Raw genomic sequence first — 230,686 nt, 5'->3', positions numbered from 1 at the left:
CGTCGATTGACAGTGGTTTGGCGTGGCTCGCGAAACAACAAGCCGATGACGGTCGATTTCCGAGTGACGAAATCGGGCAACCGGCGGTCACGTCAATGGCGATCATGGCGTTTCTGTCGCGCGGTCACGTCCCCGATCAAGGGCCGTACGGTGCGACAATTTCCAAAGCCATCGACTTTGTGCTTTCGACGCAACGTCGGCGTGGATACTTTTCGCTACTGCCGGTCACGCCGCCTTCGAATCACCTCACGCCATCGCAAACGGTCACGTACAATCACGCGATTGCAGGGATGATGCTCGGCGAGGTCTACGGAATGACGTCCGCCGAACGCTCCCAGCAGATTGAAGATGCTTTGGCTCGGGCCTTGGTCTATCACCGCGAAGTTCAAACCCGTCAAAAGAAATATGAGTCGGACAAAGGCGGTTGGCGGTACGGTTTTCCGGAAAGTCCGAATGCAAATTCTGATTTGTCGGTGACGGGGTGGGCGTTGATGTTCCTTCGGTCGGCACGCAACGCGGAATTCAACGTTCCCAAACAGTATTTCGATGAAGGACTCGATTACGTCGAGCGGTGTTACGTCGAAGATCCCAAGGATCACAAGAAGGGAGTTTTTCGATATCGACCGTTGGCATCCGCGCCGGGAGAGAATCCGCAGATCACGCATGCCAACACGGCGTCGGCGATGCTCACGCTCATTCTTGGTGGGCGGTTGGATCATGAAGGACTCGCGGTGGGTGTGAACTGGTTCCGGCAGCGAGATTATCCCCGTCCTTGGCAAACCGGCTACTTCTACTTGGCCACGTACTACAGCAGCCAGGCAATGGCCCAAGTCGGCGGGGACACGTGGAATGAGATCTTCCCACAAATCGCCCGGAACCTCATCGAAGAACAAGAAGACGACGGCAGTTGGCCGCCAGGAACCGGCACGGAGAAAAACTTCGGTTCCGCCTATTCCACCTCCCTCGCCGTTCTCGCGTTGACTCCCGCGTATCAATTGTTGCCGATCTACCAACGTTGATATTCCTCGGCTGCCCTCGATTTTTCCTGCGGTGTGGTCCTAGAATCAAATAGGAACTGCAATGCGTGAAGAAAATCGAGATGTGATATGCCGGAGATTTCGACCGAACACCCACCACCCAGAGCACCGATTATTCGACGAACCGGTCTCTACGGTGCCGCTCTCGGGGTGATTGTGGGGCTCATCGATCGCACGATCCGCGGGGCAAGCGTGGAGGAAGTCGCCGCGATTGTTCGATGGCGAAACTTCATTCTCGTCGGCACCGTAATCGGAATTCTCGCGGGCATACTGCTGGCGTGGGCGGTGCGGGCGTATTGGCGGAAAGTGGTCCGGGAAGCGAACGCCGCCGAACAATCGGGAGATTCTCAAATCGAAGATTCTGCCGTCGATTCCCCATCTTCGGACTCGTCCCCGACGAAAAACGCGCTATCCTGAGAAAGAGGTCCGCCTGACATTGTGTGTCACAGGGCCGTGGCACCCGAATTTTTGAGGAATCGGTCGACTATGCCGCTTTTCGAATATTCCCAGTTCGACGAATCCGAGCAATTCCAGCCGCAATCGGCTGATAAGCTGTTCGATCAGATCAGTGAATACATGCTGCAATATGGCGAGGAGATTCTCGACCAACTTCCGGAGTTGGAAGACGAACACCCGGAATTGCTGGAAATGCTCATCAAACGCGGGTTTGTCGAGAAGGACAAGGACGGCCAATACTCGATTACGCCGCAAGGAATTCGTCGGGTCGAGAACAAAGCGTTGGAAGACTTGTTCACAATCGCCCGCAAGGACAAGCTCGGCAAACACGACACCGAGTTTCGCGGTGCCGGCCAAACGGTTCATGATGAATCGAAGCCGTACGAGTTTGGCGATCCGGTTTCGAATTTGAACATGCACGAATCCCTGAAGAATGCCCTGCACCGTCAGGGTGGCGGTTCACCGATTCGCCTGCAGGAAGACGATCTCGTCGTGCACGACACGGAGTACCAAACGTCCTGCGCGACCGTGGTTCTGCTGGATATGTCTGGGAGTATGGCGCGTTACGGCAAATTCGCGGGAGCCAAGAAAGTTGCGATGGCGTTACAGGCACTTGTCCGGGGGCGTTATCAGGGTGATTTTCTGCAGGTCGTCGGTTTTTACACCTATGCCACTCCGCTGTCCGAACGACAGTTATTGCAATGTGCCCCCAAGCCGGTGAGCATTTACGATCCACGTGTGCGGATGCGAATTCCCATCGACAACCCACCCGGATTCGTGCCCGAGCACTTCACGAATATCCAAGCGGGACTGCAATTCGCCCGGCGAGTTCTCAAGCGGCAACCGGCTCAGAATAAGCAGATTATCACAATTACCGATGGCGAACCGACGGCTCACATCGAAGGACGGGAAGTCGTGCTGATCTATCCGCCCGCAGAGAAAACTCGACAGATCACGCTCACCGAGGTCAAACGCTGTGCGAACGAAGGCATTCAGATGTCGAGTTTTGCACTGATCGAAGACTACTTCTACCTTGGCCTCGTCAATTTCGTCGAGCAAATGGGGCAAGTCTCCGGCGGCGTTGCGGCGTACTGTAACGCCAACGATCTGGGCAATATGGTCGTGGATAGTTTTGTCGGTGGCCGTCGCAAACGAAAAACAGTCTAGGACCACACGACTCAGCATTCAAAACCGCAGCCCCGCAGTCGAAGTTCCACAAGTCGTTGACGGCAAGCAATCACGCGGCTCTCGTCATTGGCTCGACGGAAAAGCACTTCGAGTTGTTCCAGACAACCCGAGCAAGATAATGTGACAATCTTGGACGCGGGCAACTCTTGCACTAGTTCGTAGGCATCGTCGAAGCGATCTTGCTTGAACAACGAACTCGCCAACCCAATGCGGTAGCGAAGATTGCCAGGATCACGGCGAATGGCTTTGCGAACCATTCGTTCGGTGGTCGTCTTCGGGTAGCCGCACCGCTCACTGTAGTAGGCGAGATCGTAATAGATTTGGGCGTGTTCCGGGCTCTGCTTGGCGGCGTTTCGACAGGCGGTCATCGAAAGATCGGGACGGTCAACCAAATCGAGCGAAATGGCCACATCCAGCAACAAGGGCGCGGAAAGTTCTTGGTTCTCCGCCAACTTGGAAAGCATGTCCGTAGCGAGTTCGAACTGCCCTGACCTAGCATATGCACTCGCCAAACTCACTTGGCTTTCGTCGCTGAGCGTAACCGCAAGTGACGCCCGCTCGAACGCAGAGATTGCCAGCGGATAATTGGCACTTAGGTAGTGAACACGACCAAAGAGTTCCCACGCTCGGCCATCTTCCCGATTCTGCATCACGCAAGCTTTCAGGAGGGCTTTGGCCGCCCGAAAATTCCGGGCGTTGACCGCGTGTCGTGCCGCGGCGAGCTGCTTGTATCGTGACAATTTCGGAACGGAATTCGTTCGCTGTGTTGCTAATTTCACCATCATCTGAGTCACAATCCGAAGACGCCGATTATGTCGTGGTTTCTTTCTGCCTATCTCAACCGATCTCGAAAGGAATTCGAGCCATCGTGATGGGGCAAGATCAATTCATTCCCTCACAGGCAACATCACTGGATATGAAGGCGACACCCCGCCGCCGACACCCCTGTGATATTGAGACTCATTCTCAGTAAAGGGCCGGGCTTTGTCAATCCCTTCCGAGTCGCCGGACGGATATTTTCGGATTGCTCGGTGGTTTCATGTCGGAATTCATTGTTGCAGAACAAGATACGATTTCATGTGGTAAAGTCATTGTCTTCGGATCGTAGTAAGTCCGATCGTGTGAAGATTGGGAATCCAGCGTTTTTTCGCGCCTACTGTGGATGTCGCAGACCAGATTACGGCGGGATCTTCCCCGCTGACGCTGCGATCCATTCAACGGCGCGTGTTTATTTGGGCTTTGGAGACAACCGTGTCCGCAGCGTTTTGGGGTCGATGCCCAAGACACGGGCCGCTGCGGAGTAATTGTTGCGGCAGTGCTTGAGGGTTCGGCGGAACAGGATTGGCTCAATCTCCCCGAGCAACTTTTCGTGCAGACGATCACGATCGACGAGTGGATCGATTGATGCAATTTGCTGATCGAGCCAACCGTGGACCGACTTCGACCAACTCGCCTCCACATCGTCGGAATTTGTTGGCGAAGCCGGTTGGGGAAGATGCTCGACGGCAATCGCCGCGCCGCGAGAGGCAATGGCGGCGTGTTCGACTGCGTTTCGCAATTCGCGAATGTTGCCGTACCAGCGACGAGAGACCATCTCCTCGATCGTGGATTTCAGAAACCCGGAATTTCGACTTCCGTTCGCGGATTGCTGAAGGAAATGGTCGGCAAGAACCGGAATGTCTTCGGTTCGTTCGCGAAGCGGTGGTAACTCGATGTGATAAACGCTAAGACGATAGTAAAGGTCTTCGCGGAACAGGCCCGCTGCGATCAAATTCGGCAGGTGTTTGTTGGTCGCGGCGAGAAACCGCGCACGCATGGGGCGCGGATGGTTCTCGCCAACCCGAGTGACTTCTTTCTCTTCGATCGCCCGTAGCAATTTCACCTGTAATGGCAGCGGAACGTCCCCCAATTCATCCAGGAGAACAGTCCCCTCGCCCGCTTGCTCCAGAAGGCCGGGGCGTTCCACGTCTGCGCCGGTGTACGCACCACGCGCGTGCCCGAACAGTTCGCTTTCGATCAACGTCGGACTCAGTGCCGCGAGAAACACCGGCACAAACGGTTGGTCACGACGCGAGCTGTAGCGATGGATGGCGCGGGCGAAGACTTCTTTGCCTGTGCCACTTTCGCCGGTCAACAGAACTGGCACATCGCTGGCTGCAACGAGCGCGACACGATTGAAGATCCGCTGCATCGGCGGCGACTGCCCAATCACTACATCAGACGCGGATTGGTCAGCGGACGCCTGCGTCGGTTTCATGTTTGCCTGCAACGCGTTGGTTGCGCGATGGAGAACGCCTTTCAACTCCTCAAGCGAGAACGGTTTGACGAGGTAGTCGAAAACACCCGCCTGAACCGCGGCAGCGGCCGTGTCGAGGGTGCCATAAGCCGTCATCATAATGACCGGCGCATCGGGCGATAACTTGCGGAGTTCGGTGATCGCCGTCAATCCGTCCATTCGTGGCAAGCGGATGTCGAGAAACACGATATCCGGCGTCGTTTCAGCCGCAAGTTCCATCCCGCGTTCCGCCGAACCGGCCACATTGACCTCATGCCCCGCGTTCGCCAGAAACTCCTTCAGAGTATCGCAGTGTCGTGTTTCATCATCGATGACCAGAATCATCACCATAAGATTTCGGCTCTGTCCAAAAGTTTCTACAGAGATGCAACCGCGACTTCAGTTGGTTTCGGAATGGAGAGAGTTGGAAAGGAAAGAACGAAGTTGGTCCAACTTCCGTTTCGCGTCCAAGTGATGGTTCCGTCTTCGGTTTCTGCGGCTTGCCGAACTTGAGCCAATCCCAACCCGATTCCGTCTGGCTTGCTGGTTACGAATGGCTCAAAGAGTTGATCGGAGAGGGCAGCATCCGGTCCGGGACCGTTGTCGCTCACACAGATCTCAATTTGGCCATCACGATATTGTGTATCGACACGAAGTTCCCCATGCCGACCGATGGCTTCCACACCGTTCAAGCACAAATTGACAATCGCCGCCTGTAACATTTCCGAGTCTTGCACGGTATGCACCAGACGATGGTCGTGCGTCAACGCGAAATCAATTTCCAGGTGACGGCAAATCGGTTCGACCATGGTAGCGACATCTTGCAGAACTTCCGCCAATGGGCGTTGAAGCCGTTCCCGCTCCTGCGTCTTGCCGATCGACAATAGTCGTCGCACGAGCGTTTCGGTGACGAGCAACTGTTCTTTGGCGGTGTCGAGCATGTTTTCCGAGGGCAACGTAAACGATCGACAAGCTTCCTGGAAGACCTCCAAAGACAACCGAGCCGAGTGGATGCCGTTTCGCAATTCATGGGCCACGCCGCCGGCGAGTTGCCCCTGCAATCGGGTCCGTTCCGAAACACGAATGGCATCGTGCAACTGCTGAAGTTGGGTCGCCATCGAGTTCACAGAGCGAGCAAGATCGTCAACTTCGTCGTGTCCGTGAACTTCGACGACTTGTCCAAAATCGCCTTTGGCAATCCGTGTTACTTGTTGTTTGATTCGACAGATTCGACGACTTAACTGGCCGGTGTACCACGTCACTGCGATGATCAGGACAAAAGCGACCACAGACGCCACCACAAAATTCCGGGTTGCTGCCTGCCGGTTCAGCATCAATGCATGTTCGTAAGAATAGAACGTGACAAGCCGGGTATCGGATGGCCACGCGGGAACCGAAGTCACGGTCAAACAGTACCACACTGGTTTGCCATTACCTGCCCGCATGGTCCATCCCCTGCCCCTTTCGTCAGCGGTAATCGGGGGAATGTGGCGGACGACTTCCAATTCTTTCTCGGATAGTGACACCGTCGAGGCGAGCAATTCCTCACCACGAAACGCCGCGAACTGCCAGCCTGGATTCTCTTTCTCCAACTGTCGGAAGGTCGGGAGCAACTTCGGCTCAACAAGTGAGTCCATTTGTTCCGCGAAAAGCCGCGGTTGAGCATCCTCCACGTGATTCAGTTCTTCCACATAGTGATCACTTCGGAGTGACGCGGAATAGTAGACAAACGTAATGACGATTGCTGCCAATGGAACGAACAATTGGTTTCTCAATGACCACGACACCGCATCGACCTTTGGATTATTTCACAAACTGTTGGGGAAATTTTCCCGACCTCATATCTACCGCACAGAGGACCAAGTTGGGATCATTCGTTACAAGTTGTTTTTTGGCATACGCTTAAGTCCCGAAGTGATCCGGAAAATCGGCAGGCAGTCACCTTGGTACGACACTTGCATGACCGGCGTCTCGTATGATATTGAGACTCATTCTCTGTAATGCTGCAGGGAAGAACTCCCGCCGACATCACCCGCCAGCGATTAGCCACCCCTTGGGCCAGCCAAAGCCAGCCATCTGAATTGGCTGTACGTGTGGGATCTTCATTAACACCTTTTCCAAGAGGAGGCAACAGTGTCCAACGCCCAACGGTCCGCGAGAAGTCGTGGCTTTACGCTCATTGAGTTGCTCGTGGTAATTGCGATCATCGCGATTTTGATTGCATTGCTATTGCCGGCTGTTCAACAGGCGAGAGAAGCCGCCCGTCGCACCGAGTGCAAGAACAACCTGAAACAAATTGGGTTGGCGATGCACACTTATCACGACACCAACAAGAGCTTAGCGCCGGGTTGGGTCGACTGGAACGGGAACTGGTCTGATCCCCTTCATACCGCTCATGTGAACGTGGCCATCCTTCCGTTTCTGGAAGCGGGGAATACAGCAAATCTCTACAACTACAACGTGAGTTGGGATCATACGGACAATGCCGACATGGCTCTTCTCATGCCGAAGGCCTACCAATGTCCGTCGACTCCCGGAGCCGGAGATCCCGAACCCAATAGCGGCTTTCAGACGTCTGACTACACCTACATTCGAAGCGACTCGGGATGGATTACCGACGCTACGGCCGGAAAGTCGATGTTCGATCAGAACCAATTCCGGAAGTTTCGGGATGTCGTCGATGGGCTGACGAACACGATTATGACTTACGAGTCTGCAGGGCGTGCTTCGCTATACATCGCCGGGGGAAAAACAACGACCGCTCCATCGGGTTGGACCGGCGAGTATCGAAGTTGGACCGCGGGCTTCAGCTCCGGCTGGCTTTACAACTTCCAGGTGACTCCCGATTCCTCCGGCGGAGAGCCAACGGTCAACTACTATGTTGGCAATGAAGTGATCAATGTCAGCAATCTGTATGGAGCGGCGTACTCGTTCCATCCAGGTGGGGTCCAAGTCTGCTTGGCAGACGGATCGGCTCGGTTCATCAGTGAAACGATCGACTTGAACACGCTCAGTGCTTTGACGTCCATCGACGGTGGCGAAGTGGTCGGGGAGTACTAGGCATGAGTTGGTGGCAAGACTCTCCAAGATCGAGCGGCGTGCGTTTATCTTCTGTCCGCGTTTTCGCATTGGCACTGACCACAAGCGTGATGTGTGCCGGATGCGGTGAAGACTGGCAGGCCGACACGTATCCCGCAGAAGGAACAATCACAATCAATGGTGAACCGCCGGTCGGTGCCTTGGTGCAACTTCACCCAACTGGTGAAGCAACCGACAAACGCGAATCACTGCCTTGGGGACTCGTTCAAGACGATGGAACTTATACGCTTTCGACGTATGAAATGGGCGATGGTGCCCCGATCGGCGAGTACGCCATTACGATCCGATGGTCTCCGAATGTGAATACGCCGTCTTTAGTGGATCGATTGAACAATGCCTATAACAACCCGGAACAATCCGAATGGAAAGTGACGATCGACGCGGATGAGAACGAGCTTCCCCCCATCGAGATTACCGGAGCCAAAGTTATGAGTGCCGACCAAGTGGTTGGGCGAAGGCGACCACCTGGTCCGGGAATGGGAAATTAAAACGTCATGACCGATGTACCGACAACCCCCGCGAAACGCGACAGCGATAAAAAGACACGGTTCCGCAAACTTTGGTTGGTGGCTCACCGTTGGATCGGTCTTACGGTTGGCCTCCTGTTTGTCCTGATCGGACTAACGGGCAGCATTCTCGTGTTCGACCACGCGATTGATGAATGGTTGAATCCCAACCTACTTCTGACGGCACAGACCGGCGACCAAGCTCCGATTGCGGAAATCATCAATGCGGCTGAGACATCCTATGATGGCAAAGCAATGTCGGTCACAAAACCGCGAGTGGAAAACGGGGTTTGGACCGTTTGGTTCTCGAAGAAAACCAAGGATGGCCGAAAGTTTGTCGCAGTCTATGTTGATCCGACGAACTCAAAGGTGACCGGCCAACGAACTTGGGGAGAGGATCTATTGGGTTGGATTTACCGACTCCATTACCAACTCGTAGCCGGTCAAACCGGTGTGGTTATTGTCGGTGTCGCCGGACTTCTTGTGATGGTCTCTCTAATCTCTGGAGTCTATTTGTGGTGGCCGTTATGGAAACATAGTTGGCGGGCGGCTTTCATGATTCGAGGCGGATCGAGATTCAACTATGATCTTCACAAGACACTAGGGATTGGAAGTTTTGTATTTTTATTCGCCCTTGTTTTCACGGGTGTGTATATGGAGTTTCCTTTCCTCGTCAAGCCAATCGTGACGATGTTTTCTGAGGAAACCCAGGAACCAAGAAGACTCAAATCGAAGGAGTCGGAATCGAAGCAAGCCATCTCGGCTGATGACGCTTTGAGAATCGCACGACAGCATTTTCCAAATGCCGCTTTCGACCACCTTCACCCACCACGAGGAGCGGACGGAACTTATGAAGTTGCCTTCCGTCAACCGCACGAAGTCCAACAGACTTTCGGTCGAAGCCAAGTCTTCTTAGATCAGTACAGTGGTGAAGTCCTCGCACTCCGAAACCCGGATGACTTTACCGCAGCGGACGTTTTTCTCGCGTGGCAATTCCCATTGCATAGTGGGGAAGCCTTTGGCATGGTCGGGCGTTGGATTGTTTTTATCTCCGGTTTCACGCCAGCGATTCTCTATGTGACCGGGTTCATTCTGTGGTGGCGACGCGGACGGTCTCGAAAGAAACAGTCGCAGAAAAGCACCACTGCAACCCCACCGACTTCAATCGAAACCGAAACCGAACGAAGTCCGGTTCCAGTCAATTGATGCGTGAGAACTGGAACTGTCTTGATTGAATAACAACCATTGGGATCGGCGTTCCCGATGGTTGTGCCTCTTGCTCGTGGTAGTCACACTGATTAAAAAACTCTGGTTCCACCGCGTTGCGTCTGTGAGGAGGGCGTGACGCGGTTGTTGCCTAGCGTCGTTTCATTCAAAGTGACAAGTCTCCCATGATCGCCCATACCCGAGCCGTTTCGTTCGTGATTCCTGTGCTGTTGCTCTTGGCAACTCATGCGTCTGCACAATCCGATTACCCGCTGCGTGATGCGGTGGAATGTCATCCGCGTGGCGGTTTGCCGAACTTCTTGCAGAAGGTTGCAGCTGGCGAGACCGTGAAGGTTGCCTACTTGGGTGGGAGTATCACGGCGGCTCCAGGTTGGCGTGTTCAATCGCGGGAGTGGTTGCAGAAGACGTATCCTGAGGCGAAGTTTGAAGAAATTCATGCGGCGATCGGCGGCACGGGTTCTGATCTGGGCGTGTTCCGTCTCCAACGTGATGTTCTGCAGCACCAACCGGATTTGCTGTTCGTGGAATTCGCCGTCAACGACGGCGGTGCATCGCCGGAACGCATTCACAAGGCGATGGAAGGAATCATCCGCCAAACGTGGAAAGCCGACGCGAACACGGACATCTGTTTCGTCTACACATTGACGATTAAAATGCTGGGTGATTTGCAAGCGGGCAAAATGCCACGCGCCGCGAGTGCCATGGAAGAACTGGCTGATCACTACGGGATTCCGTCGATTCATTTCGGTGTCGAAGTTGCCAAATTGGAAGCCGCGGGCGATTTAGTCTTCCAAGCTCCCAAGCCGAAAGATGCCGCCACGAAGCCGATGGTTTTCTCCACCGATGGCGTGCATCCTCATGTGCAAACAGGGCATCGGTTGTATGTGGAAGCTATCGCTCGATCGTGGCCGAAAATCACGGCAGCGAGTGGAAAGGCCGAACCGCACGAGATCGTCGAACCATTGCGACGGGACAATTGGGAAGAGGCGAAAATGGTGTCGATCCAGCCAGAGATGCTGAGTGGAGATTGGACCAAGCTGCCGGCGGATCATCGTCTTGCGAAACGATTCCGCCGAAATATGCCGGAACTGTTTCAGGCGGTCGAACCCGATGCGACGTTGTCGTTTCAGTTTGAGGGAACTGCAGTGGCCGTGTTCGACGTTCTCGGACCAGACGGCGGCCAACTGAGTGTGCAACTGGATGATGCCAAACCCGTGATGCGAAATCGCATTGATGGCTATTGCACGTATCATCGGATGGCGAAACTTAACGTCGGCTCGGAACTGAAACCGGGAGTTCATACCGTTACGATCACACTCACGCCGAACACCCTCGACAAGCGGGCGATTCTCTTCGAACGAAACCGCGGTGATCTGGAGTCCAAACCGGAGAAGTATCAAGGTCACACTTGGTACCCGGCGGCGTTGATGTTGATCGGCGAACTGAAGTAACAACAGTTCGCCTCACCTGAGACCATATTGCGGTCTTCTGTGTCCTGGTCCCTAACGGACAGAATTCCCGACGATCAAGAGTCAACTTCTCTAGGAGTGATTGCATTGTTTATCTCGAATGCGTTCAGAAAATCCACGATTTGTTCCGCTGTCCTGATCTGGGGAATTTGCGGTTCGGGCTTCGCTGACGATCAATCCATCAAGACCATCACCAATACCGAGGGGTTGGTCGCGTTTTGGACGTTTGGTGAGGAAGCTGGTCAGCCACGGGAATCGGTTGGCACGGACGATGCGTTCCCGTTACAAGAAGTGGGCGGCCCGATTCGGCGGGTCAAAGGCGGACCGTTTTCCGGATATGCAGCGGACTTGAACGGAAAACAGTATTTCAAAATTCCCTACGCAGAAACCGGGAAGCTGAACATCTCTGGACCTGAGGCTCAAGTTTCGATGTTCGCTGTCGTGCGGATTGTGAATCTCAGGCAAAGCCGGACAATTGCGGGGATGTGGAGCGAAGGCAAAGGCAGCAACGACGACTCGGGCACACGTCAGTACGCCTTGTTGATGAACATGCCGACGTACGGCGGCCCGAATAAACTTGTGCCGCACATTTCCAGTGAAGGCGGTGTGACCCGCCGTGCCGATGGGAGTCGATTTCCATGGTGTTGCGACTATGCCGTCACCGCATCGCCAGTGCCAACTGAGGAATGGTGCACGCTCGGTTTCACGTACGATGGCGAATACATCCGCGCCTACATCAATGGGCGTCTGGACGAACTGAAACTCGACCCCAAGAAGCACCGCCGCACCGATCGGTACTTCACACAAGAAGGTCCCGACGGTGGGGACCGGGGCATGAACCCGTATTACCACGGACGGGGCATCTTCAAACTTGATCCCGTCAAACACGCGGACACGAAGATCGGCGGTTCGGATTTCACCGTGGGGGCTCGCTATGCAGTCGGGAGTTTTCTTCGTGAAGCAACCATTGGCAAGTTCGGAGGCTTAGCCGTTTTCGACCGGGCCCTGTCCGATGCCGAAATGAAGACGCTTCACGAAGCAGCTCATGTGGATGCTCTTGATTGAGACGTTACGGTTTCGGTTTGATGAAGAGAACTTCGCCGCGTTCGATCCAACCTTTTCGCAGATCGACGCGGAACCAACCGTCGCTGTTCTTGTTGTGGAATCGAACCGGCGAGCGACGGCCGAACTGCTTGAGATCGTATTGAGCCCATGTTTGGCCCATGTCGGGTGAGATGATGAACCCTGTGTGATACGGCGATGCCGGAGCGTAATGAGCCGACAAGATCACGCCGTCTTCGATGATCATGTTGGCCGATTCATACTCCGGATTGAACAGCATTGTATGTTTCGCGGGGTTCGTTAAATCATCGGGATGACAACGAAAGATGCCACGGTCGTGCGGTAGTTTGCCGTTGTTTCCATTGGCGTCCGAGGCCCAATAGAGTTGCCCATCGACGAAGTTGATGCCGCCGGATTTGTACCGCGAGTTGGAATTGACCGAAACGAGCACCTGCCAATCCCAGGTGTCTTTTTTGGCATCGTAGGTGCCTCGCAGCCAATGGCATTCGTGTCGGTCTTTGCGATCATGGTCGCCGGTGCAGGCGTAGAAGGCGTTTTCCGTGGGGTTATACATCACCGTGTGGATGTGGCGACAAATCACCGAGTTTTTAAGGTTTCCAAGTGGTTGACCGGTTTTCGCGTCCAAGTCGTGAAAGTTGGGGTTGTACCCGAACGCATAGGCAATCTTGACCGTCTGACCTTGATCGGTCGAGTAATAAATGTTGATCGGTACCGGGCCACCAAGCACGTTGCAGTAGTTGCCCCAAACGAGCATTTCGTTCCCGCCCACGTTCCAAGTGTGAACGCCATTGAGCGGATGAAAATACCACCCCGGCCGATTCGGGTTCTTGGGGGTGTGCGGCAAGTAATCCTTGCCGTCTTGATCTTTGACGATGATCGCTTTGTGAGTCTTCAGGTTGTCAGTACTGAGATAGAGTTTTGTCCGTGTGGCGAACAGAATGTTGCCGTTCTCGAAAATGCAGCTGAATGTGATGTTGTCGGCATTCGGAAACTGTGCGGTATGAGGCCACGTCTTTCCGTTGTCTTCTGACAAGAAAATCTGGCCGTCACCGAACCCGAAGGCTTTGTTGTCCCGCTGTGAGTCGATGTACGGTCCCTCGGGCGCGAGGCGATACCAGAAATGATCGGTTTCGCCTTCGGTGGGTCCGGCGGTTTCGGGAGCGGCTAACATGCCGTCGATGCCAGTCATCAAAAGACCGCTGGCGACGGCAGTGCTGAGGAAGTCGCGTCGTGTGAAGGAGAGATCAGTCTTCATCGGAATACTTTCCGGTTATCGGGTTAACATCACCCTAGTGGAGTGGTGTCCCATGAGGGTTATCGAGCGCCGACGTGTTTACGCCAAGATTCATATTTCGCGGACATCGACTGAACTCGATCCGGAAACTTCGTCGCAAGATTGGTTGTTTCGCCGATGTCATTTCCCAGATTGTAAAGTTCCCACGGTTGGTTGTCGCGAGGTCGCACGAGTTTCCAATCTCCCATCTGAATCGCTCGGCCGCGTCCGCACTTCCACGCTAACAACTCATGAGGCGTTCGCTGTTTGCCATGAAAGATCGGCACCAGACTTTTGCCTTCCATGGGTAATGGCCGCCGACCTTGGAACTCCGTGGGATACTCAATTCCAGCAACGTCGAGGCAAGTGGCCATGATGTCGATGATGTGTCCAGCTTGCCGTGTCAATTGCCCGCCTTGCTTGATGACTTCGGGCCAGCGGGCAATGAGCGGCGTGCGAATGCCGCCTTCGTATGCGGATTGTTTGTGGTCACGGAGCGGCGTGTTGCTGGTGCTTGCCCAGGCGATGCCGTAACCGGCGAAGGTGTCGTGCGGCCCCGGCATCAAATCCGGACCGCTACCTGGTTTGATAGCGACGCCGTCTTTTCTCCAACGACGATTGTTCGCACCCGGCGCGAAACCGAAACCACTCTTGGTCGGCTTGAGTCCGCCGTTCGGTGCAGCACCGTTGTCGGAGAGGAAAAGAACCAGCGTGTTCTTGTCAGCACCCGATTTGCGGAGCACTTCGAGCATCCGTCCCACCCCACGATCGACATTGGAAATCTGAGCCGCATAAACCGCCATGCGTTCGGCTTGCCAGTCTTTTCGACGATCTTTCGACCAATCCGGAATGGATCTCGACAATGGTGCTGGTGTCGCGTTCTCGGGGAGCAGCCCCATTTCCTGTTGCCGTTCGATGCGGGTGTCTCGCCAATCGGCCCAACCTTTCCTGCGGTACCGTTCGCGGTACTTGGCAATGGTTTCTTCACGGGCATGAAGTGGCCAATGCGGAGCTAGATAAGCGGCATAAAGAAAGAACGGCTTCTCACCGGCTGTCGCTTCTTCGAGGAACTCGATGGCGTAATCATTGAATGCATCGGTCATGAAAAAGCCCGTGTCCGGGAACGTCCACGGCTGATCATTCAGGTAGAAATCGTTGGCTTGGACCGCGTTCCAATAGCTGATCTTCCCTTGGCAATTCGGTCCAAAGAATCGGTCGAAGCCCCGGCGAACAGCCAGGTCGCGTCCTTGCCATTTGCCGACCATCGCGGTGTGGTATCCGGCGGCCTGCATGACTTCAGAAATGAGGACGCAGCGATTGTAGTTTTTGGGCTCGTTCCAGCGGTCGCCGCGATGGCCGGTTTGTTGGCAGTACAGCCCGGTCAGTAGCGAAGCCCGAGTGGCACCGCAGACGGCGTTATTGTAGAAGCGGGTCCACCGGAGCCCGTCCGCAGCGAGCGAATCGATGTGCGGTGTGTCGATCTCGCCACCGTAGCATCCCAGGTCCGACCAACCCATGTCGTCGACCATAATCAATACAATGTTCGGACGCTCGGCACCGTTGGCGATCGAACCAAGCATCAGCGTGACAACAAGAAATCGGAAGAATGTCATCGGGTTCTTTCACTGCGGGAACATTGCAACGACCAGTCCAGTGATATCATGGTACCGATCGAAACCAGGATTGTCGTAAGTCCCCAAAAGGATTTTCTCGCGGCCGACCATTTCGACAAAGAAGCCGACTCCACTGATGGGCGGAACCGTCGTATGAAGTGGTTCGAATTTGTTAAGATCGGATGACAGGCTTCCGTGTCGCCGATGCCGACTCGCTGGATTGGGCAAGAGTCATGACCGAATTCGATCCGTTTGGCGCAACTCGTCACTTTGGAAAAGACCTCAATGATCGAACTCCGTTTGAACCTTTCGACCCCGACGAAAACGCCCTGCCACCGTCGCGAATCGGACGTTACCCGGTCAAAGAAGTGCTGGGTCGCGGTGGGTTCGGTGTTGTTTATCTTGCGGAAGATCTTCCGTTGGATCGACTGGTGGCCATCAAAATTCCGCATTCGCGTTGGAACTTAGACTATCGGACGGCCGACCTGTATTTGGCGGAAGCTCGCACGGTCGCAAAGTTGGATCACCCGAACATTGTGCCCGTTTACGACTTCGGAAGTACCGGGCCGTTTCCGTGTTTTGTGGTATCCAAGTACATCAAGGGCAGTGATCTTTCCGAGAAGATCGGACAAGTTCCGATCGACATTCCCGAAGTCGTCGAACTGATCGCAACGCTCGCCGATGCGCTTCACCACGCCCATGAACATGGCATCGTACACCGGGATGTCAAACCGGCCAACATTCTGCTCGATCAGAACGCACGCCCTTACGTGGCTGATTTCGGTTTGGCACTCCGTGAGGAGGAACTCACATCCAACGCAAGTCACGCGGGAACACCGGCCTACATGTCGCCCGAACAGGCACGCGGCGAAGGACACCGTGTTGACCGTCGCAGTGATATCTACAGCTTGGGGGCGGTCTTTTATGAAATTCTGGCCGGACAACGCACGTTTCCCAATGAAACAGATTATGCCCTTCTGAAGTGCATCGCCGAACGAGTTCCAAGACCACTCCGAGAAATCAACAAGACCATTCCAAAAGAGTTGGAGCGAATTTGTATGCGAGCGCTCTCTTTACGGGCCTCGCAACGCTATCCCACAGGCAAGGAGTTGGCCGACGAACTACGAGAGTTCGTATCCGCCATGGCGATCAGTGCCAGACCGATGAGCGAGCCGGACTCCACGCCATCGGCTCTTCACCCGCCGACTCGCGTTGTTCCGAAGGGGCTCCGTTCTTTTGAAGAGCACGATGCCGACTTCTTTTTGGAACTACTCCCCGGCCCCCGTGACCGAGACGGTTTGCCCGAAAGTCTTCGATTCTGGAAAACGCGGATTGAAGACCCTGATGCCGATCGCACATTCTCAGTCGGTTTGATTTACGGTCCGTCTGGCTGTGGGAAATCGTCGTTGGTTCGGGCGGGGCTTTTACCTCGTTTGAAACCTGGAATCCGCTATGTTTGCGTCGATGCGACCGCCGAGGGAACGCAGTCCAAATTGTTGCTCGCGTTGCGGAAGTGTTATCCCGACATGGATTCCAGTCTCGACTTGAAAGAGACGATGGCCCTGCTACGGCGGACGCACGTGGCCCCTGAAGGCGAAAAACTCCTGATCGTCATCGATCAATTCGAGCAATGGCTTCACGGTCGAAATCCGACCTCGACGGACGAACTCGTGCAAGCGTTAAGGCAGTGCGATGGCGGGCAGTTGCAATGTCTTCTGCTTATTCGCGACGATTTTTGGCTCGCAGTCAGCCGTTTCCTCTGGGAATTGGAAGTTCGGCTTGTGGACGGGCATAACGTTGCCTTGGCTGATCTCTTTGACATCGATCACACCTGCCGAGTTTTAGCCGCGTTCGGTCGCGCGTTTCAGAAACTTCCCGAGAACGTCACCGAAATGACGCCGGCTCATCACGAGTTCATCCGGCAGGCGGCGAACACACTCGCTGAAGACGGGAAGGTGATGTGTGTGCGGCTGGCACTTTTCGCCGAGATGGTGAAACATCAGCCGTGGACCCCCGAAACCCTGCGAGATATCGGTGGTGCCGAGGGAGTCGGCGTTGCGTTTCTTGAGCAAACGCTCGGTTCGTCGCTCGCACCCCCGCAACATCGGTACCACTACAATGCAGCACGGGCGGTGTTGAAGCATCTGTTGCCGGTGGCGGGTCAGGCCATCAAGGGGCAACGAAAATCTTATCAAGAGCTTTTGGAGGTTTCCGGCTATGAAAATCGACGCGACGACTTTGACGATCTGATCCGAATTCTGGACGGTGAGCTTCGGCTGATCACACCGAGTGACGCCGAGGGAACTTCGACCGTGGTGGACGAAAACGCGGACGTTCCTCAGTCGGTCAGTTCTCGCAAAAGTGGTTCGACGGAGAACCAACAACCGGAACGATTTTATCAGCTCACCCACGATTATCTCGTGCCGGCTTTGCGGGAATGGCTAACGCGGAAACAACGAGAAACCCGCCGTGGCCGTGCGGAAATCCTTCTGGAAGAACGGGCGGCGACATGGAATCGAAAACCCGAGATGAGACAACTTCCTTCCGGTTGGGAGTATCTGCGAGTTGTCACGTTGACCTCCCGTCGTAATTGGACCGACGCGGAACGTCGGATGATGACGGTGGCGTCGAAGCGGCATCGACTCCGGGCTTTGGCGCTTTGCTCCATTGTGCTCGTCACGTTGTTCGGGACCGTGACTGTCCGTCAGCAATTCCAGGCTTCGCAGCAGCGTCTTCGAGCGAATGGATTGATTGAGCAACTGATGACGGCGGACCTTTCGGAACTTCCCGAAATTGCGACCGAAATCGAACAACAGCCACAGTTCAGTACACCGAAATTGCAATTGATTGCCGACGATCCCACGCATGTGAAGTCGGATCGGTTGCGGGCGACCTACGTTTTGGCAAATGGTCCCGGCGATCGTGCGGAGCAATTGGTCGAGCATGCCCTGCACGCGGACCTGGCGACACTTGCTCTTGTTCGAGAACGGATTGCCCCCTTCGCGGAATCGCTGACGGAGACGCTGTGGAAATCGCTGCGACTGGAAGACGCCGATCGGGCAATGCGACTGCGGGCGGCGATTCTTCTGGCGATTGCCGATCCATCTTCGTCGCAATGGCAGGCACAGTCGCCGTTGGTCGTTGACGCGTTGTTGGCCGAGAGCGTTCTGAACATCGACGAATGCGTGCAACTTCTCACGCCAGTCGCAGACGTGTTGACACCGACACTTCGCGAGCGATATCAGCAGTCGTCGATCACGTCGATTGAACATGCCAACGCCGCCCGCGCACTGGCTCGGACGGCCGACACGAAACTTCTCTGTGAACTGATCCTAATGGCGGAACCGAGTGAGTTCCCAGTGCTTTTCGCGGGTGTCTCTCGGCATTCGGAGAAGGCGGCTCGAATTTTTCAAAACGCGGTGGTCGAGGAACACGATCCGGCCACACGCTCGCGACGGCTGGAAAACGCGGCGGTTGCGTTATTGCAGTTGCAGCAAAGTCAGGACTTGAAAACTGTACTCTCAGCCCTACCCGATCCCACCGCACGTACGCATCTCATTCTTGATCTGCACGAGTTCGGTGTGCCGCCCGAAACCTTGTTCGACGTGATTGACCAAACCGACGATCCCGTCACGCGGCAAGCGTTGCTTCTTGGACTCGATCGCTATCAAGGTTGGAAGATTTCGCAGCGAAACGAGGAGCGACTCAGAGACCTTCTATCCACCGCTGTGCACAATGCCGAGAGTCCCGGGGAACGCAGCGCGGCCGAATGGTTGTTGCGGAGCCGTGGCGGTGATCTTCACCAGATTCTTGCGGACCTGTCGCAGCCGACCATGCCAAGCACCGGTCATCTCGATCGTTACGGTTGGTGGGTCAACTCGGCTGGGCATGTGATGTCCGTGATACCAGGACCAATCGAAGTCATGATTGGAGCCGAGGAATCCGAACCCAGCGAGAATGAAAAACTACGGCAGATCACGATTGATCACTCGTTTGCGGTGAGTGCTCACGAGGTGACGATTAAACAATTCCAACGTTTTCGGCCCGACGTGAAGTATGCCAGTGATGTTGCGAAAAGCCGGGATTGTCCGGCTAACAAAGTCTCTTTGATCGAGGCGATGCAGTACTGTCGATGGTTGAGCGAACAGGAAGGGCTTTTGGAAGACCAAATGTGCTACCCCCCTGTCGATGACATCGAAGTCGCCGATGTCATTCTATCTGATGAACAGCTCTCGAAGCCGGGGTACCGCCTTTTGACCGAAGAGGAGTGGGAATGCGCATGCCGGGCTGGTTCGCACGCACCCTGGTTCTTTGGGACCGACGAGCAGCATCTGCGGAAATTCGCTTGGTACGCATTTAACTCCGATGGGCAACTACGACCGGTCGGCGAACTGATGCCAAACCAATGGGGGCTGTTCGACATGGCCGGAAACATTGCCGAGTGGTGTCATTCGTGTACGCCGCATAAGGATCACGTGCTCCGGGGCGGTCATTTTAAGTACCCCGCCGCCAATCTTCGCTCCGCTCGGCGTTACACACAGTCGGTCACGGGCTACAGCTTCACGGGATTCCGGATCGCAAGAACAGTGGGACTTGAGCCGGCGAATTCGTTCGCCGATGACGGTTTCTAGTCGCTGTTTTTTGTTACGGTTCAGGTTGAACGTCCACCATCGTTGCAATTCATGGGAGTGAACGAATAATGATTTAAACCTATGTTCCTCTTTTCATATTTCCAATGGAGAGGTCTATGACAACTCTGCTGATCTTGGTGCTGATTGTTCTCATCGCTCTGCTGGGTCATGTGATTCGACTTAGTCACGACGTTCGCGCGATACGTGAGGAACTGTTACCCGACATTCGGGCGGTTCTCCTACGGACTGCATCACTGAGATCACAGTCGGTCCGTCCGATGCGCTTGAGACATGGCGACCCGTTTCCAAACCCGCACGGTTTTCTCAGCCAAGCTGTCGCCGGCTGCTTTTTGGTTTGGGAATGGCGAGAGGAAAAATGGGAACCGTGTGAGTTGCCGGGCGATATGGAACCCGGTCCACCGCCGCCCTTTCCCGGTGCGTTCCCAGGCGACGTCGCAAAGACATGGGTGGTGCCGGTTCAACAATGACACAGCTTGTTCGTCAGCCCGAACACTGCCCATTCCGTCAACGTGAACCGAGTCGTCCTGAGAGCAATTGGCAATGTCGCCGGGTTTGCGAAATCGTTGCCGGGGCGGATGTCGCTCGAACTCGTGTTGATGACGTCGTTTGTCGGTCATGTTGTTGCCATCCGCTTCCGAGCGGTCCGCGTTTGAACCCTGTTGTCGCAGCGTTGGCGTTTTCAGCCGTCGAGGAAGCCCAGCGTCAATTGGTAGCCGAAACGCCGACCCAAGCCCATCTACACCACGCCCGCCGTTTTGCCGAACGTTGGCTCAGGTCGTCTCATGAGCATCCAAACGCAGCAGTTTCATTCCCAAGTGAAGATGCGGAGACGAAACATAGGTCATCGCGGTGGCAATCTCGGCCACGTTCTCATGACCGAATTACGTCGCCGCGAATTGGTTTGATGGGTCCGGATCGTGGGTTCGGTCTGGCGCATCAGTGTCGCGACATTGCGTGTCATCTCCCCATTGACCGTTGGTTGATTCCCGGTGATCCGATGGAACGGTCCGACGGACCATGTCGGCAAGAGTGGATCGACCGCGACCTCTCCTTCTCTGAAGCGGAAGCGTGGCTTGACGGTTTGGATGTGGTGTTGTTTGTCGAACGCCCGGACTTTCCCACGGTTGTTCCGGCGGCTCGTCGGATGGGGGTGCGGGTCATCTGTGTGCCGAATTGGGAGTGGCTTTCACCGAGTGCGGCTTGGCTGGCCGATGTCGATCTGATGCTCTGCCCGACACGGCATACCGCGGGAATGCTCACCGAGTGGAAGCACTGTTACCGCTTCGAATGGGAGATCGCGTGTGTTCCCTGGCCGATCGACACTAGCCGAATTCGCTTCCGTCGCCGTCGAATCTGCCGACAGTTTGTGTACGTCCACGGATCGGGAGGGGCTCGCGGAGTTTGGTGCGGCGATCCGGAAACTTCCGTTCGCCGCAAAGGTCTGGAGATTCTACGAGCCGCCGCTGAACTTGCTCCGGAGATCCGTCTCATCATCTACGCGACTTCTCACGACGCACCGCGGTTCCCGACGAACGTGGAATTGCGACCGCCGCCGGACGACAATCAATTGCTCTACTGCGATGGCGATGTTTGCGTGCAACCAAGTCATTGGGAAGGGTTGGGGCTGCCGCTGCTCGAGTGCCAAGCGGCGGGCATGCCTCTCGTCACAACCGATGTCGCCCCGATGAACGAGCACCAACCACTGGGTACAATCCCGGCGAAGACGGAAGCCATGCAGATCGGCCAGAATTTTTGGATTCCGGCGGCCCGTATCGATCCGTCGCAACTCGCGGCGGTACTTCGTTCGTTTTCCGGTCGTCGAATCACCATGGCCAGTCGTCGAGCACGGAGGTTCGTGCAGCGTGAACACAGTTGGAAGATTCGCAAGGCTCAAATTCACCAACAGATTCGGCGAGCAATCGCAACGCCAGTCGATATCGAATAGACACCGTCATTCCCCCGACCTGGTCTCGCGAAAGTGCCGTCTTTGAGAAAGCCACCCGATGCCCCGAAAAGCCGCCCTGTTGCTCCCCACACCCGAACGGTGCCGATGGCGTTCCGTGGAAGGAGACACAACGCGATGCGGACTTCTGGGGGCGTTTCTCGGTCCTGCGGAATCATGTGTGTCCGACCAGATTTGTCGGTCATGTTGCGATTCGTTTCCGCCTTCCGAACGACAACTGAACCCCGTCGTCGCCAGTCTGCTGTACCGCAAAGCCGAGACCATCGAGACTGTCGGTGGCACGTCCGAGTGTCGTCTCGAGGTCGCGAAGCAGGTTCGGCAACATGCGGAACGCTCGCTCAATATCGTGCACCCTGCTCCGTTTCGTCTCACGCCCGCAAGGTTGCGTCAAGATTGCTGCTGGTTGGAAAAGACGCCCTCGACGAAGCCGATCTCCGAAACTTCTTCGGCGTCGGAAACTGCGGAGACAGTCTATGCGTGTACCCACCCGACTCATCACCAAGCAGACCACACACACTGTCGGATGTGTCGAGACTGGACGCGACACCCCACGGTTTCCCGATTACTGTCGATGGAAGAACTGATTCCGCCGCCTTCGGAACGATGTGGCTCCGCCGTTCGGGAATGGGGAGTGGCCGTCACAACGTCACCACGCCGCCAACCGACGCTTGAATTCACACTCGACTCACTCACGCGAGCCGGTTGGAAGGAACCGCGATTGTTTCTCGACGGGACGGTTGCCATACCGGAACGCTACGCACATCTCCCGGTCACTTGGCGGGAGGACAGTGTTGGGGCGTGGCCCTCATGGTATATGGCACTCGCCGAATTAATTTTGCACCAACCGAATGCGGATGCGTATTTACTTCTTCAGGATGATACCGTTCTGTTTGATCGGCACTCCCTTCGAGAGTATCTCGAAACGGTCCTGTGGCCGGGGAAACGACCGGGAATCGTCTCGCTGTTTTATACGGGGAATCGGACCGAGGGCGGTTGGTTCAATGCGGATGGTGCCTGGCATTTTAGTGCCCAGGCATTGGTGCTCTCTGCTGGCGTTGCACGGGCACTGCTTTGCGATCCGGATCTATCACGAACATGGTTGGCCGCGGCTGGTGGGACTCACGTTCCCGTGCCCGAGATGCTATCGGCATGGGTGCACTCGAATGCCGTTGAGATGTGGTCGATGTCGCCAAGTCTGGCGCAACACATTGGTAATACCAGTACGATTTGGATGGATGCGCCCGTTATCGCGGGACGGCGAGCCGCCTGGTTTGCCGGTGCCGTCGAGTCGGAATATGGTGAGGGCGAATCGCTGGCCGACTTCCCGGAGGATTTTTTCGCCGTCGAGAAGGCCGATCAATCGTCTTATTCGGAGCGAGTCGCCCGAGGTCGGGAGCGGATGAAACAACACTCGGTGGTCGTGTGTGGATTGTGCCGTGACGTTCGACTGTATCTCCCGCGAACGGCTGCCAGAATCGAACGATTAGGAGAGATGTTCGCCGACTACCGTGTGATGTTGTTCGAGAACGACTCAAAAGATGCCACGTTGGAATTCCTTTTCGACTGGCGATCTCGGAATGCACGGGTGGAGTTTCTCACGGCAACCGCGGGACGACCAAAGTTCCAGCGATCGCGAAGTCTCGCACGGGCTGAGTGGTTGGCTCACTGTCGGAATCAATATCGGAAGGAGATTCAACAACGTTACGCCGAGTTCGATTATGTAATCGTCGTGGATACCGATCTCGCCGGCGGATGGAGTTACGACGGTGTTGCACACACGTTCGGTGAAGACGACTGGGACTGCGTCGGTTCCTACGGTCTGGAACGCCGACTGGATCAAACGTCTGACCGGCCACCATACATTCACTTCGATACCTGGGCATTTCGTCCAACGCCCGGCACTTTTGCCAGCCAACTGACCAACCATAACGAACTTCATTTGTCCAAGGGCGGGCCGCTTTTGCCTGTTCAATCCTGTTTTGGTGGCATGGGGATTTACCGGACCGCTTGCATGTTCGCGGCGGAATACGGAGGAAGCGATTGCGAACATGTCGTCTTCCACAACCGACTTCATCAAGCCGGTTTGACTCGGCAGTTTCTCAATCCCAGCCAACTGGTTCTGTACTCGCCCATCACATGAACGGAGTGGATAACGTGGCCCAGGCAACCTCTGAGCCGTACATTTTGGCTCAAACGAATTTTGGGTTCGTGATCAAAGCGTATCAGCACGATCGTTGTAGCCAAATTATTGCTCAGTGTGGTGAATTCGAGGGGGCGGTGAGTCGGCTGATCACAAACCTGCTTAAACCGGGGAACCACTTTGTCGATGCTGGCGCGAACATCGGATACTTCACGCTCTTGGCGGCCGAATGCGTTGGACCATCGGGAACCGTGACCGCGTTCGAGCCGGCACGGTCGGTCCGGAAACTTCTACAGGAGAATGTCCAACTTCTTCCGCATCGGCAGTGCGTGAATGTGTTGCCGTATGCACTCTCGGACGGCCATGGAACCGCACGGTTCTACGAAGGTCCGCAAAACCATACTGGCATCTCGTCACTTCGTCCAATCTCTCAATCTGCGACCAATTACCCGGTCGAGTTACGACAATGGGATGAAATCCCGAGTGACCGACCGGTGCATGTGATCAAACTGGATATCGAAGGGGCCGAGGTGCAGGCTCTGCATGGGATGCGTCGGACATTGCGACGATGGCGTCCGACTATTGTTCTCGAAGTGACAGACCGATTTCTTCGCGAGATGGGCAGCAACACACAGGAACTCTTCGCACTTATGGATGAGTTGGGGTATCAGGGTTGGACGCTCAACGGCCAAGCTCTGGAGCCGATTCGAAATCCCGATGATGGTCACAAAGAACAGTACAACGCCATCTTCACACACGAGGACCGTGTTGCTTTACACCGACTTCTCAACCGCGGCTATCACATCAAGAAACGAGCTTTCGCCACGACGGTTGATTCCCGTCCGACCCCGTCGGTCTTGTTCTTTTCGATGCACGGCGATTCGTCCGTGGAGATTGCCGAGCTGTGTCGTGCTTCCGGCGTTCCTCTCGACATCGGCCCTCCAAAGAGTCGGCTCGTCAGAACAACCATGAGCGACTCGGAGCGAAACCGGCTTGGAAAACTCGGCGTTGGTTCGCCTGACGATGAAGCCATCATTCAACGTCTGCGACAAAGTGTGTATGGAGCGGTCATTGTCACTACAGATGCCCAAGTGCAGCAGTTCGAGAGACATCTGCGAGGGTACAATCCGCATGTGCCGTTAATTGTGCGGCATGGCAATAACATCTTTGAGGCGCTTAAGAAACTCAACATCAAGCACTTCATGGGTCCCAGCCGCAGAGCGTTGGAAATCATGTCGTCATGCAACACGTTTCACACTCGAAAACTTTTGGATTGGGAGAATCTACCGCCAGTTTCGCTCGACCCGAACAAGCGATCGGGATTGGCATCCTACATCCACAAATACCGGCAATCGTGGCCAGACTCCTGGGCACGGCTGGAGCGTGTCAACAAGGGACTGGCGAATCAGCGAGTCAAAGTCTTTGGCAACGGTAACCCAGATGGGCTCGTGCATGATTTGCCAACCATGGCGAAATCCAGGGCGACCGTCCACATCAAGGATAACGGGATTCGTTGTTTTTGCGTATTGCGATCCATGGCGATGGGCACACCCGTCGTTGTGGATCGGCTGACCTGCGAGCGAACATTCCTCGATGATGTTTCCGGCATCATCGTTTGCGACGATACCGACGAACTCGTTCACGAGTTGAATCGGCTCGCCACCGACAACGCTTACTGGCTTGAACGCAGCGTCGAGTCTCTCAGCGCGGCTCGTCGTCAGTTTACCGCCGATCGCCATCTTGCCAAGGGATTCCTGCGGTTCATCCACGAAGCCATCGCGCGGAACTAAACCAAAGCGTATGATGAGCGTCGCGTCCGATGACTGGGGATTCACAAAAACCCGGCCATCAGACGCTGACACCAAACTTACACTCGGCTGAAACGGCCGTTACGCAATTTCCGGGACTTCGAAGCCTTTGCGGTATTGCCGCTTGAGGAGGTTGTTGGCTTGCTCAGAATGCTCACCAACGAACTTTTCCTTTTCGGCGTCGACGGTCAGCAGCGGACTGAGTTTGATCTCCGAGCTTTCCATCTTGATGTTGTGAGAAGCCAAGTGCTTTTCAGTTTCTTCGAGCAGACTGCTCCAAACACCTTCTCCGCCATCGATTTCCTTGGCCGCCTCATGGCTGAACGTGCTGCCTGATTGGAACGCGATGTTCGCAAGGTTGCACCAACCGGTGGAGTGATGTCCCACGAGAACATCGGTGTTCAAGATTGACGAATTGCGGGATCGGACGGCATCAATGAAGTTCTGCTGATGCAGCGTGTTGCCGCCGGTGCCTTTGAAGGATTTGATTTTCTTGCCATCGCTGTCGTACGCAACCGCGCGACCTCGTTGGCCTTCGAACCGTCCACCTTCGCAGTATGCGATGTACCCGCTGCCAGGGCCGGGATGCTTCGCCGATCCGATTTCCTTGAGATTGCTCAGACCAATAACGACCGGAATGGAGCCGGTGTCGAAGTACACGAAATGAACGTTCGGCGTGTCACCAGCATCGTTCCAGGCAACACGTCCGCCGCCACCGAAGATTCGTTTCGGCAATGAGACTTGGTCCCGGAAAACATTGTTGCGAAGATCGTCGAGCACGTGGACGCCCCAGTTGCCCATTTCCCCAGACCCTGTGTTCCAATCCCAGTGCCAATCGTAGTGCAGGTTGTTGCGATAAATCGGCTCATCCTGTGCCGGCCCGAGCCACATGTTGTAGTCCACGTTGGAGTCGATCTTCAGCGGCGTCGATCGTTTACCGATCGGTCCCCGTTGTCCGTACCGATTGACGCGGGCTGACTGAATTTCGCCGAGTGCTTTTTCCTCGTGGAGAAACTTCTTAATTTCCGCCTGCATAGGGTCGGATCGTTGCTGGGTTCCGACTTGGCAGATGCGGTTGTACTTGCGAGCCGCCGCCACAACTTGCTGACCTTCCCACTGCGTATGCGAGAGCGGTTTTTCCACATAGACATCTTTGCCCGCTTCCATCGCCATGATGGCTGCCAAGCAATGCCAGTGGTTACAAGCTGCGATCACAACGGCATCGATGTCATCACTTTCGAGCAAGTCCTCGAGACTCGAGAAGATCGTCGGATTTGTGCGGGAACCGTTCTTGGCCCCGGCTGCTCGTCGTGGATCCGGATCGTAAAGCCCAGCGATTTTAACCTCGTCCAACTCCTTGAAGAGGTTGATTAACTGCCCTCCGCGACCACCGCACCCAATAAACCCGAGACGAATTTCGTTGTTCGGACTGGCGGCAAATGTCCGGCTCGATGCCACACCAAGCCATGCCCCGGCGGCGAGTCCTGTCTGAAGAAAGTGGCGGCGATTCAATGATCGATTGACGGGAGTCATTGGGAATGGTCTCCATTGGATGGTGGGGTCGTTTGGCAATCTGGCGAATTACTCATTGTAAAAAGAACGCCAGCGGTTTGGGGCTTCAAAAATTGAAATTCCCAGGAATCCTCGTTTTTGAAGCTCCGACTCTATTGCCTGTTCCAATTTTGTAATTGAATCCGACCGGTATATCAACGAAACGGTGCGTACGCCGGTTCACTATTCCGGGTCACATAAAAAATCGCCCCCGAATACCGGGAGCGATTTCGATGGTTCGCCATACAAAGCTCTTCACTCAGAGACTTCGTGTTGGTCCACCGTTAGTGATCGTGGTGATCCATAAACGTCGAATCTCCCTTAGCGTCTTTGACGATGTGGAAATGATCGACGGTTTCGCCAGTCGGAGTCTTGGCCGCATAGCTCAACGCATCGTGGTTGATATCGATCACCTGATACAGTTGCGTGTTGGCAATGTGTTTCTCGAACGGGTTTTCGCCTTTCGAGTAATCTTTGAGCGAATACATTTTAGGTCCGCTCACGGAAACGACGTAAACCGGGCCTTTGGAATCGGCGACACGTAAGCCAGTGGCGACGTTGGATTCTCCCGCATGGTCATGGTTGTGACCGTGCTCGTGATCATGATCGTGGACGGCGAGCGGAGCGGACCGACCGTAACTGTGGTCATGCCCTTGCAGGACAAGGTCAACGCCGTACTTCTCGTACAAAGGCTGCCAATACTTGCGGAGTTGAGGGTTGTCGCGTCCGCGGCTTGTCGAGTAAACGGGATGGTGATGAGTGACGATGGTCCATCGGTTGGGGTTGTTTTTCAAAACTCCCTCCAACCACTTCGCCTGGAGTTCCACTTCATTGCTACGGGAATCGAGGCCGATAATTCGAATTCCTTGAACATCAATGTAGTAGACGTTCTCGGTCATTCCTTTCGGGCCGTTTTTCGGGAATTCAAATCGTTGCGCCCAACGACGGGTCAAGTAGCGTTCACCAGGGTTCTTCTCGTAATTCGGGTGGAACGGATCACGATCGTATTCATGGTTGCCAGGGATGGCGATCTGCGGGACAGTGGCGAAAATGAAATCACCGGAGTGAAACCACTCCCCCCACTCCTGATCATTGTTACCACGATTGATGAGATCGCCGGCGTGCAACATGAAAGTCATGCGTGGAGCATCGCGGAATGACTCTCGAATCAACCGCGACCATAGACTCTTAACGTCATTCTGGGCGTCGCCCACATAGACGAAGCGAGCGGGTGAAACCTTCTTGTCGAACTTTTTCGCCGTGCGAACCTGAAACCATTCGCTCCAGGCGTAATCAACAGAGTCGGCGTGCTGAGAACCGGCGAATTCTTTCGCAAGTGGTCGCGTTCGTTTCGAGCCGACACGATAGGTATATAACGTATCCGGCTTGAGTCCATCGAACGTGGCAGCGTGCATATGAACCACGCCAAGGTTTGTCTTCAACTTGGAAGTTTCACCTTTGGCTCGTTCGACGTTCTTCAAGAATTGTGGTCCTTTGGTCGCCTCGGCGATTTCCGCAACGGCATCGGCACCAGCTTTGCTTCTCCAAGTGACGGAAAACGATGTCGCAGGGTTACGACTCCAAGAGACAAGAATCCGATCGGGGACGTCGGTAGCCACCGGTAGAGTCGGCTCGACCACCATCCCCTGATACCCCTCCTGTGGTTTTGGCTCCCGTTCTTGCGAGTAGCTTGCAGCACTGGCCATATGCAAGAAACAAAGAGCGGTAAAAATCGAACATTGTCGTTTCGACAGACAAAGCATCATTGAACCTCAAAAAAGTTTTAGCCCATGCAGCCAAGGTTCAGGGGGTGACACGCATCAAGGGTAGAAACGCATTCGCTGAACTGTGACTATGAGATCAGAGTATATCAAATTGTGAGCAGCACTGACTAGTATTGAGCAACCAACATAGAGATCGACAGCCCCTCTCGTCGGTAGATGGATCGACAGGCGAGTTTGTAAAGAACGACCTGTTGGCCGCCAACGTTCCGAAGATGAATCTCTAATCGTCTTCATCTTCCTGGACTGCCGATTGCCCTCGGCGACCCGGTCGCGCTTTTGGAAGCTCAATCGTAAAGTCATTGTCTTCACCGTCCGCGACCTCGACGACCTTGACAGGTTGAGCCATGTCGAGTGCACAGGGGCAATCAGTCGTTTCGCCGGTACGAGACACTGTGATCTCATGCGAACCAATGACGGCACCGTCCTCTGTTTCATATGTCGAGACCACAAAACGACCTTCGGTGTCGGTGACAGCGTTACCTTGTTTTCCGGAATTTGCTGAGTTTCCGGTGGCTTTGGGGCTGAACCAAACACGAACGTTCGCGACCGGTTTCCCCTCACAAAGAACTTGGCCGGTGGCTTCGGCAACAGGGAACTCGTCCGTTCCGCCGCCACAGCCTAGCCCGCACAGGGCTGTTAAGCCAACTAGGAATGAGTAATACCTTCTAGACATTGAGAATCCCATCAGGGCTAGTGGTCATAGAAAAATGCACAACGGCTGCTAGACTTATTTTGTTCGTGTGTGGCGTTCGATAGCCGGCGTTTTCCGAAGAATACACCGCATTCGACGCAACACGAAAACGAGCCTTGCTCTAGTACTCGCCGATGACGATACCATCGTTGATGCCGTTGAGCGCACACCACGATCCGTTATGAGTGTTGTCGATGTTCTCTGTAATGAACTTGACCGATCCGTCAACGAATAGGAACTGGGCACCGCCTGTATGGAAGCTAAAAGCACTGTCATCACTGACCGCGTTGTACATATTGTTCGGGTTGACTCCGGCATTAATGGGAGCGGATGTCCGTCCGTTGAATCGGTTTGACTCATCACTGCCCGTGGCGCCAATCCAAGTTGGCCAGTCCTGGCCATCGGAGACATAGGCGGATTCACCAACGAAGACTGTGTTGCTCGTTCCATCGGTCACGTCGGCAATTCGACGTCCTTGGAGAACTTCCGCTCGCTTGTGTAGCATTCCGTTGTCGCCGTTACAGCTTCCGCCCGCACCTTTGTAGTCAGTTGTGGCATAACCAACGGACAAAGCTCGCATCGACCCACTGGGACCACCAGGAATAGCCCAAGTTTCGGGAACGATTTCAGGTAGTGTTGACGAGGGGCACTTGTACGCTGGGATCACGATATCACCACCTGGAATAGTCGTGCCAGGAGTTCCGCCGTTATTGTCGTAATAGGTTCTTAAGACCCCAGCGGTGCACTGCGGATTTACTTGTTCGAACAACGCTTTCTGCTCGATGAATGGAAGGATATGAGCGAAGAAACTATATCCGTCGTCATCAAATCCTGCGCTGTCGTCAACGTCGGTTGCAATCCCCCAAGGAAAGCGTTGGAACGTATCATGGTAGTTGTGTAGCCCGAGTCCAATCTGCTTCAGGTTATTCTTGCATTGGGTTCGACGGGCAGCCTCCCGAGCCTGTTGTACAGCCGGCAAAAGTAGAGCAATGAGAATCGCAATGATTGCTATCACGACTAGTAGTTCAATGAGAGTAAAACCAAGACGACGCAGATTCATCCTTCAAATCTCCTGTTAATACGACGGTCGAACACGAACACCGACATGATGTTCAAAAAGACGTTGTTGGTTCCGTTCTTCACAAGCCTCAATACGCAAGTTGGTAAGAGGTGCCGCCATTGTGTCTCGTTATCCACAACGTTAGCAGTCAGAACTGAACTCGGGACTATCGAGTCATCAACAATTAGAAAATGGCAGGGTAGCGCTGGTGTGTTTCCGGCGATGCTATCGGCAGGCTTTGGATATACAACGTCAGATTTCGCAAGTTCATCGCATTTTCAACAAACACGTCATCCCTTAATAGTTGCTGAAATATGAGGGTTGTGAAAACATTCGATGAGTTTTGAGTTTCAAGACACTCTGGGCTTGAGAAACGACTCGAAGAATGAAAACCTAGTGCATGTGTTTGGCACATCGCTGTCATGATGACACCTTCTCCGTTGGTAATCACAACAAGGACTTTCTCATGGATCACCAAGAGCCGTTTTCTCGACGAGATTTTCTGCGTGTCAGTAGTGCTGCGATTGGATCGGCATCCGTTGTCGGGGCGTTTGATGCGTTAACAGCTCGCGCGGCCAAGAATGATGCCCGGACAATCGGCTATGGTCCGCTTCGGCCAGTCAAGGACGAGTCAACTGGATTGAAACTCATTCAGTTGCCAGAGGGTTTCCGCTATCGCACGTTTGGTTGGACTCACGATCAAATTGACGACGGCACGCGGACGCCTTCGGCTCACGACGGAATGGCTGTGATCTCGATGGATGACGAGGGCGTGGTGACGCTCTGTCGCAACCACGAACGAAGTTCGGATAATGGTGCCTTCGGGGAAGAGACGATTGTCTATGATCATCGAGCTGGTGGGGGTTGCATGAATTTGCAGTTCGATACCCGCGTCGGTGAATGGCGATCTGCTCAGCCGAGTTTGGGCGGCACGGTCCGGAACTGTGCAGGAGGGCCAACACCGTGGGGAACGTGGCTATCCTGCGAAGAAACTGTGCTTGGGCCGGGTAGTATTGATGACGGCAAGAAACTGGCTTATCAAGAAACCCATGGCTGGATATTTGAGGTTCCCGCAAGCGGAAACGCCGTGGCAGAACCGCTACACGATATGGGGCGGTTTGTGCACGAGGCGGTTGCTGTCGATCCGGATTCGGGAATTGTCTATGAAACCGAAGACCGAGGAACGGCCGGCTTCTATCGGTTCATCCCCAAGACACCGGGGAAGTTGTCGGCCGGTGGTACACTCGAAATGCTCAAAGTGCCGAAGCAGGCAGACTTGGGCGGCGGCGTGAATCGCGGAGCAACGTTCGATTGCGAATGGGTCAAAATTGATGATCCCCGACGCGCTCACACGCCAGGCACTGAGGACGCTTTAGGGGTCTTCAATCAAGGACGTCAAAAGGGGGGCACGCGGTTCGCACGACTCGAAGGCTGTTGGTATGGGAACGGCTTGATCTATTTTGTTTCGACGAGTGGCGGACGTACCGGGAGCGGTCAGATTTGGTCTTATAACCCTCAGGAAGATCAATTGGCATTGGTGTTTGAATCACCGGCAACAGAAGTGCTTGATAGTCCGGACAACATTGCAGTTAGTCCTCGTGGTGGGATGGTACTTTGCGAAGATGGTGATTTGGTTCCTCAACGCTTACATGGTCTAACTCCAGATGGGCAGTTGTTCTCATTCGCAGCCAACAATGCGGTTTTGAATGGCGAGCGAAACGGAATCAAGGGTGACTATCGCGGAAGTGAATGGGCCGGTGCCACGTTCAGCCCCGATGGAAAATGGCTCTTTGTCAACATGCAAAGTCCAGGGATTACCTTTGCGATTACAGGGCCTTGGGCGGATCGTGGACTTTGATCGGGCGATCAGTCTGTCAACAAACAGTTGCAGTGACTTCGGATTCTCATGCTTGAAGTCGATATTATGAGTGATACAGAATCCATTGCGAATGCTTCTGACCGTGATAGCTTGCGGACTCGTTTCGCGAGTTCGTTTACGGAACGGCTTTATCAACCGGTGCCGAACGATTGGTTGATTGTCTATCGCATTTCGTTTGGCGTCATTATGACGTGGTTTGCCGTCAAGTATATTGTTCTTCAGATCGTTGACTACCAATATATCTTGCCGGCATTTCACTTCACGTACTATGGGTTTGACTGGATTAAACCCTGGCCGGTCAAGATTGATTTCGATGGGTTCATCCTCCATGGAATGCATATCCATTTCTATGTGTTGGCTTTGCTGTCGATATTGATCACAATTGGGCTGCGTTATCGACTTGCAGCGTTTCTGTATGCTCTCGCATTTACCTATGTGTTCCTTATCGATAAGACTTACTATCAGAATCACTATTACCTAGTGACGATTTTAAGCCTGTTGCTTCCGCTGCTTCCGGCGAACCAGGCGTTTTCTTGCGATGCGTTATTGCATCGCGAGATTCGCTCACCGCAGACGGCCGTTTGGACGCTTTGGCTCATGCGGTTTGTGATTGCCCTGCCCTATGTCTTCGGCGGAATATCAAAACTCAACGGCGATTGGCTTCGTGGTCAGCCCATGCGTTATGCATTGGCGAACAAGGCCGATACGCCTTTTGTGGGCGGACCATGGTTCACCGAAGAATGGTTTGTGCAATGCTTCGTTTGGGGCGGACTCATCTTCGACTTGGCGATCGTCCCGGCCCTATTGTGGAAGCCGACGCGAAAAATCGCGTTCATCACAGCGATTGGATTTCATTTGACGAATGCACTGGTCTGGCCGATCGGCATCTTCCCTTGGTTGATGATGTTGGCGACGACGGTCTTCTTTGAACCGGATTGGCCACGCCGATTGTGGGCGATGTTTCGTCTCCAACGATATCGCCCGATGACTCTATTACCGACGAATGTTCCACCGCGTTGGCAACAGCGTATGCTCATTAGCTTCCTAGGGGCTTTTGTGCTGTTTCATGTGCTAATGCCATTTCGGCACTATGTGCTTCCTGGAAACCCAAGTTGGAACGAGTACGCACATCACTTTTCCTGGCATATGCTCGTCCGAGGCAAAATCTCGGCATTGCGAATCTACGTCACTGATCCTCAGACCGGAATCACTCAATGTGCGAACCCGGCACACCATGGCATGAATGGAAAGCAGTATGCAGTGGCCACACGGGATCCGCGGATGATTCATCAGATGTGTCAGCACATCCACAATGATTTGTTGGCACGTGGTTATGGTGACTTGGAAGTACGTGTGCTAGCACTAGTTTCTTTGAACGGCCGCAGACCTCAGATGATGGTTGATCCTTCGGTCAATCTTGCAGCTGAGCCTAGGACTTGGAGGTTTTCGGAATGGATCCTGCCATTAACGGAGCCATACCGGCATCGAGCTTGGGACGTGCCCGTTGATCAATGGGAACAGCATCTCACGCTAGAATTGCCGGTGCAACTTCAGATTGGTCGCCATTCGTCGACCCCACGAGCAAATCCGGTCTATTAATCGGTAGGCCACCCACGGCTTCACAACGAAAATCTAGGCAACATCCCGAACCAAACATCTGTTATTCAGTGTTCTTCGAGAGCGTTCGGACGATCTGAGTTTTATTGCCTTGCTGATCTTCGATTGCGATTTGAAGTGTGCCTGTGGGGACTGAAATCGGCTTCGAAAGCTGATACTCCCACACACCAGGAGTTTTCTCACGAAAACGATCTGCAAGATTCGTTCCCGCGGCCCTGTCGTCAATCGGGAAGTCGGCCACGACGTTCAGACTCGCGGGATCAAGACCGGAGCCGTAGTCGAATGCACCGATTAGGATCCGATCGAGAGGTTTTGATTGATCGAGCTTGGGTTCAGCGAGAGTGAGGGTGGGACGTTTGTCGTCACACATCCAGCCGAATCCGATTCGCTCGGGATTTTCTGGGTCGTAGTCCAAGTCGATCGGGCAACCCAAGTCGATCCAGCGGATCAGTGTGAGGCGATCGTCTTCGGAAAGCGGTTTGACCTTTCCCGACTTCACCGCATCGGGCGGTGGCATGATGGAACCACGATAGTCCAAGTCGCTTTTGTCACGATTGGTTTGCGTGTTCGGCACAGGTTGTCCGGCTTGCTCCAACGTATCGGGATCGCCCGGCATACGAGCTGTGGGGAGGTCGTTATTGGTCCAGCCATCTAATCGCTCGCCGAAGATTTTCCATACTAGAAGGCTTCGCCGGGATTGGAACTTACGGACGTACCGGGAAGCATTCGTTTGTCGCCAGGTGCCGTTGTGGATGACGGGCTTATGGCCGAACTTGGCTTGCTGATCCATCGCGAGCCGGTAGTAAGTGCCTGGAAATTGCCCTTTGTGCGGTATGTTAACGCGTTCCGCATCCGCAGCGAGATCAAGGTTGCCCGCCGGTGATTTGCCATCTTGGGAAGTGTGACAGGCGGCACAACTGCGTTGTAGGATCGGTTGCACATCACGGAAGTACTCCACGTTCACAACTCCCCTTGGCACATTCGCCAAACCGGTGGAATTGTCTGCATCCCATTGCCGGCCGGATTCATCGTTCTGTTGACTAGTGAGCAGCGGTGTGGACTCCGTGAGATCGAAGACTTGATAGTCTGCCTTTGCGGCTGCGGTTAGAGAGAACTCGGTCGGTTCCTGACTATGAGCATGGCAGCCACCACAATCGTGCCGAACTTCACCGGGACGAACTTGATGCCAAGTCTGAGCCATGTTGAGCACCATTCCCTGTTCGTCGAGCGTTTGAAATGTGAACGCGGTGTCGGCGGGAATCTTTGTCAGAAAACTAGTGTCGGGGTGGCCGTCGGGATCGACTGGTTGTTTGCCGTTTTCATCGAATTTGCGGACCGGAATCTCTCCTAAAATTCGTAGCCGTTCCATGGCATGGCTGCGAAACCGGCGTCCGCTATTGGGTCCACGATGACGATCGGTCGTCGGCTCCATTGCCAGAATCCGAATTGCGTGAATGTCCTCGTTATCATAAACGCCCGCATCACTGCCTTGATTAAACCAATTCAGCGAGGCTCCATTTTGGGACGTGTTAAACGGATCGAGTGCTGTGTAACCGTTGGCGTCGCGTCCGCCTGCGAACGTGGCTGTCACACTTCCTTCCGGAACGGTTCCTCCAGGATAGCTTTCGCGTTTGTAGAGACTCGAACTGCCGACCAGACCGAACGGCGTACCCTCTGGCAAGTGCGGCGAAAGCAAACCATCATTCGCTAGCGGTTCTATCGTCGCCGGTTCTTTGATTCCATAGATCCGTTGATACGGAACCACGGCCCGCGGGAATTGTTCGTTGTACCGCGGATCATTTTTGATGAGTCGCATCTCGGCAGGTTCATCAATCGGTATGCCGTCTTTGATCAGATAGATTCCCCCATCGATGGCCGGTTTCTTCAATCCATTCTGATGATTCGCCGGACCAGGCGTGTAGACCGTGAGCAGATGATTGTTCGGTGCGGCTGAGGGATGAGTGAACTTTCCGACGGCGGGAGATTTGCGATCTTCCAACTGCGAATAGTCCGCAGGACCTTCACCGTTATTGGCAAAGCGAGTGAACGATTCGATACCGAAAGGACTAAACGGCAAGCGATACAGTTTCGGTTTGGAATTGTAGAACCGACCGAACCGAAGCGGTGAGTTTCGCTCATCCCGCAAGTCGCCTGGACCGAACGCGGAGTAACCCGCCTCGACACTCGGTGGCAGTTTAACATACGCACCAAACCCACTGTTGTTCTGATTATAGTATTCCTCAGCAATGATCGAACCATCCGAAAGTTGCGTCTGGAAGTGAAACGCATTGGGAGCGCTGCCGGTATCGAACGCACTAATCACCGGAGCCCATCCTGTGCCATCGGGATTGATTGTCCACAGTCCCCACAAAAGACCGCTGCGGAGTCCCTGCGATTCCATCGAACTAAAGATGATTCGCCCATCGTTCAGCACTACCGGGTGCAACGCCATACCGACGTTCAAATGACCGATGCACTCGACGTTTTGGCCGTCTGTGTCCATCGTGAAAAGTTGCAGCGTGGGGCCATTGTGCTTGGGTGGCCGAAAACCGTCGCGGTTGCTCGTAAACACAATTCGCCCGCCCGGAAGTGGATAAGGCCCCATGTTGAATACGCCATAGTCGAAGTAGGTTTTGCCGTCTTCTTTGCTGACGAAATCGCTCGACCAATCCGCCGCCCCGGTGTTGGGCGTAAACTTTTGATGCGTCAGACGGACAATCTTTCGAGTTTTCAGATGGATCTTGTAGATGTCCGCACCGCCACGTGGGAACTTGCCCGCCCAGTTGACGGTCATGTCATGAATGTGCGAATAGAACACCCACTCCCCATCCAGAGAAACCACAGGATCGGTTACCGAGCCGTCGCCGCCTCTGACCAAGACTTCTTCCTGACCGTTCGGCATCAACAGCATCAAATCGCCACCGGCGTCTAGTTCCACCGGGTGGGCAATTTCAGGCCACTTCGAGACGACATCATCACCCTCGCGTGGCACACGGACATAGACGATTGGGTAATCGTACTGCACCGTAGGGTCCGTGGAGATGTGCGGAACATCCAAGTTAATGGGGTCAGGGTACCGTTGCTCCGCCTCGTCATCGGCCCGAACTGGGCTCACGAAGCAACTTTGCGATAGGCAACATAGACCAAAGACAAGAACACGATATGATGGAAGCATAGTGAGCACAATCCGGAAACGCAGTGAACTCGTCAGTGAAAACCCGAGACATGGGTTAGAGTCCATTGAATGCAACGACTCTTCAAAGAACTTTGATGCGTCTCAAGTATACCCAAGACAAATTGCGACATGCAAACGCCAATTCTTTGAAGCCGTCATCGTGCTTCCGCTTGACGTTCGCGAATGATGACAGCATGAGTCAAAATACTGCTGACAGTATCTTGTCGAGTCAACGTCTTGCAGTTTTGTAGTGAAAGGCATGACCATGCTGAATGTGGAAATCGATCATGAGAAACTCATCGCAGTGTTAACGCCTTCGGGGCCATTGTCCAAAGAGGATTTCGCCGCAGCCGCGAAACAGATTGACCCATTGGTTGAACAGGCGGGCCAATTGATGGGCTTGGTGATCCACACGGAAAATTTTCCTGGTTGGGATTCATTCTCCGCAATGACGAATCATTTTCGGTTTGTCCGCGATCATCATCAGGAAGTCAAACGCGTCGCCATTGTGACGAATTCCCCATTAGGAGACATTGCCGACACAATGGTAAACCACTTCGTTGCTGCAGAAATCAAACACTTCCCCTACGCTAATTTGGCGGAGGCAAAACAGTGGATCACTGAGTCATCCGAAGCCGAAGACTAGAGCAACCAAGTTTTGATCTCCGCGAGACCAGATCGAGTCGGATTGCCGGAACAGTGGCAATGGTATGTCTGCGGGAATCAACTGAGTGCGTCGGCATCGGGCTGGAGTGGCGGAAGCTCTTGAGCCACGGAGTAGTCTCGTTCGTTGACAGTCGGGTGACCAAGCGGACCGAACGTTCCGAACTCGTCACATTGATCATTGCCCGGCACAAATGTGACTTCGATCCCCTCAGCAGTTACATCGCATCGTTGAAATCCAAACCGTGTGTCCGCGTCGGGCCAACGCTCCACGAGCTGCCCAGTGTTCCCAGCCGGTTGCGTCCGATAGATACGAATGCCGTCCACGATTTGCACAGGGCGACCCGTATGCACATGCCCGCAAAACAGAATTTCGACCTTGGCCGCCTTGAGGAGTTCCCACAATCGTTGGCGGTGTGGAGGGTTGATCGAAAAATACCAATTGTCGTACTCATCACCGTTCGTCAAATCCCAATCGGGTTCGTCGAGGCTCTCCATGAACGGCCAATAGTGCATAACGGCCACATGATGCTTTGCGGGAGGTAACTCCGGGAGGCGTTCCAGAAGACTCCACAATCGCTCTTCATGCGGGAATCCCGTGCCGGCGACCGCCGCATAAAACCCGGTAAAACGCACATCCCGATGCATAAAAGTCCAATGGATCGGGCCGAAATAACTCGAAAAGAGATCGAGTCTTCGCTCGGTCATGTTCCAGTCTGGATCATTCCACTCTAAACCCTTCCAGCGGAGTTTTGTCCCGTTCACGGTCGTGTGTTTGTTGCCGACATCCATGTTGCCGGGAATTACGAAAACCGGGAACGGGAGGGTCTCCAAATCTTCAGCGGCTTGGCGATATTCAAACTCATGGGTATCGCCATCGCGAGTCAAGTCGCCACCATGTAAGAGTAAGTCCGCATTCGTTTGCGACATTTGATGTTTGATCGCTGCCCATCGTTTGTTGACAGCCGGTCGGAACCGATACGAACGTGGAGACCCCATATGACTATCATTCACATGAAGAAAACTCCAATTGCCAGAAGTCTCTTGAGGCATGGTATGTATTGACCAATCATTTAGAAAAAGTCACAAAAACTAGAGCGTCCAAAAAACGGTTTCACCAATCGCTCAATACAAACACGTTGGTGTTAGTGTCACTTGCTGTGTCTCTTTAATCGAGAAAACATCGATTAGGCTAGTTTTGTCCAATCGAGTTCCACGCCAGACTTGACAAGTTGATCTTGAAAATCCTTGAGATGCTTGTCTTGATTGCGAACCATATGGGCCGTGAGATTGTTCGCACGGCAATAGGCAACAAGTGCGCCTGCTGCTTCGCCAATCCCCCATTCTGTAGGATGCAAACGATAGGCTCCATTCGTGAAGTGTGTGGTACCGATATTCTTACAGGCCGCGATCAAGTTTCTCATTCGTTGAGGAATGAGTGTTCCCAAAGGAATTTGATACGGTAGAGAACTTGTGTGATGATAATTGTCACCACCTGTTGAGGGGTGGAGATCCATCGAATAGTGTCCGACTCCGACAGAATCCGGAAAAGACGGAGCCACCCAGTGCTCGCCGAGTTTGCGACGTTCCTCTCCTTGAATGTCGAGGTGCTGCTCAAGAACCGTGAATTCCGCCTTGATTCGACGCGACTCCCGAATATACGGATACTTGGCGAGACCGTCTTTTGTGCCCACGACGTCTGGTCGCAATCGCAGACCTTTCCAACCCGTTTGTCCATCAGGACGCGGTGCTTCGGTTTGTAGCCAATAGAGCAACGACAAACTCAACTGTCGCGCACCTTCCAGATGTTTGTTTCGTTCCTCAGGGCTCACATCAATGATGTTGCCCAACATATAGTCGTTCTGAGGCCAATTGACGACGGAGATGTCACTTGCGTAAGTGCCCTTTTCGAAGTTGTCTTCGTTAATGATGCGTCGGTAGAGCCAAAGATTCAGCCCCTGAACTTTCGGAGTCTTTCTGCCGGCCGCCCGAGGTGCAAAACCGAGGACTTTAGGTTCGTTCGTCCAAGGGTTGGAATAGTGCAATGCTAGTAGTCGACCGGGCCATGGTGGTGTGAGAGCCGGTACGTGTTTCTGCCAGAAGTCATACATCGCTGGCTTGTCGATTGTATGGTCTTCATCCGGCAGATAGTCGATTGCATAGCACCATGTGATCGACTGCATATTGTCGGGTCTCGCCTCATCACCGGCACTCGGTTCCCCGGTTTCTTTCTGTGACTCCGAACCAGTGACATACTCCGTTCCAGTCAGGGGAAGCACATCCCCTTCTTCCGAGGCATCGATAAAATAGTCGGCCTCGATGTGGATTGGCTGGGCATGGTCGCGGCTTTTGAATTGAATTGCTCGGACTTGGTCGCCATCGACATCGGCTCCGATCGGCTGCGTGTTGAGTCGAATCTTTAGTAGTCCTTGCTTCACAGCCGGTGCCAACAACTCATCCAACACGGCCAACGCAACGCGGGGTTCATGACAGAGTCGCGATACCACTCCATCGCCCGGATCAAGGTTGGGTCTCGACTTTGCAGCGGGCTTGAGCGGACGTTTCGTTCGATAGTAGTTTCGGATCCGATCACGCAACCGTCGATAACTCGCGGGGGCTCCGAACGACTCAATCCACCGGTGTTCATCGGGCGGCACTAGTTGTTGTGTCAATTGGCCGCCAATCCAATCCGTGGGTTCGGTCATGATGACTCGCAATCCCTGGCGTGTCGCGGCGAGAGCTGCCGCACAACCGCCGAGCCCACCGCCCACAATCAACACATCCGCACGTTCACTTTCGCCACCGGCGGCCCACAATCGACTTGAATTCGATGCGGAGAAAATCGAGGGGTACCAACACGCAGCCGCTGCCAATCCGGATTGCGTGAGGAACTGTCTGCGAGTCGCGGTTGATTTGTGTGGTCTATTCATTGGGGAATCGAATCTTCGTCAATGGGCGAACGATTGAGAACCGGTGGTCAATACACGAGATTTTGGACCATCAATGTCGATGGACCTTATCAAAACATATCGACCAAAGTGAATGAAAGCGATGCATACGCAGGGAGTGATCTGAACAGGTGAATGTTCCTTCACGAGTTGGACATGCTATCCGAGTCGTGTTGGTGGGAATGTTTGTTGGGTCATAGTGCGTCTGTTCGAGACTGTTACTTCACCATGAGACGGCGTTACGAGTCCGACGTGCTTGCGATTCGCTGCAAATTCATCGTACGATCAGTCAGAAAATCCATCCTGTACTCTCGGCTTCCCACTAATGACTAAAACATTTGTTTTGACTGTAATCGTCCTCGCACTGAGTTATGCGGCCCCCGTAGTGGCTCAAAGTCCGCCGTATGATGTCGTTCCCGAAGTCAAGCCGCCGTACTATCGAGTGCGGTATGAAGCATCCACGGTGGAAGGCAAGCTGGACATTGCAGTCAAGTACACCGTTTGGATTCCTGAAAACGTCAAAACGTTGCGTGGCGTGATTGTCCATCAACACGGATGCGGCGAAGGTTCCTGTAAATCTGGTCAGACTGGTGCTTACGATTTGCATTGGCAAGCGTTGGCAGCGAAACACAACTGTGCCCTGCTCTCTCCGTCCTATGAGCAGCCTCAAGATGCCGATTGTCAACGCTGGTGTGATCCACGGAAAGGCTCGGATGCGGCGTTTCAACAATCACTCGTTGATCTTGGCAAGATGAGTGGTCATCCCGAACTGAGCACCGTGCCATGGGCGTTGTGGGGACACAGTGGCGGTGCGACTTGGGCGGGAATTATGACGATCCTGCATCCCAATCGTGTGGCAGCGGCTTGGTTACGGTCCGGTGCCCCACTCGTCGAGCCGCGTCCCGATCGTCCGTCCGCCAAAATTGTCGAAATCCCTGAGGAATCTCTCGAGGTTCCCATCATGATGAATCTTGGAACCAAGGAAGGTGTGACCGTCAAAGAGGGACGGTTCACTGGGGTCTGGCCGATCGTGTTACAGTTCTTTCGCCCTTTGCGAGAGAATGGATGTTTGATTGGGATTTCAGTCGATCCGTTAACGAGTCACGAATGTGGCAACCAACGGTACTTGGCGATTCCGTGGTTCGATGAATGTTTGCAACGGCGGTTGCCCAATGCTTCCGGGGAACCACTTCGGCCGATGCCAAAACAGACGGCATGGTTGGCCGAGGTGGAACAGAACGATGCTGTTCCAATGGAGAAGTTCACGGGAGACAAACTCAAAGCTATCTGGTTGCCTAGTGAGCGAATCGCGAAGGCTTGGATGCAGTATGTCAAGAACACGCAGGTCGCCGATACCACTCCACCACCCGCACCGACGAACATCCGGGTGGAAAGTGGTGTGCTGAAATGGGATGCCAAAGCCGACCTCGAAAGTGGAATCCATCGGTTTATCATTCTGCGTCAAGGACAACAAATTGCGACACTGCCCAGCGATCCCAAAAACCGATTCGGTCGCCCACTCTTCCAAGGGCTTCAATACAGTGACACCCCACTCCAACCACTAGCGAAGATGCAATATTCTGTTGATCTTTCCAAGTCCCTCGATGCGAAAGACTATCAGGTCGTCACAGAGAACACCGCCGGATTGAAGTCCAACTAGACAAGATCCGGTCGAGTCTGTTGAACGTCAATTCTAGTGTTGACTCTTATCCTGTGGTTCGCGGGTTGTTGCGGGTTTGCACGTTCGTAAAGAAGAGTTTAGTGAATCACACTTTGCCATGAATTTGCAACACATCAGCGGTTGGCGATATCTTCTGTCGCAATGAGTTGGTAACATAGGGGCGCTTCGTAAGACGGTTTCAAGGCGATTGCGGCGTGCAGCATCGCGTGAGATTCAGAAACCGAAGTGATTGTTTGGGCATTGGACACACATCGTTGGCGATAAGGCGAATTGAATGCGTTGTTTTTCCTATGGGACCATGATGGTCTTGCTCCTTGGTTGTGGAGTTGCGGAGCTTGCAGCCGATGAAACCCAGTTGACTCGGTACGGCAACGCTGCGGATCGGGCGGCCAGTGATGCGGTCAAGGTTCGCGGAGCCACACTGCTTCATACCGACCAGATTGTGCCAAATGCCGACGCCAAGACTTCGTTCGAGCAGCAAACCAATTCCGTCCTGCAAAAGTTACGACAACTCCTTGATGCGTGTGAGCTGTCGACATCCGATTTGGTCAAATTGAATATCTACCTCAGCGACGAACAGAACCGCGAGGTGTGTAGCAAGCAACTCCTTGCTTGGTACGACGGGGACGCGCGACCGGCTGTCTCATTTGTTCAAACGCGACTCCCGAACAAGCACGATCAGATCGGGCTCGACGCGGTGATTGCGGGTGAAAGTCCAAAGAACGGGTCGACGCAGGAGACCGTTCATGTGCGAAGTTTGCGTCCCGGAGATGCGGTTTATGTTTCCGGTCAAGCCGAACCGGGGGACCTTCAGAACGCGACTCGCGCGACGTTGAAATCCTTAATCAGAACGATTGGCTATTTCAAGTTGAAGCGAGACCACGTCGTCTCGTTGAAGTGCTTTCTGAATCCAATGACCGAAGCAGCCACAGTTGAACGCGAGGTGAAACAACTATTCCAAGGCGTCGACATGCCGGTGGTCTCCTATGTTGAGTGGACAGCAAGCGGGACGCGACCGATCGAGATCGAAATGATCGCAACCGCTCCCAGCACGACAGCCGAATCCAGCGTGACGTACTTCACACCACCGGAAATGAAGGCATCGCCAGTCTACAGTCGGGTCGCCCGCATTCATGGTGACAATCGGATCTACTTGTCGGGGTTTGTCTCGCCGAACCCTGGAAGTGGCCAACAGCAAACGGAGGCGATTTTCGAGCAGATCATCAAGACCTTGAAGATGTCCGGGTCGGATCTCACTCATTTAGCGAAAGCGACGTATTACGTCTCCGACGACGAAGCCAGCCAAAAACTCAATCAACTGCGGCCTCAATACTATGACCCGAAGCGACCACCAGCTGCTTCCAAAGCTATGGTCACAGGAGTTGGGCACGCTGGGCGTCAACTTTCGATTGATCTCATCGCGGCCCCCACAACGGCACCATAACATTCACAATGAAATTGTCATTCCGTTGACGACGCTGTGACAATACCACTCGCGACCTGCACACTCCTCGCGGTCAAGTTGTCTCGTGCAAGCGTGAAAGTTGTCAAGTTTCATTGAAATGCAAACCGGGTAACGTCAACCAACGTGTGCCCATACGGATTGAATCCACCAAACCCGAAGCGAGACTTGCGACACAATAATTGTCCCGAGCCGATCGACTCTCAAAACTAGCGGCCCCTGTTGTCTTGATAGTCACTGGCCCGTGCTGACTAATCGAGTGGGAGGAATCCCATAGACACGTTTGAAGCTTCGAGAGAACTGAAACGGATCTGCAAAGCCTAGTTTCATCGCGACATCTTTAACTAACAAACCTTCGTTCATCAAAAGCCCGGCTGCGTAGTTCATCTTGCGTTGGAGCAGAAACTGATAGGCACCGCAATCGGCGAATCGGCTAAACAAGCGGGAAAGGTAGACCGACGTAATCTCACATTGGTCGGCGACATCCTGAGCGGTGTCGAGAACGAGATAGTTCTCCTCGATGTAGCGGCGGACGCGTTCGTAGGTTGTATAGGCTCTGGGCATTGAACTGCCTTTCGGAAGTCTTAGTTGCTGGATCTTCAGAAACAACAACTGAGTCAACGATTCAGAGATGGACGAAGCGATGGGACCCGTCTCACTCGCTTCCCGAATTAGCATCTCGAAGATATCCGTCAGTTCGTGCAACCCGCCAACCGCGATGGCGGAGTAACGTTTAGCGCCTGTTCGCAGCCCGGCGGATTGAAGCAGTTTGGCGGCTCGCGTTCCCACGAAATCAAGATAGTATTTCCGCATGGGATTGTCGGCTCGGTTGCGAATCGTGTGGGGAACGCGGGGCCCGTAAGCAAATAAAGAGCCCGCCGACAACGCATACTTCTCGCCGCTAATGGCAAGAACGCCCTCGCCTTCAGCGACAAGCTCAACGGCGAAATAGGGGAAATCTTTGCGGTCGATGACGTACTCGGCACGCATCCGTTCCACCCCGCCGCACACAACTTCCAGCGCGGCCTGCCGGCTCGGGTCCAGATTCAAAAAGAATCGCCGGGCTTCAGTCACCTGCCGAGAAACAAACGGCGGGAGCGATTCGGAGGGTGTATTCTGGCTCATGGGTTTCGGTTAAAAATTGACATGCAAATGATAAGTCTGGCTATTTGGTTTGTCGCTGTTCTCAGACATAATTCTCACGATACTACCAGAATAACACAACTTCGCGGTTCTCGGGTCCGATGAACTGCGTCCCTCTGCATTCTGTGATTTTGCGAGTGCGCAAGAATAGAAATCTTCCACGGGAGTCGATTGAACATGGAAAAGAGACCACTTGGAAAAACGGGATTGGAATTCACAACGCTTTCCTTCGGGGCGTCCTCGTTGGGAGCGGAGTTTCGCAATATTGATCTGAACGAAGCCTGCCAAAGCGTGCATACGGCCATTGACCGCGGGATGAATTTCATCGACACGTCACCGTTCTACGGTCGTGGGATGAGTGAAATGCTGCTGGGACGCGTGCTGCCGGAAATTCCTCGGGACAGTTACTATCTTGGAACCAAATTAGGACGTTACGCGGGACAACATTTCGACTTCAGTGCCCGACGAGTCGAAGAGAGCGTCGACATCTCGTTGGAGCGGATGAAGGTCGATCACCTGGATATTGTGTTGTGTCACGACTTGGAGTTCGTCGAGATGTCGCAGATCGTCGAAGAGACGCTTCCCGCTCTTCGAAAGCAGGTGGAGAAAGGCAAGGTGCGGTTCATTGGGGTGAGTGGCTATCCCATGAAGATGTTTAAGTACATCCTGAATAACGCCAAGATTGATGTGCTGCTGACCTACAATCACTATACGTTGCAGAACGATATGGCTTTGGAACTTGTACCGATTTGTCACGAACAGGGAGTCGGTCTGATGAATGCTGCTCCATTCTCGGCACGATTGCTAACGAACGCTCCGTTGCCGACGTGGCATAAAGCGACACCTAAAGTCCGCGAGATCGTCAAGCAAGCCGCGGATCACTGTGCAAGTCGTGATGTGGATATTGCGAAACTGGCGTTGCAATTTTCCCTAGCAAATCCTGACTTCACAACTTGCGTTACGGGGTCGGCAAACCCTAAGCGAATTTCTCAATGGGTCGATTGGACTGAAGAACCGCTCGATGAAACTTTGCTCGCGGAAGTGCTAGAGATTCTTAAACCGATCCACAACTGGTTCTATATTGAAGGTCGTCCGGAAAACAATGATGAGCCCACAGTCGATGCTTAGATCCCGTGATCGTATCTTCGTCGATCCCGTTCTCATCTGATGTTCACGTGAAGTCTTCACGTTTTGGTCACAGAGTCTCAAACCACAATTTCAATAACTGCTCAACAGTGGATAACCAATGAAAGCCATCCAGCTTCAAGAACCGAAACGCTTTGAACACATTGAAATCGCCGAACCGGGTGCTCCCGGACCGGGCCAAGCTCTAGTGCGGACCCATCGTATGGGCATCTGCGGAACGGACTACAGTGGCTATCTTGGCAAGATGCCGTTCTTCAGTTATCCAAGGATTCCCGGACACGAACTCGGCGTGGAAGTGTTAGAAGTCGGGGATGGCGTCACGGATATCAAAGTCGGAGACCGATGCAGTGTCGAACCTTACATGAATTGCGGCAAGTGTTTTGCTTGCCGGAAAGGCAACGGGAACTGCTGCGAGTCGTTGAATGTGATTGGCGTAATGGTCGATGGTGGACTTTGCGAGCAATTCTTAATTCGTGCAGACAAATTGCATCCGTCTGCAAAGATTTCGTACGAGCAACTTGCATTGGTTGAGACGTTGGCCATCGGTTGCCACGCCTGCGACCGAGGTGCCCCGCAGGAGGGTGACCATGTGCTAATCATCGGCGCGGGACCAATTGGATTAGCGACCCTGGAGTTCACCCGATTGACCGGTGCCACGATTACTGTGATGGATATGGTTGAGTCTCGTTTGGAGTTCTGCCGCGAAAACTATGGCGTGCCGCACACGATTCAGTTCAAAGGTGATGGCAGTGAAGTTGAACAGATCCAAGAAATTACCGGTGGAGATAAATACGCGGTCGTGACGGATGCAACGGGCCACAACGGGTCGATGTCGAACGCTTTGAACTATGTCGCCCATACCGGTTCGCTCGTTTACGTTGGTATTACCACGGCGGAAGTCTCCTTTCCACATCCGGCTCTTCATAAGCCGGAGATGACGATCAAAGGTTCACGAAATGCTCTTCCTCGCGACTTCGGTCGCATCATCGGTCTAATCGAAGATGGCACAATCAACACGAAACCTTGGATCACCCACCGGACGTCGTTCAGTGATGTCATTTCTGATTTTGAATCGTTCACTCGCCCCGAATCTGGCGTGATCAAAGCAGTGATCGAAGTTGTCTAACGCCGTTGAAAGTAAACGACCAAGCAGAACCATTGGATCGCGTATCAAACATATCGATGATGTTTAGCATCTATGGACAGGTATTCTCCTTCGAAAACAATTGAATCTTAGGTATAGAAAGATCAATAACAATGAGTGAACAACCGCAATGTGTGACACTAGGATTGGCTCCGAGTTTTGGATTCGGTGATCGGATCGGACTCGCAACGCCTGGTCATGTCGTGGCGATGCAACGGTCGGCGAATGGGATCGAGCCGATCTTTCCGCAGCAATCCATTCGCGAAATGACACGCACTCAACGGACACCGCAACAGGTAATGGACGATGCCCTCAACGGTGCAAAATCCGCGGGTTGGGAGGGGCGCATTGGGGCGGATGCGGATCACTTGAAGACCCCAGAGGATGTTGATGTCACCGCAGCGGTCGGATTCACCTTCTTTACGATTGACCCGTCGGACGATGTCGACCAGAAGGCCGATGACTATGATGAGGCCACACTCCGTGAGAAGTTCGAGTCTGCCCGCGAGTCGGCTCCTTGGTACGAGAGTTATTTAGGCAAGTCGATCGACCTGCCCTCCGGTTCGAAAGTGGAGTTAGACGAGCAAGCCTGCATGCGAGCGGCAGTCAAATATGGCTCTGCAATTCAGCGGGCGCTCCATTTAGGAGACCATATCAAATCGGTTCACGAAGCGAAAAATGGCGACTATGAAATCGAGCTCTCTGTCGATGAGACTGATCAGCCGACAACACTAGCCGAGCACTACATCATTGCCGATCAGTGTCTTCAAGGTGGAATGAAACTCGTTAGTTTGGCTCCACGGTTTATTGGCGAACTGGAAAAGGGTGTGGATTACAAAGGCGATGTTGCTGCCCTGGAAGCATCGTTGAACGATCATGCCGCAATTGCCGAAATGCTTGGCCCCTACAAGCTGAGTCTGCATTCGGGCTCAGACAAACTTTCGATGTATGCCGCTCTCGCACGGGCGACGAAGGGTCGGTTCCATGTGAAGACCGCCGGCACTAGTTACCTCGAAGCCCTTCGGGTTGTGGCTCGACACGATGAGGCCCTGTTCCGCCGCATCGTACAATTCGGCCGCGATCGCTACGACATCGACAAAGCGACCTATCATGTGTCCGCAACGAACGACGCCGTTCCTACTGCTGATGGCCTAGACGCCAAAAAGCTGGAACAAGTTTATCTTGAGTGCTGGGCTGATGTGCCACAAGGTGTCGGCTTCACCGAACCTGGTCGACAGATTCTCCACTGCACGTTTGGATCGACGTTGACAGACCCTGAACTGGGACCCGCCGTCCGGTCGGTCTTGGAATCGCATCCGGACACTTACACCGAAGTGCTAGCCGATCACTTTAGCCGACATCTCGAAGCGCTTGCCGCTGGGATGTAAACCTAAAATTTCGTTCCTTCGTCGGCATCGTGCCAAACAATAGCACCTCAGAACTGTGGTCTTTTATTTCCGCGATGGATACGAATACGCCTTTGGTTCCCGGTTGGCATGAGACAGACCCTGCTTTGATGTCTTGGCAAACCGGGATTCTGTATTTAACTCGCGTTTGAATAGGTTCAGAGAGTGCGAGTCTCATAGTCGGCTTGCACATTGCGGCAGTCTCACGGATGCCTTGACAAATTGGATGAGAATGTCGATATTTAGGTGAAAGATGCACGAGAAATAGATGTTTTGGTTTCCGGCATCAATCACCACCACTCTGTCCATGTCACCATGCAACTCACCACACAAACAGATTACGCCTTGCGAACACTGATGTACCTCGCGTCGCGGACGGGGCGTGCTAAAGTTGCCGACGTGGCGGAGTTGTTCGGTATCTCGACGCATCACGTCGCGAAAGTCGTCAATCAACTTTCGCGTTATGGTTACATCCGAAGTGTTCGTGGGTTGGGTGGCGGTATTGAGTTAGCGAAGCGACCGACGGAAATTCGGCTGGGTGAAGTCGTGGAGCGGTTTGAGGGAAATCTCCACTTGCTCGACTGCATCGACACTGAGAACGTCTGTGCCATTCAGTCGTTTTGCAAGCTCAAAGGTGTGCTTGCGGAAGCTGAGCGGGTGCAACTGGAATACCTCAACAACGTCATGCTAGCGGACGTCGCCCCCAAACCCCGCGAACTGAACACCGTCGATGAGTAACCTATCTGAAATTGAGGTTGCCTCGTGCTTGCGAGACTCTTAAGAGTTGTTGCAACCGTTTGCGAATCGAGTTCAAATGATTGGTAACAGTCGCATGCGAAGCTGACGCTGAATAGAGCGTGCGAACGAAGTTAAGCAATCGGTCGATCTCGACAAGACCATGCAGGCTGCTAGCATGAGTCGTTACTCGTGGAACTCGGGGTGTCTTCACCAGATTCAATGGGCCTAGAGAATTGGTGTTCAAATTCCTAGCCAGTTGGCTAAATTCTGAAAGTGCGTTGACCGGCGGGATATGATCGTCCGCGACTAGCAACTCTTTCTGTTTCCTACGTCCCTGACGAACTCAAGTGTTCGTGTCACACGAGAATTGTCGCATCGTTAAGGCGACTCCAATTCTTCTTTTCCAAGTTTATGGAGGGGCCTTCGCGGGAACTTCATCGGAAATACATCTTTGCCTTGCTTGAGGTCGACGACTTTGTTCGCAAGAATTCACGTGTGGAAGTCTTCGGCTAACTATGTATTTCGACGCGTGAGGTGAACTCCCGTGTCTGTGACAGGAAGTTTTAACAATGCTTGATCTCTCTCGATTGGCAGATGCGGTGCGTTATGAAGGTGGCGTGAGCCGCCGACTCTTTCTTGCGTACGGTGCCGCACTGTCGTCGATTCCTTACACGACGCAGTCGACACTCGCTGGCACGAAACCGAAGTTCAGCGATGATCCGTTTACTCTCGGTGTTGCTTCGGGAGATCCAGACAGCAGGGGCTTTGTCTTGTGGACGCGACTGGCTCCTAAACCACTTGAACCCTACGGCGGCATGCCTGCGACTCCGGTTGAGGTTGAATGGGTTGTTGCCGAGGACGAAACCCTGAAAACTGTGGTTGCCAAAGGGGCATCGACAGCAATGCCACAATTGGGGCATTCCGTGCATGTGGAACTAAATAACCTCAAACCGGATCGCTGGTACTGGTACCAGTTCCGTTCCGGAGACGCAGCTAGCCCGGTCGGTCGAACTCGCACCTTGCCCGGCCCGAACGTGATGCCCGCACAACTTAAGTTTGCCTTCGCATCATGTCAAAACTACGAGCAGGGTTACTTTACCGCGTACGAGCAGATGGCTAAAGACGATGTTGATCTCGTCTTCCATCTCGGTGACTATATCTACGAGTATGAATCGGGGCGAAACGGCAAAATCCGTACGCACCTTGGCAAAGAGATCGAGTCGCTAGGAGACTATCGGGTTCGTCACTGTCAATATCGGACTGATCCACTGCTGAGTCACATGCACGCGCAATGCCCATGGTTTGTCACCTGGGATGATCACGAGTTTGATAACAACTGCGCGGGTGCGATTTCCGAAGAGCTTGATGTCGATCCTGTGGAATATCTGGTTCGGCGGGCCAATGCCTACCAGGCCTATTATGAAATGATGCCGCTCCGTCGACGGTCGCTTCCACAAGGACCGGATATGAAACTGTACCGCAAAGCCTCATTCGGACGGCTGGCGGAACTAATGGTGCTAGATACTCGGCAGTATCGGAGTGATCAGCCCAACAACGATCGACATTCTCCCCTCAACGAAGCGGCTTTGGGTAAAAGCAATACGCTTCTGGGAAGCAAACAACGCGGTTGGTTGCAACGGTCGCTGATCACCTCGCGTGGTCAGTGGAACGTGCTTGCTCAGCAAGTCATGATGGGATTGGTCGGGTTCGATCGAAATGGGGTTTCGCCGGCTTACTCGATGGATCAATGGCCCGGATACGCGGCGGAGCGGCGGCAGCTATTGAAGTTCTTGGCCGACCGGAGAGTTCCGAACCCCGTCGTGTTGACCGGAGATATCCACTCGAACTGGGTCAACGAACTTCGGCTGGATGATCGGTTGGCCGATGAACCGGTCGTCGCCACCGAATTCGTGGGAACCTCGATTTCCAGCGGAGGCAATGGTCAAAACAAGCCGAAAGATCACGACCAAATGTTGGCGAACAATCCGAGCCTCAAGTTCTATAACCGAGAGCGAGGATATGTGCGGTGTACGGTGACACCGGAAAGTTGGATCAGCGACTACATGGTTGTCGATGATGTCGAAACCCAAGGCGGCGAGGTCACGAAACGAGCGTCATTTACTGTCGAAGCTGGCGATCCAACTGTAAAGCCAGGATAGTCGACATCGTACCTCGCTAGGGCTTTGATTGGGACGGCGTGTCGACTCTTCACTAGTTTTGTGTGTGGTCACGCTTTGGTGGACTGAGATACAAGCTCGATTCGATCTCGTTGATCACGCTAGTGTAATTGCTAGCGTGATCAAAGAGTCACATTATTCGGCCAGGCATGGGCTATGAGTGCGTAGGATGGTCATTCGATGTTGCACTCAATAACCAACGGCGGCGGTCTCGTCTATTTTGTTACGGTTCTGCTCATTCTTTTCGTAGTTATTCGTCTTCCAGCACTTTGGCGTCGAACTGGAAGTCATCAACCGTGATATGCCCCCACCCGCCTGTTGAGCGATCGACAACCTTGATGAACATCTTCTTGCCAACGTATGCAGTCAGATCCCAAGAGCGTTCCTGCATGACTTGATTTCGAATGCCGCGTGCGTGCAGAACTTCTTTCCCGTCAGCGGTGCAGAGAGCCACATAGACGTTTGGGCCGTCGCCTCCACCCACACGAAACGTCATCGTTCCCGCCTTAGGAACAAACATTGGCGAGACAACAACACCGGTTTGAGCATCCTTGCCTTTCTCTGCCATTGGCGAGGATTCGAGTGTTGTAAGATAGTATTTGCCTTGTTTGTTGTATTCCCCTTTGTTGTGAAAGAATTGCTCTCGGCTTCCAATGATGTGGCCGAATTGGCCTTCAACGATCTTCCAGGGTTTGAGTCGACCCGATTCGAAGTCAAACGATGTGCTTCGCTGACTTGGTGTCGCAGGTGTCTTCTTTGCGGGCTTGTTTTTGCCACGCGGAGTCGGCTTCTTGGGAGACGGGTTTGGTTTGTATCTGGCCAACAAAGAATCTAATTCCTTGATGACTTCCGGAAATTCGTCGTGGAGGTTCTTCGTCTCACTGACATCCGCGTTGAGGTCGTAGAGCTGCGCGGGCGGTGCGTCTTTCTTGATCTTTCCATCTTCAATATCACTGTTGACTGAACCGACGAAACTCGCTGCCGCGGGTCCGGCGAACGTGTGGCCCCCGGGAGTGCTTCCACCGAATCCGCCACTTCCTTTCCGCGGGATGTACATCCACCTTCCTTTGCGAACCGATAGATGCGTATTCTTATGCGGCGCTAATATTAAATGATCGCGAATCTGCTGTTCCGGGTCGGCGACGAACGCAGGAAGCATATTGACGCTATCAGTCTCTTGAACTTCGTTCAGCTTCTGTCCCGTGAGCGCTGCGAATGTTGCTAGCATGTCGACATTGCCGATCAATTGGTCCGAAGTCGTGCCCGCTTTCACCTTGCCCGGCCACCGGACGATCATAGGCACGCGGTGCCCGCCTTCCCACGCGCCGAACTTAAAACCAAGAAGGTCGCCGTTCTGACGATGTCCTGCTTTGAAGGCGGCCTGCCCACCGATATTGAACATTCCACCGTTGTCACTCGTGAAGATCACAAGCGTATTGTCAGTGAGTCCATTATCTTCGAGGCATGTAAGAATCTCACCCACAATCCAGTCGAGTTCATGGATGAAGTCGCCATATAACCCGCACTGACTAGTCCCCTGAAACCGTTTGGCTGGAGTAAAGGGATGATGAATGTTAGTCGTCGCCAAATAGAGAAAAAATGGTTTGTCTTTCCGGTCGTTAATCCATTCGACAGACTTCTTCGCGAACGTTGTTCCAACTCGATAGTCGTTGAACAATTGATGGGCTTTCTTCGCCCCACCAAATGCATTGCGAACACGGTTTGCGGCTTCTGGAGGAATGGGCGTGATCGGTGTCGCGTTCTTGGCATTTCGACCGAGATAGATTAGCGGGTCGTCAGGATCGCTACCGACGATGCGATCGTTTTCCACATAAACATAGGGAGGCGCGCTGTTCACAACCGGCATCCCAAAGTAGTAATCAAAGCCAAGATCCTGTGGTCCAGGTCGAAGCGGCTCCTGCCATGTGTTTCTTCCATTGCCGAAGCCAAGATGCCATTTCCCGATGACTGCCGTGTCGTAGCCACCACTCTTGAAGACATCCGCAATGGTCGTTTGATCGGTGTCGACGATCAGCGGCGAAGTCACTGGGGCTGGTCCCCATACGCCTCGGCCATCGTTCGCCCGCACGGGGAACTGGCCCGTGAGCAGTGCATAACGCGACGGTGTACAGACCGCCGATACCGAATGAGCATCCGTAAACCGACGCCCTTCGGCTGCAAGCCGATCGATGTTGGGCGTCTGAACTTTCGTAGCCCCATAACATCCCAAGTCGCCATAACCCAGATCGTCTGCCAGGACTAATACGACGTTCGGCGGCGGTTCCTCCGCGGCCGCTCTGGTTTTCTCCGAGCAAACTGACAGGACCAGTGTCACCATGGTTAGTACGAGTGCCGTTGTTCTATGTCGTAGTCCCGTCGCGAATTCTTTCCAGGGGCATTGTGTCCAGGATGGCATGGGCCGACCTCCGATCGAGCAGCGTTCCGAATGACGTGAGATGTGGAGAATCGAGTATCCGGTGATCGCCGTCCGAGTTCAACTTCGATCGCATGGTCGGGAGGGAAAAGGCGAATGGGACTGAAAGCGAAGAAGCGGCGATAATCTTACGGATCTGCTTGACCAACGGGCTATCAACTTAGTCTCGTGACCACGTTCGTCATTCGACGACTAGACGCAACGCTTTGGGATTCTGAGTGATGATTCTTTCGCGGCAACGACCGGAGTAAGTTCTGCCGCCTGTCAATTGGAACGGTCCGATTGCAAACCTGCAGGGCAACCATGTGAGGAATCTTCACAGATGATTTTATCATCACCTGCTTGACCGGTAGCCCCAGTATACCTACTCTCCTTATTTGCATATTATGTGTAAATGCGATTTGTATCATCTAGGATGTTTGTTGCATTAGTTCTTGGTGTGCGACATTCAGTGTCGCCAACCCCAATGGAGAGGCTGATCTCGCCGAGAAAACATCGTGGCAAGAGGACGTTAAGACAGTGACTCCATGCACGTTGCAGGCATCACGCACATGGGAGTCTGACCGCACGCCTGAGTCTATGGCGGTTTGGCGGAAGGTCCTTACGCCTCCAAACGATGTCCTGCAAACCACTGTTGACCGAATGTATGCCAAGGCCAGCCGGTGGACGGCTTGGCTGTTGTGAAGTCTTATTTTGCACTGACGAAACACAATGAGGGCCCTGAAAATGCTGAACGGTTTCCGTGAGTTCCTGCGTGACCTGCGGCGCGTTCCAACGATTCGTCGACCAAGCCGGCTGAAAGGTCGGAATCGGCGTCGCGCTCAGTATGGCTCCGCCGTCGAGGCCCTTGAGACCAAGACGCTTCTGACTTCGGCGGTGGTCCCGTTTGCCATGCCGGAGGTGGTTTCGACAGCCCCGGAAGGGCCGGTCGGTGCGGATGTCGCAGACTTCGATGCCGATGGCGATACGGACCTGCTCGTCCCATCGTTTAGCTCCGTCTCTTGGTTGCCATTGGATGGCGGAAGCTTCGGCGATGCGATTCCGGTGGCGGCGGTCGGAGCCGATGCCGCACTCGCGGGTGACTTGGACGGAGATGGAAGTCAAGATGTGATCGTGGCCGAGACCGGTGTTGGGTTGGCTTGGTATTCCAACGACGGTTCCGGCACGTTCGGTGCTCGACAGGCGATTGTCGATCTTCCAGGAGTGTCTCAAGGGACTCTCGGCGTGTCATTGGCTGACATCGACGGAGACGGTGATCTCGATGCCGTGGCCAACAATCAGGAAGTCGGCGAAATCACTTGGTACGGCAACGACGGTGATGGCAACTTCAGCACGGGTGGAACGCTTCCGTTCAACGTCCCCTACACATTTGGACTGGCGTTCGACGATCTGGATGGAGACGGTGACCTTGATGTCGCTGCGGCTAATTTCCCATTGAACCAAGTACTTTGGGCAGCCAACGATGGAAGTGGCAACTTTGGGATGCCTCAAACTGTCACCTCTGATTTGTCAGGGCCGTTTAGCGTTCTCGCTGTCGATTTGGATGGAGATGCCGACAAGGATCTTGTCTCGGCATCCTACGACAATAAGGTGGCTTGGTACGAGAACGATGGCAGTGGCAACTTCGGTTCACAGCAAGTCCTGACCAGTGCCGTGCTCACCCCCTATCGGTTGAGTGCTGAGGATTTGGACGGCAACGGCAACGTTGATTTGCTGGTTGGCAGCGGTGCCAATGGCGAAGTTGTCTGGTTGCCAGGTGATGGGGCAGGAGATTTTGACGCACCGCGGACGATCGCATCAACCGGCGGGACTGCCATCATGGCAACCCCCGTGGTCGATTTGGATGGCGACGGGGACAAAGATGTGTTGGCCGCCGCGTATGCCACAGCGGTGTTTAGAAGCGAGAACCTGACTGGCGAGTCGGCCACGGCTATTTTGAAACCGGCAGCCGGGACCTACCGGACTGGTCAGTTTGTCGATGTCGGTGTGTACTTCGGGTCTCCTGTGACCGTGACGGGGACGCCAATCATTCCGGGCACGGTGGACGGTAGCCCGGTGGAGTTCGCCTACGTCGGTGGTTCAGGAACAAACACCTTAACGTTCCGGTATGTTGTCCTGGCTGGCGCGGATGACATGGACGGAGTGGAACTCGGAGCCGCGATCAATCCGAATGGCGGTTCCCTTCTTGATGTCGTCGGTGACGAAATCACCGGAAACGGATTAGATGTCCCAGCGACGGATCTTTCAGACGTCTTGATTGACGGAATCGCCCCGCTGGTGTCGGCGATCACTCGCACCGATGACAACCCGACCGCCGAGAGGTTTGTCCAATTCCATGTTGAATTCGACCAGTCCGTCAGTGGTGTGGATGTAGCTGACTTTGAAGTCATTGCTGATGGCGTGACCGGTGCGGTCGTGACCGAAGTTCAAGGCAACGGGTCTTCGTACATGGTCACCGTGGGGACCGGAACCGGTATCGGGACGATCCGACTAGACGTGCTGGACGCAGCCACGATCACGAATGTCGGCGGAAGTTCGCTTGGGACCGGATTCATTGGCGGTGAGGTGTATACGCTGAATCGACGTCCGGTGCGGACCATCTCGAATTTCTACACCTCAGGGCATGCGGACTTGGGTGTAAACTTCGTCGATGGCAACTGGGATCTGAGTTTCCACATCGACAATCCCGCGGGCGATTTTGCACCGGACGAAGTGCTGACCGTGGGCGGGCCGAGTTCAGCCGAGACGACCCCCAGCGGCGCGGAATGGGCGTTCTTGGGTGAGACTGACGACACCGTGTACGTTCTGCCTGGATCGCCGACCCCAGACCTACCGTTCTTGGGCTTAGGAGCCGAGGAAACAACACCGGGAACATTCGCCGCCTATTTGGAAGCCGACCCGCGTGTGAACACGACCAGCCGCTGGATTCGTCTCGATTTGGCGGACGTCCGCGGTCCGGCTGGGGGCGAGTTCTCAATGTACTCGATTGGAATCGAAGGCCCACGGGTGTGGATGGCATCGTCCGATGGGATTGATATGGACGACGCGTACTGGCTGCGTGAAGGCAGCCATGATCACACCATCATGGCATTCACCGAGCCCGGTATCTACGAGGTTGACGTGGTTGCGTCGGGCTTCCTCGATGCCAACGGAAACGGCACGCTCGATCCGGGCGTCGATCCCTACAGTGAAAGTGCCGTGACGACGTTGTATTTCCAGATCAACGAATCAGGCGAACCCACTCCCGTGACGCTGCCAGCCGACCCGCTGCCTCCGGTTGCGGTTCCGTTCGCATTGCCGGAGGTCGTCATGCCTGAACCCGGGTATGCGTATAACACCATCGGTACCGACCTGAACGGTGACGGGCTGCCGGATGCTTTGGTCAATGGTTTTGCTGATGTGACCTTCCTGACCGAGGTTGTTTGGGCACCGAATTTAGGGGATGGGACGTTTGGTGAGCGGCAAACGATCTTGCCAGGGACGTCCGATTTTATTGGCAACGTTTTTTCGGTCGATGCTGACCAAGATGGTGACTTAGACGTTGTCATCGTTGGGGGCACCACCTTCCACTACCACCCCAACGACGGCAACGGGAACTTCGGAGCCCCGGTGCCAATTGCCGGTGCGGGTGGCCACCGGGACGCGGTTGGAGGCGACCTGGACGGTGACGGAGACGTCGATTTTGCCTCAGTCAGCAACGACGGAGTGGTTCGGTTGTTCCGCAATTTGAACGGAACCTATATTGCCGAGGAGATCGCGACCGGCCTGACTGGCGGAAACGCAATGATCGCCTTTGATGCGGACGTCGATGGAGATATCGACTTGGTGGTCGGCTCCAATGACGTTGAGCAAATCACGTTGTTCGTCAACGATGGTACCGGCGGGTTCAGTAGTTCGGTTCTGGCTGATAGCGATATCGATGTTCGCAACCTCTATAGCGGTGACCTCGACGGGGACGGATTGATCGACATCGTTTCGACATCGTATTTCGCGAGCGAGTTGGCGTATTACCGAAACTTAGGCAACAACACGTTTGAAAAGCGGGTGGTGGCCGTCGACGAGTCCGGCGTTTTCGGTGGTGACGTCGGCGACATCGATGGCGACGGCGATCTGGACCTGGTGGCGGCCGGTTTCGACGACACCTCGGTTTCGTGGTACGCCAATGATGGGACGGGATCGTTTGGCGACCGCCAGATCATTGCAATAGACGGTTCGCCAAAGTTTTCGATGTTTGACGCGTCACTGGCTGACTTCAACGGCGACGGACAAATGGACGTGATTGCGGGTGACGTCGATAATCCGTTCGCGATCGTGGTTCACGAGAATCAGCTCAGCTTTTTCGCCAACCAAATGATCGTCCCGGAGGACGGCATTTACCTCCAGGATGCGGCGATCGATTTGCACGTTCACTTCGGTGTTCCTGTCGACGTGACTGGCACGCCCGCGATCGAATTGCAGATTGGTGATCAGACGGTGACAGCGGAATACCTGTCAGGGACCGGCACACCCACCCTGACATTTCGTTACTCGGTCCAGGGCGACGATTCCGACCTGAATGGCATCGCACTGGCTTCCATGATGGTGTCCCTGCCAACCGGAGCAGCGATGACCGATCCGGTTGGCGATGATGTGGACCGCACTTTGCCGATGGCCGATCTGAGCGGTGTGGTGATCAACGGGTCGGCTCCGCGGGTTGCCAGCATCACGCGACTGGGTCCGGCCGCAACCGCTGCTCAGTCCGTTCGATTTGCTGTCACCTTTAACGAGCCGGTCACTGGCATAACCACAGAAACCTTCGCCGCGAACTTCGGGGGTAGCTTGACGGGGGCTGCGGTCACCGATGTCAGCGGCGATGGAACCGAGTACGTTGTAACGGTCGACACCGGCACTGGCAGCGGTGCGTTGGGTTTGACTAACGGAGTGGCGGGTATCGTTGACTTGGAAGGCAACCCGCTAGCAACACCAGTTCTTGGTGGCGAGGTTTACACGTTGCAGCGCAGACCAGCGCGTCAGATCACCGAATTCTTCACCGGTGGCCATGCTGACATCACGATGGAGTACCGTGAAAATCTCTGGACGTTCGAAGCACCGGGTTCCGATTTGGATGTCAGCGAAGTGTTGATCGTCGGTGGTCCTGACAGTATGGTTCCTGCACCAAGCAGTAACGAGTTCGCCTTCTTGGGCGCTGAGCCCGGAAGCCACATTTATTTGCTACCTCAAAGCGGCGCTCCGCCGATGGTGCCCGATCTTGGCATCTCAACAAGCACTAGCCCGCGGAATGCGTTTGCCACCTACACGAACATGGATCCTCGCGTCGATTCAGATGCGGCATGGATCGAAATGCAGTTGCTTGGAATGCGAGGTCCCGAGGGTGGCCAGTTCAGCCTGTACAACAGCAGTCTGGACGAACCAACGGTTTGGATGGCCAGCAGCGATGGAATCGACGATTCGGATAGCTTGTTCACGCCGGCGAGCAGCCATGGTCACTACAACTGGGCGTTCACGAAGCCAGGCGTTTATGAGATCGACGTCTTCGCCAGCGGATTCCTGGACGCCAACGGCAACGGCACATTCGACGAAGGCATCGACCCGTACAGCGAAAGCGGCATTACAACACTGTACTTCAGCATCGACCCACCGAATGGACCACAGCCACACACGATCGCCGCCGACGCACCGTCACCATTGATGCCGCAAATGGCGACCGTTGTTGATGAAGGTGTGGACAACGAAATGATCAACGGCAATTACCAGCACGTCGTGAGTGGCAACTTCGATGCCATGCCCACCGGTGCGGGAGCCGAAGGTGATGACTTGTTGTTCTGGGATCCCGTTAGCGGGGAACACCGCATCGTCTTTGGCGACGGCACGGTGCAAGACAATCCGTTCGCAACAACCATGATCAATGGCAGCGATTTCACACAGGTCGTCACTGGTGATTTCGATGGCGGCGGCGGAACCGACTTGCTCTTCTGGCACCCGTCCACTGGCAGCAACCGCTTGATTCATGTCAACGGCGAGACGGGAAATATCGCTGGCACAGTGGAATCGAACGTGGTGCCTGCAACATCCGTCAACGGCAATGACTTTGCTCAACTTGTGGTCGGCGACTTTGACGGTGGCGAAGTGGACGATCTCTTCTTCTGGGATCCAACCACCGGTCGAAACCGCTTTGTGCACTTGGAAGTCGTCACCCCCGGTTCTGATACCGACTTCAACAATCATCAAACTGACGTCATCCCGACAACGCTCATCAATGGCGACTATTCCACCGTGAAAGTCGGTCAATTCGCGGTTGGTGGTCTCGATGAACTGCTCTTTATTGATATGGGAAGCGGTCAAAACCGCATCGTTTCGCTGTCGACTGAGGATGCCGACACAACCACGGCGTTTGAAGATGTTGTCACAAACTACTTCCCGACAACGCTCTTCAACGGTAACGAATTCGATCGCGTCGAAGTTGCAGACCTGAATGGCGACGGACTGGATGACGTATTCGCCTGGAACAGCAACACCGGCCCCAATCGACTCGCATCCACCAGTCTCAACCTGGAAACTCCACCAGTTGCCATTGACGACGCAATTGGTTTCCAGGGAATCAACGGCGACTATGAACTCATTGCTAGACTCACCGAAGACGTATTTAGTGATCCGAATTCCGACGAGTTGTTCTTCTGGAACCCAACAACAGGCCGCAACCGAACTGGTTTCGTGCAATCCTAGAGTCAGCAAAAACTAGGATTCTGTTGACGATATCAACCAAACTAAGATTGCCGGGACGAGCGAACGCTTGTCCCGGCTTTTTGTTTCATCCACGGCTTTGGACCAAACAAAAACGAACCTCGCCCTGACAACGACGAAGTCACTGAAGTTCGGAACTTGGTTTGTGGACCGCGTTGACCATACGAACGGCACCATTGCAAAGTGTGATCTCGTCGAAACACGAACTGCTGGCGGTTAAGTTTAAACTGCGGTCGTCATGCGGCGTTTCAACACTGCCGACCGAACCTGGATTTGGAGGCAGACGCATTGGTCTCACAGAGAAATGCCACCAGCGTCCTGAGCGAAACTGATAGCCATTTCGAGTCGCACGGGTTGTCGGCTCTTGCAATCCGCTTGTCTGACACACCACTGCAAGGTGTTCGATGGATGTGAGATCGCCGGCAGACCAGTTTGCTCGCAGTGGCAAGACGCAATGATTGCTACGATAGACTTGGGTCGCCACATCAACCTGCCAGTGATAGTATCCAAACTCTGTCCGACGTGTCGTTTCGCGAGCCTGCAGAATTGCTGGTACCAACAACGCGATCAAAATCGTGATGACAGCGGTCACGGTGATCAATTCAACGAATGTAAACCCAACACGACGACTGCGAGAGGAAATGACGCTCTTCATTGATGGTGCTCACAAGTGTATAAAATGCTAACGAATTCGGCGTTCCGATTCTGTTCAAAACCAATTGACTTATGTCTGTATCGTGCAGAATCCCCAGTGAACTCTTGTCATATTTCGCACTTGAGTTACATCCGTCGGATTGCTTAATGTAAATGCACTAAAATTGCAAATGAGTCTGTTTTGCGTTAAAGTGTGGCGGTGGCACACATGTGAAGCAGACATTGCGAGCTGTTGACTTGCTCGGCTCGGTTGGCATAGCAGAGTCTTTTGAACACTGTTTTATCCAACCGACATTCCGTACTGACCGCACAACAACACGCGTCAAGGGGTACCCATCGTGAGTCGTCGTGAGTTTTACACTGCTAACAGCACATTCGGTGCGGCGACTGAAGACCTGCCTTGCAATGGAGCAAACCGGAATGCGGATGGGAGCCTTCGTCGTTCATCAGGCACCTTTGATGGAACTAATCGTTAAACCAAAGCCATACTCTTCAAATCTCATCAGGTTCTGCAATGAATAGACGATATCCCATCAAACTAGCAATCACGTTAATTCTACTGATTGGCGGAACATGCTCACATTCGGCCTTCTCTCAGATGAATCAATCAGAAGCAATGCCAAATACTCCGTTGCTCGATCGAGAACTCTTCTTCGGAAACCCACAGATTTCGAGCGGCAAATTGAGCCCCGATGGCAAGTTCATCTCTTTCATGAAGCCCTACCAAGGCATCATGAATGTGTGGGTCAAGAAGTTCGCAGAGCCTTTTGACAAGGCTCGTCCCCTAACTGACAGTAAACGGCCACTGTATGGTTATACTTGGACGGAAGACGGCAAGTACATTTTATTCGTGAAGGACTCAGATGGCGACGAAAACATCAACCTGTTCGCCGTCGACCCTAGTGCGATGCCGGAAGCCGACAAGGAAACGCCAGCCGCACGAAATCTGACGCCTTTGAAAGACGTGACTGCTCGAATCATGCACGCCAGTCAAAACAACCCAGACTTGTTGTGGGTTGGTCTCAATGACCGAGACAAGGCATGGCATGACCTCTATCGACTCGAGATTTCGACAGGCAAACTAACGCTGATATACCAAAATGAAGACCGCATCACGGGATATGAGTTCGATTGGGACGACAATCTCCGCTTGCTGAATCGAACTGATGCAGCAGGAAACACAACGCTGTTGCGAAAAGACGACGATGAGTTAGTGCCCATCTATGAAACGTCAGTGACAGAGAATGCGCGTGTCAGTGGATGGGATGCCAAGAACGAAAACATCTATCTGGTCACCAATAAAGGTGAACTCGATTTGATGACTTTGTACAAGATGAATCCTAAGTCGGAGACCTTGATGTTTCTGGAAAGCGATCCCCAGGAGCAAGTCGATTTCGGCGGGTTGCGGATGGACCGGAATACGCGGGAGATTATTGCCACGTCTTATACAGAGGATAAAACTCGCTACTATTGGCGAGACAAAACCTGGGAATCGAACTACAAGTTCTTGCAAGGGAAATTTCCAGGACGAGAAATCGCGTTTCAAAGCGCTACGAATGACTACAGCAAGTTCCTAGTTGCGGTCCATGGCGACAAGTACGCGGCCGAGGCGTGGTGTTTTGACGCACAGAAACATGAACTCATTCATCAATACACCCCCCGTCCGGAACTCAAGAATGTTGAAGACCATTTAGCGTCGATGACTTCAATTCGCTACCCCAGCAGCGATGGTCTATCGATTCCAGCTTACTTGACTGTGCCCGTCGGAATGGAAGCGAAGAATCTACCAGTTGTGGTTCTTGTTCACGGTGGCCCCAAAGGGCCTCGGGACTCATGGGGCTACAATCCGCAGGTTCAATTCCTGGCCAACAGAGGCTATGCAGTCTTGCAGCCTAACTTTCGCGCTAGCGGCGGGTACGGGAAGAAGTTCCTCAATGCTGGTGATTTGCAATGGGGCAAGCTCATGCAAGATGATATCACTTGGGGGGTGAAGTACTTGATCAAAGAAGGCATTGCCGACAAGAATCGCGTGGCCATTATGGGGGGAAGTTACGGAGGCTATGCAACACTCGCGGGCTTGGCGTTTACACCCAATCTGTACGCTTGCGGTGTTGATATTGTTGGCCCAAGCAATATCTTCACACTGCTTGATTCAATCCCACCCTATTGGGAATCAGGACGTGCGTTCTTATACGGTATGGTCGGCAACCCAATGACAGAAGCTGGGAAGCAACGCATTCGCGAGGCGAGTCCGCTTTTTAGTGCCGCGAAGATATCCAAGCCATTGCTGATCGTGCAAGGAGCTAATGATCCCAGAGTCAAGCAGGCCGAAGCCGATCAGATTGTGGTCGCGTTGCGAGATCAGGGACACAAAGTCAGCTACCTATTGGCGGATGATGAGGGGCACGGCTTTGCCAAACCAGTCAACCGTATGGCGATGTATGCCGAAATCGAAGCGTTTCTTGCTGAGCAAATTGGTGGTCGCTATCAAGAAGAAAAACCCGATGACGTTGCAAAGCGATTAGAGGAACTTCGAGTGGATGTGAGCAAGGTCACGTACGATGCTGCCAAAGATTGAACCTTGATTCACTGTGATTTCATACGATTCGAAGATTTTCGGAAGCCGCCGTTTTGTGCTGATCTCGTTGGCGTCGAAGAGGCGACTTCCATTCTTACCGGCACAGGTTCCATCAGGCGTGCAAAGTACGACGAATCGCTTGAGTACGGTAGTCATTCGTCGGAAATTCGTCGTCTCGCCGACACATGTTACAGCATTCGCAGCATAGTGGACATGGCGTTGAGTCGTTGACAGTGTTGCTCAGTAGTCGATCGCCACACACAGCCGTTTCTCACCGATCGGAACTTCTGGCGAGCGGTGAAAAGCAGTGTTCCTGTGTGTTGAGTGTTTGTGACCCTTAAGGAAAACCAGTCCATACAGCGGGGCTTCATGCACAGGGTCTTCACCCGCGTACTGGTACTGAGTGGTCGGGCCGAAGTACGTCGTGACTAGGCGAACGTTTAAATAGTCACAGTGGAACTTTGGGCAAGACTGCGACCGCGTCACTTCGATTCGTAGTTTCGCCTGCGGCAGACCAAATTGGTCAAGGAATGCGGTTGCTAGACTGACGATATCACCGGCCAATACTTGCGACCGAATCTGTAGCTCGCCGAGCCCAAATCGGACCTCGCGGGCGATGGATTCGGGGCAAACCATCGACCAGTATTCACTGACACGTGCCGTCCGGATCGCTGGAGCGATGGAGTTCAGCGATTGGCGTGGTTGAACTAAGATGTCGGAGTCTCCAGCAATGAATTCCGTGACGACACCCGCGTCCCAGGCAGTGATTGGCTTGAAAGTTTCAGGTTCCATACCTAATCCATTTCCCTTCAACGAACTTTGCCCAAGGACGTATTGGGTTCGAGTGAATATCAACAAAAATTGATTCAACATTTATCCTCATGCGATTGCTACCTGCGTCTCGCAGTGTTAGCGAGTTGCACCAGCAAGAGCGGTACGGAGGTCGACCGGCGGGAATGGGTCATTGAGGCCACCGGGAGCGTCCACGGTTGCGGCCAGTTCCGCCGACGTCATCACGCAGCTTTGCAGCCGGTTGCGGAGAGCTGCCTCATTCATACCCGTTCCGATGAAAACCAATACCTGACGGCGATCACCGAAGTAAGGGTGCCATTCCAGATTGTTGACAAGGTCTGGGTTGCGGGCATCTTCGGGCAAGGCCGCCTGCCAGATGCCGACCGGACGGTGGTTGCTGACACCACCAGCCTGCGACCATTCAAAGGCAACCGGATCCTGGCTGGCAATCCAGAAAAAGCCTTTGCTTCGCAATACGTCGGTCCAAAAGTCTTTGTCGTATAGCAAATCCCAGAACCGTTGGGGGTGGAACGGTCGCCGCTCCCGAAACACGAAGTTTGTGATTCCATATTCGTCTGTCTCTGGAACGTGCTCGTTATTGAGTTCCCGAATCCAACCTGCGGAGGAGGCGGCCTTCTCGTAATCGAAAAGGCCTGTGTTCAAGACCTCATCCAAGGGTACTTGGCTTCGCTCGGCACGGACGATCTTCGCTACAGGGTTGAGGCTCCGCAGCGCGGCCTCGACCTTACAGAGATTCTCTCGAGAGACGAGGTTGGTCTTGTTGAGCACAATCACGTCCGCGAATTCAACTTGGTCGCAAAGCAGATCGGTGACAGTTCGCGTGTCCTCGTCGCTCAACGATAGGCCGCGTTTGACTAAGGCGTCTGCTTCTGTGAAGTCGGCAAGAAAATTGGCGGCATCCACCACAGTGACCATCGTGTCCAGTCGGGAGACGTGTCCTAGGCTAGTGCCATCCTCTGCTTCGAACGTGAATGTCTGGGCAACGGGGATTGGCTCGCTAATCCCCGTGCTTTCGATCAGCAGGTAATCAAACCGGCCCTGCTTGGCCAACCGAGCCACCTCTTTGAGCAAGTCGTCACGTAGCGTGCAACAGATGCAGCCGTTGGACATTTCGACCAAGGTCTCTTCGGTACGGGACAGCCCTCCATCTCGAGCGGTGATTTCAGCATCGATGTTCACCTCGGACATATCGTTGATGATCACCGCGACCCGCTTTCCCTCTCGGTTGGCGAGAACATGGTTGAGCAGCGTCGTCTTACCAGCTCCGAGAAAACCACTTAGCACCGTCACCGGCAAACGAGACTGATTCGGTATCGACTCAAGGCTGTTCATGGGTGACTCCACCGGTTTGATCAGACACGGAAAAACAATCTTCCTGGAAATAAACTAGCGTGAACTGTCGAAACATCGAGGAGATTGGGACTCATGGTACTAGTGATCGCGCATCAATATGGACTAGGCAGTCTATCTCTGATGACAGCCTTCACTACGCAAGTCGTCGACACCTTGCCTGGCTAGATCCTGCGATACGTAAAACGCCCTTCCCTGATTGACGTGCGCTCTTTGTAGACGACCCTATAGTTGCGTTGGGTTTGGAGCATCACCGTAGACTTGCTGGGGATCGAAAACTTTTTCGTCCTCAGTAAACTCTAACTGATCGCCAATGCTGCGTTTTTCCCCAACTGGAACACGACGATAAAAGCATGAGCGATAGCCGACGTGGCAGCTGGCTCCTCCGGCGACTTCGACACGCAGCCACACACAATCTTGGTCATCGTCGATCCGCATCTCCCGAACGCTTTGAACCAATCCGCTGGTCGCTCCCTTGCGCCAGAGTTGCTTGCGGCTCCGGCTCCAGTAGACCGCCTGACCAGATTCCATCGTTTCGCGCAATGCTTCCTCGTTCATATACGCGTGCATCAATAGTTCGCCTGTGTGAAAATCGGTGGTCACACAAGGAATCAAGCCTGTCGCATCAAACTTGGGGGCTAGCTCCATTCCTTCTTCCACTTGGACCACACTCGTCCTTTGAGAGAATTTCGGTGTCTTTTCTTCTTTTGATTCCATGATCAACGCTCCGCTGAAACAAGATTTTTCTGTCGTGAATCGTGAACTAGTACCACACCGGTTAGGAATACAATGACATATGTCTTCAGCCAGGACCAAAGCCGTTGCCCCGACTGCGTGTGAGTCCCATAACTTGCGTCAGCTCACGCACCCGTGCAGTTACAACTCTAGTCTGCAAGCCAAATCTATCAACAAAGTCGTGTAATACTTCGCGTGGAGTTAATCATTGGTAGAGCCCAGCACTGGCCGGGACCAAACCAATGAGCAGCTTTATGCAAAAACGGTTCCGTAGTTACATGACACCCCTGGATCGGCGCTTCATGACTGCTGGGTGCGTATAGACCGAGGATCATACGCAGCGTCCTCGTTTTTCCCGCTCCGTTCGGTCCCAGCAGTCCATAGACCTCTCCAGCGGCTACCGAAAGTGCCCAACGGTCGACTGCGACAACATCGCCGTCGTACACCTTCGTGAGGTTGGTCAACTCAATCATGCTACTTCCTGACGTGCTGTTTCGAACCAGCCGATGATCGAGTGAAGATAGCCCTCACCATACCTCTCACGAAACTGACGTGTCCGCGGGTGAGCGGCATCTCGCAGTTCGCTCAATCGCGAATCAACAAACGTTTGCGTCAACTGGATGCCACAACGTTCGGTAATATAAGTGCGCCATTGACGGTACGACTGCGGAAATGGACTGGCATCTGTCATCGCGGCTCTTTCCTAATACAGCAACGCTTCGCTGCTGAACTGAAAACAGTACGGCTGTCTATCGATAGAACTGGTTGGCACTGGTCGCATGATTCTGTTTAAGCTCGGAACGGCAATCCAAGTTGGCTAGACGTGAATCATCGTCGATGCAGGACCGTTGGCGTGTCGGCTTCTTCGCATTCGCGGAGACGTTCGTGCGAATGTCGTCCGTCGTAACCTAGTGGCTCGATAGTATGAGTTTCCGGGATTTCACGAGATCCCGGATGTTGGTTGTCACGGTAATGTTGCCGACTTGGAATTCCTGTGCAGTCGTGACAGACCCCTCGAAGTAGGATCTCGGTGATCTGCCCAAGACTCCTATTTGCCGGCGGACTCCAATTCGTGATTCCGGTTTCTTCGAGCAATGCGACGGCCCCACAATCCACGCATACAAATCGTGATTGAGACTCATGTTCTGGCTCCGCCTCAGCAATGAATTCGAATCGCCAAACGTGATCGCCAAGTTCTAAGCGACGCACCAGATTGGCCGTCGTCATCGCATTCAGATTCCGATAGACCGTCGTTTTGACAATCTCCCGGTCTTGCAAGCAATCCGCCACCTCGGCGTGTGACAATGGAATTGGTGAGTCACGAAGCACTAGGAGAGTTGCGATTCGTGCTGGAGTTGCTCGCAGACCGGCGGCCTGAATCAATTGCCGAGCCCAATCGCAGGCAGTCGCATCTTGATTCATCGGTTTGTTCGCCTCAAGTACGGTTGCAGGATAGCCCATGAGGTGGATTCATCGGGAGCAATTGAATGCTCGCAAAAAAAATCTCGCCACGTGTTGCAAATCTACCTTTGTTGCACTTAAATTGCAAATGCACTTTTGGGGTCAATGGAGATCTTGCTGGAGCCGATCTGTCAGTCTTGGCAGTTGCCTGCTCTCGAGAACGGACCATGCTCATGGTGTTGCCTGCACATGAGAACGAAGTCGACCAATTCCGTCGAGAGAGTCCTGGATCGTTGTTACGCAACCGATTTGGGGTTTGCTCAGAGGCCACGCGTCCGGGGGATTCGGAGGATCCGTTTCCGCCCATCGAACCCGAAATCGAGGAGACCGCCGAATGAAGACTGCAATGAATCCAAATGTCTACGACGTCATTGTCGTGGGGGGTGGTGCAGCGGGAGTGGGAGTTGGAATTACGCTCATGCACGCTGGGGTTGAAAACTTCGTGGTACTTGAGCGAAATACTGTCGGAGCATCATTTGCTCGTTGGCCGGCGGAGACTCGATTCATCACGCCGTCTTTTGCGACCAATTCCATTGGTATGCTCGATTTGAACTCGATCGCCGTTGGTGTTTCACCGGCGTTTAGTTTGCAAGTGGAGCACCCAACCGGCCACGATTACGCACGACACCTGCGGGGCGTTGCCAAGTATTTCAAGCTACCGATTCGTGAGAACACAAATGTCGAACGGATTGCCAAAGTTGACCAGGAGTTCCGCGTTGACACAGCTGATGGACCGTTGCGATCCAAACATGTGATTTGGGCCGCTGGCGAATTTCAGTACCCACGTCGGAACGGTTTTGCAGGCAGCGAACTTTGCGTGCACACGGCGACAATCCCGAGCTACGAGAATCTCGACGGCGACGACTTCATCATCATTGGCGGCTACGAGAGCGGTATCGATGCCGCCTACCATTTGGCCTATTTCGACAAACGGTCTCGCCTATTTGATCGAGGCTGTCCGTGGGAAGAAAAGAGTTCGGATCCTAGCATTGCGCTTTCGACGTACTCCCTAGAACGGATGGGCGAGGAGTGGTTCGAAGACTTTGTGGAGTTACATCCAAACACACCGATCGAGACTGTTGCTCGCGAAAAGAATCATTATGTGGTCACGAGTGTGGATGGACGACGGTTTCACACGAAGGTGCCGCCGTTGTTTGCAGGTGGGTTCGAGGGCAGTCACCAACTCGTTGCGGATTTATTTGCGAAACGCGACGACGGCTTCCCACTTCTGAGCGAACACGATGAGTCAACCACGGTTTCAGGAATGTTTCTGTGCGGTCCTGCTGTTCGGCATGACAACCATGTCTTTTGTTTCATCTACAAATACCGGCAGCGTTTCGCCGTTGTCGCCAAGGCAATTGCGACGTCGCTGGGACTGCCGGCGGAAGAACTCGAAGAGTACCGCAAATGGGGGATGTATCTCGATGACCTCTCCTGCTGCGGTGAAGAATGTGCTTGTTGATCGATCGAATCACTTTCTGAGATGAAGCCTTTTGAGAGACGATGGAATGACACAAATTTCCGATCCAAAGTTGGCAGTACAAACGGTTTTGGTGGTCGGCAAGGAAAGCGTCGGTAAGTCGCAATTGGTTTCGTCTTTGACGGGACGGTCGGCCGGTGAGACAAACTTTCGCGGATCGACGGTCGTTGTCGAACGTTATCGGTCTGGCAAAACTGAGTACATTGACACACCAGGTATTCTTCGCAACTCCGACACCGAAACGACGCGATTGGCACTCGACGCGCTAACCGGGGACGACACGGTTTTGCTCGTGGTCCAGGCGACGAATCTGGATCAGGATTTGAGCGATATGTTGCCGCTTGTGGTTGGGAAACGTGGCGCGGTGGTCGTCACATACTGGGACAAGGTGCAGCCCGGCGAAGCCGCACAAGAGGCCCTCGAAAGACTGGCTGAGGACGCGGGCGTCGACTTGATCCCGATCGATGCCCGTCAAATCTCCGACCGTCATCGAGAACTCATTGCAAAAGCCTTACACGATCCTGCGACGTTTCAGAGGGTATCGTTGACAGCACGAGCGGGATGGCGGATCGAACCAAAACCGGGGTGGATGGAGCATCGCATCGTCGGCCCATTCCTCGCCGTCTTGCTTCTTGTCTTACCGGCGTTGGCCACAATCTACGGTGCGAACGCCGCGGCAGTCGTGCTGCACCCCATTGTGGCCGGTTGGCTTGAGCCAATCGTTCAGGTCGTCAATGAAACTTGGCCAAGCTGGTTGCGTGTCGTGCTCACTGCCGAGCAGCGGGAGTTCGGCTATGGTCTGTTGAACATGGGACCGTTCCTACTTGTTTGGGCCTTGCCCACGGTGTTGATGTTCGCTTTGATTCTCGGAGCGTATAAAGCCAGTGGACTGATCGAGCGAATCAATGTGGCACTCCATCCGCTTGTTCGCCCCTTCGGCCTCAGTGGTCGGGATGTGGTGCGAGTGATGATGGGATTCGGCTGCAACGTGCCGGCGGTGATTAGCACACGTTCCTGTTCGGGGTGCTCGCGTGGCCCTGCCATTTCAGCCATCGCGTTTGGCTCGGCATGCAGTTATCAACTCCCGGCGACGTTGGCGGTCTTGTCGGCGGCAGCCATCGCGACGGCCACGAACGCTGCATTGCTGACACTGTTCTTCCTCGGATATCTGCTCGTCACGACTCTGATCTACTTGCGATTCACCTCGGGATCACAGGCCCGCAGTTCGTTGAACGTCTTGATGACGCCCAGTCGACCGTTCATGCAATGGCCGACGTTCTCCAGCTTGTGGCGGGAAGCCTCCGGGACGATTCGGCAATTCCTATTGCAGGCGATGCCAATCTTTGTGGCGATTTGTATCGCTGCGTCGCTATTGGCTCATCTCGGTGTGCTCGATCTGATGTCTCGCATTCTCAGCCCGGCGGTGGCTTTGTTCGACCTGCCTACGCAAGCAGCTCTGCCTGTTGTTTTGGCGTCCGTTCGCAAGGACGGAATCTTCTTGCTCGCGGCGGATGACGGTCTCGCGTTCCCGTTGACAGCAACACAAACACTGACGGCGGTCTACCTAGCCGGCGTCCTGTTGCCATGTCTCGTCACAGCCATGACGATCGGTCGCGAGACGAGCTGGAAATCGACTCTAACACTCCTCGCACGTCAGGCAGGTTTTGCGACTCTGTTTGCCCTGATCCTAGCTTGGGGAGGCCGGTGGCTACAGTGATCCTTTGAGGCGACCTTATGCTCGAGGAAAACACTGCCGACGTCTATGGCGAACCGAACAGCGGTGCGAGGCCAATGACGATTCGGATTCCTGGTGAGAGTCCGTCGACAACGTGGGCGAGAGTTCGCGCAGCGGACTTGCTCGATCAGCAGTTCTGGTGCTGGGGGGATTGAGTACCGCCGTGAATCACTAGAGTCTTGGAAATCAAAAAGGACATGGGGATTTAGGCTGAAGAGATGGCCAGTTTGTGGCGTTTGCAGAGTGCCACACTGGCCGAATTGAACGCGTGGAACCTGGGAGGACTCTAATGTTGTTCAAACTCAATGGCGGAACCGTTTACGATCCAATGAATGGTATCAATGGGGAGGTTCGCGACCTCTGGATAGAAGATGGCTCCTTTGTCGCGGCCCCGGGCATTGGCGTTCGTCCTGATCACGAGCTGGATGTGCGAGGCTATGTGGTCATGCCCGGCGGCATTGACATGCACTCGCATATCGCAGGGCCAAAAGTGAACTCCGGTCGAAAAATGACGCCGGAGATGAAACGATCCGCTCCAGTCATCAAACGCACCGCCAACACCCGCTCGGGAACGATGGGGCCTGTGCCGAGTACATTTGCCACAGGCTACCTCTACAGTCAAATGGGGTACACAACCGCATTTGACGCCGCCATTCCCGGACTGCTTGCGAGACACGCCCATGAGGAGTTCGCCGATACCCCGCAACTCGACAAAGGCTTCTTTGTTCTCTTCGGTAACAACCACTACGTGATGGATCGAATCCGCGAGGGCGAAGCGGAACAGCTTGATGCGTATTGTAGTTGGATGCTGCAGTCTGCGAAGGGGTATACCATCAAGATTGTCAACCCAGGCGGTGTTGAGAGCTGGAAGCAGATTAGCCGAATGTCGATGCAGCAGTTGGACGAGCCGGTGCCGCATTTCGGCGTGACTCCCCGCGCCATCGTACGAGAATTGGCTGCAACCAGTGATCGCTTGAGGCTACCACATTCGGTGCATATTCACTGTAACAACCTTGGCATTCCAGGAAACTGGGAGACCACGCTGCACACCATGCAAAGCTTGGAGGGACATCGCGGGCATTTTGCTCATGTGCAGTTTCATTCTTATGCGGGTGATCCGAACGACCCGTTCAGCTTTCGTTCAGCGACCCCGCAGCTTGTCGATTACGTGCAAGCTCACCCGGAAATTACCGTTGATGTGGGGCACGTCAATCCTGGGCGAACACTGTCGATGACCGGAGACGCGCCGTTCAGTTACCATCTGCATCGCCTCACTGGCAACAAATGGTTTACCGCGGACTGCGAGCAGGAGAGCAGTTGCGGAGTGATTCCAATCGAGTACCGCCCGCAGAGAAGTTTGATTCACGCAGTTCAATGGGCAATTGCGCTAGAGTGGTATCTGCTCATGGAGAACCCGTGGCAGTGCGCGATGACCAGTGACCACCCCAATGGTGGAGCGTTTTACCGTTACCCCGAGATTATCGCCTTGCTGATGGACCGTGAACTCCGTCGCGATACGATGGCCCGCTTGCCACACGGATTAGTCGAACGCACCGTACTGAAAGACATCGATCGCGAGTACACGCTCTTCGAGATTGCCATCATCACACGGGCCGCACCGGCGAGAATCCTCGGCTTGAAACACAAGGGACACTTGGGCGTCGGGGCGGATGCGGATGTCACGATTTACGCTCCGGATTCCGACATTCGGCGGATGTTTGAACGGCCACGCTGGGTCATTAAAGGGGGCGTCATCGCGGCAGAAGACGGTGACATTCGCACCGAGGTGTTTGGTGAAACCCTGTTCGTCGAACCCGGCTACGAAGATGAGGCACTCCCCGGCATTCAAGACTGGTTCGAAGAACACTACACGATTCGCTTCCGGAATTATGGTGTCGACTCGCATGACGTCGACCGACCGTGCGTCGTCGCTTGTGATTCCCAGCCAGAAAGCGTTGACACCAGGGCGGCTTTGTCAGAAACAACGAATTCCAACAATATCGGTCTTTGAGGGCATGATGAAGAAACTTCCTGTGACTGTGCTGTCGGGTTTCCTCGGATCAGGGAAAACAACATTGCTCAATCATGTGCTCCAAAACCGTGAGGGATTGCGTGTCGCTGTGATTGTCAACGATATGAGCGAGGTGAACATCGACGCTCAGTTGGTCGCGAATGGTGAAGCTCAACTTAGCCGTGAGGAAGAGAAACTCGTTGAGATGTCCAACGGCTGTATTTGCTGCACGCTCCGAGAGGATCTGTTGCGTGAAGTTGCTGCGTTGGCCCGTGAAGGGCGGTTCGATTATCTGCTGGTCGAGTCGACGGGCATCTCCGAGCCGGCTCCCGTCGCGGACACATTCACGTTTGGAATCGGGGACGATGAATTCCTTTCCGACGTTGCCGAACTTGATACGCTTGTTACCGTCGTCGACGCCGCAAACTTTTTGACCGACCTGCGAATCGGAAAAGACTTGCAAAGCGCCGGTCAGGCAGCGACCGAGGATGATGTCCGAACCATTGCCGATCTTTTGATTGATCAAGTCGAGTGTGCCAATGTGATCCTCATCAACAAAACGGATTTGGTCTCTGCAGAAGAAATCCAAGAGTTAGAAGCCTTCATCGAGCAACTCAACCCCTATGCACTGAAGTTGAAATCAGCATTTTCGGAAATCCCGCCATCACGAATCCTGTCAACAGGTCGATTCGATTTCGAGATTTTCAAAGGCTCCAAAGGGTGGCAGGTCGCGTTGCGAGAAGAGCCCGAAAGCGAGGCGGACGAATTCGGCGTTTGCAACTTTGTTTATCGAGCCAGACGTCCGTTTCACCCACAACGATTCTACGATCGGCTCTCGCAAGAATGGACGGGTGTCTTACGCTCCAAAGGCTATTTCTGGCTTGCAACTCGATTAGACAAGGTCGGCGTTTGGTCACAGGCTGGACGAGTCGCGCGGCTGGATGTCGGCGGCTTCTGGTGGGCTGCCATTCCCCGCGAGGAATGGCCAGACAGCCCAGCGGTTCATGAGTCAATCGCCAAAGTTTGGCATCCGGAGTCTGGCGATTGTCGACAGGAACTCGTCTTCATCGGCATTCAGATGGATGAGTTGCAGCTACGCGATTCACTTGATCGCTGCTTGCTTACCGACGCCGAGATGCAACTTGGCCCCTATGCCTGGGGTTCGTTCATCGATCCGTTTCCGCGCTGGGACGTTCAGCGGGCTGATGCGCACCAATCTCAGGCAGAGAATCTTTGACCTACCCTCATCTCGATTTCCAATTTGCGATAACAACCCATGTCGCTTCCTTGGCCAATGTCCGCACTTCGACATCAAGCCAATACGCATTGAAACATTGAACGAGGTTGCGATATCGTAGAAGCACTTCGGTCAATAAGTATGATTTTAGAGATCATGCCACCACCTGTTTGAGAACCGAGATTCTTGCCATGATTTAAACGTAACGTGGCGTGACTGGCAGGAGAGGTTGATAGAAAATGACTAGGAACAAGGGAGCACGAATTCCGCTCAATATGATTGTGGGGTTTCTCGGTTCCGGGAAGACAACCGCTATCAAAAAGTTGATCGACCATCGTCCGGAGGGAGAAAAATGGTCGATTCTCATCAACGAATTTGGGATGGTTTCTATCGATCAAGCGATGGTGGATTCCCGTCGGGATGGAATCGCTGTCGAGGAATTGGGAGGCGGTTGTGCGTGCTGCACGTTAGCGTTTGTATTTGAACCGTTGCTCGCGCGGTTCATTCGTCGCACGAAGCCTACCCGTCTCATCCTGGAACCCTCGGGCTTAAGTCATCCTGCCAAAGTTGTTGACATCCTTCGCAGCCCGAAGTTTGCTGATTCGATTGAACTCCGTAATATCATTTGCCTGATTGATCCTAAAGATTTTGAAGACGTGCGGTGGCGGGACTCGGCCGTCTTTCAAGATCAAGTGCAATTGGCAGATATCGTTGTTTTGAACTGGATGGATCAACGTGATCGTGCGTTGATCGACCGCTGTCACGAATGGGTCGAGAGCTTTCGGCCACCAAAACAGTTAGTCGTAGAAACGAGCTTCGGTGTGATTGATCCCGATCTGCTGGATCGAAAGTTTAATACGATCCGTTTCCCGATGTTTGCCGACGCCCATCAGTTGCCGGAACCCATTCCAACGGAACTTCCAGTTCTACATTCAACCTCCGACGACGATCACGCGGCACATGACCATCAGGTACCGGCGCCAGGCCGCCCCCTCCGCTTTCAAAATGACGACTCTCGTTATGACGCGTGCGGATGGATCTTTCATGTCGATGACATTTTTGACCGGGATGAGCTGCTTGATCTACTGGGATATGTCCACCCGATTGTCCGTTTGAAAGGTGTCTTTCGTTGTCAGGACGACTGGTGGACAATCAATCGGGCGAAGGACTTGACCAGTTATGCACCATCGGCCTATCGACGCGACAGTCGACTCGAAATTATCCTAGACCGCAAGACCCCGGGCTGGAACGAATTTGAAGGCAAGATTCTTGAATGCTTGCAAAAATAGACGATCTGGCACATTCCTGCGGTCGTCTCGTAGCCAGCTGTTGTCGTTGCTCCACAGCGAAGATCGAATCTGGACGTCTCAGCGAAAAGGATGTGTTCCCAACTCAGACCAGAACCTTTGGCTGACAAGGCATTTGGACGTTTCGATCCGCGCAACGGTCCGAAAACTCCCCGATCAGAACTCGAATCAAGCATTCAGCAAACGCGTTACGCGCCGCGAAAATGTAGCAACGTGGAGTTGATCTGGACAATATTCCCCCAATTCTGCTGGATTACAACCGGTTCTCGAGAACCCGCGAAATCGTGATCTGATCGAGTTTGTTGACGTTTTCGGTTCGCCGCAAGCAGTTCGCTCATACTGATCGTCCGCCAGGACTAACGCAACGTTCGGCGGCGGTTCCTCCGCGGCCGCTCCGGTTTTTCCCAAGCAAACTGATAGGACCAGTGTCACAATGGTTAGTACGGGTGCCGTTATTCTATGTCGTAATGCCGTTGCGAATTCTCTCGAAGGGCGTTGTTTCCAGAATGGCGTGGGCCGACCTCCGATCGAGCAGCGTTCCGAATGACGTGAGATGTGGAGAATCGAGTATTCGGTGATCGCCGTCCGAGTTCAACTTCGATTGCCTGGTCGGGGAGGAAACGGCTGCCGCTTCCACGGGTTTGATTCGACTGGGCGATGAAGTTCGCTTTTCATCCAACGGTATCGCCGCTCAGAAAAACTCGCATAATGGAGAGGCAGACGGCTGTAGACTTCTTGGCGATGTCGTCGTGACGGAACGGCAGCGGTCTTTGGACCACGCTTGTGCCTTTTTCAGAAACTCTGTTGGAATTCGCTGTGCAGATAATTGATTTCGAGAATACCTACGCGGATCGGTTGCCCGGTTTCTTCGTTTCCGGCTCCCCAGCAGAGGCTTCCTCGCCGGTCTTGCTCCAATTCAATCGTGGTCTTGCAGACGAACTCGGGCTGAATACGACGGAACTCGATTCGGAACGATTGGCGGGTATTTTCTCAGGCAACGAACTGCCAGCCGGGACCCAGCCGTTGGCGCAGGCTTATGCGGGGCATCAGTTCGGTCACTTCGTTCCACAATTGGGGGATGGGCGAGCTTTGCTGTTGGGTGAGGTGGTTGATCGTCATGGGAAGAGACGGGACATCGCACTCAAAGGCTCTGGACCGACGGCGTTCGCTCGTGGCGGCGACGGCAATGCAGCCATAGGCCCGGTGCTCCGAGAGTATTCGATGGGGGAAGCGATGCACGCCTTGGGAGTTCCGACGACCCGCGCTCTGGCTGCGGTCGGAACTGGCGAAGTTGTCAGACGCGAACAGCCACTCCCCGGTGCGGTGCTGACACGCGTTGCGGCCAGTCACATCCGCGTGGGGACTTTTCAGTTCTTTGCCGCGCGTCGCAGGTTTGACCAAGTTCGTATGCTCGCCGATTACGTTATCGAACGTCACGATCCGCATCTTGCCGACGACAGCGAACGTTACCTGTTGTTGCTTCGATCAGTGGCCGAGCGACAGGCCACTTTGATTGCCAAGTGGATGCTTGTCGGGTTCATCCATGGTGTGATGAATACGGACAATATGGCGATCTCCGGGGAAACAATCGATTATGGGCCGTGTGCGTTCGTGGAATCGTATCGTCCGAGTGCCGTCTTTAGTTCGATTGATACCGTTGGACGGTACGCCTTAGGAAATCAACCGGCGATTGCCCGTTGGAACCTAGCTCGCTTGGCTGAAACTTTATTGCCCCTCATTGACGAGCACGATCTGGATCGAGCCGAGTCGAAAGCTATGGAGGTCATCAATGACTTTCCGTCGATCTATGAGATGCGGTGGTTATCTGGGGTTCGGGCCAAACTTGGTCTGGAAGCGATGGCGGGTAACGATGAGAAAGATCGCTCGCTCGCTCAGGATTGGCTCGAACTCCTGGAACAACATCATGTTGATTTCACGCTCGGCTGGCGGCGATTGGTTGATGTTGTTGAGGGGCGTCCCGAGTCACTGAAAGCCCTGTTCCCGTCTCCGGATGCGGTGGATTCGTGGCTTGAGCGTTGGCGGCAGCGTCTCGATCTGCAGCAATCATCGGAAATCGCAACCACCATGCGTGCGGCGAACCCAATCTATATCCCTCGCAACCATCTTGTGGAGGAAGCACTCGTGGCCGCTTCGGATCACGCCGATCTGGCTCCATTCGAACGGCTACTGGATGTCATCACGCATCCATTTGAGGAGCGAGCAGGACTTGAACGCTATGCCCAACCGGCTCCACGCGAGTTTACTGATTGCTACAAGACCTTCTGCGGCACCTAAGAGTCTGACCGTCGTGCCGTGTTAGTCACCCAGGCCTACACCTACCATGACGATTCAAGTTCAAACAGATCCCCCTGGTCTGGATCAATTCAATACGGATCCACAACACCAGTTTCGACAACGACTTGCTCCCGCTATGCAGAAGTGACACCGTTTGAATGGGTAGTGCATGCGACTGGCGAACTGTGAACAACGCCCGAATGCGTTAGCGATTGATCATTTTCTGGGCGGCTTCCGGATAGCGGTCCCCGTGGGCGGTCAATTCGGCTAACGCATCTTCAATTTCGCGGAGTTCGTCTGCGGAAAGTTCGACGTCCGCCGCCGCGATATTCTCCTGCAACCGATGCAGCTTTGTGGTTCCCGGAATTGGCACGATCCAGGGATTCTGAGCCAACAACCAAGCCAACGCCACCTGAGCGGTTGTCGCTTGTTTTCGATCTGCAATTTTCTTCAGCAACTCGACAAAGACTAAATTTGCTTTGCGATTCTCGGCGGAGAGTCGTGGGACTTTGTTTCGGAAGTCTGTGCTGTCGAAGTGAGTGGTCTCGTCCATTTTTCCGGTCAAGTACCCTTTTCCCAGTGGACTGAACGGCACGAATCCAATGCCGAGTTCCTTGAGGGTAGGCAGGATTTGTTCTTCCGGCTCACGCCACCACAGCGAATATTCACTCTGTAGGGCGGTGACCGGTTGAACCGCATGGGCTCGCCGAATGACTTCGACACCGGCTTCAGAAAGACCGAAGTAACGCACCTTTCCCGCTTCAATCAGTTCTTGGACGGCTCCTGCGACATCCTCGATCGGAACATTGGGATCGACGCGATGTTGGTACAACAGATCAATGTGGTCCGTCTGTAGTCGTCGCAGTGAGGCGTCCGTTACCTCTCGGATGTGTTGTGGCTGACTGTTGAGTCCCGACTGCGTCCCGTTCTCGTCAATCTCAAATCCGAACTTCGTGGCGATCACGACTTGATCCCGAACCGGAGCCAGGGCTTTGCCGACCAACTCTTCGTTTATGTAAGCCCCATAGACTTCGGCCGTATCGAAAAATGTGACCCCAAGATCAACAGCCGCTCGGATGAGATTAATGCCGGTTTCATCATCCACAGGTGGACCGTATCCAAAGTTCAGCCCCATACAGCCAAGCCCCAAAGCCGAAACTTCCAAACCGCTATTTCCCAGTGTTCGCGTTTTCATCGTAAGATATCCCGAGTTGGCAAACGATTGTTGTTTAAGAATGCAGGTCGTTCATAATTGCGAGGATATCATACGGTTCCCGGTGGTCCCACGGTATGAGGAACGCCAACGAACATCGAACAATCCTCCAAACAAATTCTCAACGACGATCGTGCTCAAAAACGTCTCATTGGCTCCCCACCAGAACCGGGATGTAGCTGGCATACAAATATGACGTGCCTTCTACAGATGTTACTAGGAACATCACCCCGGCGATGGCGAACGGTAACTCACGGTGCCGGTGGGATTCTCAGGCGAAAGCAAGAATTACGGCTGCTGGTTTCTAGCGGTCTTGGGGGGAGGTCATTCCAAGGATCTAAGGTCGAGTCCAATTTTTTTCAGATTTTCATTACGTTGCGGACGTACATCGGTTATCGTTGCATCCACATCGGCTTTGGGAGATGTGAAGCCTTGTTGTTGGCTTCGGATTTTGCCTTGCTATTGAGGAATTGAATTGCGGAATCCCCATGCGCGCGTTGACTGCATGCGATCGAATTTATGAATTGCTTCGACGTCACACATCTTCGCACTTCGACAGCTAACGCAGTTGACTATTGGTCGTCACGGGTTCTGCCTAATGGGGACCACCGAACACTAGCTTTTAGCGTCCATCACGGACACAGAAGACTGTAAACTGGTCTACGACCGTTGGATATCGGAATATGAGCGTTTGCCTGACAGTCACAGTGATCGAGCGTTTTCTGGCCGGTGATGTTTCGGAAGAGGAAGAGGATCGGATTGCTAGTCATCTTGCCGAGTGTGAGTCGTGTTGCCGCATGATGGATGCGGCGGCTGGCCACGAAACGCTGGAACGAGAACTTCGGAACTCCCGCGATCACAAGGCTAGCAAGACCTCAAATTCCGGCCTGCTGCCGATCTTGATAGAACAGCTGAAACAGATCGGTCCTCTCGATGAGCCTTCGCGACTGCCAATCAAGCGACATCACGAGCGTCAAAGAGAAGTCGCACCCAATTTCAGTTCGCAGATTTCCGCTCCGATTGATCTCTTATCCAAGCATGGTTTAGCAGTCCCCCGGTCTCTTCAAGAGTATACCCGAGACGCAGTGGACGCAAAGCAGAACTCAGTCAATGACCTGTCGGCGGGCCAGTTAGGACGGTTCCACTTAATTAAGCAATTGGGCACTGGTGGTTTTGGGGTAGTCTGGCTGGCGAAGGATGAGCTTCTTGATCGCGTCGTCGCGCTCAAAATTCCCCGTTTGCCATCCGTGCTTGATCCGGATCAAAAACGGAGATTCATTAGCGAATCGCGGGCAACCGCCTCTCTGCATCATCCCAATATCATTCCTGTGTTCGAAGCTGGCGAGTACGCGGGCTTTCCGTACATCGCATCCGCCTACTGTTCCGGACCAACACTCAGGGAGTGGATGGCGGAGCAGCCGAAGACCGTTGAACCAACTTTGGCAGCTAGTATTGTGCGGCGGTTGGCCGAAGCTGTGGACCACGCTCACGAATCCGGTATTCTTCATCGCGATATCAAGCCGGCCAATGTGCTACTCGACTTGTCACACGCCTCGGGCGATTTGGCTTGGACTCCCATGCTGACGGATTTCGGCCTTGCCCGTGTCGTCAATGCCGACCTCTCGCTAACCGCAAGCAGCCAGTTGGCCGGAACACCAAATTATATGGCGCCCGAGCAGGCAATCGGGGCATCGGAATCTGTTGGGCCTGCGGCGGATGTTTACTCACTCGGCGTGATTCTCTACGAACTTCTGGTCGGACGCCGACCGATTGAAGGCAACACGGTCGCGGAAATCATTTGTCGTCTCACAACAGTCACTCCCACTCCTCTCCGCCGTCTCCAACCATCGATACCACGCGACCTCGAAGCGGTTTGTTTGCATTGTCTCGAGAAATCGCCCGAGATGCGGTACCAATCGGCAAGTGAATTGGCTGATGACCTACACCGCTTTCTGGAGGACCGACCGACACAGGTTCGCCCCCTCTCGGTGACGACGAAATTCGCACGCTGGGCGCGAAGGAATCCCATTTTCGGGATCAGCTTCGCGATCGCGTTTTTGGCCCTCGTCACCATTCTTGTGGGGCTGAGTGTCCATGCGGCACAACTTTCGAAACTCAATCACCGATTAACCGAAAGCTCCAGTGCGACCGAACTCGCAAGAAAAATGGCCGTCGCGAATGGCGAACGAGCTCAGCTGTTGCTTTACGCTTCGGATATGAGACTTGCTGCACAGGCTCTCGAAGAGGAAGAACCCGGCGAAGCCCGGCGAATCTTGGAACGTCATCTGCCTCACATCAGTCTGGCTGACATCCGCGGGCCAGAATGGTTCATGCTGCATCAGAAAACCAAAATGGGTGGAGAGCTCATCGACGATGTCGGACGGGCCCTCTACCACATCGTGCTTTCGCCGGATGAATCACAGTTAGTCACAGCAGGTGAAGATGGCATCATTCGGTTCTATCAAACACTCACGAGTCGGCCCCTGTTCGAGATTGATTCACAACAGGGCGAGGTCAACGGACTCGCCTTCTTCGCCGACGGACAACGCCTAGTGTCTTCGGGCGACGACGGAACGATTCGGATTTGGGACATCCCTAGTCGAAATCTGGATCGTTTGATTCGTGCCCATGATGGCTTGGCCTTTGGAGTTGCCGTCACGCCCGATGGCCGTCTCGTTGTCTCATGCGGAACTGATGGATTTGTTCGGATATGGGATGCGGCGACCGGCATTAAACAGAAGGAATTCGGCGGCTACAAAAGAGGTGTCGAAGACCTTGCCATTTCACCAGACGGTCATTGGCTAGCCGCAGGGTGTCAAGACGGTTTCACCCGAATATACAATCTCGGCACGGGGACCGTTTGGTTTGAACATCAAGGCGAAGCGAAGATTTCATCTGTGACATTCTCACGCGATTCCCGAAACGTGGCGATCGCGTACTTGGAAGGCCCCATTGGTTTTCGAGTCTGGAACCTGTCCTCGCGACTTTGGGCGATTGAGCAAAACAGCCAATCTGGATTCTGTGAACTGGGTTTCAATCCTCAAGGAACACGAATTCTATTGTTAGATAGTTTTGGGACCGCGCGGATCCGGAAATTCATATCGACCGCGAATGAGCCGGCCCCCGATCGTGTGGAATACGTTTGGTATATTGGGAACTCAAAGGCCCGTGGAACGTTCACTGAGAACGGGCGGTACGTTTTCACCGCCAATCGTCACGGGCAGATTCATCGATGGAAGATCGACCGATTCGAACGCGAGCTTCACTATCGACCACTTCTCTCCAGCGTCTCGAATCCTGACCTCAACGACTTTGCATCCACAGCGGATGGAACGCTGGTCTTAGCCGGTTCGGATTCTCTGGAGAGTCATGTCTTGATGGAGGACATCAATTCCACGCTCCCCATTGAAACACACAGTACCGAGTCAAGAACGTGGGAATCTGTCGACGTGACGCAGCACGGCCGCCACATCGCAGCAGCAGGTCGCGACAGCGAAGGGTTGAGTGAGATCCGAGTCTGGGACCGTCTTGCTTCGGCGGAGACTGTCTTAGTCCGATCTCAACAACCATGTCGGTTCAGTGAGATTCGGCTCTCCCCCGATGGACGTCACCTCGCGGTCGTTCAAGTCTGTCGTGATGACGCAGAACCCTCGAAAAAGAAGACACAGTTACTTGTCTTCGAGGTCGACAATGGTGAATTGATCTATTCCGCTATCGCGAAGCCCAAAACTCAAATGGTTTTTTCTTCGGACGGGGCATCGATGATTTTCGGGGTCGGGCGTCGGCTTCACTTCCTTGATCTGGCATCCTTTGCCGTCGAGACACACGAAGTATCGCAGGGACCATCTGTTAGAAAAGTGGCTATCAGCAAGACGGGCAAGTGGCTTGCCACGACCAACAATGAACGGGAAATCCAGTTATGGAATTTGAAAAACGGTTTCAAGTTGCACGCCACCTGTCATGGGCACCGAGGAGCGATCCAAGAACTTGTGTTCTCGCCCGATGAGAAAACGTTGTTCTCCGTTTCCCTTGACGGGACCTTGCGTGGTTGGCACGTTGGTCTTGGGCATCAGTTAGGAGTATTACTTCGGAGAAGCAAGGGGATCCTTGGCGTGGAATGCTTGCCGAATGGTAGCCTCATACTCCGAGACGAAAACAATTTCCTCGTGTTTACCGAACCCACGCCGAACTAATTACACGCAGACGACAACTACCGAAATTCCAGTTGAACGATGTCAACCGTGCATGTTGTAACCCCAAGAACGGACGAGCAATTTGAACTCGGTTCGCCAAACTCAGCTTCGATTCGTAGAGTTGGATCTGACAGATTAGTCGAGACTACTTCGGTATGACAAGTTCAAAATCGATCGTTACATTCATGTTCGTCCTGTCAGTGGCATTCGGGGCCGATGTCGCAGCTGAAGAACTTCGGTCTGTGAGCTACGAGCTGACTCACTACACTCTCGAGCGATACTTCATCCCGGACGATCAAGACGCAACTACGCTGGTTCTGGCAACCCGGGTCGTTGTTTACGAGGGCACCGGGCAGCAGAAAATGCGGCTCACCATGAGTTTCCATCCGGCCTTCAATCACTACCGAGAAGCGAAGGCGACGCATGTCGAAAAGCCGCATCCTCAATCGTCTTTCTTCGTGCTCAGTGCACCAGTGACATTTGCCGACCAATATCTCACTCTATTGAGCACCGGGAAATTGAAGCGAGTCGAAGGAACCTACGACAAGTCTCGACCGCAAGGCAGTAGCACAATCACATTCGCGACCACAAAATTTCGATTGCTCCTCGAAGGCAAGTAGGTTTTGTAGATGATCTTCGGCGACTAATTCCAAATACTAAACTCATTGGCACCGTCTGTTTGTTTGATGATTGCAAACTGATGAATCACAAGATCGCTATGACACATTCGATAGTATGGTTAACGTCTGCAATGTTTCTCTTGTTGGGAACTTGCAGCTCATTCGGTGAAGAACTGCGAACAGCGGGCTACGATCTCACGCATTACACAATCGAACGCAGGTTTACGACCGGAGGTGAACCGCACGAATCAAACCTTGCCCCGGTTACAAAGATTGCAGTGTACTCTAGTGACAACATCGTTCGTATTAACATGGATTTCAATCCGGCTTTCAGCGACTACAAGCAACCGAGCATCACCTATCTTGAGAGGAGAGGAAGCAACGGTATTGACACAAGCTTTTTCTTTTTCAATGCTCCCGTTGAGTATGCAGATCAATATCTAACTCTCTTGAGCACGGGCAAAATCAAGCGGGTGGATGGCACATACGATGCGACGAAGCCTCGAGGTTCTAACCCAAAAAACTTCGTTGCGACCAAGTTCCGAGTCTTGTTTGAAAGCAAGCAAGAGAAAACACAAGATTGAAAGTATTTTTTGTTTCTGCGGCTGTGTTCGTGAGTTGCGATAAAGGTCAAAAAGATGGGCAACCTTTTCCGAAGGTTATCAATTGTGGGCTTGTTGTTGGTGGGGATGGTTTGTAACTCGTTTGGCGAAGAGCTTCGTTCGGCAGGCTACCTCGTTTCAAGATATACCATTGATCGCCGCTTTGATCCGGATGAGCAGCCGGGAAAACTGAAGATAGCGCCCACGACCAGAATGTTAGTCTATGAAGCCTCTGGGAAGTTGCGGCTTGCCATGCACTTCTATCCAGACTTCGATGATTCCAACCAAGCAAACGTGACTTATGTCGAGAAACTTGGCAGTGGTGTCGATACAGGGTTTTTCATTCTCAGCGCTCCCGTGAAATTCGCTGACTCGTATTCAACATTGCTGAAGGCAGGGAAGATCAAAAGGATTGATGGAACCTACGATAAATCCCAGCCGCAAGGAAACAGCACGATCAGGTATGCGACCACAAAATTCCGACTGCTACTCGAAAGTGAGTAGCCACTCATTTCTCGTGTGGATCAGTCGCGTGTTGCCGTTCGATTTCGTGGTCGTTGAGGCATCGCATTGGCTGTTGTCCGATTAGCTCATGATTTCGTCAATCGGTTTGCCGTAGTCGATCTCCAGACGTTTGTGACCGGGGACTTCGAGCCGACGGGAATCCAGGCCCAATTGGTGAAGCACGGTTGCGTGCAAGTCCGTAACATAATGGCGATTCTCAGTGGCATGAAAACCCAACTCGTCGGTTTTGCCATGGACGACTCCCCGCTTGATGCCACCTCCCGCGAGCCAGACCGAGAAACCATAAGGATGATGATCTCGGCCGTCAGAGCGTTCCGCGCCTGGTGTGCGACCGAATTCGGTCCCCCACACCACAAGCGTCTCATCCAAAAGGCCCCGCTGCTTCAAATCCTGCAATAGGCCCGCGATGGGGCGATCGACTTGCTTGATTCGTGTGGAATGGTTCGACTTCAATTTGCTGTGGGCGTCCCAGCCATCATGATAGAGTTGCACGAACCGTACGCCCCGTTCGACCAATCGTCTGGCAGTCAGGCACATTTGCCCGAACGATTTGGTGGTCGGTTGATCTATGCCGTAGAGCCGCTCGGTCGATTGAGTTTCCTGTTGAAGTTTCATCACTTCCGGCACGGCCAATTGCATCCGTGCGGCCAATTCGTAGGACTTGACTCGAGCGCGAAGGGACGAGTCTTCCGGGTGCTCAAGGGCGGTCTGCCGGTTTAATTTGCGGAGCAAATCGAGTTGTTGGCGACGCTCTTCAAGATAAATGTCTGAACCGGGCGTGCCAAATGGGAGTGGATTTTTCGGGTCGATTTGCAGCTTGACTCCGGCGTGTTCCGGTCCGAGGTAATCGGCCCCGTGAGAACCGACACCTCCGCAACAATCGCCGGGAGGCGGGCCGAGGGCGATGAATTGCGGTAGGTTATCGTTGAGGCTTCCCAGAGCATGGTGGACCCAAGCGCCGATCGAAGGGCGAAGTCCGTCGAAAATATGTCGGCCCGTATGAAACTGAAGCTGAGCCGCGTGATCGTTGTCCGTCGTCCACATCGAGCGAACGATCGCAAGATCATCGACGCAGTCTCCCAGATGCTCCCACCAATCGCTGACTTCGATTCCGCTCTCGCCGCGTTTTCGATAACCGACCTGCATCGGATATATTTTGGGCATCAAGTCTCTCGGAACCCCCGCGAAGTCCCGCACGTTCTTACGGTAAAACGGGCTTTCCGTGATGGCCTTGCCATGGGGCGACTCGTCGAAGGTCTTTCCGGCGTGCTTGTTGAGTTCGGGCTTGGGATCAAAACTTTCCATGTGGCTGGTTCCGCCAATCATGAACAGCCAGATCACGCGTTTGACCTTGGGCGGAAAATGCGGTTCCCCTAACGATTGGGGGGAATCCGAGTTTGCTAGTCCCTCACGAGCGAGCAGAGATGATAGGGCCAATCCTGTCACCCCCAGTCCACATTGCGAGAGAAACCCGCGGCGGTCGAGGTGGTTCAATGACAGGGAATCGAAATTCGTCGATTGGCTCATGGCACTTCTCTTTAACGAATCGTGAGAAACTCGTTGTGATTGAACAGCGTATGAATGAGGCTTTCCCGGGCCCGTTGCTTCGGATCGCTTGACGCGGGGATAGTTACCTGGACGGCTGCCTTTGGAAACGCGGTCAATTTTTTCCGATCTCGCAACAGTGTCGAGGACTCATCAAGAAACGCCAAACAGACAGTGACTTCCTCTGGCTTGGGGGCTCTGGAAAGAATTGTCTCGAACGCCAACTCGATGAATCGACTCTCGAACTGTGGGTTTTCCTCTTCGTTGATAGCATCCCGAATTTTGCCCGCCAGAATTCGCGAGAGATCAATCGCAAGCGGCCCGTTCATCAACGCGAGGGCTTGTTGGGGAATCACGCTCTCTCGTCGGCGGTAACATTCATCCGGATTGGCTTGATCGAATAGTGAGAGCATTTGCATTTGGTTGTCGGGCGTCGTGCGGAAGTAGAGGCTCCGCCTTTTCATCGTCTGTCCCTGGTTTTCGTCGATGTCTGGGCCACCCATCGTGACGTCAAGTTCGCCCGAGATCGCGAGTAGACTGTCACGAACGACTTCGGCTTCCATGCGACGAGCATTCGCTCGCCAGAGAAATTTGTTTTGGGGATCACGCTCGTGGTTCAGGCTATTCCGGCCTTTGGCTGATGAAAGCCGATAAGTCTGCGACAGCACAATCAACTTGTGCAGCGGTTTCATTTTCCAGCCGCCCTCGACGAGTTGGTTAGCCAACCAGTCCAGCAGGAGAGGATGAGACGGCGTTTTCCCCGAGAGTCCGAAATTGTCCACGCTCGGAACCAAGGCTTCGCCGAAATGCCGCAGCCAAATGTGATTGACCGCCACGCGAGCCGTCCGCGGATGATCGGGACGGGTTAACCATCGAGCCAAAGCTAACCGGCGTCCCGTACTTTCTTGCGGAAATTTCGGCTGGAATTGAGTGTAAGCCCCATCGGCGTTTTCAAAATTCGTTTGGGCTTGTTCGAGTTTCGTGTTCGCATTTTGGGTTTTCTGTTGATTCGCTTCAGTGCCGGCCAGCGACTGTTGACGTTGTGCGTTCGCGGCTTCGATCTGGGCAGCGATGAGCAATATCTGCAATTCCTCGCGATGAGCTTTCCGAGCCGCTGCGGACGCATCCCCCTGGTCGACTCCGAGTCGGAACCGTTCAGCAACGATCTGACTTTGCTGGAAAGTGGCTTTGGCCTCGGCGAGATCAATCGACAAGTCTGCGATTCGCAATTGGTGCTCTGCCGCCGCGATGGCTGACTTCAAATCGTCGGCCGAGGGAATGACCGGCGAAACCTCCAAGCTGTCAATTTCCACAGAACCCTGGTGAACCCAGATCGCAAACTTTCCAGGGTTGCGTTCCAACGGCAGGCGATATTCCAGTTTGAGTTCGCCGTTCAGCTTGATCGTGAGTTGCGTCTCACGAACTTCAAATTCCAGGTCGATCCAGTCATTCACTTGGATCTCAGCGGGTTTGATGGCCTCGGGCGGATAAATTTGTTTTCCGTTCTGACGATGAAAAGCCTGCACACTACCGGCGGGTTGGCTGTCGGAACGAGCCGTGTAAACATCCTGCGAATCGCGGCCGGAATTCTGATAGTCAAAACTCCAACCCACGGACCGGTAGGTTCCAGGTTTCAATTTTCGATAACGAACTTTGGCGACGAAATTGCGGGGATGATCCTGAGCGGAAACGAGCGTGGCAAAACTGGTCACCTGAGATTGCAAGAGTTTCCCATCACGTACAGCCCATTGCCCACTGACGACCTTCCATCTGTTGAGATCAAGTGTTGAGAAATCTTCCTGAAGAAAGGGCGTCATTTGGGATTCGACATCGCTCTTTTCCAGCTGAGCCAGCTGGTTGTTGAGGCTATTGAGTTCTTTGCCGGTTTCGTCGCGTTTCTTCTGAGCCTGATCGATGGCTTTCGAACCGTCTTCGTACGCTAATTCCTGTGCCTGTTGGCTTAACTGCGGGAGATAGCTTTCCGCGGGCAACTTGATCGGCTGAATGAGAAGCCCTTCTCTGCCCAAAGACATCGGCACCTGCGGGACGAGCGGTTGTGACTTATCAGGGTTTCGGTCGTCTCCTCGCAAGAACAGATAAGTGGGTTTGTCGGGTGATTCGTCGAACGCCCGTGAAAGACCGTCTGCGAGCACCTCGTCTTTTCCATCGTCGATTTCGGTCTTGCGATTGGTCCCGATCGGATCGGTGCGGAACCCATGAGGTTCGAAAAACGCACGATACTCGTAGTACTCTTTCTGGGTGAAGGGGTCATATTTGTGATCGTGGCAACGGCAACACTGTAGAGTCGCGGCTAGAAATCCACGCCCGGTCTGCTCAACCGTTTCGAACAGCCAAGCGTTCTTGTCGAACTTGTACCAGTTGCGTCCCAAAAACCCGGTGGCAGCCAACACATCGACATCCGTCGGAGCGATTTCGTCACCGGCCAGCATTTCGACCAGCATTTGGTCGTAACCCTTGTCGGCATTCAGGGAATTGATGATCCAATCCCGCCATCGCCAGATGTGCCGTTGACCGTAGCGGATCTCATTGCTGGGGCGTCGCCCATACCAATCGCTGTATCGCCAGACATCCATCCAATGGCGTCCCCAGCGTTCGCCATATTGAGGACTAGCCAATAGCTCATCCACAACCGCTTCATAAGCCTTGTCGCTAGGGTCAGCAGTGAAGCGAGCGAGTTGTTCTCGCGTTGGCGGATACCCCACGAGATCCAAATAAACTCGGCGGAGCAGTACCTCGGGCGGAGCCAGCGATTGAGGAGTGAGTCCTTGTTCTTTGCGTTTCGCATCGACGAAGACGTCAATCGGATTATGCGACCCCTCACCGCGAGACTCTTTCGGGATCGCCACTTTCTTCAATGGTTGATACGACCAATACGTCGCCGGGTCCGCTTGTGGCTGTTCGTTCTCAGGAGCGATTGCACCCTCATTGATCCAGCGAATGATCAGGTCCCGTTCCTCCGCAGACAGGGGGTGACCATCTCCCTCGGGAGGCATCTGAAAACCGGCGTCGCCGGTCAAAACATCCACGAGGAAACTCTCGTCAGCTTTGCCGGGGACAATGGCTGAGCCACTCGCGCCGCCACGAACCATCGCCGCAGCGGTATCTAAACGAAGTTCCCCGCTCTGCTTGAGGACGCCATGGCAGGAGAAGCAGTGCTCTTTGAAAAGCGGTTTGATCTCCTGCAGGTAATCAACCTTCGCCTCGGCGAAGAGCGGATTGCCCAGTTGAAGGAAAATGACCACCAACGTGAATCGAACGCAGCAATTCATAGCGAGCCCTTCACGGAACTTCTTGAAACGCATTTCTCACATTAATATTCGTTGATCCATTGATCAAGAGAGGACTCTTCACGACTGCCGAATTCCCAAGATGCGAAACACGTGTGCCGAGAACTCGACGACAGCCGCCCGTTCCTGGGATACGGAAGTCGCGAGAAATCCAAGAAGCCCAACGTGCGGCGATGGATCGACGCAGATGCATCAGGAGGGCTTGGTTGGGTTGAGGAAAAGTCGCGTGCTCACGTTACATCGAGTTGTTTCCGAGGTAGCATGGAAAGCCACGTTTCGATTCCGTTTCTCCGCGTTCATACCGTTGGCCATCCCAACTGAGAGACGAGATCCAGTGACGGTGTTTCGGCCAAGAGCATCGCAAAGCACTCGAGGAAATCGTACCGAAAGCCAATCGCATGACTGTTAGAAAATTAATGCATCGAGTTGGTCGAGCTTGGAAGTTCTTGAGTTTGGTCATGATCCTGCTGCTATCAGGAAACGCGATATCGGCCGAGTCCCCGCCGAGAATCTCATTGGTGGCCAACGGGCAAGCCCGGATGCCGGTGGTTGTAAGTCCCGATGCCCAATCAGACGTTCGTCTAGCAGCGGAGGAGTTAACAGACTATCTCAGCCGCATCGGTGACGCAAAATTTCGAATGGAGGACCGCGACGCTGCGGAGGAACCTCCTCGAAAACGCAAAGGAATTTATGTCGGTCTGAGCACACATTTTTCCGACCTTCCGTTCTCGGTGAAATGGAAGACGGACGGAGTTACTCGCGATCAATATCTCATGCGAACGACGCCGAACGGTCTCTATTTACTGGGCACGACACCGGCGGCCGTGCAGTGTGCCGTCTGGGACTTTTTGCATCGTCAAGGCTATCGGCTGTTCTTTCTGACTGACACCTGGGAAGTCGTGCCACATCGATCGGAAATAACTGTGGCCCTCAATGTTGTCGAGCAGCCGGACTATGTGACTCGGCAAGCCCCGCGAGGTGCTCCGTGGTCGGATCGGGAATTGTGGAAACGTTGGCACATTCGCAACCGAATGAATTCGTCATTCACGCTCAACACCGGCCACGCTTACGGGGGGATCGTTCGACGGAACAAAAAGACGTTCGCCGAACATCCGGAGTATTTCGCGTTGGTGGATGGTGAGCGACGCACCGGAGCGAACGCCAAATTCTGTATTAGCAACGCCGAACTCCGACAGCTTGTCGTTGATGACGCCATCCGAGAAATGAAGACCCGCCCCGATCAAGACAGTCTTTCGATGGACCCCTCCGACGGCGGTGGCTGGTGTGAATGTGACCAATGTCGTGCGATGGGAAGTGTGAGCGATCGGGCACTGACGCTAGCCAATGATGTCGCCGTGGCGATCAACAAGCTTGATCTGGGGGAAAAGTACGTCGGCATGTATGCCTATAATGATCATAGTCCGCCACCAAATATCTCGGCTGATCCGCATGTCATCATCAGTGTCGCCACGGCGTTCATTCGTGGTGGCTATTCGGTCGAGGAACTTGTATCGGGTTGGCAAGCTCGGGATGCAATTCTCGGCATCCGAGATTATCACGATGTCTTCGCCTGGAGCCACGATCGACCACGGAAAGCCCGTGGTGGCAATCTTGAATATCTGACCCGCACGATTCCGTGGTTCTATGAACACGGTGCGCGTTTTATGAATTCGGAAAACATGGATAGCTGGGGGGCAAACGGTTTAGGTTACTGGCTCACACCGCAACTCCTTTGGGATGTCGACAATGCGAAGCGAGTGGATGTTTTGATTGAGGACTTCCTCGACAACGCATTTGGCAAAGCGAAAGAACCCATGCGGAAGTTTTACGAGCTGGTCAATCAAGATCAAAAGGCGATTCGGTCGCATGAGGATGTCGTCGCGCGGATGTATCGCCACCTGGAACAAGCGTACGAATTGACGGATGACTCGCGGGTTCACGCTCGTCTGGATGATCTGATTCTCTATACACGATATCTGGAACTTTACGGCCAATACCGCAATGCGGAAGGCCAGCAGAGACAACAGGGATTTGAGCAGGTCTGGCGACACGCCTGGCGGATGCGGGATCGAATGATGCTTTCAACGGTGGCCCTTTGTAATCGGGATCGTTTTCGTGATCGCACCGTCAAAGTCCCCCTAGATCCGAGTTCATGGAAAGATGATCAATCGTTCGAAAGTGACGAGATCGCAGTCATTCTCACCAAAGGAATCGAAGCGAACGAGCCGACGGTTCTCGATTTTGAAGCCAAGGAGTTTAGTCAGGATCTTGTCCCGGCTTCACGCCTGAATTTACCGCCAGTCACGCCTGGTCGACTCGACGAGCGAAGTCGAGGTCGACAGCAACTCTATACCTGGTTTGACGACGACCATCGCCAGATAGAACTCAATGTGACGGGTGGTTTGATCAAGCACTATCGGGATCGGGGCCACGTGAAATTTTGGCTCTATTCGCAAAAGGAAGCCACGCTCGATCCGGTCGACCAGGATGACAGTGTGCCACCAGATGGGCAGCAGCGTCGCATCGTATTGAAGAGCCCCTATGACGGACTTCATTGGTTGGAATGGACCGATGGAAGCGACAAAACCCAGGTGACCTTCGCGAAGGAGATGCCACGCACTATTCGCTCAACCTTGGAAGACCCCATGCGACTCGGCGGACGTTGGGATCTTTATTTCTATGTGCCGCATGGCACGAAAGTCGTTGGCGGTTATACGGATTCAACGAGGGGAACTCTTCTCGATGGAGATCAAAACGTTGTGTTTGATTTTGCTTCGATGGAGGCAGCCGGATACTTTCGAGTCGCAGTCCCTAAGGGGCAGAGCGGAAAACTGTGGAAGTTCAACGATTCGCGGGGCAGTCGAATGTTGATGACCGTTCCGCCCTACTTGGCAACAAGCGTCGAAACCTTGCTGTTGCCACGCGAGGTTATCGAGTCAGACGGTCGTCCCGTCACGACGGATGTCGAAAACTGAGTAAGATAGGAATCTCTTGGCTCACTACGCATTCCAGTTGGAATCTACGAGTTAAAGTCGAGACTCGATCAATTGGGGGGTGAATACGTTTCCAACGCCCCGAGTTCTTCGATGAACCCTCGGCGTTTCGTGAGCCAACTTCGGTTTTCCATAACGGATTGTCGAACTATTGCCCATTATCCGAAGTGCATTTTACGGGCATTGGTCTGAGCAGTTCCGACGGTGCGGTCATGTTTATCGAGGGAGTGCGGATGCTTTTTCGTTACGCTGCCCTTCCAACATGTGGATTTGCAGTCGATCGTCGATGATCGACATCCAGTGGTTGTCTGGTGAGAATATCACTTGCGCGGGAAGACTGTCTGTTTGATACACCTGACCCATGACTCGTAGCGTTGCCGCCTGGAACAAGTAAACCTCACCTTCTTCAGTGGAGGTGGCGATCGTCAAGCCATCCGGCGACCAGGCCAATGCCGTGGCCGTTGTCGGCAATGATTCAAAGCGGTGGACCAACGCGCCAGTTGTGGTGTCCCAGAGTGAGAGGCTGCGATCGGCTCCCGTGACAGCGACTTGGCTTCCGTCTGGGGATTCGGCAACAGCGCGGATCGTGTCTCGGTGAGCGCGGATGCGATGAATCGGCTTCCAATTTTGACAATCGACGGCAACGAGCGAATTCGTCTGTTTTTCGGCAAGCCACAAACGATCGCCACGTGACATGGACGAAATAGCATCGCAAGGTGAGAAGCGATCCTGCAAATCACCGGTGTTCAAATCCAGTGTCTGTAATTTACCGTGTCGGCGAAGAATGAGAGCCGTATCCGAATTCGGCATCAGTCGTACCGCTCGAATATAGTCCTTGGCGTCACCCGCTACGATCGTGCGGACTTTTTGCCCCCGTGCGAGCACATGGACCAGGTTTGGATCTTCAACGACGACGATCAAACTTTCGTCGGGCCGGGCATCGCAGGAGACGGGTACACCGCCATCCGTCGTGATGACATTTTCGGAAACCCGCGTTGTGAGATTTCGGCGAACGAGTTCGTTCGATGAGCAGATCAGAATCTCTCCGTTGTCTAGGCAGACGCTGGGAAACATTCTGATTATGTATTTTTTCGGCAGACCACCGAAACGGATGACATCCGGTTCGACATGATGAGTGTTCCATTGATCCACGCGACCGGACCTAGACGCCGTGACGAACGTTTTGCCGCTAGGTTCTGCCGCTAGCCCGTAGATGCGGTCGCCGTCCGCCTGCCAGGCGGTGACGACTTCGATTCCGTACCCTTCGTTCCCAGTCGAGCATTTCAACAGGCTAACGGTTCCGCCACGGTCACTGATGAGCATGTGATCTTGGTCAACCATGGCGACCTGCTGGATTCCGTCCGGTCGGTCAAATTGGGCCCGTTTGCGAGCATAAGTTACGTCACATAGACGAACAACTCCGTCGATCGAACCGATGAGAAAATGCTCGCCATCGCTTAGAAACGCAACGCAAGTCAGAGGAAGGAGGCCGCAATCCCGTGTCAGTTGTACTGTGTGCGTTTCTAAGTTCCATATGGCAAAGGTATTGTCCCGGCTGACCGTCACGAGCCAGCGACCGTCGGGGGAAATCGCTAATGCTTCCACCCGTCGATTGTGGTGTCCGCTAAGCACGCTGCGTCTTGTCCGCGTGTGGGGATCCCAAATCTGAACATCTGGGGCGTCGCCGCACGCCGCCAGCGATTTTCCATCCGGCGTGAACGCTACGCCGTACACGGGACGCGCGTCGAACACGTTCAGCGTGGCGTCCTCGGTTAACTTCGTATCCGAACCGGCGAGGTTGAAGTCCGGCAGTGTCCACAGCCGCACTGTTCCATCGTCACCGGCTGTGGCCAAAATCGGTAACTTTGGGTGGAAGGCGATGGAGTTCACTTCTTTCTGCCGACTGTCTGTTTCGCTAACGATCTTCCCCGTTTCTGGGTCATAAAAACGCACGAAACCGTCTGCCCCGCAGACTGCACACCATCGGCCGTCGGGCGACCATTGGACGAAATAGTTAGGCCGATCCAATCGGTCGAAGGTTTGTAACGGCTGCGGTGTGACGCGGCTAAGGTACCGCCACAAGAAACACCGGACGTCACGGCTTCCGTTTTGCGGAATGTGGTTTTTAAGTAGATCGGCGACCTGCCGCACATCGTTTCGCTGCCGCGCTTCGACCGCGAGCCGCATGTCGGCCGCGTAACTTAATTGTCGCATGCGATCGGCCGTCGATTGCTCCCGTTGTCGCAACGATTCAGCCGTCGCAAGTGCCGATTCAAGTTCCAGATTACGATTCGACAATCGCGAATTGAGATCGTCAATGGCGTTCACATGGATGAGAAGTCCGGCGACACCGACAACCACGCAAAGACTTAGCAAAGCCAGAATCATGGCCAGCAATTGATTCCGGTGCGCCCATCGCACGATGCGTTCGAGTCGACCGGCGGGTCGGGCTTTGATCGGTTTGCCGTTGAGGAACCGACGCAAATCCTCGGCGACATCAGCAGCTGATGCGTAACGAGCACGTGGTTCCTTGCGAAGACATTTCAGGCAGATGGTGGTCAGATCGCGTGGCACCGCCGGATTGAGCAATCGCGGATCCGGTGGTTCCGTTTCGTGGACAAGCCGCAATGTCTGGGCGGTGCTTGCGGTTCGAAACGGCGGCCGACCGGTCAGTACGGCGTAGAGAATCGCTCCTAAACCGTAGATGTCGGTCGCTGATCCCACCTCACGTTCACCGCTCGCTTGTTCCGGCGACAGATAGCTGGGCGTGCCGATGACTTGGCCAGTGAGAGTCAGATCATCGCGACCGCCGAGGATTTTCGCCAGCCCAAAGTCGGCAACGTGCGGCTGATCTCGTTCGTCCAGGAGAACATTCGACGGCTTCAGGTCACGATGCAGGACATCATTGTTGTGAGCGGCTTGAATTCCCGCCGCGACTTTGGCCAAGATGTCCGCCGCTTGTTGGGCCTCCAGCGGACCGTCGTCAATGACTTCTTGCAATGTGCGACCTTCAATAAACTCCATTTCGAGATAAGGCCGCCCATTCAACTGCCCTGCTCCGTAGACCGTAACGATTGCTGGATGTCGTAACTTGGCCAGCGCTCGCGCCTCGATTTGAAATCGATTGCGGTGTTCTTCCGAGGCCCAGTCTCCCAACAACACGACCTTCAATGCGACGATGCGGTCGAGCGAAACCTGCCGTGCCTTGTAAACCGCTCCCATTCCACCGCAGGCGATCACATCCAGCAATTCGAATGTCGGAGCCAATTCATTCGGTGAGAGCCAGAGTTCCGCGGCAGGGGGAACAGGTCGGTTCGCCTGCGTTCGCCACTGGGAGTCGTCAACGGTGATGTCATCGACGTTGCAAGTTGGAATTCGGGCCGAGCGGTTATATGGACTGCTGATGGCTTCCTGCGTTGCTAAGTAATCCCGTAATTCGTCAGCGATGTCGGAATATGTCGAGAGGAATTGTGCCGGTTCCAGCGGTTCGCCGCGATCCTCGGCTTGCAACCATTCGAGAACCGCTTGTTCCAGCCGTTGCGAGCGGTCGTCGGGGGCAACAGAATCGCACATCGGTTAAGTGTCCTTGTGGGCCATCAATTCCCGCAATCGCCGCATCGCTCGAATCAACAATCCGGCAACCGACGGGGCTGAACGATTCATTTGCTGAGAAATCTCGTCAACGGACAGCCCCTGCAAATGTCGGAGTCGGACAACCGTGGCTTGATCCTCGGGGAGATGATCGATCATGTGGCTGAGCGTCTCGGTTTGCTCGGCACGAATCATGCGATGACTAATGGACGAGCCTGCATCGGGAACCAAGTCCTTGAGAGGTGTGCCGAAAGCATGGCTGAAATCGAGTGACTGGAGCGAACCGCCGTGGCGTTTTTGGCGACTTTGATGACGCTGTCGATCCAAGATTGTGTGACTCAGAATTTGTCTGAGCCAAGCAAACAGTTCGTCTGCGTTGCGACCGCGATACGCTGCAAAATCGCGGTTGGCTTCGGCGAGCGATTCCTGAACGGCGTCGGACAAGTCCCAGACCGGCCCCAACTGTCCGGCGAAGACCGTCGTCGCCCACTGCTTGAGCTGAATTCGACACAGCCCAAACAATTGCTCCCGTGCATCTTCGTCGCCCCTCCGCACACGGTCGATCAGTTCTGCCACATTGGCGTGTTGCATGTCGATGATTCATTCGGCCAGGCGTCTTGAGAATGTCCGATTGCCACCGATCTCGGCGTCCTGTGCTACGGATGGTGATGGAACCCTTCCTTCCGCAACACGGTCCAGCGTAGCCGGTGTTTTCTATGCGAGTCAAGCGTCCAGGTCTTGATGGAAGTGCAAAACCGTTGTTCTTCATTCGCGTGCAGAATCGAAACGGCATCGGATTATGCCCGTCGAGAGTTGTGGACATGAAACGGACCCGGAGCGGTGGAATTCACGATGGTGGAGCGACGCACTTTTCGTCAAACTGATCTCCCAGCAGCCAACGCTCGGCCCAGGGGAGAACAGACTCTTGTTTCTTGAGTAGTTCAATCGCGGCTTGGCGTCTTTCGTCCCGCCCGTCTACCTGGACGGCCGCGAGATCGAGCAAACTGCGGGCACGGTCGTAGTCGGCACCAATGTTTTCAGCGCATTCGATCGCCTTTTGAAAACTGCGAATGGCTTTGCGATGTTTGCCGAGCGTCCAAAATGCTCGTCCATGGACACGATAGACGTGCGGCTTCAAATTGGGATGCATGCCCATCGCCATCCATGATGACCGCAAGAGTCGCTTTAGAATCCGTTTTTCAGCGGCGGGCGTCCAGACCCATTTCGGCCCCGTGATGCATGCGATCAAAACTGGCAGGCTCAACAAGTTGTATTCCATGAAGAGCAACAAACGCTTGGTCAGTCGCCACGATCTCTCCGCAGTCGCACGGGCCAGCCCATATTCCGAAGCTTGCAGCAAGACGTAGGCCTCGGTCGCCAGAAAAATCGTCTCGGTACTCGCCGATGCCTCGCATTTGCCGAGGAGGACTCGGGCCTTTTCAATCCGCTGTTTCGCAGCTTCGATTTGTCCAGCTCGGGCTAAGCCGCCGGCGAGATCGTATTGACCCCAACACTGTGCGCGAAAGTCGCCAGTCGTTTTGCCAAGGATGATGACCTTGCGAGCGGCATCCGCTTCCTCCATCGAGTTGCCGACAACTTGGAGCACGTGACGAGCCAGGTGGATCGCGAACGAGGCTTGCCAGTGAGCTCCGGCTTTCGAAAGAATCGCAAACGACTCTTCACAGTCGCGGCGTGCCTGCTGCAATTCTCCAGTCGCGTTGTAATAGAGGCCTCGTAATTTGACGAGTTCTCCACGAATTTCCGGAGAGTTCTGAGCCGGAGACGAAATGTCCGCCACTCTCTGGGTTTGCCACCTCCCAAGTCTCGGAAGTCCAGCAAGTATGAGAAACCCAGCAAGCTCGATCGTGCCCTCGACATAAAGATCTCGATTTCTTGAGTCAGCGGCTAACTGTGCTAGTCGAAACATGGAGTAGTATTGCCCCATCGGCGACTTTTCGAACAGAAGAGTGACGAGTTGATAGTGAATCCGTTGCTCCAATGCCCTTTGTTTCTGCGGCAGGTCCGGTTGTGAGTCCGACCAGCGACGATGTGGAAGCAGAAACACCCGAGCCGCCATGAAAGGTATGGTGAACAACGCCCCCAGTGCCTGCCGCCTTCGGGAACCGATCTCCGCAAGGGCCATGTCGAAATACTCAAGGGACGTGTCATATCTGGCGATTGTTGCCGTAGCCACACCCATTTGGAAAAACGTGTGTGTCCGCGAAAGGCTTGAAGGCGCTAGTGCAATCGTCTGATGCAATAGGTCTAACCCATCCGTGAAGGACTTCAGTCGGATTAGAGTATTGCCTAATCGGTTGAGGAGGCGGTACCGCAGTGCATCGGTTGCATCCTTCGGCAGCAATGTTTCCGCGCTTCTGAGAAACGTCAATGCTTCTTCCGTCGAATAGGCACGGTAGGCCAACTCCCCCGCCATGAATTGATAGGCAAAGGCTCGTGAATCTCCGGCTGCGTAGAAGTGGTAGGCAAGATCGACAATGCGATCCGATGCGATGGCTTCGGCGGTCTCGTCATCGACGGGATCGACATTCAAGCAGTCAAGGACTTGTGCTGCCGTCAGGTTTTCGGATTGTTCTAAGTATTCCCCAAACTTCCAGTGCAGTCGACGATGCCGCTGCGGATCCATCTCCGCCAACACCGTTTCGCGGATCTTGTCGTGATATGTGTCGACCAGTTGCTGGTTCTCGGAGCCGATCAACCGTACCAAGCGTTCGCTCCGCATATGCGTGATCGTTGCGAAAGCCGAACCGAGGTCACCAGCGACGTGAGCGACTTCGTCCAGCCGCACGGCTTGTCCTGCAATGGCAATCGATTCCAGCAGCGGCAATGCGTCATCGGGAAGTCGTTCGAGCCGACGCGTGATGACGTCCTGCAAAGGGATCGGCTGGAAACGCCCTGTTTCATGGTCGTAGCCTTCGAGAAGTTGCTCCAGAAAGTAAGGGTTCCCTTGCGCCGCTTCGTACAGTTTCGCCGCATCATGACACAGTGATTCGTCCGTGACTCCCAAGCGAGCAGCGAACAGTGCCGCGCATTCGTCTTGCGACAACGGTGCCACTTCGATAGTCAACTCCCGCACTTCCGGGCGGTTCTCCCGCCATGCCATGATGAACGGACTCGATTCGGCTTCGTCACTGCGGTAGGTGCCTAGTAGCATCACAGCAGGAGCACCAGGTGGCTTAAGCAATTCCGCCATCGCCGACGCACTGTCCGCATCACCCCATTGCAGATCGTCAACGAACAAAATCAGGGGTGTTGACGTGCCAATCGAGATCAACAACTCACGGAGTGCAGCGAACGCACGGAATCGAATCTGTCGGCTATCGATCCCCGTCAGATTGAACGGGGATTGCGTGGCAATCGCCTCGACTCGTCGCAACACAGGAAACAACTGTGCCAACATCGCAACGTCGTCAGGTAGCAACGCATGCACTTCGTCCGTCGGCTGTACTCGGAGATAGGCCACCAACGCATCAATGAGGCAGTCAATCACTTTGAACGGAACGGACTCACGATCGTAGCAACGCCCGGAAAGCACAAGCAGTTCGTTGCCGAGCCGGGGACTTTGAAGAAACTTCTCCGCAAGCGACGTTTTGCCTTCGCCACTGCGACCACTGATGAAGACGACAAGTGATTGACGCGTTTGAAGAAGTTCTTGTCGCGTTTGTTCCAATTCCAGCAGTTGAGACTCTCGGCCGACGAGGAGACTTTCGGAGTGTCCGGAGAGACTTGATAGATGACTGTCGATCGAGTCCAGTGACTGAGCTTCCGGCACGATGCCCAGTTGGTCGGCAAGGGTGTCGTCGTGAGGACGGTCCTCCGGCTCGCGTTGCAACAAGTGATCGACCAATTCCGCCAAGTCCACCGGGATGTCGTCGCGTTCGCGGAGTTTGGGAGCGTCCTCGGTCCTTTTCTGCACAATCACGTCAACGTGCGACCCAGTAAACGGAACTTCGCCCGTCAGAGCTTCGTAAAGCATGACGCCCATCGCGTACCAGTCGGACGCGGTCGAACGCACCCCCAGAGTTTGTTCAGGCGCCGCGTAGCGTGGCGTGCCGGCAAACTGCTTCGAGTACATGGAAATCGTCTGGTCGGTTCGTACCTGCAGTTCCGCGACAAGTCCGAAGTCCATGATCGTCACTAGACCGTCGGCAGAGACGAACACGTTACTAGGTTTGAGATCGCGATGCACGATTTCTAGGTGATGTAACGCGAGGATACCGGCAACAAGTTGGCCCAGCGATTCCCGCAGCCGCGTTTCGTTGAGCGCACCATGCGGCCGCACGTATTCCAGAAAATCGACACCGTCGACGAGGTCCATCGTGAAGAACCACTGCCGTCCGTCAACCTCCAGCGACTGCATACCGACTAAGTTCGGGTGGTTGATCTCCGAGAGCGATCGAAACTCTCGCCGAAAACGATGCAGACGTTCGGCATCGTCGAGCGATTGTGTTTGACCGTCGGATTGGATGGGCAATGTCTTGATCGCAACGATTTCGCCACGTTGCAAATGCCGGGCTTCGTACACAACACCAAAACCGCCGCGACCCAGTTCCCGTAGCAACTCATAGTCACCCAATTTCCGTGCGGCGGGCATCCCGTAAAGAATAGTCGCTTCGTCCGCGGGGGTTTCCACCTCTGGACTCATCGACATCATTGTCGATTCAAAAAAGGCCTGACGAACCAGTCGCGTGAGATCAGGAAACCTAGCTGCGTACTCGTTAGACTCCGGCTGCTCGCCCTGTCGTCGCCGAAACTCAATTTCGACGTGCAACAGATTTTGAAACAGCATCTCACGTGATGGTTCGTAAACTCGATCCAGATAATCCTCGATCCGCTTGGGCAGACCGCTTTTGAGCTTTCGCCGGAAATCCCGACAAATGGTTTGGATTTGCTCAAAGCTAGTTTGTCGTTCGTGGTTGTCCATAGGCGAATACTTCGGACTACAAGTTGTTTATGTTTTGAGACGTGTCCTTCTCAAAGCCGTCGCCAGGCAACCAAATGCGTTATTACACGTCGGTTTGTTATGACTGAAAAAATGCAAGCAGGTTCTAGACTGCCATCTAGTTTTAGTGATCCGGGATTCTTGAAAATGCCTGTGCAGAAAGACTACTCATAGGCGAAGCACGTTCTAACTGATGCCGGTCAAAATGAGTTGGCGATTGAGTCGCGATCGGTTTCCGATAGATCACGCAAGTAGGGTTGTGTCTTGAACAATTCGTCAAGCTGAGAGCGGAGTTGCGACAAGACTTCAGTGGCCTCGTCGGCCTCAGTCTGTGTTGCTAAACCATATTGAGCACTTAAGGTTGTGTGCAGGCATCGGGATTCGATTGCTTCCGCTTTCATTTCATACTGATCAGCGACTTCGCAACTACGCTGCAAGACTTTGAGTGCTTTTCGAATGTGGCCGCGTTTCTCGTGATAGATGGCCAATTCGCGTAGTGTGGCGGCATGATCTGGTCCACCAAGGGTAATGCGGTTGGCCCATTTGGCTCGTCGGTAACCTTTCTTTAGCTCCGCTTTGGCTGCGGCGGGGTCTGTTGATTGTATGTCGTCCGCGTATAGCCTGATGGCTTTGAGAATCAACGGAAAATTAGTATTCGTGATGTGATTGATCACGACGTGTTTCTTCATCAATTGAAAGCCTTCTTCCGCAACACGATATCCTTCTTCGATGCGTCCGCAATGCAAATGCCAGCGGGCTTCGGCCTGCAACTTTTGATTGGTCGCTTGAAAGTTATCGGGGATCGGCGTCAACGCCGAGTTCATTTCATCGAAACGAAACCGCCCGCCCGTAATCATCGCGACGAGGTTGAGATAGTCGTGAGCCGTATTCGGATCACCCAGACGTACGCTTTCCGCGAAACCGTCGAGAGCACTTTTGAGAGCCGATTCTAAATGACCGAGTCGATACTCGGCCAATAGGAAATGCAGTTTGAGCAACAGTCCTCGCCAAACATCACCACTGCGTTCAAGGACTGCTAGCCCCTGATCCGCATGCTGCTGTGTTTCAACAAACCGCGTGCCGGAATAGTGACCGACTGCCGCATGGAAGTGGTGTAGCAAACGCATGCCGAAATCGTCGTCACTAGTTGTGGTAGAGACACGATCCAGATAACGGCGACCGCGATTCTCTATCTTCAGGACCATGCAAATGGCGCTATGCAAACTGTGAGAGAGGATAAGTTCCCGAGACGGAGCGAACCGCTCCGCGCGATTGAGCGAGGCAAGGCACGTCCACAGCACATTCGGGGTATTCCGAAACCATACCGACATGTTGTATCCGAACAGCAACTTTGTAATGAGAAGTTCACGCGGACCTGCTGGAGGGCTACTAGGTCGCGGGTAACCTCTAAGAGTATGCAGAGCTTGAATCGCAACTTGTTTCGCGATGCCGAAAATCAGGCCAGGTGTCGAATTCGGTACAACAATTCCCATTGACCGCAGACTCGTTGCGAAGCGTTTTGCGCTCTCTTCATAACGCCCTGCCTGACGACAAGCTTCCGCTTGTACATTCTCAACCGCACAACGCTCGACAACATCTTGTGAAAGTGGCAACGCGGCGGACAATGCTTCTTCCGCCTCGGAATACCGGCCGAGAAGTCTGAGCGTTTCACCGAGTCGCAGTAACAATTGATATTGAGCCGTTTGATTGACATGATCGAAATGCACGCGTCCGGCGACGTACTTGGGCACAGCGGCTTCCAAAGAGAATTGTCGCCGTGCCTGTTCGGCGGCAAGAACACTATAGGCGAAGCCTTTTCGCGAGTCGTTTGCTGCAGAGAAATGAAACGATAGGTCAAAAAGTCGCGTGATCGCAGCGTCGTCGTTGAGTTCAAAGTTGCCCTGCTCGATGCTCTGCAATTGCTCTTCCGTCAATCCACCATGAATCTGTTCAATGGCCTGGCCGAGCAACCGGTGCTGTTCGATTGCCTGTGTCTTGTCTAGTTCGGCCAAAACGGTTTCTCGGATTCGATCGTGATATGTATCGACGATCGGTGTTGTCTCTTCTCCCACGAAGCGAATCAATCGGGCATTCCGCATCCGAGTTAGCGTAGCCATGGGAACGGCTTCAAGACCGGCTGCGGTGGCAACCTCACTGGTCTGCAACGCTTGCCCAGAGACGCTGATTAGTTGCAAGAGCGTCGTGGCTTCCGGCGGCAAATCCCGAAGCTTGTTGTCAATAATCTGATTGACAGGGATCTGATGAAACGAATCCGCGTCGGGATCGAAGCAGCCGACCAACTCGGTGAACAAGAATGCGTTTCCGGCCGTTTGTTCGAAAAATTCCGTGGCCCGGCGGCGGACGACTTCCGTGTCGGTGTCGAGCATCTCGATCATCAGTTGTCGGCACTCATCAGCAGTCAGAGGTCCCACACTGAGCGACCGGGTATCCACTTCGATTTGCTGTTGTTTGGCGATCGTCTGCCATGCCGTGAGGAATCGACTATCGTCGGCCTCATCCGTCCGATAAGTACCTAGAAAGTAGACGCGGGGAGGATTGGGACCCCGCAGAACTTGCATCAAGACTTCCGCACTATCCGTGTCCCCCCACTGGAGATCGTCGACGAACAGAATGACGGGTTGGCGATCGCTGATTCTTCCTAGCAACTCTCGCATTGCTAGAAACGCTCGATTCCGCACTTCGTGGTCATCAAGCTCACTCAGATTAGCCGACTGACTCGCACGAATCGCCTTCACACGACCGAATACCGGGAAGGTGTGTTGCAGTGCCTGAACATCTCGTGGCAAGACCGAGTTAACTGCTTCGGTGGTCAAACCATTGAGATATCCGCAGATGGCGTCGATGACCGTATCCAACGCTCTGAACGGCACGGATTCGCGGTCGTAGCAACGACCACTCAACAGAGCGTAACGCGAGTGCTGACGAAACGGCTCGAGAAACGCATCGCACAAGGACGTTTTGCCTTCCCCCGAGCGTCCGTCGATGAAGACCGCAACCGGCTGGCCTCGATCATTGAAATCACTCAATGCGGTGCGAAGTTTTGCCAAATGCGTTTCCCGCCCTATCAATCCGTGTGGTCGACTCGGAGTCACAGATTCGGTGGGCGCACCAGCATACGCCACTGAGTGGGCAATCTCGGCAGGGTCGGGTCGGTCGCTGGGTTTCGTTGCCAGGAGTGCCTCACACAGGTCACATAGATCGTTCGGCAAATCGCTATCACGAGGCAGTGACGGCGCGGGCTGTTGCTGCTTGTCCTGCAACACTTTCAATACGCTGCCGGAAAACGGAACCTGGCCCGTCAAAGCCTCATACAACATGACACCAACCGAGTACCAGTCAGAAGTTGTTGTTGCCGTATCTGACATCGCCTGCTCGGGCGACATGTAGGCGGGACTCCCGGTAATGCCATTTTCCGTCTCGGCCAATGAGGTGCGTTGCTGCTCGAGCACCAGTCCAAAATCCAGCACCACGACACGACCATCTTCATCAACCATCACGTTGGAAGGCTTGAGATCGCGATGAATAATGTAGTTGCGATGGAGAGCCAACACCCCCGTGACTAATTGCGCTAGAGCAGGACGCAGACGGCTTTCGTCGAATTCTCCTTGGGGGCGGACATGCGTGATAAAGTCCTTGCCTTGGATCAGGTCCATCGTGAAGAACCATTGCCGCCCCTCAACTTCCAGCGACTGCATCCCCACGAGATTCGGATGATTGATCTCCGAAAGCGATCGAAACTCGCGGCGAAACCGATGTAGCCGTCCTGCGTCATCGAGCGGTTGCGGTTGGCCATCCATCAGGGTTGGCAAAGTTTTCAGGGCGACCAAATCATTGCGTTGCAAGTGCTTGGCTTCATAGACAACGCCGAAACCACCTCGCCCGAGTTCCCGCAGGAGTTCATAGTCGCCCAACTTGCGGGCGGCAGGCATCCCGTACAGCACGGTCTTTTCGTTCGCCGGCGTATCTACATGCGGACCCATCGATAGGATGGTTGACTCGAAGAACGCCTGACGAACAAGCCCCATCAGATCGGGGAACCGGTCAGCGTACTGATCAGACGAGGCCTGCTCGCCTTGTCGCCGACGAAACTCAATCTCGACATGCAATAGATTCTGAAACAACATTTCCCGCGAAGATTTCTCGACGCGGTCAAGATAATCTTCAATCCGTGTCGGCGTACCGCTTTTGAGCTGCCGCCGAAAGTCTCGGCACAGCGACTGAATGTGCTCGAACGGATTGGCCTGTTTGACGTCACTCACAGTTTGCACTTACATATTTTATGTCGACTTGAAGTGGACTGTTTCAGTACTCGCCAATGACTTTGCCATCCTGCATGCATGAGAGATTGCGGTAAGTTGTCATGTCGATGGTTTCACTCAGGAAATTGACCGATCCGTCACAAAACAGAAAGTGACAACCGCCATTGTGGTGACTACGGAAATGGCTCATCCAATGCGGCCCGCCCTCCCAACTCGCTCTGTTGTCGAAGGCCTGTGATCCTGAGATACCTGCATAGGAATCCGTGACGATCTCCTTGTTCATTCGCTCGACGGTACTCGCCGCATGACCGGTGTAACGCAGGCCGGTCGCATAAAACGGTTCGGCGCCGGCTCCGCCAACTAGCCAACCATGAGCCGATCCGTTCGCGCCATTGGGACCAGTGACCTCGGTGCCGCATCCGATGCCTTCACAGATTGGAAAACCGGAAGCGGCTTCGCCGACTGCAAATGTGTTGCTACTTCCATCCGAGATCGCTGCCAATCGCGTGCGGGAATGAAACGCAAAAACCCCTGACTCTGGTGTGACCGGTGGAGGGCCAAACCCGGCACTAAAGCTGAAGGCATCACGGTACCCAAAACTGTAGGCGTACGAGGAGTTTGCGAACAAATGTCCGACCGGTACTCCCATATTTTCAATCCATGGGTACGCTGTGGGATTCGATGCGACATCGGACGGGCAGACAAAAACTGACACGATCGTTTGCGCTGTCGAAGGACTTTGCAGATACCACGGGATTTCCGCATCCGCAAGTTTCTGAAGGTTGCCTTGATCAAGAAATGGCAATAGTGAGACATTTGGCGTGCCCATTGCTTCGATCGGCGAGTTTGGCATGAACCGATAACCTGGTGGCAGCATTTTATGCACATCATGATAGTTGTGCATTGCGAGCCCCAGTTGCTTCAGGTTGTTTCGACATTGTGTCCGCCGGGCTGCCTCGCGGGCTTGCTGCACTGCCGGTAGCAAGAGAGCAATGAGAATTGCAATGATCGCGATGACGACTAAGAGTTCGATGAGCGTAAACCCACGTTTGCAACTCCGGAACATCAGATTATCTCCTGTTACAGTTGGAAACTGATGGAAACACAATCGCGGTCGAGATTCGATGCAACCATCGCTCAGTCTGCAAGCAGACCGAAGTGCAGTAGAAACCACTATGCGGAGAGAGTTACCACTGATAAGACGCACAAACTCGTCATTCGACTCATCGGGTTGTCGGTCTACACCTAGGACCAATACCAGTCTATGCAGTCACTTTCCTTGCCGTCGGTGACAGATTCACAACACAATCGTTCCTGTCTCCTATTAGGCGACAAACGGAACGACATCGAGCGCGGAATTTTCTCGCAGTGAATCCAGAACTCGGAAAAAATGCAGCCCAGGCATCAACTCACACGGTGAGACGCCGACTAGACTTCGAGTTCAAATGACAAACGATCGAACTGGCAGCCGCTCGGTACGGAAGAAATCACAGAAGCAGGTCGGGGACGAGGAAATGAAGGGGATTATCCGCGAAGAGGACCCGCCTCGTCCGAGTATCCGTGGGAGTACCCTCAATGCCGATTGGCTTTCCACAGTTTCCGATCAGGCAGGAATCAATCGGTTAAACTATGCCCAACCTGTTTAAAGACGAAGTCGACGAGATTGGACTTATAAGCCCTGAAGAAGATCGTGGCCGACATTCCAAGACCGCAAGCGGATTTGCCGCGGATCTGGAAAGATATGTCAACAGGGAGATCGTGCAAGCGTGCCCTCCCTCCACTAGGCTGGCAGCCTGGGTTACAGATTCTCGACAACGACTTTGCCCATCGCTTTTCCGCTTTCCAGCCGTGCGTGTGCCTGTCCGGCTTCTTCAAGTGTGAACTGCTTTTCATCGAGCACGGGTTGCAGCCCGCCGGATTCCGAGATGGTGGCTAGGTCACTAAGAATCTTGGCGTGATCGTCTCGGCGAAAGTTGTGTAGCATCGGAATCAGCATGAAAACAACATGCAATGAGAGTCCTTTGAAGTGTGCAGGCGTTAGGTCGAGTTCAACCATTGAGACGGTGGTTGCGACTTGGCCGTTAAGGGCAGCCGCCTCGAATGACTTCGACAAGTTCTCGCCACCGACCGAATCAAAGATGAGATCGAAACCGGCCCCATCAGTATGCTTGTTGACGTAATCTTCAATCGGTTCGGTTTTGTAGTTAATAGGTATCCCGCCTAGTTTTTCAATCAAAGCAAGTTGCGACTCGCCTCCACCAGTAGAAAAGACTTCAGCGCCCCAATGTTTGGCGAGCTGCACCGCGACATGGCCCACCCCGCCGGAGCCACCATGCACCAAGACTTTCTGGCCCGGCTTGATGCCGGCTCGTTGCAAACCTTCGTATGCAGTGATTGCAACCAGCGGGAGAGCGGCTGCTTCTCGCATTGACAGGTTCCTTGGTTTCTTGGCGATCAAGTCGATGTCGGCGACGATGTATTCAGCCAGCGTGCCGGGCAAGTCGGCAAGTCCGCCTGCACATCCATAGACTTCATCGCCCACGGAGTAGTCCGTTACGCCCTCGCCAACGACCTCGACTGTGCCGGCGAAGTCCATTCCGAGGATCGCGGGCGTGTCGGGTGAAAGTGGCAACTCCTTGCCCATCTTACGGATCATCGTATCGACGGTGTTCACGCTCGACGCGGCAATTTTCACAAGGACGTGACCGGGTTTGACTTCCGGTTTGTCGACTTCGGCGACTTCAAACTGTGCGTTTTCGCCGTAGGTTTTAATTTGCATTGCTTTCATGTGTCTGTCTCCGTGTCTTTTAAGGCACTTGCAACGTCGTGATTGGTTTCCAAGTTGTTGACTTGACACTCAAGACTCCCGGTCAGTTGCGTCTTGAGCCGTACACGTACATGCTAGTGATACCACCATTGTGATCAAGTACGCACATTTCAGGCAGGTAGGCACAAAATGGATACTAATGGAAAGCCTCGTCATACCAGCTACGAACTCCCCGCCTGTCCGGTCGAAGCGACGCTGGAATTAATTGGAGGAAAATGGAAAGGCATGATCCTGTTCTATCTGCTGGATGGACGCCTCCGTTTCAGTGAACTCAAACGCCAAATCGGATGTGTGACACAAAGAATGCTGACCAAGCAACTTCGCGAACTCGAAGCCAGCGGCTTGGTGAACCGGATCGTCTATGCCGAAGTTCCGCCGCGAGTCGAATATGAACTGACGGAAGAAGGCGAGTCGCTTCGGCCCGTTCTGGGCGCACTCAAGGAGTGGGGAAACTCCCATGCTCTGAAGCTGCTCGAAAAACGTGAAGCTGAGCGGGCATGATGCTGTTTTCGTTCGTTTTCGAGAGACGTCATGCAGCGATTTCCGTCGGGACAAGGAAATACCGAACGATTGCTTTCCGAAGCCGTCGCCCCGAATAATCAAGGGCCACTGATCGCCTACACCTACAGGGCCAACCCGCGACGCTCGGCCTTGCCAGGCTCATCTGAATTCGTGCTGGTTTTCTTGCTAATTCTTGGTGACGTGCGGGAATGATCTATTAATGAGCGAAGATCCCATCCATCTCGATGATCATACCCTGCAGGTCCAAACGCTGTTCGTGCAGCACCAGCAGGCTGTGATGGCGTACGTATTGTCGCTCGAACCGGGGATTCACGACGCGGAGGAGATCGTTCAGGAGACATTTGTTACGGCAAGTCGAAAGGCTTCGACGTGGACGGCCGGAACGAATTTTCTCGCGTGGGCCTGTGCGATCGCACGGTTTCGGACTCTGAGTTTTCAACGTGATCGCGGACGCAGAAACCGTCGGCTGGCGCAAGATGTCGTTGAAATGCTGGCAGAAAACATGGATGAGGATTTCTCGGTGTTTCAAGGACGGGTGGCGGCACTGCGGAGATGCTTGAAACAGTTAGCACCCAAGGCTCATGAGCTTGTTAACCTTCGATACCACGCTGGCCTAATGCCTGAGCAAATTGCCGGGGAAATCGAATGGACTACGAATGCGGTTCGAGTCGCGTTGACACGGGCTCGCAACGCGCTCCGGGAATGTTTGGGGCGATCGGGGGAGAAGGCTCTATGAACGAAGACCGACTCAGTCAGTTGATCGACTCCTGGCATGACGATGACTTGTCAGAAGAACAAGCCGAAGAGTTGAATCATATTCTCCGTGAATCGAAAGAAGCTCGTCGCGTGTTTTCGGCCGAGACGCAGTTACACGGTTTGTTACATTGTGCCGCGGCAGAAGATGCCATCGAACGTGTCGCTGATATTCCCACTACGACACTGCAGAACGGGAGCCGAACGTTACGTGGCCGATCGCGACCCGCATGGCTGATGCTAGTTTCCGCAATCGCTGCTGGCTTGATTGTTGCGGTGGCGATTCAGTGGTGGCATTCGTCGTCCACACCGATATCAGTTGCCACGCTGGAATCAAGCGAGAACGCTGCGTGGGAAAGTGAGTTGCCAACGATGCCGGGATCAAGACTGTCACCCGGAATCCTAAGTCTGCGAACCGGTGTCGCCACGGTTCGGTTTCACTCAGGAGCGGAGGTCGTCGTCGAAGCGCCCGCACAGTTGGCGTTGCTTTCGCCGATGCGAGGCAAACTATTGTCAGGGGCAGCTGTCGTTGATGTGCCGGACTCGGCGATCGGGTTCGTTCTGGAAACGCCGGATGGCTACGCCGTTGATTACGGGACTCGATTCGCCGTGCGTGTCGACCAGGAAGAACAACAATCAAACTTCGAGGTCATCGAAGGGGAAATCGCCGTGCACCACTCCAAGACAGGTGACGAAGTGCGGCTGATTGGTCACGGAAAAGCGGTGACGGTGTCCGAGCGATCCATTGATGTCGTGGACCTCGAACAACGAGATGAAGTGCCTGAACATTCACAAGACGTGATCCGGATTGGAACCCATGGTCGAACGGGTTCGGCCATGCGACGCGACCATAAACGCCATAAGTTTATTCAGCGTGAGTTCCTGTCGGTCAAGCGGACCGATAGCGGAAAGTGGGACTACCAATCGTTCTTCGCCTTCGATGTGAGTGCCGTCGACTTCGATCAAGTGGAATCGGCCCGCTTGCGATTGAACCTCGTCCCGTCGACGCGGGGACTTGCATCGCGATTGCCGAAGATAAATCGTTTCGGCATCTATGGGCTGACAAACCGCGAGAAAGAAGACTGGCAGTTTGGAGCTTCGTGGGACGATTCACCGGGGCCGGCTGACGGCGTCCGGCTAGGCAGCTTTGAGGTGCCTCGCAGCGTACAACGGGGAACGTTCGGAATTCAGAACGACGAGCTACTGAACTTTCTAAAAGCAAACCGCGATCGGCCGGTGACCCTAATTCTTGTTCGAGAAACGACTCAAATTGAAGGTGTTGGAGCTGGCCTGACTCATCTCTTCGCGAGTGATTCTCACCCAGAAGCCGTCGGGCCAATGCTCGAATTGACTGTCAACAACTAATACCCGGAACCATTATTGAACCATGATTCAACAAACGATCCTAGTTCTACTGACTCTGTGCGCTGTCGGCTCTGCATCTGCAGACGATCGCCCCAACATTCTTTGGATTACAATCGAAGACTGGAGTCCTGATCTTTCGTGTTATGGCACCAAGGGCATCCATACTCCGAACGTAGATCAGCTGGCCTCGGAAGGCATTCGCTATGAACGTGCCTTCACAACCTCGCCGGTTTGCTCGACATCCCGGTCCGCGATGATGACCGGCTTTCATCAGAACTACATCGGAGCACACCAGCACCGAACAGAGGACAAAAAGCCGCTCCCGTATGGCATCCGGCCAATTCCACATCTGTTTGCCGATGCGGGTTACTACACTTGTCTGATGAGTTGGAAGACGGACTGCAACTTCCTGCCCGACAAGAAGGGACAACTCTTCATGGGTGTGGACTGGAAGGATCGCGAACCCGATCAACCGTTCTTCGCCCGTATCACGTTTGGCGGTACGCATCGCAAGTGGAATCGGGATCCTGTGCGGCCCATCGATATCAAGGATGTCGAACTTCCTCCTTACTATCCAGACACACCATTCATTCGACGTGACTGGGCCAACGGGCTGGAGCAGATGCAACAAGTAGACCGCGAAGTCGGTGCGATTCTCAAACGCCTTGATGATGAGGGTCTGGCGGAGAACACGATCGTATTTTTCATTGGCGATCATGGTCGCTGTCACATTCGAGGCAAGCAGTTTCTCTACGATGAGGGAACGCGAATTCCGATGATCATGCGTTGGCCGGGGAAGGTCGCCGCCGGTCAGGTCAATGATGACCTTGTTATGTCGATCGACATCTGCGCCACCATCCTCGAAGCCGCCGACATCACGCCCCCTGTCCCGCTGCATGGCAAGAGCCTATTCAGTAAAGACGTGAAGCAGCGCAAGTACACTTTTGCAGCGCGTGACAAAATGGACGACACGCATGACGCCATGCGTTCGATCCGGTCGCGAGATTACAAGCTAATTCTCAATTTGATGCCCGAGCGGGCTTACTGCCAGTTCAGCTTTTACAAGGAAGGGGCTTATCCACCGCTTGCGGAAATGAACGTCCTGAACCTGCAGGGAAAACTGAATCCCGCACAGGCGGCTTTCATGGCATCGAGCAAACCGCCGATCGAACTATTCGACCTGCGGAGTGATCCACACGAGATCCACAACGTCGCTGACGATCCGAAGTATGCGAGCGTGAAAAGTGAGCTGCTCGAAGAACTAAACAGGTGGCGTGAGGACGTCATCCACGATGCTGGCGTTTCGGACGAGTTCCGCGGCGAAGGTGTGTTTCCGAAAACTCGTCCGACGGCCACGGTTGGCGAGTGGGTTCAGCAGAACGCCGACAAGTTCGATTTCAAAACGGCTGGTGTTCCCGGCTGGTATCCCACACGAACGCTTGACGAGTGGCAAAAGGTGCGAGACATGTGGGAACCATGGGTCTTTCGAGACCCCGACAGCAATATGCAGCGCCCGGTTATTCCATTCACGAAGAAACCCAAGAACCGAAGAAAACGCTGAATGGCCGTGCTAGTCCTGTCAGATGCCATCTCCTGCCGACGGTCATTCACCATGAGATTCTTTAAGCCTACCGCTTGGCAACATGTATTAGCGACGATCGTTGGCGGATCAAGATGTCTCAATCAATCATTATCGGAAGTCTAATATGAATAGCAGCGTCGGGTCATTTTTTCTCATCGTTGTTTTGCTCATCATGAGTCCGTTGAAGGCCGAAACGATATCGCCGGCCGAATTCAAAGTTGCTGACGGTTTTGAAATGACTGTTTGGGCGACGACTCCACAGCTCTATAACCCAACGAACTTCGATGTCGACGCGTTCGGTCGTCTGTGGGTGACCGAGTCGGTGAACTATCGCAATTTTCGTAATGAAGAGCTTGGCTTGTCGGACCCGAAAGGGGATCGAATCGTCGTCTTGGAAGATACCGATTCCGACGGGATCGCGGATGCTTCACACACGTTCGTTCGTGATTCCGATTTGGTCGCACCGCTGGGCATCGCCGTTATCGACAACCGCGTCGTTGTTTCCTGCTCACCGAACATCTTGATTTACACCGATGTCGATCGTAACGCCCGATTTGATCCGAAGGTCGATACGAAGGAAACCTTTCTGACAGGATTTCGCGGTCTCGATCATGACCACAGCCTGCACAGCGTGAAGGTCGGTCCCGATGGGTATTGGTATTTCAACGTTGGTAATGCCGGTGCTCACACTGTGACCGACAAGTCCGGCTGGACACTCCGCGCCGGAAGTTCATACGCGGGCGGCAGTCCACACCTAAAGGAGAATACGCCAGGTCGCAGGAGTGATGATGGCCGCATCTGGGTTGGCGGCGTTGGCATGCGAATTCGACCGGATGGCACGGGCCTTGAACCGATCGGGCATAACTTTCGTAATGCCTATGAGGAAGCGGTGACGTCGTTTGGCGATGTGTTTCACGCGGATAACGACGATCCGCCCGCCTGCCGCACGACGTGGGTCATGGAATACGGCAACGCGGGTTTCGCGTCAGCCGATGGCTCCCGTGGATGGAGGGTGGACCAGCGTCCGGGGCAGTCGATTGAAGTGGCTGAGTGGCGGCAACAGGATCCCGGAACGATCCCCGCCGGAGACGTCTACGGTTTTGGCGCACCGACGGGGGTGGCTTACGGTGAGAATGGATGTTTCGAATCGCGTTACCCAAAGGGATTGCTTCTTATCTGTGAATCGGCTCGTGGCGAGATATTGGCTTATGAACCAAAGCCGCAAGGAGCAGGTTTCACCCTCGAGCGTTCGGTCTTTCTGAAATTAAAGAAGGGCAGCCCCAAGCAAGGTTGGTTTCGACCATCCGATGTGGCTGTGGGTGCTGATGGTGCAATCTACGTCAGTGACTGGTACGACCCGGGTGTCGGGGGCCATCGCATGAGTGATACGACCGCGAGCGGCACGATCTACCGGATTGCTCCCAAGGGGTTCAAGCCTAAAATTCCAAAGCTGGATCTATCGACTCCCGCGGGTCAAATTGCATCGTTGACGAGTCCTGCGGTCAATGTTCGATCACTAGGTTGGCAGGCCCTTCGTGAACAAGAAACTGAAGCGTTGCCTGCGATTCGGCAAGTGCTAGCGAATCCGAATCCTTTGCTAGCCGCACGAGGAATTTGGTTGCTTCCTTATGCCGGTGAAGAGGGACTGAAACAACTTCAAAAACTGTTAAAGCATTCTGATCCTCAGATGCGGATTGCTGCTTTTCGTGCCCTACGGCGTGCAGCTAACGATGACAAGGTGAAGCAAGAAATACAGCCGCTTGTGGATACTGCTCAGGGATTACTTTGTACTGATCCATCACCGGCTGTTCGTCGTGAGGTTGCCTTGTCGTTGCGAGACGTGCCTTGGAATCGTCGTCGCGAAATTCTGAGCAAGCTGGCCGTCCAGTTTGATGGCTGGGATCGCTGGTATCTAGAGGCGATTGGAATCGCTTCGGATGGACATGAACCGGAAGCGTATCAACTGCTAGTTGCGAATTCGGGTGTTGATCCGCTCGAGTGGGATCGTCGTCTAGCACGACTAGCCTGGCGACTCCATCCTGCTACGGCCGTGGAGGCCATCACCACGCGAGCAATGTCAAACTCGCTCACTTCTGCTGAACGAAAACTGATGCTGACTGCATTAGCTTTCATCTCCAATCGACGTGCAGCGGAAAGTATGTTGCGTATCGCAACCGATGGTGCGGACGATGTGCGAGGAATGGCGGCATGGTGGGGAAAACATCGGGACACCAACGATTGGCGAGCTTTCAAATTGGGTGACAAGTTTCCAGAGCCGCCGGAGTACAAAAAGCCCGCCAAATGGAGCACCCCGCGACTTGATTTTTCATTAGCTGGAACTCCTGTCTTTACTGGACCCGGTGATCGCGTTGAAATCGACGTTGATGTCAAAAATGCCAAACGTCTGTATTTGGTTGTCGAGCGAATCGGAACAAAACAGGAACAGCAGAAGCCGCGCAAAAGGAAGCCTTCTTATCCAACGCACAGAGTCGCAAACGCTGCTTGGATTCACCCGCGACTTGTTGACGCCACAGGTTCGACGAGCCTGACCGACATGGATTGGGCACTCGCATTCTGCAACGGGCAAACGATCGTATCTGACGGACAGAAACCGAACCAAAAATGGGATCGCCGGATTTCTCTCACGCAGCCGATCGTAGATGTCGGCGAGGGCGAACCATCCTTGCTTGTTAAGACCCGGTCCATCATCGCATACGATTTGACCAACGGAGATTTCCAGCGGTTTCAGACCATCGGGCAGCTCAATGCGACTGACCGTGATGCCGGCGAAAACGTACGCTTCAGCGTCTACGTCGATCGCTCACCCAACAACGATTCACTGCCAGACGTCAAGAACCTCGTCGATCTTCCTGGCAGCGTCTCGCATGGACGGGCGTTGTTCTTTTCCAAACGTCTGTCCTGTTCGAGTTGTCATTCGGCTGGGGGCTTCGGCGGTAGTATCGGCCCGGATCTGACGCAGATCGCCAAGAAACACGCACCGCCGGTTTTGTTCGAAGGCATCATCAATCCGAGTGCAGCCATCGCGACTGGTTTCGAGACAATGGTGGTGGTCACGATGGAAGGAAAAGTTATCAACGGTTTGACTGTTTCCGCCGGTGATCCAGTGGTCCTAAAGGACAGCAACGGAAAGCATCACACGATTCCCCAAGCTGACATCGAAGAGATGCTATCGAGCAAAACCTCGATGATGCCAGACCTCAAGAAACAGCTCACCGCTCAAGAGATCGCCTCGCTCGTCGCGTTCTTACGAGAAATGGAATTGCAATAGAGTCCGAAACTAACGAATCGGACGGTTCGGTCTCGCCGATGGCGAAGCTCAATGGAAATCGAGTGAGAGACTCGCAACAACTAACAAATTTCCGATTGGATCATAATGAGATTGCTTGCCTGTCTGATCGCTTTGTTTCTACGTGTAGTCTCCACAACCGAGGCGGCTGACCGTCCAAATTTTGTTTTCATGCTGACTGACGACCAATCGTTTGGCATGATGGGCTGCGATGGAAACAAGCTCACGCAGACACCTCATCTGGATAAACTCGCTCGTGATGGTGTGTTCTTCGATCGGGCGTATATCACTAGTGCCATCTGCACGCCTAGCCGCATTTCGATTTTACTCAGTCAGTTCGAGCGGAAGCATGGTGTCAACTTCAACTCGGGAACAAGTGTCGCTCCGGAAGCTTGGTCGCAGTCGTATCCGGTCGTCATGCGTGAGGCGGGATACTACACCGGGTATGTGGGGAAGAATCATGCTCCAATCGGCAAGGGCGGCTATCAAAGCGGTTTGATGGAAGAGTCATTCGACTACTTCTACGCCGGCCATGGGCACATCCGGTTCTATCCCAAAGATCATCACGACATTTTCAAGTCGGCCAAGCACGATACGCAAGTGGAGATCGTTAGCGAAAGCATCGGAGACTTCCTGTCTAACGAACATCGGCTCGAGGGGGCGCTCAGGTTCCTCGATTCACGCCCGAATGATCGGCCGTTTTGCCTCAGCGTCTGCCTAAACCTCCCGCACGGTGCTGGCACTAGCACGATGCAGATGCGAGACAGTGATGATGAGATCTACAAAACTTTCTATCGGGATATCAAAGTTCCGTTGCCCGAAAACTATGTCGCGAAAGCCAACATCAAGAAGCCGAAACTACCGCCGGACCTTTTAAAGGTCGAGAATCGACAGGCCGGCTACAACTGGGTGGATACGCCATCGACGGCACGCGAACGTATCACGCGACAGATGCAAGCAATGACTGGCATCGACCGCATGGTGGGCCGCGTTCGCGAAAAGTTGGCTGATGAAAAATTAGACGAAAACACGATCATCATCTTTACTTCTGATCACGGTCTCTATTCCGGCCAGCAAGGACTCGGCGGCAAAGCGTTCTGCTACGAACAAACGACGCATGTTCCGTTGATCATTTACAACCCGCTGGTCCCCGAGACCGCTCGCGGCCGACGCAGCAATCAATTGGTGCAGTCAATCGACATTGCCCCCACGATGTTAGACTACGCTGAAATCGATCCGCCTGGGACATTTCAAGGCAAAACGCTTCGCGGCTTAATTGACGGAAGTGATCAGCCAGTCCACGAATTCATTTTTACCGAGAACCTATGGTCCACCCACTTCGGCAACCCACGGATCGAAGCGGCACAAAACAAGCGTTGGAAGTACATCCGTTATTACAAGAACGAAAACTTCCCGGCGTCTTGGAAGATTCGCGTCGCGAAAGAACTTGGCATCCCGCAAAACAAAATGCTCTATGGTGTGCACGATGACGGGATCGCCGTCTATCGGTATTACGCTGAGGCATCCCTCGAAGGCGAGCCGCCTGTCTACGAAGAACTATACGACATTCAAACCGATCCTAGTGAGATGCGAAACCTGATTAAGGACAACGCTCACGCCGCGACTTTGCAGCGACTCAAACTCGCATGGAAAAAGAAGCTCACCGAAGCACGCGGCACAGGTGCCCCCAAGGTACTTCGCTACACAGTCGATAGTGAAAAGGACGACAAATCCGAATAACATCCATGAAGCTGCTGACGATCACAGCCTTTCTTGCTTTTGCCATCGGTTGCCATGGCTCAGCCGTGACGATACGGCCATTCTCTTGAGAGCGTGTGGCCAGAACTAGGTTTGTTGAAGTTGTCGATGAGCAATCAAACCGCACGCGAGTGTGACGAAGGCCTCGTAGAGAGCGGTTTTGCGTTCTCGTCGTATGCCGTTGCGACGGAACCATTTGAGCCAGAAGATTGCTCTCTCGACTTGCCAACGACGCTTGCCCAACCCCGGCTTAACGTCTTGACCTCGCTGAGGAATGATCGCATTGAATCCATACCAATTTAGCAGCCTGAGGAGGTCCGCCGATGTGTAGCCGCCGTCGGCTCGGACGACCGTTGGCAACTCGCGAGGTCGGCCCGGCAAGCCACCCACATGAGGAAATCGCAGGAAGACCAACGGCAGAATAAACCGCATGTCGTGTTCGTTGGCGGCGGAGACGATCACCGCCAGCGGAGTCCCTTCCGCATCGGTCATCCCATTGAGTTTACTGCCGGAGAGGCCTCGATCCGTGGGGTTCGGGCCGGTTTTTCCCCGCCGCAAGGCGATTCGATCAAGCCGCCGTCGATCAGCACTTCGGCCACATCTAAGCGATCGGCAGGTCCCGCCAACCGATGCCGGTCTTCAAGAGAAACACGAGGCCCGTGAACACCGTCCGGTTGTCAATCGGCTTGCGACCAAGTGCTAGTGTTTGCAGAACGTCCCTCGTGGTGTCTGCGCGGTCAGCGTGGGGCGTGACTGACCATGTGCAATTAGGGCTGCGAACGCATGTCGTCAATAGGCGGAGCGGAAACCGAATTTCTTCGGCTCTCTTTCTGGCCAGAGCCTGCAAAAACGGCGATTTGGAAGAATGGGCGCAGGAAACTGTCGCTTCTGATCAGGTCTGGAATCCGATTTGCGAATTAAGAATATTGAACGAGCAAACGGGAACGTCCCTATGCTCGACAACCAGATCAAGAATAGGGAGACACACATGGGTTTATTTAGCTCAACGGAATTCAAGGATCTGAAATGTTTGTTCATTGACCAATTGCAGGATATCTACGACGCAGAAAACCGATTGACGAAAGCCCTGCCGAAAATGGCAGAGAAGGCTAGCGATCCTGAACTGAAGAGTTCATTCCAGCAACACTTGCAGGAAACGCGTGAACAAGCAGAAAGGCTGGAACGCGTCTTCGAGATGATCGACGAGAAGGCGGAAACGAAGACTTGCGAGGCGATGAAAGGTTTAATTAAAGAAGGTGACGAGGTCATCAACGCGACGGGTGACGAAACAGTCATTGATGCCGCATTGATTGCCGCTGCTCAGCGTGTTGAACACTATGAAATGGCAGCGTACGGTTGCTTACGTAACCTTGCCGAGCGTCTTGGGATTCCACAGGCGGCGGAGTTGTTACAACAGTCGCTCGATGAAGAAGGAAACGCCGACAAGATCCTTACGGAATTGGCAGAAGGATCGATCAACCGAGAAGCTGCTCATAGCTAATGCAACTTGATGACAACCAAGCGTGAAGCTAGGACGCATTGCTCCCTAGCTTCACGCTTTTGAACACTTCCCATCCCTTCATCATCACGGTTATATAACGTGACCTGGTGAGTTTCGGTTTAAGTATCTTTAGATTAACAGCCTACCAAGAACTAGTTCCTATACATCTCTTTGTTGATTATATAGAGGCAGTTGAGTGGGATTGTCGGCCGCGTTTGGATCGGCGGCCATCTTGATTAGATAGCCGGATACGTTAATCGATGGTCTTCGACTTGGGCGAAGTCGGTTAGTTGATGTTCTTTGATTCGACTCTGGGCAAAGATGTCCCAAACGGCCCAATCGCGGACGATCAAGGCATCAGCGATCAATCGTCGATGGCATCGCCAGGGGACCGCTTCCGCACACATGATGGCCGTCGCCTGATCGGTCGCGATTTCTTCCAACTTTGACAACGCTGATTGAAATGATTCTGTCAGCATGTAGTCCGCATAAGCATTGAACGATTCGACCCGCCAACCGTGATTGGGTGAGTCGTCAGCACGCTTTTTTCGTCTCCCGCCCAAGTCGGGAAGATGAATGTAGGAAACTTCAATTTCCTGCAGCGATGACTGAAGATTCTTTTGGCCAAATTGCGGCTGTCGCTTGGATCCTGCGAAGCGACGAACATCGACGACGCACTCAATCGACGCGTCGCGAACAATCGACAGAAAATGTTCGATCGCGTGTTTCGAGTGGCCGATCGTCCAAATGGATTTTTCGATCATGTGCCTGTCTTGGTAATTGGAGTCACTCGTGTGACGGCTTCTGTGTTAACATCAGTTTATGAGTATAACCGTTTGACGACGTCTTCCCACGAAACCGTTCTACCACGTCTAAGGTCTCTCCATGAATCGGCCTTCGGAGTCAACGTCTGCCTATCGCGTGGGTGTACTCCACTCTCTCAGTGGAGTCATGGGGAATAGTGAAACGCTGGTGGCGAAATGTGTGGAACTGGCCCTCCACGAGATCAACGCTGCCGGTGGTGTTTTGGGACGCACCATCGTTCCCGTCGTCCGCGATGGTCGCTCTCGACCGGAAGACTTCGCCGATCAAGCACGACAGCTTCTGAATGAGGAGCAGATCGATGTCCTTTTCGGGTGTTGGACGTCGGCCTCCCGAAAGGCGTTGCTGCCGATCTTGCATCAGTATGGCGGACTGCTGTTTTACCCGGTTCAATATGAAGGGCTGGAGGAAAGTCCGCATGTGATCTACACCGGCAGCACGCTCAATCAGCAGATTGAACCGGCGGTCGATTGGGTTTTGGATCGCGAATGGCAACGGGCGGCGGTGATCGGGTCCGACTATGTCTATCCACGAACCGCAAATACCTTGTTGTACGGGATTCTCGAGAAGCGTGGCGGTCGGGTTGTGGCGGAGAAATATCTTCCATTGGAAGATTACGATGTGTCACCGGTGGTTGATGAACTGCTCGCCTCCAATCCGGACATCATTTTCAGCACAATCAACGGAGCAGCTAACGCAGACTTTTTCAATCGTTTGGCGGAAGTCGGTCCCGGTGCCGACCGCTTGCCGGTGATGTCCTTTAGCTTCAGTGAAACGGAACTGGCCAGCGTTCCCGCTGCCATTGGGCATTATGCCTGCTGGGATTACTTTTCGACCTGCGTTGCAGAGGTCAACCAGCACTTCTTGCCGAGAATTCGCGAGTACGTCGGCTGGGAATGTCCGGTGTCGTCACCGATGGCTAATGCGTATAGCCAAGTGTACTTGTGGAAGGCCATGGTCGAGGCTGTCGGAAGTTTCGCCGTCGCCGACCTTCAGAAATACCAGTTCATCTTGATCAATGGTCCCTGTGGCGTGATGGAATTGAAACAGAACCATCATGTGCGTAAACGAGCCATTGTGGGTCGGGCCCAGGAGAACAACGAATTCGAGATCATTTGGCAATTTCCCGAGATGATCGATCCTGAACCGTGGTTCGGGGTGGAGACCTTGTTGCGGGGACGGATTATCCACCAGGCACTCGAAGCGTTTCCGACCGTCGTCGATCTGCATGCGACCTTGCGGCGAGAAAAGGAAATTCAAGAACGGCTGATTGAGGAACTCAACCAAAAGCAGAAAGAGTTGGAGCAAGCGCGTGACGAGTCCGAAGCCGCTAACCAGGCCAAGTCGGATTTCCTGGCCGCGATGAGCCACGAAATCCGCACGCCGATGAACGGTGTCCTCGGCATGGCCCAATTGTTGCGAGCCGGTTCACTGCCACCCGCTCAGGCAGAGCAAGTGGATGTCATCATTTCCTCGGGCGAGTCTCTGCTAACGATCATCAACGACATCCTCGATTTTTCCAAAATCAAAGCGGGCCGGATCGAGTTGGAACAGGTGGGGTTCTCGCTCCACGATTTGCTCAGCGAAACCCTGCAATTGCTGGCTGCGAACGCACACGCACGGGGCATGGAAATCGAACTCGACATCGACTTGGAGATGCCCGATGTGCGTCGTGGCGATCCGACGCGGATTCGGCAGGTACTGACCAATCTGGTGAGCAATGCGATCAAATTCACGGAAAACGGACGGATCGTCGTCGCCGTTCGGCCGTATCCCGAACTCGATGATGGAGTGAGTCTCGCCGTCCAGGACACAGGAATCGGGATATCCTCCGATGCTCAGAAAAAATTGTTTCAACCCTTTGTCCAGGCCGATGCGGGAACCACCCGCAAATACGGCGGTACGGGATTGGGGTTGGTCATCTGTCGGCGGTTGGTCGAACTCATGGGCGGCGAATTGACGCTGCACAGTGTACTTGGCGAGGGCAGCACCTTTCAGGCGACGATTCCGCTTCCACAGGCTGATCGTATCGAAGCGGGGCAAGCCTCCCCTCATCAAACACCTCCAGTGGACCTGCTCGCCGGTCGGCGAGTGTTCCTCGTCGACGACAATGCCATCAACTTGCGTGTTGCCAAGGGATTGCTCGAAGAGATGGGAGTTGCCGTCGTGGATACCCCTGACCCGCAGCAAGCCTGGGAGCAACTCTCTCAAAAGTCTGAGGCAGACGGTTCGGCATTCGATGCTCTGATTTTCGACGCTATGATGCCCGAAGTCGATGGGCGGCAATTGGCCCAAAAGGTCCGGGACTTGCCCGGTGGAACGCGAATCCCCATTATCCTGGCGTCTTCGGCGATTGGTGGAGAATCGGAGCATCTTCACACCGATGCCGACTTGTTCAACGCCGTGCTGCCGAAACCGCTGCGGCGGGGAGCACTCTCCCGCGCACTCGCGACGGCCATTGCCGGCTGGCGTCCGCAACAACCCGAGTCAAAAACCGGTGCCTCTCAAGCTCGGCGAATTTTGGTGGTCGAAGACAGCATGGTCAATCAGAAAGTTGCTCGGGGCTTGCTCGAAAAAGGTGGTCATCATGTCACGATTGCCGAAGACGGCCAAGCTGCTTTGGATCGTCTCACCGACATGGCCGCCTTCGATCTGATTCTGATGGATGTGCAGATGCCGGTCATGAACGGACTGGAAGCGACACGCCGAATCCGAGAGCGAGAACGCGAAAACGGTTGGCCCCCCTGGCCTATCTTCGCCCTCACCGGCAATGTGATGCAGTCCGAACAAGACGAGTGTCTCGCGGCCGGCATGGATCGCTGCCTCACAAAACCACTCAACAAAAACGTTGTTCTGGCTCTGGTTGCTCAGACGTCCTCTCGTCAATCACCCGACGTGCCCCCAACTCCCTAAAGTGCCCCACCCCACTTGGCACAACTCATGAGCTTCGCCATCTCTCTCATCGACGACATCGGGCGTCATCGTGTTGCAGTTGCCCTCGGACAATCGCATGATAGTTCATTTCCGCAACACGGACTGAACAGGCTTTCGAAGAAGAAATCAGCCTGCAACAAGGAGATTCACAAATGAAAACCCTTGCCATCTTTTTGGGGCTTACAACCCTCGTCTATGCAGAGGAGGCAAATTTTCGGGCTGGCGCTGCGTTGTCGAACATTACTCCAAAGATGGGTGTGGTGCTCGATGGGACGATCATGCAGATTGGGCCTGCGAAACACGTTCACGATGAACTCTGGGTTCGCTGCCTGGTGCTTGATGACGGAGCGACGAAGCTCGCGTTTGCCGAAGTGGACAACACGATGGTTTCCCGCCCGATTCACGACGCCGCAAAAGCGATGATCATGAAAAGAGTGGGGATTCCGCCGAACCATGTTTGCATCGCGGCAACACATACTCATTCCACGCCACGAGCCGTTATCGGTCTGAAGGACGATGACCTTCATCGTGAGTATCTGGATGACCTGGCGGTCAAAATCGCGGATGGTGTGCATCGGGCTTACAACAATCTGGCAGCTGCGGAAATCGGCTGGGGCAGTTTTCGCGAACCGCGTTATGTGCACAATCGCCGATGGCGTTTGAAACAGGCCATCACAAATCCGTTCGGCGAATCGGGTGAGATGGTGAAGATGAATCCCGGCGGACGGAATCCCAACGCGGTGGAACCGGCCGGTCCGGTTGACGATCAGGTGTTTGTCGTTGCACTTCGCCAACATGATTCTGGCCAGCCGTTGGCAGTCCTGGCGAACTATGGATTGCACTACGTTGGCGGAGTTCCACGTGGGGAGGTCAGCGCGGATTACTTTGCCGTGTTCGCAGATCGCATTCAGCAGAACTGGAAAGCCGATCGACTTTCACCGCCCTTTGTCGGAATAATGACAAACGGAACGAGTGGTGATGTGAACGCCGTTGACTTTTCCAAACCGCGACAGAGATACGCCTCGTATGAGCGGATGACAACAGTTGGACAAGATCTTGCCGAGGGAGCGATTCGCGTGATCGAGTCGATGGAATTTCGTTCCAATGTGAAACTGGCTGCGGCGAGTGCTGATCTGGAATTGCGTGTTCGTAAGCCGGAGGCCGAACGTCTCGGGTGGGCTGCGGAAACACTTCCGGTGACGCCACATCGCTTGTCCCTTTCTCAGATTTACGCCCGGGAAGCACACGCGTTGGCTGAGTTTCCAGACACGGTCAGTGTGCCGATTCAGGCCTTCCGCATTGGCGATTTGGCCATCGCCCAGTCGCCGTGTGAGACATTCGCGGAAACCGGCCTCAAAATCAAAAACGCCAGCCCGTTTCCTGGCACGACATTCACCATCGAACTCGCAAATGGCTACAACGGTTATCTGCCATCGAAGGAGCAGCATAAACTTGGTGGTTATGAAACTTGGCCGGCGCGAAGTAGTTATCTCGAAGTCGACGCAGAACAGAAAATCCGAGACGGCTTGATGAAGCTACTGGAACAGTTGAAGGGAGACATCGAATGAGTCGTTCGCTGATCTGGATTCTTGTCGCTGCGGTGAGTTTCGAGTTGTCGGCTTCCGCTGAAGACCAGCCACAGACGTTCGGAGTCTGGGCAACGAGTTGCAGTCATGTCCCGGCTGACATCAAGCGGGGTCGTGAAAGCCTCGGTGACGCAATTCGGCAGTCAGAAGGCGAAGATGGTTTCCAATGGGATATCATGATCGATGCCGGTGATCTTTCCGCGAGTCAGTTCCCACCCAGTGACGAAGATGGTGAAGAACTGCAGATTCAATATCGTGCTCTGAAGAATCACCGGCGGGAACAGATTTACAACGTTCCCGGCAATCACGACGCTCCCTACTACGATCGAGGACCGGGCTCGTGGTTCCGTAAGTGGGGCGATCCGTTGGGCGAGAATACCGAGTTCTCAGGAGTCGATCCCAAACGCCGCCCCTTCCCGGTCGAGGGAACCTGGGAACGTTATCGATTCCGTGCGGGCAATCTCCTCGTTCTCATGCTGGCGGATCGCAACGACGCACCAACACCGGTGGGACGAGGCCATAGCAGCGAGAAAATGAAAGGAGGTTATCCGCCCGGCGCAGTGACCCGCGAGACCTTCGAATGGTGGAAGAAGCAGGTGCTAGAGAATCAGGACAAACTCATCATCACCATGCATCACCACGCCCTGCGAGATACAACAACCGGTTCTGGCAACGGTGAAGGTCATCCCCGGTATCATGGAGCTTCCGGCGGAGCGGCGGGCTCTTCCTATCTCTACTTCATCATTGAAAACGATGACCCCGAGAATTTCCAATACACGTCCGACGCACACGTTTTCGAAGACTTTCTCTCGGAATTCCATAAGAAGCACGGGCATGGTGCCATCGATTTCTGGATTGGCGGTCACACACACATGAAAGGCCCCACCGACAACTTTGGGAACAAAACGATCACCGAGACGAAGTGGGGAGTTCACTTCCTCCAAGCCGCGGCTTTGACAAAGTATCACGCGGGTGGCAACCCAATGAGCCGCCTGCTCACTTTCACAGAAGACAGTGATAAGGTTCTCGTTCGCACTTGGCTGCACGATACTTCATTCCGGAAAAACCCCGTCGGGTTCTTCGAGCCGGCCACGCGAACTCTGAAGTTACGGCATCACTTCTCAACGCCGCCGCCCATCCAGACCAAGGAGCCTTTTTCTGCCGCCGTCCGTGTCTTCGAGCGGAACGCGAAAGCTCGGGCCAGGAATAAGAAGCAAACAGATAACTAGGTTTTGATCGCGTAGGTTGCAGGCAGGATGGCTTGGTGCCAGATGTGTGGCGTCGGTGATCAGGGCCGATCATGGAACGCGGTTCGAATTCAATCCCTATGCTGAATGCGATATAATTCACGAAATGGAATTCTCCAGCGAATCCGCAACGGACGCCGTCACACGCAAATGAGATATGGACGAGCTCAGCACGAATGCCGTTCGCTTCTGTGATTTTCTCTCACAGCCACTCAGCATGCTCTTCTCGGACCCGATACGGATACCGAACACGCTCTGCGATCGGACAACGTCTCCGCGTGAAAACAAGGAAAGATTATGGCCGACAAATTTGATTTGATTGTCTTGGGAAGTGGGCCGGCTGCAACTCGGGTCGCGAATCGGTGCGCGAAAGAGGAATGGCGGGTGGCTGTTGTGGATCCTCGGCCGGTTGGCGGAACGTGTGCGTTACACGGCTGCAATCCGAAGAAGGTCTTGGTACGGGCTGCGGAACTCGTCGATCGGGCTCGAAAAATGCACGGTCACGGGACAAACCTGGGCGATGCCGTCATTGACTGGGGCGATCTGATTCGGTTCAAGCGGACGTTTACCGAACCGGTCACCGAAGGCAAACGTCAATCGTTCGAGGAACTCGGCATCGAGATCATTCAGGGAGATCCAAAGTTCACATCACCAACGGAATTGGATGTCGATGGTCGTCGCATCGAAGCGGAGAAAATCCTGATCGCGACGGGGGCAAAGCCGGCACCGATGCCGTTCGAGGGAGCGGATTTCCTCACGACGAGTGATGAGTTTATGGAACTCGACACGTTGCCAAAACGTGTGACATTTATCGGCGGCGGATACATCTCGTTCGAGTTCGCCCACGTCGCGGTCCGGAGCGGAGCCCAAGTCTCGATTATGGAAAAAAGCGAGCCACTGGAGCACTTCGACGCGGACCTTGTGAATTGTCTTGTCGATCGTTCCCGTGCGATCGGCATCGAAGTTCATCTTCAGACGGGCGTCGAATCAATCCAACGCCAGCCCGACGGGACGTTTCTCGTTCATATCTCTGCTCAAGGAACGACGAGTCAAATTGAAACGGACTTGGTCGTGCACGGAGCCGGTCGGGTTCCGAACTTCGATGGCTTGAACCTAGACGCCGCGAATGTCCGTTTCGACGAGGGAGGGATTCAGGTCAATGAGTTTCTGCAAAGCGTCTCGAACGAGGCCGTCTATGCCGCGGGCGATGTCGTGGCGTCGAAACTGCCACCGTTGACGCCGGTTGCCAATCACCAGGGGCGGATCGTGGCTCAAAATCTGTTCGAGCCTAACAGTCGTCGCTTGGATGATGTTGTCGTTCCCTACGCGGTCTATACATCTCCGGCGCTCGCCGCAGTCGGCCTGACCGAAGCGGAAGCGAATCGACAAGGCATCACCTGTGAGGTTCAGCAAGGCGACTGGTCGCAGTTCAGTTCCATGAAGAAAGTGGGAGAAACGCATGCGATGTACAAGTTGTTGGTCGACGATCACGGTCGGATTCTCGGTGCCCACCTGCTCGGTCCCGAAGCGGCTGAGACGATTAACATCTTCACGCTGGCGATGAAGCTCGGAGCAACCGTGGAGGACTTGGACTCCACGCTGTTTACATTTCCCTCCTTCGTCGCCGACATTCATTCGATGACTTAGAGCCTTTCAAGGCTTTGGTTCGGCATGCGTATTGATGAATCCCGAACCGTTGTCGCTCTACGAGACCGTTGTTCAAGCAATGCACCGCGTGGCTATTTTTTCTTCTCCGCATTGAGTTCGGCGATCCATTGTCTTAGGACTTCCATCCCGCGCGGGTCGGCGATGTTGCTGGCAAGTGGCGGCATTTGACGAACTCCTCGATGAGCGGCCCGCAAGAAAAGCTCGGACTCCAGCGGTTTGCCTGGCGTGAGGACTGTTCCGGATGGGGGTGTGAAGTGCCCGTGCAGAGGCTTTTTTTCCACCAGCTTCATTTTGCCCAACGCGGTTTGCGAACGTAAATCGCGACTTCCGGCGGCGATCCCTTCCGGGCGATGACAGTTGGCACAGTTCACATCCAGCCACGCCCGAGCCAGCTTGGCGGTGTCGGCGTCGGGGATTTCCAAGACGCTTTCCTGATGGTCAGGCTCATGGCTGCGATCGAAATTGCCAAACCCCCAGTTCGGGAATTGTTCCCACTTCTCACTTCCTGCCGCAATTGGTTCGGTAAAGATCTGCAATTCATCGAGCAGTTCAATTTGGTTTTGACTTTGCTGATGATAATTCAGCGTGTGATTCATCTGCCTCGTGTTTAGACCCAACACGAACCCAGCAGCTTTCGTGTGACACGCCATGCAATCGGTGCGGGATGGAAAGTAATACGGCTGACTGATGTTGCCGTCTTCGGTCGCGACTTCGATCGGCTTTAGCAGTGAACCGTCCAACAATTCCGCATCAGTTTGATCGTCACGATAGACGTAAGTGTAACCTTTCCAACCGCTCGGCGAATTGACAAGTAACCGCGTTTCCAAACGCACAGGATCCTTTAAGTCAACGCGATTCTGATGCATCCAAAACGTTTTGACGAATACCGTGCCGACCGGGAATTCCCACTGGTTGTGGCCGTGGAAAACGACCTTCCCTTTGTCGGGGAGAGCGATATACCGATCCTTCACGGCGAAATCCGACCAGAACGGCATGTTGAGTTCATACGGAATCAGACCTTTGGCAGGCACGTTGTTCTTTACAGAGGCGAACAAGCCCGTCTCGGAAAGTCGCCGAGGGAACTTCTTGGCGGCGGCGTAAATCTCCTGGTCTCGCGGTTGCAGTTTCTGAATGGCCCCGCCGAACGTGCAGAGATACATTTCGCCGTTCTGGTCTTCGCCGAAGGCAGCGATCTGCAAGCCGGTTTCAGCGACGCGGCGGTTGTCCTGAACTTCGTTGCCATCAAGCCGCAAAGCCCACACATTCCCACTCACATAATCCGCATAGAAATACGCACCCTGGTAGTCTTTCAGTCGCTCGCCTCGATACACCATCCCACCGGTGACGGACCGCCCTTCCCCACGAAAATACTCGGCGAGCGGGTCGATCAAATTGCGTTCTTTGGACGGGGTGTTGGGTTCGAAACTATGAAAACCTTCGCGGATGTTCCAACCGTAGTTGCCACCTCGCTGGATTCGGTTGACCTCTTCGAATCGATTCTGTCCGACATCCCCGGCCCACAGGTCGCCGGTTTTTCGATCGAACGCCAACCGCCAAACATTCCGCAGTCCATAGGCCCAGATCTCGCCGCGAGCGTCAGCGCGGTTGGCGAAGGGGTTATCCTGCGGGATCGCGTAGGCGAGCCCTTTATCCTGATGATCGACATCAATTCGCAGAATCGATCCCAGCAAAGTCGCCAAGTTCTGCGCATTGACATGCGGATCGTTGGCTTTTCCGCCATCTCCGAGCCCGATATACAAATACCCGTCCGGTCCGAATCGCAGACTGCCGCCGTTGTGATTGGAATAGGGTTGCGGGATCTCCAGCAGTTTCCGTTCGGAATTGCGATCGGCTTGGTTCGGATTGCCGGTCGAGACGGTAAAACGAGCCACCACCGACGCCCGCGGCTTGGTGGAGTAGTACACAAAGAATTGACCGTTCTCGCGATAGTTCGGATGAAACGCCAACCCGAGCAGCCCTTCTTCGTTGCCTTCCCGTGAGACAACATCACGGAGATCGAGGAACAGCTTCGAATCCGCGACATCATCACGGTTCTCGAACACCCGAATCGTGCCCTGTTGTTCTACGACAAACAATCGATTCGTTTCGTCATTGGCGTGGGTCAGCTCCACCGGACGTTTGAACTTGAGCTGGGGAAAAGCTGGCACGTTCTCCAGCGGCAACGGATCCGGCGCGTGCATCAGCTGGGATGTATCGACTGGGGTGAATGTCTCCGGCAGCGAATGCGTCTTAGGTAATTTCTCAGACGAAGTTTGACTCCATCCCAAAGCTGGCATCAGGCCCAGACAAATTCCTGCTAGTCCGATTATTCGCAGCATTGTGAGTGACTTCCGGTCTTGAGTAACAGTTCGTTGGACCAACGGTCGAATTGTGGCCGCGTGTGTCAATGCGTTCATCTGCTGTTTGGCCGGGAAGGGATCGGCGTGTTGCGTTTCCGGCTGTGAATTAGTTTGACGACCGATCTCATGTCGATCAACGGTGGATACCGTACGTTGAAGGGGCATTCCCGCTGCAGACCGAGTTTTCCAAGGCACGCGGCCACAGCCGATTTGAAGTGTCGCCATGGATGACGCGAGCCCTGGTTCTCTCGTTCCCACGTGGCCAAACCGGTGACAATCAAAAGCCATATCCTCAAGCCGAGCAGCGGCCTCCAACTGCCTTGTCTGCCCCGCCACCGATCACGAACAGCAAAATGACCTGATAAAAATTTTTAAGAATGATTAGGACTGTCAAAGTTATTGCTAGCACTGATAGTCAAATGACCATGTCTTTTTGCGAGGCAGCGTTGCCCATGTTTCCACTCTTGTCTGTTTTGGGTGGTTCTGCGCGGTTTGTGTGACTCTGTGCGGGTTATTCGGAATTTGCTGACTGAAAGAGTTGTTCGCAGTGTAGCGACCGTATGAGTCCGATAATTCGTTAAGCTTGCTCGTCTTTTTACCGCGGGAAGCATCTCAGATTCTTTCGAGATTGTCATGATGCGGATTCAGCTCTCCTCCCAAGTGTCGCTTCTTACAGTGCTCATCGCCCTCTGTGTGGCGGGGTGTGCAAGTCGTGAACGTTTGACGCCCGGATTGCTAACCTGGTTGTCGTCGACCAGTTCAGAAAATGATTCGACTTTGACGGCAACCGATCCACCGCCACTTCAGTCGACATCGGCTACTTCGAGCACGTCATCGTCGAATCCGACCATACCGACGTCGTGGCAAAGTTTCGATCATGCCATGGACCACGAGCACACGGCGACACCGTCGATTCAGAAAGCTCAATGGACGGAAAATACAACGCCGAACCTGTTCTCGAAAACGGCGAACCCTCCTCCCGCTCCGACGCCAACCATGAGATCGGCCGTCACAACGGATTCGAATTGGGCGACCGAACTCGCGCCGAAGCCAGAAGCGGAACCGAGGCCAACGCTTCCGCTACCGCTCCGCAGCGAGTCCGGCGAAGAGGATGTCCACGTCGCTGCGCAAGGCGAGAAGATTTCGCTGTCGGTCCGCGACGCTCCCTTGAACACGGTGCTTTCACTCATCGCCGAGCAACAAGGCCTGAACCTGGTGACGAGCAGCGATTTGATCCATCCGGTGACAGTGACATTGCACAAGGTTTCGGTCGAAGAAGCCCTCGATGCCATCCTCCGAAGTTCCGGGTGCACTTGGCATCTGGAAAAGAATATTGTGTATGTCTCGAGTATCAAAGAAGAAAACCACGTCAATCCGGCGATTCAAGGTCGCGAAGTCCGCGTTTTCCAGCTGGATTTTGTTTCAGCGAGTGATATCGAGAAAGTGGTGCAAGGTCTTCTCTCGCCCGTGGGAAACATTTTCGCAACCGAATCTGATGCTAATAATAGCCGCCGCACAAATGATTCCATCGTCGTTGAGGATCTCCCCGGTTACATGAGGCGGATCGAACAGTACATCGCACAAATCGATCAAGCTCCCCGTCAGGTGTTGATCGAAGCCCACATTCTGGAAGTGCGACTGTCTGACGATACCACGCATGGCGTGAACTTCGAGTACCTATCGAATCTTAGCAACACGAAACTCAAATTAGAGACCGCGGGGGCCAATCCGTTGGCGTCGTCTGGGATGCTCTTTAGCATTGAAGGAACGCAGTTGACCTCATTGATCGAGTGCTTGCAGGTCACTAACAACGCGAAAACACTGGCCTCCCCCAAGGTCATGGTGCTCAACGGTCAAGAAGCAAAAATTCAAATCGGTGAGCGACTCGGTTTCTTCGTCACGACAACCACGCAGACTTCGACTTTGCAACAGGTCGAGTTTGTGGATGTTGGGGTGCTGCTGCGGGTGACTCCACAGGTGACCGCCGACCGTCGGGTCGTGATGACCGTTCAACCAGAAATTTCCACGGGACAAGTCAACGAGACCACGGGGCTACCAGACAAATCCACGACGGAAGTGGCGACTTCGGTCATTCTCGATGATGGTCGCGGAATCATCATCGGGGGACTGATTCAAGAAGTCGACGCGGACCGTCAATCGAAATTACCCATCGTTGGTGACCTTTGGGCCGTTGGGCGATTGTTCGGCCGTCGTGAAGCCGGTCGAGAACGACGAGAGATCGTTGTGGCCTTGGTTCCCCGTGTGGTCACGCAGGGCTGTGCTCCAAGGCTCGCCGAACACAATCAGTACCAACGTGCGACGACGCCGTTGCTCGATCAAAACCTGAAACGGTATGTACGTCCGACGGAAGGTGCACTTCCCGACGCCATGAAAGACCCACGGCGGGTGAAGCTCCGCCGACTCCCCGATGCCGTCCGGAATCTGCACGATCCGTATCCGTTGCCACCGGAATACTACGTGCCGGCCAACTCGGAACTGGGTGGGTACGATCCGAACTCGCGATACGATGTTCACCGCTCGCCTCAATCATATGGCGAACCCGAGTTCTACAGTGACCCCAACTCCATTGGCTACGAAGACGAGGTGCCAATCTTTGAACACACCTACGACTATGATGCACCATAGCCGCCTTCGCATCACTCGAATGGCAGTTGGCTACGGATGATCAAGTAGCCGACTCGGAAGTGATGGCAGGCGACGGTACTGACGACTTCCGGTGTGGAGTTGTAACTCATCGCGGATGTAACTGGGACGCCGCAGTGGCACATCGTACTCCGCGGCTTCAAACAGCCCTTCGCCAGGAACACCGAGACTCACACTGAGCAGACCGACCGGAATGAGATCGAAGTCACGGTTTGGTTCGATTCGATTGAACGGTAGATCGACGATGGCTCCCTGTGGGCCAAAGTCGTTCACTTTGAGTTGTCGAGACCACCGCTCGACCACACCAAGACGGTCTCGTTCTCGATTGTAGTCGAACCGCCGAGCAACCAACTCAGCGGTCAACGATCCATTGACCGACACAGGTCGGCCCGTTTTGGAAAGTGCCAAGACCGCTACTCGCAATCCATCCGGCTCGGCGTCACGGTCCCAGTTTTCAACCCAAGCTCGGACTCGCAATACATCGACTGGTTCCGCTTCGGAAGCAACATCCGATAGCACCAACCGCTGCGATGGTTGAGGTGGAATGAATGGTCGTTGCGATGCTTGCCCTTCAATCCGCAAGACATGCGAGTCGTCATAGGGCCGAATCTGGCGAACGCGATCTCTCGGGATCTGAGACCGAAGAACAATACCCGAGCGTTCAGTCCGGAGGTGAACAGTCGCGGCATCGGGTGTTGGCTCGAGATGACCAACGAGCGTTCGACCATCGAGTGTCTCAACCGCCATCAGTGACGAATGGTCTGTGCTAGTCGAACGAGGGGGCGTCTCGGAAGACTCACCAAGAGCAACTGCAACAAGCAGATGAAACACCCAACCAACATGAACGAGGCGAACTCGACGCATAAGAAAACCTGGTGTCAACGTCAAAAAGTCGTTTGACGTTCAACCAAGCAAAGCTGATGCCACGAGTGCGGAATACCGAATAACACCGGAAACTCAGCGAATTGGTTCGTTTCTCGGACGAAGATCAGCCCTTGATGTTTCCGCAAGACAACATCGCGTTGACAAAGTACCTCAAGTTCATTGGGCCGGAATCATAGACGTGGTCGATCAATAACCAACCTGGAAACCTCAAGGAGTAGAGACTCGCGTCCATGTGCCAGGGATAATCTCACCGTTGTTTGACGATCCGAAACCTGGTGGCGGATCGTTGGAGGCAGTGGAATCAAAATCAACCGATGCCTGACACTGTTTCTCCAGAACAACGTTCCCGTTGCAGATCAGCACACCGTTCAATAGAAAACTCTCATTCTTGTTACCACCATGAAGCGTCATGTTCCCGGTTGCGTAAACAATCCCGGCCATCCGAGAGGGGTAACTATCAGAGGTATCGCTATCCGTGTTACCTTGCCAAGGCGTTCCTGAGGGATTGAAGTTAGTCCCGGCATCCGCCTCGCTCAGACTGCCAGAGGTAATTCTTAATTCCAGGTCCCCTTGGACCAGTAGTGAGGGATAATTGTTGTACGCAGGTTCAAAGTTCACCTCTTTCTTGAGGGAGGTGCCCGTCGTGCCAGTCCCACCGTTAATAATGACAAGTGTCCCGACGACGCGTAGGTTTTGCATGCTAAGACTCTTGCCGCCGCAATCAATAATATAGATCCCATCCGAGTTTGGCGTTCCGTAGGGATTGTTAGACGGACTAAAAAGCACATCATCCATACTTAATCCGCCAAGTCCGTCATCTAACGGACCGGTGGGGATGGCTGTCCCTTGACTCACGTAGTAGTCGAAAACCGTCTGCGGATCAGGCATTGCATGGTTTCCGCCAGGGACGGTTGCAGTGCCGGAGTAACTACCGGTATTGGAAAAACCTTGTGCCTCTAAGTCACTATTCAGGATGCCCCAGTTGGTGACGGTTGAATTGCAGCGAATCGGTCCGCCGTTAATAACCAGCGATTCATCGGTTGTATAATTGCCAACCCACAGCGTTCCCCCGACGAGCATTGGGACCCCGACCGTATTCGATCCGCCAGTACCGACTCCGACCTGCAATCGATACTCGGAACCGTCCTTGCGACCGATCCCCGTGAGCAACTTGCCGTTCCCGCCGGGATCGTCGTCGAGCCGCCAAGTCATCGTGCCTCCATTCGCTCCGACAGGGGAACTCGGATGCTCCGTGCCATGCACGATGTTCGCTTGCCAATTGGAATCGCTTTGGATTTGTGCCATTCCCAATTCAATGCCAGATCGGGCGAGCACGCGAATTTGTTCGATGTCGGTCGTGCCGGTCGCCATCTTCAACTGTGATTGAGCCACACTCATGGCGGCCAAGCTGATCATGGACACAATGATTGTCACCAACAGTACCGCTACATAGAGAAAGCCCCCGCGAGTGGGTTGCGGATTGTTGCGAGTCGGCTGTGATTTATTGATCTTGCGCATGGTTCGATAATGCTGTCGAGGAGTAGTGTGTCCGTCCACCCGTCAACTGAATTTGGTTGGTCACATGTGTATGCACAGTCGCATCGGCAGCCGGAGGTTGCTCCAAGCTGCCCCATTGGGACCGCCACGCAAGCAATACTGTTTGTACGCCGTCCGGTGCGGTCACCGTCACTTCGATTCGCTTCAGTCCTTGGTCGGTCAAAGAATTATCATTCGGATGACTCAGTTTCGCTCTTCGCACTTGGACACTCCGAGTCCACCCAGAGTACGCCGACAGCGTGGTGTTATCCTTTAACCGAGGCGGAGAAGCACTCCAATTGTTGTAGTCGTCCACATCGTCCCATGAATTGCGGTTGCTTCCCAACTCGGAAAGCTCCACGCCAAAACCGAGTAACTCTGTTGGCTCCTCGTAGTGTTGACTAAGAATTTCGTTCATCAATTCCTGAGCCAACGCCGTGCCATCAAGAAGCTGTTCAGCAGCCATCCTTGTCTGGAGTATACCACCCACCACCTTCAACGATCCCACGAGTACAAGTCCAACAAGTAAGGTCGACACGGCGACTTCGACCAACGTCAAGCCATTACGTCGGGGACACAATACCCTTCGACGATGCAAGTGATTTCGCGGACGTCGAGATAGATTACTCATAAGTCGCATAGATAGAAATTTTTCGGTTGTCCTCGATTGCCCCATTGGGGAACGAACCATCCCAACCTCGTTTACAGGCATCGCTGTTTGCGACATGGGTTTCCCCTCCTGTACTCGCGTAGCGAAATGACGCATCATCGTCTCGATGACTCAGGGCGAGATAGTATTCTCCAGCGGGAATCGTCACCGGGGCCACACCGAACGTAGTCCATCCGCTTGATCCAATCTTCTCGGTCGAACTGTTCGTGATCAAATTATTTGGATTGTTGTTATTGTCAACTCCATACATGGCCACGGTGACATCGGAATTCCCAAGGATGGAAATGCTGAGATACACAGAAATGCTGATGATCTTCTGTTCCGAGTCGAGCGTCACCCGAGTTGCGATGATCTTCCGGCGATCCGATTCGACGCCGCTGAAAACGTCCTCGTAACCAAAGTTTCCGCCGGTTTCCCAGCGATTCCCCCACGAGTTCGGATCCATCGAAGGCGGGGTCGACGCGTTCCCTGTCATCGAGCGGCTTGCCCAACCAAAGTCAAAACCTTGGACATTCGATAGTAATGGAACCGTCGTACTCCCGTTAATCGAATACTGCAACTCATTCGTCGGAGAGCCGACCCAACTGTAGGTCATCGTTTCACTTTGGCCATCAGCGTCGCGATCAGGAACCTGAAAGGTCGCCGAGGTCGCGGACCGTTGTGTAAACAACCGGGCTTGCGAAAGATCTCGGAGCATCGCCGCCTGCACATCTGCCGCCTCGGTCCGCTCTTCCACAATGCCAATACCATTCAACGCTTCATCGCTCAGAAACAACGCGCTACTCAGTCCAAGCATCAATAGCGTCGCCGCACCCGCACTGACAATCAATTCGACGAACGAGTAGCCACGGCGTGCAAAAACAGAAACAGACGGTAGGCGTGTTGTTTTCATGACCCGCTCACTTGACCCGTGACAGCATTAACGGTCACCGTTCGAATCTGGCTACCGGCCCCAACCTGGATAGTCCCGTCAGCGGTCAGCGGAGTACTAGTCTGTGGTCGACCATAAATATCGAACGACATCGTCGTACTGGAATCGAAATCGACGGCCTGAATGCTAACGCCGGGTTGACTCAACGTGAAATCGACTACAAAGCCCTGTGATGGATGATCTGGATCACTCATTCCGGGCATTGCATATTGGGATGGCAACGTAAAATTCACCGACTGACTTGTACCCGTCTGTTGAGCAGATCGTCTTGCCCATCGGAGGTCAGCTGCTAACTGTGCGGCGGCAGCCTCCACTCGGTAGTGGTTCAACATCGCGAAATACTGAGGCATCGCCGTCGCAGCAAGAATCCCCATCACAAGCATCACAATGACCAATTCAACAAGCGTGTAAGCGCGATGCAACTCACTGCAAGTCCGTGAACAGGCCAACGAATACGCATGAGGCGACGAATATTGGTGGCGGGACGCGACAATCACACGAGTGACCTCATCACAAAGGGATCCTGGCAACAGAACCTGCCAAGAAGTATTTAGATCTACTATAGCTCAGGTTCGACTGACTGACTCGGATTGGTGTGATGAGTTCGATAGGACTGCAAGTCGGCTATCTCAGCAATTGGACGGCTTAACCATTAGAGCGTTGTGTCGAGACAGAGCAAAGAATTCGTGCTGGACTGGAATGCTTTGGTGAGATCGCTTTCGGAATCGAAACGATCATCCACTTTCGTGTTCGGATCGTCATAACGACCTAGCAATCGATCAGTCCGTTCGCGTGAGTTTGCACAGATCGCTGTCATCTCTTCGACGTTCTCAAAGAACACGTCGACTAGTTCTGCTTGCCATTGCCGACCGGCTCCATCTCGCATTATCGCTTCCGCTTTCGCCAACGACATTCCGTTCCGATAAGGACGGTTACTTGTCATGGCGTCAAAAGAGTCGGAAACGGCCATGATTCGACCGATCAACGGAATTTCTTCGCCCGCTAAACCATGCGGATACCCAGATCCATCCCACGCCTCGTGATGATGAAGAACACCAGGCAACATTGGTTTCAGGGGTTTCAATCGTTTGAGCAAATCATAGCCACGTTGAGGATGCTGCTTGATTTTCTCAAACTCCTCGTCTGTTAAACGACCCGGTTTCAACAGGACACTATCACTAATGCCAATCTTCCCAAGGTCATGCAAGAGTCCAGATAGATAAATAATCTGACATTCGGTTTCCGGCAGTCCCATACACTTTGCTAAATGCTTCGACATGCATGCCACGCGATCACTGTGACCACAGGTATATTCATCACGTGCGTCGAGGGCCGCGACGAGTGATCGGACCAGCTCAATCGTCATCTCTTCTTTAGCTGCGTACAATCGACGGTTATGAGCATGCGATGCAATCAGAATGCCAGTCGATTCGAGCAACGAAGCTTCAACTGAACCCAGTTCGCTCACAACTGACGATTTGTTTCGTCGCGACGGTCTCGTTTGATTGTGTTCTCCATTGATCGCAACCAGCCAACCGAAACGCTCTTCTTTCCGCATGAGAGTTGTCAATGCCACTGAATAGGCGACCGGACACACCTCTTTCAGTTGCGGACATCGCCGGGTTGCGAGCACGACAGGACGCGTGCCATCCGTCGCTGCGAATTGCTGAATGAGTGCCCGAACTTCTGCCTGCGGAATTTCCTGATGGCCGAAACTAAGATTCCGGGTTGATTGATCACTAGGCAGTCCCAGTTGACCGTCATTCGGAATTACAAGGTGAAGTGAGTGGAAGCCCGCGAGCTGCTGAAGGCGAGGAAGAATCTCGTTGGCAACTCCTTGTAGACTCGTCGTTAAACTACAATGCTCGACATAGCGAGTCACGTGCCTCAAGAAGGTGCGTTCTTCAAAGTCATCTGTCACTTGCCGTCGGTACTCGGCAACCATTGACTTGAGACTACTAATCTCAAAGGTACTGAGCAGCGAGGTTTGAGACAGGTCGCCGGCGATCGTTGCGAGTTGTTCAAAGTTGTCCTCGACAAAACCGATCGCGACCATCATCGATTCTTCGTCGTCTTCACCAGTCAACGGAATCGCGAGAGCTGTACGACCGTCTGATTGCAGCCGCGAAATCGAATGGCCATCTTGCAAACGTTCGCGGTCCTCGGTCAACCATACGCGAAGTTCATCATTCAGGAGCCGACGTTCCATTCCAATCGGCACTTCCCATCGGTCCGCGTTTTCCTCCCAGATATGGAACTCGGACCCAAATGTCTGTTGCAGTTTCGCACAAACAGCGTTCAGATCATCGATGAGATCAAGTGCAGACATGTTATGTCGATTGGTTAGATGAAACTTACAACGATGTCACACGTGGCCGGTGACTCCCACTGCGGATGGCAGTTTAATGTGATCGAGCAACAGTTCGATCCGATCAGTAGTCCCGTCGGTGACAGCACCAGGCACGATATATTGACCGCTATCTAGTGTTTGACCATACGGTTACTAAAAGCATCTATAGTATGCGAATCGATCTAACGCTGACGAACTTAGCGCAATCTGGTCGTTTTTGTCGAAATTCGGGGTGAATGGTCTGGCATCTGAAAGACGTGGTGGACCCCATTGCCTGTTCAGGTGGTTATAAGGTGATGCTTCAACTGCTTGTGATTGACTGTGAAGTATCGAACCTTCATCCAATCGTCATAATCTGTCAATCCATCAAAGGTGGGTCGGTAACAATCAGGTTGTCGATGGTTTGGTGAGAAAAATTCGCATATTTCTCGACCGAGTGAACTAACTTCAATTACGCAGACGCGGTCAGACCTTTAGCGTCTGTGCATTTTCGGAAACTCAGAGACCGTCAACACAACCGAATTCCGTTGAATCAAATACAATTAGGAGGCCGCTATGAACACCATAAACGCTCGCAAAGACGATAATCAGCGGCATGGTTTCACGCTAATTGAACTCGTTGTCGTCGTTTTGATTTTGGGCATTGTGGCTGCCGTGGCATCGCCGAGCATGTTCGACGCCGCTAGCGATGCACGTGATAATGCAGCCCACTCATCTTTGGCGGTGTTGCGAGAGACAATTCAACTCTACCGGGCACAAACTGGTGCATTTCCAGGAGACGGCGGCACGGAAGCGGACTTGAAGTCTGACTTAGACTCTTACATCAGTGGTCCGTTTCCTGCCATCGAAGTTGGCAACAGTGGGGACACGGTTCGAGTTCAGCAAACCGGAGCGGCACTCTCAGTAAGTGGTACGGAAAGTTGGGCGTACGACAATGTCTCGGGCGAAATCATCATCAATCATGCCTCATACTCATCGCTCTAATCAACATGGTTGAACTGAGTTTTCGCATCACTGATTGAGGCCAGGTAAATGGTAGCTTCTTTGAACATCCTTGTGGCGGAAGATAATCGCGTCTTAGCCGACGTCATTCAGTTTAATCTTGAAGACGAAGGGTTTCATGTTGTCGTCGCCCATAATGGTCGCAAGGCTTTGAAGTTAGCAGAGAAGCAAGCGTTCGACCTAATCTTCTGCGATTATCAAATGCCGGGGCTGTCGGGTGAGGAATTGCTTCGTGAAATCCGTGCCAACTCAATCAGTCAGAACGCCGTTTGTGTCCTGTGTTCTGCCAAAGGCTATGAACTGGATGTGGAGCGTCTGAGCAAAGAACTGGACTTGATGCAAGTCGTACTAAAGCCATTCAGCCCGAATGAACTTGTAGAGTTCGCTTACGACGCTCAGGCACTTATTGATGCCCGAAAAGAAACTCGCGGCGACCACGCTGTTGCTGGATAGGTGTTGTACGGTTGCGAATGGATACACCCTCATAGAAAGATGGGCAATATAATGGCCCTATTCCCCCAATCTGCAAGTCTTACGCAACGACTCATTACTAATTATACGATTGTTTCGGCTGCCACGCTAGTTGTGGTGACGGGAGTTTTCTTCCTGACCGATAGCATGCCGATCCGTGCATGTGTGGCAGGAACTTCTCTGTTGTGTTCGATTGGCGTATGCAGCGTGCTGATGCCAGCTACGATCAAAAGCAACCAACAAATCCACAATCAGTTAGAGGCGTTTCCGATCGAAGATGGTGGAGACTGGCACCCTGAGCCTGTCGCCGGTATCGCTCCGGTCGAACAGGGTTGGAACCGGCTTGTTGAGACGGCACGCTGCTGGCGACTGCTCTCGCAACTCGAGCAACGAGTCGATCAGTCTCTGTTTGGTGGTATGTCCAGCGGGTTTCCCAGTGTGATCAACGCACTTTCTGAAGGTCTCGCGGTCACGGATCGAGATAATGAAATCCTCTCGATCAATAACGCATTCGCTGCAATCTGCGACTCCGAAGCCGGTGAGCTTGTCGGTTTGAGTCTCGAAGAAATACTGCCAACCTCGATCGAGTTGTCAGACTTCCGAGGAAATACGCGTCCGATGATCCAGGACTACGAGCACGGGGACGGAGTCGATCAACAATTTTTTCAACTGTGTCGGCGACCACAGCTAAGTTCGGGTGGCGAGGTTGAGGGATTCGTTTGGTTGCTGCGGGATGTGACTCAACAACATTTGGCTGAAGACGCGCGGGAACAGTTTGTTGCCGCCGCTACCCACGAACTACGAACGCCTCTTGCTAGTATCCGTGCCTATGCAGAAACGCTAGCGACACGAGAGAATATCAATCGAGAACAACAGAATCGTTTCTATAACGTCATTCAGAGTGAGGCGTCTCGACTTGGTCGATTTATCGACGATCTCCTCGATGTGAGCCGAATGCAAGCGGGTTCGCTCTCACTCGACTGTCATGAGACAGATCTCAGTCGTTTGATCAACGAGACAGTCGAGAAGATCCGTCCTAGTATGGAGGCGAAACAGCTCGATTTCCGTGTCGAATTGCCGGCCAAGATTCCGATGCTCAATATCGACAAAGGAAAAGTCAGTGCTGCGTTGGTCAATCTTTTGGGGAATGCAGCAAAGTACACGCCGGAATCCGGTCGTGTCACACTGCGGGTGTCCTCGAGTTCTCAACGCATCGAATTGGCTGTGACCGACAGTGGCATTGGCATCGCCGCGGATGAGCTTCCAAACATCTTCGGTCGTTTCTTCCGGAGCGAAGACGATCGTGTTCAAGAGATGTCCGGTAGTGGACTTGGCCTGACATTCACTCAAGAAGTTGCCCGTCTGCACGGCGGCGATGTAAAAGTTGAGAGCGAACTCGACAAAGGATCGACCTTCTGCATGACGTTACCAGTTAGTGCGGGAGCTTAAAGATGGTCGAAGCATTTCGCCAGGGAGCCGTCGACGTCGTTCGTCCGGCAGAACGACTTAACCAGCCGCAGGTAGAGATACTGCAACCGGTTGTTGACTCGATCGTGAAGCAAGGACAGCCTAAACTCGTCATCGACTTAACAAGCGTTCCGTTGATCGATAGCGATGGACTAGAGTTTCTGCTCGACACCCGTGACTCGTGCTTGCGTCGCGGAGGAGAGTGTAAATTGTCGGGCGCAAGTCCATTGTGTTCGGATATCTTGCGTGTTGCCGGCTTGGATGAAGAGATGGAGTTGCAAGACGATGTCGTAGCGGCGGCAGGGAGTTTTGCACGATGAATACTTCAACCGTTGGTCATACAGGGATCAAAGTCAAACGATCGACGAGGTCGATACGACACCGCAACACTGCGCGACAAAAGCCGCTGGGCGAGCGACTTGTCAGTGCAGGTGTCATTACGCGTGAAGAACTCGAATCGGGGTTGCAGGAACAATCGAGTCGGGGACTCCGTCTTGGAGAAACTCTGATCGCTCTCGGGTTCGTCGAGGAATCGGAGTTGTTGCCGTTTCTCGCGGAACAAATGCAAGTCCGGTACGTTCAGCTGCGTGATGGACTAGTCGATCCAAAAATCGTGAAACTGATTCCCCAGCCGATGGCAGAAGCAATCGGTTGTTTAGCAATGTGTCGAGTGCGGAATCGCCTTAGTGTTGCGATGACCGACCCGACCGACCTTGCCAAGATCGATCAAATTGCTCACGCGACCGGACTCCAAGTTCGGCCAGTCCTGGCTCTACGGTCGGCGATTGAGAACCTTCTGAATCGTTGCTACGAAGAAGGTTTTGAAGTCGACAATGTCACTGCGGACATGAGTTCGTCTGACGTTAGTGTGAGTGCCGATGCATTTCAGATTAAAGTTCAAACAATCGGTTCGATCGACGATGGAACGCCGATCATCAATTTGGTGAACTTCATGATTCTGCAAGCGGTCCGGCAAGGTGCGAGTGACTTGCACATCGAGCCTGACGAGACCTACTCCTCAGTGCGGTACCGGATTGACGGTGAACTGCGGGAGGTTTTGCGGCCCCGAACGGAATTTCATCCCGCGATCATTTCCCGGATCAAGGTGATGTCCCGAATGGATATTGCCGAGCATCGTTTACCGCAGGATGGGCGGGTCTGCGTGATCGTCGACGGTCGGCAAATAGACCTACGTGTTTCAACCCTTCCAACTGTCCTCGGCGAGAAAGCAGTACTCCGGGTACTCGACCGAGAAAGCGTGACATTTGAACTAAGTCAACTGGGCTTCCGAAGTCAGCAACTCTCGGAAGTGAATCAAATGTTATCGAAGCCATATGGTTTGATGTTAGTCACCGGTCCCACCGGCTCTGGAAAAACAACGACGTTGTATTCCGCGATCGAACTGATCAAATCTGTCAAACGAAACATTGTGACGGTTGAGGACCCGGTTGAGTATCAACTCAAACGCATTAACCAGGTGCATGCCAATACGGGAACGAACCTAACGTTCGCGCGGGCTCTGCGATCCATTCTGCGTCAAGATCCTGATGTGATTATGATCGGTGAAATCCGCGATAGCGAGACCGCGGAGATTGCCATTCAGGCGGCTCTCACTGGTCACCTAGTGCTCAGTACACTGCATACTAACGATGCCGCGAGTGCGGTTATGCGGTTAGTCGATATGGGTGTTGCACCTTACAAGATCGCAGCGGCGTTTGTCGGGGTTGTTGCTCAGCGTCTCGTTCGCACAGTTTGTCAGGAGTGTCGCACGTTATACTATCCGGAAAAAACACTGCTCGACGAACTGAAATATCAAGGCGATCGCGAACGGCAATTCGTGCGTGGTGAAGGATGTCAAGTTTGTTACGACACCGGTTTTCGCGGGCGGGTGGGACTATATGAGGTGCTTTCGGGCACACGGGAACTGCGTGACCTCATTGCTGAGAACCCAAGAGTCGATGTGCTGCGAGACTGGCATTGCAAACAGGGCGGGCGGAGTCTCCTCGAAGAAGGAATTTCTCGGGCTGAAGAGGGAATTACATCACTGGATGAAGTTGCGCAAGTTGCTCTCTTTGATTGATCGGACGGTACGACGCCAATGGTAGACGCAGTCAACACCTATGAGAAATCAAGTCGCGGGCTGACACCTCGTATGCCGACGGAGTTTCGTTCCGCGCCGGCGTCGCGTGAAAAAGCTGCTGGCGTCGAGGTGAACAACACGGATCCTGCGAAGCAAGATCAACTGCCCAAGTCCGAGAGATCAATTGGGGCGGAGAATACGCCGCCAAGTTCCGGACAGCAGTTGCCAACACGCGAACTGGTGCTAGTTACGACGCAGCTTTGTATTCTCGTTCGATCCGGTGTCGATTTAGCTGAGTCCATTCGTTCGGTTTCTCGTCGTGTGAAACATGCGCGGACACGTGCTGCCCTGAATGAACTTTGGCGGGAGATTGAGAATGGACTGTCGTTCTCCGAGGCCCTTCATCGGCAGACGCATGTCTTCGGACCTACGTTTGCGGCCACCGTCACGGCGGGGGAAGCATCAGGTCAACTGTCATCCGTGTTAAATCGTCTTAAGGAACTGCTGCGGAATGAACTCCGACTTCGCAATACCGTCAAATCGGTATTGATGTATCCGGCGGTTCTAGTTTGCGTCGGGATGATGGTCATTGGGGCGATGGTATTTTTCGTCCTGCCGCAGTTCACTAAGGTTTATCAGGTGATGGAACGACCGGCTCCCATCTTTACGCAGGTTCTCCTCGACGTCGGGGCTTTTTGCCGATCTTGGTGGTGGCTATTGTTGCCGTTGATTGGTTTGGCCGGATTTGCGTTCTGGCGTTTCATGCAACTTCCGATCGCAATCCGTTGGCGAGACCGACAACTACTCACTTTTCGGATAACCGCACGAGTCGTCCAGAATCTTCTCACCGGCCGCGCATTTACTCTAATGGGCACCCTACTCCAAAGCGGAGTGCCGTTGTTAGAAGTAATTCGACTCGCGCGAAGTACTGTCAATAATGTAATGTTTCACGACCTATTTGATGAACTTCAACAGGAGATCCTAGCTGGGCGAATGACAGCTCCGTTGATGGAACATTCCATCTGTGTCCCTGAAGGCACAGCCGAGTTGATTTCAACAGCTGAGTCGTCAGGCGACTTAGGCCCGGTGCTACAGTCTATTGGCGAGTTCTATCAAGAGGAAGGTGAACAACGCTTGCGTGATCTCGTCAAGGTCCTAGAGCCAGCGATCATTGTGTCGATGGGTGTTGTGGTTGCTGGTGTTGTCCTTTCGATTATGTTGCCATTGATCAAACTAACATCTGTGGGAGGTCGCTAATGTCGCTTTTGATGCCCGCGCGGCTCACTCACCGAAAACAGCAAACGGAGCGGATCTACGGTCGGCAAACACCTTGGCTTGGTGTGGATGTCGGCACTCATTCGATCAAACTTGCCGTGGTTACACGCAATCGACGGGGGCAATGGAACTTAGACTATGCGCAACGTATCCCCTGGCCTAAGGATGCCGAACCGTTCTCATCGGCGGATCGGTTTGGTGAAGCCTTGCACGAGGTCTTGCGTCAAGCGGAATCGGTTTGGCGAACGAAAAATCTGACGCAAGTTGCGTTCTCGCTTCCGAGTTCGGCAGTCAGTACGCAAGACCTATGTCACGATGCGGATGATCTTGCAACCATTCATACCACTGCTACGCAGACCATTCGTGAAATATACGGCTCTCGACCCGAGAAACTTGCATTTGACGTGTGGCGTCCCGATCCTGTCGAAGATAGTTTTGCCGACCCGCCGACGAGTCAATTGCTTTGGGCGGAACCGGATGTGGTTAAAAACTGTGTCGAGGTGTTTCGGGATTGTCGGCTCACTGCAGAAATACTCGACATGCCGCCGCTGACAACAGCCCGTGCTAGTGAAATGCTAGAGGGCGCTCGTGAATCCGAACTCATCGTCGACTGGGGAGTCACGCGATTGACCCTGACATGGATTCTCAAAGGTCGTCCGAGATTCACTCGCTATTCGATACAAAGTGGCGTCGCGGACCTAGTACAGTCCATCAATGACGCTCAAGACTTGACATCGACAGATACTGAACTCGTTCTCGCCCGTTACGGTCTGCCGGCGGATACGATCAGCGGATTCAATAGGACCATCGAAAAGACGGCAGCCGACTCACTCGAAGTTTTGCTGGATGAGATCGACTGCACACTAACGTATCTGGGAACCCGTTACCCTCGACGTACGATTGATCGAATCGTTCTCAGTGGCGGTGGCGCCGCGATTCGCAACTTAGACTACTGGTTGACATCTCAAATCGGGATTGATTCTGTGCAATGGATGTTGCCGTTCGGTGACGGTCAAGCAACATGGCAGTCGCTCGATCCGATTCCACTTTTTGCGCATGCCGCTTCACTCTCTGGATTAGGCTATGAGTCATGAAGCGTCATGTGAACCTCATTCCGAGTGCACTCCGACGGCGTCACACGTCGATTCGACAGATTCGAGTGTGGATCGTCGCTTGTGGATGCGTACTGGCTATTGGCGGTATGTTGTGGAATCGGCAGCATGCCATTTGTCAAAAGCTGTGTCACCACGTCGATCAACTTGATCGCCAGTATGAGCCTGCGCGTTTGCTCGGGAAGCAAAGCGAGATGGCACTCAATGAAATCAAGTCTCAGCAGATGACGGTGCGATGGCTTCGGTCGCTCGAGCAAGCGGAAGTTCCGCTGATTACCCTAGCAGGAATTCATCAAAGCATTTCGCGACTCGACGGTCGTGTTCAGCTTGAACGCCTTCGACTTGAAGGACTCGATGCGCCGGCGCCCTCGACCCCGCGGAACGCACAAGTCGCGGATCCAAGTCAATCACAACAGATCGAACGGCCTATCATCCCGATCAACAATCAAGTCGAGCTTTTTGGCTCCGCGGTTGATGACGACACGGTTGGTGAGTTGATCGACCATATCGAGAATACAGGGTTATTCTTCAGTGTCGAATTGATCAACTTGCAAGGGGATTCTGCACGGAACTTTCATATTCGTTGCCGAGTCCAGGCAGATGTCGAGCAATTTGAGGATTTGGCCTATCGGCTACGAGAAACCAAAAACATCTCGACCGCGTCTCATCAGAATGAAGATGCTATGACTCGCTAGGTCGGGCGTGGCCAATAGATAGCTACGGTTTGCATCTTGCTTCATTCGTATGTAATGAGTGTCCTAGCGACATGCCAACGCGACGTAACCCTTTTCAGAATTATCTAGGCTTAGGCCCAATCTAATGGACGATCATCACGAACTGAAGAAACTGAAACGGCGGCTCAATGGGTTGGGTCTGTTGGGAGTCGTGATTGTTTCCGTTGTTGTATGGTGTGTTGGTTTGCATCCACGTCGTGTAACGACGCAGAAACTAGCCGAACGCCAGCAGATGTTAGAGCGGGCGTTGAAGAACCAATGCGTTCTCCGTGCGACGTATCAGGAACGGCTTGCGGAACTCGATCGACAGAGATCGGAAGTCGCGAAGCTGGTTTCGCGAGTCCCGCGGACCGCACGTGAGTCCGACTTTATGAGTCTCATCAGTGAGATCGCTGGCAAAACGAGTATGACAATCAGCAATTTTCGACCGCAAACGAGTCAGATTGGGACTGTCATTGGGGTCAGCCAAGTGCGAATCAGCGGGATGGGTACCTATAGTGACATCGTTGAGTTTCTGGACCAATTACGCGAGTCTTCTCGGATGAATCGAATTGTTCAGCTAGGTATTTCGCCACTCGACGATACGCGGGAACGGTACTCATTAGATCTGACATTGAATCTGTATTTTGATATCCGCCCTGTTCAAGTCACATCTCGAGTCCAATAGTCGAACTAGTTTTGTGTTACCTTTGATACGATCGCGAGGTCGACTTGTTATGGACACTGTTTCAATACCACCCGAACAGCATGATTCGAGTCGAAAAATCAAGCTGGTTGTGATTCTTGCTCTGGTGTTTGTCGGCGTTCTTGTGTTTCGATTCCAATCGCGGAAGAAGATCGCCGCAAGTCCCTCGGCAACGGTCTCGCCGACTCAAGTCGCTTCGACCGCACCATCGGAATCGACCCCGGAAGTTCAGTTCGACCCCGATTCCGTCAAGGTCGATCTGACGCATCTTTGGACGGCCAACCCATTCATCGAAAAGGCGACTGTAGATCAGACAAGCCAGAATCAATCGGGAATCACGTCGTCCACCGACTTGGTAGATGACATTGACGCTATCAACGATCCATCGATCAGTGAAATACCAGTTCAAGGTCACCTCGGAGACCTGCGAGTCTCTGCGACATTTGATAACGGTCGCGAGCCTGCGGCGATCATAGGGAGTCAAATTCGACGACAGGGTGACCGCATCAACGACACCTTCCGCATCGTCGCCATCTATCCCGATCGTGTTGAAGTCGCTGCTTGGCCGTCAGAAAAGCCAGCACAGATCGAGACTCCTTAGAGTCACGCCATCTGCCAGCCACGGCCCCGAAGGTGTCAAAAGTCTGCTGTAGACAGCGGACCAATCGTAGAGCTTCAATAAAGTTGGTGAAAAGGCTTTCGGTGTTGCCGACCGACGGTGGCATACCAAGAGCATGTTCGCCAAATTGTTGAACGGGCACTGCGCGAAAAACCCGAAAGCCCGGCCGTTCCTCTGAGAAAACGGGTACGCAGTCGTGATCAGCGCGAACGAATCTTTCACCGGCGTGGCATCAATGCGGTGCTTTGGGAATAATGAATCGACCATCCGTTCGCTCGTTTCCCATTCACAACGAGAAGGCAGAATATGCCACTTTGGAAAGCGTCCCGTGACTCGTTGCTCATTCTGTTGGCGGTCGCTGCACTTCTTAACCTGACAAACGTGTCATCGGCCGACGAAATCAGTCGGATTACGTCCCTGTCGAAGATCATGCCAGACAAACCGTGGGCCGAGCGACGGAAGGAGATCAAGCGACGGTGGCTGGATCTGCTAGGCGATTTTCCCCAGGAGGTGCCTGAACTCAAGCCACAAATGCAGAAAGTGGACCACCGTAACGAGATCACTCGGTATCATGTCACGTTTCAAGCAGAACCGGATGATCGTGTGACGGCGTGGCTGCTAGTGCCCGATGCGGCTCGCAAAAAGCCGACACCCGCCATTGTTTGCGTGCATAGTACAACGTGGGGTTCGGGTAAGGACCAGGTCATCGGGCTGTCCGGTCGTCGCCCAGTTGATCCGCCACGGGATCCTCGGATCGGAGCCGACTACGGTCGAACGTTGGCTCAGCATGGCTTCGTCACTCTCTCCATCGACCTGTTGACTGACGGAGAACGAATCGACCCGCAGCATCGAGTCATGGACACACGGCCCTTTTATCAGAAGCATCCCGAGTGGTCGATTGTCGGCAAGAACACCTGGGACATTATGAGAAGTGTCGACTTTCTGACGACGCTCGACTTCGTCGATCACCAACAGATCGGCTGTACCGGGTGGTCCCTGGGTGGGCATACCGCTCTCTTTGCGGCCGCGTTTGATGAACGCATCACCGCAACGGTTAGCAACGGCGGAGTGCTGGACTGGTGGCGTCACGCTGATGCCTGGTCTCGCCTGCCTCCGGGAAACAATTGGCGTCCCTGGGAGAAGGGGATCGATGAACCGACCAGCAGCCCACGCCTGGAAAAGCGGTTCGGATTCAAACCGACTAACAGCGGTCCTTACATCTACATCAAAAAGTTTCGGCCATATATCGAAGACCCAACGAAACCGATTCCCGTCGACTTCGACAGCCTGATGGCAATGGTCGCTCCGCGAGCTTTGCTGATCATCTCAACCGAACATGAATTCTCGCGACACAAGATCTTCCCCAAAGCATTGGAAGCCCTGCCAATCTATGTCAACTGGACGGATCAGGACGGTCTGCCGAACGTGCTGAAGGCCAGACAGGAACGACTCGGGTATGCGGAGACGCTCGAATACTACGAATCCAACTACGGTCAGAGCGAGAAAGCCGTGGTCACAAAACTCGATAATCTTGGAGCCGGAGACGCATTCAGTTGGTTTTCCTTTCCGGGCGGCCACGCGTTTCCAGGTGTCGCGCGGCGAATGACGTTCGCATGGTTCGATCGATGGCTGGGGAGGACAATGAAGTGACGCAAGCATTTCGAATCATTCTATGTTTGGCCGGTATCCTGTCGCACGTTCTCGTCACGTACGCCGCCGATCCGGTCGCTCCCGCCGACAGCGAGAACACAATCGACATCGGATCGCGACGTGAACTGTTCGTGGATCGCCTGTTGATCGAGCGGATGCAAGGTGTCGAATTGCGGCTGCATCATCCGGTCTGTACGCCGCGTCCGAAGTCACCGTTGCCCGTCGGTCACTACGTCACCGTCATCAAAGACATCGACGAGGCCGGGGTTCTTTTTCGTGCGTACTGGCGTGGACACAACCAATCATTCAACGGCGATCGGTCTTCCGGTCACGCCGGCGAGACTGTGGAGTATGCCGAGAGCCGGGACGGTCACGAGTGGTCATTCCCGGAGTTAGGACTCCACGAAGTGAACGGAACTCGCCGGAACAACGTGATCCTGGCGAACATGCCTTCGCTGTTGCACAACTTTTCGCCGTTCCTGGATACGAATCCCGATGCCCTGCCCTCCGAACGGTTCAAAGCCCTCGCCGGATATCCGGGCAAGGGTGACAAACGCGGCAAGGCGAAGCCCGGCATGGGACTCTTCGCGTTCGTTTCCGCGGACGGGATTCATTGGACGTTGCGAGACGAGGTCATTCCCTACCGCAATGAATGGCGGCATGCGTTCGATTCGCAGAACGTGTCATTCTGGTCAGCCGCCGAGCAGCGGTATGTGTGCTACTTCCGGACCTGGACGACGCCCGATCGTCTTCGCAGCATCAGTCGGACGACTTCCAAAGACTTCCAGGTCTGGACCGAGCCGACTGCGATGAATCCAAATCTGCCGGGCGAACATCTCTACACAAACCAGACGCACCCTTACGTTCGCGCGCCGCATATCTACATTTCCTTTCCGACGCGATATGTTCCCGGTCGGGGAGATTCCACAGCGTCAAGCGATCACAACAATGCGACCGACATCCTGTTCATGTCGTCGCGGACAGGCACGACACATTATGACCGGACTTTCACGGAAGCCTTCATGCGTCCCGGCATGAACAGTGCCCGCTGGACGAACCGAGCCAACTACGTCGCGTTGAATGTCGTACCGACGTCACGCACGGAACTGTCGCTCTATCATCGCAGTGGCGATCGGTATGTGATCCGGCCGGACGGGTTCGTGTCGGTGCACGGGGGTTCGGAACCGGGTGAACTCGTAACACGGCCCCTCACGTTTGACGGCGACCAGTTGACGGTCAACGCAAGTACCGCCGCGGCCGGCAGCCTGCGTGTCGAACTTCAGACTGGCGATGGCAAACCTATTCCTGGACTCACGCTCGCGGACTGTCATACTGCGTTCGGCGATCGAATCGACATGAAGATCCGTTGGCAGAAAGGCACGATTTCCAAGTGGGCCGGCAAGCCCGTCCGGCTTCGATTCCAACTGCATGAGTGCGATCTCTACTCGTTTCAGTTCGAGCGGGCGTCCTCCGATCACCAGTAACCGATCGAGCATTATGAGTCACGGAATTGCGAGAGATTTGCTCAGGCCATCAGAGGTGGCAGCTGATCCGATGCTTCCGTGTTTCCGCCCTCATTAGCTTTCCGAATCGATGCTATCGGACGGATGAGGTGTGAACAACCGTTGGATCGTGCAGCGCTCGTTAGAGTCTTCTTTCGGCGTCTTATTTCAACTTCTCTTGTCGGCGTTGGGGCCGATTGCTGCGGTGGTTGGGATGTCTTTTTTGTCGTTCCTCAAGAATCGCTTTCGTGGTGGCCGAATCCAGCTGGCCCCAATCTTTCTCATGACTGATTACGGGCACGTTAGGAAAAAGTGAGCCGGTGGGACGTTGTTGCCGGCCTCGCTGCATAAACTCGCCGAGCTCCTTGCGGATTGCGTCGCCGAGTTCTACCAACTCGTTCACGACACTCGGATTGTCGGCTGCAACGTTCGTGGTTTCGGCCTTGTCAGTGTGTAGGTTATACAGAACGGGATTCTGAAGATTGGCGAATGCTTTGTTCTTGTCCCAGAACGGCAGTTGCTCTTTGCTTCTCGGTAAATGGAGCTTCCACGGACCACGGCGGATCGCCTGAAGATTCTCGCAATTGTAATAGTAGAAGGGCTGGGTATCGGGCCGTTTGAGCGGTATCCCATTGAAGAGAGGCAGCAGGTTTTCTCCGTCGTAAACTCGGTCGTTCGGCAATGGGCTTCCGATGGCCGCGGACAGGGTCGGGAAGACGTCCATCGCGTTGATGCTCACGTCCGAAACGAATCCTTTTTTGATTTGAGCCGGCCAGTGGAAGATAAACGGCACTCGATGGCCGCCCTCGAACGTCACGTACTTTGTTCCGCGGTACGGCTTCGCATATTTGTTGGAAGTTGGCCCATTGTCAGACGTAAAAATGACGATGGTGTTTTCCGCAACGTCCGCGTCTTTCAGTGCAGTCATCATCTCGCCGACACTCCAGTCAAGCTCCTGCATGACATCGCCCCGGACGCCGTCCTGTGAAGTTCCCTTGAAGGCTGAACCTGCCTGATACGGCGTATGCGGATAGTTGTGGGCGTAGTACAGAAAGAACGGTTCGCCGCTTTTGGCTTGATCGCGAATGATTGACGTAACGCGTTCCGTATAGAGTTGGGTCAGACGACCAAGTGGCGTCCTTGCGAAGACCTCTTCATCATCGTCGAAGAATTTCGGCGAATGAGCGAAATTGCAGGGCATGCCGTAGTAGTGATCGAAGCCCTGTTGTCGCGGCAGGAACTCCGGCTCCGTGCCGAGGTGCCATTTGCCGACCATGTGGGTTGCGTATCCCCGCTGCTGGAACTGCTCAGCGATCGTAACCTCATTCGGGTGCAAGCCGAGGAACCAGTGGGCCGTCCGATTCGGATTGATCCCCATATAGAGTCCGGCCCGCTGGGGATACGCGCCGGTCAGAAAGGCCGCCCGTGACGGAGAACAGATCGACGCAGCCGTATGAAAATCCGTGAACCTCACACCTTCGGCAGCAAGCCGATCGATGTGCGGTGTCTTCACTTTCGTCGCTCCGTAGCAGCCGATGTCTGAGTAACCCAGATCATCGGTAAGGATCAGAACGACATTGGGTGGTTGCTCCTGTGCGGAGGTCAAACTTGCTGGTAGTAGAAGAATGCTTAGAACGTGGGCGAGCGAACTTAGCTTCATTTGAAGACTTCCACGGACGTCTGGGGTTTTTGATGAACGCGGCCGGTGACAGTTTTACTCGACGACCGGTGTAGAGAATTCCGTCGACGTCGCCTTGGCATAGAAGCCGACGTAGTCAATGGACTTCAAATCTGGTGGTAGTGAAAACTTGAATGATGATCCGTTGACGGTGGCCGAGCCGGTACCTTTCGCGACGTTCAGTTGGACCTCGATTTCAAAGGTGTCTTCCGGCTGAAACTTTGCTCTCTTCGCTGCGGCACTTCCCACATTGCCCCAGCCGCCAGTGAACGCGACGTGCTGATTCATTCCGATCGCCGTGCCAATTTTGAAGCTGTCCTTGTTGGTGGGTTTTGATGCGATGACCAATGCACCGTTTCGAGTCGTGCCGGACTTCGGGACACTCCGATACTTCAGCCGAATCGTCGCGGACTTTGTGATTGGCTGGTCCAGTTTCTGGAACGCCAGTCCTTCAGTCTTCGGTGACATGGAATAGCCGAAGTCCGAGCTGGAAACGTCCGCACCGAGCACTACGTCGAAATCGCCGGTCGAGTCTTTCCCCGCGCGAGGCTCGACCGACTTCTTCCCTCCACGATTGCGAGGTTTGTCCAGCTTCCACCAATCGGGACCTTCCTTGAGAACGGCGGCGTCATGTTCGATCAGTTTGGCCCGTAGCTCAGCGAACTTGTCCGGGAATTCCGCCGCAACATTGGTTGTTTCCTGCCAGTCCTTTTCGATGTTGTAGAGTTCAAACGACGTCAGATCGTCAGAGCCGATGATCTTCCAGTCACCAATCCGCATTCCAACTCGGAATTGTGTCGGAGCAAGATGGTTCCGCCAGTACAATGGTTGCTCACGCTCAAGCGGTTTGCCTGCAAACAGCGGCAGCAGACTGGTGCCATCGATTGTACGATCATCCGGCAGCGGGATGCCGACCACATTGCAGATCGTCGGAAACACATCCGACCCAATAATGGGTGTGTCGCTGACCGAGCCAGCTTTGATTTTCCCTGGCCAGCGAACGATTCCCGGAACGCGAATGCCGCCCTCATGAGTGGCACGCTTTCGTCCACGCAAACCGCCTGTCGACCCCCGCGTGCGGCCACTTGTTCCCTTGCCTTCAGGGCCATTGTCGGACGTGAAGAAGACGAAGGTGTTATCGCGATAGCCCATCTCATCGACCGCGGTCATCAGCTTGCCAAAGGCGTCATCGAGTTGCGTGATGTTTCCATGATGCTGCCGAATGCCTTCATCTTCGATGTCCGCATAATGCTTCATGTACTTGGGGGCGGATTCGATTGGGAGATGCGGTTCGTGAGTCCACACGGTGATGAAGAATGGAGTGTCTGACTTCTCTCGCCGCTTCAGCCAGTTGATCGCTTCGTTCGCTGCGATCACGGCGCTAGGGCCTTCCATGCGACCAACCGCCTCGCGATTTCGCACGTAATTCGTCGGATTCATATGGTTCGGGGCCGCGTTATTTTGTGTCGCGAGCCAATGGTCATAACCGTGATCGTCGGGCTGAGGCTGCTCATCGGAATTGAATTTGCCATTGAGATGCCATTTGCCAGCGTGGCAAGTTTCATAGCCCCGGCTTTTCAACAGTGAGGTGATTGTGATTTCGCTCTCTCGCAAATGATAGATGCTGCCGCCGGGAATCCATCGCCATACGCCGTTTCGATAAGGCGTGCGTCCGGTCAGAATCGCTGACCGCGATGGCGAACACACCGAACATCCGGCATAGCACTGCGTGAACCGCATTCCTTCGCTAGCGAACTGATCCAGGTTCGGGGATTGGATAATCGGATGTCCGTAACAACCGAGGTCGCCCCAACCCTGATCGTCGGTCAGGAAGACGATGAAATTGGGTTGCGATGTTTCGTCGGCTGTGACGACAAGGGGAAGGAGGAGAACAAGGGCGTAAGCGAGAGCGAGTATCTTCATGATCCATGACCTTCGGTTATTCAAACTCAGCGTTAGATCGGTAGCGACTCCATTATGCAGCAAAGTCCGTCATTTCCGAAGAGACACGGACAGGTAATAGCACCCCAGCTCGGATCCCGTGTCCCTGTGACCAATTGGCTTGAGCGAGAAATCAAACGGATTGCCTGTGAATCCCAGGTCGCCATCGCCTTGGTCGTCGGTGATCACAACGATGACGATTGGCCTGTCACTGGCGACGGCATAATCCGCCTGCGACCAAACAGCTGCCAGAAGGATCAGTCGAGTCATTCCAAAGAGGTGTCTCATGGTCGCAATGCCCGAGGGAATGAATGACACCAAGAGTCGGCCCACCTTTTCTATGCTGCCTGATGAAGTCGCACAGAGCCGGGTGCATCTGCTGGTTAGTTCGGGACGTCTGGCGAAGTCCCCTACAGAAGCGATTTCTTAGTATTTGTAATCCGCCCCATCGCGGCTGAGTTGGCATTCATGGTCGATGGCCTGCAGGCGATCCATCAGTAACTTCAACTGCTCTGGTCGTGACTTCACGAGGTCGTTTCGTTCGTATGGGTCTTTGGCTAGATCGTACAGGCGAACACGTCCTTGCGGCTTGGCTTCACGAAGCAACTTCCAGTCACCGGAGATTAACGCCTGGCCATCGACTCCCCCATAAAGACGTCGATAACCAAAGAACAGATTCGTCGGTCGTTTTTTGACTTCGCCTCGAATCACTGGCATCAAGTCGATTCCGTCGATAGGGCGTTTGTTTCTGGATGCGAATTTGTAACCGACCAGATTCGCGATCGTTGGAAAGTAATCCAGCGTCGAGCATCGCACGTCCGTTGTGACACCTGCCGGAATGACTCCGGGCCAAACGGCACATGCGGGCACAAGCAGGCCGCCTTCATACATCGTGTGTTTGTGCCCTTTGAATGGTCCGGCGGAAGCGACTCCTTTTCGGGTCAAACTGTCCGCCGGTCCGTTGTCACTACAAAAGAAAATCACGGTCGATTTTGAAAGGCCCCGTTCCTCAAGTCGCTCCCGCAACCGTCCGATTTGTTCGTCCATTGCCGTGATGCAGCCGTAGAGATTCTGCCGCGCCGACCCAGACTTTGCGTAGCGTTTTCGATACTCTGGCCCCGCGACAACAGGTTCGTGCGGCGTATGAAACCAGACGGTGGCGAAAAACGGCTTCTCGTTTTCCTCAATGAATGGTAGAACGCGATCCATGATGACGCGGCTGTCATCACCCGCCATGTTATTGGTGACCTCCACGCCGTCCTGGACATACGGGGCCCCGCCTTTCCATGGCTCACCGGGCTTGTTTCCCCAACTCGACCAATTGTCGGGCGTCACGGTGGGATTCCAAGTGGGCACCGCGCTGGTCGTGGCAAAGTGCGTGTCGAACCCGTGTTGGGATGGAGGCGAATAGAAGCCTCTCGACCCCGCGTCGGACTCCTTGACCCAACCCAGGTGCCACTTGCCAAAGAACCCGGTCCGGTAGCCTTTTGACTTGAGCATCTCAGCGATTGTGATTTCACCGACTCGCATTCCCGCCGTGTGAGCGGCCAGCACGCCAAAGCGAAACGGGTGCCGCCCTGTCAAACAACTCCCACGAGTCGGGGAACAGAGTGGTGCCGACGCATAAAAGCGATCAAACCGAACCCCCTGTTTCGCCATTGCGTCCAGGTGAGGCGTGTGAATTCTAACATTTCCGTTGAAGCCCACATCGCCCCAGCCCTGATCGTCACTCATCAGCAGAATGATGTTTGGCAACCCGTCGTCAGACGCAGCTGGTTTTGGCGACTGCGCTGTGACTGCTGACGGCTGAACAACTAGAGAAACTCCCGCAAGCAATGTCGTGAGAAGGGAGAATTGAAAACGAGCCGATTCTCTGGTCATAGCATTCTCAACTTTCAATGCTGCTCTTTGATTTCAAACTGTTAGACAAAGTGGGAATCCGCAGCCATGATTGCCGAAGGTGCTGTGATGGACGCTAAGAATGAGCATGCTGAAAGATGCCACACTTCATTTTGCATTGACATCGGTGCGAAATCCACCGTTGCTTGGAATGTGTATTCCGGCCGCAGTTGAGTTTGAGCCACCTGCGTGAGAGCGATCTTCGTTTCCTGTCCTGAGCACACACGATCCCCCTGACATTCGCTTCGAGAACATTGTGAAGTTCGCAAACCGAATAGGTGTCGGAAAGCGGTTTTCCTTTGTGGTCTCGACACATGTCGGTGCGCACAAGTAGCCTTTGTTGTCTCACGCCACAGAGATTGCAGACTGAAAACCATCTCCCTGAACTGAAACCAAATTACTATGCCAAACCAAGTCCAGCTTGTTCGCCAGGCGACGCTAATTTTCATGATGTACGTATTGATCTTCGGCTCGCTGCTTGGCTTCACGGGAGCTATCCAAGCCCAAACTGTGGATACCGAATCTGTCTTAGGCGACACGACAATGCCGTCTGTGTTTCGTGAAAAAAAAGCCATGCTAGGGAGTGCAATAGGGACTATCAAAGGACCACTAACGTTGTCGACGTCACGGCGATCGGACTGGCTCATCTGGGGGTCGATATTCCTTAAGACAAGAACGGTTGGGCTAGCGGGTAGACGGCGTCCTCACTTTGACACGGCGGTGCCGATTCCAGTTCGACCATAACTGTTGCCGCAGTAGAACAGGCGAAGATGATTGCCCTCGCGAATGACAGTGGGATACTCGACCATCTGTTTTTCCCAACCAGTTCCCGTTGGTGTGAGTTGCAAGTTGTCCCCGTCGTTCCGACCACGTCGCCAATGAATTCCGTCTGTAGATTCGGCATAACAAATTGAGTAGTACCCCCAGCGTGAACCAATGGCGGAGTACCACATTCGAAATGTGCCGTCCTCCTGCTGATGCACGACCGGACCGGCCACGGCAATGTCTTCGTAGCTGCGATTTGGATCTCGCAACATCACGGCTCCCTGTTTATGCCAGGTAACACCATCTTCCGAGACAGCAAGGCAGATCACTTTCTGCTGATTCAGATCATGTCGTTCACCCGTGGTCGGACAGCCGGTGTAGTAGAAACGCCATTGTTGAGTCCCGTCCGACTGAGTGACTCTCAAGACCGATCCCCCTGCAACGCCGATGGCATCCGGATCACCAAGCTGTCCGCTCGGTGCGAGGACCGGTGTGTCTCCATGCCGCGTCCAGTTGAGGCCATCCTGACTCGTCGCAAGGCCGATTCCCGGAAAAGCACTCAACCCCGAGCCACGCCCGGCGTTCCCTGTGTAGTACAGATGCCACTGACTGTCATCCATCTTCACCACATGTGGCAACACGCACCAAGCCGCATCGAATGAACCCGCAGGACCGTTCTTGAACAATGGGCCTTGCCGTTCCCAATGAGTGAGATCATCAACTGGAGCGGTTGCGACTCCAATGGTATGCTTGCCCCGATCGCTTCCGCCGCCATAGTACACATTGTACGAATCGCCCGATCGAAGAACCCACGGATTCATACAGCGAGTCGAATCAAAGACACCCATTCCCTGACGAGGCGGAAGGATTGGGTTATTCTCGTCTCGAATCCATTCGACAGGCTGCTTCAGCTTGGCATACGCTTCGGAATTCGATAGCCGCATTTTGACCACTTCTTTCGTCTTACGGACGATTCCATAGAGTGTACCAATATCACTGCGATCCCAAGCGATTCCTTGTCCAGCAATCGGAGCAGAAACCGTCGAGAGATGTTTCAGCTCTCCGGACTGCTCGGGGACTTTCATAACATAGAGTTCAGCATGGTCGTGGCCAGTAACGAACAGTCTGCCATTGGGGCCAAATGCCCCGCCGGAATTGCTGTTCGGCCGAAAGCGTTGCAGAACAGACTTCGGAAAGTGCCAACGTCCTGTCTCTTTCCAGTCGTTATTGTATCGTGCCAGAAATGTTTGATTGACCTCATCACCATAGAAAGCAAACGCAACCCACCATGCGTCTTGATACCGTTCAATCCAATTGATGGCTCCTTCAGTGACGTCGAATTTCCGAGTTGCGACATGTGTCAGTGTGTCCGTCGAAAAAACTTCAATGGTGTTTTCCAAAGGTGAACTCGGCCAATTCGAGTTCGCACAGTGCAATTTTCCCTCAAGCACGACTCCACTATTCAAGTGCAAAATGTGGGAACCATCCGGTGCTGACCACTCTTCGATTTTCTTTGAGGTTTCTTTGTCATATTTGGCAATCGAGCGACTAGCAATGGCATAGAACGAAGACGAATCTACCGCGACCGCCTGATGAGCTTCCGGGATGTGCACTCTCTGTAATTCCTGAATTGAGATCTCGGCCGCGTCACAAATCGAAGCGAACAGAAACAAAGTCAGAAATGAGTTAAAGAGTCGTTGGGCGAGGAATCTCGTCGTCTTCATGAATTCGAATCCGGTTGAGCAGTTACCAGGGCGCATTTCTCATTCAAAGTCTACACCGTTTCCTAAACCTTGAACATGTTCAGAATAGGTGCGATCGCCGAGCAGCTTTCATCACGCTCAACGTCACTGTCCGCAATGTCACGTCTCTGCCCGAAAGAACACGCGTGACCGCACGAAAAGGCTATTGCATTGCTAGCGGGATGGGGTGATACCAAAGTGGTCTTTCCCGTCCGCAAATGCAGCATGGTTTCATCGACCACACTGATGCCCGAACCGATCCGCTCGATCCGTTTCGTTTCTCGACGGATGATCGAGTGTTCCACAAGCCGAGATGTGCGGGTCCGATTTGGTGAGCAACTATGGTCCGTCGTCACTGGTGATATTTCCAGACGATGATTCCAACCGCCGTCCAGAAGTACACGCACCAGGAGACCACCGTTACCACACACTCCAAAATTCGCGGAAAACGGGGCGATTTTGAGAACCAACGAGCCAGTAACGAGAACGGGACCGCCGCCGGGTAGGCTGCGAGAAAGCTCCATTCGAATGCCAAACTCAAGCGACGGCAGAGAAGAAAGTAAACGACTGACAAACCAAGAAACAACACGATGCAGACCAAGTTGAGAAGACGCGACGGCATCGTCAATTCCGTTCGCCCACCGGTGCGATACAGCGTCATCTGAAACACGACAAACAGACTGAGCGGCCACGTGAAGATAAACCGGTCGAGTTGCTGACTGATGAGCGTCGTGCCGAGCAGCCCCGCGAAAAACCAACTCAGCCAACAGGTATTGCGGAAGATGTGCTGTCGCGAGTTGCCAGAGACGTTCTGGGATTGGGTTGGAGACCGAAGATCAATTAACCGGACGACGCCTGTGACGATGGCGGCCAAAACGATTCCGGCGACGAGCAGTAGGTGACTGATCCCAAACCAGTCCCAAGACTCAGAAACGGTCGGGGCATCCATCGAATAATAGGGTTCAATGGGCAGCAAAATCTGAGTCCAATCGCGGTACTCCGATTGCGGCAAGTCGTCGATGGTCATCAAGGGACGATCTGTCGGAATATGTGAGGCTTCCGGTGATTGGAGCAGCACACTGACCAGCCGAGTTTGATTTCGCGCATACAGACAACCATTGAGTAACATCGGTTGCGTCCAACAGATGTCGCCCTTCAGCAAATGCACACGCCAGAGTTCTTCATACTTCAGCGGGTTCACCTTGGCGACGATCAATTCGCCGAGATCGTTGAGCAGAATGAGTTTGTCGTCCGCGACTAACACGGTGGCTTGGCCGATGACTTCCGAGCCGTCCGTCTCATCGCTCAGGCTGCGTCGCATATTGGGTGAGCCGTTGGTCCACTGGACCTCGCCTGTGAGGAGTTCCACGCATTGAAACTCACCCCGGGACGGTCGATGCAGTTTGGATTGGGCGTCCCTGACATCGAAACCGTAAACGTGCCCTTCGACCAGCACGCTGGAACAGACATCATTCGAGAGCACCTTTTTTTTCCAGACGGTTTTCGCTGCCGGTGGATCAAGCGTCAGTTCCAAGAGTTCCGAACCGGCTTGAAACGGTCCGGAAATCCACAAGTAGGGTTCCGAGTAGATCGGCCAGGCGGCGTGTTCGTCGTAGCCGGCCGAAAGAAATTTCCGCCACAGGATGTGTCCTCGATCATCAAACGCCAACAGGGAATTTCGCAAATAAGTCAGCAGAACTCGTTGTCCGCGAAGCCGAATGGGATAGACGGACACATGGCTGATAGGCTCGTCACCGGCCTTCCACAACGTCTCCCCGGTTTGCGGGTTCAGGGCCACCATGGATGCACCAGGTGCTCCCACCGGCAGATAGAGCGTGTCATCCACGATCACCGGTGAGCAGGAGAACCCAAACTCCACCGGCTCGACTTCGAAATCCTCAAAGACATTCCGAACCCAAACTTTCTTGCCGCGGGCAGCGGTCAGGCAACCGAGTTCGCCACTCGGTCCGGTGAAGTACACCTTGTCTTGGTACAACGTCGGCGTAGATCGCGGTCCCGGATACAAACCGACGTGTTGGTAAGGGAAAGCGTAGCGGTACTCCCAAACCGTTTCCCCCGTGTGGGCATCCAGACAGACAACGTATTGACCGCCCAACGTTTGATACTGCGTGTAAACACGATTGCCATCCCCAGAAAATCCTGAGAACCCTTTTCCCAATGTCCGTGTCCACAGCACGGGCGGACCTTCCGGCGGGACCGTTTCGACGATCTCCGTGTCTGTAACGTGTCCATCAAAACCGGGGCCACGATGGAAATTCCACGCGGGCGAATTGTCATCCGGTAGGGCTTCCTCCGCGAAAACTGTTGTGCCGATTGCGAGAAGTAAAGCGAACATGAGACGCATAAAAGGTCTACCGAAACGAACAATTGATCGAGTAGGGGATTTGTCGAAGTGAAGATTCAGACCGACGATCCCCTTGCTTTGAGCTAACGTTGTGCCTGGGTGGTTAGGACGAGTTGCGGGATGCCGTCCTTAGAAAACCATCGACACGGTCACCACGAGCGTGTTACGGTAGCGTAGCAGATTTTCCCGGCGGTAGAGCGTACAATCAGCTGGGATCGAACGGTTACTTCTTCACCAAGGAGGGGACCTGTTGGTTCGTTTCAACCATGTCTTCGTGGCTAGTCTGGTGGCGTGGGCTGTGTCGGGTCCGCTTTATACCCATGCCGCGGAAGATAAACCCTCCTCCCGCCAGCAGATGCTCAATGCCTTCGAGGCGACAGCGGCGGAAATTCAGACGCTCGATCCGTCCCAATGGTTGTACGATCGATTTCCATCCAATGTGCGAAGGCTGCGCCCGGTGGTCATGTTTCCGCAACCAGCCATTGCCGAACGGATTCAGCCTCTCAAGAAATTGCTCAACGAGAAGTATCTGATTGCGGAGTTAATTCCGTTGTTGGAACATGAAGACCCAAAAGTGCGGTCGCTGGCGGTCGTCGCACTGTTCGCCACCGAGAATCCAAGTGTCTTGCCTCACTTGGTACCTTTGGCCGATGACAAGGAGTTGACGTTTCCCTGTCCATTGCCTGTTGCGATGCCCGCCACCTTTTTGCCACCGAAACCGGAACCGATGCCGACAAAACCACAAACCGTCGGCGACGTGGCTAAGCAGGCTGTGGATTTCTATCTCAGAAAGGCAGGATATGGCTACGGGATTACCGGTTCGAGAAACAACCCCGGCTTCGATCACTATTGGCAACGCCGTAAGGATCGAACCTGGTGCACAAGTTGGTTCGCCGTCCGTCTGGCCCGCGCGACGCAATCAACGTCACCAATTCCAAGTCACCGGATGGATCGCATCCGGGCCGTTCGTCGACAAATCGATGAAGTTCCTGAACCCGAGCGAACTATTGTTTTGATGGCATTGGCCGAAGATTGGCCCATTGGTGACGTTCCCGATGCCTTCATCACAGAGGCGGCTCTTGTCGACCAGGCGAAGCAAATCGGCTCGGCTGTTTGGATGGATGTGTTGCGTCGGAGCCCCCCATCGAGCGACCCGGACCTTCAATCGTCACGCCAAACACGGTTCTTGACACCGATCGCGGTCTTCCTTCTCACGCATGCCACGGATTTGCTTGATTCCAAGCATGCGGAAGAACTGTTTAGAATCAATGAGGATTGGAAACAGGCTGCCCGCGCCGGAGCCGCACCTGGAAGCATGGACCAGCGGTGGATCACCGCAGCGGCTCGACTGCAACCAGAAAAGGGCGTTGAGTGGCTCAAATCCAGCTACAAATTGTTCGATCGCCGATTCTATTACGATCGCCAAGCCGAATTGTCAATTGCCATGTGGGACATCGCCGGTCGCGCGCAGACTCCCTTTCTGGTCAATTGGTTTTATTCCCTACCAGTTGAGGCCAGCTCCTACCCGAACTCTCGTTCGAAGTTTCTGCGGGCAGTAACACGAGAAGAAAAATGGCTACTTGATGAACATGGCGAACCGCGTCGAATTCAACACCTACCACTCCAAGGTGCGGCTGGAGAGGATGTGAAACAACTCGTGGCCACGATTATTCGTGATCCGCGGTTCAAGGAACTCGACCATTTTTCGGTTCGCGAATTGTTTGTCACCGTAAATCTGTGGCATGACAAACCGCTGATTTCCATACAACATTTGTATGAATTGTCCCCCCCATTGGGTGCGAGTTCGTACTATCGGGATATGCAAGAGGTCGAAGAAAAATATCCGAAAGAGACCGAGCAATTCCGGGCAACACTATCTGACTGGCGTACAACTCTACGTCGAAGCGTGCCCGATTGGCTGCCGCAATCCGTCGATTAAGTCCAACAGAAGTAGCTACCTAGTGGTCGAATTGCGCGATCCGATTGAGTCAGTATTCGTCAGGCAGCAAGATCGTCGTCGCGAACCGATCGGCTTCCGTGATGACCCACAGTTTCACCTCGCGGGCCGTTCGGTATGCCGAAACGATGCGTTCGCCGTGTTGCAGGGCGTGTTCATTTTCCCGGGCATCCTCATCATCGACCTCACCCCAGTCGCCTGTGACGTGTCGCTGTAGAAACTCCTTCGGCGATTGATTCGCTTCCTGGATGGCTTCGAGAGCGCCGGGAGTCGCGAGTCTTTCTTCAAACTAATCAAAAGTCACGACCAAGAACTCAAGCATTGACAACAGCACAGCGGTGAGACGTTTGCTAGTCGCGGCGATGGCGTGTGTGGTGATCTGGGATTTGGACTGTGACGACTCCCCCACAACGGATGTAACCATGGCGATCTTGGTTCGCCCGAGCGGTCGCAGCATGAAGCCGAATCGTCCCCTCACGGTTCCCGAAGAACGGTGGAAGTGATCCATCGGTTGAAGCTTCGACGACCGGTTTGACGATCGATCGATATTGTTGGTGGGTCTTATTGGTGGCATTGAGCAAGAGACCGAGAACCGCCGGTCGTCCGGTTCCGCTGACGTCCCGAACCTGGTCGATCAGCGAAAAAGTCCGAGGGAGACCGTTCAGCGAAATATGTGTCGATCGAGTCGGCACGACGACAAAATCCGCCGTCGTCAGACCATGCGTCGGTCTTGACGGCCATGGTGGTTTGGTGGTTTCAATCCGCGCGTCCGCGAGGGACACGATCTTGGATGCCGACGATACCGTATATTGTTTTGTTCCGTTGACCGGCTTTCATGTTCGTGAAGACGAGGTGTGGGAGTTACTCTAGTTCTTGTTTTGGTACCTGTAGCACGAGCGGATTTTTTGACACGATTTTCGGATACGCCTTGTTGTCTTCGAAGTTATGTTCAGTCAGCCACTTTCGATTGCTGACCTCGAAGAGTCGCGGTGGATAACCGACGGGATATGTCCAGGTGAATTCGCCGTTCCTGTCGGTGTGGACTCCGCCCACGCCGACGTCGTCCCACGAAATTGAGTGGCCGTAAGCGCTCCAATCAACCGCCGGACTCCCGTCCGGCAACAATAGACGACCATTCATTTCTTTTGCGGGAACGTAGCGTTCCGGAGGCAGCGTCACGACTTTGTCCGTCGCGGGGATGACATGTTTGACGCCCAGGTACCCGTTGCGACCATCAAACCATGCGGTCCCTCGGTAGCCATCCGGAAGCCCGCTGATGCGAGCGTTGATTGTGCCCGGCAAGACGGTGGCCTCCCACCAGCCTTCCTCATCAGTCATCGTTGGCTTGCTGGAGTTCCAAGACCCACCCCCCTTGGCCGCATCACCCCATAGAATTCGCAGTCTAATTCCAGAGCACCCCTCGCCCGTGTCCGACTTGACCAACCGCTGACGAACTCGAACTCCACGGACGATCTCTGGGTTGTGGGTAATAACACGTTCTTCACCCGCCTTCAGTTCCGGCACGTAGTCGAAGCGGATTTTCCGTTTGGACTCCGGACTCAGCGATGAGGCCAACTTCACCCGACCCGCTGCGATCTGCGGGACGGTGAAAGAACCATCCTCGGCAATTTCGACAATCGCACGTCCATACATCGGCGGTTTCGGACCGCCCCACGCTTCAGTGAGAATTTGCAGTTGCAAACCGGCGTCGCGTTGGGCATCGAACCCATTCACACGCCCGGTCAACGAAGCCGTCGGTTGCAACGTCAGCTTCAGCGTTTCGTCATCCTTCACCCACTGCGATGCCAATCCGCCACTGAGATACTGTGTGCCGTAAGCATCGGTTTTGACACTGACACCGCGGATTCCCGCTGACGGCCATCCGAGAAACTCGACCGTTCCGGTTTCGTCGGTCGTCTCGACGAGCTTTTGTCGGACCCTTGCCGGAAGGACGTTCCGCACACTCCGCGGCTTACTAAACGATTCCGGGGTCACTTCGGCTCCGACGACCGGTTGCCCATCCGGATCGACGATCTTCACTTTGCCAATGGCATCGACCAATTTGAGGTTGAGATTCTTTTGCAAATGGGGCCACGTGCAATTCATCCGCAGCGTGCCCGATGTACCGTCTTCGTGAATGGCCCAAAAACTCCCTTCGAACACGAAGTGATCCTTGTTCACGACCATGAGAAAGCGACCATTCGGGTCGGTCGTGGCTTCAAACACAAACCGCGAACGCGGTCCGAACGCGGGGGCATCCGTCTTGCCTCCGTAGTAATCCTGCGGCTCGACAAACATACCAACCCAGCAGTCCTTGACCGGATCCCCATTCGCATCGACGACGGTTCCCTCCAACTCGATGATGCCGTCATTCTTCCGCGTCGCTGATGGAGGAACGATGGGCGGCGTATCGTCCGGGTCGCTGAATGTGAGCCGATCCGCCTTAGACACCGGCAATCCGTTGACGCTAACTTTCACCGCAGACTTCGGCCCGGGGAATACCGCCAGATTGTCGAAGCGAACGACGTCGTATTCGCTCCGCTGCAAGGCGAGCATTTTGGGCATGGGCTTGTTTTTGTCGAATGCGAATAGCGTGGCTTCATGTCCGGGCGGGAACGCGGGCAGTTTGTCCCGGAAATCGTTGAGGAAGCCGCTGTCCCATTCCACTCCGTTGATGAATGGATCGCGAACCACCGGATCGTCGTCCCCGCCCTGCGCTCTCACTTGCCATGCGAAATCTTGCGGACGATCGGCGATGACGATCACGCGGCGAGCTTCTTCGAAAACGACAACCTGCACGCCGTTCCCACCAGCAATCGGAAGGTCCTCCCACGTGCCATCGGTTACCTTCGCTTCAATGTACGTATGATTGTCGTTGAGCCACGCAATCACGTACTGAATCGGAAATTGAACAAAGTCTTCATTCACTGGCACACTGAAGTTGCCGTAACTGCCACTACCGCCACCGCTATTGAGTGCAAACCGAGAACCTTGCGGCGCAACGATTTGCAAAGCGGCTTCCCGATTGACTTTTGGCATTCGGCCATCCTCAGGACGCGGCACCAACGCGAGCGGGTCGAAATCGTCCGGCGGATCGATCAGCGTGCCATCCGGCTGCCAGAACATTTTGAGTTCACGCTCGCCGATTTTTCGACCCGCGTTGGCGAGTGAATTGAGCTCGATCCAGCGACGGTCATTAATCTTCACGCGGATGCCACTGCCGCTGGGCGGATAGTCCGCGAATGACTTGAACCGTTCCACCGGCCAAGGAACATCGGTCGGTGCTGCCGCTTGAACTTGCGACGATCCGTCGGCGACAGTCTTCTGTTTGGTGTCGACCGCCGCGGCATTGGCTTCATCAGTTTTTTCGTTCGTTTTGTCTTCGGAAGCCGGTGCATCGTCCACACCGCCGAGCACCCGTAGTCCTTTCCGGGCGGAACGTAGTTTGTCGGCCACCGCCTGGCTAACCTGCGTATTGCTCAAGTTAACCAATCGCAGGTTCGGCAGCTTCGGGACCGCTGCGATCAGCCGCTCGACACCCGCGTCGGTGACTTTCGATCCGTACAAATGTAGGTCACGTAGGTTGCGGATCGTGATGGCCGAATCGATCGCCGCGTCTGTCAGGTGCGGACTGCTGCATTGGAGCCAATACAGTTTGGGGTGGTTTTCCAGCAGCTTGTAGGAGACATCAGTGATTTTCGTTTCGTGCAGGTGGATGACACCAAGTTTCGGTTTGCCGGCCAATGCCGCGAATCCCACATCCGTGACTTCCGGACCGAACGTGTAAACCATCTCCAAATTCTTGGCGTTTCGGAGACACCACAGACCGGCGTCATCCAGCCGCCAGTTCATCGGTTCGTATTTGACCAGCTTCGTCAGGTTCGCGAGATGATCGAAGTCGTCCGAATGATAGCCGTCATCGTCGGGCATCAATGTGCCGGGAATCGTCAGTTCGCGGAGTGCCGTGAGTTTGCCGATCGAACGCAGGCACTTCGTGGTCAGTTTCGATGTGTGCGCGATGGTAAGACGTTGCAATCCGGTCATGTGTTCGATCGACGTCAGCCCGTCGTTTGTTAAGTGGTCGGTGGCGAGTTTCACCCGGTTGAGTCCGGACAGTGCTTGCAACAACGGCGTCTCGTCATCGGCGAAGCCTTCCCAGCGAACTTCCGTCAGATACGCCAGCCGCTCGCCGGTTGGAGATTCGTCCTCGGCATCGAATCGTAGCCGTCCGCCACGACGCTCGATCTCCTGAACAGCTTTGATGACCACAGCCTCGCCATTTTCCGAGATCAGCGTTCCGTCTGTCTGACGAAATACGCGGCTCGGTTGCACATTCGCGGCAACCAACGGATTGTCCGACGATTCCCGCTCGACAAACGGCCGCGTGCCGAGGTTTTTCCACATGCTGACGTTGCGGAAGACAAACGTATGAGTCGTTGGCAACTGCACCACGAGTGATTTGATCTTCGCATCGCCGACCGCGTCGAAGTGAATGAACATGCGGCGGGTGGAGAACGAATTCATTCGGCCGTCGATTTTTCGACCGTCCTCGGTGACAGCCGAGATTCGCACCACGCCGTTGACCTCGTTCGGTTGAATGACAACGAAACGCTGCCGAGACTTCCCATCTTTATCGGGTTCGCTCGGATCATCGGTGCGGAACGCGATCGTCTGCGAGTTGTCATCCAGACGGTAATACGCCGCTCGACCGAATTCGAAATCGTCCGGGGTGGGCGAGACGGAAATCGTCACAGGGTCTTGCCAGTCGTCCGTGCTGACATGCACGGTGAAATCGTCCGTTTCCCGATCGTCGAAGATCCGTAGCGATGACGCCACTTGCAGGAAACTAGCCTCGCCGTTAGGCGGTTGAATCGGTTGCCACGCCGTTGTGGCTCGCGCATCATCCGGGCGAACCCGGACGTTCGTCACCTGGGTTCCTTGCTCGGGATGCATTTCGAAGACGGCCTCCAAATGCTGCTTGCCCTCAATGTCACTTGTTTCTCGACCGGCCCACGGAGTGTCCGGCATCGGTTGCAGATTCGGTGTTCCGTCAGCGGACCAGCCGCCATCGTGGCTACCGAACTTCCGCAACCCGCGTAGAGTCAGCATGCCCATATCGGGATCTTCGACTTGCATCGGTTGGCGTGGTTCGTGGAGCAACGTTGTCAGTGAAGGCGGTGGGAAGTTCTTTTCTTTTGTGTCGGGATTCACCCCGTCAATTTCAATCGAGAAAGTCTTTTGGCCTGATTCACTATCGGGATGCAACGGCACGTTGCGGAACACGATTTTTCGAGATGGAAGTCGTCTCTGCACGGACACAAAATTCGGTCGACCGTTTTCGTTGGGAAAGTGAGCACCAATCTTCAGCGGATTTTCACCACGCCAATGCCCCGACGGTTTCAGCACTTGATGAGCGCGATCGAGCGCCACAATTCGCAGGTCATCGGCATCGGCTCCCCGGAAGTTTCCTGTGGCGGTGTATTTCGTCTCCGGGCTGATTTTCTGTTCCCAGTCCAGCCGAATCCCGTTGTTGACGCCGCCCGCAAAGTCGAACGCCGCGAGAGTTTGCCAAGCAGGGAGTTTGAGTTCAACAACGACATCGACACTTCGCCGATCCTCCGGCAGTTCTGCTACCACACTGGCTCGAATGTCCAACGGATGACCCGCTCGCGGCGAAGTCGTGTTTCCGCTGATCTTTTTGCCGTCGACTAGCAACTCGATTTGCGAGCCTTCCGGCAGCCCTGCGTGAACGTAGAACTTGCGTCCGATGAAATTATCACCAACTGAATAGGTCGATTGAACACCATTTAACGGTTTGCTGACAGCTTCGCCGTGGGTGTTCCAAAGCCTCGGTGTGCTGTCCGTATCGTTGCTCTCGCCTTTGGACTCATCATCGTTTTCCGCCTGTAATTTGACGTAATCACCGATGGCCGAGAGTTCGATGAAGTAACCGTTGGCGAACTCGATCCGGCCTGGCTGAGTTCGTGACGACGACGGATCCGCTGCGTCGTCTGCTGATAGTGTTCCGACGTCTGGTTCGACAGCAGGCGGATTCGCCTCCGCTGTGTTCTCATCCGCATTGCTGACCAACATGGAAGCGCTGGCGACCGCAGCCAGCAGCGACAGCACAACGAGCCCTGCAATCCATGATCGTCGCGATGGGAGTCTGCGATCGGGTTCTCCGGAAATCCGACGGATGCGTCGGAGTAGGTTTCCACCATCGGCGGCGGATACCAGCACGTCGCTGAACGATGTCGTCGGCTCTGCCAGCCTGACCGCATCCACCGCCACCAACGCCCGGGCCAACTCAGCGGGTTCGCATTGAACGGACAATGCGATGTCGTCGCAACAGTGTTCTCGTTCGGTCCGGATGATTCGCGACACCCACCACATCGCCGGATGATAAAACAGAACTGTCTCGATGACCGTCTGCAGCACGTTCACCGCGTAGTCATAGCGTTTGACGTGAGCCAGTTCGTGGGCCAGGATGGCTCGCAATTGTCGTTCGTTCAAACCCATAACCGCACAGATCGGCAGCAGCACAATCGGCTGAAAGTGCCCCACGACGGAGGGAACTTTCACCAACGCCGACTGAACCACTCGTGCGGCCCGGGAGGCTCCGATCGACGCACGCAACTCAACGAACATGTTTTGGATCGCGTCGGGAACGGGTGACTGACCGGCCTTTCTCAATCTCCGAGCCGTCCGCCATCCGGCTAGCAGTCTCGATGTCATCAACAATGCACCGACAAACCACGCGACAACAAGCCAAGGCAACCAAGGACGCACACGATCGGCCAGGGCCGGGACATCTTGAGTTTCTGCAATCACGGGCTGCACCGCTTCCGTCACCCGATTGCCATTCCGGTCTGTCGTCTCCGCAGGTGTTACGTTCAAGACTGTCGCCTTAACGTCATCGTCATCGGGTGACGGTGACGGAATCTGCAACTCAGTCGGCATAGGACTGGCTAGTGATGTTTCCGGAGCGTCCTCGAACACGTTGATTTCAGAAGCGAACTCCGAGGAGATCAAGTCGGTCACGTCACCGGGATTCGCGTCAGCGGTTTCTATCGCTGGGTCGGTCAGATCATCCTGCTGCGACGGTTCATCCACATCGATCCAACGCAGCGATGCGGCTGGGATGACAGCTATTAACAAGAGCGTCACCACTCCGGCGAAATACCGACTCCTCGACCAGGAAGTGGGCAGCGTCAGCAACACCAATGCCAACACAACGGCCGGAATCAGCAACAGCCAAAGGGAATGCACCAGCATCCAACCGAGTGCTTGAACGACCATGTGGTTCGAGAAATCGCTCATTGCTTCTCCTCCAGCTTGTCGATCAACCGTCGAATTTCTTCGAGGTCTTCCTTTGAGGGCCGAGACGCCGTCAACGCTTGCATAGCCAAGGAAATGGCGGACCCGTCGAACGCTTTTTGCATCAGACGCGTTACCAATCCTTTCTGCGCTCGCTTCCGCGTAACGGCAGCAAAGAATGTTTGAGGCCGAACGCTCTCATCCTTGCGTACGAGTCCTTTGCCCTGCATGACAGCCAACATTTTGACCGTCGTGGAGTAATTCTTGCCCTGTTGTGCGTGCACCGCATTGTGAATGTCTCGAGCCGTGGACCCTGGCTGACTCCACAATTCCTGTAGGATCTTCAGTTCTACGTCACCGGGTTCAATATCTTCGGGCATCTGTCGCCTCCGTCAGCAATTAGCGAATGGATTCGCTATTTCAAGCGAGAATCGGACATTGACAAGGGACGACCCGTTGCTGCTAGGAACACGCAGCAAAACGATCCATTCGTTGTCGGATTGATCCGGCCGTGTGGTTTCTCAGTCGACGGATCAGCGTCATGCGGGAGTTCTGCTGCGATGAAGCGACCTATCGTGCGACGACAGAATCCGACACCACGGTCCGCTCTCGTTATGCATCTGCTCTATTGCGAGTGGCCGAATTGAGTCAATGTCCGCGAAATTCCCGGACCGACGAACTCCTCACACTCGCCGCCAATCGCTCGCCCTCGGAACTTCGTCGCCGCATCACTCACCTATTCGGCGAACCAATCCGCAAGCCGTTGGGACTCTCGCAGGGCAGCATTTTCGCACTGATCGCTGCCATCGCAATTGCCCTGGCGAGTCCCGTGCTTGGGCAGTCAAAGTTCGACTTGGCCACGGCAGACGATGCAAGCACGATCCAGGACGACAACGAGGTTCGACAACCGAATTTGCAGAAACCATTTGAACCGGTGGTTCATGGACCGGATGGAAAACCAGTGCCGCAGGCAACGGTGGAGGTGCGAAGCGATCCGAAGCCAACGGCACGAGCACGTGCAGGTTGGAAAATTTCTGAAGGCTTCGACGTACGGACTGTTCATGCAGACCGACGAACACGGTCGGTTGGTTCTCGAATTGCCGTTGCTGCCGACACAATTCACCGCTCAGCTGGACGCCGGTTGGTCGGTCGGCGGTGTGATCGTCAACGGCAAAGGCCAGCCGATTGAGGGGGCCGAGGTGCGTCCTTCGGTGGAATACAAAAAGCGGCCGGGCGATCTAAGCCAATTCGCAATCGGTCGGCGAGTCAAGACGGATGCCGAGGGCCGCTGGCGATTCAATCATGTGCCCGCTTCGAAGTCGGATGTCTGGGTCGAGATCGATCACCCTGAGTTTAAGCCCAAACGGCTCTCGTTGGTGCGAAGCGAGTTTGAAGTTTCGCTGGAACAGAAACCCAGCAAACCAATCGAGCTCACTCCCGGCCTGACGGTCATGGGGCGAGTCGCGGATAGCGAAGGAGAACCGATTGCCGGGGCTCTGCTGCGAAGGAAGTTCTTCAACGACATCCGCAAAGCGACCACCAATGCCAACGTTGAATATCGAATCAATGGTTGCGAACCGGGAATGGCCAAGGTTGTCGTCTCGACCGACGGCAAAGCGGTCGACATGCAGGAAGTTCGTATTGGATCAGACATGGAACCAGTCAACTTCCAGATGAAACCCGGAGGCACGTGAACGACCATCTTTTGGTCGTTAATGAAGAAAGACCGGATCCAACGAAGGAGTAATTGTGTAATAAGTCCCTCCAGGTACTAGCATCGCCTTAGAGAATGCCGCCCGATGTAACATGAAATCCTTAGGAGAGACTAGCAGGGCAAAGGGTAGCCGTATTCTGTTAGAGGGGAGGTTATCTCCAGGGATGTTTAGTGTTTGATCTGGCACATCGAAAGTTTTTGTTTGAGTCGTTCGACGCCCCGCCGCGTGACTTTCGTTTGGCGAAGATCGAGCTTCTCCAAGTGCTCAAGCGACGCAAGCTTCTCGATTCCTGCATCGGAGACAGCGGTTTGAGAAAGATCCAACTCTTTCAAGGCAGACAACTTGCTGAGGTGTTCGAGTCCAGCATCAGTCACATCCGTGTCATACAGCCATAGGCGTTCCAGACTCGACCATTCTGTCAACGTGGCCAGCGTGGCATTGGTGGTGTTCGTACGGTTGAGCGAAAGCGACTGGACTCCTGCGACCCGAGCGAGCAGTTGCCACTCGTCGTCATCCAAATGATTGTTGCTCAAGTCCAACCGTTGCAGGTGCGATAGGTTCGAAAGAGGGCTAAGCGTTTCGTGATTTGCCCGGCGTGTCGACAGGGTCACGGAGAAGGCATGGCCATCGTCCCCGATTTCGACGAACGCCTTGTGCTGCCGCAAAGACATGATCGCTTCCTTCTCGTCCGGACGATTCTCTAGCGTCATGGCGATATTGAATGGCGAGGAAACCGTGTTGTTCAGAGACACGAAGTCAATGCTATCGATCTTGACATCGTGTTTCGGGTTTTCCCAACTCCGCACGAACAATCTTAGCTCGACACGCTGTCCTCGGAAGTCCTTGGAGGCATCGTTGACGCCGGTCCAAGCAATCTCAGCACGCGAGGCTTTGGAGGTATCACCGAGTTGCCACCAGTCGCGGAGGTCCTCGCCATACACGATTGGAACCTGCTTCGACGTGTCGTCCTCGTAATGTACCTTATAGTGTCCGAGGACGGTCCCGTCAGCAACGCCCGGGGAACCCCAGCCTGTTCCATGAAGAAAATGGATGTGCGTTGCCTTCTTGCCGACGGGGATTCCTTCCACAGAATCTGGCCACTCCGGAGCACGTTTCCCAGCCAATTGAATCATGCCATCGCCGACGTGAAATGGAATCTTGGCGAATTATTGTTTCCCCCGTGGGAGAGGTTTCAGGTTGTTGCCCTCATAGCCGTGGAAGTCCTCTGAAAGCGCTTGATTCGTCTGTTTTGCCAGGTCAACGAAGTGGAACTGTCCTTTTCCCGCAGCCGTTGTTCCGTGTTTGCCCATTTCATCAGCGGTTGCCTGGACCGGAGTGAACTGCAGGGGTCCGAAGAGCATCCTCAAGGCCAATATGACAGCACCGATACTCAGTATATGCCTCGACGGTAAACGGAACATCTGATTTCTCCTTTTGAGTCCGAGAGTGACCATGCGATGTTCCCAGCATACCGGTGAGCCACTACACATTACAAGAAATGACAATTGCGGCTCATCTCACTCAAGCTTTTTCAATGCCCCCTTCCCATCTATTAGAGGGAAGACGTGATTCAAGCCGTACCTCTTGTAATACTCGCCGCCCCCTCCGTCATGTGACCTTTTCCCCGATGTTCCTTTCCGGCGGAACCTGCCTCGCACGTTGTCAATCTATTCCGTGCAGGGATGGCAGAGCGGTTGATAGTCCACTAGTGTCGGTTTTCCTTCCATCCGTTGTGGTCATACCGCCAAAGAACTCTAACACTTGGCAGTGACCTTCCTGAAACGTCTTTCAATGAATCTCGTATTCGCAGCATACGGCGGGTCTCGACCTACATAGTCGTGTCACGGCGCACATTGAAGTGATCAGCACACCCACAACGTCATACCCCCCGGACCGTTGTTCATAGAAGCGAAAGCCGTTTCAAAATTACAACATGAACGCAAAAAAGACTCTGTAGGCAATGCTGATAGATTGGCTTTTCATGGGATGCCGAGTATTCGGTTCGAGTACGCTGAATTGACAGGAATGGCCGGAGAGATGTTCTGGCATCAGCAAGATGGCGTCTACCCATCATGGCGAACGTTGATCTCATATATCGCTCAATTACAATCCGGTTTCGCGGGAGCGGTTGATTGAAGTTGGACTCAAGACTCTTGGTATTGCAAGTAAAGAATTAGTGTGAACCTAGCCTAAAACGCAATAGTTCGGACATCCGGTTGAGCAACGAAATGGACGAATCCGTTCGCTAACTTGAAGATTACTACAGACGGTCGTGGGAACGCCGCCCAGTGCACAGATCCAGCCTAGTAGATACACTCATGTCACACTAGGGAACACTAGGTTCTCAATTGTTGGAGTGTCCTTCTTATTGCACATTTTGCGGAACGTTCTATTACTTCTTGACCAACGTTCAGCGTGTGATATGCTCCGAATCGGAGAACGTGAACGCAAGCGTACTCTCCTCCCCAGACTCTCTCCTTCGTTCCCGCCAAATCTCTCGCTGGTTATCCTCATTGTGCCTCCTGTACCTTCAAACGATTTTCGCGAATCGATATCAATCAGCCGTCGACTTATCATCGGACTTGCAGCAGGGTTGATGCTTGTCGTTCTCCTATATTTGATCCTGAATACAGAGTTTGAACCGACAGCCGAGAAGCAGACATCGACCGACGAAGCCACCGAATCGTCTGAACAACAGCCGTCTAACGATTCGGAACCCCCCCTAGCAGAATCGTCTTCTCCAGTACATTCAGTGAGTCAGGATGAAGCAGTTTCCGGCACGGATACAGAGTCAAACGGTCGGTCATGGGTAGAGTCACGCAGCGAATCGTTTGATGCCGATCCCACGGAAACAACTCGTACCGTTGAGGAACTCATGAATCGAGCTAATCAGCAGAATGCGGGGGGTAACACACGATCTGCATTTGACACGCTTCTGAAAGCCTATTCCCTGACTCAGCATTATCCCGATGACAAGAAGCTTAGGGAAATGGCCGGCCAGCTGCAAAATCAGATAGACACGCTCGGCCGCCGTCTTGACGCTAGACAGTCGACCGACTCGATCGATTCATCCAAAAAAATCATCGAGCAGTGATCCTCGAGCCGATTCGGAACGTTAATTCGTCGGCTGGTTCATGACTCAAGGGCTATCAATGACTATTACCAACACGACCCCCATCCTCCGCAATCTGACTTGTCCACACTGTTGGACCGCCTGCAAACCGGAGGAGATACTATTTGTGTCAGAGCACATCGATCTATTGGGTGATAGCAAACTTGGTTCTGATCAGCCCATTCGCTTCAGGCCAACACGCTTCACCGTTCAAGGTGAGGCAATCGATGCCAAAGGCTTTCCTTGCTTACGGCTTGCCTGCCCGAACTGTCATTTACAAATTCCGCGTGCCTCGCTCGAGATGCCCGCACATTTCCTATCAATCTTTGGTGCGCCGGGCAGTGGCAAATCCTACTATCTAGCATCAATGACCTGGGAAATGCGGCGACGTGTCGGGGAGGAGTTTCGGCTCGCCTTCAACGATGCTGACCCAGAGATGAATCAACATCTCAATGAGTACGAGGAAGCCCTGTTTGTTAACTCGCGTGGAACCGAGTCAATTCCACTGGGTGATCTCATTCGGAAAACGGAAACTCAAGGCGATTTGTACGCTTCTGTGAATTTCGGGAACCAGAACGTTATCTATGCCCGACCATTTCTATTTACCCTACAGCCGCGAAACGATCATCCACAAGCAAAACAGGCAGAGAAACTCGCTCGGGTGGTTTGCCTCTATGACAACGCCGGCGAGTCATTCCAACCGGGGGCTGATACTGCGGCGAATCCTGTAACGCGACACCTTGCTCGCTCTCGGGCACTGATGTTCGTCTTTGATCCGCTCCAAGATGTCCGCTTCCGCCAAGCGGCAAATCTTGAGGGCAAGCCCCGTGTGTTGAGCCGTCAAGAACCTGTGTTGCAAGAAGCCGCTAGCCGAGTTCGACGGTACGCCGGTTTGTCCTCACGCGGTCAGCACGATCGTCCGCTGATCGTCGTGTTGACCAAAGCCGATCAATGGGTCGAGCCGATTCTTGGTGGCTTCCCGGAGGGCGAACCGCTTCGCACAGTCGTGCACGATGAGCAGCGAATGAACGGAATCGATTTGAAGGGAATCGAACAGTTCTCGGCAAAGGTCCGAGAACAACTCTTGAAGATCTCGCCGGAAATTGTCGCTGCCGCAGAAAGTTTCTGCAAGGAAGTCATCTACATCCCAACGAGTGCAGTTGGCTCCCACGTTGAAGTCGATTCTGAGACCGGTCTTGATCGGATTCGACCGGCCGAAACTGCGCCTCAATGGGTAACAGTGCCGATGCTCTATGCTCTCGCACGAACGACTAAGGGACTTGTCCCGATCGTAGGGCAGCGACGACGCTCCTAATGTCTCGCCAACCCGTCTGAATATCTTCGTGTCTCCCCGAATCAAGCGACTGATGCCATGCCCCAAGAATTGATTTACACATCGGCCAAGAAGGGACTGAAGCCAGGCAGTAGCGGTTTCTGTACGGTTGCCGCCACCGCTGGAATGTCTGCTCCATTGGTCAGTTCGCTCGAACGGTTGTGTGGTTATCGGCATCTGGCTGCACCCGGTGACTCAGCGAATCCCGTGGCCTATTCTCACTTCGTGCAAACGATTAGCGGACGGAAACTGCATCTTCTAGCCAGGATTGCTGATGCGGGTCGCGACTATACAGGTCGAACCAACAAGCTCTGTCATCATCTCGTGCTGACCGATCAGGAATGTGAAACCGCCAGTAGTCCAGCAGCGGCTTTACTTTCCGAGTCGATGATCACGACCTGGAACGGTCAGGTCCGGCAACTTCCGCCGCCTGCGCCCGCTCAACCCACTGTTCGACCCGGCCCGTGTCGAGATTGGCACCAGCTTACAGGAGATGCCGGTTGGGGCGGGGTGTTGCTGGATCACCTCGACCAGCATCCGAAACAGCAAGTCTACATAGTGGCGGAATCAGGAATGGATGTCTTGAGTCTCTTCGCCGAGACGCTGGCTCTCCTTCCGCCTAACCGTCGGTGGGAGCCGACCTTCACAACCTATCTCAACAGCACATTGCAAAATGTGGATTGTCGTTGGCGGGTAGTCCTAACAGGCACCAAAGAAGCCCATGAATCACGACGCTTCGTCCGAGATTTGCGGATTGATCTCACCAAGCCCCTCGGCAAACCTCCAGCCGGACCATGGGTCGAAGCGGCACGCACCGGACAAACGAAGTCCGGCAAGCCCCGTCCTCAACGACCAAGCACGCCTCCTCCAGTTCCAGCAGCTTCTGCGACAGGGGATAGCGTCGATGTTGAGTTCGAGTCTTATCCTATCGCTGACACGCCCCAAACGCCACCCGACAAAACGCCCCCCAGCCGCCGCCGACGCGGCGTCACCGATGTGCCACAAACGACCGAGAAACGTAGCGTGCTGAAACTGGTGCTCTCGCTTCTCGCATTGAGCGTGGTGATGATCATTGTGACCTTTGCGGTTCTGTACTCACGCTTTAGCATTCAAACTGACGGTAAAAAAGCGGGCGACGTAGCCAAGAACGGAAAAACGCAATCTGGAAAAACCAGAACTGATCTAAACGCTACTACGCTAAAAAAGAGCCAAAGAACGGAATCGTCAGTTCCATTACCTGAGGAACCAAAGCAACCTGACGTGAGTCATGTCGCCTCCGATCTGCTAGAAAAACTCGCAAAAGGTGTCGATATTTTGCCAATGATCTCTAAAGACAAAAACATTCAGCAACGATTTAAGTCCACCCCAAACGAACTTAAAGAACTTAAAAAAGCTTTCTCAATGTGGGTCGAGAAGCAGATTGCTTCCGAAGAAACCAACAGCGACGAGCTGAAACGGCTAAAGGCTGTGAGATATAATGTTGATCTTTTAGGGAAAATCTTGCAAGTACTCACTGGCCAAACCGACATTGAGTCAAGCTTTAGTACCGAATGGCGACCTCAAGTTGACAATAGAATCCGCATAGTTCAAGCAGAAATAGACACAAGAGAAAGACAGGATATTAAACGAAAATCTGTCAATAGTTGGAAGAGTGGAAAGACGGAACCCGTTGTAATTTCGAGTATGATATCCGGCTCAAAATTGCTAAACAAACTATTGTCCGAGAAAGGGTTTGCAGTCGATCTGCTAGAACTCCCACAGGATGTCGAAGTCAAACTTATGGACTTCTGGATTCCCCAAATGGACGACGGAGTGAGATACGAAATATCGGAAGCTACAGGGCTCAAGTTGAAAATTGTGAGGTCTTCGCAACGATATAGAAACTCGATCACAGTAACGATCACACCGCCGGAACGTGAGCATGCCGGATCACTCACCATTGACAAACTGACCGGCAGTCCGCCTACGAAAGCATTGTTTCTCGACGAATTACGATGGTGCTTCCTGGGGGTCGAAGCGGCAGGAATCAAGCGTCGAGTTTACCTAGGTGACGTTCCACTTTTTACCACCAAAGAAATTGTTCTTGAACGTGATAGTTCCAGAGAATTTGGCTATCGCTGGGAATATCAGCTCATACCTGATCCCAAGGGAGATGAGTTTATCCCACCTTTAGAAATTCAAAGTTCTTGGACGATCTACGATGCGGAGCCTGTGAAAGCGAATGTAAAGAATAACAGTAGCATGTTTACTGGCCTTGCGGATAAAAGCAGACTGACCTTTTATTTCGATGCCTTGAGTCGTGTAGGCGGGCAGACTCTCTCAGAACATCGTGACAAACTCACAATTGATCTAAAAGCTAGTGTAATTAACTTCTCCATCGATTTTGAGGAATTGATGAGCAGGTTGCGAAAATACACGACAATTGATGGCTTTGGAGATGAGTCCGCTTTCTTTGAGACAGCTCTGACAATGGATGACGTAGATGCCAATCAGCAATTGAGCCAGTTTGACGGACGGCTTCCCCTAACAAAGAAAAACAATAGTGGGCAACCGGCGCACTCCGAGGAAGAATTGCTGAGAAAGTTTGACGAATACAACAAGAAGTTCAAAGCAGATATGATGGCAATGAATCCAAGCAAACTGCCTATCCGTGGCGGGGCGATTCGCATGTCAATCCAAAAAGTGAATTTACACAACCCGACGTCTACCGCAGCTTCGAGAAAACGAACCAAAGGAGACGACGCGACGCGAGAGAAAGAAAAGCTAGATTTTGGATACATCATCCGAATCATAGACTCAGACTAACTCTAATCATGTGTTGATAGAAGGTGTTATGGGTTTGTCGATAACTACAATCGGCTTGCTTACTGCTTGAGATGCTTAGTTCGAATCGGAGCGGGTCTTTATGTCACGGTATCAGAAGTTGTCGCAAGAGATTCTTTCGGTGTTGCAGTCAACGGATCAGACGCGGACACCGAAGTTAGAGCAGCAGGCTGCGGAGTATTCCGAGCTTGTTGCCAAGGTGAATGATCGATTGGAGCGTTGTGGGGAACTGCTCCGCAATGGACTCCGTACCGAGGCCATCCACCTTGCCGAAAGTGAGCCACCGGTTCTCGAACTGGTCTCCGACTTGGATCTCGGGGGTGACGAAGAATTGTGGGCCGAACTATGTGCCGACTATGATCTTCCCGTGCCTCAGAGCCTTCTCATCGGTCGGGCGGAGGAACTTGAAGAGGCCTACGCTCAGCAGGCCCCTCTAGAGGATTTGTTGTCTCGCTGGCGACGAGTCAATCTTTCGCGAGCCCCGATGGATGTTCGTGTACCGATTCTGCGTCAACTTGTCGAGGCCGATCCGCATACCCACTTTTGGGAGGTAGACCTTCATAGTTTCGAACAAGTTGCCATCAAGGACGCGCAGCAGGAAGCGGCTCAGGCCGTCAAACAAGGCAACATTGGCCGCGTCCGTGACTTGCTGGCGTACTTACGGGATGACTCATGGTCAGTTCCTGTGCCGAATGCGCTCATTCAAAAATTGACGAAGGCCGGGGCATCGTTGCAGAGCAATCAAGCTCGTCAGACACTGACGGAGTTAGCGCCCCAGCTTGACCAGGCGCTTTCAGAGAACGATCTTGACTGGGCGATGCAACTCACTGACCAGTGGGCTGCCGTCGCCAAGAAGGTGAATCTGGCAAACGATGATCCGTTGATCGAACAGGTTCAACCCGCACTCGGCTGGGTCAGCGATGAAAGGGCTCGAAAGAAAGAATCGCGGCGTTTGTCGGGACTCGTGTATGAACTCGAAGAGCTACTGAACGATCAGTCGAACGATACCGCGACTCTGGAACGATTGATCGAGGCAACGAACGTAGACGCTGCGGAGATACCGGATTCCCTTCAACGTCGAGCGCGAAACCGCCTTGCTGAGTTGCGAATCAGGGAGCGACGACGATGGCAGGTCACAGTGGGCGTCTCAGTGTTTGCAGTCCTGGCGGTCGTCGGTCTGGTCGGCTTTGTGGGTTATCAATCGCTTCGATCCCAAGCCATGAATAAGCAAAGCGAGGCAATTCGAGGACTGCTGGCAGACGGAGATCTCGAATCCGCTGAGCAGCGGTATCAGGATCTAACCGAGGAGTATGAATTCGAACAGTTGGAATGGCTGGGACTCGGTGATGAAATTCGACAAGCAAAGCAGACTGATGTCGAGCGGAAAGCCGCGTTGCAGCAGCTGATTCAAATGATGACGGACCAACTTGACAGCAAACAATTTGAATCGATTTCCGAAAGCCATTGGAAACGGGCGGGAGAACTGGCAGCCAGCTCCGACGAGCAATTGCTTGTCGAGCGATTGCGGCGGCGACAGCAAGCGGGACTCTCGGAACTAGCAGAACAGCGGGCAGAACAATTTCAAGTACAGTCTGACAGTCTGATAACCGCTTTCAAAGAAGCCGAGCTCGCCATTGAGAGCCACGATTGGCAGAAAGCCAGCGACCAACTGTCTGCCGCCTCAGATCAGATTGCTTCGATTCGGTCAAACGCAAGCCAACTTGCGCGAGCACAATTACAGATGTTACCTCCGTGGGAGAATCGACTTGAGGAAACCAAGAAGTTGATCCAATCTGGCCGAACTCGTGAAGATTTGCTGAACACACTGACGGCTCATTTTCAGGAATCAGCTAGCGATCCAACGAGTTGGCTTAGGACTTATCGAAAGCGGATGGATACGTATATCGTTGCGTTGCCTGACGATTATCGGACCGCCGACTTTAAGCTAACGATCGAGGAGATCCCGCTATGGGATGACTACTTCCAGTGGCAACAGGCCAAGCAGGACTGGATTGACAACCCATACCCCTCTGATCTTCAAGTCGTCGCGGCCCGGCGAGAAGAACTTGCTTCCTTTGCAATGGGGCTTGAAACCAAGCCGTACCAGGAAACGCTCCAACGCTACGATCAACAACTCGCTACGATTGAAACGGTTTTTGGTGAAGACGGTTCCGTACAATCCGTTCGAGACTTTCTATCGATGGATGTCTTACAAGACGACTTGCATGTCTTACGTCAAGGTGAGACTCGCTACTATACATGGAAGTCTCAACGTGATGGCAACAGTGTCAAAGTTCTTGAACAGAAGGGTTCAAAATCACTTTTGATATCGTCGGGAGAACCGGCTGTCTTTACTCCCGCGACGCATGTGCCAATATGCCGAAAGATATTAAAAGATTTTGAAACATTGGCGCCAGACAACTGGGTCGGGAAAACTAAGACCGCCGCTGTCCACGTGCTAGCTAATGATACGATGCTTCCTGAGATCCAATGGTTGCTCGTGACCATGATTTTAGAAATGGCCGCGGAAGGCGATGAGCAATTGGCGAAGCAGTTAGCACCGATCCGCTCTAAACTAACAAAGAAGCAAGTTCCGCTTGATCTTCCTTGGTGGGCTCCGCAAGAAAGGGTTGTTGTCCAATGGCGGCCGGTGATTGTCGATCTTCTGAAATCTGTGACACCGATGGACCTACTTAACGCCTGGGCCAACGTAGAGGAAAAGGCCGAAACCCCAGATTGGATGTCTCGAAAAATGCGTCCCGTCGCGTGGATGTATCGCCGTTCCGCTACTCAAGGATCGTCTTGGAGTCTCAAAGGACTGGAGGGACTGAAGCGACAAACCAGCCTTTGGGTCCTCGTCCCAGCCTCTGATGACGGACAACCAGGGCGATGGAAAACAATTGGGTACGCGGGGCCCAGTGGGGCAGGGCTACAGTTTAATGCCCCGGCAGTTCAAGAAGGCCGTTTAGTTTTCGCTGGTCAGCCTGAGTGAATCATTGCCGTTGACTGCTTGCGGATTCTCATCGTTCAGAAAGTACAATCTATGTCCGATTCAGATAGCGAATATTACCTCCGAAGCCGAGGACGAATAACCGGACCGCACACGTTGCAGGGGCTAATCACGCTTCGAGAAAGACGCAGACTGGGACGATCGGACCAGCTATCGGTCGATCGTCGAGAGTGGTTCCCGGCTCGCCAGCTACCGGAACTCTTCCCGCAGACGGCAACTCGTCGAGCACTCGAGCCAATCCATGAGTTCGCCGATTTGCCCGAGGAACCGTCGACTGGTAACACCGATATCAAACCTGACGATGAAGGCGCTTGGTTCTACCAGCAGCCGGATGGGAACGTCGAGATTGGTCCCGTCCAATACTCGAAAGTGGAACAGCTTGTTCGTGAAGGCACATTGCGATCGAAACATCAAGTGTGGCGAGATGGTTGGCCCGATTGGCGGTTGGTCGAAGAAGTGCCACAGCTGGCAAATTGGTTGTCAACTTCTGCTCACCAAGGAAAGACCTCGCAAGACGGTCTATCTAGTAGTGCAGCAACAGCGGCGATGTGGCTTGGTTTAACTCCCTGGCTCGTGGCGTTGGCAGGCTTCACCATTTTTCTTCTGTTTATCGCCATTGCCAAGGAATCACAAGCTCCATCCTTGATTGGTCTTCTCGCACTCGGAGGCAGTCTATTCGGAGTTTTATCCAACTTGGCTTGGTTCGTCACGAGTGTGCTGGCAATCGTGTTCGGGGGGATCGGCATGTCGAGGACTGGCGAGGGGAAACTTGCCGGGCGTGGGCGGGCCATTACAGGGCTGACCCTCGGGATTGTCAATCTGAGCATGCCGGTTCTCTTGCTCGTTCTCGCCGCAGGTGCCTCTGCTTCTCGTTCGTTCTAATGCAATCTCTGACGACATCACACGATTACTGGTTAAGGGACCTCAATGTCGGCTGATACTGAACTTTGCCCACTGTCATGGTCGCGTCAAGACCCGGAAAGACGGCTGATGATGCCAGCGGCGCATTACACACGGGTTTCCAGCTTCACGACTGGATTCTTGGCGACTATCCTCACTGTGGCAGTACTTGGCGGGCTGCTGCTCTTCAAGGACCTTTGGATCTCTCAAACAATTTGGCAACGTGGGCCTGTTCCGTTTGCTATCGTATTTTTCACATGCTGGTCTTTGATGATCATCTTTCTGAAGTGGCTCAAACTGTGTCTACAACGACGAGCTCTGGATTTTCAAATTGTTCCACCCACACCAGACTTTATACTAAGTCCGGAAAGCGTCTCGGTTGTCCAGAATAATATTTTAGATACGGCTGAAGACCCGCAAAGGTTTATCCTGTTTAACCGAATCAACATCGCACTTGCGAACCTGCGAAACCTCGGCCGCGTTGGAGACGTCGATGAAATCCTGCGGTCACAGGCGGACAATGATGAAGGGAGTATGGAAACGAGCTACGCCACTTTAAGAGGCTTTGTCTGGGCAATCCCTGTTTTAGGATTCATTGGAACTGTTCAAGGTCTGGCCGAGGCTATCGGTGGCTTTGGAGCTGTTCTATCACAAAGCGATGATTTGAGTCATGTCAAGGACGCTCTGAAAGGGGTCACTGGCGGTTTGAGCGTTGCCTTCGAAACGACGCTGCAAGGGCTCGTTGCGGCATTAATTGTCCAATTACTGATGACGAGCTTAAAGAAGTCCGAAGAAGAATTCCTCGACCGCTGCCGAGCTTTCTGCACCCGGAACGTCACCGGGAAACTTCGCCTAATGCCTTTTGAAGAACCTCACGCGGAATGAATCGTCGTCGCAAATACCACGGACCAGCTATATCGCTTTTCGCGTTTCAGGACATCATCACAGCAGTCTGCGGCATCCTGATTGTCATGGTCCTCCTGCTAGCTATTGAATTAACATCACATACGTCTCGAACAACAAGCCATTCATCTCCAGATTTTAAAGCGCTCGAAGCGTCTCTTGAAGACATCAACAAGCGGCGGAAGGAGCTACAGAATCGGGTCGACTCACAAACCGAGAGTGTTTCTGCATCCGTTTCCCGACCAGTCGCCACGATTGAAGCTGAGATCAGACAGCTTCGGATGAAAAAAATACTGCTTGAGGACAGAATCAAGAATGCTGCAGTACGTGCAAAGCTATTAGATGACGACCAAGCTGCCACGCGATTAGCTATAGAAACACGAAGTGAAGACTTAGAGCGACTTGAAGACCTGAACCGCGAAAAGGATCTACTTGAAGACAGCCTTCAAGAGGAGCAATCCGACAATCGACCGATTTTTCGGTTTGTCGATGGTCGCAGCCGCAACGGTTGGATCGCCGTCATCGATAGTCAGTCGGCCACATTGGCACCGCTGGGACGCGGGGAACGACCTGAGAAGCTTCTGTTAGGAAGCAATGCATTAAGATCGTTGAGCGAGTTCCTCACTCGGCAAGGTGCCGAGTATGTTCTGGTATTATTTCGCCCTTCCGGCATGGACCATGATTTGCTGGATGCATTGCAGACTGGAAAGCTGCGAGGCGGGTGCGGTGTCGGCATTGATTTAATTTCTGAGCAGCAGACCATCTTCGATCCGCAGACCGGACTTGCCCAATGAGAAGAGTTTCCGACCATGACGACGGCCTCGACTTGTTGCTAGATGCGATCTGCAACACGTTTGGCGGTATCGTGTTCATCGCCCTCCTAGTGGTTTTACTATTGGGAAACACCTCTGCGATAAAGGCTCCCTCAGTTCAAGAGTCTCTTTCACCAAGTGAGATTCTCCTCCAACAGGAGCGGCTAGCTTACCAACTACATGATGCTCGAGAAGAGCTTAAAGCATTGCAACGATTGGCCGCTCAGCAACGGAAAATGCTGTTGCAAGATGCATCAACCGAAAGCACCATTGAAAAGTACGACCAACTAATTAACGAGATCAATAATTTAGAGGAACAGTGGTACGAGCAATTGGAACTTAATGCTCGCACATACGCGGAGACACAACAGGAAAGACAAAGTATTGCGAAACTCGACAAGACTTTGGAAGAGCTTGAGGGAGAAATCAGCGAACTTCTAACGACCCTCACTGAAGTCAGAGCGAAGCGCGAATACAAGATGGCTTTGCCTCAAGTCACAATGTCGACCCGTAAGCCGTCGATCGGCCTCATACTACGCTATGGGCGACTCTATCTATGGGATTATGATCCCCGAACGGGAGAGCGAGGTCTGAACACGAGTCACTTTTTCGTCATCAATGAGACCGCTAGTCAGTATGAGACTCATGCTCGTCCCAACGCTGGGATTCCCCTTCACTCAACGGATTTCTGCAATGGACAGATTGCGGAGTTGCTTCGAAATTTCCCTCCTTCACGCTTCAATGTTACGTTCGTCGTTCGAGAAGATTCGTTCGATGAGTTCAAGACGGCCCGCGAGCACATTAAGCAGCTAGGTTACCGTTACAGCCTCATTGCTGGTGATGGTGTGGTCGCTGATCGTGGCGGCCATTCTCGTGGTACACAGTGAAGCTTCAATTGAAGTCAAAGCATCACACAAGAGTTTGGAACTCGGCTCGGTGGCGATAACAGCCAGTCTCGCTCGTTCCCAATCGAAGCTATTTCCGTTTCTTGCTTCGCATTTTCAGTCTTTCCCGACGCCACAGGCGATAGACCCGCTTGTCGCTCGCTTTCCAACCTTCACGACGCAGTAGCCGTCCGATCCGTCAATAACAATACCGCGGATGAAATCGGACCAACTTCCGCAACAGCTTCACCAAGGCCGGTTCATCACAGCGAGGCTCGCCAATATATCGCTACGTGCTGCGTATTGCGTACTACGTCGCTGATCGAGCACTGGACAGGCACGACGCTCGGAGACGTGAAATTCTCGTTGAAGCTGGCTAACTGCGGCTCGTTTCCGAGAAGGGCTCACCAGTATTTTGAGGCTACCGATTTCAGCATTTGGTAGTCCAAAGACAAGTCCACTACCAACAGCTTCAGACGACGGTTCTCGTCCTCAAGCTCTTTGAGCCGTTTGGCCTCCTCGGACTTCATCTCGCCGTACTGCTCCCGTCACCGCTGCAACTTCGATTCACTGACTTCGAGTGATTGCAACACCGCCGCCAAATCGTGACCGGCATTCAACATCGCATCGGCGTCTCGCAGCTTCTTGACGATCTGCTCCGGCGTATGCCGCTTGCGTTTCTTCGCACTCATCTTCATAGGTCTCCTTCACCCAAAACGGGCCGCGAAACCGTCGTAACACCTGAATCAGTTTTTCAGAGGCAGGCTAGGTGTTGACAGTTTGCAACCGTCGTCCGATCGAAGCGGGCGAGTTCTGTCAGAGACTTCAACTGATAGCCAGTCCGTTTGAGCATCGGTCGATCTGTGGACGCAAGTGGATTCACAATGGACTTGTGAAAACGCCCCTGATTCACGGTACCGAAAATTCCGTAAGTCACAACTGAGTCAATGTTTATGAACAGTCGGCCCAGTAGGTAGGCAGGGTGTTTCGGGTCGGCTTCACGAGATTTTCAACGGTTCACTGACTGTTTCAGTCTTGCAATGGCCTGACCACGTGATTACGTTCAAATAAATCAACCTGCGGGCTGTAGGGAAGAATTTGACTTTAGCGAACTTGAAAAAAGTTCCTCGAATAGCGATTCGGTGTTTCGAAATCGCATCGGTCGCTGCTCACCACAATCACCCTCGTGCTTGCCCCGCAACTGCGTCTTCCAATTGAAAGACACCTGCCAAACAACCTCACATTCATTGACGAATGCTGACGGCCCAATTGCATGGATGCCCCCCAAATTTGAAATCTCAACCCACCTACGGAGTCCTGCGATGTTTCTACGTCATTGGCTGTCGAATCTTGTATCTACCCCACGTCGACTTCAACAACGAAAACACCACGCTCGTTCGTGTTCTACGGCGGAGGTTTCTTCTCGTCGACGGACGCAGCGGCCAGCAACCGCCTTGGTCTCGTCTGCGGAAACGCTGGAAGACCGAACGTTGCTTTCAGTCAACGCGATATTCAACGCTGGGACTCTGACGGTCACGCTGGACGCCGCCAACGATCAGGCCTTTCTGCGTGTCGATGGAGGCAACATCGACGTTGGCACGTCAGAAAACGGCGAGGATGTACTCAACGATCAAGCCGGTGTGACGAACATCATTGTTCAAGACATCGGTGCCGCCGCCGGGCAGGAAGTGACGTTTTCCGTCGGCGATGCCAACTTCACGCAAGACGTGACGATCACGGATATCGAAACGGCCAGCTTGAACCAAGACATCGGCGGCACCGTTGATGGAAATGCAACTGCGGTTAATGTGACGTCACCGGGTAGCATTCAAGATGGCGTTGATGCAGCCGCAACCGGTGCTACCGTGACTGTGGGCGATGGCACATACACCGAAAACGTCCGGATCGAAGACAACCTGTCATTGGTATCGGTCAATGGTCGAGCATCGACGACAATCGAAGGAATCTCGGGGGTTGGAAGTTTGGGAGCGGTGGTTGTCACAAGCAACACCACCGCGGTCACAATCGGTGCTCCGATGCAAGGCTTCACCATTATCGGAATCGATAACGGGAATCCCGGCCTCGAAAACGCGGCCGTCTACTTTCAAGGAAGTCATTCGGGCGCCACCATTCAGGACAACGAGATCCAAGCCAACGGTGATCACGGGCTACTCACCGAGTTCGGCGCGACCATCGATGGATTCGTGATTGACGGCAATGAATTCTCCGGTCAAACCTTTGTCGGTGCTCAACCGGCCGGCATTGGATTCAGTGGCCAATTTACCACTGCGAATGTTCCCCGTCAGTTAGTCACGATCGGTGGCGGGAGCGGGGGCGGCAATACCTCCAACATTACGTTCACGAACAATCAAATTACTGGTGTCGCGGGCGGAATCAGTTCCGACGACAACATGAGCGAACAAGGCAACACGCTGGTCACGATCGATTCCGACGGCGTAACCGTCATGGGAAATCAGTTCGCGGGAACGACCACGCGATTTGGTTCTCAACTCCGTGCCCGCGGACCGAACACCGAGATTACACAAAACGTCTTTGACGGCTCGAACCTCGGTGCGAATACCAATCAGATCTTCGTTCAGAATCGGCCGAATGTCAGCATCAATGAGAACGGTTTCGATGACACTGTCACCGCGATCGTCGTTGGAGACACTGGTGGAAGTGAAGTCGTCGATGTCAACGACAACTTCTTCGGAACGACGGATCCCGAAGAGATTGATGCAGCAGTCTTCGGCCCGGCGGATTTGACCACTTTCCTCAATGGTGAAGATGCCGATAACGATCCCACGAATGGGTTTCAAACTGACGTCATGGCGGGTGTGCAAGCGTTGTTGACCGCCCCACAAGGCGACGGCGACAATACGCTGACCGTCCGGTTGAACGGTGTGGGCGACTCGATCGAACTAGTTCTCGACGGTGTCGTGCAAGACACGATTCCGCTGGCGGGGTTGACGGAGATCAATCTGCTGGGAGCCGATGAAACCGGCATGGGGTTGGATGACGAATCCGATACATTCATCATCGACTACACCAACGGCGCGATCGACTTGCCGGTAAACGTCGTTGGCGGCGTTGGTGCCAGCGACACGCTAGAGGTCATCGGCGGAGCGTTTGACTCAGCCGTCTTCAACTACGACAACGCGAATGATGGCAGCATTGAACTCACGCCGTCTGCGGCGATGGCATTCACCATCACGTATACCGGTCTCGAACCGGTCTTGATCGATAGTGATTTCGGTGACGATGTCACGTTCAATCTTCCGGCGACCGATGACGAGTTCGTTCTCGAAGAATCGCCGGATATGAATTTCGACCTGCAACTGCGGAGCGTGAACGGCACTTTTGAGACGACTTCGTTCAACGCTCCAAGCTTGACAGGCACGATCACCGTCAATGCCGGTGACGGAGTGGACGATTTCACGCTCGGCACGCTGCCCGCCGGTATCGATGACACGATTAATATCAATGGTGAAGATGGGGCGGACATCTTGACCATCACTGCCCAACCCGATGGGCCAATCTCGATCAACGTCGACGGCGGCACGCCGACAGGCACACCCACCGGTGACACGCTGCAATACACCGGCAACGGGATGGTCAATCCAACCGGTCTGGGAAGTGGCACCATCACCGAAGCCGGTCAAGAGACGATTAATTATTCGGACATCGAAACCGTCCAAGGGACGATGACCGGCGCATTGACGATTCTGGTTCAGTCAACCGGTGTGACCGGCGACACTCCAACGGATGTCGACAACGACTACACTCGCGTCAACAACGCGGTGCAATCCGCGGGGGCCGGTTCAACGATCATTCTCGAAGGGACATTTGACTGGACAGAAATGTTCGCTGCCGAAGACTGGGAAGCCGGTAGCGATGGCATGACGGGCACGGATGATGATTACACTGTCTTTCTCGTTGCCGGTCGCGAGAACATTACGATCACCGCGAATATGCTCGGCGATGCGACCATCCAAGGACCAGGCGACTTGCCCACCGTCAACTTGGAAGGGGTCTTCGTTTCGAATTTCAACTCTCCGGATAGTTATGCCGGGTTGGAGATTTCGAACCTGCAAATCTTCGATTTCGATTTGGGAATTGGCTTGTTCTTCGGTGGCTCGATCGACCAATTTGAAAACACGACCATCCAGAACAACTACATCCGACTCGCGACCGATACGATCGACGATACGTTGCAAAACATCGCCATTCACTTTGCCTTCGGTGAAAATCAAACGATTCAGGGGAACCAAATCGATATCCCTGGCGATGGCGTCAGCGACACAACGACCGATCCAATGAATCCGGTCTATGCGAGTTCGGTTGGAATGCAATCGAACACAAGCGGTACCGTCTACGATGGCCTGTTGATTGACGGAAACACGATCAACGTCCTCAATGCTCAGTCTGCTGATCCAGAAGCGATTCTCGGGATTTGGGAAAACTCGAATACTGTCACTGGCGATATCACGGTTTCGAACAACACGTTCACCAACCTCGATCCGAATAACGATCCCACGTTGAATTTGCAACGGGCGTTCCGCGTGACTTCGGTCTCCAATAGTGGAGCGGGCACGGCGGTGATTTACGACAACAACCAAATCGATGGCGCGAACACAGGGTTCCAGTTCCGATTTGGTAGCACCGGCGATCCCGCGCAGTTTTTGAACAACACGCTGACGCAAGTTGCGACCGGTTTCTTCCTGCAAGACAACACGGACTCCGCGTTCCTACAAGGCAACTCGATGACGAACACCGGCACGATGGCCGGTATGGGAGTCGGCATTGATGCCCACGGTGGTTCCGTCGTGGATGCCACCGGGGGCGCAAACACCATCAGCGGTTTCGACATCGGTGTGCGACTCAACGACACCGCGATGGCGACGATCACGAATGATTTCATAACCGGCAACAACATCGGCGTGCAGCTAACCGGCACGTCGACCGCGACGGTCAATGAGAACGATCTCTCCGGCAACACGACCTTCATCGATAATCAAACCGGGACACCGATCGAAGCGGAATTGAACTGGTTTGGCATCACCGATGATGTCCAGATTTTTGCCGGCATCAATGGGCCGGTTGATATCACGCCATATCTCGACGGTGGCGATGCCAACATGAACCCCGTTGACGGTTTCCAAGCCGACACGTCAACTCTGCACGTGACATCGTTGGGCATGCAACTCGATGCGATGGGCCGAATCGAAGAAGCGTTTGATCTTGTGACCGGTCCGAGCGGTGAAGTCATCCTGCATAATGGGACTTACGACGAGCAAGTGACGATCGACTTCCCCACCTTCACCGACTTCACGCTCCGTGGTGCGAGTGGCGACCCCAGCGACGTGACGATCAACGGGCTTGGCGCGACCGGAATCGACATCCTCAGCCCGTCGGAAGTCACTGTTCAGGACTTGGGACTGACTCTGTCGGCAACTGGATTAACAGCCGATAGCATCACAACGCTGAACCTCATTGATCTCCTCATCGAGTCCAACACCGTCGGTGGCGACATCCAGAACGTCACCAATTTGAACGTCACACTTTCCGATGATGCCGACGGAACCGACGTTAACGAAACCGATTTCTCGTCGACGAATCTGCAAACGATCAGCTACACCAACGTTGCCAATTTCACAATCAACGGCAGCGACGGAACCGATACGTTCGATGTCGCACCGACGAATTCGACAACGTTGACAATCAACGGAGACGACCCCGATGACGTGATCCCGGGGGACACGTTGAATTATGAGGGCGATGGCACGGTGATGTTCACCGACGACGACAGCGGTTCCATTTCGCAAGCCGGGTTTATGGACGTGATGTTCAATGGCATCGAAACCGTCGACGCTGGCAACGTGACCACCGACAACAATAACATCACGATTTCTGCCGACGAAGACGGCGTCGCGGATATGTTCGAAGTTCGCATTGACCCCATGAATGCACTCGACGTCCAAGTGCTCGTCAATGGTGTGGTCGTGTTCGATCAACCCCGAGCCGACGTGAACTCAATCAGTTTGGTCGGTTCCAACGACGACGACACCGCGTTGATTAACTACGAGTTCGGCAATCCGCTCCCAAGCGGCGGAGTCGACTTTGACGGCAATGGCGTCAGCGACGATGATCAACTCTTGCTGCAGAGCAATGGTACCGATGTCACGAGTGTTGAGCACATCTTCACAAGCGTGTCATCCGGACAAGTCGTGATCGATCCGGGAACTGGCGACCCGGCAAGCAGCGTGACTTACTCCGCCATCGAAGAACCGATTCTCGATACGCTAACTGCGGAGGATCGCATCTTCACGTTCGGTGTCGCGGAAGACAATGTGACGCTTTCCGATGACAGTGACGATTCTGACAACGAAAGTTTGTTAGTCGGTCCTGGCAGCGGGTTGCCGGTCGAATTTTCGAACCCGACGAACTCGTTGACGGTTGCTTTGGGTGGTGGGAATGACAACATGACCCTCGAAGCACTCGACGGTCTGCTTGATGCCGACGTGACAGTCGACGGTGGCAACGGTCAAGACACAATCGACCTACTAGCAACCACCGGCTCCGACACTAGCGTTTACGAACTTAACGGTGGCACAGGTGGCGACACCTTTAACATCAGTCCAACCGACGCAGTCGGTCCCGACATCACGATCAACGGCAACGAACCGAGCATCAGCCCCGGCGATTCTCTGAACTACAATGGTTCAAGTACGCTCGATGTGACCGGTGCTGGAAGCGGCACGCTGACTCCAGACGACATGATGAATCAGGAGGTTGCGTTCACAGGCATTGAGAACCTTAACGATGCCAATCCACCGACGCTTTCCATCGACGATGTGACCGTCGACGAAGACACTGGCATGGCGACGTTCACCGTGAGCTTGTCATCGCAAAGCATCCAAACGGTAACCGTCGACGTCATCACCACCGACGGAACGGCTCAACAGGGCAGTGACTTCACCTTCGCTTCACAGTCCCTGAGTTTCGCTCCTGGAGAAACCGAAAAAACCTTCGCGGTCACGCTAACGACAGACCAAGTTGTCGAGTTGGATGAGCAGTTCATAGCACAGCTGTCAAATGCCAACGGAGCGACGATTGACGACAGCTTTGGTACCGCGACGATCACGAATGACGATGCGGCAACGTTTTCGATTGACGATGTGACGCAAGATGAAGACGCGGGAACGATGACGTTCACGGTCACGCTCAGTCAACCGGTCGATGTCGATGTTACGGTTGATTACACAACCAACCCAGACTCCGCCGATTCGACCGACTATACCCCGACGAGCGGCACGCTGACGTTCCCGGCTGGTCAAACGTCGGCCACGATCACGGTCAGTGTTACAGCCGATGCGATAGTCGAAGCGGACGAAACCTTCTTCGTCGATCTTGCCAACGTCCAGGCAAGCGGTCGGGACGTGACGATTGACGACGGGCAGGGCGTTGGGACGATTCTTAACGACGAAACGGCCACCCTGTCGATCGATGACGTGAGCGCTGATGAAGCAGCCGGGACGATGACGTTCACCGTCTCCCTGAGTCAAACCGTCGACACAGACGTTACCTTTGATTTCACGACCACTCCCGACACCGCTGATGCCAACGATTACACGCCAACCAGCGGAAGCATCACCATTCCGGAAGGTGAGACATCGGCGACGATTACCGTCACGATTACCGACGACATGATTGTGGAAGGCACTGAGCAGTTCTTCGTTGACCTGTCTAATTTGCAAGCGAGCGGTCGGGATGTGACGATTGACGATGGCCAGGGCACGGGAACGATCACTGACAACGATTCGGCGACCGTGTCGATCGACGATGTGACCCAAGATGAAGATGCCGGTTCGATGACGTTCACGGTCTCTCTGACTCAACCGGTCAGCAGCGACGTGACCGTCGATTTCACGACCACTCCCGACTCCGCCGATGCCAGCGATTACACGCCAACGAGTGGCAGTGTGACGATTCCAGATGGTCAAACATCCGCAACCATTGTCGTGGCGATCACAGCCGACATGACGGTCGAAGACGACGAGCAATTCTTCGTCGACCTGTCGAATCTGCAAGCGAGCGGTCAAAGCGTCAGTCTCAGTGACAGCCAAGGAATCGGCACGATTGTGAACGACGATATCGCGACCGGCTCAGGGCAAATTGTCGATCAACCCATCGCGAATCCGTTTATCAATGGCAACTTCCAATTCGCCGTCAGTGGCAACTTCGATGGGGTTGGCGGTCCGGAAGACGATCTGTTGTTCTGGGACCCGATTTCAGGGCAGAACCGAATCGTGTTTGGTGATGGCACGCAACAGAACAATCCTGTTGCTCCGCTCGCCATCAATAACGATTACAGCCAAATTGTGGTTGGAAACTTCGACGAAGGTGGCGGGACCGACTTGTTCTTATGGAACCCGGCAACAGGTCAGAACCGAGTCATTCATTTGAACGGGCCAACGGGCAACGTGGTCGGGACTGTTGAAACGAACGTGGTTTCTAATCTCGCCATCAATGGCAATGATTTTGAGACCGTCGTGGTTGGTGACTTCAATGGCCTTGGTCCCGACGACTTGTTCTTCTACCAACCCGGTAGCGGACGCAATCGTTTGATCCACCTCGAAACCGCCACGCCGGGATCGGATACCGATGTCAACAACGTTCAAAATTCCGCGATTAACCCCGAGACGATCAATGGAGAATATGAGTCAGTTTATGTTGGCCAATTTGTCGCCGGTGGTTTGGACGAGTTGCTGTTCATCGATCTCGCTAGTGGATCAAACCGCATCGTTACGCTCACTCCGACAACGCCTGGTCAGGCATCGGACACCGCCGACGTTCAAACGAATTCGCTACCTCCGCTTGCATTCAATGGCTCCGAATACAATCGCATCGCGATTGGAGACATCGATGGCAACGGGATCGATGACGTGTTTGCATGGGACCATGACGGTGGAATCAACCGGGTTGCCCTGCTCGATACTGCACCAAGCACACCGCCACAGATCGTCGACAATTTAGTCGCTCCATTGGCGATCAATGGCGAGTACGATGAAATCGTGCGGTTGCGGGACGATGTTTTCGCGGACGCCGACGGTGACGAATTCTTCTTCTGGGACCCAACCAACGGTCGCAACCGGGGTGCTTATGTCTAGGATGAAAGGGCATTAGGCCCGCATTAGAAATCGATAAACGCCGTTCCAAGGTTGAAGGCACTCGGAAACGAAATGCCAATTTAAACCTTGGGATGGCGTTTATATTTGGGATCAACCTACAGCCGTTTCGACCGCTGCGATTCCGGCAGAAAACGCTCAAGTAGGCCGCGGATGTACGACGGCGTGTCTGAATCACATCACCTAACTCGGCATCTCGAAGATCAGCCCGTTCAACCTCAAGTTGCACAAAATGCTGACGAAACACGACTCCTTGGCCGGTCTCGTTGGCAACGAGATTTCAACGGTCACACACGTCTCGTCGACCAATCTGGTCCGTTTGCTGAAAGTTGAGACCCTGACCGACCGCGGCAGTAGCGGCGAACACGTGGACAGTTGCTGTTCCGGATTGAAACCAAGTCCATATTGACGTATCCTTATGTAACTCGCCTTCCTCTTTCCGTGAGCCAGCCGCCGTGCACCGTTTCCGAAAGTTCACGCTTCCCCTGTTGACACTATTGCATTGCGTTTGCTTTGCAACCGATGCCACTGCGGCGGACATTTCTCCGGCGGATCGGGATTTCTTTGAGAAGAAAATCCGTCCGGTCCTCGTCAAACATTGTTATCAATGTCATTCCGCCGACGCCAAAGAATTGGGTGGCAATCTCAGACTCGATACACGAGAGGGATTGCGGACTGGCGGACAATCTGGCGCGGCGATTGTGCCCGGTCGGCCTGATGACTCACTGCTGATTCAAGCATTGCGATACGACGGGACGGAGATGCCGCCCGAGACTCCGTTACCCAAAACAATCGTGCACGACTTCAGCGAGTGGGTCACGCGAAATGCTCCTGATCCTCGTGTCAGCAAGGCTGAGCCCGCTGCGAAGCAACAGGAAGCGATTCCATCAGAGCTTTGGTCACTGCAACCCGTCGTGAATGCATCCAAACCCGCCGTTGAAAATTCTTCATGGCCTCGAAATGAAATCGATTCTTTCATTCTCTCACGATTGGAACAAGCGGGTTTGACGCCCGTCTCGGATGCGACTCCACAAGCCTTGATTCGCAGAGTCTATTACGACCTGATCGGCCTGCCACCAAATTATACCGAGGTCAGAGACTTTGTTTCCGCTTACGAGCGGGAAGGTGAGTTGGCTTACGAACGCTTGGTTGACGACTTGCTGTCTCGGCCGCAATTCGGCGAACGATGGGGGCGATATTGGCTTGATGTGGCTCGGTACGGGGAGTCGAACGGGAACGACGGCCTAGGGCGAAACCCAACATTTCCTCACGCTTGGAGGTACCGAGATTATGTCATCCAAGCCTTCAACGAGGATCGCCCGTATGACCAGTTTCTCATGGAACAGATTGCCGGCGATTTACTTCCGGTCGACAACGCGCAGCAACGAGATCGATATCTTGTGGCAACGGGTTTCTTGGCCATGACAGCCAAGCCGGCAAAGGCGATGAACAACAACTTTGCCATGGACGTGGTGGCCGATCAGATTGACGTCGTCACTCGAGGAGTCATGGGGCTGAGCGTTGCCTGCGCACGATGTCACGACCATAAGTTCGATCCCGTTCCAACGCGGGACTATTACGCTCTTGCAGGTTTGTTTACGAGTACGGAAACGCTGTGGGGAGTCGCTGGACATGAAAAACTGACCGCACCGCCAACCGATCTTCACGTCCTTAAGACAGCTGAGAAAGTTCCACCGCCCGAGGGGTTCGTTGAAACGGTTTTGGTTTTGGAGTCGAACACTGGCAAGCCGAAGCCCATTCCGAAGTCGAAGTGGGAACCTGGCACTCCGCTGGCGATGGGCGTTCGCGATGCAAAAAAGCCAGCCGACTGCAAGCTTAATATCAATGGTGATTCCCGCAAACTCGGAAAGCCTGTACCTCGCGGCTTTCTGAAAGCCTTGAATTTTGACGGAGCCGAGGCGTTGAAAGTCAATGCTGCCTCAAGCGGCCGACTGCAATTGGCTCAGTGGATCACCCATCCGAACCACCCACTCACCGCTCGGGTCATGGTCAACCGGATTTGGCAATATCTGTTTGGTGAGGGGATTGTGAGGACTCCGGACGACTTCGGTAAATACGGTGCCCGGCCGACTCATCCTCTACTACTCGATCACCTAGCTATTCGATTTCAGGATGCTGGATGGTCAATCAAAAGTCTTGTTCGTGAGATCGTCATGAGCCGAACGTATCGACTTGGAAGTCAGGTCAACGAGACACTCATGCTGGAGGATGAGGAGAACTTATTGCTCGGCCGACACGATCGCAGGCGACTCGACGCCGAATCGTTACGGGATAGCATGCTCGCCGTTAGCGGACAACTTGATCTCGCACCGCCGTCCGGATCGCTGATTCGCCATCGAGACATTTTGATCAACTTGTCTGGTAGTCTTCATCAACCAAGTCGGCACCGCAGCGTTTATCTATGTTATCTACGAAATTCGCCTCCCCCGTCCCTGGCCGCTTTTAATCTCCCCGACTTTCGTGCGGTGACTGGTCAACGAGATCAAAGCACGGTCCCAGGTCAAGCGTTGTATCTTTTCAATAATCCGTTCGTCATTGAACAAGCCGAACAATTGGCGAACCGTTTGATGCAAGAAGAACACACTCCGACACAACGAATTCAACACGCCTACCAGCAGGTGTTGCAGCGAGACGCCTCTCCTGAAGAGTTGAAACAGGCGGAGAAGCTCGTTGATTTCACCTTGACTGAAACTCAAAATCGCCTTGACGCCTGGAGTAGCTTCTGCCAGGCATTGTTGGTTACGAACGAGTTTCGCTACGTCGATTAACTGACATCGACAAAGCAAATCGAGCTCGCGATTGACCACTTCGAGAGTCACGGACATCCAAAAGAGAGAGTCAGCGATGATGCATTCACGACGAGACATGTTGCAAGCCACCTCTTGTGGCTTTGGGTATCTCGCTTTGCAGGCTCTGTGCGGTCAGACACAGGCGGCTGGCTCGGCACGCAAAGAAAACTTAGCCGCGAAGACTCCGGCCTTTCCAGCACGAGCCAAGCGAGTCATTTTTCTCTGTATGAGTGGTGGACCAGCTCATCTCGATACCTTCGACTACAAACCACAGTCCGGCAAATCACCACACCCCGGTTCGGTCTTCTCCTTCGACCAACACGGGGAGAGTGGACTTTGGATTTCCGAATTGCTGCCAAATCTGAGTCGCCATGCCGACGACCTCTGCGTAATCAACGGGATGCACGCGGACACAACAATTCACGCGCAGTCGTTTTTGCAATTACACACTGGTGATCGGTTACGGGAACGCCCCAGCCTTGGCTCGTGGGTCAGCTACGGTTTGGGTACGGAAAACCAGAATCTGCCGGGTTTCATCAGCTTCAATACGAGTAAAGCGTCGATCTATTCGAGTGCATTCCTACCGACAATCTATAACGGCACTCCGATTGGCGTGAACGGGGAGGATATGTCGCAGGCAACCATCAGCGATATCTCGGGTCGACACCTGCCAATTTCGTCGAAAGAAAAACAGCTCGATTTCGTGCAGATGATGAACCGTCGTCACCGGGAAATGCGGGCCAATGACAAGCAGTTGGAAAGCGTGATCGAATCGATGGAACTGGGATTTCGGATGCAGATGTCGGCTCCTGATCTTCTCGATCTCAGCTCAGAAACGGCTGAAACACTGGAACGTTATCGGGTCGGCAAGAACAACAAGCAAATCGGCACTTGCAAACCGAGCGACTTCGGGCGGCAATGTCTGTTGGCGCGGCGTTTCGCGGAAGCGGGAGTCCGGTTCATTGAAGTGAATCATGGGAGTTGGGACCAGCACAAAAATCATCGCCGAGACCTGAAAGCGAACTGTGAAGCGACTGACGCCCCCATCGCCGCTCTGCTCGATGATCTGAAAGTTCGCGGGATGTTGGACGACACCCTCGTCGTTTGGGGTGGGGAATTCGGGCGGCCCGGTCTCAGTCCCGACAAAGACAAAGACGCCACTGGTCACAACTCACGTGGCTTTACATTTTGGTTGGCGGGAGCGAAGGTGAAAGCGGGCTACACTCACGGCAAGACGGACCAGACGGGCTCCCGTGCCGTGGAAGGAAAAGTCCATTTTCGTGATTTGCACGCAACAATTCTGCACGCCCTCGGACTGCCCGCAAATGACCTTACCTATTGGCATGCCGGTCGCGACCACCGCCTCACGGGTCCAGAAGGTGGTCAAGTCGTTCAAGAGCTGTTTGCGTGACTTCTCGTTCAAACTTCCGGGATTGAGAAAATCGACCGTGTGGTCCAGTAGTTTCCGAGACTCCACATCTTGGCGAGCCAATGGCTAGGTTGTCAGTCTTCGGACTCGATCAACGCACGGTCTTCCCTTCGATTTGCAAAGATTGATTATGAAGCGATCGTTTTTTCAATGCGTCGCAGGAATTGTTCTTGCTGTTTCTTTCCAATCCATAGCGAACGGCGAACAGCAGCGGCCAAATATCCTGTTTCTTTTCTCGGATGATCATGCGCTCAATGCGATCTCAGCTTATCAGGGTCGACTTGCCAAAATCGCACCAACGCCGAACATCGATCGGCTCGCCCAGGAAGGTGCTGTCTTCCTCAACTCGTTCTGTGGCAACTCGATTTGTGGTCCCTCACGTGCCACGATTTTGACAGGCAAACATAGCCACAAGAATGGTTTCATGCGGAACGGAAACCGGTTTGATCCCCATCAATGGACAGTTGCCAAAGAGTTACAACAAGGCGGCTATAACACGGCCGTGATTGGCAAGTGGCACTTGAACTCAGATCCTGTCGGCTTTGATTATTGGGAAATCCTGCCAGGCCAGGGCAACTATTATAATCCCGTCTTCATTCAGAAGGGTGGGAAACGCAAGCGATTTGAAGGATACGCCACGGATCTTACAACGGAAAAAGCTCTGGGTTGGCTAAGTCACCGCGATACTTCAAAGCCGTTTTTCTTGATGTGTCAGCACAAGGCGCCGCATCGGACTTTTTCACCAGCTCTCCGACATTTAGGGGCGTTCGATGATGTAACGATCCCTGAACCGGCCAATCTCTTTGATGACTATGCGAATCGCAGTCCGACACTCGCCCAAAACGAGATGGAAATCGACCGCCACTTTGATTGGGCCTACGACGCCAAAGTCCGCAAGGACGAACGAGGCAATATCACGCTACCAAAACCGGACCGCTACGGCACACCGGAATACAACCGGATGACCGCAGCTCAAAAGAAGACTTGGGACGCCTACTTTGGACCCCGAAATCAGAAATTTCTAAAAGACTATGCCGCCGGGAAGCTATCACATTCGGATGTTGTTCGGTGGAAGTATCAGCGGTATATGCGGAACTATCTGAGCACTGTCAAAGCGGTCGATGAGAGTGTAGGACGGATGCTCCAGTATCTCGACGAGAACAATCTCACCGATAACACCGTCGTGATTTACTCATCCGATCAAGGTTTTTTCCTGGGAGAGCACGGCTGGTACGACAAACGCTGGATGTTTGAGGAATCGTTCCGCATGCCGTTCTTGATTCGTTGGCCCGGTGTTGTGAAGAACGGTTCGCGACCGACAGAGTTGATTCAAAATATTGACTATGCTCCCACATTTCTTGAGATAGCAGAACTTAAAACTCCATCGGAAGTGCAAGGTCGCTCACTGGTGCCAATACTCGATGGTTCCGCCAAGGAATGGCGTCAATCGCTTTACTACACCTATTACGAACTAGGGGAACATGCGGTTCCCCAGCATTTCGGCGTGCGTACGCAAACTCATAAGCTCATCTACTTTCCACAGACTGACAAGTGGAATCTGTTTGATCTTGAACGCGACCCACACGAAATGAAGAGCGTTCACGCCGATCCGACTTACCGCCCCATACGGGAATCGCTCGTTGCAGAGTTCAATCGCTTACGCCAAGTGTATGATGCTCCGCCTTTGCCCCGCAGTCGATGACTTCTCAAGTATGTAGTAACCGTTCAAGACTTGAATAAGAACTTGATGAGATTGAATGACTGTGAACGTCTGGCCGTCTTTCGAGAATCATTCCTAGAGCGCGTTTACCATATGTGTAGCGTCTTAACCGCGTCTCACAGGCGATGGGTTCGCGGATTAACCCGATCGACTTGCCAGATCTTAGATTCGCCTTGGGCGAGGAATCTTTGCACCGGACCACTTTACGCCTTGTTGACGACGGACACGAACGTTGAATTCGTGCTAGTCCCGCTACTGGATGCCAAAGCGAAATCCATTTGGTAATCGACCCAGGTTTTGATCTCGTTCGGCAGTTTGATACGCTAATGGCATCGAATTTCTCGCAGCCTGCAAGGGGGGACCGCGATGCTGAAGATTGAAGGCAACAGACTCCGGCTTTGTGATGGGCTTCCGCGAAGGTCGTTCTTGCAAATCGGCGGTTTGGCCATGGGCGGACTGTCGCTCCCTCAGTTGCTGGCCGCCGAATCGCAGGGCGAGTCAACGCGGCATAAATCCGTGATCATGATTTTCCTGGCCGGTGGACCGCCGCATCAGGATATGTTCGATCTCAAGCCGAATGCTCCCAAAGAGGTTCGTGGCGAATTCGATCCGATTGCCACCAGCATCCCGGGTATTCAGATCAGCGAATTGATGCCTCGTGTTGCGAGCCAGATGGACAAGTTCGCGATGATCCGATCCCTTGTCGGAGCCGAGGGTCGGCACGATTCCTTCGAGTGTTGTACTGGGCATCACTTCCGAAGCAATCAGCCGCAAGGCGGATGGCCTGCGATGGGGGCGTCACTTTCCAAGCTGTTCGGTCCCGTTGATCCTGCGGTGCCGCCTTACATCGACCTCTCCCACAAGATGGCCCACGATCCCTGGAACATCAAAGGCTCGGGATTCCTGGGAATGTCTCATGCGCCGTTCCGGGCGGATGGCGAGTCGATGAAGAACATGCGCGTCGCTGCGGGTGGTTCTGCCAAGCTCAACAGCCGAGCCTCGCTGCTTGCGCAGTTGGACCAGTTCCGCCGGGTGGCCGATGAAAACGTGGGTGCCGGACTTTATGACACCTTTACGGAACAGGCCCTGGGCGTTCTCAGTTCTTCCAAGCTCGTCGCGGCGCTCGATCTGGAACAGGAAGACGCGGAAACCCGCGCTCGCTATGGGCAGGACAACCCGAAGGTCCTCAATTACTCGCTCGACAAAGGCTATCAAGCCATTATGTCACGTTTTCTGCAGGCCCGTCGGCTGGTGGAGGCGGGAGCCCGCTGCGTGACGTGCAGCTTTGCCCATTTCGATTGGCACGGAAACAACTTCGGAAATGCCCGCAAGGTTGTGCCCCTCTTGGATCAAGGCGTGGCCGCGTTGGTACAAGACCTACATGAGCGAGGACTCGACAAAGATGTGACGGTCCTGGTGTGGGGAGAATTCGGCCGTACGCCTAAGATCAACGAACGCGCCGGGCGGGACCATTGGCCACGAGTTCACGCGGCCTTGCTGGCGGGGGGCGGCATGAAAACCGGGCAAGTCATCGGTTCGACCAACCGCTTGGGTGAAGAAGCTGCAACTCGCCCCGTTCACATGCAGGAAGTGTTTGCGACAGTCTACAAGAACCTGGGCATTGACGTCGCTCAAGTCACGATTCCGGATCACAACGGGCGTCCCCAATACCTCGTTGAACAGCAGGATGTGATTCATGAGTTGATCTGATCCGCCGCCCCCGAAACTGAGAAAGATGGCTCGTTATGAGACACACTGGCCTTGGATTCGTTTTTGTTGGGTTGAGCGGGCTACTCCTGACAACGGCGTTCGCCGATGAGGGATTGTGGCTGGCGCCCGGCGTCGCACCTCTTCCAACCGATAAACTCGGTCCCTTTGTGAGAACCTCAGACGGAAGGATTCTGGCGATCGATGCGGCAGCCAGCTACGTCAGTCACGATGAAGGAAAGACGTGGTCGGAGCCTCGGCCGCTTTTCCCAGATGGCGACGACATCAAGGTCAGCAACGAGCGGGCCGTGTTTCGCACCTCCAATGGTACGATCATCGCCGCCTTTATGAATCTCAACGAGCGGCATTGGACTTGGAACGATGACCTGACCGACGCACCGGGGGCTCGGCTACCGACGTATGTGATGCGAAGCCAGGATGACGGGAAAACGTGGCAAGACATTCAAAAAATGCATGAGGACTGGTCCGGCGCGGTCCGCGACATGATCCAGACAAAAAGCGGACGCGTGATTTTCACAGCGATGAAAATGCAGCACGATCCCGGCCGTCACGCTGTTTTGACCTATTCCTCCGACGACGACGGGAAAACATGGAAAGCTAGCAATCTGATTGACCTCGGCGGGTCCGGTCATCACGGTGGCGTTACGGAACCCACGCTGACGGAACTTCCCGACGGACGTCTCTGGATGCTGATCCGAACGAATTGGGGCGAATTCTGGTCAGCGTACTCGCATGACGGCGGCCGATTTTGGCGGGTCATCAAGCCCTCGGGCATCCCTTCCAGCAGCGCGCCGGGCTTGCTCAAACGACTTCAGAGCGGCCGGTTGCTGTTGGTCTGGAATCGCCCCTTCCCTGATGGAAAAACCGAATGGCCAAAGAGCGGTGGCGACAACCGGTGGTCGGAGACGCCGGTGAGCAACCATCGCGAAGAGTTGTCGGTAGCGTTTTCAGACGACCACGGAAAAACGTGGACCGAACCCAGCGTGATCGCGCATCGACACAACACCCCGCGCGGCAGGAAATGGGTGGCCTACCCCTATGTGTTCGAAAGCAGTCCCGGACAACTATGGGTCACAACGATGCAGGGCGGGCTCCGCGTGCAGATTCGCGAGAAAGATTTCCTGAAAGGCGGAAACGCAGGCGAGTCGAAATGATGCATTTCGGGGCAAGGGTGGATCAATGTCTTGAGAAGTGAAAGCGGTTCACTTCGCAGCGTTGGTGTTCGAGGCCGGATTGACCGACGTGGCATTGGCAGAACGCCAACAACGGCCCAATGTCTTATGCGTTGGATTATCATAGGAAGTCATATGAAATACCTCTTCACTCTATTACTTGTTTTTGCACCGCTGATGTTGCAGGCAGCCAGCGCCGACGAGGCCCCCTTGCGGCTGGCCGTTTTTCAAATAGACGCGACACCGCCCCTTGGTTCGCCGCTGTGTAACGGGGCCGTCCAACCGGCAATGGAAATCGTGTCGCCATTGACGGCTCGCGGCGTCGTGCTGCTCGGCGCGGGTGAACCCATCGTCCTATGTGCATTCGACTGGGTGGGGATTGGTAACGGCAGTTACGATGAATTCCGAAGGTCGATTGCCAGGTCCGTCGGAACGAAGCCCGCTCGCGTCGCACTGCACGCTCTGCATCAACATGATGCTCCAGGAAGCGACTTCGCCACTGAAAAACTGCTCGCCACGCATGGGCTGAGCCGTCAGTTCTCCAACGCAGACTTTGACGCCGAAGTTATGGAGCGGGTGTCTGCCGCCGCGAAGCAGTCCTTGGCCAAGGCTCGGTCTGTCACGCACGTCGCACTTGGTTCGGGCAAGGTCGAGAGAGTTGCATCCAATCGGCGAATCCTGGGACCGGACGGACGAGTCGCTATCCAGCGTCAAAGTAGCGGCGGTCGGAATCCGGCTGCCCGCGATGCGCCGGAAGGCACGATCGATCCGCTGGTCCGGTTGGTTTCTTTTTGGAATGATGACAAACCGATTGCCGTCTTGACTTATTACGCCACGCATCCTCAAAGCTATTACGGTCGTGGCGGCGTTAACTGGGACTTCGTCGGGATGGCTCGGGAGATGCGTGAGAATTCGCTGTCGGGTCTGCCGCATATTCACTTTAACGGTGCGGGTGGAAACGTTGCCGCCGGAAAATACAACGACGGGTCCAAAGAGAAACGACCACTGCTGGCCCAGCGGCTGGCCGACGGGATGGAACGGGCCTGGCAATCGCAGAAAAAATCGCCGATCGCCGCGAAAGATGTCCAGTGGTTTGTCAAGAAAGTGCCACTCCCCGTGCGAGACACGCTGGTCGAAGAAGCACTGCTGGCGAAACTTCAGGATGACAAGCAGCCGAAACGAGAGCGACTTCGCGCGGCACGCGACCTCACGTTCGTCCGTCGCATGAATGGGGGCCATCAAATTCCGCTGAGCTGTCTGAAGCTTGGACATGCCCGAGTGCTTCACATGCCGGGCGAACTGTTTGTCGAATACCAGCTCGCCGCGCAGCGGATGCGTCCAGACGACTTTATCACGATGGCCGCCTACGGCGATTACGGTCCTGGCTACATCGGCACAAAGATTGCCTACGGACAGGGTGGCTATGAGACCGGTCGTGTTTCACGCGTCGCACCCAAAGTCGAGAACGTCCTGATGGATGCAATGGAGCAACTCCTAGAAGTGCATCATTGATAACAGGCCGGCCGGAATTGCGAAGAAACGGAACTGTCGATTCTGCTGGTGGAACTCAAAAATCTTGAAAAGTCGTCGAAGAAACAATGAAACGCACAATACTATTTCTAACTTTCTGGATGGGGCTCGCGAGTACGGCACTCAGCCAGAATCAGACACTACCAGAGATCGAAGTCCAGAATGTCAGACGCATGTTTCACAACGGAGAGCACAATGCCTTCACTGATCTGATCCGGTGGAAAGGCAAGTTCTGGTTGACTTTCCGATCTTGCCCCGACGGACACATGGTGTTTTCGACATCGCGGATCATCGTGCTAAACAGTGAAGACGCCCGCACCTGGCAGAAGGTCTACACATTTTCCGTTCCGTTACGAGATACACGCGACCCGCATTTTCTTGCGTTCAAAGATCAGCTTTTCGTTTACACAGGCACTTGGTATTCCGGCGAAGGCGAACTGCCGCGAAACAGGTACGACATCAACAAACACCTTGGTTACGGCGTGAAAACAGCGGACGGGACAACCTGGTCGGAACCGTTTCAGCTTGAAGGCACCTACGGCCATTACATTTGGCGGGCCGCGACGCACGACGGTAAAGCGTACCTCTGTGCACGACGCAAACGCGGCTACAGCGAGTCGGAATCCGGAGCCGGCGCGACCCCCATCATGGAAACCGCGATGCTGGAGAGCGAAGACGGGATCAACTGGCGATACTGCTCGCTGCTCCAAACGACGAAAGGCAATGAGACCGCATTTCTGTTCCACAAGAACGACGAACTACTGGCGATCAGTCGCACACAGGGACGCGAACCAGCGCTGCTCTTGCAGTCGTCTCCGCCGTATCAGAAAGTGACGCGCAAAGCTCTGAGCGAATACATCGGTGGCCCGCTCCTCGCCCGCTGGGGGAACAAGTTGATCGTCGGCGGACGTCGCTTCACCAATGCCGGCACACGCACGATTCTCTACTGGTTGCATGAAGACACGCTCCACGAATTCGCCGAATTACCTAGCGGTGGCGACACTTCCTATCCTGGCTTTGTTGAACTTCAAGACGGCAGCGGGCTCGTCTCGTGGTATTCCAGTCACGAGAAAGACGCAGCGGGCAAAACGATCACCGCGATCTACCTCGCGAATTTAAAGAGGAAATGAGGAACGGCTGTTGTTGATCTTGGCCAGTGCCTGGAGTGTGCGGATCGACAATGCCCAATCACGCAGTCTACTTGCTCAAGCTTTCAAGTTCATTGAGCATCTTCAGAAGATTCTCGGTGAGGATCACAGAGGCATCTTTTTGGACGATGTTTGTGCCAAGCCAGGTTTCATATCCGCCGAGTCGATGTTGTTCGGGCGTAGGTAAGTAGCCATGCCGTCCATTAGCCAGACCAATCACCATTGTCTTCGGAAAGGGACTTCGGTCTTTAATTTCCAGGCCGATCTCAACGAGTGTTTCAAACGGAATTCCGACAACTGCCAACTCTCCGATTCGAATCGCTTGAATGGTCACGGTCAGAAAGTCCTCGTCACGCTCGTATGCCCGCAACGTCTTGCGGGCATAGTTCTGCGCATTCTTTGGTAGCCGGGCAATGGCATCTGGGTCCTTGAGTGCGAGCACCTCGCGGGCATCTGCCACTTCGCCTGCGTTTGGCCGCCGATACTTCAGTTCAACTTTCCGCTCAATCATTCCCAGAATGATATTGCTGTCGTGGGAATCAATCTTTTTGTACGCGAAGTAGGCGGCATCAGCAGCTTTTCTGGCAACAATCCCAATCTGTTCAAACGGCTCTCTCGGCGGGCGATTAACGAGGAAAGGGATGTTATTGATATCACCCGATGCACCATTCGACATGATCGCAACAAACTCCGAATCAGCCCGCAAACGGCTCGGCATTAGACGCGAAAACTCTCCAAAGTAATCCGACGAGGCGTGTTTCTTCTCGACACCACCGACATAGTGCAAAGCGTAATTCGCCAGCAGTCCAAGCGGCTTTCGCTTTTCGTTTTGAAGCGACAGAATCATCAGCTCTGGATCGACCGGGCCCGCAGGACGATCAAGAACTGCTGGATTTGTACCGGGATTCATTTTGACAAGGTCCATCTTCCCGAAGGGATTCACAGGCATCTTACCCGGCTTCAAGAACCAGCGTCGATTGAACACTTCCTCTGGAAGATCGTGTGATGCCATCCCGACAGAAGCAGGCTGCAAATTTTCAAACGCTTCCGTGATGACTTGGGCAAGACTTTTGACCAACAACTTCCGATATGCCACATCACCCGGCGAACCCTCCGTCCGATTGGACGGCGGTGCCGAATGCGTATGTGTCGACGAAATCAACATCTGCTCGACAGGAATTCCGGTCTTCTTCGCGGCGATCTGCTTCGCTTCGTTGAGCATTTCTGGAGGAGCACCAAGAGCGTCGAGAACGGCGATTGCGATGGTTATGTTGCCGTCGTCGAGGACAATCGCTCGGGCGTGTAGCGGGTCATGCACCGCACTCGCGTCCGTCGCTTTTCCACTTCGCAAACTGACGGGAAATTGCTGTGGCGAAACATCCACAGCCGAAGCCCCTGCCCGCAACTTTCCAGCCTCGGCGTCAGAAGTAGCCAACGAAACCGCGAACCCGCACAACAGCACGATCAGAGCCAGAGCCGAACGATTCATGGAAACGCCTTTTCGTCAACTAATAGGAAATGATAGACGCCGGACACGGACACACCACTACGAAGAACGGATTCCACGATAGAAACGGCCTAGGGCTTCGACTTTTTCCCAGTCTTTCGATATTCCATTCCAAAGAAACGCCATCACACCAGACGAAGGCTGTCGGGTGCCGTAATCGAGAACTGTCGAGACCTGGTCCACGGCAACGGGTTCACCCCAATCTGCCAGTTGAACAATCGGCCAGATTTGTTGCTTCTCGCTGCTGTCACCTCTTAACTTGAGCAATCGCCCCAGTTCCTTTGTTTGCCTCGCAATCCACGCCGGGTCCTGAGGGTGTCCGAATCGAGCGTGGTAGGGCATGATGCTAAAGATGTCTAGATATTTCGCTTGAGCCGGGAGATCGATGGCCAACTTATGCCGGATCGCTCCGTCGTAGTCCTCAGGTGACCACGGGCAGTGGAAGGTTCCCAACAGCGTCTGCGGACGGACCGCTTCGAGGATTTCTCGGTATTCGCGCACCCAATCGGTAAACACGTCGCACCGGAACTGTGTCCAAGCCCGACGATGACGACCGAGCAACTTCTCGGCTGCCGCTGGCACGGAGTCCGGCAAGGAGATTCCCGTCTTCCGCTGAAACTGTTTCAAAGCTTCCTGCGAGAAATCGGTATCGGGCATGTCCGGTTCGGCTCGTTCCCAACTCGCGTGAGAATGATGATAGTCCAACCAGATCCCATCGATTGCATACGTTTCCAACACTCGCCGAAATTCATCCATACGATTTTTGCGATATCCGGCATCGAATGCACTCACACCTTGCCAACCGTGCGGAGCCGGTGACGGTGAACCGTCCGCTCCAATCGGGGCCGCCTCAGGATGCTTTTTCAGGTAGCTCGCAAAATGCATGGAGTTGAATTCGGCGAATACTTTAACCCCCAACTGATGGTATTGTTCGATTTTGTCTTGATTCAGACCGCTCGATCCCACCCAAATCGCATTGATCCCATAGTCCGCGGGAGTCTCTCCACGTTTCAAGATCGCATCTGGGAACCCGCCATAGATGCCTCGGACTTGTACCCAGGGTCGTGGCTGGACTTTCATCGGCTTGGTTTCCTCGGCGAAGGCAGCTCGGTCAAACAACAGCTTCCCGGCTCCAGCGGCGATTGCTCCGCTAGTGAGAGACTTCAAGGCGTCGCGACGGGAACACCTACGAGCTAGCAGAGTCTGGTCAGGTAGTCGAGTCATCGAAGCAATGTCTCCTTGACGAAGAGTTGAAGGAATACAATGGCGATCCGGTCACCGGTCAACATACTAGGCGTCGGATCTTCAGCATCATCCACCCGGCCAAAGGGTGCAAGTCTGCCGTTCTGTTTTCCGAGATGACTGACGATTTCTCGCGTCTATCGACCGATGGCACTCCGGCCCTCGTCATCACCTTTTCGTCCGAAGGGACGTTTGTCACCGAATTGATCAGCGTCAGCAGTGGGCAGAAAAGCTTCGCCGTCGTAGCATCGTCCTTCTTGTTGAGCCCTATTCGAATCAAGGCTAGGACAATACGATCCCTGCCTTTCTATTTGAGGATTCAACTGCCAATCTCCCGCGTCCTCGATGAATGGAACGCCATTGGCGCCGTTATGATTACTTTTCTGGTTCTTGCGATGTCGTTCGTCACTCTGTCATCAATGGCTCAGAAGGTGGATCGATACACAATCGAAGTATATGTTCGGATAATTTTGAAAAAGAATGTCCAAACTCCTCAACGAACGGCAGATCTACGTTGCATGAAACGAAAGCCAATCAATTTGAGAGCCACGAAGAGTTCATGAGGTGCTTTCTGGAGTGCCAGCGGGGTGGCGGCGAGAAATGGCGGGGGAACTTGATGAGCGGCGGATTCATCTACGATGGCGAGCGAGGCCACATGACGATCGCGCGCAATAAGTTCTAATGTAATCCCGCTAATTTGGTTGAAGGTGCCCCAGATACTTCAGAGAGAACGTCGGGATGACTTCAACGGATTACTCCTCATCGTCGATGAAGTCGATACTCCGCAGGAACGTTTCGACCTCACGTGTACTGCGTTCCATGAAGGCGGGTTGCATCATAAAACTGTGGCCGCCACCTTCATAAATTTTGAGCGTAAACTGTTGGCCGAGTGACCTCGCCTGTTTGACGAACGCTTGTTGATGCTCGTATAGGTGATCCCGTGTGCCGAACATGATCAACGTGGGCGGCAACGGCTCTTTCGTCAAAATGCGGGACGCGGACATCTTCAAAGCGTCGTCGGCGGGGTGCAATAGTTGCCAGTCTCGTTCGTTGAACATCTTCAATATTTGCTGAAACCGTTCGACTTCATCACTCTCGATGCCTTTCTCGTCGCCCAGTCTAGCGGCCAATTCAATCAGGTTGGCTCGATGGTCAAGCGGCGTCACATACTCGCGCTCGGTGTCTTTGACGAATCGCGATAACAAAGGTTCGAATGATGGCGCATCGGCCTTGACCTGTTCCAACATCGCAGCAGATTTTACAAACCAAATGTTGATCCCATCAAAGGCCGGACAATATAACACCAAGGCGTCCGGGCGATGTGAAATCGACCGGTCATCCTGCGGATCTTCGAACGCTTTGTTGATGGACGACTGGAGTGCGAGATCACCGCCGCCCGAGGTGCCGGTGGCGGCAATCCTTTCGGGGTCGATGCCAAGTTTATGGCAATTCGCTCGTAACCAACGGATCGCGCTTTTGGAATCTTCGACTTGGTTCCGCGGTTTGGGAGCCTTTGCGATCTCATCCAAGCTCATCCCAGGCAACTTCCCGGAATTCACGCCGGCCAGCACCGGTTTGACAATCACCATTCCAAGCCGTCGGAAGTGCTCGCGTTGCTCCGGAATTCGGCAACGAAATATGACCAACGCCGGCCGCTCGTCGGTCGCTTTCCAACCGTCGGGATAATACACCGTGAGCGTTCGACGCGGCTCTTGCTTGTAAACGAATCGTCCTGTCTTAACTTGATCGCGTTTCGTTTCGGTCTTTTGTTTGCCACCGAAAGCAACGATTTGACCACACGCAATCCAAAGCAAGAATGCAGTTTTCGCAGTGAGTGTCATGAATCACCTCTGACGAACAATAGCCTAAGAGGCGAACAGAAAACAAGGTTTTGGTTGATTCTGTTGCCGGTTGGATGTCTCGATTCCAGATGCGATAACAGATGACGCTCATGGCCAGAGTATCCCAAGCGTCGATGATTGTGCCGTCTCGGTCGTAGCGAATGCGAAGTCTTCGCAGACCCTTGAGCCAAGCGAACGTGCGTTCGACGACCGAGCGAACTTTGCCCAAACCGCTGCCATGCTTTTCGCCTTTCTTGCGAATGTAGGGCTCGATTCCCAGCCAACGAAACAGGATATGCGAGCCGGCTCGCTATCGTAACCGGCATCGGCATCAACTTCCTCCGGTGTCTGCTTCGGTCGACTGGGTTGCCCCCCGACCTGAGGATAGTCCCCGATGGCCAACTTCATCAGTTGTCGATGGTCGCTCGTATTGGCTCCTCTCCAGGAAGACGATACTCAGTCTTCAAGATCGATAGCAGAAATCCCATGCCAATCGGTTCTCTGTTTGCCTCTTAGAAACCCGATAGACAGGAGAACGGGAACGATCCGAACAGCCGCCTTGGCCGATGTGGTTAATTTTATTCATCTCAAGGTGCGAATGTTTGGATTTCGCGAAACGCAACTTATGTTTGCACGTCTCGCCGAGTGAGCGCGAATTGTCCTTGTATCAATTCTTCACAAGGTTTAGATGTCCACTCAGCTATTGTTGAAATCGATTGTGCTCTTTGTCCTGCTGTCTACGACCCTGGTTGGTTATGTCATATTGATGGATTACTCGAGTCGGCCGGGCCCGGAAGCGGAAGTCCTCTCGACGATCACAGAAGATGAACTGACGCAGTTCTCCGGACACAAGCAGGGACGCCCGACAATCGTTTTATTCTACCACCCCAAGTGCCCCTGCACTTTTGCGACGGTGCGTAGTCTCGAACGGTTGAGTATGAGATTCCATAACGAGCCTCAAATTCATGCCGTGGCTTATTGTCCCGAGAACAAGACAGATGTCTGGATCGAGTCTCGCACCACCAGCAGTCTCCGAAGCTTGCCCGGCAGTCGCGTTCACATCGATCGTGAGGGCCGCATGTGCCAGCAGTTCGGCGTGACCACTTCGGGGCATATCCTTGTCTATGACAGCGATGGCCACCTGACGTTCAGTGGCGGCACGACGTCCTCGCGAGGACATGAAGGGGACTGCGCCGCGTCTCAGGAACTCGTGCGGATCGTGAACAGCGAAACGACCGCAATCGACGTTTGCACGAAGTCACCCGTGTTTGGTTGTTCAATCCTTGAAATCGAAGAACGGAACTCAGATGAAGGATAGAGTCGAGGGCATGACGGCCGACGAACTGTTCGAGTCGCGGTATCAAAAGGAATGCCACTGGGTCCACCGATTTATGGTCTGGATCATGGTTGGCCAGTTCTTTCTCGGCCTGGCATTCGCCATTTTCTTGTCGCCGTTCACCTGGATTGGACAGCAATACGAAATCCATATCCACGTTTGGGCCGCCTTAATCATCGGCGGATCGCTTTCTTCGTTCGCCATTCTGTGGATGAAGTTTTTTCCGGACGCCGCACACACACGTCACGTTGTGGCGATTAGTCAGACATTATGGTCGGCGTTGCTGATTCACCTTTCCGGCGGACGCATCGAAACACACTTTCATGTGTTCGCTTCGCTGGCGATCCTCAGTATCTACCGAGACTGGAAGATCCTGATCACGGCCACGGTCGTCGTGGCGATGGATCATTTCGGTCGTGGGGTCTACTATCCGGCATCTGTCTTTGGAGTTGTCACGGAATCTCCCTACCGCTGGATCGAACATGCCGCCTGGGTGGTTTTTGAAGTCGCGTTTCTGGCACCAGGCTGTTATCGGCTGCGCAACGAAGTTCGCGAGCTTTGCGTTCGTCAGTACGAGATTGAAGAAGCCAAGAGAAGCGTCGATCTTCAAGTGCAGGAGCGAACCTCGGAACTGAGCGCGGCATACACGCAGCTTGAAGAACAAACGGCCGTGGCCCAGAAACTGGCCATGGTGGCCAAGTACACCGACAACGCCGTCGTGATTACTGACGGCGATTCGCGTATTGAGTGGGTCAACGAAGGTTACACGCGGATCTCGGGCTATTCGCTCGACGAAGTCGTCGGCCGGTGCCCGTCGGATTTCCAGCATGGTCCGGCAACCGATCCCGAGACGAAAGCTTTTATGCGGAACGCTGTCAGGGAGAAGCGGGGGTTCAACACGGAAGTTGTGAACTACCGAAAAGATGGTGACGCCTTTTGGTTGGCAATGGAAGTGCGGCCGATTGCAGATGACATGGGGAACGTAAATCGCTTCATCGCGATTCAAAGCGACATTACCGAACGCAAGAATATGGAGTTGTCGCTGGCCGACGCGGAGGCTCGCTTGCGGTCGATCATCAATAACGTGCCCGGTGCGTTTTACCGGCGTGAGGTCAGCGACGAGTGCCGCACCGTATTTGTCAGTGAATGGATTTACAATCTGACCGGCCACAATCCTGAGGAATTCACGGCACCCGATGGCTTGAATCTCTTAGATTTTGTTCATCCCGATGATCTCACGGAGTTGAATGCCGCAATCCAATCCGCCATCGATGAAGAGAGCGAATTTGAACGAGAGTATCGAATCATTGACGCAAACGGCAACGTCAAGTGGATTCGGGAGAAAGGCCAATGTCTCAAGATTGGAGAGGGAACCTGTCAAATTTTTGTTGACGGGATGCTGTTTGATGTCACCCAAAAGGTACTGGCCGAGCGAGAAAATCAAAGGTTGCAGCAAGACTTGCTCGATGTGTCGCGACAGGCCGGCATGGCCGAGATCGCCACTGGAGTGCTGCACAACGTGGGAAACATCCTCAACAGTGTCAACGTTTCCGCTTCTGTGATCCGCAAGCAGTACTCTCGAAGTGCACTAGCGAACCTGGAGAAAGTTTCCGACTTGATCGCCGAGCATGAATCCTCATTCGATGAATTCATTCGAGAGGATACTCGTGGTCGGAAGATACCGGCTTATATCCGCAAGGTGACCGAAGCCCTCTGCAACGAGCGGAACAAAGTCTCCGATGAATTCGACGACCTACTGAGAAATGTCGAGCACATCAAGGAGATTGTCAGTGTGCAACAATCGATGGCAAAGTCCTCTGGATTGCAGCAGGAACTCGACGCCCAAGATCTGATTCACGATGCGCTCGCTGCCAATAAGGCGTCACTGATGAGCCATCGAATCGAGGTGGAGCAGTCCATCAACAAAGCCTTGCCAGTGTTTGTGTCGGACAAACACCGCATCCTGCAGATCCTGATCAATCTGATCAAGAACGCAAAAGACGCTCTGGTGGAAAACCAGACGCCTGATGCGCGAATCGAGATTACCGCGACGACTGAGGAGAACCGGGTCGTGTTCCGCGTTGCGGACAACGGCATCGGCATTGCGACTGAGAAGCTGGAAAGAATTTTCCAGCATGGATTTACCACCAAGAAGTCGGGACATGGTTTCGGCCTGCATAGCAGCGCCAATGCCGCCACGGAAATGGGGGGCAGTTTGACCGTCTGCAGCAACGGAATTGGCACGGGGGCCACGTTTGTGCTGCGTTTGCCATTACAACTGACCAATCACGAAAAGAACGCGTTGGAGTTGACCACATGAATTCGCAGCTGAAACCAACGCAGAATGCCATGCCGCCCCGAATTCTCATCGTCGACGACAATCCGTCGATTCATGAAGACTTCAAAAAAGTGCTCGAAGTCCACGAAGACCTGATTCCAGACATCGATCAATTCGAGATTGATGACTTCGAAGCCGATCCTTCCCCTCAGTTTCGTATCGATTCGGCGTATCAGGGGCACGAAGGGATCCAGATGGTTGCGGACGGCGAAGCCCAAGCCGATCCCTACTCGCTCGCCTTCGTCGACATGCGAATGCCACCGGGATTGGACGGCCTGCAGACGATCGAGCAGTTGTGGAAAGTCTCTCCAGATTTGCAGGTCGTCATCTGCACAGCGTTCTCGGACCGTTCTTGGGAAGAAATGAATGCTCAGTTTGGCTATACCGACAGCCTGCTGGTTCTGAAAAAACCGTTCGACGACATCGAGGTTTTTCAGCTCGCCGTCGCCCTGACTCGCAAATGGGAGATGACTCGGCAAGCCGGTCTGAAGCAACGCGAACTGGAAGAGTTGGTTCGTCAACGCACAGTCGAACTCGAGCAAGCGGCGTTGCATGATGGACTGACCGGCTTGGCCAACCGGGTCAAGTTCAACGACCGCCTCTCTGAAACCTTGACCCGGGCGTCATGTTACGCACAGAAAACGGCGGTATTCCTCATCGATTTGGACCAATTCAAGTATATCAACGACACCATGGGGCATCCCGTCGGCGACGATTTGATTAGAAACGTTGGCAAGCGATTGTCGAGAGTTGTCCAAGACGCCGGACTCGTGGCGAGATTTGGGGGCGACGAGTTTGCCATCATTCAAGAGTCCGTCGTCAACGAGCAGGAAATCCCGCTGTTGGCAACAGAACTCCTGGCCGCGATTCGCACTCCTGTCGAATTGGGTGAGAGTTCGGTCGTGGTCAGTGCGAGCATTGGAATTGCGGTATCGCCCTGCGACGCAGAAACACCCGTTGACTTGGTGAAGAACGCAGACCTCGCGTTGTATCGTGCGAAGGCCGATGGCCGAGGCTGTGCCAGATTTTTTGAAACCAATATGGACCAACAACTTCGCAACCGCCGTGAAATGGATTCGCGGTTGCGTGAGGCAATCGCCAACGAAGAATTCGTCCTGCACTTTCAACCACTGTTTTTGTCCGCATCGGGAGGTGTCTGCTCACTGGAAGCACTCCTCCGGTGGAACGATCCCAACTCAGGGCTGGTATCGCCTGACAAATTCATCCCCCTGGCCGAGGAAACCGGGTTGATCCAACCCATTGGCGAATGGGTGTTGTCTGAAGCATGTCGGCAAGCCTGCAATTGGCCCGAGGAGGTTCGAGTCGCCGTCAATGTTTCGCCCGTGCAATTCAAGTGTGGGAGCGTGTTGAAGAGCGTTGCGAAGGCCATCAACGAAAGTGGACTCGACCCCTCTCGCCTCGAAATCGAAATCACGGAGTCGGTCCTGCTCAGCGATAATGCTGATACTCTCGAGCAACTCCATGCGATCAGAGATCTTGGCGCTCGAATTGTCTTGGACGATTTCGGAACCGGATATTCCTCGCTCAGCTACCTCCGCCGTTTTCCGTTCGACAAGTTGAAGATGGATAAGTCCTTTGTCCGTGATCTGAACCAGGCAGACGCCGACGCCATCGTCAGCACTGTGGCCAACCTGGGCCGATGTCTGGGGATGGAAACTACGGCTGAAGGCGTCGAGACGGAAGAACAGTACATCCGTCTTGTGAAGGAGGGCTTCACGCAAATTCAAGGCTTCCTACGCGGAAAACCGGTGGCGGCGGAAGACGTCGCGGGGACATATCTGTCAGGCTTTTCGCGAGTCGAATCGGGAGCACTGTGCTCAGATCGCATTGCCTGGAAATCAGACGAACTATTGCATCGAATTGCGGAGACGATTGACAATAGCCACTCGGAAGCCTCGGGGGCCGAAACACATCGTCAACTCGTCACTGCAACAAAACTTGAATGACCCAACACGCTGACGGCTGATTACCAAGCGGCGTCGCGTAGCGGCGACCTTGACTGCATCCACGAGTTGGCGATCGTCTGGAGTGCGTACGGGGGTCAGGGCGATCGAACACGGAATTCAAAGCTCATTCCTTATCCGTGTTCGATCCATGTTTCATCTGCGGCATCCATCAGATGTCATTTCACCTTCTGCCAACCGGCGGCTTCAAGTTCGGCGGCGGTCCAGCCGGACCGTTTTAACATCGCCTGATCATACTTCGCACCGATTGCTGTATTGCCGTCGAATCGGCCGAGATTCTTGATCATGGCAACCTTGGCAGGGCCGGTAATGCGGCTCAGATCTGCGTTTTCGAATGTGACTGCTCGATGTTTGTCGGCAGCCGATGTCGATCCGGGTCCGCCACTGAAAAAGAACTCTGTCTTTTCGGTGAGTCCGTCAGTGGAGAGACCCCACGTAACATCGGAGAAATCAGCCCCTGTCAGAATGGCTTTGCGGAAAGCGGTCATTCGTCCGGAGAAACCCGCGATGTTCAGCGCCGCTCCCGAAAAATCGGCTCCCGTGAGGTCGGTAAAGAGGAAGGCTTGATTCCCGGTCGTGTTGATGGTCGAAGCGGAAAAGTTCGCTTTCCTCATGGAGTCATTGTAGCCGAAGTTGTGCCCGGTGAAGTTCAACGTCAATTCGTTCAGCTTCGCCTCGTCCCAGATCGTCTTCGCGGCGTTTCCGAAGGAATCAGCACTCCACGACGTGATTCCGAGGGCCGGAAAGTCGATACCGGAGAGGTTGCTTCCGTCCTTCAACTTCAGTTTGTCGTTCGCCCACTTCCTGATGCGGCTTGGGTTTTTGAGTGTATCCAACTCCGCATTGAACGTGATGGATGCATCCGTTCCGATACCGTAGACGGTTGGTTTGGAAGGAGTTGCTCTCTCGACAGCCGCACGCAGCGGAATCGCCTCAGTTTCCAGGGGCGACTCGTCATCCGGCACGAGTTCAACGTCCGTAAAGTAAGCGCCGCCAGTTTGGCCACGATCGTTGACGAGATAAGTCCACAATTCGGTCGGGCCCGCCGGAAGATTCAGTTCCATCCTGACCGCCTTGCAACCGGCGGGAACCTTCATCTCTTTTTCCTGTCCGGCAATTACCACTTTGGCTCGCACGGCGACCAGCGGTTTTTCGGCGGCCGACGGCCACTGCCGCAACGTGAAGCGATAGCGACCAGCCCGCCTGACATTGACCATCCACGGAGCAGTCACCTTAGGTAACTTCCTGATCGATCCGAACCACCAGGGCGGGTTTCCCTTCTGCATGTACCAGTCCTGAGAACACAGTTCAGTGGGATTCTGATCCGGATTGCCCAGATCGATGCGAACCGGCGTCATGCGAGGAGACACCTTGTTCCAAAATGGCTGGTAGGCTTCACGCAATTGCTGCACGACCTCGGGGTGTTCTTCAGAGACATCCTTGCGCTGGGCCGGGTCGGCTTCGATGTCGTAGAGGAATTCGTCGCCATGATTCACCAGACGCCAGCGTTCGGTGAGCACAACCGAATGGGCAAAGGGTTGGGCAGGTAACGCGTTGCCGCCGGCGGCGCCATGGAACTGCACGACATGATGCTTGCGGGGCCACGGTTCGTCAGAGCCATCCAATAACGGCTTGAGCGAGATTCCATCCGGCTCATACTCTTTCGGAACCGCGATTCCGCACAATTCTGCCAGGGTCGGCAGCACGTCAATGTGTGCGGCCAGCGTGTCGATATCTCGCCCGCCGGTCAGTCCACCTTTCGGCCAGTGAATGAAGAATGGAACGCGGTGGCCACCGTCGTAGATTGACGACTTTTTGCCACGCATTCCCGCGTTGAAACCCGTGACAGCTTCAGAATCCAGACCCTGGAACTTCGCACCGGCTGCCGTTCCGTTATCCGTCATGAAGATCAGGATTGTATTGTCGGCCAGCCCGAGTTCCTTCAGACGTCGCCGCAGGACTCCCATGTTGTGATCGATATTGGCCACCATCCCATAGAAGTTGGCGTTGGCGACCTGTTCGTTGCCCTGATAAGGCTTCGCCCATTCCGGTGCCACATAGTACGGGCCGTGTGGAGCGTTCGGTGCGATGTAAAGAAAGAATGGTTTGTCGCGGTTCTTCTCAACGAAGCGAAGACCTTCCCTGAACCACACGTCCGTGCAATAGCCCTCGAATTTCTCAAAGGTTCCCTGTTTGTTGTCGACTGTCGCGCGTTCGTAGGTGTCGTCGAAGTAATCGTTCCCCCAATAGTCCGATGCCTGCCCGATCCCACCACAACGATGCCAGAGAGCATCTTGGAATCCCCGGTCCTGCGGCCGGTGCGGCGCGTTATCGCCCAGGTGCCACTTCCCGACCATCCCCGTCGCATAACCGGCTTCCGCAAAGAGGTGGCCCACCGTTTTTTCATCGGGATGCATCATGGTCCGGCCGGAACTGGTTCGATAAGCACCCGTGGACCCCGGATGATTTCCCGTCATGAGTGCGGCCCGTGTTGGTGTGCAGAACGGACTCACGTGGAAGTCCGTCAGCCGCACGGACTCAGCGTAGAGCCGATCCAGGTTGGGTGTCTTGAGAACCGGATTCCCATGACAGGACAGATCGCCGTAGCCCTGATCGTCAGTCATGACGAGAATGACGTTGGGACGATTCACCGCCATCGCATTGGCAGTGAGGAGGCTTGTCAGCAGCACGATCGTGGTTGCCAGTTGTGTCATCGCTTTGACCTGGGAGAAATTGAGCTTTTCATTTTGGACCGGTGGACTTCGGGAGGAGCCTCCGTCTAGTCTGGGTAATCGTCCAGAACTTCCGCATCAGACTGAAAATTGTCTGCCGTGATATGATCCCGGCCACCCTTCCCTTTTCTGCGTCCGAAGACGCTTCCAGTGTCGTCAGGTAATGCGTTTCCTGTTTGTTGTACTCCCGGTTATTGTGAAAGAACCGGTCGCGGCTGCCAATGATATGGCCGAACTTACCTTCGACGATCTTCCACGGTTCCAGCGTCCCGGTTTTAAAATCGACGGACACACTACGCTCGCTGCGGGGCGCTGGAATCTTCTTTGCGGGGTTGCTTTTGCCACACGGCGTTACCGTCTTGGGAGTCGGCTTGGGCTGATAGCCCGCGAGCAACGCACTCAGTTCCTTGACCACTTCGGGACGTCTGTTTGTGAAGGTTCTTCGTCGAATTCACATCCGCCACCAGATCGTAAAGGTGAGCAGGTGGCGCATCCTTCCCCATCTTTCTAGCCACAATGTCGCTGGCGAACCGAAAGATGCGTTCCCTTGTTCGGGGCGATGACAAATTGGTCGCGGACTTGGTCTTCCGGTTCGCTGACTCTTCAAAAGTAGTTTCCTCTTGACATGTTTCAGTCCAAGTCGTCACCCCTTTCAAACCGCCCCAAGTGCTACCGCCTGGAGCGACCAACCGGTCGGGTGGGATTCGCACTCACGAGAAACGACATTCCTTTCACGATGCACTGAAGATCCGGGCTAATTTGTGATGGTGCGATTGGCTCCGGTGATGGGGTCCCAGAAATAGAGGTCTTCGCCTTCGCCGGGCGTGAAGGCCGAGTCCACGAGGCGTGCGAGTCGTGAAAAGCTGTTGCCGTTGATGAGAGTGGGAGTGACGACATCGTCGACGAAGTGCGGTGAGGCCTGATCACGGATGTCGGTCAGAGCAGTCCGGTTGGCTCCGGTGGTGGGGTTCCAAAGGAAGACGTCGTCCAAACCGTCACCGTTGAGGTCGACGATTTGCACGAGACGGTCTTCAAAGCCGTTGAAACCAATCTGCGAACCCATGCTGCCGGTCTCGAGGCTCTCGACTTCACTTTCCACGCCAGGCATGACGGCGGAGAATTCGACGCGGCGGTTGGCTCCGGTGTTCAGATTGAGGAAGAGCAGTTCATCCAAGCCGCCGTCGATTAATTGACCGACGTGGACTTCTTGAAAATCGTTCCCGTTGATGGCGGTGGTGTCGACGACGTTGGTCTGAAAGTTGTTCAGATCGGTATTGCTACCGGCGGCGACGGTTTCGAAGTGCACTATTCGGTTTCGGCCACTGGTTGGGTTCCAGAAGAAAATGTCGTCGGGACCGGCTCCATCGAAGTTGCCCACGACTGCCGCCGGGAAGTCGTTACCGTTGATCACCGTCGAAGCAACAACGTTCGTCTCGAAACTTGTGCCGACGCTTCCCGTATTGCCAGTGATGTGAACGAGCCGGTTTTGACCGGTCGCCGGGTTCCAGAAAAACAGATTGCTCGATCCGTTTTCGTCGAAGTCGCCCATGAGCACATCAGTGAAATCGCCACCGTTGATCGCCGTCGGAGCGATGGGGCTATCTTGCAGGGTGCCGTCTGAAAAGATGATCCGGTTGGCTCCGGTGGTCGGGTTCCAGAAGAACAAATCCTCCCGCACCTCGCGAGCCGTCGGCATGTCATCGAAGTTCCCGCTGACGACGACCTCGAAATCGCCGTTGATCAAATCCGGCATGACGGGCTGATCGTCGAACATCGCCAGATCGGCGATTAGATCGTCGTTAGTGATCGTGCCGGTTGCGGAATCATCCGCGAGTATCACATTGCGTCCGGAAGCCTGCACGTTCGAGAGATTGACGAGGAACATCTCGTCGTCCTCGAAGTTGATGTCGCCGAAAACTTCGACGGAGAGCGTACGGGTTTCGCCGGCCATTCCCGTGAAATCGAGCATGCCGCTGGTGGCGGTGTAGTCGTTGTTGGCAATGGTTGCCGTACCGTCGGCGGTGGCGAAGTCGACGGTCACAGACGTGTCGACTTCATTATCGAGCGTAACGATGAAGGACACGAATTGGGATTCGGCGGTGCGTTCGAGGACGGCGACATCACCAATCGAGAGACTCGTCGCGTCGTCGTTTTTGATTGTGCCGAGGGCTTGAGAATCGGCCAACGTCACCGCACGTCCGCCTGCAGCGAGATTGGAGAGATCGACGAGGAATTGCTCATCGAGTTCCACGATGTCGTCAGCGTTTACATCGACGGTCACGGTCGCGGATGTATTGCCGGTGGTGATGGTGAGCGTTCCGGAGGTGTCGATGAAATCGTCGGTTTCGGCCGTATTGGCCGTGGTTGCAAACTCGATGCTGAGATCCGTATCGACTTCTTGCGAGAGCGAGACAGTGAAGGTCATCGTTCCGGCGTCTTCGTCTTGGCTGACGTCGTCGATCAAAACCGTGGCCGCATCGTCATTGATGATCGTACCGACGCTTTGATCATCGGTGAGCGTCACACTGCGTCCGCTTGCTTGCAGATTGGAGAGATTGACCAAGAATTGCTCGTCGAGTTCCACGATGTCGTCGGCGAAAATGTCGACGGTGATCGTGGTCGATGTCATCCCGGCGGCGATTGTCGCGGTGCCGGTGTTGCCGGTGAAGTCGCTGGCATCGGCGGTGTCGGTCGCAGTGGCGAAGTCAACGGTCACACCGGTATCGACTTCCTGCGAGAGCGAGACGGTGAAGGTCATCGTCCCAGCGTTTTCGTCTTGGCTGACATCGTCGATACTCAACTCGGCCGCGTCATCGTTTTGAATCGTGCCGATTCCCTGGGCATCGGCGATGGTGACATTGCGTCCGCCCGCAGCGAGACTCGTGAGGTTGACCAAGAATTGCTCGTCGAGTTCGACGATGTCGTCGGCGGAGATGTCAACCGTGATCGTCGTCGATGTTGTCCCAGCGGTGATCGTCGCGGTGCCGGTGTTGCCGGTGAAGTCGCTGGCATCGGCGGTGTCGGTCGCAGTGGCGAAGTCGACGGTCACATCGGTATCAACTTCTCGCGAGAGCGAGACGGTGAAAGTCATCGTGCCAGCGTTTTCGTCTTGGCTGACATCGTCGATCGAAAGGGTGGCCGCATCGTCATTGGTGATCGTGCCGGTGGCCATGTCGTCCGTGATCGTCGAACCGAGCGTGGGATTCGAAAGCGTGACAAGGAAAGTTTCGTCGCTTTCGACGGTTGTCTCACCCGCGATCAGCACAGTGATTGTTGTCGTGATTTCACCGTCGGCGAAGGTGACCGTGCCGCTGGGAAGCGTGCCGCCGTTGAAGTCGTCGGTCTCGGTCGTGTCGTTGGTGATGGCAAAGTCAACGCTGGTCGTACCGACCGTGTTGGCCGAGCGGGTCAACGTGAAGGTGATCGTTGTCGTACCGGTGTCGCCTTCGCTCACGGATGCATCAGCAATCGTGACTTCGGCGAAGGTTTGCAACTCGACGGCACCGATGTCGACAGCATTGCCGATCTCGCGATCGAATCCCATTCCGCGTTGATCGAAGACCAGGGCCGTTCCCAGATTGGTGCCGTCATCGGTGGCTCGGTCGGTGTCACCGGCATCGATTGCGGGGCTACCGAGGAACAAAGCGTGCGTCGAGGTCGGTCCACCGTTGTTTTGCAGGTTGGTGTCGATCACATCGATGGCATTCACGCCGACGATGTTGCCGTCAATGCCGTCCAACAATCCGCCGCTGGTAGCCGCATCGCCAATGATGTTATTGGCACTGCTGGCTTCGAGATCCTTCTCATTGATATCGTCCGGCATCCCGGAACCGACCGCCCCGACCATGTTGCCAACGACGATCGAATTGACCAGTGTCGTGTTCGTCGAGGCGTCGTCGAACGTCCAAATTCCGCCGCCGGTTTCGTTTCCGCCGCCATCGCCGTCATCGTCGGCTCGGTTGCCGTAGATCGTGCTGTTGACGATCGTGAGATCACCATCGTTGTGAAACACACCGCCACCATCTGCGCTGGCTTGGTTGCTGGAGATCGTGACGTTGACCAATACCAAATCGCTGTCATCGTGAGCGATTGCTCCGCCGATCACAAACGCCCGGTTGCCGCCGAAAGTCGAATTGGAAACGAACGCCGAACCGCCTACAGTCGAGAGACCACCACCGGCAAAGTTGGCGAAGTTATCGATGAAGCTGGAGGTGTCGACCGTGATATCACCTCCGGAGTTGTGAATCCCTCCGCCGTCATCACTGGATGCGTCATTGGCAACGAACAGGGTGCCGCTGACGTTGAGTGTCGCGGTGACGTTGAAGGTCGTTGCATTGTAGATCGCGCCGCCGTCATCACCGCTGAGATTGGTGCGAAATTCGGAATCGATGACTGTCAGCGTACCCAGATTGTAAATCGCTCCGCCACTGTCGATAGCTTCGTTATCGACGGCGACGACGTTTATGAGCGTCAAGTCGCCTTCTTGGTTAAAGATCGCTCCACCGCGTTCGGCATTACTGAGCAGGACCGGGAACGGCGGGCCGGGATCTTCGATGAAGAAGCCGTCGTCCAAACCGTTGGCGGAGCCGTCTTCAAGGGTCACGTCGGAGATGCTGACAGTCGCCGAATTGATGAAAAAGATCTGCGAGAGAAAGTCGGCATCGATGGTGAGAAGGTCGGCACCGGGGCCGACGATGTCGACATCCTCAAGAATCTCCATCCGGAAGTTGCCGGTCGGTTGCGGTTGCATGTCGATGTCTTGCTGTCCGCCGGTGAACAGGTTTGGATCGAAGGTGATTGTGTTCAGGTCGGCTTCGAGATTCGCGAGCAGAATCGCCTCACGGAGCGTTAGCTCGCCGTCGGAGAAGTCACCATCGACCTCATCGTCGAGGTTGTCGACTTCCAGATTGGTCGCGGGAGTCGCCAGGACACGCAGCACGACATCATTGCCGTCGCCGCCGTCATAGATGACGGCGTAGTTCGTGCCATCGACACGGATAATTGATTGTGAAAACGTGCCCATCACGGGGTCGACGGTGCCATCATTGTCGATGATGATAAATTCATCGCCGGGATTCGGCATGAACCCGGCATCCCGATCGATCAACAGGTCAGCCTCGCCGAGTTCGACGGTACCGGTGACCACGACTTGATCAAACTCCGTGCCGGGCGTGTTCCCATCCAATTCGACCTCGAGCGTATCCGTCGCGGAGAGCGTGAACGCCCCGGTGACCAGCAATTGTCCAGGCGATCCGCCAGGAGCCACCACACCGTTGAGTGTCACGATATTCCCGGCAATGTGAGTCATCGACGCCACTCCGGCGGCCGTCGCGATAAATTCCGTCCCGTTCCCTGTCACGGTCACATCGCCAGCGGTCGATGCCGTGCTACCGTCGTCGAAGATCACATCGGGAGCGTTGTTGCCAATGCCAGTGATGTCGAGATTTCCATCGGCCACGGTCACGACGGAATCGGCCAACATTTCGACACCGGCATTTTGATGAGTTCCGCTGCCGCCGGTTCCGATCAGTTCGAGCGCCCCGGTGCCTCCCACGCCGATCGAAGTTAGCACGTCAATGAGAATACCTTTGTTGTTGCTGCCCGTGGTGCTTCCGCCTTCCCCGGTGATCGAAACCGACCCACCTGTTGTCGTCAGCATCGAGCCAACTTGATGGAGTCGGAAACCGTAATTTCGATTCCCTGAACCACTTCCGCCGCCCTGGCCGTCAATTGTGATCGAACCGCTTCCGCTGGAAATTCCGCCCCCGGATCGAACGAGGACGCCGATCTGCTCGTCGGTGCTAGCGTCGCCACCTTGGCCGGAAATCATCACACTTCCCGATCCGGTCGCACTGACTTGGGTGTTATTGATATTGACTCCGATGAAGTCTCCCGCAGCGGTCCCACTTGAGTTTGCGGAGAGCGTGATATCGCCAGTCCCTGTCGTCGTCAGGTCGCCGTTGATGTCAATCGCGGAGGATGCCCCCGGTCCACCAGCCGCGTCGAAGTTGATCGTACCGTCGTCCGTGGTGATCGATGTGTTGAAAAACAGAGCAATGTTGTCGGAGGCATTGAAGGTGACGTTCCCCGGTTGGCCGTTCGCCGTGGCGGCAGCGGTATTGATGGCCGCACTCAGGCCGACGGTGATTTCACTGGCATTGATCGTCAGATTTCCGGTGTTCCCCGGTGCGGCCGATCCCAGCGTCAGCGATGTGTTCACGTTGACCGTGTCGTCCTCACCGCCACCGTTGATCGTCAGCGCTGCGTCATAGCCGCTGCCAAAACTCAACACATTGATGCCGTCGTCGCCGCTACCGGCGTTAATCGTAAGTGACTCGCCTGGGTTGTCGAACGTCGTCATCTCTCCCAAGTTGGAGTTGATCGTGGTCCGACCGGCCGTGCCGGAATTCGTCACATCGATCACCTCATTGCCACCGTTGAACGTGAAGATCAGGTTATCCGCGTTCACGCTCGAATCGATGGGCTCCAACCCCGTGTAAGTGATCGTGTTGCCGTCCAACGAAATATCACCGTCGTTGGCGTTCGTGTAGTTGAAGACGGCTGTGGTGACCGTGCCGCCGGTGATGTTCAGCGTGTCGCCAGCCGCCGTACTCTGCGTTCCGCCGTTGTATTCAATCGGAACCGCGAAATTACCGAGCGAGAGGTCGACTGTTAATTCATCGTCGCCATCGAGTGTATTGATGAGGATGTTGGTGATTGCACCAAACGGAATCGTGACTGTATTGGTCCCGCTTCCGGTGGACCCGGGCACGATCGTGCAAAGCATATTATTCGGATCGTGAATTACGAACTGACTGTTCGTCGTGTCTGATTGAATGCTGAGCGAGCTGTCACTGGCGACGGCGTCTTCGACGACAAGCGTGTCGCCCGCAAGGCTAATTTCCGGCATGTTCGCCGGTCCGCTCGTGACGAGGGTCCAGTCGCTGTCGAGTGTCCAATTACTCTGGTCGAAGACGTTAGTCCCCCCATCCAGGAGGACGCATCCAGAGATGACGGCTCCGGTCGTGCCCGCCAGGGTGAACGTGTCGTCGCCACTGCCGGTGCGGATATCGACGACGTACTCGGTCTGTCCTCCGCTAGCAATTGTCTCAGTGAGGACGATGTCGTTGTTCCCGTTGCCAGCCCGATAAATCAGCCGGCCGCCCACGCTACCTGCATAGTTAATCCGATTATCGCCGTCGCCGAACAAGAAGCTGACATCGCCAACGACGGAAGGTCGGATCGAATTAGCAAGCGGCGTGATGTTGTTGCCGCTACCCGCCCGCAGGGTGAAATTCCCTTCGACGACGAACCGCTCATTGAACAGGTTGAGGGTCTGATCGCCTTCGCCGAGGTCGATTGTGAGATCACTTTCAAAGGTGACTTCTCCCCCAATGGCGGAATCGATACGCATCGAATCGTTGTCATCGCCAAGGTCGAGGTCTGCGATGCCGCTGTACAAACTGGTAGCCGCGTCGTGGTTGATGAAGAGCGTGTCGTCGCCCCCACCGAGCGACACTGAGAGGTTGCCGGTGACAGTGAGGCCGTCCAGAAGGACGTCATCCACCCCGTCTTCGGTTATGATATTGACGTTCCCCTCCACCGTCACCCCTGTAAAGGTGAGCGTGTTGTCGCCGTCTCCGCCGTTGACGGTCAAGCCGCCTGTCAAACCGGTTTGAACACTGGTTACGGCGACGGTGTCGTTGCCGCCGAGGAGAGCGAACTCGATGCCCGTCACGCCCGCATCCGGAACGGTGACAGTGCTTGTCCCGCTGCCCGTGGCTCCAAAGATGCTGGAGACATCAATCGTCAACCCGCCATTGTCGACAATCGTGTAGGTGCCGCCGGAGTGGCTGATTGTCAGGTCGTCGTTCGAATTGCCACCCGCGTCGTCTGTGATGGTGAGTGTGCCGGAATTGATTTCCACAAGCGTCGTGAGCAGCGTGCGGTCTTCCAACCGTTCGGTCGCCACATCCAGCGGTCGACGAATCCGTGAGTGTCGTCGCAGATGCTTCGCACGAGATCGCAGCGTGAAACTATGGAAACGGACGGCGAGTTGCTCGAGCCAATGAAACAAAAGCATCAATCGTTCCTCGCGATGGGCGGCAATCCGCCTTGTCTGATTTCGCTGACGGAAAATCATCGGATGGGTGCTTTAGAGTAACTGATCTAGGAAGGGAGTGTACAGAACTTTTGTGAACTCACAGGAATATTGTTCAATGCAGTCTGCCCTGCGAATTCTTGGACATTCGATGTCGGATAGTGACGAAATTCATGCATCATGCATGGCTTGTGTTGACAGGTCGTCAACCACGATCCGCAGACTCCGCCTCGATTGCGTGGCCAATCGTTTCCCTTATACTTGCCCCCCAAGCGGCTGAGGATTTGGTGGGGCGATTCTCGCCTGCGTTCACCGAGCCGACAGCCCGCCGAATGCTGGGATGGTTTCCCGAGCGTCGCTTTGTTTTGACTGGTGATGGACAGTCTCCACACACGAGATGACGCGATTCGCTCATGCCTATCGCCCCCAATTGACGTTCGTAGGACGGTTCTACGGCAACGTGAATTTGTATCACTCGCCGCCCAAGTATTCCGGCACCGGTCGGCCTCGCGTCAAAGGAGAGCGGAAGCCCAAACCCGAAGAGTTGGTCCAAACAAAACGCGGTCCACAAACCAAGTTCTGAACTTCAGTGACTTCGTCGTTGTCAGGGTGAGGTTCGTTTTTGTTTGGTCCAAAGCCGTGGATGAAACAAAAAGCCGGGGCAAGCGTTCGCTCGTCCCGGCAATCTTAGTTTGGTTGATATCGTCAACAGAATCCTAGTTTTTGCTAGCTTTAGGATTGCACGAAACCAGTTCGATTGCGGCCTGTTGTTGGGTTCCAGAAGAACAACTCGTCGGAATTCGGATCACTAAATACATCCTCGGTGAGTCTAGCAACGAGTTCATAGTCACCATTGATTCCCTGGAAGCCAATTGCGTCATCGATGGCGACTGGAGGAGTTTCCAGGTTGAGGCTGGTGGATGCGAGTCGGTTTGCGCCGGTGTTGCTGTTCCAGGCGAACACGTCATCCAGTCCGTCGCCATTTAGGTCGGCAACTTCGACGCGATCGAATTCGTTGCCATTGAAAAGCGTTGTCGGGAAGTAGTTCGTGACGACATCTTCAAACGCCGTGCTTATTCCGGCATCTTCAGTCGACAGCGAAACGATGCGGTTTTGACCGCTTCCCATGTCAATAAAGAGCAA

145 protein-coding genes (1 of these 145 cut by a window edge) are annotated in these 230,686 nt (G+C 54.1%); 87 read left to right on the top strand and 58 right to left on the bottom strand.

Annotated elements, in window-relative coordinates:
* The 3 genes from G6R38_RS23465 to G6R38_RS23455 form a co-directional block, all read left to right on the top strand.
* Positions 1-1,019 carry the 3' portion of a prenyltransferase/squalene oxidase repeat-containing protein gene (locus G6R38_RS23465; RefSeq protein ID WP_206028702.1) on the top strand. It extends 391 nt beyond the left edge of the window, so 1,019 of the gene's 1,410 nt are visible here — the last part of the coding sequence; its start codon lies beyond the left edge, outside the window; it ends in the stop codon at positions 1,017-1,019.
* A gap of 87 nt (positions 1,020-1,106) precedes the next feature.
* A complete protein-coding gene (locus G6R38_RS23460) occupies positions 1,107-1,454 on the top strand; it encodes a hypothetical protein (RefSeq protein ID WP_166831222.1) in 348 nt (115 codons plus the stop codon).
* Between the two features lie 69 nt (positions 1,455-1,523).
* Positions 1,524-2,660 (top strand): vWA domain-containing protein, encoded by a 1,137-nt coding sequence (locus tag G6R38_RS23455; RefSeq protein ID WP_166831221.1) that lies wholly within the window; start codon positions 1,524-1,526, stop codon positions 2,658-2,660.
* Positions 2,661-2,671: 11 nt separating this feature from the next.
* On the opposite strand, the gene G6R38_RS23450 is transcribed toward G6R38_RS23455, so the two are convergent.
* The 3 genes from G6R38_RS23450 to G6R38_RS23440 form a co-directional block, all read right to left on the bottom strand.
* A complete protein-coding gene (locus G6R38_RS23450; protein WP_166831220.1) occupies positions 2,672-3,466 on the bottom strand; it encodes a tetratricopeptide repeat protein in 795 nt (264 codons plus the stop codon).
* Positions 3,467-3,909: 443 nt separating this feature from the next.
* Positions 3,910-5,307, bottom strand: coding sequence for a sigma-54-dependent transcriptional regulator (locus tag G6R38_RS23445; RefSeq protein WP_166831219.1), 1,398 nt, complete (start codon positions 5,305-5,307; stop codon positions 3,910-3,912).
* Between the two features lie 26 nt (positions 5,308-5,333).
* On the bottom strand, positions 5,334-6,719 hold the full coding sequence (locus G6R38_RS23440) for a sensor histidine kinase (protein WP_206028701.1): 1,386 nt from the start codon (positions 6,717-6,719) through the stop codon (positions 5,334-5,336).
* A 370-nt stretch (positions 6,720-7,089) separates the two neighbouring features.
* Between G6R38_RS23440 and G6R38_RS23435 the strand changes: the two genes are divergently transcribed.
* The 5 genes from G6R38_RS23435 (at position 7,090) to G6R38_RS23415 (ending at position 12,322) form a co-directional block, all read left to right on the top strand.
* Positions 7,090-8,016, top strand: a complete 927-nt coding sequence (locus G6R38_RS23435) for a DUF1559 domain-containing protein (protein ID WP_166831410.1) — start codon at positions 7,090-7,092, stop codon at positions 8,014-8,016.
* Positions 8,017-8,054: 38 nt separating this feature from the next.
* Positions 8,055-8,543: a hypothetical protein gene (locus tag G6R38_RS23430; protein WP_166831217.1), complete on the top strand. Its 489-nt coding sequence runs from the start codon at positions 8,055-8,057 to the stop codon at positions 8,541-8,543.
* A gap of 6 nt (positions 8,544-8,549) precedes the next feature.
* A complete protein-coding gene (locus G6R38_RS23425) occupies positions 8,550-9,767 on the top strand; it encodes a PepSY-associated TM helix domain-containing protein (RefSeq protein WP_166831216.1) in 1,218 nt (405 codons plus the stop codon).
* A 185-nt stretch (positions 9,768-9,952) separates the two neighbouring features.
* Positions 9,953-11,239: an SGNH/GDSL hydrolase family protein gene (locus tag G6R38_RS23420; protein WP_166831215.1), complete on the top strand. Its 1,287-nt coding sequence runs from the start codon at positions 9,953-9,955 to the stop codon at positions 11,237-11,239.
* A 105-nt stretch (positions 11,240-11,344) separates the two neighbouring features.
* The gene (locus tag G6R38_RS23415; protein WP_206028700.1) at positions 11,345-12,322 is read left to right on the top strand and encodes a hypothetical protein; all 978 of its coding nucleotides are present in this window, start codon (positions 11,345-11,347) and stop codon (positions 12,320-12,322) included.
* 4 nt (positions 12,323-12,326) lie between these two features.
* Here G6R38_RS23415 and G6R38_RS23410 read toward each other — a convergent pair whose 3' ends face one another.
* Both G6R38_RS23410 and G6R38_RS23405 read right to left on the bottom strand, forming a co-directional pair.
* The gene (locus tag G6R38_RS23410; RefSeq protein WP_166831214.1) at positions 12,327-13,595 is read right to left on the bottom strand and encodes a WD40/YVTN/BNR-like repeat-containing protein; all 1,269 of its coding nucleotides are present in this window, start codon (positions 13,593-13,595) and stop codon (positions 12,327-12,329) included.
* Between the two features lie 59 nt (positions 13,596-13,654).
* Positions 13,655-15,226 carry an arylsulfatase gene (locus G6R38_RS23405; protein WP_166831213.1) on the bottom strand — a complete coding sequence of 524 codons (1,572 nt, stop codon included), beginning with the start codon at positions 15,224-15,226 and terminating at the stop codon, positions 13,655-13,657.
* 182 nt (positions 15,227-15,408) lie between these two features.
* Between G6R38_RS23405 and G6R38_RS23400 the strand changes: the two genes are divergently transcribed.
* Positions 15,409-19,857, top strand: a complete 4,449-nt coding sequence (locus tag G6R38_RS23400) for a bifunctional serine/threonine-protein kinase/formylglycine-generating enzyme family protein (protein WP_166831212.1) — start codon at positions 15,409-15,411, stop codon at positions 19,855-19,857.
* A gap of 260 nt (positions 19,858-20,117) precedes the next feature.
* On the opposite strand, the gene G6R38_RS23395 is transcribed toward G6R38_RS23400, so the two are convergent.
* Positions 20,118-20,495, bottom strand: a complete 378-nt coding sequence (locus G6R38_RS23395; RefSeq protein WP_166831211.1) for a hypothetical protein — start codon at positions 20,493-20,495, stop codon at positions 20,118-20,120.
* A 287-nt stretch (positions 20,496-20,782) separates the two neighbouring features.
* On the opposite strand from G6R38_RS23395, the gene G6R38_RS23390 reads away from it, so the two are divergent.
* Genes G6R38_RS23390 through G6R38_RS23380 form a run of 3 tightly spaced genes read left to right on the top strand, consistent with a single transcriptional unit; the run spans position 20,783 to position 25,771 of the window.
* Positions 20,783-21,823: a glycosyltransferase gene (locus tag G6R38_RS23390; protein WP_166831210.1), complete on the top strand. Its 1,041-nt coding sequence runs from the start codon at positions 20,783-20,785 to the stop codon at positions 21,821-21,823.
* Positions 21,824-21,881: 58 nt separating this feature from the next.
* Complete coding sequence (locus G6R38_RS23385; RefSeq protein ID WP_166831209.1) at positions 21,882-23,981, top strand: glycosyltransferase family A protein; 2,100 nt, start codon at positions 21,882-21,884, stop codon at positions 23,979-23,981.
* A gap of 14 nt (positions 23,982-23,995) precedes the next feature.
* Entirely contained in the window at positions 23,996-25,771 is a 1,776-nt protein-coding gene (locus tag G6R38_RS23380) for an FkbM family methyltransferase (protein WP_166831208.1), read from the top strand.
* 99 nt (positions 25,772-25,870) lie between these two features.
* On the opposite strand, the gene G6R38_RS23375 is transcribed toward G6R38_RS23380, so the two are convergent.
* From G6R38_RS23375 to G6R38_RS23360, 4 genes are all read right to left on the bottom strand, one after another.
* On the bottom strand, positions 25,871-27,322 hold the full coding sequence (locus G6R38_RS23375) for a Gfo/Idh/MocA family protein (protein WP_166831207.1): 1,452 nt from the start codon (positions 27,320-27,322) through the stop codon (positions 25,871-25,873).
* A gap of 302 nt (positions 27,323-27,624) precedes the next feature.
* Entirely contained in the window at positions 27,625-29,046 is a 1,422-nt protein-coding gene (locus tag G6R38_RS23370; protein ID WP_240928354.1) for a purple acid phosphatase family protein, read from the bottom strand.
* Positions 29,047-29,344: 298 nt separating this feature from the next.
* Positions 29,345-29,797 (bottom strand): hypothetical protein, encoded by a 453-nt coding sequence (locus tag G6R38_RS23365; protein ID WP_166831205.1) that lies wholly within the window; start codon positions 29,795-29,797, stop codon positions 29,345-29,347.
* A 139-nt stretch (positions 29,798-29,936) separates the two neighbouring features.
* On the bottom strand, positions 29,937-30,875 hold the full coding sequence (locus tag G6R38_RS23360; RefSeq protein WP_166831204.1) for a DUF1559 domain-containing protein: 939 nt from the start codon (positions 30,873-30,875) through the stop codon (positions 29,937-29,939).
* A gap of 466 nt (positions 30,876-31,341) precedes the next feature.
* Between G6R38_RS23360 and G6R38_RS23355 the strand changes: the two genes are divergently transcribed.
* Positions 31,342-32,733, top strand: coding sequence for a PhoX family protein (locus tag G6R38_RS23355; protein WP_166831203.1), 1,392 nt, complete (start codon positions 31,342-31,344; stop codon positions 32,731-32,733).
* Between the two features lie 66 nt (positions 32,734-32,799).
* Positions 32,800-34,353 carry an HTTM domain-containing protein gene (locus tag G6R38_RS23350; RefSeq protein ID WP_166831202.1) on the top strand — a complete coding sequence of 518 codons (1,554 nt, stop codon included), beginning with the start codon at positions 32,800-32,802 and terminating at the stop codon, positions 34,351-34,353.
* A gap of 61 nt (positions 34,354-34,414) precedes the next feature.
* On the opposite strand, the gene G6R38_RS23345 is transcribed toward G6R38_RS23350, so the two are convergent.
* Positions 34,415-37,486, bottom strand: a complete 3,072-nt coding sequence (locus tag G6R38_RS23345; RefSeq protein WP_166831201.1) for an HzsA-related protein — start codon at positions 37,484-37,486, stop codon at positions 34,415-34,417.
* Positions 37,487-37,805: 319 nt separating this feature from the next.
* Here G6R38_RS23345 and G6R38_RS23340 point away from each other — a divergent pair, with 319 nt between their 5' ends.
* Positions 37,806-38,192, top strand: coding sequence for a SpoIIAA family protein (locus G6R38_RS23340; RefSeq protein ID WP_206028699.1), 387 nt, complete (start codon positions 37,806-37,808; stop codon positions 38,190-38,192).
* A 77-nt stretch (positions 38,193-38,269) separates the two neighbouring features.
* Here the strand turns inward: G6R38_RS23340 and G6R38_RS23335 are convergent, their stop codons facing one another.
* Both G6R38_RS23335 and G6R38_RS23330 read right to left on the bottom strand, forming a co-directional pair.
* The gene (locus tag G6R38_RS23335; RefSeq protein ID WP_261345413.1) at positions 38,270-39,262 is read right to left on the bottom strand and encodes a metallophosphoesterase family protein; all 993 of its coding nucleotides are present in this window, start codon (positions 39,260-39,262) and stop codon (positions 38,270-38,272) included.
* A gap of 134 nt (positions 39,263-39,396) precedes the next feature.
* Positions 39,397-41,139, bottom strand: a complete 1,743-nt coding sequence (locus G6R38_RS23330; protein WP_166831199.1) for an FAD-dependent oxidoreductase — start codon at positions 41,137-41,139, stop codon at positions 39,397-39,399.
* 343 nt (positions 41,140-41,482) lie between these two features.
* On the opposite strand from G6R38_RS23330, the gene G6R38_RS23325 reads away from it, so the two are divergent.
* Positions 41,483-42,817 (top strand): alpha/beta hydrolase family protein, encoded by a 1,335-nt coding sequence (locus tag G6R38_RS23325; protein WP_166831198.1) that lies wholly within the window; start codon positions 41,483-41,485, stop codon positions 42,815-42,817.
* A gap of 295 nt (positions 42,818-43,112) precedes the next feature.
* A complete protein-coding gene (locus tag G6R38_RS23320) occupies positions 43,113-44,282 on the top strand; it encodes a RidA family protein (protein ID WP_166831197.1) in 1,170 nt (389 codons plus the stop codon).
* Positions 44,283-44,534: 252 nt separating this feature from the next.
* On the opposite strand, the gene G6R38_RS23315 is transcribed toward G6R38_RS23320, so the two are convergent.
* Positions 44,535-45,425, bottom strand: coding sequence for an AraC family transcriptional regulator (locus G6R38_RS23315; protein WP_166831196.1), 891 nt, complete (start codon positions 45,423-45,425; stop codon positions 44,535-44,537).
* 195 nt (positions 45,426-45,620) lie between these two features.
* Here G6R38_RS23315 and G6R38_RS23310 point away from each other — a divergent pair, with 195 nt between their 5' ends.
* The 5 genes from G6R38_RS23310 to G6R38_RS23290 all read left to right on the top strand — a co-directional run bounded on the left by G6R38_RS23310 (position 45,621) and on the right by G6R38_RS23290 (position 52,036).
* Positions 45,621-46,571: an aldo/keto reductase gene (locus tag G6R38_RS23310; protein WP_166831195.1), complete on the top strand. Its 951-nt coding sequence runs from the start codon at positions 45,621-45,623 to the stop codon at positions 46,569-46,571.
* 118 nt (positions 46,572-46,689) lie between these two features.
* Positions 46,690-47,715, top strand: coding sequence for a zinc-binding alcohol dehydrogenase family protein (locus G6R38_RS23305; RefSeq protein WP_166831194.1), 1,026 nt, complete (start codon positions 46,690-46,692; stop codon positions 47,713-47,715).
* A 131-nt stretch (positions 47,716-47,846) separates the two neighbouring features.
* The gene (locus G6R38_RS23300) at positions 47,847-49,121 is read left to right on the top strand and encodes a tagaturonate epimerase family protein (protein WP_166831193.1); all 1,275 of its coding nucleotides are present in this window, start codon (positions 47,847-47,849) and stop codon (positions 49,119-49,121) included.
* A gap of 333 nt (positions 49,122-49,454) precedes the next feature.
* The gene (locus tag G6R38_RS23295; RefSeq protein ID WP_166831192.1) at positions 49,455-49,877 is read left to right on the top strand and encodes an RrF2 family transcriptional regulator; all 423 of its coding nucleotides are present in this window, start codon (positions 49,455-49,457) and stop codon (positions 49,875-49,877) included.
* A 569-nt stretch (positions 49,878-50,446) separates the two neighbouring features.
* Positions 50,447-52,036: an alkaline phosphatase D family protein gene (locus G6R38_RS23290; RefSeq protein ID WP_166831191.1), complete on the top strand. Its 1,590-nt coding sequence runs from the start codon at positions 50,447-50,449 to the stop codon at positions 52,034-52,036.
* A 268-nt stretch (positions 52,037-52,304) separates the two neighbouring features.
* Here the strand turns inward: G6R38_RS23290 and G6R38_RS23285 are convergent, their stop codons facing one another.
* On the bottom strand, positions 52,305-54,392 hold the full coding sequence (locus G6R38_RS23285; protein ID WP_166831407.1) for a sulfatase family protein: 2,088 nt from the start codon (positions 54,390-54,392) through the stop codon (positions 52,305-52,307).
* Positions 54,393-55,214: 822 nt separating this feature from the next.
* On the opposite strand from G6R38_RS23285, the gene G6R38_RS23280 reads away from it, so the two are divergent.
* Complete coding sequence (locus G6R38_RS23280) at positions 55,215-61,211, top strand: FG-GAP-like repeat-containing protein (RefSeq protein ID WP_166831190.1); 5,997 nt, start codon at positions 55,215-55,217, stop codon at positions 61,209-61,211.
* Positions 61,212-61,350: 139 nt separating this feature from the next.
* On the opposite strand, the gene G6R38_RS23275 is transcribed toward G6R38_RS23280, so the two are convergent.
* A complete protein-coding gene (locus tag G6R38_RS23275; RefSeq protein WP_166831189.1) occupies positions 61,351-61,884 on the bottom strand; it encodes a type II secretion system protein in 534 nt (177 codons plus the stop codon).
* 615 nt (positions 61,885-62,499) lie between these two features.
* On the opposite strand from G6R38_RS23275, the gene G6R38_RS23270 reads away from it, so the two are divergent.
* Positions 62,500-64,461: a S9 family peptidase gene (locus G6R38_RS23270; RefSeq protein ID WP_240928352.1), complete on the top strand. Its 1,962-nt coding sequence runs from the start codon at positions 62,500-62,502 to the stop codon at positions 64,459-64,461.
* 240 nt (positions 64,462-64,701) lie between these two features.
* Here G6R38_RS23270 and G6R38_RS23265 read toward each other — a convergent pair whose 3' ends face one another.
* The 5 genes from G6R38_RS23265 to G6R38_RS23245 form a co-directional block, all read right to left on the bottom strand.
* Positions 64,702-65,253 (bottom strand): DUF1826 domain-containing protein, encoded by a 552-nt coding sequence (locus tag G6R38_RS23265; RefSeq protein ID WP_166831187.1) that lies wholly within the window; start codon positions 65,251-65,253, stop codon positions 64,702-64,704.
* A 117-nt stretch (positions 65,254-65,370) separates the two neighbouring features.
* A complete protein-coding gene (locus G6R38_RS23260; protein WP_166831186.1) occupies positions 65,371-66,606 on the bottom strand; it encodes a GTP-binding protein in 1,236 nt (411 codons plus the stop codon).
* A 243-nt stretch (positions 66,607-66,849) separates the two neighbouring features.
* Positions 66,850-67,341, bottom strand: coding sequence for a phosphoribosyl-AMP cyclohydrolase (gene hisI / locus G6R38_RS23255; protein ID WP_166831185.1), 492 nt, complete (start codon positions 67,339-67,341; stop codon positions 66,850-66,852).
* Between the two features lie 188 nt (positions 67,342-67,529).
* Complete coding sequence (locus G6R38_RS23250) at positions 67,530-67,832, bottom strand: ATP-binding cassette domain-containing protein (protein WP_166831184.1); 303 nt, start codon at positions 67,830-67,832, stop codon at positions 67,530-67,532.
* A 355-nt stretch (positions 67,833-68,187) separates the two neighbouring features.
* Positions 68,188-68,820 carry a Fur family transcriptional regulator gene (locus tag G6R38_RS23245; RefSeq protein ID WP_206028697.1) on the bottom strand — a complete coding sequence of 211 codons (633 nt, stop codon included), beginning with the start codon at positions 68,818-68,820 and terminating at the stop codon, positions 68,188-68,190.
* A gap of 334 nt (positions 68,821-69,154) precedes the next feature.
* On the opposite strand from G6R38_RS23245, the gene G6R38_RS23240 reads away from it, so the two are divergent.
* From G6R38_RS23240 to G6R38_RS23210, 7 genes are all read left to right on the top strand, one after another.
* Complete coding sequence (locus G6R38_RS23240; RefSeq protein ID WP_240928350.1) at positions 69,155-70,282, top strand: NAD(P)/FAD-dependent oxidoreductase; 1,128 nt, start codon at positions 69,155-69,157, stop codon at positions 70,280-70,282.
* Between the two features lie 46 nt (positions 70,283-70,328).
* Complete coding sequence (locus G6R38_RS23235) at positions 70,329-72,017, top strand: nucleoside recognition domain-containing protein (RefSeq protein ID WP_166831183.1); 1,689 nt, start codon at positions 70,329-70,331, stop codon at positions 72,015-72,017.
* A gap of 17 nt (positions 72,018-72,034) precedes the next feature.
* Positions 72,035-72,190, top strand: coding sequence for a hypothetical protein (locus tag G6R38_RS23230; RefSeq protein ID WP_166831182.1), 156 nt, complete (start codon positions 72,035-72,037; stop codon positions 72,188-72,190).
* 134 nt (positions 72,191-72,324) lie between these two features.
* Positions 72,325-74,046 (top strand): formylmethanofuran dehydrogenase subunit A, encoded by a 1,722-nt coding sequence (locus G6R38_RS23225; RefSeq protein WP_166831181.1) that lies wholly within the window; start codon positions 72,325-72,327, stop codon positions 74,044-74,046.
* Positions 73,940-75,283 (top strand): GTP-binding protein, encoded by a 1,344-nt coding sequence (locus G6R38_RS23220; RefSeq protein WP_240928349.1) that lies wholly within the window; start codon positions 73,940-73,942, stop codon positions 75,281-75,283. The genes G6R38_RS23225 and G6R38_RS23220 overlap by 107 nt, the downstream gene beginning before the upstream one ends.
* A gap of 239 nt (positions 75,284-75,522) precedes the next feature.
* A complete protein-coding gene (locus G6R38_RS23215) occupies positions 75,523-76,572 on the top strand; it encodes a CobW family GTP-binding protein (RefSeq protein WP_166831180.1) in 1,050 nt (349 codons plus the stop codon).
* 840 nt (positions 76,573-77,412) lie between these two features.
* Positions 77,413-78,885, top strand: coding sequence for a protein adenylyltransferase SelO (locus G6R38_RS23210; protein WP_390881464.1), 1,473 nt, complete (start codon positions 77,413-77,415; stop codon positions 78,883-78,885).
* 205 nt (positions 78,886-79,090) lie between these two features.
* Here the strand turns inward: G6R38_RS23210 and G6R38_RS23205 are convergent, their stop codons facing one another.
* Entirely contained in the window at positions 79,091-80,080 is a 990-nt protein-coding gene (locus tag G6R38_RS23205) for an aldo/keto reductase (protein ID WP_166831178.1), read from the bottom strand.
* Between the two features lie 701 nt (positions 80,081-80,781).
* Between G6R38_RS23205 and G6R38_RS23200 the strand changes: the two genes are divergently transcribed.
* The 4 genes from G6R38_RS23200 (at position 80,782) to G6R38_RS23185 (ending at position 86,017) form a co-directional block, all read left to right on the top strand.
* Positions 80,782-84,291, top strand: a complete 3,510-nt coding sequence (locus tag G6R38_RS23200) for a protein kinase domain-containing protein (protein ID WP_166831177.1) — start codon at positions 80,782-80,784, stop codon at positions 84,289-84,291.
* Between the two features lie 185 nt (positions 84,292-84,476).
* Positions 84,477-84,911, top strand: a complete 435-nt coding sequence (locus G6R38_RS23195; RefSeq protein WP_166831176.1) for a hypothetical protein — start codon at positions 84,477-84,479, stop codon at positions 84,909-84,911.
* A gap of 80 nt (positions 84,912-84,991) precedes the next feature.
* Complete coding sequence (locus G6R38_RS23190; protein WP_166831175.1) at positions 84,992-85,495, top strand: hypothetical protein; 504 nt, start codon at positions 84,992-84,994, stop codon at positions 85,493-85,495.
* Between the two features lie 54 nt (positions 85,496-85,549).
* Positions 85,550-86,017, top strand: coding sequence for a hypothetical protein (locus G6R38_RS23185; RefSeq protein ID WP_166831174.1), 468 nt, complete (start codon positions 85,550-85,552; stop codon positions 86,015-86,017).
* Positions 86,018-86,098: 81 nt separating this feature from the next.
* On the opposite strand, the gene G6R38_RS23180 is transcribed toward G6R38_RS23185, so the two are convergent.
* Entirely contained in the window at positions 86,099-87,565 is a 1,467-nt protein-coding gene (locus G6R38_RS23180) for a DUF1501 domain-containing protein (protein ID WP_166831173.1), read from the bottom strand.
* Positions 87,566-87,576: 11 nt separating this feature from the next.
* A complete protein-coding gene (locus G6R38_RS23175; RefSeq protein WP_166831172.1) occupies positions 87,577-90,873 on the bottom strand; it encodes a DUF1553 domain-containing protein in 3,297 nt (1,098 codons plus the stop codon).
* A gap of 416 nt (positions 90,874-91,289) precedes the next feature.
* Here G6R38_RS23175 and G6R38_RS23170 point away from each other — a divergent pair, with 416 nt between their 5' ends.
* Positions 91,290-93,866: a DUF4838 domain-containing protein gene (locus tag G6R38_RS23170; RefSeq protein WP_166831171.1), complete on the top strand. Its 2,577-nt coding sequence runs from the start codon at positions 91,290-91,292 to the stop codon at positions 93,864-93,866.
* A 234-nt stretch (positions 93,867-94,100) separates the two neighbouring features.
* Here G6R38_RS23170 and G6R38_RS23165 read toward each other — a convergent pair whose 3' ends face one another.
* From G6R38_RS23165 to G6R38_RS23145, 5 genes are all read right to left on the bottom strand, one after another.
* Positions 94,101-97,457 carry a WD40 repeat domain-containing serine/threonine-protein kinase gene (locus G6R38_RS23165; RefSeq protein WP_166831170.1) on the bottom strand — a complete coding sequence of 1,119 codons (3,357 nt, stop codon included), beginning with the start codon at positions 97,455-97,457 and terminating at the stop codon, positions 94,101-94,103.
* Between the two features lie 3 nt (positions 97,458-97,460).
* Positions 97,461-98,066, bottom strand: a complete 606-nt coding sequence (locus G6R38_RS23160; protein WP_166831169.1) for a sigma-70 family RNA polymerase sigma factor — start codon at positions 98,064-98,066, stop codon at positions 97,461-97,463.
* A 256-nt stretch (positions 98,067-98,322) separates the two neighbouring features.
* Positions 98,323-102,417, bottom strand: a complete 4,095-nt coding sequence (locus G6R38_RS23155) for a serine/threonine-protein kinase (RefSeq protein ID WP_166831168.1) — start codon at positions 102,415-102,417, stop codon at positions 98,323-98,325.
* 218 nt (positions 102,418-102,635) lie between these two features.
* Complete coding sequence (locus G6R38_RS23150; RefSeq protein WP_166831167.1) at positions 102,636-106,715, bottom strand: serine/threonine-protein kinase; 4,080 nt, start codon at positions 106,713-106,715, stop codon at positions 102,636-102,638.
* Between the two features lie 43 nt (positions 106,716-106,758).
* Positions 106,759-107,781 (bottom strand): DUF1559 domain-containing protein, encoded by a 1,023-nt coding sequence (locus G6R38_RS23145; protein ID WP_166831166.1) that lies wholly within the window; start codon positions 107,779-107,781, stop codon positions 106,759-106,761.
* Between the two features lie 379 nt (positions 107,782-108,160).
* Here G6R38_RS23145 and G6R38_RS23140 point away from each other — a divergent pair, with 379 nt between their 5' ends.
* Entirely contained in the window at positions 108,161-108,361 is a 201-nt protein-coding gene (locus tag G6R38_RS23140) for a hypothetical protein (RefSeq protein WP_166831165.1), read from the top strand.
* A gap of 152 nt (positions 108,362-108,513) precedes the next feature.
* On the opposite strand, the gene G6R38_RS23135 is transcribed toward G6R38_RS23140, so the two are convergent.
* Positions 108,514-109,503, bottom strand: coding sequence for a zinc-dependent alcohol dehydrogenase family protein (locus G6R38_RS23135; RefSeq protein ID WP_166831164.1), 990 nt, complete (start codon positions 109,501-109,503; stop codon positions 108,514-108,516).
* Between the two features lie 168 nt (positions 109,504-109,671).
* Between G6R38_RS23135 and G6R38_RS23130 the strand changes: the two genes are divergently transcribed.
* From G6R38_RS23130 to G6R38_RS23100, 7 genes are all read left to right on the top strand, one after another.
* Positions 109,672-110,043: a winged helix-turn-helix transcriptional regulator gene (locus G6R38_RS23130; RefSeq protein WP_166831163.1), complete on the top strand. Its 372-nt coding sequence runs from the start codon at positions 109,672-109,674 to the stop codon at positions 110,041-110,043.
* 30 nt (positions 110,044-110,073) lie between these two features.
* Positions 110,074-110,256, top strand: coding sequence for a hypothetical protein (locus G6R38_RS23125; RefSeq protein ID WP_166831162.1), 183 nt, complete (start codon positions 110,074-110,076; stop codon positions 110,254-110,256).
* 7 nt (positions 110,257-110,263) lie between these two features.
* Positions 110,264-110,800 (top strand): sigma-70 family RNA polymerase sigma factor, encoded by a 537-nt coding sequence (locus G6R38_RS23120; protein WP_166831161.1) that lies wholly within the window; start codon positions 110,264-110,266, stop codon positions 110,798-110,800.
* Positions 110,797-112,182 (top strand): FecR domain-containing protein, encoded by a 1,386-nt coding sequence (locus G6R38_RS23115; protein ID WP_166831160.1) that lies wholly within the window; start codon positions 110,797-110,799, stop codon positions 112,180-112,182. The genes G6R38_RS23120 and G6R38_RS23115 overlap by 4 nt, the downstream gene beginning before the upstream one ends.
* Positions 112,183-112,204: 22 nt before the next feature.
* Positions 112,205-113,743, top strand: coding sequence for a sulfatase family protein (locus tag G6R38_RS23110; RefSeq protein WP_166831159.1), 1,539 nt, complete (start codon positions 112,205-112,207; stop codon positions 113,741-113,743).
* A 145-nt stretch (positions 113,744-113,888) separates the two neighbouring features.
* Positions 113,889-117,053: a PVC-type heme-binding CxxCH protein gene (locus G6R38_RS23105; RefSeq protein ID WP_166831158.1), complete on the top strand. Its 3,165-nt coding sequence runs from the start codon at positions 113,889-113,891 to the stop codon at positions 117,051-117,053.
* A gap of 105 nt (positions 117,054-117,158) precedes the next feature.
* Positions 117,159-118,811: a sulfatase-like hydrolase/transferase gene (locus G6R38_RS23100; protein ID WP_166831157.1), complete on the top strand. Its 1,653-nt coding sequence runs from the start codon at positions 117,159-117,161 to the stop codon at positions 118,809-118,811.
* Positions 118,812-118,916: 105 nt separating this feature from the next.
* Here the strand turns inward: G6R38_RS23100 and G6R38_RS23095 are convergent, their stop codons facing one another.
* Entirely contained in the window at positions 118,917-119,387 is a 471-nt protein-coding gene (locus tag G6R38_RS23095) for a transposase (RefSeq protein WP_166831156.1), read from the bottom strand.
* 394 nt (positions 119,388-119,781) lie between these two features.
* On the opposite strand from G6R38_RS23095, the gene G6R38_RS23090 reads away from it, so the two are divergent.
* Positions 119,782-120,330 (top strand): YciE/YciF ferroxidase family protein, encoded by a 549-nt coding sequence (locus G6R38_RS23090; RefSeq protein ID WP_240928347.1) that lies wholly within the window; start codon positions 119,782-119,784, stop codon positions 120,328-120,330.
* A gap of 236 nt (positions 120,331-120,566) precedes the next feature.
* On the opposite strand, the gene G6R38_RS23085 is transcribed toward G6R38_RS23090, so the two are convergent.
* Positions 120,567-121,094 carry a DUF488 domain-containing protein gene (locus G6R38_RS23085; RefSeq protein ID WP_206028695.1) on the bottom strand — a complete coding sequence of 176 codons (528 nt, stop codon included), beginning with the start codon at positions 121,092-121,094 and terminating at the stop codon, positions 120,567-120,569.
* Positions 121,095-121,215: 121 nt separating this feature from the next.
* Between G6R38_RS23085 and G6R38_RS23080 the strand changes: the two genes are divergently transcribed.
* Positions 121,216-124,065 (top strand): transporter substrate-binding protein, encoded by a 2,850-nt coding sequence (locus G6R38_RS23080; RefSeq protein ID WP_166831155.1) that lies wholly within the window; start codon positions 121,216-121,218, stop codon positions 124,063-124,065.
* Here the strand turns inward: G6R38_RS23080 and G6R38_RS28280 are convergent.
* The gene (locus G6R38_RS28280; RefSeq protein WP_261345412.1) at positions 124,039-124,164 is read right to left on the bottom strand and encodes a hypothetical protein; all 126 of its coding nucleotides are present in this window, start codon (positions 124,162-124,164) and stop codon (positions 124,039-124,041) included. The genes G6R38_RS23080 and G6R38_RS28280 overlap by 27 nt on opposite strands.
* A 74-nt stretch (positions 124,165-124,238) precedes the next feature.
* Between G6R38_RS28280 and G6R38_RS23075 the strand changes: the two genes are divergently transcribed.
* The 3 genes from G6R38_RS23075 to G6R38_RS23065 all read left to right on the top strand — a co-directional run bounded on the left by G6R38_RS23075 (position 124,239) and on the right by G6R38_RS23065 (position 128,566).
* A complete protein-coding gene (locus G6R38_RS23075) occupies positions 124,239-125,654 on the top strand; it encodes a hypothetical protein (protein WP_166831154.1) in 1,416 nt (471 codons plus the stop codon).
* Complete coding sequence (locus tag G6R38_RS23070) at positions 125,651-126,901, top strand: metallophosphoesterase (protein WP_166831153.1); 1,251 nt, start codon at positions 125,651-125,653, stop codon at positions 126,899-126,901. The genes G6R38_RS23075 and G6R38_RS23070 overlap by 4 nt, the downstream gene beginning before the upstream one ends.
* Positions 126,902-127,216: 315 nt before the next feature.
* Positions 127,217-128,566, top strand: coding sequence for a dihydrolipoyl dehydrogenase family protein (locus G6R38_RS23065; RefSeq protein WP_166831152.1), 1,350 nt, complete (start codon positions 127,217-127,219; stop codon positions 128,564-128,566).
* A gap of 92 nt (positions 128,567-128,658) precedes the next feature.
* Here the strand turns inward: G6R38_RS23065 and G6R38_RS23060 are convergent, their stop codons facing one another.
* Entirely contained in the window at positions 128,659-131,172 is a 2,514-nt protein-coding gene (locus G6R38_RS23060) for a PQQ-dependent sugar dehydrogenase (protein ID WP_166831151.1), read from the bottom strand.
* A 657-nt stretch (positions 131,173-131,829) separates the two neighbouring features.
* Here G6R38_RS23060 and G6R38_RS23055 point away from each other — a divergent pair.
* Positions 131,830-133,593, top strand: coding sequence for a secretin N-terminal domain-containing protein (locus tag G6R38_RS23055; RefSeq protein WP_166831150.1), 1,764 nt, complete (start codon positions 131,830-131,832; stop codon positions 133,591-133,593).
* Between the two features lie 30 nt (positions 133,594-133,623).
* Here the strand turns inward: G6R38_RS23055 and G6R38_RS23050 are convergent, their stop codons facing one another.
* The 6 genes from G6R38_RS23050 to G6R38_RS23025 all read right to left on the bottom strand — a co-directional run bounded on the left by G6R38_RS23050 (position 133,624) and on the right by G6R38_RS23025 (position 139,962).
* Positions 133,624-134,475 (bottom strand): hypothetical protein, encoded by an 852-nt coding sequence (locus tag G6R38_RS23050; protein WP_166831149.1) that lies wholly within the window; start codon positions 134,473-134,475, stop codon positions 133,624-133,626.
* A gap of 228 nt (positions 134,476-134,703) precedes the next feature.
* Positions 134,704-136,014 (bottom strand): hypothetical protein, encoded by a 1,311-nt coding sequence (locus G6R38_RS23045; RefSeq protein ID WP_166831148.1) that lies wholly within the window; start codon positions 136,012-136,014, stop codon positions 134,704-134,706.
* Complete coding sequence (locus G6R38_RS23040; protein ID WP_166831147.1) at positions 135,998-136,498, bottom strand: hypothetical protein; 501 nt, start codon at positions 136,496-136,498, stop codon at positions 135,998-136,000. The genes G6R38_RS23045 and G6R38_RS23040 overlap by 17 nt, the downstream gene beginning before the upstream one ends.
* Positions 136,499-136,655: 157 nt before the next feature.
* A complete protein-coding gene (locus G6R38_RS23035; protein ID WP_166831146.1) occupies positions 136,656-137,594 on the bottom strand; it encodes a hypothetical protein in 939 nt (312 codons plus the stop codon).
* Complete coding sequence (locus tag G6R38_RS23030; RefSeq protein ID WP_166831145.1) at positions 137,591-138,055, bottom strand: pilus assembly FimT family protein; 465 nt, start codon at positions 138,053-138,055, stop codon at positions 137,591-137,593. The genes G6R38_RS23035 and G6R38_RS23030 overlap by 4 nt, the downstream gene beginning before the upstream one ends.
* Positions 138,056-138,285: 230 nt before the next feature.
* Positions 138,286-139,962: an HD-GYP domain-containing protein gene (locus tag G6R38_RS23025; protein ID WP_166831144.1), complete on the bottom strand. Its 1,677-nt coding sequence runs from the start codon at positions 139,960-139,962 to the stop codon at positions 138,286-138,288.
* Positions 139,963-140,538: 576 nt separating this feature from the next.
* On the opposite strand from G6R38_RS23025, the gene G6R38_RS23020 reads away from it, so the two are divergent.
* The 12 genes from G6R38_RS23020 (at position 140,539) to G6R38_RS22965 (ending at position 152,562) form a co-directional block, all read left to right on the top strand.
* Positions 140,539-140,967 (top strand): prepilin-type N-terminal cleavage/methylation domain-containing protein, encoded by a 429-nt coding sequence (locus G6R38_RS23020; RefSeq protein WP_166831143.1) that lies wholly within the window; start codon positions 140,539-140,541, stop codon positions 140,965-140,967.
* Between the two features lie 48 nt (positions 140,968-141,015).
* Positions 141,016-141,438 (top strand): response regulator, encoded by a 423-nt coding sequence (locus G6R38_RS23015; protein WP_166831142.1) that lies wholly within the window; start codon positions 141,016-141,018, stop codon positions 141,436-141,438.
* A 51-nt stretch (positions 141,439-141,489) separates the two neighbouring features.
* Positions 141,490-142,905 (top strand): sensor histidine kinase, encoded by a 1,416-nt coding sequence (locus G6R38_RS23010; RefSeq protein WP_166831141.1) that lies wholly within the window; start codon positions 141,490-141,492, stop codon positions 142,903-142,905.
* Positions 142,906-142,907: 2 nt separating this feature from the next.
* Positions 142,908-143,243 (top strand): STAS domain-containing protein, encoded by a 336-nt coding sequence (locus tag G6R38_RS23005; protein ID WP_166831140.1) that lies wholly within the window; start codon positions 142,908-142,910, stop codon positions 143,241-143,243.
* Positions 143,240-145,003: a GspE/PulE family protein gene (locus G6R38_RS23000; protein ID WP_166831139.1), complete on the top strand. Its 1,764-nt coding sequence runs from the start codon at positions 143,240-143,242 to the stop codon at positions 145,001-145,003. The genes G6R38_RS23005 and G6R38_RS23000 overlap by 4 nt, the downstream gene beginning before the upstream one ends.
* An 18-nt stretch (positions 145,004-145,021) precedes the next feature.
* Positions 145,022-146,260: a type II secretion system F family protein gene (locus G6R38_RS22995; protein WP_166831138.1), complete on the top strand. Its 1,239-nt coding sequence runs from the start codon at positions 145,022-145,024 to the stop codon at positions 146,258-146,260.
* The gene (gene pilM / locus G6R38_RS22990; RefSeq protein ID WP_166831137.1) at positions 146,260-147,372 is read left to right on the top strand and encodes a pilus assembly protein PilM; all 1,113 of its coding nucleotides are present in this window, start codon (positions 146,260-146,262) and stop codon (positions 147,370-147,372) included. The genes G6R38_RS22995 and pilM overlap by 1 nt, the downstream gene beginning before the upstream one ends.
* Positions 147,369-148,085, top strand: coding sequence for a PilN domain-containing protein (locus G6R38_RS22985; protein WP_166831136.1), 717 nt, complete (start codon positions 147,369-147,371; stop codon positions 148,083-148,085). The genes pilM and G6R38_RS22985 overlap by 4 nt, the downstream gene beginning before the upstream one ends.
* A gap of 124 nt (positions 148,086-148,209) precedes the next feature.
* Positions 148,210-148,791, top strand: a complete 582-nt coding sequence (gene pilO, locus G6R38_RS22980; protein WP_166831135.1) for a type 4a pilus biogenesis protein PilO — start codon at positions 148,210-148,212, stop codon at positions 148,789-148,791.
* A 49-nt stretch (positions 148,792-148,840) separates the two neighbouring features.
* Entirely contained in the window at positions 148,841-149,410 is a 570-nt protein-coding gene (locus tag G6R38_RS22975; RefSeq protein ID WP_166831134.1) for a hypothetical protein, read from the top strand.
* A gap of 324 nt (positions 149,411-149,734) precedes the next feature.
* Complete coding sequence (locus G6R38_RS22970) at positions 149,735-151,078, top strand: dienelactone hydrolase family protein (RefSeq protein WP_166831133.1); 1,344 nt, start codon at positions 149,735-149,737, stop codon at positions 151,076-151,078.
* On the top strand, positions 151,042-152,562 hold the full coding sequence (locus G6R38_RS22965) for a hypothetical protein (RefSeq protein WP_166831132.1): 1,521 nt from the start codon (positions 151,042-151,044) through the stop codon (positions 152,560-152,562). The genes G6R38_RS22970 and G6R38_RS22965 overlap by 37 nt, the downstream gene beginning before the upstream one ends.
* A gap of 181 nt (positions 152,563-152,743) precedes the next feature.
* Here the strand turns inward: G6R38_RS22965 and G6R38_RS22960 are convergent, their stop codons facing one another.
* The 6 genes from G6R38_RS22960 to G6R38_RS22935 form a co-directional block, all read right to left on the bottom strand.
* On the bottom strand, positions 152,744-154,240 hold the full coding sequence (locus G6R38_RS22960) for a sulfatase family protein (RefSeq protein ID WP_166831131.1): 1,497 nt from the start codon (positions 154,238-154,240) through the stop codon (positions 152,744-152,746).
* A 54-nt stretch (positions 154,241-154,294) separates the two neighbouring features.
* Positions 154,295-156,181: a sulfatase family protein gene (locus tag G6R38_RS22955; protein WP_166831130.1), complete on the bottom strand. Its 1,887-nt coding sequence runs from the start codon at positions 156,179-156,181 to the stop codon at positions 154,295-154,297.
* A 69-nt stretch (positions 156,182-156,250) separates the two neighbouring features.
* Positions 156,251-156,469 carry a hypothetical protein gene (locus G6R38_RS22950; protein WP_166831129.1) on the bottom strand — a complete coding sequence of 73 codons (219 nt, stop codon included), beginning with the start codon at positions 156,467-156,469 and terminating at the stop codon, positions 156,251-156,253.
* Positions 156,470-156,625: 156 nt separating this feature from the next.
* Entirely contained in the window at positions 156,626-158,080 is a 1,455-nt protein-coding gene (locus tag G6R38_RS22945) for a sulfatase-like hydrolase/transferase (protein WP_166831128.1), read from the bottom strand.
* A 722-nt stretch (positions 158,081-158,802) separates the two neighbouring features.
* Entirely contained in the window at positions 158,803-160,587 is a 1,785-nt protein-coding gene (locus tag G6R38_RS22940) for a glycoside hydrolase family protein (RefSeq protein ID WP_166831127.1), read from the bottom strand.
* Positions 160,588-160,957: 370 nt separating this feature from the next.
* Complete coding sequence (locus tag G6R38_RS22935; protein WP_166831126.1) at positions 160,958-162,970, bottom strand: outer membrane protein assembly factor BamB family protein; 2,013 nt, start codon at positions 162,968-162,970, stop codon at positions 160,958-160,960.
* Between the two features lie 250 nt (positions 162,971-163,220).
* Between G6R38_RS22935 and G6R38_RS22930 the strand changes: the two genes are divergently transcribed.
* Positions 163,221-164,909, top strand: a complete 1,689-nt coding sequence (locus G6R38_RS22930) for a HEAT repeat domain-containing protein (RefSeq protein WP_166831125.1) — start codon at positions 163,221-163,223, stop codon at positions 164,907-164,909.
* Positions 164,910-164,931: 22 nt separating this feature from the next.
* Entirely contained in the window at positions 164,932-165,144 is a 213-nt protein-coding gene (locus tag G6R38_RS22925) for a hypothetical protein (protein ID WP_166831124.1), read from the top strand.
* Between the two features lie 133 nt (positions 165,145-165,277).
* Here the strand turns inward: G6R38_RS22925 and G6R38_RS22920 are convergent, their stop codons facing one another.
* From G6R38_RS22920 to G6R38_RS22910, 3 genes are all read right to left on the bottom strand, one after another.
* The gene (locus G6R38_RS22920; RefSeq protein WP_166831123.1) at positions 165,278-165,619 is read right to left on the bottom strand and encodes a hypothetical protein; all 342 of its coding nucleotides are present in this window, start codon (positions 165,617-165,619) and stop codon (positions 165,278-165,280) included.
* Between the two features lie 169 nt (positions 165,620-165,788).
* A complete protein-coding gene (locus tag G6R38_RS22915; protein WP_166831122.1) occupies positions 165,789-172,247 on the bottom strand; it encodes a M56 family metallopeptidase in 6,459 nt (2,152 codons plus the stop codon).
* Positions 172,244-172,624 carry a BlaI/MecI/CopY family transcriptional regulator gene (locus G6R38_RS22910; RefSeq protein WP_166831121.1) on the bottom strand — a complete coding sequence of 127 codons (381 nt, stop codon included), beginning with the start codon at positions 172,622-172,624 and terminating at the stop codon, positions 172,244-172,246. The genes G6R38_RS22915 and G6R38_RS22910 overlap by 4 nt, the downstream gene beginning before the upstream one ends.
* 263 nt (positions 172,625-172,887) lie before the next feature.
* Between G6R38_RS22910 and G6R38_RS27890 the strand changes: the two genes are divergently transcribed.
* Both G6R38_RS27890 and G6R38_RS22905 read left to right on the top strand, forming a co-directional pair.
* Positions 172,888-173,433, top strand: a complete 546-nt coding sequence (locus G6R38_RS27890; RefSeq protein ID WP_206028694.1) for a hypothetical protein — start codon at positions 172,888-172,890, stop codon at positions 173,431-173,433.
* Entirely contained in the window at positions 173,348-173,938 is a 591-nt protein-coding gene (locus G6R38_RS22905; protein WP_206028693.1) for a carboxypeptidase-like regulatory domain-containing protein, read from the top strand. The genes G6R38_RS27890 and G6R38_RS22905 overlap by 86 nt, the downstream gene beginning before the upstream one ends.
* Before the next feature lie 188 nt (positions 173,939-174,126).
* On the opposite strand, the gene G6R38_RS22900 is transcribed toward G6R38_RS22905, so the two are convergent.
* The gene (locus G6R38_RS22900; RefSeq protein WP_166831119.1) at positions 174,127-175,092 is read right to left on the bottom strand and encodes a leucine-rich repeat domain-containing protein; all 966 of its coding nucleotides are present in this window, start codon (positions 175,090-175,092) and stop codon (positions 174,127-174,129) included.
* Positions 175,093-176,555: 1,463 nt separating this feature from the next.
* Between G6R38_RS22900 and G6R38_RS22895 the strand changes: the two genes are divergently transcribed.
* From G6R38_RS22895 to G6R38_RS22860, 8 genes are all read left to right on the top strand, one after another.
* Positions 176,556-177,053 (top strand): hypothetical protein, encoded by a 498-nt coding sequence (locus tag G6R38_RS22895; protein WP_206028692.1) that lies wholly within the window; start codon positions 176,556-176,558, stop codon positions 177,051-177,053.
* 145 nt (positions 177,054-177,198) lie between these two features.
* A complete protein-coding gene (locus G6R38_RS22890; protein ID WP_166831117.1) occupies positions 177,199-178,386 on the top strand; it encodes a hypothetical protein in 1,188 nt (395 codons plus the stop codon).
* A gap of 57 nt (positions 178,387-178,443) precedes the next feature.
* The gene (locus G6R38_RS22885; protein ID WP_166831116.1) at positions 178,444-181,209 is read left to right on the top strand and encodes a GAP1-N2 domain-containing protein; all 2,766 of its coding nucleotides are present in this window, start codon (positions 178,444-178,446) and stop codon (positions 181,207-181,209) included.
* Positions 181,210-181,309: 100 nt separating this feature from the next.
* Complete coding sequence (locus tag G6R38_RS22880) at positions 181,310-184,219, top strand: coiled-coil domain-containing protein (protein WP_166831115.1); 2,910 nt, start codon at positions 181,310-181,312, stop codon at positions 184,217-184,219.
* 51 nt (positions 184,220-184,270) lie between these two features.
* Entirely contained in the window at positions 184,271-185,119 is an 849-nt protein-coding gene (locus G6R38_RS22875; protein ID WP_166831114.1) for a GYF domain-containing protein, read from the top strand.
* A gap of 45 nt (positions 185,120-185,164) precedes the next feature.
* Positions 185,165-186,022, top strand: coding sequence for a MotA/TolQ/ExbB proton channel family protein (locus G6R38_RS22870; RefSeq protein ID WP_166831113.1), 858 nt, complete (start codon positions 185,165-185,167; stop codon positions 186,020-186,022).
* A complete protein-coding gene (locus G6R38_RS22865) occupies positions 186,019-186,834 on the top strand; it encodes a hypothetical protein (RefSeq protein ID WP_166831112.1) in 816 nt (271 codons plus the stop codon). The genes G6R38_RS22870 and G6R38_RS22865 overlap by 4 nt, the downstream gene beginning before the upstream one ends.
* Positions 186,831-187,739, top strand: a complete 909-nt coding sequence (locus G6R38_RS22860) for a hypothetical protein (RefSeq protein ID WP_166831111.1) — start codon at positions 186,831-186,833, stop codon at positions 187,737-187,739. The genes G6R38_RS22865 and G6R38_RS22860 overlap by 4 nt, the downstream gene beginning before the upstream one ends.
* Positions 187,740-188,284: 545 nt before the next feature.
* On the opposite strand, the gene G6R38_RS22855 is transcribed toward G6R38_RS22860, so the two are convergent.
* Positions 188,285-188,428, bottom strand: coding sequence for a hypothetical protein (locus G6R38_RS22855; RefSeq protein ID WP_166831110.1), 144 nt, complete (start codon positions 188,426-188,428; stop codon positions 188,285-188,287).
* A gap of 630 nt (positions 188,429-189,058) precedes the next feature.
* Here G6R38_RS22855 and G6R38_RS22850 point away from each other — a divergent pair.
* The 8 genes from G6R38_RS22850 (at position 189,059) to G6R38_RS22815 (ending at position 208,443) form a co-directional block, all read left to right on the top strand.
* Positions 189,059-196,906 carry a Calx-beta domain-containing protein gene (locus tag G6R38_RS22850; protein WP_166831109.1) on the top strand — a complete coding sequence of 2,616 codons (7,848 nt, stop codon included), beginning with the start codon at positions 189,059-189,061 and terminating at the stop codon, positions 196,904-196,906.
* A 473-nt stretch (positions 196,907-197,379) separates the two neighbouring features.
* Positions 197,380-199,713, top strand: a complete 2,334-nt coding sequence (locus tag G6R38_RS22845; protein ID WP_166831108.1) for a PSD1 and planctomycete cytochrome C domain-containing protein — start codon at positions 197,380-197,382, stop codon at positions 199,711-199,713.
* Between the two features lie 79 nt (positions 199,714-199,792).
* Positions 199,793-201,145, top strand: coding sequence for a DUF1501 domain-containing protein (locus G6R38_RS22840; protein ID WP_390881463.1), 1,353 nt, complete (start codon positions 199,793-199,795; stop codon positions 201,143-201,145).
* A 148-nt stretch (positions 201,146-201,293) separates the two neighbouring features.
* The gene (locus G6R38_RS22835) at positions 201,294-202,865 is read left to right on the top strand and encodes a sulfatase family protein (RefSeq protein ID WP_166831106.1); all 1,572 of its coding nucleotides are present in this window, start codon (positions 201,294-201,296) and stop codon (positions 202,863-202,865) included.
* A gap of 384 nt (positions 202,866-203,249) precedes the next feature.
* Entirely contained in the window at positions 203,250-204,593 is a 1,344-nt protein-coding gene (locus G6R38_RS22830; RefSeq protein WP_166831105.1) for a DUF1501 domain-containing protein, read from the top strand.
* A gap of 35 nt (positions 204,594-204,628) precedes the next feature.
* Positions 204,629-205,765 (top strand): sialidase family protein, encoded by a 1,137-nt coding sequence (locus tag G6R38_RS22825; protein ID WP_166831104.1) that lies wholly within the window; start codon positions 204,629-204,631, stop codon positions 205,763-205,765.
* Positions 205,766-205,918: 153 nt separating this feature from the next.
* Positions 205,919-207,295, top strand: coding sequence for a hypothetical protein (locus tag G6R38_RS22820; protein ID WP_166831103.1), 1,377 nt, complete (start codon positions 205,919-205,921; stop codon positions 207,293-207,295).
* An 86-nt stretch (positions 207,296-207,381) separates the two neighbouring features.
* Entirely contained in the window at positions 207,382-208,443 is a 1,062-nt protein-coding gene (locus G6R38_RS22815) for a hypothetical protein (protein ID WP_166831102.1), read from the top strand.
* A gap of 67 nt (positions 208,444-208,510) precedes the next feature.
* Here G6R38_RS22815 and G6R38_RS22810 read toward each other — a convergent pair whose 3' ends face one another.
* Together G6R38_RS22810 and G6R38_RS22805 are read right to left on the bottom strand one after the other, a co-directional pair.
* On the bottom strand, positions 208,511-209,950 hold the full coding sequence (locus tag G6R38_RS22810) for a hypothetical protein (RefSeq protein ID WP_166831101.1): 1,440 nt from the start codon (positions 209,948-209,950) through the stop codon (positions 208,511-208,513).
* A 57-nt stretch (positions 209,951-210,007) separates the two neighbouring features.
* Positions 210,008-211,192, bottom strand: coding sequence for a hypothetical protein (locus G6R38_RS22805; RefSeq protein ID WP_240928345.1), 1,185 nt, complete (start codon positions 211,190-211,192; stop codon positions 210,008-210,010).
* Between the two features lie 577 nt (positions 211,193-211,769).
* Here G6R38_RS22805 and G6R38_RS28275 point away from each other — a divergent pair.
* Positions 211,770-211,892, top strand: coding sequence for a hypothetical protein (locus G6R38_RS28275; RefSeq protein ID WP_261345410.1), 123 nt, complete (start codon positions 211,770-211,772; stop codon positions 211,890-211,892).
* Between the two features lie 70 nt (positions 211,893-211,962).
* On the opposite strand, the gene G6R38_RS22800 is transcribed toward G6R38_RS28275, so the two are convergent.
* On the bottom strand, positions 211,963-213,051 hold the full coding sequence (locus G6R38_RS22800; protein WP_166831100.1) for an alpha/beta hydrolase: 1,089 nt from the start codon (positions 213,049-213,051) through the stop codon (positions 211,963-211,965).
* Positions 213,052-213,739: 688 nt separating this feature from the next.
* Between G6R38_RS22800 and G6R38_RS22795 the strand changes: the two genes are divergently transcribed.
* Genes G6R38_RS22795 through G6R38_RS22785 form a run of 3 tightly spaced genes read left to right on the top strand, consistent with a single transcriptional unit; the run spans position 213,740 to position 218,692 of the window.
* Positions 213,740-214,369 (top strand): RedB, encoded by a 630-nt coding sequence (locus tag G6R38_RS22795; RefSeq protein WP_166831099.1) that lies wholly within the window; start codon positions 213,740-213,742, stop codon positions 214,367-214,369.
* Complete coding sequence (locus G6R38_RS22790) at positions 214,359-216,707, top strand: PAS domain S-box protein (RefSeq protein WP_166831098.1); 2,349 nt, start codon at positions 214,359-214,361, stop codon at positions 216,705-216,707. The genes G6R38_RS22795 and G6R38_RS22790 overlap by 11 nt, the downstream gene beginning before the upstream one ends.
* The gene (locus tag G6R38_RS22785) at positions 216,704-218,692 is read left to right on the top strand and encodes an EAL domain-containing protein (RefSeq protein ID WP_166831097.1); all 1,989 of its coding nucleotides are present in this window, start codon (positions 216,704-216,706) and stop codon (positions 218,690-218,692) included. The genes G6R38_RS22790 and G6R38_RS22785 overlap by 4 nt, the downstream gene beginning before the upstream one ends.
* 176 nt (positions 218,693-218,868) lie before the next feature.
* Here the strand turns inward: G6R38_RS22785 and G6R38_RS22780 are convergent, their stop codons facing one another.
* The 3 genes from G6R38_RS22780 to G6R38_RS22770 form a co-directional block, all read right to left on the bottom strand.
* The gene (locus G6R38_RS22780) at positions 218,869-221,424 is read right to left on the bottom strand and encodes a sulfatase-like hydrolase/transferase (RefSeq protein WP_166831096.1); all 2,556 of its coding nucleotides are present in this window, start codon (positions 221,422-221,424) and stop codon (positions 218,869-218,871) included.
* Positions 221,425-221,452: 28 nt separating this feature from the next.
* Positions 221,453-221,857 carry a hypothetical protein gene (locus G6R38_RS22775; protein ID WP_166831095.1) on the bottom strand — a complete coding sequence of 135 codons (405 nt, stop codon included), beginning with the start codon at positions 221,855-221,857 and terminating at the stop codon, positions 221,453-221,455.
* A 339-nt stretch (positions 221,858-222,196) separates the two neighbouring features.
* A complete protein-coding gene (locus tag G6R38_RS22770; protein WP_166831094.1) occupies positions 222,197-229,525 on the bottom strand; it encodes a Calx-beta domain-containing protein in 7,329 nt (2,442 codons plus the stop codon).
* 415 nt (positions 229,526-229,940) lie between these two features.
* Here G6R38_RS22770 and G6R38_RS22765 point away from each other — a divergent pair, with 415 nt between their 5' ends.
* Positions 229,941-230,126, top strand: a complete 186-nt coding sequence (locus G6R38_RS22765; protein ID WP_166831093.1) for a hypothetical protein — start codon at positions 229,941-229,943, stop codon at positions 230,124-230,126.
* Between the two features lie 149 nt (positions 230,127-230,275).
* Here the strand turns inward: G6R38_RS22765 and G6R38_RS22760 are convergent.
* Positions 230,276-230,686: hypothetical protein (locus G6R38_RS22760; protein WP_166831092.1), on the bottom strand; the 411-nt coding region annotated here is incomplete at its 5' end.

It is taken from the genome of Thalassoroseus pseudoceratinae, from assembly GCF_011634775.1.
In the GTDB taxonomy this organism is placed as follows: domain Bacteria; phylum Planctomycetota; class Planctomycetia; order Planctomycetales; family Planctomycetaceae; genus Thalassoroseus; species Thalassoroseus pseudoceratinae.
Note: the sequence above shows the minus strand (reverse complement) of the source record. Positions and strands in the feature narration are given on the sequence as shown.

Excerpts from the sequence above, each read along its gene's own strand:
- G6R38_RS23410 (WP_166831214.1), bottom strand. The coding sequence starts at position 13,595 with ATGAAGACTGATCTCTCCTTCACACGACGCGACTTCCTCAGCACTGCC.
- G6R38_RS22865 (WP_166831112.1), top strand. The coding sequence starts at position 186,019 with ATGAATCGTCGTCGCAAATACCACGGACCAGCTATATCGCTTTTCGCG.
- G6R38_RS23200 (WP_166831177.1), top strand. The coding sequence starts at position 80,782 with ATGAGCGTTTGCCTGACAGTCACAGTGATCGAGCGTTTTCTGGCCGGT.
- G6R38_RS22860 (WP_166831111.1), top strand. The coding sequence starts at position 186,831 with ATGAGAAGAGTTTCCGACCATGACGACGGCCTCGACTTGTTGCTAGAT.
- G6R38_RS23075 (WP_166831154.1), top strand. The coding sequence starts at position 124,239 with ATGAAAACCCTTGCCATCTTTTTGGGGCTTACAACCCTCGTCTATGCA.
- pilO (WP_166831135.1), top strand. The coding sequence starts at position 148,210 with ATGGACGATCATCACGAACTGAAGAAACTGAAACGGCGGCTCAATGGG.
- G6R38_RS22910 (WP_166831121.1), bottom strand. The coding sequence starts at position 172,624 with ATGCCCGAAGATATTGAACCCGGTGACGTAGAACTGAAGATCCTACAG.
- G6R38_RS23420 (WP_166831215.1), top strand. The coding sequence starts at position 9,953 with ATGATCGCCCATACCCGAGCCGTTTCGTTCGTGATTCCTGTGCTGTTG.
- G6R38_RS22880 (WP_166831115.1), top strand. The coding sequence starts at position 181,310 with ATGTCACGGTATCAGAAGTTGTCGCAAGAGATTCTTTCGGTGTTGCAG.
- G6R38_RS22840 (WP_390881463.1), top strand. The coding sequence starts at position 199,793 with ATGCATTCACGACGAGACATGTTGCAAGCCACCTCTTGTGGCTTTGGG.
- G6R38_RS23080 (WP_166831155.1), top strand. The coding sequence starts at position 121,216 with ATGAATCGGCCTTCGGAGTCAACGTCTGCCTATCGCGTGGGTGTACTC.
- G6R38_RS23105 (WP_166831158.1), top strand. The coding sequence starts at position 113,889 with ATGAATAGCAGCGTCGGGTCATTTTTTCTCATCGTTGTTTTGCTCATC.
- G6R38_RS23360 (WP_166831204.1), bottom strand. The coding sequence starts at position 30,875 with ATGAATCTGCGTCGTCTTGGTTTTACTCTCATTGAACTACTAGTCGTG.
- G6R38_RS22835 (WP_166831106.1), top strand. The coding sequence starts at position 201,294 with ATGAAGCGATCGTTTTTTCAATGCGTCGCAGGAATTGTTCTTGCTGTT.
- G6R38_RS23185 (WP_166831174.1), top strand. The coding sequence starts at position 85,550 with ATGGGCAACCTTTTCCGAAGGTTATCAATTGTGGGCTTGTTGTTGGTG.
- G6R38_RS22885 (WP_166831116.1), top strand. The coding sequence starts at position 178,444 with ATGCCCCAAGAATTGATTTACACATCGGCCAAGAAGGGACTGAAGCCA.
- G6R38_RS23270 (WP_240928352.1), top strand. The coding sequence starts at position 62,500 with ATGCCAAATACTCCGTTGCTCGATCGAGAACTCTTCTTCGGAAACCCA.
- G6R38_RS22800 (WP_166831100.1), bottom strand. The coding sequence starts at position 213,051 with ATGACACTCACTGCGAAAACTGCATTCTTGCTTTGGATTGCGTGTGGT.
- G6R38_RS23400 (WP_166831212.1), top strand. The coding sequence starts at position 15,409 with ATGACAGGCTTCCGTGTCGCCGATGCCGACTCGCTGGATTGGGCAAGA.
- G6R38_RS23295 (WP_166831192.1), top strand. The coding sequence starts at position 49,455 with ATGCAACTCACCACACAAACAGATTACGCCTTGCGAACACTGATGTAC.
- G6R38_RS23130 (WP_166831163.1), top strand. The coding sequence starts at position 109,672 with ATGGATACTAATGGAAAGCCTCGTCATACCAGCTACGAACTCCCCGCC.
- G6R38_RS23335 (WP_261345413.1), bottom strand. The coding sequence starts at position 39,262 with ATGCCTCAAGAGACTTCTGGCAATTGGAGTTTTCTTCATGTGAATGAT.
- G6R38_RS22810 (WP_166831101.1), bottom strand. The coding sequence starts at position 209,950 with ATGAATCGTTCGGCTCTGGCTCTGATCGTGCTGTTGTGCGGGTTCGCG.
- G6R38_RS23325 (WP_166831198.1), top strand. The coding sequence starts at position 41,483 with ATGACTAAAACATTTGTTTTGACTGTAATCGTCCTCGCACTGAGTTAT.
- G6R38_RS23090 (WP_240928347.1), top strand. The coding sequence starts at position 119,782 with ATGCTCGACAACCAGATCAAGAATAGGGAGACACACATGGGTTTATTT.
- G6R38_RS23005 (WP_166831140.1), top strand. The coding sequence starts at position 142,908 with ATGGTCGAAGCATTTCGCCAGGGAGCCGTCGACGTCGTTCGTCCGGCA.
- G6R38_RS23315 (WP_166831196.1), bottom strand. The coding sequence starts at position 45,425 with ATGAGCCAGAATACACCCTCCGAATCGCTCCCGCCGTTTGTTTCTCGG.
- G6R38_RS22855 (WP_166831110.1), bottom strand. The coding sequence starts at position 188,428 with ATGAGTGCGAAGAAACGCAAGCGGCATACGCCGGAGCAGATCGTCAAG.
- G6R38_RS23135 (WP_166831164.1), bottom strand. The coding sequence starts at position 109,503 with ATGAAAGCAATGCAAATTAAAACCTACGGCGAAAACGCACAGTTTGAA.
- G6R38_RS23085 (WP_206028695.1), bottom strand. The coding sequence starts at position 121,094 with ATGATCGAAAAATCCATTTGGACGATCGGCCACTCGAAACACGCGATC.
- G6R38_RS23365 (WP_166831205.1), bottom strand. The coding sequence starts at position 29,797 with ATGTCTAGAAGGTATTACTCATTCCTAGTTGGCTTAACAGCCCTGTGC.
- G6R38_RS23060 (WP_166831151.1), bottom strand. The coding sequence starts at position 131,172 with ATGGCGACACTTCAAATCGGCTGTGGCCGCGTGCCTTGGAAAACTCGG.
- G6R38_RS23260 (WP_166831186.1), bottom strand. The coding sequence starts at position 66,606 with ATGAACAGCCTTGAGTCGATACCGAATCAGTCTCGTTTGCCGGTGACG.
- G6R38_RS23445 (WP_166831219.1), bottom strand. The coding sequence starts at position 5,307 with ATGGTGATGATTCTGGTCATCGATGATGAAACACGACACTGCGATACT.
- G6R38_RS23240 (WP_240928350.1), top strand. The coding sequence starts at position 69,155 with ATGAAGACTGCAATGAATCCAAATGTCTACGACGTCATTGTCGTGGGG.
- G6R38_RS23045 (WP_166831148.1), bottom strand. The coding sequence starts at position 136,014 with ATGCGCAAGATCAATAAATCACAGCCGACTCGCAACAATCCGCAACCC.
- G6R38_RS23165 (WP_166831170.1), bottom strand. The coding sequence starts at position 97,457 with ATGTGCGATTCTGTTGCCCCCGACGACCGCTCGCAACGGCTGGAACAA.
- G6R38_RS23300 (WP_166831193.1), top strand. The coding sequence starts at position 47,847 with ATGAGTGAACAACCGCAATGTGTGACACTAGGATTGGCTCCGAGTTTT.
- G6R38_RS22975 (WP_166831134.1), top strand. The coding sequence starts at position 148,841 with ATGGACACTGTTTCAATACCACCCGAACAGCATGATTCGAGTCGAAAA.
- G6R38_RS22770 (WP_166831094.1), bottom strand. The coding sequence starts at position 229,525 with ATGCTTTTGTTTCATTGGCTCGAGCAACTCGCCGTCCGTTTCCATAGT.
- G6R38_RS22875 (WP_166831114.1), top strand. The coding sequence starts at position 184,271 with ATGTCCGATTCAGATAGCGAATATTACCTCCGAAGCCGAGGACGAATA.
- G6R38_RS23425 (WP_166831216.1), top strand. The coding sequence starts at position 8,550 with ATGACCGATGTACCGACAACCCCCGCGAAACGCGACAGCGATAAAAAG.
- G6R38_RS23340 (WP_206028699.1), top strand. The coding sequence starts at position 37,806 with ATGACCATGCTGAATGTGGAAATCGATCATGAGAAACTCATCGCAGTG.
- G6R38_RS23285 (WP_166831407.1), bottom strand. The coding sequence starts at position 54,392 with ATGGTGACACTGGTCCTGTCAGTTTGCTCGGAGAAAACCAGAGCGGCC.
- G6R38_RS23180 (WP_166831173.1), bottom strand. The coding sequence starts at position 87,565 with ATGAGCCAATCGACGAATTTCGATTCCCTGTCATTGAACCACCTCGAC.
- G6R38_RS23460 (WP_166831222.1), top strand. The coding sequence starts at position 1,107 with ATGCCGGAGATTTCGACCGAACACCCACCACCCAGAGCACCGATTATT.
- G6R38_RS23375 (WP_166831207.1), bottom strand. The coding sequence starts at position 27,322 with ATGACTCCCGTCAATCGATCATTGAATCGCCGCCACTTTCTTCAGACA.
- G6R38_RS23385 (WP_166831209.1), top strand. The coding sequence starts at position 21,882 with ATGCCCCGAAAAGCCGCCCTGTTGCTCCCCACACCCGAACGGTGCCGA.
- G6R38_RS23040 (WP_166831147.1), bottom strand. The coding sequence starts at position 136,498 with ATGGCTGCTGAACAGCTTCTTGATGGCACGGCGTTGGCTCAGGAATTG.
- G6R38_RS23160 (WP_166831169.1), bottom strand. The coding sequence starts at position 98,066 with ATGCAACACGCCAATGTGGCAGAACTGATCGACCGTGTGCGGAGGGGC.
- G6R38_RS23250 (WP_166831184.1), bottom strand. The coding sequence starts at position 67,832 with ATGATTGAGTTGACCAACCTCACGAAGGTGTACGACGGCGATGTTGTC.
- G6R38_RS23100 (WP_166831157.1), top strand. The coding sequence starts at position 117,159 with ATGAGATTGCTTGCCTGTCTGATCGCTTTGTTTCTACGTGTAGTCTCC.
- G6R38_RS22965 (WP_166831132.1), top strand. The coding sequence starts at position 151,042 with ATGGTTCGATCGATGGCTGGGGAGGACAATGAAGTGACGCAAGCATTT.
- G6R38_RS23010 (WP_166831141.1), top strand. The coding sequence starts at position 141,490 with ATGGCCCTATTCCCCCAATCTGCAAGTCTTACGCAACGACTCATTACT.
- G6R38_RS23395 (WP_166831211.1), bottom strand. The coding sequence starts at position 20,495 with ATGACCGACAAACGACGTCATCAACACGAGTTCGAGCGACATCCGCCC.
- G6R38_RS23050 (WP_166831149.1), bottom strand. The coding sequence starts at position 134,475 with ATGCGTCGAGTTCGCCTCGTTCATGTTGGTTGGGTGTTTCATCTGCTT.
- G6R38_RS23020 (WP_166831143.1), top strand. The coding sequence starts at position 140,539 with ATGAACACCATAAACGCTCGCAAAGACGATAATCAGCGGCATGGTTTC.
- G6R38_RS22780 (WP_166831096.1), bottom strand. The coding sequence starts at position 221,424 with ATGACACAACTGGCAACCACGATCGTGCTGCTGACAAGCCTCCTCACT.
- G6R38_RS23070 (WP_166831153.1), top strand. The coding sequence starts at position 125,651 with ATGAGTCGTTCGCTGATCTGGATTCTTGTCGCTGCGGTGAGTTTCGAG.
- G6R38_RS22805 (WP_240928345.1), bottom strand. The coding sequence starts at position 211,192 with ATGACTCGACTACCTGACCAGACTCTGCTAGCTCGTAGGTGTTCCCGT.
- G6R38_RS22945 (WP_166831128.1), bottom strand. The coding sequence starts at position 158,080 with ATGACCAGAGAATCGGCTCGTTTTCAATTCTCCCTTCTCACGACATTG.
- G6R38_RS23015 (WP_166831142.1), top strand. The coding sequence starts at position 141,016 with ATGGTAGCTTCTTTGAACATCCTTGTGGCGGAAGATAATCGCGTCTTA.
- G6R38_RS23225 (WP_166831181.1), top strand. The coding sequence starts at position 72,325 with ATGTTGTTCAAACTCAATGGCGGAACCGTTTACGATCCAATGAATGGT.
- G6R38_RS22940 (WP_166831127.1), bottom strand. The coding sequence starts at position 160,587 with ATGAAGACGACGAGATTCCTCGCCCAACGACTCTTTAACTCATTTCTG.
- G6R38_RS22795 (WP_166831099.1), top strand. The coding sequence starts at position 213,740 with ATGTCCACTCAGCTATTGTTGAAATCGATTGTGCTCTTTGTCCTGCTG.
- G6R38_RS28280 (WP_261345412.1), bottom strand. The coding sequence starts at position 124,164 with ATGCGATTGTCCGAGGGCAACTGCAACACGATGACGCCCGATGTCGTC.
- G6R38_RS22985 (WP_166831136.1), top strand. The coding sequence starts at position 147,369 with ATGAAGCGTCATGTGAACCTCATTCCGAGTGCACTCCGACGGCGTCAC.
- hisI (WP_166831185.1), bottom strand. The coding sequence starts at position 67,341 with ATGGAATCAAAAGAAGAAAAGACACCGAAATTCTCTCAAAGGACGAGT.
- G6R38_RS23205 (WP_166831178.1), bottom strand. The coding sequence starts at position 80,080 with ATGAAAACGCGAACACTGGGAAATAGCGGTTTGGAAGTTTCGGCTTTG.
- G6R38_RS22785 (WP_166831097.1), top strand. The coding sequence starts at position 216,704 with ATGAATTCGCAGCTGAAACCAACGCAGAATGCCATGCCGCCCCGAATT.
- G6R38_RS23195 (WP_166831176.1), top strand. The coding sequence starts at position 84,477 with ATGTTCGTCCTGTCAGTGGCATTCGGGGCCGATGTCGCAGCTGAAGAA.
- G6R38_RS23370 (WP_240928354.1), bottom strand. The coding sequence starts at position 29,046 with ATGGCCAGTGCTGCAAGCTACTCGCAAGAACGGGAGCCAAAACCACAG.
- G6R38_RS23120 (WP_166831161.1), top strand. The coding sequence starts at position 110,264 with ATGAGCGAAGATCCCATCCATCTCGATGATCATACCCTGCAGGTCCAA.
- G6R38_RS23245 (WP_206028697.1), bottom strand. The coding sequence starts at position 68,820 with ATGGGCTATCCTGCAACCGTACTTGAGGCGAACAAACCGATGAATCAA.
- G6R38_RS23265 (WP_166831187.1), bottom strand. The coding sequence starts at position 65,253 with ATGGAACCTGAAACTTTCAAGCCAATCACTGCCTGGGACGCGGGTGTC.
- G6R38_RS23390 (WP_166831210.1), top strand. The coding sequence starts at position 20,783 with ATGGGTCCGGATCGTGGGTTCGGTCTGGCGCATCAGTGTCGCGACATT.
- G6R38_RS23110 (WP_166831159.1), top strand. The coding sequence starts at position 112,205 with ATGATTCAACAAACGATCCTAGTTCTACTGACTCTGTGCGCTGTCGGC.
- G6R38_RS23170 (WP_166831171.1), top strand. The coding sequence starts at position 91,290 with ATGACTGTTAGAAAATTAATGCATCGAGTTGGTCGAGCTTGGAAGTTC.
- G6R38_RS23035 (WP_166831146.1), bottom strand. The coding sequence starts at position 137,594 with ATGAAAACAACACGCCTACCGTCTGTTTCTGTTTTTGCACGCCGTGGC.
- G6R38_RS23455 (WP_166831221.1), top strand. The coding sequence starts at position 1,524 with ATGCCGCTTTTCGAATATTCCCAGTTCGACGAATCCGAGCAATTCCAG.
- G6R38_RS23355 (WP_166831203.1), top strand. The coding sequence starts at position 31,342 with ATGGATCACCAAGAGCCGTTTTCTCGACGAGATTTTCTGCGTGTCAGT.
- G6R38_RS22765 (WP_166831093.1), top strand. The coding sequence starts at position 229,941 with ATGACGCGATTCGCTCATGCCTATCGCCCCCAATTGACGTTCGTAGGA.
- G6R38_RS23025 (WP_166831144.1), bottom strand. The coding sequence starts at position 139,962 with ATGTCTGCACTTGATCTCATCGATGATCTGAACGCTGTTTGTGCGAAA.
- G6R38_RS23055 (WP_166831150.1), top strand. The coding sequence starts at position 131,830 with ATGGACCACGAGCACACGGCGACACCGTCGATTCAGAAAGCTCAATGG.
- G6R38_RS23000 (WP_166831139.1), top strand. The coding sequence starts at position 143,240 with ATGAATACTTCAACCGTTGGTCATACAGGGATCAAAGTCAAACGATCG.
- G6R38_RS22895 (WP_206028692.1), top strand. The coding sequence starts at position 176,556 with ATGCTTGTCGTTCTCCTATATTTGATCCTGAATACAGAGTTTGAACCG.
- pilM (WP_166831137.1), top strand. The coding sequence starts at position 146,260 with ATGTCGCTTTTGATGCCCGCGCGGCTCACTCACCGAAAACAGCAAACG.
- G6R38_RS22850 (WP_166831109.1), top strand. The coding sequence starts at position 189,059 with ATGTTTCTACGTCATTGGCTGTCGAATCTTGTATCTACCCCACGTCGA.
- G6R38_RS23140 (WP_166831165.1), top strand. The coding sequence starts at position 108,161 with ATGACAAACGATCGAACTGGCAGCCGCTCGGTACGGAAGAAATCACAG.
- G6R38_RS28275 (WP_261345410.1), top strand. The coding sequence starts at position 211,770 with ATGAGGTGCTTTCTGGAGTGCCAGCGGGGTGGCGGCGAGAAATGGCGG.
- G6R38_RS22960 (WP_166831131.1), bottom strand. The coding sequence starts at position 154,240 with ATGAAGCTAAGTTCGCTCGCCCACGTTCTAAGCATTCTTCTACTACCA.
- G6R38_RS23175 (WP_166831172.1), bottom strand. The coding sequence starts at position 90,873 with ATGAATTGCTGCGTTCGATTCACGTTGGTGGTCATTTTCCTTCAACTG.
- G6R38_RS23275 (WP_166831189.1), bottom strand. The coding sequence starts at position 61,884 with ATGAAGAGCGTCATTTCCTCTCGCAGTCGTCGTGTTGGGTTTACATTC.
- G6R38_RS23330 (WP_166831199.1), bottom strand. The coding sequence starts at position 41,139 with ATGAATAGACCACACAAATCAACCGCGACTCGCAGACAGTTCCTCACG.
- G6R38_RS22825 (WP_166831104.1), top strand. The coding sequence starts at position 204,629 with ATGAGACACACTGGCCTTGGATTCGTTTTTGTTGGGTTGAGCGGGCTA.
- G6R38_RS23190 (WP_166831175.1), top strand. The coding sequence starts at position 84,992 with ATGAATCACAAGATCGCTATGACACATTCGATAGTATGGTTAACGTCT.
- G6R38_RS23220 (WP_240928349.1), top strand. The coding sequence starts at position 73,940 with ATGACGTCGACCGACCGTGCGTCGTCGCTTGTGATTCCCAGCCAGAAA.
- G6R38_RS23155 (WP_166831168.1), bottom strand. The coding sequence starts at position 102,417 with ATGGACAACCACGAACGACAAACTAGCTTTGAGCAAATCCAAACCATT.
- G6R38_RS23320 (WP_166831197.1), top strand. The coding sequence starts at position 43,113 with ATGCGTTGTTTTTCCTATGGGACCATGATGGTCTTGCTCCTTGGTTGT.
- G6R38_RS22820 (WP_166831103.1), top strand. The coding sequence starts at position 205,919 with ATGAAATACCTCTTCACTCTATTACTTGTTTTTGCACCGCTGATGTTG.
- G6R38_RS22950 (WP_166831129.1), bottom strand. The coding sequence starts at position 156,469 with ATGACTCGACTGATCCTTCTGGCAGCTGTTTGGTCGCAGGCGGATTAT.
- G6R38_RS23280 (WP_166831190.1), top strand. The coding sequence starts at position 55,215 with ATGCTGAACGGTTTCCGTGAGTTCCTGCGTGACCTGCGGCGCGTTCCA.
- G6R38_RS22955 (WP_166831130.1), bottom strand. The coding sequence starts at position 156,181 with ATGAAGATACTCGCTCTCGCTTACGCCCTTGTTCTCCTCCTTCCCCTT.
- G6R38_RS23290 (WP_166831191.1), top strand. The coding sequence starts at position 50,447 with ATGCTTGATCTCTCTCGATTGGCAGATGCGGTGCGTTATGAAGGTGGC.
- G6R38_RS23450 (WP_166831220.1), bottom strand. The coding sequence starts at position 3,466 with ATGATGGTGAAATTAGCAACACAGCGAACGAATTCCGTTCCGAAATTG.
- G6R38_RS22970 (WP_166831133.1), top strand. The coding sequence starts at position 149,735 with ATGCCACTTTGGAAAGCGTCCCGTGACTCGTTGCTCATTCTGTTGGCG.
- G6R38_RS23065 (WP_166831152.1), top strand. The coding sequence starts at position 127,217 with ATGGCCGACAAATTTGATTTGATTGTCTTGGGAAGTGGGCCGGCTGCA.
- G6R38_RS23235 (WP_166831183.1), top strand. The coding sequence starts at position 70,329 with ATGACACAAATTTCCGATCCAAAGTTGGCAGTACAAACGGTTTTGGTG.
- G6R38_RS23215 (WP_166831180.1), top strand. The coding sequence starts at position 75,523 with ATGACTAGGAACAAGGGAGCACGAATTCCGCTCAATATGATTGTGGGG.
- G6R38_RS23145 (WP_166831166.1), bottom strand. The coding sequence starts at position 107,781 with ATGTTCCGGAGTTGCAAACGTGGGTTTACGCTCATCGAACTCTTAGTC.
- G6R38_RS22830 (WP_166831105.1), top strand. The coding sequence starts at position 203,250 with ATGCTGAAGATTGAAGGCAACAGACTCCGGCTTTGTGATGGGCTTCCG.
- G6R38_RS22815 (WP_166831102.1), top strand. The coding sequence starts at position 207,382 with ATGAAACGCACAATACTATTTCTAACTTTCTGGATGGGGCTCGCGAGT.
- G6R38_RS22900 (WP_166831119.1), bottom strand. The coding sequence starts at position 175,092 with ATGATTCAATTGGCTGGGAAACGTGCTCCGGAGTGGCCAGATTCTGTG.
- G6R38_RS23350 (WP_166831202.1), top strand. The coding sequence starts at position 32,800 with ATGAGTGATACAGAATCCATTGCGAATGCTTCTGACCGTGATAGCTTG.
- G6R38_RS22915 (WP_166831122.1), bottom strand. The coding sequence starts at position 172,247 with ATGAGCGATTTCTCGAACCACATGGTCGTTCAAGCACTCGGTTGGATG.
- G6R38_RS23405 (WP_166831213.1), bottom strand. The coding sequence starts at position 15,226 with ATGACATTCTTCCGATTTCTTGTTGTCACGCTGATGCTTGGTTCGATC.
- G6R38_RS22995 (WP_166831138.1), top strand. The coding sequence starts at position 145,022 with ATGGTAGACGCAGTCAACACCTATGAGAAATCAAGTCGCGGGCTGACA.
- G6R38_RS22790 (WP_166831098.1), top strand. The coding sequence starts at position 214,359 with ATGAAGGATAGAGTCGAGGGCATGACGGCCGACGAACTGTTCGAGTCG.
- G6R38_RS23125 (WP_166831162.1), top strand. The coding sequence starts at position 110,074 with ATGCAGCGATTTCCGTCGGGACAAGGAAATACCGAACGATTGCTTTCC.
- G6R38_RS23310 (WP_166831195.1), top strand. The coding sequence starts at position 45,621 with ATGGAAAAGAGACCACTTGGAAAAACGGGATTGGAATTCACAACGCTT.
- G6R38_RS22935 (WP_166831126.1), bottom strand. The coding sequence starts at position 162,970 with ATGCGTCTCATGTTCGCTTTACTTCTCGCAATCGGCACAACAGTTTTC.
- G6R38_RS23305 (WP_166831194.1), top strand. The coding sequence starts at position 46,690 with ATGAAAGCCATCCAGCTTCAAGAACCGAAACGCTTTGAACACATTGAA.
- G6R38_RS23115 (WP_166831160.1), top strand. The coding sequence starts at position 110,797 with ATGAACGAAGACCGACTCAGTCAGTTGATCGACTCCTGGCATGACGAT.
- G6R38_RS23230 (WP_166831182.1), top strand. The coding sequence starts at position 72,035 with ATGCTCGAGGAAAACACTGCCGACGTCTATGGCGAACCGAACAGCGGT.
- G6R38_RS22870 (WP_166831113.1), top strand. The coding sequence starts at position 185,165 with ATGTCGGCTGATACTGAACTTTGCCCACTGTCATGGTCGCGTCAAGAC.